Consider the following 226,520-nt stretch of genomic DNA (forward strand, 5'->3'; position numbering starts at 1 on the left):
TCGGAGCCGCCACCGACGCCGGGTTCCGTACACCGGAATCGCTGATCCGCAACGTCTACGCCCATTATGGCAATGGCAGCGCCGCATTTTCGAATGGCCTGCCGCGCGACGACGAAACCGCCCGGCAATTCTTCGATTCCAGCCTGCGCGGCGCCTGGACCGCCCTGCACGACGCCCCCTACGATTTCCTGGTGCAGAGCCCGACGTGGCGACTCGGCCCGATCTCGATCGCAATTCCGCGCCGGCAGTTCGACAAGACCGACGTGACGGTCACATTCGACAACGAGGGCCGCGCGGTCACGCTCAACTTCATCGTCGTCAACGGCCCCGACGGCTGGGTGATTGCGGACGTCGAGAGCCCGCACGATTCGTTGCGGATGTTTCTCGCGCAGTTCAGGCGTTAATCCCGATCGTCAACACGACAGCGCGCGATGCGATCGGCGACGCGCAAGAGAAAAATATCTGACGGTTGCCTGCGCGTCCTGCTTTCTCCGCAATTCGGTACGCCCATGGTGCATCCGATTGATCGCTCAGCAGGTTTGAACGTCGCGCGCACTTCCGCGTCGAAGTGCCGCAACGCACTGTCATCTGCGCGTTAAAAACCTGCCAGATTCCGGCAACAACGCCCGGCTAGCCTCGCGACACCAAACAGAAGCATTGGTCGACCATTGCGGTCGCAAGACGTGGACTGGCGTCACGCGTGGCGTCGTTGCGCGCTTGCGCACCGGTGGCGGCGTATTGGCGGGGCGCCGTGGCACGACGACTTTCGACCGTTTGTTGTGCCATCGCCGCGGCGTGCCTCGGGCTTGCCGTGAGCGGCATGACGGCCTGGCTCGGCGCAACGGGCCTGCAGAATGCGCCGCAAGCGCAACAAGACGTTTGTGCGCGGCCCGAGCCCGGAAGCGCGATCGAGGAATCTGCCGAATTGCGCAGCCGCGATGGTATCCTCGAAACCGGCCTCAGCATCCACGATCAGAAGCTGCCGGATGGAACGAGCCGCTATTGCTATCTGACACCGGACGGCAAGCCGTCGCCGACCTTGCGGCTGAAGCCGGGCGATCAGCTGGTCATCCATTTCAAGAACGACCTCGTCGACCTCGATACGGCAACGCCTGCGATCGACCGCCCGCTCGCCGGCGCGCCGATCTGCACGACGCGAAAGCAGGCCGATGTTTGCGAGAGCGGCGCGATGACGCCGATCTCGACCAATCTGCACTTCCATGGGCTGACGGTGCCGCCGGTCTGCCATCAGGATGACGTGCTGAAGACCTCGATCCAGCCCGACGACGCGCCGTTCGAATACCGCCTGCGCATCCCCGACGATGCACCGCCCGGCCTCTATTGGTATCACCCGCATCTGCACGGCTTCAGCAAGACGCAGGTGCTCGGCGGCGCCTCAGGCGCCATCATCATCGAAGGCATCGAGCGCGCCGATCCACAGCTCGCTGGCCTGCCCGAGCGCGTGCTCGTGATCCGCGACCAGGATCTCGTCAATCCCGACGCGCTGCCGTCGAAATCCGAGCCGGTCATGACCAAGAGCCAGCTCGACAATGACGGCGACGTTGCCAGCTCCGGCACCGGTTTCGGCAAGCCGTCGAAGGATCTTTCCGTCAATTTCGTGCCGGTGCCCTATCCGAACTATCCGCCGGCCCGGCTCACGATGAAGCCGGGCGAGCGGCAGCTCTTGCGGGTGCTGAACGCGTCCGCGATCACCTATCTCAACCTCGCGCTGCTGGTCGGCCGCACACCGCAACAGATCGGCATCGTCGGGCTCGATGGGGTGCCGTTGCAGTTCCAGGGCAGCCCCTCGCCATCAGTGCAATGGGTCAACCATATCGGCCTGCCGCCGGGCTCGCGCGCCGAATTCATCGTCGAGGGACCGCCGGCCGGCAGCTCTGCCCTGCTGGTGACGCGTGCGGTCGACACCGGGCCTGCCGGCGAGAACGATCCCAACCGCGCGCTTGTCGCGATCACGTCCTCGGTCAATGCAAGCGAGCCGCAGGCCGCGCTGCCCGCCCGCGCCGAGCCGCTGCCGCGACCGGAGCGACCGTGGGTCGGCAACGTCGCGCCGGTGCGCGTCCGGAAGCTGTTCTTCTCCGAGCAACCGGAGAACCCGAACGACCCGAACAGCCCGACCAAATTCTTCATGACCCTCGACGGAGAGACGCCGAAACCGTTCGATCCGCTATCGGACATTCCCGACATCACCGTGAGACAGGGCGACGTCGAGGACTGGATCATCGAGAACCGCTCGATGGAGCTGCATGATTTCCACATCCATCAGCTGCACTTCCAGCTGCTCGACTGGTCCGGCGTCGCAGTCAACGAACCGTTTCTGCGCGATACCGTCAACGTCCCCTACTACAACGGCCGGATGCTGAAATATCCGAGCGTGCGCCTGCGCATGGATTTTCGCGATCCCAACATCGTCGGCACCTTCGTCTACCACTGCCACGTCCTCGAGCACGAGGACGGCGGCATGATGGGACGCATCAGGGTCGTGCCGCGAGACACCGCAAGTTCCACCAAGCCGCTCAACCAGCAAAAAGGAGAGCTTTAATGCGCGACAAGCACAGGTCACGTTGGCTGCAAGGTTGCCGCCTCACCCTCAGCGCGCTTGCGCTAGGTCAGTTCACCGCCGGCCCGGTGCTAGCGGAGGACTGGAATCACCACGGTGGACACGAGACGCGGTCGCCGATCAAGCACGTGATCGTCATCATCGGCGAGAACCGCAGCTTCGACCACGTGTTCGCGACCTACGTGCCCGAACGGCGCGACCAGGGCGTGTTCAACCTGCTCTCGCAGGGCATCGTCAAGCTCGACGGCAACAAGAACGCGATCCCCGGGCCGAACTTCGAGAAGGCGCATCAGCAGGCGGCGACCGATACCGGCCTGAACGATGCGTTCCTGCTGAGCCCGCCGAAGCAGAACTTCCCCAAGGATCAATTGCCGGCTCCGCTGGTCGGCGGCCCCAAGGTCTCCTACATCCCGAATAAATGCGGCAGCTCGCCGATCACCACCTGCGAGGCGTCGCTTGTGCTGGCGCAGCAGTCGGAAACCGGCCTGCCGTCCGAGTACTACCAGTTCCTCCTGAGCGGCGGCACCGGTCAGACCTCGCAGACCCCCGACCAGCGCATCACCAATGTCAGCGCGCTGCCGGCCGGTCCGTTCCAGCTCACCAACAGCGATGCGATGCCCTACGACACCTATTCGGCAAGTCCGGTGCATCGCTTCTACCAGATGTGGCAGCAGCTGAACTGCAACCACTCGGCGGCCAGCCGTGACAATCCGTCGGGCTGCGGTGGCAATCTGTTCGCCTGGGTCGAGGTGACCGTCGGCGCGGGCGCCAACGGTGCGGCGCAGCCCTCCAACTTCTCGACGGACTACTCACCGACGGCAACGACCACGGGCGAGGGTTCGACGGCGCTCGGCTTCTACAACGTGCAGAAAGGCGACGTGCCCTACTTCACCTCGCTCGCGCAGAAATACGCGATGAGCGACAACTTCCACCAGTCCGTCAACGGCGGCACCGGTGCCAACCACATCATGTTCGGTCATGCCGACATGATCTACTTCAGCGACACCTACGGCAACGCCGCGGTCCCGCCGAACAGCACGCAAGTGTTCGGCGGCACCCCCGACGCCGGCATCGTGCATCAAATCGAGAATCCGAATCCGGCTGCCGGCACCAACAACTGGTACACCGAGGACGGCTACGGCGCCGGCGGCAATGGCGGCTACCCGCCGCCCTACCAGACGAGCCCGGTGTCCGGCGGCGGCTCCTACAGCGACTGCTCGGATTCGAGCCAGCCCGGCGTCAAGCCGATCCTGGACTATCTGAAGGGGATCCACATCAACGCGAACTGCGAACCCGGCCACTATTATCTCTTGAACAACTACAATCCGGGTTACTTCGGCAACGGCAAGAACGCCTACACCGACACCAATCCGTCCAACACGCCGTTCACGATCCCGCCGTCGACCCGCAAGAGCATCGGCGACAGCCTGAACGAGCGGAACATCTCCTGGAAGTACTACGGCGACCAGTGGAACAACTACGTCAACGATCCCTATCAGCTCAACTGGGGCGCGGCCGGTCCGACCGCGGACGAGTACTGCAACATCTGCAATCCGTTCCAGTACGACACCTCGATCATGTCGCACCCGGACCAGGTCGCAGCCCATATCAAGGACTCGGTTGATCTGTACTCCGACCTCTCCAAGCACGCGCTGCCCGCGGTCTCGATCGTCAAGCCGAGCGGCTTCACCGACGGTCACCCGTCGTCTTCCAAGCTCAATCTGTTCGAGGGCTTCACCAAGAAGATCGTCGACCAGGTCCAGGCCTCGGACTATGCCAAGGACACCGCGATCTTCATCACTTTCGACGAAGGCGGCGGCTACTTCGACTCGGGCTATGTGCAGCCGCTCGACTATTTCGGCGACGGCACCCGTATTCCGCTGATCGTGGTGTCGCCGTTCGCGCGGCACGGCCACATCTCGCATGAATATGCCGATCACGTCTCGATCATCAAATTCATCGAGCGGAATTGGCGCCTGGAGCCGATCACGAACCGCAGCCGCGATAACTTCCCGAACCCGGTTGCGGCGCCCGGCAATCCCTATGTTCCGGTCAACAGCCCGGCGCTCAGCGATCTGTTCGACTTCTTCGACTTCGACGACGGCGGCCATCATCATGACGGCGGCTGGGATCATGACGGTGGCTGGGATCACTGACCACCGCACCTCGCGACATACCGATCCGCCGGCCCGAAAGGCCGGCGGATTTCATTTGCCGCACGCCGGATGTCCATAGCCTGCGCGAGCCTGTAACGTGTCTGGCGACACCGGTCTCGTCTCCATGGAAATCCTGTTCAATGACATCAATCGCTTTCCGTCGGGCTCAGCCCGCCGACCTCGCGGCGATCATCGCACTTCTCGCCAACGACGTCCTGGGGCAGCAGCGCGAGGATGCGAGCTCGCCGCCGAACCCACGATACATCGACGCTTTCAAAGCCATCCTCGCCGATCCCAACCAATTGCTGGTCGTGGGGACCCTGAACGACGAGGTGATCGGGACCCTTCAACTCAGCTTCATTCCCGGAATGGCACGCCTGGGCGCCTGGCGCGGGCAGATCGAAGCGGTCCGAATTGCCGAGATGCATCGCAGCTCGGGCGTCGGGCAACAGATGTTCGAATGGGCGATTGCGCAATGCAGGACGAGAGGCTGCGATCTCGTGCAGCTCACGACCGACAAGGCGCGCCCCGATGCGCACCGCTTCTACGAACGATTGGGATTCGTCGGCAGCCATGTCGGCTACAAGCTGACGCTTTGACGTTCATCGGCCCTGGCCGATTGGCGCAGGATCGCGAGTAGGTAGCGCGATCGGCCGCTTAAAGATTTGTCGCGCGTTGAACGCGTCAACGCTGCTCTTGAAATTCCCGGCCGGCTATCACGGCTTCTGATAGATCACGTGACCTGCACGGATGGTGGTGCTCACTTTCGCAAGATTGGCGACGTCGCTGAGCGGATCGCCGTCGAGCACCACGAGATCGGCGTCGAAACCCTGCTCCACCTTGCCCTTCTTCGCGGCCTTGAAGAACCGCGCCGGATTGGTCGTCAGCGAGGCCAGCACCTGACGCTCCGACAGCACGCGGTGCATCAGCTGAAATTCCTGCGTGGTGTCGTACAGTGTGGTGAAGCCGACGTCGGTGCCGAACAGCACGGTGCCGCCGTTCTCCGAAAACTGCTTGAGCTGGTTGACGGTCGCGGCCACCAGACGGTTGGTGACGTTGGGGTCGAGAACCACCGTCGTGAACAGCGCAAGCGTCGGAATCAGCGCAGTCCCTTGAGCCTTGAACCGCGCCAGCTGATCATCCGTATAGCTCCGCTCGCTGGGCGTGGTGTGCGCGAGCACGTCGACGTCGGCTGCGATTACCGTCTCGACGCCGACCTTGTTCTGCGGATGCGCGAACACCGGCCGGCCCTGCGCATGCGCGACATCGACGGCCGCTTTGGCGATCGCCGGGTCCATGTTGATGACGGGCTTGTCGCCCATGAACGCGCCGGTGAACAGCTTGATGCCGTCCTCGCCCATCGCAAGCCAGTCGCGCGCCCATTTCGTCGCCTCCTCGGGCGTGGCGACCTCGGGCAGTTGCACCTCGCTCGGGACGTAGACGGGATGCCCGCCCTTGGGGAAGATGTTGTTCTTTCAGCGTACCGTTAGCGCAATTTGACATGTGAGAGATCGCGGCACCATGTTCTTGAGCTTGCCTTGGCTAGCAGGTTTGATGGCCGTCCATTCATGATCGCTGAGTTCGTAGCGCATGATCAGAGGCTCCAGTTTTGGAGCTTGAATCGCGCCGATACTCTCAAGCCGCATTGGCCCCTTGAGTTGCTGCCAATGCTCTGAATCTACTTCTGCTTCGGCGGCATAGCGGACATGGCCCGACTTGCAACTGGTTCGACCCAGTCGCGAATGAGACCCGATCCGGACGTGGCCTTCTGGCCCAGTTCTGACTATTTGATTTGGCTCAACGCTTCAAATGCGAAATCCGTCAGCTTGGAAGCTTCCAATGGCTCGGTTGGCGTTCAACTAACAGGAGGTTCCATGAACAAGCATGCGATCGCGCTGGCTTTGAGCCTTCTTCTTTCTCCGCCTCTTGCGCTCACCGCACAAGCTCAGGCCGCAATCACCGAGCAGGAAGCGCACGCCATCGCGGTCGATGCCTATTTGTATTTTTATCCATTGATCTCGATGGACCTGACGCGAAAGCAATTTACCAACATCGAGCCCGGCAAGGAATTCGGCAAGGGTCCGATGAACATTTTCACGAACGTGCCGGAGTATCCTCCAGCTGATTTCAAAGGCGTCGTTCGATCAAACTTCGACACCCTGTATTCGATTGCCTGGCTCGATATGACCAGGGAGCCGTTAGTTGTTTCGGTGCCGGACACGGACGGCCGCTTTTACCTTCTGCCGATGCTTGACATGTGGACGGATGTATTTGCCTCGCCCGGTTGGCGAACAACGGGCACTCATGCAGGCAATTACCTCATCACGCCGCCAGGCTGGACCGGGACGGTCCCCGCGGAACTGACGCGCATCAGCGCGCCGACGCCGTTCGTTTGGATCATCGGACGAACAAAGACCGATGGGCCAACGGACTACGACGCTGTTCACAAGATACAGGCGGGTTACAAGATCGCCGCACTTTCCGATTGGGGCAAGCTTGCCAAGCCCGTGGAAGTGAAGATTGATCCCAACGTAGACATGAAGACGCCACCCAAGGTTCAGGTCGATAGGATGGCTGCCGCGAGGTACTTCGCCTATGCTGCCGAGCTTCTCAAGGTGAACCCACCGCATATCACCGACCAGCCAATGATCGCGCAATTGAAGAAGATCGGAATCGAGCCGGGCAAGAACTTTGACATCGAGAAGCTCGACCCTGCGGTCCGCAAGGCGTTGGCGAGCGCTCCAGAGGACGCGCGGGAATTGATGGCCTGGAAGATACCGACGCTGGCACGCGTCGTGAACGGCTGGTCAATGAACACCGACACGATGGGCGTGTATGGCAACTATTATTTGAAACGCGCCATTGTCACTCAAGTCGGTCTCGGCGCGAACCTCCCGGAGGATGCTGTCTATCCCCTCAATCTGGGCGACGAAACCGGCAAGCCACTCGATGGGGCGAGCAAGTATGCTCTCCATTTCGACAAGGGTAACACGCCTCCGGCCAGGGCGTTCTGGTCGATCACGCTTTATGATGCTGAAGGCTTCCAGGTTGGGAACATCCTGAATCGCTTTGCGGTCAGCAGTTGGATGCCGTTCAAATACAACGCCGATGGATCGTTGGACCTGTACTTCCAGAATGAAAGTCCGGGAGAGGAAAAGGAAGCAAACTGGCTCCCCGCTCCAAAGGGCGCGTTCAATCTGACCATGCGCCTTTACAGCCCATCATCGGAGGCTCTCACCGGCAAGTGGAGCCCACCGCCGGTCACGCGCGTGCAGAAATCTCCGGGTCTGGCTCAATAGATCAAAAAAAATTCGCTGCTGGGCGAGCGGGGACGCATTAACGTCGCCGCTCGTTTCCATGTCCATTAAAGCCGGAAGCACACGGGAGCGATATCGCGGCTATGCCGAAAGCTGAAGAAGACCGCTTCTGCCGTGAGCATTTGCGCGATTTCGGAATATTGGAAGAATATCCCCGAGTTGCCCGACGTGTCAAGTTGCATGGTGGAACGGCGGCCGCCGCCGGCACCTTTGCATGGGGTTGTTTTCGATATTTTGGCAGCGCCCCTCTGTGACGGCCCCATAACTTCATGTTGCTCAGCCCGACCCGCCCGGCTCCAGCGCCTCGCCTAGCTCAAGCGGATGCGCCATCGCCTGGTGCAGCGCGTCCTTGTCGAGCTCACCCTCGGAGAGGCTGATCACGATGCAGGCGACGCCGTTGCCGATCAAATTGGTGAGCGCGCGGCACTCGCTCATGAACTTGTCGATGCCGACCAGGATGGCGATCGACTGGATCGGAATGTCTGGTACGATCGATAGCGTCGCGGCGAGCGTGATGAAGCCGGCACCGGTGACGCCGGAGGCGCCCTTCGAGGTGATCATCGCGATGCCGAGGATGCCGAGCTCCTGCCAGATCGTCAGATGGGTATTGGTGGCCTGCGCCAGGAACAGCGTCGCCAGGGTCATGTAGATGTTGGTGCCGTCGAGATTGAAGCTGTAGCCGGTCGGCACCACGAGGCCGACCACCGAGCGCGAGGCGCCGAGATGCTCCATCTTCTGGATTATCTGCGGCAGCACTGTCTCCGAAGACGAGGTGCCGAGCACGATCAGGAGCTCGTCCTTGATATAGGCGATGAAGCGGATGATCGAGAAGCCCGCCAGCCGCGCGATCGCGCCCAGCACGATCAGCACGAACAGGATGCTGGTGAGATAGAAGGTGGCGATCAGCGCCGCCAGATTCACCAGCGAGCCGAGGCCGTAGGCGCCAACCGTGAAGGCCATCGCGCCGAACGCGCCGAGCGGCGCGACGCGGACGATCATCCGGATGATGCCGAAGAACATCTTGGACGCCTTGTCGATCGCCTCAGCGATCGGCTCGCCGGGCTTGCCCATCAAGGCAATGGCAAACCCCGAGAGGATCGAGATCAGCAACACCTGCAGCAGATCGCCGCGCGCCAGCGCGCCGAAGAAGCTGTCGGGGATGATCGCCATCAGATGGGCGACGATGCCCTGCTCCTTCGCCTGCGTCACGTAGGTAGAGACCGATTTCGGATCGATCGTGGCGGGATCGATGTTGAAGCCGCGACCGGGCTGCAGCAGTTCGCCGATCAGAAGGCCGACCGCAAGCGCGACCGTCGACACCGCCTCGAAATAGATCAGCGCCTTCAGCCCGACCCGGCCGACGCGCTTGAGGTCGCCCATCGAGGAGATGCCGTGCACCACGGTGCAGAAGATCACCGGCGCGATCATCATCTTGATCAGCGCGATGAAGCCGTCGCCGAGCGGCTTCAACTGCTTGCCGAGGCCGGGATAGAAATGCCCGATCAAGACGCCGGCGGCGATCGCGATCAACACCTGGATATAGAGGATCTTGTACCAGGGCTGATGTCTGTGATGGACGGCGGGCTTGATCGCGTCTGTGGTCATGAGGTGCCCCGGGCTGGAATGAACTCAACTGGTGATGCCATCTTGGCGGAGCCGCGCGCAAGCGACAATGGCCATTCGCACCCGCCGCGCGCGCACACGAATCTGTCATAGACTATCGCCGGCACGCATCCGGAGGCTGAGATGGATTTCACCGCGCTGTTTCTCGCCATCACCATCGCCATGCTGGTGGCCTGGCGCGGCCCGCGTCCGGTCGCGATCGGATTGTTCGCGGTGATCCTGGTCGCCTGCGTCGCGGCCTTGCTGCACCACGCCACCGACCGTCTCACTCTGTCGTTCTGAGGCAAGCCATGACCGACACGCAGGCAGTGACGCTGAATGCCCTCGCGCTCTATGGCCTCGCGCTGTTGCTGGCGGCAGCTTTTGCGGCGCAGCTTCTGCTGCACGAGCTGCCTTGTCCGCTGTGTTTGTTGCAGCGCATCCTTTTCGCCTTGCTGGCGATCGGACCGATCCTGAACATCCGCTTCGGACCGCGGCCGAGCCATTATGCCCTGTCGCTGCTGACGGCTGTGCTCGGCGCCTCGGTCTCGACCCGGCAGGTGCTGCTGCACATCCTCCCCGGCGACGCCGGCTATGGGTCAGCGCTGCTCGGCTATCATTATTATACGTGGGCGCTGATCGGATTCATCGCAGCGATCGTTCTGCTCGCCGCCATGCTGGTGTTCGACCGCCAGTTCGACCACCGCACGGCGCCGGGCGCCTCGCCCGGCAGATTCGCACAAGGTGCGGTGTGGCTGGTGATCGGGCTGACGGCGCTGAACGTGCTTTCAACGCTGCTCGAATGCGGCTTTGCCGCCTGCGCCGACAATCCTATCGTCTATGAGTTGCTGAAGCAGGCGAGTTAGGGCCGCTTGGGAATATTCAACCCCCGTTGCACCGCCGGCCGCTTGAGACCGCGCTCCAGCCAGGCCGCGACATGGGTGAACTGGTCGAACTCGACGAGCTGGCGCGCGCCGTAGAAACCGATCAGATTGCGCACCCAGCCGAGCATCGAGATGTCGGCGATGCTGTATTCATCGTCCATGAACCACTGCCGCCCGGCGAGATGCGTTTCCATCACGCCGAGCAGGCGCCCGGATTCGGCAACATAGCGCTGCAGCGGCCGCTTGTCCTCAAAGTCCTTGCCGGCGAATTTGTGGAAGAAACCGACCTGGCCGAACATCGGCCCTAAGCCGCCCATCTGGAAATGCACCCACTGGATCGTCTGGTAGCGACGCGCGGCATCCGCCGGCAACAGCTTGCCAGTCTTTTCGGCGAGATATTGCAGGATCGCGCCGGACTCGAACAACGGCAGCGGCTTGCCGCCGGGACCGTTGGGATCGAGGATCGCCGGGATCTTGCCGTTCGGGTTCAGCGACAGGAACTCCGCGGTCTTCTGGTCGTCCTTGTTGAAGTCGACGAGATGGACCTCATAGGGCAGCCCGATCTCCTCGAGCATGATCGAGACCTTCACGCCGTTCGGCGTCGGCAGCGAATAGAGCTGCAGGCGGTCCGGATGCTGGGCGGGCCAGCGTCTTGTGATGGGAAAGGCTGACAGATCGGTCATGTCGACATTCTTTGCACGGTTGTTGTTGGGTGGTTAATGTACGGAGCTCATTGAAAGCCGCAAGGTCTGCAACCGGCCATGAACGATCAACAGACAGACGCAGGAACAGACGCGACGCTCGGCCCCTCCGACGACGAACTCGCAACACATCCGACCGTGTTTGCGGCAGACGCGTTGGCCGGTCAGGTGGTCGTCGTATCCGGCGGCGCCGGCGGCATCGGCCGCGCCATCACGTGGCTGTTCGCCCGGCTCGGCGCACATGTCGTGATCGTGGGACGCAGTGCCGACAAGCTCGATGCGCTGGTCGATCATCTCGGCCATCGCGGCCTGAAGGCCTCGGCGCACGTTGCCGATATCAGGGATCCCGACGCGGTCAGCACGATGTTCGACGCGCTGTGGACCGCGCATGGCCACGTCGACCATCTCGTCAACAGCGCCGGCGGCCAATTCCCGCAAGCCGCGATCGACTTCTCGATCAAGGGCTGGAACGCGGTCATCAACACCAATCTCAACGGCACCTGGTACATGATGCAGGCCGCGGCGCAGCGCTGGCGCGACCGCAAACATCCCGGCAGCATCGTCAATATCGTCGTGGTCACGACGCACGGCCTCTACGGCATCGCGCACACGATCGCCGCACGCTCCGGCGTGATCGGGCTGTCGCGCGCGCTCGCGGTCGAATGGGCGCCGCTGAACATCCGCATCAATTGCATCGCGCCCGGCGCGATCGAGACCGAGGGCTGGAACGTCTACAGCGAGGCGGCGCGCGCCGCCTATCCACGCTCCAACCCGATGATGCGTCCGGGCACGCCCTGGGACATCGCGGAGGCCGCGGTCTATCTCGCCGCGCCCTCCGGCAAGTTCATCACCGGCGAGACGCTGACCGTCGACGGCGGCGGCCAGCATTGGGGCGAGACCTGGACGACCGGCAAGCCCGACTATTTTCGAAGCAGCGATTGACGCCTCCAAATCCGTCGTGCTGGCTTTCGCCAGGACGACGACGTGAGGGTCCAACCGGCTCAGCGCGGTTGATCAGTCGCTCTTCCCGTCGTCGAAGCTGACGATGACGGCGGCGTTCGCGATCAGGATCGGGTCGTTGCCCACATCGGACGGAATCTCGAGCCCGCCCGCGATCGCCTTCACGGTCTTGGTGCCATAGGGCAATTCCCTGGCGACGGCGTCAGTATCGACCGCCTCGGGATTCGGCACGGCGATCGTGACGTCGACGAACATGTCGTTGGCGGTCTTGCCGAGCATGCGGAAGAAGCCGAGGCTGGAATGGCGGATCGCATCCGAGACCGCGCGCTTGGCGGCCTTGGTGGCATCGCGGCCGTGGACGTCGACGCCCATGCCCATTTCGGTGATACAGCGCACGCGTGTCATGAAACTTTCCTGTCGTCGTTGGCGTGATAGACCTTCACTCCTTCACCCCCGCGCTCGCGGCGTCAAGCCGGGTGCCTCGCCTCGCCGACGCCGTTGTGATCGCCGCGCGCCAGCATCCATGCCGCAAGACCGGCGAGGATCGCCGCCGCAACCACCACGACGCAGGCCGCGCTCCAACCCCACGCCGAGACGACCGCGCCGACCGCGATCGGTCCGGTCACCTGTCCGAAATTGCTGCCCGTCATCGGGAGGCCCATCGCAACGCCGCGCTCGCGATGGAGGCCGATCTCGCCCACCGGCTCGACGAGCCGCTCGGCCCGCCGCGCGCGCCTTTGCCGATGCGTTGACGCGGATCGCCGCGCGCACGCAGACGCCCAAGATCAGGGGCGTAGCGAAGAAACACTGAGTCTCAGCTGCTGCTCGCCCGCTCCTGCTGCGGTCCGTTCGCAGGCGCCTCAATCCTCGATCTCGCATCACGACGTCGAGAGGCCCCGCGCCCGCTGCCCGCCATTTCGCTGCCGTTCATCTCCGCGGACCGATAGTGCGCGCGACCGATCCCGGGATCGCAAGGAGCCGTGCACCATGCCGATCAGCCGCCGTCGAGCGCTGACGCTTGCCTCGCTTTTCATGGCGAGCCCGCTGCTCGGGACCGAAGGCCGCGCCGAGCCGGCGCCGGCCGCTGGGGCCGCGACCTTTGACATGTCCTCCTTCACAGCAACCTCCGGCGGGGACGCCGACGCGGCCTTTGCCAAGGCGCTGGCCGCCATCGCCAAGGCTGCGGCTGATGCGAGCAAGGCGGGGCCGGTTCACATCGTCCTCAATCTGGAGAAGAATGCCAGCTACCGGATCAAGCGGCCGCTCGCGTTCCGGCAATTGCACGGCTTCGAGCTCAACGGCAATGGCGCGCAGCTTATCAACACGGCACGCAGCGGGATCTTCGCGATCTCCGGCTGCAACCGCCTCACCATCCGCGATCTCACCATCGACTACGATCCGCTTCCCTTCACCCAGGGAACCATCAACGCGTTCGACAAGCAAGCGGTCGACATTACGGTGAAGGTCGATCCCGGCTATCCCGATGATGCCGCACTGCTGGCCGCCTTCACGCATGGCTTCTTCAAGGTGATGGACCGCCGCAACCGAGCGCTGAAGACCGGCGCCAGGGATTTCCTCTCACCGACCCATGCCACGCGCCTCGGCGACGGCCAGATCAAGGTGCATCTGCGGTGGGGCGCGAACGATCGTTTCCCGAGCCAGCTGCCGATCGCGGTGGGCGATGTCGTCACCATCGCAAACAGCGGCGCGCATGCCATCGCCGTGGACTCCAGCGTCGCCACCAGCCTGATCGACCTGAAGCTGCTGGCCTCTCCGGGCATGGGCATCATCGAGAACGGCGGCGAAGGCTCGATGATGCTGCAGAAGGTCTCGGTCATTCCGGGACCACGGCCGAAGGGCGCGACGACCGACCGCCTGATCTCGACCAATTCCGACGGTTCGCACTTCACCGCGGTTGCGCGCGGTCCGACCATGGAGGACTGCAGTTTCGCCAATACCTCCGACGATGCCGTCAACGTGCACGGCTTCTACTACTACGTCGTGGCGAAGACCGCGCCGCGGCGGTTTCTGCTCAGCCCGAAACGGGACGTCGGCCTCGCGGCCGGCGACGATGTCGAGAGCTGCGACCATGCGACGTTTCGCTCCCTCGGACGCGGCAAGGTCGAGCAATTGACCAAGCGCCACGCGCCCGAGCTGAAGGCCAAGATCGCCCAGCTCTGGAAGAACAGGAGCCCGACCACCCAGCCGGACCTGATCTACGACGTGGTCCTGCAGCAGGACCTGCCGCTCAAGACCGGCGATGCCATCACCTCGCTGACGCACATCGGATCCGGCGCCACCGTGCTGCGTTGCAATTTCCACGCCTGCAGCCGCGTGCTGATGAAGGCGCCGAACGCCATCGTCGAGAACTGCCAGTTCACGTTCTCGACCGGCGTCGCGCTGCAGGCAGGGAGCGACATCGGCTTCTGGTCGGAGTCGGGATTTGCCGAGAACCTCGTGTTCCGCAATAACCGCTTCAGCCATTGCGTCAACGGCGCCAATGAGCTGACCAGCGGCAGCGGCACGCTCGGCACCATCTATGTCGGTATGGTGCCGCCGGAAGGCGCCAAGGGATTTCAGGACAATTTCCAGAACCGGCGCGTCATCATCGAAGGCAATCACATCGACGATTCCTATATCTACGCGATCTTCGTCAGCAATGCCGACGGCGTCAAAATCGCCGGCAACGTGATCGGCCAGACTTTCGTGCGCGGTAGCGCGTTCGGGGCCGGCGACTTCTTCCATATCAAGCCCGACAGCGCGATCTTCGTCGGCCGCGCCAGAAACGTCGAGATCAGCAACAACGTCGCCGCACACGGCCGGATCGCGACGAATGCCGTCGCGATCGATCCCAGCTGCGACAAGCGCACGGTGCATCTCGCCGGCAACAGGCTGGCGTGAGCGAGCGCGGCACCGCTCAGGGCATCATTCGCGGACTTTGCCCTCCCCCAGCTTCTGCAGCACCGTGATGTGCAGGCGGCGGCGGATCTCCATGCCCTGACGGCGGTAGAGCGCGATTGCCGAGACGTTTCTGGTGAAGACGTGCAGGAACGGGATCTCGCCGCGCGCCACGATCTGGCGGCCCACCGCCGACAGCAGCGCCTGCGCATAGCCGCGGCCGCGATGGTCCGGATGCACGCAGACCGCGGTCATCTCGGTATAGTTCCCCGGCTTCATCCGTTCCCCCGTCATCGCGACCAGCTCGCTGCCAACGCGAATACCGAGGAAGGTGCCGAGCTCATGCGTCCGCGCGCTGAACGGTCCGGGTCTTGTCATTTCCGTCAACGCCATCATCGCGGGAACGTCGGCGGCGCCGAGCGTGACGATCTCGACGCCGGGCAGAGAAAACTCCGCCGGTGTGCCGATCATCTGCTCGCCGGTCTCGGCCAGCAGCACCTTGAACTCCGGCGGCACAGGGACAGGATCGGGCGTGAACAGCACCGCGATGTCGGGTCCCGACAGCAGCGCGCCGAGCGCGGCAAAGCTATTGGGCGACATGTCGATCGTGTCGGCGAAGGGCGCGATCGCGACCGGAAAGCGCCTTGCCTCGGTGCCGCCTTCCGCAAGGTCCCGTTGCCTCGTGGTCAGCGCGCTCCAGATTGGGCGATCAAGCGGATGGATCGGCGGGACTTCGGACATGCGGCGCTTCGCTCCTGATTTTCCTCGAACAGAGCAAGAAGCGCCGACAAAATCCAGCGTGGCGTGACGTCGTTGCGGCTCACAATTGCGCCAGCAGGATTTCGCCGCGCCGAACCGATCCCTACGCCACCTTCAGGCAGAGCTCGGTACCGCCCTTGAGCGGCAGCGTGATCGACACAAAGCCATTTTTGGGATCGCGCACGAACTCCAGAAAATCCGCCTCGGCATTGTCGTTCATGACATAGCCGCCGACGCGAAGCTGCGGAGCAACGATCTCGATCACCTGGCGGGCGAGTGTCGGTCCCTTCTCGCCCGGCCAGCCGTCGATCAGGATGAAGTCCACCGGACCACCGAGATCGCGCAGCGTCTGGCGCGCATCGCCATCGCGGATCTCGGCATAGTCGGCAAGGCCGGCCTCGGCGAGATTGCGCTTCGCGGTTGCTACCTTGGCCGGCACGATCTCCGAGCCGATCACGGTGCCGCCGCCATTGTCGCGCATCGCGGCGGCGAAATACAGCGTCGACATTCCGACCGACGTCGCGAACTCCGCGACGCGTTTGGCGCGCAGGCCGCGGCACAACAGATAGATCAGTTCGCCCTGCTCGGGATGAATTGAGAAGCCCTGCTCTGCATAGTCGAGCGGATCGCGGCTCATCGTCGGATTGCCGCGCGGACCGCCGGCGGCCGGCCTGAGGCGCTTGGCCTGCAGGCACTCGATGACGGCAGCGACGCGGGCGTCAGTAATCGCGCTGTGCGGCTCAGCATTGTACATGAAGGGTCTCATTTGCTGCGACTGCGTCATTGCTGCAGGATTTCGGCGGCGGCGCGGTCGAGGATCTTCGCGATGCGGCGAGCCTCGGCGGCATCGCAGCCGCGCTTCTGGCGCAGCGCGCTCTTCAGGGCGTGACGGGCGCGGTGCACGTCGTCGGAGGATTCGCCATCGAGATCGCTCACGCCGGCGAAGGCTTCGCGCACCTCCTCCATGCGGCCGCCGATCCGCGACAGCGCCTGGAGAATGGTGTCAGCGGTGGCGCGGTTCTCGGCGAGATGCGCCTTGCCCTGCTCGGTGATGCTGTAGAGCTTGCGCGCCGCATCCTGGGTGACGCTTGCGTGGCCGATCTCCTCGAGGAAGGTCAGCGCCGGATAGATCACACCCGGGCTCGGACTGTAGAAGCCGTCCGACCGCTCCTCGATTTTCTTGATCAACTCGTAGCCGTGCGCCGGCTGCTCGCCGAGCAGCGCCAGGATGACGAGTTGCAGGTCCTGCGACGAGAGCCGCCGCGATCCCGGAAAGTCGCCGCCCCGCCCGAAGAAGCCATGGCCGCCGCGGCCAAAGCGATGGCCGCCCCTGCCGTGCCGTCCCATGGCGAAGAAGCCGAACCGGAATCCGTCATCGTCCCGGCCGCCAAACATTGATCGTCTCATTGGCCGCCCCTTACTGAAAATATATCTTACGATATATCTAAAGAAGGATTGGCGCCAACCCACATTTTCGTGAGGTCGTGCGGACGGAGCAGCACCGGAACTGGCCGGGATTGGCGGCTTACGCCGGGCTTGCCCGGCTTCGCGCGGCTGGCTTATGGCTTTGAAGCCCTCCAGCGCCTCCGACTCATGCGCCCCAAGACCTTCGAAGCTCATTGCCTGCGCCTGCCCGCCGCCACCAAGGTGGTGCAATGGGAAGGCACGTCGGTGTTCAAGGTCGGCGGCAAGATGTTCGCGCTGGCCGGCGGCTTCATCGCCAGCACCGGCGGCTTCATGTTCAAGACCTCGAACATGGCCTATCAGCTTCTGATCGAGCAGGAGCTCGCGCGGCCGGCGCCGTATCTGGCGCGTGCCAAATGGGTGCAATTGATCGGCAACGACGCCCTGCCCGACGCCGAACTCAAGGCCTATCTCGATCAGGCGCATGCGCTGATCGCCGCGAAGCTGACGCGGAAGTCGCGCAAGGCGCTCGGGCTCGATTGATGGGCCGAGCCGCTACGCGGCTTAGCCGCCCAACGGCTTGTCGGAATCGCCCGACAGCAATTTCGGAAACAGCTCCTTGAAGGCGAACTTGTCGTCGCCCTTGGCGCGCTCGAAGCGCAGTACGACGTCGAACCGGCTGCTCTCCCATTTGGTGGGCGGCTTGCCCTTGCTGACCGGGATTAGCGGCAGAATGTCGGCGATGATCACCTTGTGCTCCCAGCACAGCAGCACGACCCCCTTCAGTGCCAGCACCGCCTGCATCAACGCCGGCTCGTCACCCTTGCCGAACCCTACGTTCGGCGTCACGCCGCGAAGCGCGGCAAGCGCCGAGATCGTCTCGGCCGGACGGCTGCTCGGTGGTTGATTGGGCACGGTTCCGGGCGTCGCGGCGTAGATCGCGTCAGGCTTGGCATAGTCGCCGCCGGTGAGATCGGTGCCAAATAATGCCGTCCACGCGCCTGCACGCTGCCAGCCGCGGAGCACCAGCGACTCGGTATCGGACACACCGTCCGCGGTGAAGCCGGGCCCCGGCCAGGACTCGCCTGGCTTTTCGGCGTGACGGATGATGAAGAGCGTGAGCGCGTCCATGTCAGCCTCGCGGAAAAGTTGCATTATTTGAAATGAATTCGGACAGATTGATCCTATCCCCAATCAGGCCCCCGATTCATGAACAGCGTCACAATTTGCGAAAACTCGACCGGTACTGCGCGGGCGACACGCCGAGCCGCTCGCTGAACACGATGCGCATGCGGTCGGCCGAGCCGAAGCCGCAATCGAACGCGACCGCCTTCAGCGGCCGGTCCGAGCCCTCGAGCAGCCGGCGCGCGGCGTCGACCCGCGCGCGTTCGACGAATTCATGCGGCGTGAGGCCGGTCTCCTGCGCAAAGGCGCGGCCGAAATTGCGCACGCTCATGCCGACGGCCTCGGCCAGCGTTTGCAGCGTGTGGCGCTCGCCGACACGTTGCATGACATGCGCCTGCGCGCGCGCGATCGGCGAATCCTCGTCGACCGGCGCGGTGAGATAGGGGCTGAACTGCGACTGGCCGCCCTGGCGTTGCGCCACCACGACCAGCCGCTTGGCCACCGCGACCGCCACCTGCGGCCCATGACGCTCGGCGACCAGCGCGAGACCGAGGTCGATGCCCGCGGTCACGCCGGCGGAGGTCATCAGTCTGCCGTCACGAATATAGATCCGGTCGAAGATCACCTCGGCGGCCGGAAAGCACGCCGCCAGAAGCTGCGCGTTCTGCCAATGCGTCGTCACCTTGTGCCCGTCGAGCAGCCCGGCATGACCGAGCGCGAAGGCGCCGGTGCAGATCGAACCGTAGAGCTCGGCGCGCGCGGGGGCCCCGCGCAGCCACTGCGTCAGCGCCGGATCCGGCTCGGCATCGGGCAATGCCGGTCCGCCGGCAACCAGCAGGATGTCGAATTTCTCGTCTGCCTCATCGAAACTGAGATCGGCCGATATCTTCATGCCGTTCGATGCGCGCAGCGGTTCCCGGCTGGCGCCGACCAGCACCGTCTCATAGCCGTCGCCATCGGCGACAAAACCGTTCGTCTCCGCGAACACGTCGACGGGGCCCGCGATATCGAGCGCCTGAACCCTTTCGTGAATCGCGATCGCGACCTTCTGAACCGCCATGCCTTCTCCCTGCCCCACCCTTTCCTTGCCTGTGGCGCGAAACGATGTCTCGTTGGCCCGATCCGGCGGCGCACGATCGTTGCGGGATCAGGCCAAGACGGGCGACAAGTACACCACGGATCAGGCCACGAGGCGATCCGAACACACCGTAGAGACGAGCGCTGGGGCACCGCGCGTGTTTCGCACGCCACGGTATCGTCTTGCCATATCGAGGAGCGTCTTGAAATGACCGAGATCATCGCCGGCATCCGTGTGCCCGACAGCGCCATGGCCCGCGCCGCGACCCAGCTGGTGCGCGATACCGAGGACGACCTGCTCTACAATCACAGCCGCCGCGTGTTCTTCTGGGGCGCGCTCACCGGCAATCGCCGCAAGCTGAAGTTCGATCCCGAGCTGCTCTATATCGGCGCCATGTTCCACGACATGGGCCTCACCGCCGAACATGCGAGCCCCGATCTGCGCTTCGAGGTCGACGGCGCCAACGCCGCACGCGACTTCCTCAAGGGCCACGGCGTCGCCGAACGCGACATCGAGGACGTCTGGGCCTCGATCGCGCTGCATACCACGCCCGGCATCCCCGAGCACATGCGTCCGACCATCGCGCTGGTCACCGCCGGCGTCGAGATGGACGTGCTCGGCATCGCCTACGACGATTTCTCGCACGAGCATCGCGACCATGTCTGCGCGCATCATCCGCGCGAGGCGAACTTCAAGGAGAACATCATCGATCATTTCGCGGCCGGCACCATCAAGAAGCCGCTGACCACCTTCGGTAACGTCAAGGCCGACGTGCTGGCGCTGAAGGACATGAACTACACAAGGGTGAACTTCTGCTCGATCATCCTCGGCTCGAAATGGCCGACGTGAAATGGGCCAGCCCGACCTTGCCCTCATCAGCCGGAACGAAGCCATGCTCAATCCGCGAACAATGCCTGGACGTCCTCTTCCGTGAGTGCGGCGCCGATGCGTCCTTGCGAATCGAAAATGCTGTCGGCCAGCGCGCGCTTGCGGGCCTTGAGTTCGTCCATTTTCTCTTCGATCGTACCGGTAGCCATCAGCCGATAGACAAAAACGGCCTTGTCCTGACCGATGCGATGGGCACGATCGATGGCCTGCTCCTCGACCGCGGGATTCCACCAGGGATCGAAGATGATGACGGTGTCCGCGGCGGTCAGATTGAGTCCGACACCACCGGCCTTCAGGCTGATCAGGAACAGGTCGGTGACCCCGTCCTGAAACCCCTGGATCGCACTGCTGCGGTCCTTCGTTTCGCCGGTCAGCACGCTGTACCTGATGGCGAGCGCGTCGCAGCGCTTGCGGATCAATGCCAGCATGGAGGTGAACTGCGAGAACACGATGATCTTGCGCTTCTCGCTCAGGAGTTCTTCGACCATATCCATCAGCCGATCGAGCTTTGCAGACGGACGCTTGACGCCGTCGTCGAGGTTGAGCAGCGCAGGATCGCAGCAGGCCTGACGCATCCTGAGAAGGGCTTCGAGCACAACGATATGGCTCTTGGCCAGGCCGCGTTCCCGGACCGCCTTGCGGACCTTCTCTGACATCGACAGACGGATGGCATCGTAGAGTTCCCGCTGGTTGCCTTCGAGAACGACCCTTTCGGTGAACTCGCTCTTCGGCGGCAACTCGGCGGCCACCTCGTGCTTGGTCCGCCGCAGCAAAAACGGGCGGATACGCTGCGTCAGCGCCCGTGCGCGTCCGACGTCGGCACGCTTCTCGATCGGCGTCCGCCAGTTGCGCGCGAACGCCGCCCGATCGCCGAGATATCCCGGGATGGCAAAGCTCATGATCGACCAGAGTTCGCCGAGATGATTTTCCATCGGCGTGCCGGTCAGGCAGAAGCGATGCCGCGCACGGATGTCCTGGAGCCGCCGCGTCGTCACCGCGTTGGAATTCTTGACGGTCTGAGCCTCGTCCAGTACCGCGATGTGCCATTCACGCGCCAGCAGCACCTCGTGATCGCGTGCGATCAGCGGATAGGTCGTCAGAACAAGATCGTGATCGGCGATCGCTTCGAAACTTTGCTTGCGGTCGGGGCCGTGCAGGACGAGAACCCTCAAGCCTGGCGTGAACTTGCGCGCCTCGTTGAACCAGTTGGTCATCAGGCTTGTGGGAGCGACGACGATCGCAGGATCCGTCAGATGACCACGCGCCTTCTCCAGCGCCAGCAACGCCAAGATCTGGACGGTCTTGCCCAATCCCATGTCGTCCGCCAGCACGCCGCCCAAGCCGCTTTCCCTGAGCAGGTCGAGCCAAGCCACGCCCTGCGTCTGATAATGCCTCAAGGCCGCATTGAAATCGGATGGCAGGACCGGATCAGGCAATCCGCGGGCGCCGAGCAACCCTGCCATGCGGCGAAGACTATCTGCTCCTCTAAAGACGAAGTGATCGGCTTCGAGACCGAGCAGCGGCACGATCTGTGCGCGCGACAGCCGGAACTTTCCCGAGGTAGCGACGAAGGTTCCGCTCAGAGTAAGTCCATGGAGCGCCAGTACGAGCGGAAGGAAGCGGTCGGCCGCCAGCGCCAGATAGCGGCCGTCAGCCAACGGCAGGTAGACGCTATCGCCATCCTCCGCGAGTTGCTTGACCGTCTCGGGCGCAAATCCGGGTTGCGATACCAGCGCCGCCAGGAGCGGAGCAAGATCGCGGCGTTCGCCGTCGATTTCGATCCCGAGCGCAAGCTCGAACCAGTCGATACCGCTGCTCTCGAAGTCGGCATCGAACACCCCGGATGAGGTCGCGAGCCGGTACGGGAAATCGTCGTCGATGCGGATTTCGAGACCGGCCGCCTGCAAATTGGCCGCATCAACATTGAGGAAGTCGAGCCAATCGGTCGACTGCGCGAAGGTCAGATCACACGCATGCGCGAGATCAAGCTGCAGGAAGGCCGATCTCACTTCGACCAGGCCGAGACTGGTCAGTCGTGCAGTCATCTCCTTCTCTTTGGCCTTGCGTCGCGTGACGACGTAGAGGGTTCCGTCCCGGAACAGCTCCGCCCGGTGGGCGCTTTCCGACCGTTCGATTTCGACCGGGCCGTAGCGGAAGCTGAGGCGGGCCACCGGCACGCGGTCGGGCGTACCGTCGCCATAGGAGTAGTAGGCATGAGCCGCCTTGCGCCCCGACATCAAACGAAGCACCGGCTTTGGGTCCGTGTCGATCTTGGTGGCGGCGGCCGGCGGCGCGGGCAACCAGCCGTGATCCAGGCTCGGCAACTTCTGGCCAAGGCGTTGCACGACTTGCGCGACATGGGCATGCGGGATGGCTGGAGCCAACAGAAGCCGGCTGCTCAGCCGCTCCGGAAGATTCAACGTGATCGCCCCGATCAATCCGGCGGCGTCGTCGACGTAGACCGGCGGCTCGGCATTCAGCGCCGTCGCGCCCTCGACGATCAGCAGCGGAGCAATGCCGTCCCTGGTGACCTGACGCCACGCGATGCGACCGTTCCGCGGCTCGCCCCATTGCAGCGGCGCACCGCTGTGATCGCGCCAGAACGCCCGCCCCGTTGCGACGACCTGTTTCAGGGCATCAGCCGAATAGGTGCGTCGGCCGAACGCATAGCCGGACCGAAACTCGCTGGACAGCCTGATAAGGATGTCGATGTCGGACTCGAGATAATATTTCGGCGCGCGATCGACGGAAAATTCGGCCAAAGATGGCCGCGATACTTTGCTGCCGAACTCGCCGCTCTTCAGGATTCTAACGGATACCAACGACACGTCCATGCAGGGAACGCCGACATCCGCCAACCCGGGCTGCAGGTAGTAGAGCAATCGCTGGGTGCCCTCGGGCGGATAGCCCACATCCCGCACCGACCGGCCGACGGTCTCGATCCATTCCGCGATTTGGTAGGGTAGTACCGCGTCAGGTCGCGACTGCCCGTTGCCCGCGGCGCTTCGCGGCTGCTGCGGTGCCATGCCGGTCTCCCGTACAGGCGAATGCAAGGCTTCAAAGAGCGTCGCGGCAACGTGCTTGCAGTTCACGACCATTGGACAGGTGCAATCGCCGTCGATGTCGACCAGTCGATTGCCGTCGTACTCCAGCTCGATATCGACCTGATAGGGCTTGCGTTCGGTTCCGCTTACCTGCGCCTGCACGCGGGTGAGATCCTGGCTGACCACCAACGCTGAGACACGGCCCTGAGCGCGGTAGGCAAAGGCCTTGTCCGCAGCCGACCGGCTGAAGAAGCCGAGGATGTCCTTCTGTTTCAGTCGCTCGGAAAGGTTCGGAATGTCAGGCATCAAGGATTGCGGTTTCCAGGAAAGTGGCGGCGCCGCGACAATCCACCATTAGCAGGCGGAATATGTCGGCCAAACGGCATCGACGAGTGCCTGCCCTGCTTCCACACCTTCCTTTTTCGCCGGCCGCGGCACATTGGGGCCGGCGGACGCCCGCAGTCTAACTGCCCTGCACCGGACCGCGGTCCGGCCCAGGATCGCGACCGGTGGCCGCGAGCGCGAGCCTGGCAAGGTAGTGCGTCCAACCCTTGCTATGGCTCGCGCACTGCTCGGCCTTCGGCAGGCCGCTATGGGTCATTCGCAACAGCGTGCCGCGGTCCTTGCCGATCAGGTCGATCTCGATCAGGCTCGATCCCGGCGGCACTTCCGCACCGCCCTCCCAGCCGAAGCTATAGGCAAGACGGTGCACCGGCACGACCTCGCGGAACGCGCCGCGCGCAGCGCGGTTGCGGTCGTTGCCGAGGCCCTTGAGCAGATAGAGCCCGCCGGGATGCAGCTCGGTCTCGGCCTCCAGCCCCATCCAGCTCACGATCTTCTGCGGATCGGTCAGGAAGGCGAACACGGTTGCCGGCGGCGCTGCGATCTGGATCTCGCGTTGAACGATGAAGGCTTCGGTCATCGATCCATCCTCCATTGACGGTAGGTCTTCAGGGATAATTCGTGACAAGGGTGGTGCATCAACCCCATGATGGGGTGATGCGATTGTCCTCGACGCTGAGCTGGCTGGTCGACGCCGCCGCCGAGACCGCGGGCGCCAACCGGTTACTGGCGGATCTGGGCAGCCATCTTATCACGGATGGCCTGCCGCTTGCCGGCGGTGCGCTGACGCTCGAAGTTCCGCACCCGCTCATCGCAAGGCGCACCTGGCTGTGGCGCGCCGGCGATGGCGAGGTCATCGAGGCGCTCGGGTTCGCGCCGGAACAACCCTTTGCAATGCCCGCTATGATCGGATCCGGCGATACCGGCCGGCGCTGGCTCAATAGCCTCGCGCCCGGCCCTATCCACGAGGACACAATTGGAACGCGGCCGGATGGCCCGACCCTCGGATGGATCGGGACACGCGCGTTCACGCCCGCCGAAGCGGATCAATTGCGCGAGGCGGCGCGCTTCACGGCCGCACCGCTCGCCGCGCTGGCGGCGCGCGCGACATTGACGGCGGCGCTGGAGGCCTATCTCGGCCGGCGCAGCGCGGCGCGCGTCCTGGCATCGCCGTTGCGGCGCAACACCGGCGAAACCATCCGGGCGGCGCTGCTGTTTGCCGACCTGCGCGGCTTCACCGCGCTCTCCGAAAGCCATCCGCCTGCCGAAGTGATCGCCGCGCTCGATGCCTGGTTCGACCGCATCGCCGGCGCGATCCACGCCTTCGGCGGCGAGGTGTTGAAATTCATCGGCGACGGGCTGCTCGCGATCTTTCCGGTCACGACGAGTGCGCGCAGCGCATGCGAGGCGGCATTGTGCGCGGTGTCGGCGGCCCGCGTCGGCATGGCGCATCTCGATACCGAGCGGCGCAAGCACGGCTTGCCGCGACTGCCGTTCGGCGTGGCGCTGCATCTCGGCGAGGTGCATTGGGGCAATATCGGCGCCGCCGACCGCCTCGACTTCACCGCGATCGGCGCCGCGGTCAATCTGGTCAGCCGGCTGGAAGGCCTGTGCAAGCCGCTGGAGCAGACCGTGCTGGTCTCGGGCGCGCTCGCCGCCGAGACCGAGATGCCGCTGGTCGCGCTCGGCACCCATGAGCTGCGCGGCATCGCGCGGCCCTGCGCGGTCTTCACCCTGCCGGAGGGATGAGCCGGTCATCGGAAAAGGCGCAACCACGGCGCCAGATGAAATGCACACATCAGCGCGTACATCGGGACCATCCCCTGCAACGAGAGCGGTCCCTGCATGGCGCCGCAGATCATGTCGGCCGGCGCCAGCGCGGCCACCAGCGCCATCACGGCGAAGGTCGGCGCCGCCGCCAGCGACAGCCAGCGCGCGACCATGGCACCGCGGCCGCCGAACCGGCCTTTCAACCAATCCTCATGTGTCTCGATTCCGGTCATCATTCGATCTCTCTGGAGATGATCCATGTCGTCATGTGCTAGGTTAGGACCGGGCCTCGGAGGGCGAGAGTGACAAGTGTGTCGGGATTCGAATGGACTCGCTGATTACGGCTGCGGCGCGCGCGCTCGCGGCGGGTGATCCCCTCGGCGCACTGAAACGGGTGGCCCTGCGCGACGATGCGCCGGCGCTGGCGTTGCGCGGCATCGCGATGGCCCGGCTCGGCGATTTCACCCGCGCCAAGGAGCTGTTGCGGCGCGCGGGCCGCGCCTTCGGTCCGCGTGAAGCCACCGCGCGGGCCCGCTGCGTGGTGGCCGAAGCGGAGATCGCACTGGCGTCGCGCGACCTTTCGTTTCCCAGCAAGAGCCTCGCGGCGGCGCGCGCGACGCTCGCGGCGCGTGGCGATGCGCTCAACGCCGCCCATGCCGGCTATCTCGAAATCCGCCGGCTGCTGCTGATCGGGAGCCTCGATGCGGCCGAGCGCATGCTTGATGACCTCGATCCGGCGCCCTTCCCGCCCGCGCTGCGGGTCGGTCATGAACTGGTCGTCGCCGGAATCGCGATGCGGCGGCTGCGGACGAAGCCGGCGCGGGAAGCGCTGGCACGGGCAAAGGATGCCGCGCGCCGCGCCGGTATCGCCGAGCTTGCAGCCGAAGTGGAGAGCACTGCCAACCTGCTCGCCACGCCGGCGGCGCGCCTGATCGCGCGCGGCCGCGCGCGGCCGCTGCTGCTCGAGGAGGTCGAGGCCCTGATGGCATCGAAGGCGCTCGTCGTCGATGCCTGCCGCTACGTCGTGCGCGATGTCGGCACCACGGTCTCGCTGACGCGGCGGCCGGTGCTGTTCGCGCTCGCGCGTGCGCTCGGCGAAGCGTGGCCGCAGGACGTGCCGCGCGGCACGCTGATCGCACGCGCGTTTCGCGGCAAGCATGCCGATGAATCGCACCGTGCGCGGCTGCGGGTCGAGATCGGACGGCTGCGCCGGGCCTTGCAGCCGCTCGCCAATCTCAGCGCGACGCCCGACGGCTTTGTGCTCGTGCCACATGGCCGCCGCGAGGTCACCGTGCTGGCGCTGCCGGTCGAGGAGGAGCACGCGGCGGTGCTGGCCTTCCTCGCCGACGGCGAGGCCTGGTCGAGTTCGGCGCTATCGGTGGCGCTGGGGGCGAGTCAGCGCACCGTGCAGCGCGCGCTCGACGCCCTGGCCGCCACGGGCAAGGTGCAGTCGGTCGGCCGCGCCCGCGCAAGGCGCTGGATGACGCCCCCGGTGCCGGGATTCACGACGACGTTGTTACTCCCTGCCCCGCTGCCGAACGGCTAGCATCGGAGAGCAATCAGCGCGTTTTCGCGCGAAGTGGATACCCCTTCGCGCGAAGAAAACGCGTCAAGACACGGACCAGGAGTGCCGCATGAAGAAGTCCGAAGCCGAGATCATCCGGGAATATGCCTTCGAGGGCGTCGAGAGCGTTGGCGGCGTCAGCTTCGACGGCGAGCAGGTCTGGTTCGCAGCCGGTGGCCGGCTGGTCGCCTTCGATCCCGACAGCGGCGGCACCACCCGTACCCTCGACATCGCGGCCCATGCCGGCACCGCCTTCGACGGCAAGCACCTCTATCAGATCGCCGAGGACCGCATCCTGAAGATCGAGCCGAACAGCGGACGCGTGGTGTCGACGATCCCCTCGCCCGGCGGCGGCCGCGACTCCGGTCTCGCCTGGGCCGAAGGCTCGCTGTGGGTCGGCCAGTATCGCGACCGCATGATCGTTCAGGTCGATCCGGAAACCGGCAAGATTCTGCGCACCATCGAAAGCAACCGGTTCGTTACCGGCGTCTCCTGGGTCGATGGCGAACTCTGGCACGGCACCTGGGAAGAGGACCAGAGCGACGTCCGGCGCATCGATCCGCAGACCGGCGAGGTGATGGAACGGCTGGAGATGCCGCAGGGCGTGTTCGTCTCCGGGCTCGAGTCCGACGGCAAGGACCGGTTCTTCTGCGGCAGCGGCTCGACCAACAACAAGGTGCGCGCCATCCGGCGGCCGAAGCGCAGCCGCGCGTGAAGCAGTAGGCTTCACCCGCGCCACGGACTCACGCCGGCGCCGGCACCGCCGCAGGTCGCGCCGCCGGCATCGGGCGGAACGACATCATGATCAGGAACGCGCCGAGGCCGACGGCCCAGGAGCCGACATAGAGCCACGTATAGCTCGCAAAAGTGTCGTAGATCAGGCCGCCGGCCAAAGGTCCGGTCGCCATGCCGAGGCTGCCGGCCATCGCGGTGCCGCCGATCACGGTGCCCATCATGCGCAGCGGAAAATTCTCGCGGATCAGCACGGAATACAGCGGCATGGTGCCGGCATAGATGAAGCCGAAGATTGCTGCGACCGCGTAGAACGCGGCCAGCTCGCGCACGAAGACATAGCCGAGCGCGCCGAACGCCTGCGCCAGCAGGCCCAGCACCAGCACGCGCTTGGCGCCGAAACGGTCGCCGAGCAAGCCGAAGGCGATGCGGCCACCCATCCCGGCGAGCCCTTCCACGCTGTAGATCGTCACCGCCGCGACCATCGGAATGCCGCAGGTGACCGCGTAGCTCACCGTGTGAATGATCGGCCCCGAATGGGTGGCACAGCAGAAGAAATTGGTCGCGATCAGGATGATGAATTGCGGCGAGCGCAGCGCCTGCGCCAGCGACATCGACGGCTCACCGTTCGTGCTTGCCGCTTCAGCGTGGCCGCCTTGCAGCGCCGGCGGGCGTCGCACCAGGAACGAGACCGGGATCATGATCGCGCCGACCACGCCTGAGACGATCAGCATCGACGTCCGCCAGCCGTGGTGGGAGATCAGCCAGGCCGCGAGCGGCGACATCGTCATCGGCGCCATGCCCATGCCGGCCGACACCAGCGAGACGGCAAGACTGCGATGGGTGTCGAACCAGCCGGTGACACAGGCCATCATCGGGGCAAAGATCGCGGCCGTTGCCGCGCCGACCAGCGCGCCGAAGAGAAACTGAAACGCCAGCAGCGACGGTGCCTGGCTTGCCAGTGCGAGGCTTGCCGCCAGCACGACCGATCCGGTCAGCACCACCGGGAGCGGCCCGAAGCGGTCGGACAGCGTGCCCCAGAGCATGCTGGTGAAGGCCATTGCGAGGAAGCCGATCGTCATCGCGCTGGAGATGCCGGTCACCGACCAACCGGTCTCCCGCGCCATCGGCTGCAGGAACACCGGCAGCGAAAACATGCCGCCGATCGCGACGCAGCCAAGCAGGCCGCCGGCCGCGACGATCACCCAGCGATAGGCAGAATTGGTCATTCCGGAACTCCCATGCAGTGCGTTCTGGCTGGAAGACGAACGGACCTGGGTGGAACCGACAGCAGACGATCGCCCTGGCTCACTTTTCTTTGCGACCGTGGTGACCTCCAAGGGCCACTATCGCGATACCCGGGCTAGCGTCAGCGACCAGCCAGACTGCACCCGGGCTGCGGCGCGATCTCGCCGAGTGGCCGGACCTCGGTCCCCAACGTGTACTTCGTCCCGACCACCCTGCCGCCGAGCTTCTCGATCAAGGGCTGCGCGATGCCGAACATCTGATGCGGCCAGACCCGGTCGGCGCCGAGCAGGAAATACGTGTTGCCGAAGGTCTGCGTCATGTAGGGCAGCGGCTGGCCGAGCTCCTGGTTCGGCACCGCGCCGAACGAAAACAGGTAGCGGCTGCATTTGCCGCCCTCGTAATTGGTGGCGTAGAGCAGCGGCGTCTTCGAGCTCTTGGCAAGCGGCACCAGCGCATTGAGGTTTCGCGAGGTGATCGGACCGATCACGGCAATCGCGCCGTCTTTTCCACCAACGAGCGCATTGCCTCGGCGGCGGCCTGTGGCCGCGTCTTGTCGTCGGCATAGATGATCTCAACAAGCCTGCCGAGGATGCCGCCCGCCGCGTTGATGTCCTTGGCGGCAAGATCGAGCCCGAGCCTGGCCTGCTCGCCGTAGAGCTCGGCGCCACCGGAGAACGGCAGTACCGCGCCGACGCGAACAGGCGCGCTGGTTTCCGCCGCACGTGACGGCTGAAGCGCTGCGCCGCAGAGCAGCGCGAGCGTGATGCAGGTGATCGAACGTGATGCCATGTGCGGCTTCCCTTTGAGCAGGATGCAACCATGCTTGATCGAGTTTATCGACGCGGCGCTGAGGAATTCGTCAAGCACACGCCGCTTGCGTCACCTTGCATCGAGATCGGCGCCGCCGCCACTTGACATTCAGAGGTTGCAGGCGTATTTCGGCGGCCCTCGCGAGCACCATGTTCGCGAACCAATGCGAGTAAACCGATGCAACCGAAACCGCAGCACGGATACCAACAGATCCGCCGATCATCCGCCAATCTACGGCCGATCGTCTGTGCACGCCCGGTTCATGGGAGCGGTCTCGCTTAAGCGCGATCGACAATCCGTACTTCACGGACCCTCCCGAGCCAGCCGCTTCGGAGGGTTTTTTGTTGCCCACGCGAGGCTTGGTCGAACTCCAAAAGCGACAAATCCCGAATGGCCGCGCGGAGTGCGCGCGGCTGATCCGGATTCAGCAGGAGCAAACACAATGCGACGACCTGATCCCTGCCAGGAGCGCGCCCGCGAACTCTGCCTCGCTGCGGGCATCGATCCGGATTCCCGCGTCGGCGAAGGTCGTGGCCAGCCGGCCTGGTGCCTGTATCGCGATTCCGCCCGCAAGGAGAAGCTTGCGCGCGAGGCCGATGCGGCCTCGGCGGAGATTGCGATGCTGCGCCCGCAGGAGGAGCGTTTCAAGAACGCGCCGCTGAAGGTGTTCGGCGAGCATGATCCGGCGACCATCAAGCAGATGCGCAACTGCATGGCGGTCGGCAACGTCGTGTCCGGCGTGATCTGCGCGGATGGCCATCTCGGCTACGCCCAGCCCGTCGGCGGCGTGATCGCCTACGAGAAGCAGATCAGCATCTCCGGCGTCGGCTTCGACATCGGCTGCGGCAACATGGCCGCGCGGCTCGACGTGCGCTTCGACGACATCCGTGCGACCGTCCCGACCATCATCCGCGACGTTGCCAAGGTGATCTCCTTTGGCATCGGCCGGAAGAACGTCGAGAGAGTCGAGCACGGGCTGTTCGACGATGGCGACGCCTGGCGCGAAAGCGACATGGAGGCCTACCGGCAGAAGGCGATCGGCCAGCTCGGCACTGTCGGCTCCGGCAACCACTATGTCGACCTGATGCGCGACGAGGCCGGCTTCGTCTGGATCGGCGTCCACTTCGGAAGCCGCGGGCTCGGACACACCAGCGCGACCCGCTACCTCAAGGCCGCCGGCGGCAAGGACGGAATGAACGTTCCGCCCGCCATCGTCGACGAGGATTCCGAACTCGGGCGCCGCTACATCGCCGCGATGCAGCTCGCCGGGCGCTATTCCTATGCGGGCCGCGAGTGGGTCGTGGACCGTGTCCGCCAAATCATCGGCGGCAAGGTCACCGATTCCGTGCACAACCATCACAACTACGCCTGGCGGGAAACGCATGACGGTAAGGATTTGTGGGTGGTGCGCAAGGGCGCGACGCCGGCGTTCCCCGGACAGCGGGGCTTTGTCGGCGGGTCGATGGGCGATGATGCCGTCATTCTCGAGGGCGTCGATAGTCCGGAGGCGAAGGCCTCGCTCTACTCTACGGTGCACGGGGCCGGCCGGCTGTTCGGCCGCAACGAAGCCAAGCGCCGCTTCACGCGCGAGGAGATGGACCGCTGGCTCAGCGAGCGCGGCGTCACGCTGGTTGGCGCCGATCTTGATGAAAGCCCGATGGCCTATCGGCGCCTGCCGGAGGTGCTTGCCCGGCATGCCGGAACGGTGAAGGTGCTGCACACGCTGCGGCCGTTTGCCGTCGCCATGGCGGGCGAAGGCGAGTTCGATCCGTTCAAGGACTAAGGCGAGGCGTACGCGCCTCGCTCGGGTGCGGTGGCGAAATGGGAACGCTGCGGTCTGCAAAACCGCCATGAGCCGGTTCGATTCCGGCCCGCACCTCCAGCCCGCACCTCCAAGGCTGGTTGCCCGCTCGCGATCCGGGCGCTATCCTGATCACGCCCGTCGAGAGACTCTCCGGGCAATTCCCCCAGACATGAATTCCCGCAGACATGCAAATGCCGTCAGGCGTTCCGCGACCGCGGAGCGCCCTGCTCTCCCCGTTGCAAGGAAGGGACCTTCCCGTGAACAGTCGCTTCGTCCTGATCTCCGGCTGCTCCGGCGGCGGAAAATCGACCCTGCTCGCCGAGCTGCGTGCACGCGGCTATCCGGTCGTCGAGGAACCCGGCCGCCGCATCATCACCGATGAGATTGCGGCAGGCGGCAGCGCTCTGCCCTGGGCCGATGCGGCGGCCTTCCTGCGGCGCGCCATCGACGTCGCGCTCAAGGATATGGCGAAGGCCGGAACCCATTCCGGCTGGGTGTTCTTCGACCGCGGCCTCGTCGACGCCGCGTCGGCGTTGGAGGCGTTTACGGGCGAGCCGTTGCTGCGCGCGGTCTGCTCCGCCCACCGCTACCACCGGCGCGTGTTCATGACGCCGCCATGCCCCGAGATTTACGTCACTGATTCCGAGCGACGGCACGGCTTCGAAGCGGCAACGGCGGAGTATCGCCGCCTGATGGAGACGCTCCCCGTGCTCGGCTACGACGTCATCGTCCTGCCGAAGAGTTCGCCATCCGCGCGGGCCGACTTCGTGCTGGCGACGCTCGGGGCGGCGCCGCAAACGTAGGTTCTAAAATCGCTTGCCCCTGCCGCTCGGCCGCTTCTGGTCAGACCCGGTCGTTTTCGGTGCGTCCGGCGTGACGCGGCAGTCGTCGTCCTTGTCGTATTGCAGAATGAACTCGTTCGGCTTCTCGACGAACTCGCGGCGGGTAATCTTGCCGTCCTGGTTCTCGTCGAAATAGCCGAAATCAGCGTCGGCGAGTGCGTCGCCGGCGCGACGAACGGCTTCGAACTCCGCAGGCGTGAGCTGTCCGTCGTGATTGCGGTCGGCACGATCGAACAGCCGCCCGAGATAGGCCTTCCACTCATCGCAGGTGTAGACGCCGTCGTGATTGCCGTCCCAGATCTCGGCCGCAGTCGCCGGCGAACGATCGCCGCCCGCACGCGGCGAAGGCTGTGCTCGATCCGGTGAAGCCGGTTGCGCCAGGCAAACGGCACTGCCTCGCAAAGCAAACTCGCCGTCGCGATCATCGGATGGCAACATTCTGCGCAAGTCGAACTCTCCTCCGCGTCATCCAGAAGCGGAGCGGAGATGCCGGTTGCGCCGTGGCGAAAATGCGGAACGACGCGGCGCGGATACAGCCCGTTACAATTTGGTCCGGCAGCACGTCGTGATGCGCCGGCGCGCCGCTGCCGCAGCATCAGCCCTTCTTCGGATCGCCGCGCGTGTGGTGCAGCAGATTGTCGCGCAGCCTGACCACGCTCTTCTGCACGATGGGAAATTCGTCGCCGAGTCCGGTGGCGTCGACCAGCGACGCGTTGATCTCCTTGTCGAGCAGGCGCCGGCCCGCCGCCGTCAGGCTCACGCGCACCTGCCGCTCATCGGCGGGATCGCGGACGCGGCTGATGTAGCCGCTCTGCTCCAGCTTCTTGAGGATCGGCGTCAGCGTGTTGGATTCCAGGAACAGCTTCTCGCCGAGCGCGCTCACGGTCTGCTCGTCTGCCTCCGACAGCGCCACCATGGCAATGTACTGGGTGTAGGTCAGACCGACCGCGTCGAGGATCGGCTTGTAGGCGCGGCCAAAGGCCAGATTGGCCGAATAGACCGCAAAGCACAGAAAATTCGAGAGTTTTCGGCCCTTGGTCTCGGCCTTGGCGGTGCGGGTCACGGGCGTCTCCGGAGTTTGTGAAGTCTCGAGCAATATAAATCGCATCCGATTAAATCGGAAGTGCTTGACATGGTCAAACGCGAGGCCTATTTCAGCACGCATCCGATTAGATCGGACACGATCTATATACAAACAAAGGAGCTTGCCATGACCGCCAATGCAAAGGTTCTCGTCACCGGAAAGACCCACGTCACCGCCGGCCCGAACGGCGCCGCCCGCTCGCGGGACGGCTTCCTCGACGTCAAGCTGCCGCAGCCGCACCCGGCCGCCGAAAACCTGTTCGCCGCCGCCTGGTCGGCCTGCTACATCGGCGCGATCCAGCTCGCCGCCGGACAGCGCAAGATCAAGCTGGCGAGCGAGCCCGAGGTCGACGCCGAGATCGATCTCAACCAGGCCGGTAGCGCCTTCTTCCTGAGCGCGCGCCTCAACGTCCACGTTCCCGGCGTCGAGCGTGAGGTTGCCCAGGAGCTGATCGAAGCCGCGCACGGCATCTGCCCCTACTCCAAGGCGGTCCACGGCAACATCGACGTCACCACCACCCTTGTCTGAGACCATCGCATGACAACTTCCGACGCGGACTGACCGCCTGCCGGTCCGCGGTCGGGCAAGTCCAGAAGACAACCCCGGAGTTCAAGATGACCAGCAAGCTGATGACGGCGACGCGCCTGCTCGCAAGAGCGGCCCTGATCGCCGCAAGTTTCCTGACGATACCGACGGCCCAGGCGCAGCAGCCGGCCGGGTTCACGCGAACCGACTTGCAGCGCCATGACCTCAGCGCACCCGGACGCGAAGCCGTCCAGGTGCGCGTCGACATCGCGCCCGGCAAGGCATTCGGCCGGCATACGCATCCGGGCGAAGAGATCATCTATGTGCTCGCCGGTACGCTCGAATACGATGTCGACGGCAGACCGCCGGCAACGCTGAAGGCGGGCGACGTGCTGTTTATCCCCCCAGGCACGATCCATGCGGCCAGGAACGTCGGCGGCGTCACCGCCAGCGAGCTTGCGACCTATATCGTCGAGAAGGACAAGCCGCTACTGACCCTCGTGAAGTGATTTCCGCTGCCTGCCCGCCCCTGTCGCGCGGGACGAGCGCGGCGACATCAGGCTCACTTGGTGCACTGAACTTCGGCCTGCCGCACCGGCCGAGCATTGAAGATCAAGAAGCTCAACGCGGCCATGATCCACACGCCGATGCCGCCATAGAGCATCACCCAGCCAAAGCCGCTCGCCAGCGCCTGATGCACGACAGGGCCGGTCAGCTCCGGCACGGATGCGGCATCACCGGCCGCGATCCGCTCCGCGATGCTGCGGAGCTGCGCGCCGTCCAGCGCCGGCAGCACCGCCTTCAGATGCGCCAGCACACCGCTCGCCAGGATAAAGCCCATCAGCGCGATATTGACCGACAGCGAGACCATCCGCGCGCTCATGTCGATGCCGGAGGCCATGCCGGCGCGGTCGCTCGAGACCGAGCCCGTCGTCGTGTTAGTGACCGGCGTGTTGGTGATGCCGAGGCCAATTCCGGCAATCAGGCATCCCGGCAGCATTGTGAGCCAGTCGGGTTGTGCGGCGGCGCTGCCGAACTTCATCAGCATGAATCCGATGCCGATGGTGAACAGACCGGCCGGAATGATCAGCCCCGGCTGGTAGCGCAGCGACAGGCGCTCGGCGAAGGGCGGCATCACCAGCGTCGGCAGCGTGTAGGCGAGCAGCGCGAGGCCGGCGGACACGCTGTCATAGCCAAGGCCGGCGTGAAACCAGATCGGCAGATAGATCATGAAAGGCCAATAGCTGAGGTTCATCGCGGCAGAGCCGACGATCGAGCCGGAGAAAGCCGGGATCCGAAACACCGAGAAGTCGAACATCGGCCGCCGGCTGATTCTCTCGGCAACCAGGAACGCGATGAAACTCGCGGCGGAGACGCCGAGGATCGCGAGCCCCTTCGGGCTGACGAAACCGAGATCCGGCCCCTGCGTGATGTAGAATGCGAGGCAGAACACCGCGAGCGACATCGTCACGATGCCGGGGACGTCGAGGCTGCTCGCCTTCGGATCCTTCGATTCATGCACGCCGCCGATCGTGAGCACGAACGCCACGGCTGCGAACAGCACGTGGACCAGGAATACCCATTCCCAGCTCAGCAGCGCGACCACGGCACCGCCGATGATCGGGCCGAAGCCGAGACCGATGCCGAAGATCACGCCCCACCAGCCCCATGCGACGGCGCGCAACCGGCCGCCCTGGAATTCGTGCGACAGCACGGCGATCTGGCAGATCAACAGCGCGCCGCCGCTCAGCCCCTGCAGCAACCGGGCGATGATCAGCATTTCGACGCTCTGGGCGACACCGCAGATCAGCGAGGTGATGCCGAACGCCACGATCGCGACCAGGAAGATGCGCTTGCGCCCGTAGCGGTCCGCCACCGTCCCGATCGCCATCAGCACCGTGGTCACCGCGATCGTGTAGGCGTTCATGATCCATTGCAGCGCCTTGAAGTCGGCATGCAGCAGCCGCTCCAGCGTCGGCAGGATCGCCGGAATGCTGGATATCTCCAATCCAAACATCAGGCAGGCAAGACATACGGCGGACAACACGACGGCGCCGCGGCGGCTCAGTTCAGTGGACATGATCAGGCCTTTTGCTATGGCAAGCCAACGGCATACCGCACGCTGTTGCCAGCGTGCTGGCAGCAGCGTCGGTCGATCGACTCACGATGTATTGAGGCGGCAGCGGCAGGAATCGGGTGGCCGCGGCGCTTCACAACGCAAAGCTAGTCACGGCTTGAGCATTGGTGAATTGGATGACTAGATATTTCAGAGACAACAATTCCGGATGACTGACATGACCACGCTCGACATCGATGCCGTGAAGACCTTCGTGACCATCGCCGACCTCAGGAGTTTTACGCGCGCAGCCGAAACGCTCGGCACCACGCAGGGCGCGATCAGCGTCAAGCTGAAACGGCTCGAGAGACAGGTCGGCCACAGACTGATCGAGCGCACACCGCGGCTGGTGCGCCTGTCGGCACAGGGCGCCGCGTTCCTCGCGCCCGCACGCGACCTGCTCGCCGCACATGATCGCGCCGTCGCGGGGCTGTCGCCCGCACGGCCGCGTCGCTTCTCGCTCGGCATTGCCACCCATGTCGGAGGCGCCGAGGTTCCTACCCTGCTGGCGCGGCTCCACGCACACGATCCGGCGCTCACCATCGAGGTCCGGCTCGATGATTCCCGCGATCTCCTCGCCGCCTTCGATCGCGGCGACATCGATGCCGCCATCATCCGCCGCGAGGACGACGGCCGCGACGGTGAGATGCTGACGACGGACCACTATGGCTGGTTCGCGACGCCGGACTTTGTCCATCGCGCGGGCGAGCCGCTGCGCCTGGCCGCCTCCTCGCCATCCTGCGGCGTGCTCAACATTGCGACGCGCGCGCTCGCGGCAGCGGGCATCCCGTGGACGGAGAGCTTCCTCGGCTGCGGATCCTTTGCGGTCGCCGACGCGGTGGCCGCCGGCCTTGCCACGTCGGTGTTCTCCTGCCGGCTTGCGCCTGCCGGAACGATCGAGGTCAGCCGGCGGTTCGGCCTGCCTGCCCTTCCGCCCTCCGAGATCGTGCTGCTGTCCGCGCTCTCGGATGCGAGATCACGCGCCGCACTGAAGACCATCGTCAGTGCGTTTCGCGAGCATCATCGGTTGCCTGCGGATCGCACGGCATGGACCATCCCGGCGGAAGTACTCAAGATGTGAACGGTCTGCATCCCCTGCCGGCTATCGCCGCGCGCGGGCGGCTCGCCTGCCCTCGAACAGCGCCCGCTCCGATGCGAGCGCCTTGGCCAGAAAATCGAGCGTGGCGCGGATGCGCGCGGTCCGCTTGAGATCGTCATGCGTCAACAGCCACAGCGCCGACCGCGGCTCGGCGAGCGCCTTGGGTGTCAGGCGGCGCAGCGCGGGCGCGAGATCGCCGACATAGCAGGGAAGCAACGCCAGCCCCAGTCCCGCGGCCGCGGCATCGCGCAGCGCCGGAAGCGCGTCGACGCGGCAGGCGAAGCGCGCCGAGCGCAGGTTCTCGCGCATCCAGCCGGCGATCACGGTTGCCGCCAGCGCATCGTCGAGCCCGACCCAGTCGTGTGCGGACAGATCCGTGTCGTCATGCCGGGCGAGATAGGTCCGCGATCCGTAGATCGCATGGGCAATATCGGCGACGCGCCGCCCGACCAGCAGTTCGGACGGCGCCGGCGTCGGCCGGATCGCGATCTCGGCCTCGCGGCGCGTCAGGTTCGCCATCGCATTCGAGACGATGATCTCGGGCTGGATCTCCGGATGCGCGATGCGCATTGCGGGCAGATGCCGCATCAGCACCGCGCCGAGCGTATCCGTCGTCGTGATCCGGACTGGGCCTGACGGCCTGAGGTCCTGTCCCGCCAGCCTGCGCTCGAGCGCAAGCACTTCATCCTCGAGCCGAGCCGCCGACGCCGCCGCCGTCTCGCCGGCCGGCGTCGGCGCGTAACCATCGCGGAAGCGCTCGAACAGGCGCGTGCCGATCGCTGCTTCGATCGTGCCGAGGCGGCGGAACACCGTCGAATGCGTCACGCCCAGCCTGCGCGCCGCCCCGGACAGGCTACCCTCCCGCGCGACCGCGAGGACGAGGCGAAGATCATTCCAGTCGAGCGGGCTGTTCATTTTTGCAAACTCAGTTGGCAGAGTTCGTGAATACCTTATCACAAACAGACAGGTCACCTTCCGGAAATTCGACCGACGGGCGCACCTCGTGCGCCGCGCCGGCAACGCAGAGGAGCTGGCGGGGTGACAAGCGAGACCACCGAGACGTTGCAATTGCACGACACGCGGCCGGCAACGGTCGACCCGCGGCGATGGCTGGCGCTGCCCGTGCTGCTCACCGGCGCCTTCCTGCCGATCCTCGACTTCAACGTCGTCAACCTCGCGCTGCCAGCCATACGCGACAATCTCGGCGCTACCCCGAGCGAGGTGCAGTTCGTGATTTCGGCCTATGCCGCGACCTACGCGGTATTCCTGATCACGGGCGGCCGGCTCGGCGACCTGCTCGGCCGCAGGCGCATGTTCCTGGCCGGCGTTGCCGGCTTCACGATCGCATCGGTGCTGTGCGGCATTGCGTGGTCGCCGGACGCGCTGGTTGCCGGGCGGATCCTGCAAGCCCTCACCGCCACCGTGATGGCGCCGCAGGTGCTGGCCTCTATCCGCGTGCTGTTTCCGGCGGCCGAACAGGGCCGCGCGCTCGGCTTCTACGGCGCGACGTTCGGTCTTGCCAACATCTGCGGCCAGGTGCTCGGCGGCGTCCTGGTCTCGGCCCATCCGTTCGGACTGGCCTGGCAGGCGATCTTCCTGATCAACGTGCCGATCGGCCTCGCCGCCTTCATCGGCGGACTTCTGTTCTTGACCGACTCGCGTGCCGAGAACGCACAACGGCTCGACGTCGGCGGTGTCATCCTGCTGTCGCTCACGCTGGGCTTCCTGGTCTATCCGCTGATCGAGGGAAGGGAATCCGGCTGGCCGGCCTGGATCGTCGCGATGCTGCTGGCCTCTCCGCTGATGCTCGCTGCCTTCGTCCGCTTCGAGGCGCGCCTGAAAGCCAGCGGCGGCGACCCGCTGGTCGCACTGCATCTGCTGCGCAACAGCGATTTCGTCATCGGGCTGGTGATAGCGCTCGCCTTCTACATGCTGTCGTCGTTCTACCTGACCTTTGCAGTCTACCTGCAAAGCGGGCTGCATTTTTCACCGCTGGCGGCCGGCCTCGCTACCCTGCCCTTTGCCACCGGCTTCTTCGTGAGTTCGCTGGTGTCGTCCCTGGTTATGCAATGGCTCGGCGCACGCGCGCTGGCGCTGGGCTTCGCGCTCCAGGTCATCGGCTTCGGTGTCGCGATGCTGTCGGTCAGTGGCGCGCTGCCCCAAAGCCTTGAATTCGGCCTGATCTGCGGCGGGCTCGGCTTCGGCACCGTGATGCCGTCGGTCATCAAGGCCGTGATCGGCAGCATCGATCCGCGCCACGCCGGGCTGGCATCGGGGATGATGATCTCGACCTTCCAGATCGGCGCCGCACTCGGCGTCGCCATCATCGGCGGCGTCTTCTACAGCCTGCTCGGGCCGCATCCGCAGGCCGACGATTACGCGCACGCCTTCACGATCGCGCTCGGCTGCAATGTCGCGCTGCTCGCGCTCGGCGGCTGGCTATCGCTGTGGCTGCCACGCGAGCCTTCGGCTTGAAATGAGACGAGGACAATTCCATGAACGCTCCGTTATACGACGCCTCGGTTCCGGTGTTCCGGCAGATGCTCGACGCGCTTGCCGATCTGCTGCGCAAGGGCGAGACTCATGCCCGCGAACGCGGTCTCGATCCCGACGCCATGCTCGCGGCGCGGCTGGCGCCCGACATGCTGAATTTGGTCGGCCAGGTGCAAAGGGCCAGCGATCACGCCAAGGGCGCCGCCGGGCGGCTCGCCGGCCTCGAGCCGCCGCCCTTTGCCGACGACGAACAGACCCTCGCCGACGCCTACGCCCGGATATCGCGAACGCTCGACTACATCGACACAGTCCCGGCTCGGGCATTCGACCGAGCGGCGGAACGCACCATCACCTTGCCGTTCGGCGTCCCGCCGATGCCTGCAGCGCGCTATCTATACGGCTTCGCGCTGCCGAGCCTGTTCTTCCACGTCACGACCGCCTACGCCATCCTGCGCTATCGCGGCGTGCCGCTCGGCAAGCGTGACTTTCTCGGTAACTACATCTCGAACTGAGCCCTATTTCTTAGCGACCTCGCGAAGCGTGTTGTAGACCCACTCCGCGCCCTGCTTGATGGCCTCGACGCCGATCCTTTCGTCGTTGCCATGCATCCGGCTCAGGATGTCGTCGTCGAGCGGATAGGGATAGATGCCGTAGACGGGCACGTTGCGCTCGCGCCAACTTGCGCCGCTCATCGCAGCGGGTCCTTGAACTCACGACGTCCTGGGGAACATCGCCTTCAGCATCGCGGCCGCGAGCAACGTCGTCACGGCAAGGCCGGTGGAGAGATAGAGCGCGCTGGCATCGCCGTACCGGTCGATCACGATCGCATAGACCAGCGGCGCCGCCGCGGGCAGGATGAAGCTCGGAACGATGAGCCGGCCGACCAGCGTGCCATAGCTGCGATGATCGAACAGGATCAGCGGCAGCGTTCCCCTGGTGATGGTCAGAATTCCGTTGCAGGCGCCGTAGAGCAGCGCGAAGGCGATCCCCATCTCCTTCGCCGTTCCGCTGAACAGTCCGGCGATGAACGACAGCGGCATGATCGAGCAGGCCATCAAATTGAGCGCGAGCGGATCGAGCCGTGCACCGAACAGGACTTCGCAGAGACGCGCGGCGGATTGCCCGATGCCACGAAGGGTCGCGATCCATACGGCTACCGTGACGGTGAGCCCCAGCCCGGCGAGTACCGCGATCATGTGCGCGGACATGCCGGCATTCAGGAAGTTCGCGCCGGTCATGATCACAGCATGGAGCGCGCCGGCCGCCGCAAGTTGCTGACCGTCAGCGGCGCGCGGTGGCTTGAGTACCACCGCTGCGGAACCCGGCACGCCGTCAAATCGCTTGTTCGGGATCAGCAGATGCAGCGGGACCGTCAACAACACAAGGCTGGCATAGACCAACACGGCGATGCGCCAGCCGAAATGCTCCGACAGCATATGGCCGAGCGGCCAGAACACTGTGGCCGCCAGGCCACCGAGCAGGGTGATCCCGGACATCGCGCGGCGCGCCTCCGGTCCGCCGATCCGGGCCAGCGCGGCGAACGCCGCATCATACAGCGTCAGCCGCATGCCGAGGCCAAGCACGATCCAGGATGCGAAATAGGTACTGATTTGATGCGAGACCGCGAGACCGGCGCAGCCGAGCGTGTTGATCACAGCGCCTGCGACCATGACTTCCCGGCCGCCGCTTCTGTCCACCCATCTCCCCGCAAGCGGTGACGCCACACCCATCACCAGCAGCGCCGCGGCGAATCCGCCGTAGACGATGTCGCGCCCCCAGCCGAGATCCGCTGATATCTGCTCGCCGAAGCCACCGATCAGATAGTAGGTCGCGCCCCACGAGATCAGTTGAGCCAGCCCGAGGGCGGCCACAACGCGGCGGGCGATCACCGTGGCAATTCCTTCTCCGTGGGAAGCGTGGAGGCGCCCGGCCCGAGCGGCCGCTGCATCAGCACGGTGTCGACCCATTGCCCGAGCTTGAAGCCGACTGACGTCAGGGTGCCCGCCGGCTGAAAGCCCATGCGACGGTGCAGCGCGATCGATCCGGCGTTGCCGCTGTTGCCGATCACGGCCAGCATCTGCCGCCACGGCCCCGCTTCGGCGCGCGCGATCAGGTCCTGAAGCAGCGCCACGCCGATACCGCGGCCGTGCAGCCCGTCGGACACGTAGACCGAGTCCTCGATGGTGTGGCGATAGGCCGGCCGCGGCCGATACGCCGTCGCATAGCAATAGCCGGCGACAAGACCATCAACCTCAGCCACCAGATACGGCAGGCCCGCGGCCACCACGGCGTTCCGGCGGTTGCGCATCTCGTCCACCGTCGGCGGCACCTCCTCGAAGGTCGCCAGTCCGTTGAGCACGTGATGGGCGTAGATGCCCTGCACGTCAGCCATGTCGTCGTCCGCCGCGTCGCGCACCACGACGCCGTTGCTGCCTGCCGTCATCCCGTCTCTCACCCGCCGTCAAATTTGCCCGAGCATGGGCCCTCGCGTTATATAAGTGAAGCTTTGACAGCTTATGCGTAGCATAAGAGATGCTTTGATGAAGAACCTGAACCTCGACTATCTCGAAAGCTTCGCCGTCGTGATTGATTGCGGCAGCTTCTCTGCCGCGGCCGAGCGGCTGCAGCTCACCCAACCCGCGGTGAGCCTCCAGGTGCGCCAGCTCGAGAAGAACCTGAATGCGACCTTGATCGAGCGGGTCGGACGACGGGCGAGGCCAACGGCCGCCGGCGTCGCGTTGCTGTCGCACGCGCAGCAGATCAGCGCGGCGGTGGCATCGGCGGTCGACGCCGTCGCGCAGCAGACCACGGGAACGGCAGGCCGCGTGCGGCTCGGCACCGGTGCGACCGCCTGCATCTTCCTGCTGCCGCCGATCCTGAAGGAGCTGCGGGCCGCGCTGCCCTCGCTCGAGATCACGGTCACGACCGGCAACACGGCGGAGATCGCGCGGGCGGTCGAGGACAACACGATCGACGTCGGGCTGCTCACGCTGCCGGTGTCGGCGCGGAGCTTCGAGATCACCCCCGTCATGAACGACGAGTTCGTGCTGATCGCGCCGCACGACATGAAGCTGCCGGCGCGGATCACGCCCGAGGTGCTGGCGACCAGGCCGGTCCTGCTGTTCGAGCCCGGCGGCAACACAAGGCGTACCGCGGATGAATGGCTGGCGCGCGGCGGCGTGTCGCTGAAGCCGCTGATGTCGCTCGGCAGCGTCGAGGCGATCAAGGAGATGGTGCGCGCCGGCCTCGGCTGCGCGATCCTGCCGGGCATGGCGGTGCCTGCCAAGACCAAGCAGCGCGACCTGATCGTCCGGTCGCTGTCGCCGAAGCTCCACCGCCGGCTCGCCGTCGTGATCCGCCGCGACAAGCGGCTCGATCGCGGGCTGCGGCAGACGCTGTCGGCGCTGAAGGGACTCGCGGGCGCGAAGGGCGACGGCCGGTAACGCGTTTTCGAGCGAAATGGCCCCCGGTTCGCGTCAAGAAAACGCGTCGAAACAAGAAACCAAAGCTTCGGTTCTGATCGAGTCAGAACCGAAGCTTTGGGGAGGACGCCGCGCGTCCTCCCTGCTCCACCCCCGTCAAGTCGCCTTGCGTTCCTGCTCCGCGATCTTGCGGAACGCGGCCTCGCCGGCGTCGGTCACGGCGGCCCACTTCGCGTTCGGCGCGGCTTCGGCCTCGTAATTGTCGTGCCAGTTCCACCATTTGTAGGTCGGGCCCTGCGGATAGCCTTTCGGCGAATCCTCCCAGAGTTCCTGGCGGCCGAACGGCGTGATGTCGAGATAGCTCCACACCGTGCCCATCGATTCATCGCCGCGGCTGTTGACGAGATAGGTGCGGAAGATCCGCTCGCCGTCGCGGATGAACACGTTGTGGCCGTGCCATTCGGCGACGCCGAAGTCGGCATCAAAACTGTCGGTGATCGTGTACCACGGCATCTCCCACTCCATCCGCGCCTTCAGCCGCGCGATATCGGCCTGCGGCGCGCGCGAGGCGTAAGCGAGCGTGGTGTCGCGCTGGTTCAGATGCGAGAGATGGCCGACCTGATCGGCACCGAGCGAGCAGCCGCGGCAGCCGTGATCCGGCCAGCCGAACACGCCGGGCTCGAAGAACGCGCGATAGATGATCAGCTGCCGGCGGCCTTCGAACAAATCGAGCAGGCTCGCCTTGCCGTTCGGCCCTTCGAAGACATAGGACTTCTCGACCGCCATCCACGGCATCCGCCGCCGTTCGGCGGCAAGCGCGTCGCGCGCCCGCACCTGCGCCTTTTCCTTCACCAGCATTTCCTGGCGCGCCGCCTCCCACGCCTCCCGCGACACTACGGGCGGGGTCTGCATTGCCGCCAGTCCGCCGCGACCGTTTTCAGCCGATTTGCTCATGATGATCTCCATCTCCGAATTGGACGAACTCCGCGACCACGGCGCGGTTCTCGCGCAGAGGCCGTTCGTCATTGGCCATGCCGCAATCTGGCGCGGCAGCCACGGATGCTGGGAGTGACAAGTGTGTCGGGATTTTCGGGCATGCGCTCCGATCGCTTCACTCTCTTTGCATAATACTTGCAATTTGCAAGTATATGTGCGAAGCTTCGGCCATGAAACAAGCTGCCCCCGCATCCGACGATGGCCTGAAGCTCAGCGCCTGGCTGCCCTATCGCCTGTTCCTCGTCGCGGCGCAGGTCGCCCGCCCGCTCGAGAGCTTTTACAGCGAAACGTTCGGACTGAGCCAGGCCGGCTGGCGTATCCTCGCCGTCATCGCCGAGCGCGATGCGGCCAACGCCTCCGAAATCGGCCGCGCCTGCGCGCTCGATCCGTTCGCGGTCAGCCGCGGCATCGGCCAGCTCACAGAACTCGGCTTCGCGATGCGGCGGCCGGGCAAGACCGACCGCCGCTTCGCCGCGGTCAGCATCACCCGCAGCGGCCGGACCGCCTTCAACCGGATCGCCGCATTGGGCGGCGCGATCGAAGCACGGCTGCTTGCGCGCCTGTCGGATAGCGAGCGGACAACACTTGATTCCGCGCTCACCCGGCTCGAGGGAGAGAGCGCGCGGATCGACGCCGTCGGCTGGCGCGCGCTGCTCGACGACGCTGATACGCCATGACGGCCGCACTGTTCGCGATGACCGCACTGCTGTGGGGCGGCGGCGCGCTGGCAACCGCGATGCAGGCCGGCTTCACGCCCGCACCGTGGTCGGTCGCGCTGCGCATGGTGCTCGCCGGCCTCATCCTGCTCGGCTATGGCCGGCTGCGCGGGGTGCCGCTCGCAATCCCGCGCAAGGACCGGCTGGCCGTCGCATTGCAGGGCCTGCTGTTCTTCGCCATTGCCTTCATCGCGTTCTACCAAGCGACCGCGTGCATGCCGAGCGGACTCGCGGCGTTGGTGCTGTCGACATCGTCGCTGTTCGCGGCCGTGATCGCGCGGGCCGCGCTCGGCGTCCTGATCTCGCCGAGCTTCGTGTGGGGCGCGCTGTGCGGCATCCTTGGCCTCGCAATCATCTTCCTGCCCGGCGCCACCGCGCATGGCACCGCACCGCTCGCGGGTCTGGCTTGGGCGCTGACGGCGGCGATCGCGACCGGTGCCGGGACGACCGTCGGCGCGCGCAACCAGCGTGCCGGACTGCCCATCGTCGCCGTGCTGGCCTGGGGCGCATTCGTCGGCGCCGCGGCGAGCGCGGTTTGGGCCCTAGCGACCGGCGCGCCGTTTGCCGCCGACGTCTCGCTCTCCTATTTGACGAGCTTCCTTTATCTCGCCATCGCCGCCTCCTGCGTCACCTTCATGCTCTATTTCGAGCTGGTGCGCCGGCTCGGTCCCGGCCGCGCCGCCTATACGCTCGCGCTGGTGCCGCTCGTCGCCCTCGTGCTGTCGGCGCTGTTCGAGCATCTCGTGCTGGGCTGGCCGGTGCTCGCCGGCGCCGCCGCGATCCTTGCCGGCAACGTGCTGGTGCTGGCGCGGGGCTAGGTTCCAGCAATATCCGGCTCGCAGCAGGTTCGCCCCGGCTCCATCAGCGGGATCGGCCGTCAATTGACGCCACAAATATATCTGACTAAAGTCAGATATATGCTCGACCCCGTTTCCCGCGTCCGCCGCTTCAACCGTGCCGTGACCTCCGCCGTCGGTGCGCTCGACACCTCGTTCCTCGGCCGCGGCCGGCCGCTCGGCGCGGCGCGGGTGCTGAACGCGATCGGACACGGCCGCACGGATGTGGGCGATATCAGGGATTATCTCGGGCTCGATTCCGGCCTGATGAGCCGCCTGTTGCGCAGCCTCGAGGACGAAGGGCTGATCGAGACCACGGCGCATGACGACGACGCGCGCCGCCGCATCGCGAAGCTGACGCCGGCGGGCAAGCGCGAGTTCAATGCCTATGAGGCGATCTCCAACCGGCAGGCGAAGGACTTTCTCGCCCACCACACCCAGCGCGAGGCGCTGCTTTCGGCGATGGATCTGATTGCCTCGGCGCTCGGACGCGATGGCACGGCGCTGCACGAGATGGACCCGCGCAGCGACGCGGCACGCTACTGCCTCGGCGAATATTACGCCGAGCTGGCGCGGCGCTTCAAACAGGGTTTTGACGTCAAGCTGTCGCGCGACCCTGATGCCAAGGACATGGTCCGCCCGCGCGGCAGCTTCATCGTGGCGATGTCGGACGGCCTGCCGATCGGCTGCGTCGGGCTGAAAGGCAGCAGCAGTGAGTTCGCGGAGATCAAGCGGCTCTGGGTCGCACCTAGCGCGCGCGGTCTCGGCCTCGGCCGCCGCCTGATGGAGGCGGCCGAGAGGGCCGCGCGCGAGCTCGGCATCGCGGTGCTGCGGCTCGACACCAACAGCGCGCTGGCGGAAGCCGGCCAGCTCTACCGCCGGACCGGCTGGACCGAGATCCCGCGCTTCAACGACGACCCCTACCCTGACCTTTTCTTCGAAAAGCATCTCTGAGCGGCGCGGCGCGCGCCGCCTCTGCACGCCCGTGTTGTCCGGCGCGATGCGCTGGCCTAAGACGCTCGTATGACCATCCGCCCTATCGTCCGCTATCCCGATCCGCGGCTTGCGGTCCCGGCTGAGCCGGTCGACGTATTCGACGACGCGCTGCGCGAGCTGGCAGCCGACCTGCTCGAGACCATGCATGCGGCACCAGGCATCGGCATCACCGCGCCGCATATCGGCGTGTCGATGCGGGTCGTGGTGCTGGAGCTCGATGCCAGCGAGGGGCCGCGGACCTATGTCAATCCGGAGATCATCTGGACCTCGCCGGAAATGATCCTGCACAAGGAAGGCAGTGTCTCGATGCCCGGCGTCACCGACGACGTCGAGCGCCACGCGCGGGTCCGCATCCGCTATCAGGATATCGACGGCAACATGCAGACCGAGGAGTCGGACGGCCTGCGCGCGGTGTGCCATCAGCATGAGATCGATCAGCTAGACGGCGTGTTCTGGATCAGGCGATTGTCCCGCCTGAAGCGGGAGCGCCTGATCAAGCGCTTCGAGAAGCTGTCGCGCGGTTAGGCCGTGGTCCCGTAGCCCGCATGAGCCAACGGGTCTCGCGAAGCGCGCGCCCGATGACAGGCTCCGCGACATGCGGGATGGGCTCGGATGAGCCGACGAGCGGCCCCCGGATATCGCTCCGCTCATCCGGGCTACGGTGCTATGGCGACGATAGACCTCGACCTCACCCTCCCGCCGTCAAATCCTTCGCCAGCGCCATGTAGGCCGGCAACGTCACAGGGTCGTTGGCAGCGTTGCCGGCCATCGGGTGCGAGGCGTAGCGCGCGATCACCATCTCGGCCTTCGGATCGATATAGATGCCCTGGCCGTGCACACCGCGCGCCATGTAGGCGCCGTGCGCGTTGTGCGTCACCCACCACTGATTGCGGTAGGAGGCGCCGGGCAAGGTGGTGTAGCCGGCCGGCTTGAATTTTTCGGGATCGCCGCCGCGCGCGATGTCCTCGACGACCGTTGACGGCACGATCTGGCGGCCGTTAAAGCGGCCGTGATTGCGGATCGTCTCGCCGAAGCGAGCGAGATCGCGCAGCGTCGTCGACAATCCGCCGCCGCCGCTTTCGGTGCCGATGCGGTCGACGTGATAATGCGCATCTTCCTCCGCGCCCATCGGCGCCCAGATCCGCTCCGAGAGCAGGTCTGACAGGCTCATGCCGCTGGCGCGCCGGCAGATGAAGGCCAGCACGTCCGTGTTGACGGTCTTGTAGGCGAAGGCCTTGCCGTGCTCGCCCTGCTTCGTCTGCGCGCAGAGGAAATCGAAGATGTTGGTCGCGCCTTCATAGCTAGGTGGGATCGGCGCCATGCCGTTGGCGCGCCGCAGCCCCCACACGTCGGAGTTCTTGTCGGTATAGACCTCGGTGTATTTGAGGCCCGTGGTCATATCCATCACCTCGTGCACGCGCGCATCGCCGAACGCGCTTGCCTTCAGCTCCGGCACATAGTCGGTGACCGGCGCCTGCGGATCGATCTTGCCTTCGGCGACCAGCATGCCTGCGAGCACGCCGGTGAACGACTTCGTCACCGACATCGCGATATGCGGCTTGTGCGGCTTCAACGCGCCGAAATAGCGCTCGTAGATTAGTTTGCCCCGGTGCAGCACGGCGATGCCGTCGGCATAGCTCTCCTCGAGCATACGCGCGAACGTCTGCGGGCGGCCGTCCATCGTCACCGACGCGGAGGCGCCGATGTCATGCTCTTCGCGCGGCAGCACCGACGCCGGCCCTGCCCCGCGCCAGACATTCACGGTCGGCACCAGCTGGCGGACATTGCTCCAGGCCCAGCGCAATTCGGGGAAGCTGCGGAACGAACCGTCCTGGAATGTGATCGTCTTGTCCTGCGGCGGCGGAAAGCCCTGCATCCAGCCGAGCGTCTCGGGATCGCTCTCGGCGGCGGTGGAAGTTTGTTGCGTGGCGGCGGCTGCGACGGGCATCAAGGCTGGCTCCAGGGCTGTGATGCGAAATTCGTATCATGCGATGGCATGAGACACATCCCGCGTTTGAGCCGGGGTGACCGGCGCCGCGAGCGCGGGCCGCGGCGCGAATGGTTGCGCGACCGCGCCACCAGCTTGATCCGACACATGACTGTCGCGTCCGGGCCAAATCATTCCACCAAGCGGATTACGCCGCGGCCGCCCGCTCGATCGCGGCGATGTCGATCTTCTTCATCGTCATCATCGCCTCCATCGCGCGCCGTCCGGCGGCGCGGTCGGATCCGTTGACGAGCTCGAGCAGCCGCCGCGGCGTGATCTGCCAGGTAAATCCCCAGCGATCCCGGCACCAGCCGCATGGCAATTCCTTGCCGCCGTTCGAAGTGACCGCATTCCAGTAACGATCGGTCTCCTCCTGGCTGTCGGTGAGCACCATGAAGCTGACCGCCTCGTTTGGCGTGTAGTTGGAGCCGCCGTTCAGCCCGACGAAGCGGCGGCCGAGCACGGTGAACTCCACCGTCAGTTCGTCACCCTGCCCGATGACAGGTATTGGCGATACATGCCCCGCATCGACATGGCTGTCGGGAAAAGTCGCAGCATAGAATTCCGCCGCTGCGCGCGCCCGGCCCTGATCGAACCAAAGGCATGTGACGAGATCGGTCATTTGCAGTCTCCTGGTTTGTGCGAAGGACGCTTGGCGAAGACGCAGCCGACAGCACGGCAACAGGCTACGCCAAGCGGAATATTTTCTTATGCTGATATTGACAGGTTTTGGTGAGTTGCCCGTCGGGGTGATTTGTCGCAGGCGGGGAAACGAGATTTGATTTGCGTCGAGGCAACTCAGGCACGCGAACACCGTCGAAAGATTCCAGGATCGGCTGTCGTGACACGCGCCGCCCGCTCGTCCTCGGGACACCAGACAAGGACATGGAGAAAACGATGACCCCCACCATCACCGCCTTCGAACGGTCACCCGATGGCGGCAAGGGACTGGCGCGCGATACGCGCGTTCGCTGGGCGCTGGAAGAAGTGGGCCAGCCTTACGCAGTTCGCCTTGTTTCGTTCCAGGCGATGAAGGAGCCGGCGCATCTGGCGCTGCATCCCTTCGGCCAGATACCGACCTATCAGGAAGGTGATCTCGTGCTGTTCGAGACCGGATCGATCGTGCTCCATATCGCCGAGCGTCACGCAGGCCTGCTGCCTGATGATGCCAATGCCCGCGCCCGCGCAATCAGCTGGATGTTTGCCGCGGTCAACACGATCGAACCGCCGATCCTCGAGCTTGTGACCGCCAGAATCCTGGAGAGCGACAAGCCATGGACCAGGGAGCGCCTGCCCCTGGTCATAGATCGCATCCGCGACCGGCTGAAGCAGCTCTCCGCCCGCCTCGGCGCGGCCGACTGGCTCGATGGCGCGTTCAGCGCGGGCGACCTGATGATGGTGTCGGTGCTGCTCAGGCTGAAAGCATCGGGCATCCTCGACGAATATCCGAACCTTTCCGCCTATGTCGCCCGCGGCGAAGCCCGGCCGGCTTACAAGCGGGCTTTCGCCGCACAGCTCGCGGTGAACACAAGCGAGCTACCGACCGCTTGATTGGCGGGCGTCTCGCGTGGATACCGTTGCAGTCGACGCATGATGTCGTTCGGCCGCATATCCCGCATGGGCGGAGCGACATGCGGGATACCAACGATGTGCCGATCGGAAGCGCCAGAATGTCGTTCCATCCGGGCAATGCTTGCCGGTCGAGCAGTTGTTCGCAGACTACGATTTCAATCAAGATGCCTCGATCGGCTCGGACATCGTTATCCGGTTCTTGACACTAGGACGCTCCTGCATCCTTGCATACCATGCCGAAAGAGCCTCGCACTCCACCGGCACCGGCACGTTTACGAGTCCCGCGAAGATCAAGCCGCCTATCAGGGTGATATCGGCCATTGTGAACGCCTCGCCGGCGGCGAACGGCTGTCTTCGCAGAATGCCGTCAAAATAGTGCATCCCCCTGAGGGCCTTGTCGCGCTGACGGAATCCCCATTCGGGATTCTGATAGATCTCCACATGAGGCCCAAGACCCGGCGTGGCGTGGTGGAAATAGACACTGATGGCGTCGAGCAGTTCCAGTTCGGCGCGCTTGCTCATCATGTGGATCACGCCCTTTTCGCGCGGCGTCCTGCCGGTCAGCGTCGGCGCGCCATCAAGCGCGTCAAGGTACTCGGTAATGGCCGTGCACTCGCCAATGAAGGTCCCGTCATCGAGTTCGAGCACCGGCAGGGTGCCCGAGTAGTTTTTGGCGAGGAATGCGGGCTTCTTGTGCTCGCCCTTGTAGAGATCGACCAAGACGAACTGCACGTGCGACCGCAGGTTCTTCTCGGCCAGGGCGATGCGAACGCGGGCCGGATATGGGCCGGTTGGCCAATCGTAGATCTTCATCATGACTCCTTTGTCTACCTGTCACTTGGTAGGCTTCATATGAAGCCTTCAAATCCGGCTGGTCAACGTCTATCTATCACTTGGTAGATAACGAAGCAGTGAGGCGATGAAGTGAGTTCAAGCTCTCGGGAAGCCATCCTGGCGGCAGCAAAGCGGACCGCGCAGGCGCGCGGCTATAGCGGCTTGAATTTCCGCGATCTCGCGGACGAGGTCGGGATCAAGGCCGCCAGCATCTATCACCATTTCCCGAGCAAGGCCGATCTCGGCGTAGCCGTCGCGCGGCGATATTGGGAGGACACCGCCGCCCAACTCGAGGCGATGCTGGCAGAGGCGACGGATCCTGTCCGCTGCCTGCGTCGATATCCCGATGTGTTTCGCAAAGCGCTCGAGAGCAACAATCGCATGTGCCTGTGCAGCTTCATGTCCGCGGAAGTCGACGATCTTCCGGACGCGGTGAGGAAGGAGGTCCAGACCTTTGCCGACGTCAACGTGGCCTGGCTGAGCAAGCTGTTGGTGGCCGCGGGCCTGGTCAATTCGAGGAAGAGCGAACAGCGGGCCCGCGCCATCTTCGCCGCAATTGCCGGTGCGCAGCTCGTCGCCAGAAGCCGCTCCGATATTTCGCTCTACGACTCGATGATCGACAACTATCGCGCCGCTGGTCTTCTACCGGCATAGATGGTCCGAACATCAGACCGCAGTGAGGCGGCGACGCCCTACTCCCACTCGAAGACCACCGTCAGCACGGGGATTGACCGCGATGGCGCCTGGAACGATTGCAGCTCGGCTTCCGACCAGACTACGGCAAGCGCCATCGGCGACCTGCTGCGCGTCAGTCGCGCGATATGGACAGCCCCGCGAGAAGCGGCGCGTACGCGGCGAGCCTGCGGGATACGAACTCAGTGAAGAGCCGCACGCGCTTCGTCTTGCGTGTCTCGCCCTGTGTGAGAAGCCAGAGCGTTCCGTACATGTGCAGGTCGGTGCCCGGCACCCTCACCAGCAGGGGGTCGGCATCGCCGACGAAGCACGGCAGTGTCGTGATCCCGAGCCCTTGCCGTACAGCAACGATCTGCGCCTCGGCGTCCGTGGTCCTGAATGGAACCCCCGTCGTGCGAACCTCGCCCTCGCTGGCCCAATCCGGAATGCCATGAATGCTGATGACGATCCACCGGATGGGATCAGGCGCGCCGGCGCGCCACGCGGCTAGTCGATCGCGGGACATGTAGACGCCGCCGAACAGCTCCGGTCCCTTCAGGCCGTGAAGATTGAGCGGCAGGGTTTTGCGGTCGTAGACGACGCGGATCGCGACGTCGGCCTCTCGGTTGGTCAGATTTGCCAGCTCGCCGAACGACAGGATTTCCATCTCGATGTCCGGATGCAGACGCGCGAAATCGGCGAAGTCCGGAATCAGCAGGTGTGTCGCAAGCGGTGGTGCCAGCGTCACCCGCAGAAGCCCGCGCACGCTCTGGTCGCGCCCGAAGACGCGCGTCTCCAGCAGGTGCGACGACGCTTCCATCTGCTCCGCGAACTCGAGGACCTCCTCGCCCGCAGCCGTGAGACGGTAGCCCGAAGGCAGCTTTTCGAACATGTGCACCCCGAGCCGTTCCTCGAGCTGGGCGATGCGTCGCAGCACGGTCGTGTGGTTCACACCGAGGCGCTCGGCGGCAGCCCGCACCGAGCCTCCGCCCGCGACGGCCAGAAAGTAGCGAACGTCATCCCAGTCGATCATGGTGCAATCCGGCACCGCCGGGGTGTGCCTTCCAAAGCCCTTGTCCAATACATCAAACGGCATCCCGTATGTGGGTAGCACGGGCAGTTATCATAGCCCATGCCGACAGACGCAGCCCAATTCCGAACGGCGGACACCGATCGTCGCGGCTGGCGTACTCATCCAGCCGGATCGATTTCGCACCACCGATGTGCGCGCTTCCGCACTCAACGTCTGACGCCGGCGGACCCATCTCGAGGTTCTCGGGGAGCCTCCCCGAACGACCAAAGACGGAATTTGAAGGAGAAGTCATGGGAAAGCTTGAGGGTAAGGTTGCAGTCATCACGGGTGGATCGAGCGGCATGGCGCTGGCAAGCGCCAGGCGGTTCGTTGAAGAAGGCGCCTATGTTTTCATCACGGGCCGGAGGCAGGAGGCGCTCGACGCGGCCGTCAAGCTGATTGGCCGGAACGTGACCGGCGTGCGCGGCGACGCAGCCAATCTCGACGACCTCGACCGTCTGTTCGACACGGTCAAGCGGGAAAAGGGCAGGATCGACGTCCTGTACGCGAGCGCCGGCATCGGCGAAGCCGTCCCACTGGGCGAGATTACCGAGCAGCATTTCGATGCGACCTTCAACCTGAATGCGCGCGGCACGCTGTTTACGGTCCAGAAGGCGTTGCCGCTGTTCAACGATGGCGGATCGATCTTCATGACCGGGTCGGTTGCTTCGATCAAAGGCTTTCCCGGTTACAGCGTGTATGCGGCGAGCAAGGCGACGTTGCACGCATTCGCACGCGGTTGGCTCAACGAACTGAAAGGCAGGAATATCCGGGTGAACGTGCTGCACCCGGGGCCGATCGCCACGCCGATGCAGGACCAGGTTCTCACCGAGGAAGCGAAGCGGATGTTCGAATCCCTGATCCCGCGGGGAACGATGGGGCGTCCCGAGGAAATTGCGGCGGCAGCGCTGTTTCTTGCTTCAGACGATTCGAGCTTCGTGAATGGGGTCGAGCTGTCTGTCGACGGCGGCTTCTCCGCCATCTGAAGGCCGGGGAATCAACATCAACACGGATCGGAGAAACATCATGAGCTACGCGATTGTAGGATTCGGCAAGATAGGCCAGGCCCTCGCCCACGCCTTCGCCCGTAAGAACATCGACGTTTCGGTCGCGAGCCGCCGGGCGCCCGAGGCGTTGGCGCCGCAGGCTCGGGCGATTGGACCCACGGTTGTCGCCAAGTCGCTGCGGGATGCACTCGAGGCCGACACCATCATCCTGGCGGTCCCGTTCGGAGAACATCGCGAGGTTGCGAAGGCCCTGCCGAGCTGGACAGGCAAGACGATCATCGACGCGATGAACGCGTTTCCGGTCCCTGAAGAGCTGGACGGTCTCCCGTCCTCCGCCTTCGTCGCGAAGGCTTTCGCCGGCGCCAAGCTCGTGAAAGGTTTCAATCATCTGGGCGCGGCCAAGCTGGCTGCCGATCCGGTCGTCGAGGGCGGCCACCGGGTGATCTTTCTGTCTGGTGACGACGAGGACGCGATCGCTCCGGTGGCGGCCTTGGCCAAGCAACTCGGGTTCGCACCCGTGAAACTCGGAAAGCTCAACGAGGGTGGCGCGCTGATCCACGCACGCGACCGCACTTGGGGCCCGCTCATCTTCCAGGATTTGTTCAAGAAAGAGCAGTGATCGATCGACGACAGTGTGATCTGACCCGAGGTACGATCCTGAGACATCGGCCATCTACTGCTATCGATGGCCCAGGATTCGCCCGAGCCGCACTATTCACAGTTCAAACAGCATGAACGTCCGCGATCTCGCGACATGATCTGTCCGAGTTTCGCGCTTCGTCTCGCCCTCGCTTCTAACAGAGGGCGCAGGGAAGACCGGGTGCCGATCGCACCCATGGGCCCCGAGCAATGGGTAGAAAGCTCGGGGGTAGGACCACAGGTGTAACCGGGAACAACCCGGCCTTCCCTGCGCGATGGTTGTGCGGCTTACTTCGTGCTCTCCCCGGCGAGACTGGGCTTGCTTGTCACCGTCTCCGCAAAAACGCTTGCGCGCTTTGCGGAGAGACACCGGCCGCTAGGGCGTCAGGACCACACGACTTCGCCGTCCGCCTTGCGCGTTCTCGTCAGTACCACGCGCAGCGTCCACCGCATCCCACACCGCGTTCGTGACGACCGCGAAGCGCCCCTCGTGTCGGGTGGGACGAGTTGATCTATACACCGAGTTACACTTCTTTAAAACCGAAATATCTTTAGCGCGAGGTCTTGACGGGTTTTGCTGAGTTGCCCGTCGGGTTGTTTTGTCGCAGGTGGCGGGCCAATTTCGGCCCGTCAAGCGAAGGCTCGTCAACCAAATCCTTTGGATGCGATATACAGTCTTCGGAGAGATGGACTGGGTCGCGCTGTCGCTATCGCCGCCGCGGCACCGCGGTTCGTCCCAATCTTGGCGCTGCCTTTCTCATGTTGGGAATACTCACCCACAAATGCGAGATTCCGATCGGCCCTGGTTGCCCTCCTATCTCGCCCACATAGCTAAAATCTCTGCTGTGTCTGGATGTCCAAATTGTGAGCGAAACAGCCTTCTTCCGATCCGGCAAGCCTTGGGTCCGAAAAGGATCGACCCGCTTCACAGCACTTGCTCGGAGATGTGGCGTAAGCGCCTTACTGACGGACGATCCGTCTCGGACGTAACCAAGCATTACTCCTTGCGTGCTGCCCCAAGCATAGTCACCTTCCACGAATCGCTGAACTCCGTGAACGCAATAGAGGTCCACACCCTTTCCGCCTGCACGGTCGATAATCTTACACTCAACAACGAGCGGAAAACTCCGGTTCCGCCCCGTTAGGTAAATGCCGAGGTCAGGACGCAGCTCAAGACGCTTGCCGTCAAAACTAACGCTCTCGCCGCCACGAACGACGCACACCACCATCTGCGACAAAAGCTTCTCTTCCGCGCACAGCTTGTTCAAGCGCGCTTGAACCAAACTGTTAAGTTCTTTTTCCTCCTTCGTCGCTAAAGCATCTCCGTACTCGACGATAAGTTGATCGAGGGCCCGCTTCATCGCATCAAGGATTACGTGGAGATGCACAATCGCAATCGGCGTCATAGGCAACGTCAGCCCGCGAGTGAGCTCGTTAACCTGATCTACACGTCGAGGTTTCATGCGGCTCCGCTACCAGCAAAGAACTCCACGTGCTCCCAAATGAGATTGCGCGCAGTAAGTCGCGCCTGGCTAGAACTCCAATAACGGGCTTGATTCAAACGCCCGATCCACAAACGGGACGAGCCCTTATGCTTTGCAGCGCTGTAGCCGTGGTAACTTTGGTTGTAGACCACATCCGTAGTGGCGACGGACACACGAATGCGCCCGTGAGAAACCGGAGGCGATTCTTTGACGATGAGCAGGGGCCCTTGAAATATTTCGAGGGGCCGCCGCCGATGTATGCGAGCCTCACGGAACTGAGGTAACCGCTCGACGTCTACCTCAGACGCCCTACAACCTCATGGGATAGAGGCAGAAAGTCACCGTTGAACGTCTGATCGAGCCAACTCGACGTTATGGCAATCGCGTCGGGGTCATCGAATAAGACGCTTGGGTCGGTGTATCCCGATGGAAGCGTACCGGGCCCCAGCAGCGAACGATCCGCAAGAAAGCGAATAAATAGAGCTCGCCCGACAAGAGAAATCGCATCTCCATCACTCACCCCCTCTTCGACGAGTGCGTCAATTGAAACGGTGAGTAACCGTAGAACGACATCGCTAATCCAGTTCCTATGCGCGGCTTCTGGACGAGCGTTGCCCAGAAATGGAATCGTAACCACGGCATCGTCGCCGGCCGGTAACGCAACCCTCGCCGTGTCTAAGCCGCTGTTATCAAGCGCAACGTGAAAAACCGTCAGCGTTCCAGGACTCACGATGCCGAGATAAGGGGCATCGCCGCGCATGGCTGCAGCACGACGCAGGCGTTTGATGTGATCGCCGTGATCACGAAGCCTGTCTCCATCAACGAGCAACATAAGCGGGCGATCTTGCCACTCGTATACACCGTAGACTGCTTCAAAGTCGGCAAGCCCAGACGACCTTGCTGCTGTCAGTGTCGCGTATGGCAGAAGCTCCGGCCTGTCAGATTGAAACCGCAGTATTGCCGAAGCGTCGCCGCCATAGAGCTCAATGGTTCGAGGGACGTCCGCCATCGCCTAAAAGGAAGATTGCCACGAAACAAGCCCGGGAGATCGCATTGATCTCGGTGCTATGCCCAAGAGCAGCGCTCTCAGGTGTGAAAACAGAGCATTCATCACAGCCGCCCCCGATATCCATTCGCGCGGAGTTGCCGCCGTGATTCTCCGATCGCGAGCGTAATGTACACTATTTGTTCCAACTCGTCGACCCGGTTCCACGACACGCAATCCTTGCGCTCCCCCTCACTCCCACTCAATCGTCCCCGGCGGCTTGCTCGTCACGTCGTACACGACACGGTTCACGCCCTTCACCTCATTGATGATGCGCGTCGCCGTTTCCCCTAAGAACTTCATGTCGAACTGGTAGAAGTCGGCGGTCATGCCGTCTGTCGAGGTGACGGCGCGCAAGCCCACGACGTATTCGTAGGTGCGGCCGTCGCCCATCACGCCGACGGTCTTCACCGGCAGCAGGACCGCAAAAGCCTGCCAGATCGCATCATAGAGGCCGTGCTTGCGGATCTGGTCGATATAAACCGCATCCGCATTGCGCAGGATGTCGAGCTTTTCCTTCGTGATGTCGCCGGGGCAGCGGATGGCGAGGCCGGGGCCCGGGAACGGGTGGCGGCCGACGAAGACTTCGGGCAGGCCGAGCTCGCGGCCGAGCACGCGCACCTCGTCCTTGAACAGCTCGCGCAGCGGCTCGACCAGCTTCATGTTCATGCGTGCCGGAAGGCCGCCGACATTGTGGTGCGACTTGATGGTGACCGACGGCCCGCCAGTGAAGGAGACGCTCTCGATCACGTCAGGATAGAGCGTGCCCTGCGCCAGGAATGCGGCGCCGCCAATCTTCTTCGCTTCGGCCTCGAACACGTCGATGAACAGACGCCCGATGGTCTTGCGCTTCACTTCGGGATCGGTGACGCCCTCGAGCTCGCCGAGAAACTGCTTCGACGCGTCAACATGGACCAGCGGGATGTTGTAGTGGTTGCGGAACAGGTCGACGACGGTCTTGGCCTCGTCGAGCCGCAGCAGGCCGTGATCGACGAACACGCAGGTGAGCTGGTCGCCGATCGCCTCGTGGATCAGCACCGCCGCCACGGCGGAATCGACGCCGCCGGAGAGGCCGCAGATCACCTTGCCCGAGCCTACCTGGGCGCGGATCTTCTCGATCGCCTCCTCGCGGAAGGCGCGCATGGTCCAGTCGCCGGTCAGGCCTGCCACCTTGCGGACGAAGTTGCGCAAGAGTTTTGCGCCATCGGGCGTATGCACCACCTCGGGATGGAACATCAGGCCGTAGTATTTCCGCTTCTCGTCCTGGATGATCGCGAACGGCGCGTTCGGCGAGGTGCCGGCCACCGAGAAACCGGGCGGCATCCTGGTGATGCGGTCGCCATGGCTCATCCACACCTGGTGCTTCTCGCCGTGGCCCCAGACGCCGTCGAACAGCTGGCTGTCGGTCTTGACCTCGACATCGGCGCGGCCGAATTCGCGGTGATGCCCGCCTTCGACCTCGCCGCCGAGCTGAGCGGCCAAGGTCATCTGGCCGTAGCAGATGCCGAGCACGGGAACGCCTGATTCGAAGATCAGCTGCGGCGCGCGCGGCGAACCGGTCTCGTGCACGGACTCAGGCCCGCCGGAGAGGATCACCGCCTTCGGCTTCATCTCCTTGAAGGCGGCCTCGGCCTTCTGGAACGGCACGATCTCGGAATAGACGCCCATCTCGCGGACGCGGCGGGCGATCAGTTGCGTCACCTGGCTGCCGAAATCGACAATCAGAATCTTGTCATGCGCCGAGGCCACCGTGGGCGCCGACGCGTCATGGGCTGTGTGCTGGGCTGTCATGGCAAGCAGATACGCGACACCGCCCGCCCCCGCAACCGCGCAGCGCGGGGCGCCCACATTCTTCTTTGGGCATGGACAAATTGATATAGGTCAGTATTATTGACCTAATTTGGCCATAACCAATGGGAGGAAACCGATGCCAGATTTTCACGAACCGTCCCGCCTCGCAGCGCTCGGCCACGACTGGATCGCCGCCTGGAACGCGCGCGATCTCGAGCGCGTGCTGGCGATGTATTCGGAGGAGACCGAGATGACCTCGGACCGGATCCCGGCGTTCGGCTTCGGTCCCTCCGGCACCGTGCGCGGCAAGGCGCAGCTCCGCGCCTATTGGAGCGCCGCGCTCGCCAAGCTGCCCGAGCTGCACTTCAACCTGATCGACCTCTATGTCTCGCCCGACAGCGTCGTCGTGTTCTACCAGAATGAGCGCGGCAAGAAGATCTGCGAGTATCTGAGGCTCGATGTCGAAGGCAAGATCCGGCAAGGCTCGGCGAACCATTTGGTGGGTTGACGGCGTCCCCTCCCCCGTCATTGCGAGCGAAGCGAAGCAATCCATAGCTCCACACGCGCGGAAGCATGGATTGCTTCGTCGCTTCAGCGCAAAATTGCTTTGCAATTTTGTCGCGAGCTCCTCGCAATGACGACGGGGAGTTCGTAAATGAAAGCACACCAGGACTCGCAGCATGGAAATCCCGACCCTGCCCTTCACCGTCACCGACTGGAGCAACGTCGAACCTTCAGTGCATCCCGGCGAGACCGGGCAAGCGTTGTGGCGCACGCTCGATATCGGCGAGCTGCGGGTGCGGATGGTCGAATATTCGCCGGGCTATCTCGCCGATCACTGGTGCGATCGCGGCCACGTGCTCTTTGTGGTCGAGGGCGAGCTCGACACCGAGCTGCGCGACGGCCGCAAATTCACGCTCAAGCCCGGCATGAGTTACCAGGTCTCCGATTTCGGCGACGCCGCGCACCGCTCATCGACGGCAACGGGCGCGACTCTGTTCATCGTGGATTGAGCTCCCCTTCATCTATCCCGTCACCCTGAGGAGGTCGCGAAGCGACCGTCTCGAAGGGCGACAGCCCGGCTCCATCCCCATCCTTCGAGGCTCGCCAAGCGCTGCTGACGCACCGCTTGGCGCGCACCTCAGGATGACGCCGGTGGGTGGGGCGCGCACTCACCGCCGCTTCGCCGCAACCTTCCGCACCTTCGTATCCGCCCAGCTCAGCGGCTTGCCGCTCTTCGACGGCAGCACGAGTTGCCCGACCGCCTGCCCGGCCTGGTCCAGCAGTACCGAATGCGGCTCGCCGCGCGCATAGAGATGCGCCTCGCCCCATTGCCTCAAGGAGACCACGATCGGGAACAGGTCGTGGCCGCGCTTCGTCAGCACATATTCCTGGTAGGCGCTGCCGTCGGAGGCGGCGACCTGCTCGAGCACGCCGGTTTCGACCAGCTTGCGCAGCCGCGCCGTCAACATGCCCTTGGCGATGCCGAGATTCTTCTGGAAGTCGCCGAACCGGCACAGGCCGTCGAACGCGTCGCGCACGATCAATAGCGACCACCAGTCGCCGATCGCATCCAGCGCGCGGGCCACCGGGCAGTCCGCCTTTGCGAATCCGGTCCGCTGCATCGCGCTCCACCTCCCTCGATCACGGTTCCCAACTGGTCTTAAAATAGGACTAGACAGACTGCGATGCAATTGGTCTTATTATAAGACCAGATTGCAGCGGAGCCAAGATGACGAACCAGACCATGACGGGGGCCGGACCGGCCACGGGCGATCACAAGACGGACGGCAAACCCCGCGACACGAAGGCAGGCGCACTTTCGCCCGCGATCGTGCTGCTGTTTGCGGTCGCCTGCGGGCTGAGCGTTGCCAACATCTATTCCGCCCAGCCGCTGCTCGACACCATGGCGCAGGATCTCGGCATTACCCCGGCGGCGATCGGCATCGTGGTGACGCTGACCCAGGTCGGCCTCGCCTTCGGCCTGATGCTGATCGTGCCGCTTGGCGACCTCTGGGACCGCCGCAAGCTGATCGTCGGCCAGATCATGCTGTCCGCGGTCGCGCTCGTCGTGGTCGGCACCGCGCCGAACGCGGTCGTGCTGTTTGGCGGAATGGCGCTGGTCGGGCTGCTCGCCGTCGTGATCCAGGTGATCGTGGCCTATGCCGCGACATCGGCCTCGCCGGCCGAGCGCGGCCAGACCATCGGCACCATTCAAAGCGGCGTCGTGTCGGGCATCCTGCTCGCCCGCTTCGCGTCGGGCACGCTGGCCGACCTCGGCGGATGGCGCATGGTCTACCTGACCTCGGCCGTGCTGATGCTCGCGATGGCCGCGCTGCTCGCATACGTGCTGCCAAGGCAGCCGCCGCGGGCGTTGACCGAATCATCCTATGCAAAGCTGCTGCGCTCGACTGCCGCGCTGTTCGCCGAGGAGCCGGTTTTGCGCGAGCGCGCCGTGTTCGCGTTGCTCATTTTCGCGAGCTTCAGCGCGTTCTGGAGCTCGGTCGTGCTGCCGCTCGCCGCGCCGCCGCTGTCGCTGTCGCACACCGCGATCGGAATGCTCGGCGTTGCCGGCCTTGCCGGGGCGCTGGCGGCGCGCAATTCCGGCCGCCTCGCCGATCGCGGCTGGGGCCAGCGCACCACCGGATTGTCGCTGCTGCTGATGCTCGCCGGCTGGGCGCCGATCGCCTGCCTGCACGCTTCGCTGTGGCTGGTGCTCGCAGGCGTCGTCATGATCGACTTCGCGGTGCAGGCCGTCCATGTCACCAACCAGAGCCTGATCGTCGCGGCGCGGCCGGAGGCGTCGAGCCGCCTGATCGGCGTCTACATGGTGTTCTATTCGATCGGCAGCGGGCTCGGCGCGATCTCTTCGACGATGGCCTATGCCGCCGCAGGCTGGCTCGGCGTTTGCGCGTTGGGCGCCGCGATCAGCGCAATCGCGCTGCTGTACTGGGTCATGGTGGTGAGCAAGACACCGGTGCCGGTGGGCGTATGTTCCGAAGCGTAGGGTACTCAACTCGTCATTGCGAGCGAAGCAAAGCAATCCATCGTGCCGCACGTGCGGAGCCATGGATTGCTTCGTCGCTACAGCGCAAAATTGCTTCGCAATTTTGTCGCGCTCCTCGCAATGACGGCGGAGAAAGCCTCACGCCTTCTTCAGCACCGAGACGAAGAACCCGTCCGTGCCAGTGCGGCGCGGCGTCATCAGCAGGCCCTCCGCCGATTGCAGCGCGGCCTCGGTAAAAGCCTCGGCCTTGTCCCACAGCACCGATGCGGTCTGCTCCGGCAGCTGCACCGAAAACTCCGGATGCCGCGCGATGAACGCCTTGACCTGCTCGCCGTTCTCCTCGGCCAGTACCGAGCAGGTGATGTAGGCGATCCGCCCGCCGGACTTGACCAGTGGCGCGGCGCGCGCCATCACCTCGGCCTGGTCCTTCAGCCGCACCTCGAGCGCGCCGGGGCGCATCCGCCATTTGGCGTCGGGATTGCGGCGCCAGGTGCCGGTGCCGGTGCACGGCGCATCGATCAGCACGAGATCGGCGGAGGCCTTGATGTCGGACAGCACCTCCTCCTCGCCTCGCGGCGTGCGCACGTCGCAATTGTGCACGCCGGCGCGCGACAGCCGCTCATGGATCGGCACGAGCTGGCGCTTGTCGCTGTCGGTCGCGATCAGCCGACCCTTGCCGTCCATCATGGCGGCCAGCGCCAGCGTCTTGCCGCCGGCGCCGGCGCAGAGATCGATCACCTGCTCGCCGGGCTTGGCCGCCGAGAACAGCGCGGCGAGCTGCGAGCCCTCGTCCTGGACCTCGATGGCGCCCTTGATGAAATCCTCCTCGGCATGGATGCCGGGATTGCGCGCGTCGGCGCCGAGCTCGATGCGCAGGCCGAGCGGCGACCACGGTGTCTCCCTGGCGCCGAGATGCGACAGGCGCGGAAGAATCTTCTCGCGCTTGCCCTTCAGTGTGTTGACGCGCAGATCTAGCGGTGCGCGGCTCGCCATTGCCGTTGCCTCGGCGGCGCGGTCGTCGCCGAACACTTTTGCGAGATACGGGTCGAGCCAGTCCGGATAGTCACCCGCGACATGCGCCGGCGCATCCTTGAGCGAGCGCGAGGCCAAGGCAGCCTCCTCGGCCGCGGTCAGCGGATCCGGCGCGAAGCGGCCGCCGTCGCACAGCGCCGAGATCGTCGGGATGTCCATGCCGCGCTCGAGCTTGAGCATGCCGAGCACCCGCGACCGGGCGCTGGCGTCGTCCATCAGCCAGGCCGCGGAGGATTGCCGGCGCAGCACGTCCCAGATCAGGCCGGAGATCGCGGCGCGATCGCCGGAGCCGGCATAGCGGTGCGCGGTGCCCCATTCCTTCAGCGCTTTCGCGGCGGGAATGCGCTGTGCGTCAATGGTGGCGATCAGCTCGATCGCGGCGGAAAGCCGGGCAGCGGGGGTCATCGATCTCTTTCGGTTTGGCGCATCAGATCAGCAGCAGGAGCTTGAGCGCGAAATAAAGCCACATCGCCGCCAGCACCAGCACGCCGGCGAACCAGGCGAGCGAGCGCGGCCGCACGTCGTTGGAGGTGACGAATATCCCGGCATGGGCAAACCGCGTCACCACGAACACCCAGGACATCAGCACGATGAACAGATCGGCACGACGCAGCGGCAGCGCAATGGCGATCAGGACATAGAACAGCACCGGCAGCTCGAACTGATTCGCAAAGCAATTGCCGAGTTGGGTGGCACGCTCCGGCCAGTTCGGCTGGCGCAGCGCGATATCGGCCAACTTGGTCTCACCGCTCGCCAGCGTCCTGGTGCGCAGTGTCGCCATCCCGAACAGGAGCGCGAAGGTGAGACCGATCTGGATGAAGACCGGCAGCAGAACCATTTGAACCGACATCAAGAATCTCCCTCAGCCGCGGCCGCCCGGCCGCCCTCTTAGCCGCCACGGCCGCTCCTGACAATGAAGCGTGCCAATAACGCGCTTGGGTAACCCGTTGAACCATCATCCGAGCCCGGGTGACCAACTCCCGAGAATAATGGCGGTTTCAGTTCCTCACGGCTGACGCGATGGGCATCATCACCCCGATCCTGGACGGCGCGGCCCTGGCGGCTGCAAGCCTCGGCGATCTCGTCACCTCCCTGCTGAAGGCGATCGACCCCGGCATCGGCTGGTTCGACGATGCGGCGGATGGCGGGCTCGGCATGGTGCTGTCGGGGCTCGCCGGCATCGCCACAGCGCTCCTGGTCGTAATCCTGCTCTCGGTTTATTTCCGCGGCGGCTATCGCTCGACGCGCGACATCCTCAGGCACAGCCTCGCCACGGCGCTGGTGCTGAGCCTGCTCGGCTATGCGGCCTACGACATGGGGCACGATGCGCTTGCCTATCTCGGGCTCAACGCATCGCCGGCCGTGACGGGAACAAACCCGCCGAACGCCGGGCTGCTCGGAGGTCGCGTCGGTCCGCCTGCCCTGCCCAACCGCGCGGACAAGCAGCTTGCGATCTAGCGGCTCGCGCCGCCAGATCAAACAAGACATCAAACAACGCATCAAACAGAGCAGCGAAGAACACACTGAAATCGTCATCGTTCCGACTTCGCGCCGACCTATGCTCCAGGCGAAAGGATCGATGCATGCCCCAGTTTCGCCTGACACAGATCTCCGACACTCACCTCGCGCGTCGCTTCAAGCCGCTCGTCGACAACTTTCATCGCGTCAGCGAGCACATCGACACGACGCGTCCCGATCTCGTGCTCAACTCCGGCGACGTCGCGTTCGATGGGCCGACCAGCCGCGACGATCTGGTGTTCGCCAAGGAGCTGCACAGCGCGCTGCCGGTGGATTGCCTCTATTTGCCGGGCAATCACGACATCGGCGACAATCCGACCGCGGTGGGCCCGGTGCCGGCGCAACTGCCGACCGAAGAGACGCGCCGCGCCTTTACCTCGGTGATCGGCGAGGATCGCTGGCATTTCGACGCTGCCGGCTGGTGCTTCATCGGCCTCAATTCGCTGATCATGAACACCGGCCTCGACAGTGAGGCCGCGCAATTCGACTGGCTCGCCTCGGCGCTCGACAAGGCCGTCGGCAGACCGGTCGCGCTGTTCCTGCACAAGCCGCTCTATCTCGACGTGCCCTACGATGCCGAGCGCGTCGAGACCGCGATCCGCTTCGTGCCGCAGCCGGCGCGCCGCCGCCTGATCGAGATGTTCGGCAAGGTCGATTGGCGCCTGGTCGGCAGCGGCCATGTGCACCAGCGCCGCGACTATACGTTCGAGCATGTCAGGCAGGTCTGGGCGCCCTCGGCCGGCTTCATCATCTCAGACGCGAGACAGGAAGTGATCGGCATCAAGCAAACCGGTCTCGTCGAGTACCGCTTCCAGCCGGACAGCTTTGAAGTCCGCCACGTCAGGGCCAAGGGCCAAGTCGATGTCGACCTGGACATGCTGCTCGGCAAGCAGCCGGCGTGAGCCGAGCTAGCTTCGTGCCGCGTCGTGCAGATCCTGCTTGATGACGGCGAGCAGCGCCTGCAGCGAGTCCTTGTTCGGCTGTGGCGCGGGCCGCATGCGTGGCATGATGCGGACCGGCTCGGCGGCCGGCTCGTCCTCGACAAATTTTCCATGCAAGACGTCGTCGCGGCGGCCCATGACGAACATCGTCGCCCAATAGCCGAGGGCGAGGAGAATGACCCCGAAAACAATAGCTTCAAAAACCATGGCTACACCTGAAATATAGCCACATTGAATCAACTGCTCCGGGTTCCCCGTCAAGCAAATGGGGGCCGAAAGGCCCCCAAAAGCCCCCCATTGTGGCGTTTTTGTTACGTTGTTGCGCGGAATGGCACATTCCGCGCATTGTCCGGCCCGATCCGGATCGGCCCCTGCTTCATCTCTCCCTTGGGAGAGGTCGGCGCGAAGCGCCGGGTGAAGGTTGACGGTCCGTCGTTGAGCTGCGGCCCTTCACCCCGATTTGCTGCGCAAATCGACCTCTCCCCGTCGGGGAAAGGTAAATCGAATCCGGGCACGCTTCAGTCCTTGTCCGGCCCGACCCGGACCAGCTGCTTGCCGAAATTGGCACCCTTGAGCAGGCCCATGAAGGCCTCCGGCGCGCTGTCCAGACCCTCGGTCACGAACTCCTTGTACTTGACCTTGCCCTCGCGCACCCACTGCGACATGTCGCGCAGGAAGTCGCCATGCATGGCGGCGAAGTCGCTGACGATGAAGCCGCGGAAGGTCAGCCGCTTGGTCAGGATGTTGCGCATCATCGCGCCGGCCCATTTCGGAGCGTGCGCCTCGGTGTCGTTGTAATGTGCGATCAGGCCGCAGACCGGAATGCGCGCGAACGCATTGAGCAGCGGAAACACCGCGTCGAACACCGCGCCGCCGACATTCTCGAAATAGACGTCGATGCCCTTCGGGCAGGCTTCCTTGAGCTTCGCCGCAAGGTTGGGATCGCGATGATCGAGGCACTCGTCGAAGCCGAGCTCGTTCTTGACGTAGGCGCACTTGTCCTTGCCGCCGGCGATGCCGATCGCCCGCGCGCCCTTGATCTTGGCGATCTGGCCGACCGCCGAACCGACAGCGCCGGACGCGGCAGCAACCACCACCGTCTCGCCCGCCTGCGGCTTGCCGATCTCGAGCAGTCCCGTATAGGCGGTCATGCCGGGCATGCCGAGCACGCCGACCGCGGTCGAGATCGGCGCGATCTTCGGATCGATCTTGGCGAGGCCCTTGCCGTCCGACAGCGCATGTGTCTGCCAGCCCGCGCGCGACAGCACGATGTCGCCCTTGGCGAAGGCGGGATTGTTGGACGCGATCACCTCACTCACCGTGCCGCCTTCCATCACGCCGCCGACCGGCACCGGTGCGGCATAGGACGGACCGTCGGCCATGCGGCCGCGCATATAGGGATCGAGCGACAGCCAGATGGTGCGCAGCAGCACCTCGCCCGCGCCCGGCGTCGGCGGCGTGTAGTCTTCGAGCCTGAAATTGGCCGGCGTGGGCTCGCCATGCGGGCGCGAGGCCAGAACGATGCGCTTTCCTTGGGCGTTTCCTTGGGACATGCTGATTTCCTCTTGAGGTGATTGGTTCGTGGCGCACACGTAGTCATGCAATCCAGCTCCCCGCAAGGGAGATGGATTTGCTCTTTCGCGCGCGCTTGTTTGAAATTCTGTTTGAAATGACGTGCGTCATGCCGTGAACGGCGTGGTTCTGGCACTGCCATCGTCATTCCGGGGCGTGTGAAGCACGAGCCCGGAATCCATTCATCCAACTGCGATGCGGCCGATGGATTCCGGTTCTCGCTTCGCGAGCCCCGGAATGACGTCGGTGCAACTACACCCCGCCCGGATAGTTCGGGGCTTCCCGCGTGATGGTGACGTCGTGGACGTGGCTTTCGCGCAGGCCGGCGCCGGTGATGCGGACGAACTCGGCCTTGTCGTGGAAATCCCTGATGTCCTTCGCACCGACATAACCCATCGCCGCGCGCAGACCGCCGGCGAGCTGGTGCATCACGTTGCCGACCGGGCCCTTGTACGGCACCTGGCCCTCGATGCCCTCGGGCACGAGCTTCAGCGTGTCCTTGATGTCCTGCTGGAAGTAGCGGTCGGCCGAGCCGCGCGCCATCGCGCCGACCGAGCCCATGCCGCGATAGGCCTTGTAGGAGCGGCCCTGCCACAGGAACACTTCGCCGGGCGTCTCGTCGGTGCCGGCGAGCAGCGAGCCGACCATCGCGATGTCGGCGCCGGCGGCCAGCGCCTTGGCGAGGTCACCGGAATATTTGATGCCGCCGTCGGCGATCACGGGCACGTCGGCCTTCTTTGCCGCCGCCACCGCATCCATGATCGCGGTGAGCTGCGGCACGCCGACGCCGGCGACGATGCGCGTGGTGCAGATCGAGCCCGGGCCGATGCCGACCTTGATGCAGTCGGCGCCCGCATCGATCAGCGCTTGCGCGCCGCCCTCGGTCGCGACGTTGCCTGCCACGACCTGAACGGCGTTGGAGAGCCGCTTGATGCGGTTGACGGCATTGAGCACATGCCGCGAGTGACCATGCGCGGTGTCGACCACGACGACGTCGACGCCGGCATCGATCAGCCGCTCGGTGCGCTCATAACCGGTCTCGCCGACGGTGGTCGCTGCGGCGACACGCAGCCGGCCCTGCGCGTCCTTGCAGGCCAGCGGATGGGCGACCGCCTTTTCCATGTCCTTCACGGTGATCAGGCCGACGCAGCGATATTGGTCGTCGACGACGAGCAGCTTTTCGATGCGGTGCTGGTGCAGCATCCGCTTCGCCTCGTCCTGGCTGACACCCTCGCGCACCGTGACGAGGTTTTCGTGCGTCATCAGCTCCGAGACCCTTTGCCGCGGATCGGTTGCGAAGCGCACGTCGCGGTTGGTCAGAATGCCGACCAGCTTGCCCGGCACGTTCTTGCCCGCACCAGTCACGACCGGGATGCCGGAGATGCCGTGATCCTTCATTAGCGTCAGCGCGTCCGACAGCGTGGCTTCAGGACCGATGGTGAGCGGATTGACCACCATGCCGGATTCGAACTTCTTGACCTGCCGCACCTGGGCAGCCTGGCCTTCGGGGTCGAAATTGCGGTGGATGACGCCGAGGCCGCCGGCCTGCGCCATCGCGATCGCCATCCGCGCCTCGGTGACGGTGTCCATCGCGGACGCCATGATCGGGATGTTGAGCTGGATCGCGCGGGTGACCCGCGAGCGAATGTCGACTTCGGAGGGAAGAAAGTCCGACAGACCGGGCTTCAGAAGCACATCGTCGAACGTGTAGGCTTCGCGGATCGCCTGAAGTCCCGTGGCCATTGCCAACTCCTTATCTGCGGCCTCAGCCGCGAGGGTCTTACGGATGAGCGCTACCTGCGGCGACGCTCGCTGCGTCACCGTCGAATCGGCGCCCATCGGTGGGGTTGACGCTGGTCGATAGCATGGCGGCATGACGAATCAAAGTGTTTGCCAGCCATGCACAGGCTTTTTACGGGCCAGGTCAGCGGGCCCTGTAGCCTGCTTAGTGATATCCCTGCGGCGGCCCGTGCCGGCGGATCGCCTCGACCACCTCGCGGTGGCGCCGGTCCTCGCGCTTCATGTGGACCGCGATGACCGCATGGGCCGACGGCACCAGCAGCAAGACATGGAAAAACAGCCCGAAAATCGCGCAAAACGCGATCAGGACCAGATTGAAGATGGCCGAAAACGGCTGTCCGTTCAGGAGCAGCCCGATCGGCGGCAGCAGAGCGGCAAGGACGTAGATCACGGCACGGACCCCTAACGCTGGCGGATGCATAGCAGCGTCACGCAGGATTTAGGGCGTTTGCCCGGTTCCGCAATAGCGTGGTCCGGGGCAGGATGATATGGCCCGCTCGCCCGCCTTTTTCAGCAAAGCTGTCCTATTTTGATGAACAAACAACGCCTGATCCCGCTCATCGTGGCCACCGCCCTGTTCATGGAAAACATGGACTCCACGGTGATTGCGACCTCGCTGCCGGCGATCGCCGCCGATATCGGCACCAGCCCCCTGACGCTGAAGCTTGCGATCACGTCCTATCTACTGTCGCTCGCGGTGTTCATCCCGGCGAGCGGCTGGACCGCGGACCGCTTCGGCGCCCGCATCGTGTTTGCCGGCGCCGTCGCCGTGTTCATGCTGGGCTCGATCGGCTGCGCGCTGTCCTCCTCGGTCACCGATTTCGTGTTCGCCCGCATCCTCCAGGGCCTCGGCGGAGCGATGATGACCCCGGTCGGGCGACTGGTGCTGCTGCGCTCGGTCGACAAGAGCGCGCTGGTCAACGCGATGGCCTGGGTGACGGTGCCGGCGCTGATCGGCCCGGTGATCGGGCCGCCGCTCGGCGGCTTCATCACCACCTATTTCTCCTGGCACTGGATCTTCCTGATCAACATCCCGATCGGGCTGCTCGGCATTTTCCTGGCGCTGAAATATATCGACCCGATCAAGAGCGAGGATCCCGAACGTTTCGATCTGGTAGGACTGGTGCTGGCCGGCATCGGCCTCGCGGGCATCGCCTTCGGGCTGTCGGTCGCGGGCCTCAATCTGTTGCCGTGGCCGATCGTCGCCGCGCTGGTCGGGGTCGGCACGGTGTCGATGACGCTCTACATCATCCACGCGCGGCGCACCGGTTCGCCGGTGCTCGATTTCGGACTGCTGCGGCTGCCGACCATGCGGGCGTCGATCGTCGGCGGCTTCATGTTCCGGCTCGGCATCGGCGCGCTGCCGTTCCTGCTGCCGCTGTTGATGCAGGTCGGTTTCGGCCTGTCGCCGTTCCAGTCCGGTCTCGTCACCTTTGCCTCCGCGGTCGGCGCCATGGGCATGAAGACCCTGGCGGCGCGCATCATCCGCGCCTTCGGCTTCCGCAACATGATGACCGTGAATGCGGTGGTCAGCTCGGCCTTCCTCGCCGCCTGCGCCTTGTTCACGATCTCGACGCCGCTGATGCTGATCTTCACCATCCTGGTGGTCGGCGGTTTCTTCCGCTCGCTGCAATTCACAGCGATCAACACCGTGGCCTATGCCGAGGTCGAGGCGCCGCAGATGAGCCGCGCCACCACCCTCGTCAGCGTCAACCAGCAGCTCGCGGTGTCCGCGGGCGTCGCGGTCGGCGCGTTCTCGGTCGAAACCACGCTAGCGCTGCATCACCAGACCGAGCTCTCCGCCGACGTGTTTGGACCGGCGTTCATCGTGGTGTCGCTGATCTCGGCGGCCTCCGCCTGGTTCTTCTGGCAAATGCCGGTTGACGCCGGCAACGAAATCGCCGGCCGCAAGGCGATCGACATCTCGAGCCGCAAGGGCGCCGAGAAGCGCGCTGCCACTGACGCCGTCAAGGCAGCGACCGAGGACACCCAGAACGCGCGGGATCAGCGCCTCGGCTAGTCGATCGAACTCGCCGTTCCCGAGCACGGACACTGCTGGTGCGCCGTCCGGTCACGGCCAGGCCCTTAGAGGTGGCCCGTCGTTCCGGCTGGCTGTCTTCGATCCGGACGTTCAACAAGTTGATATGTGGGAACGTGGGTCGCTTCCAGCCACGATTCCAGCGCAGCTCCGCAGACCGTGCAGATCGCGTCACCCGTATGCGGCACCAAGAACTTCTCTTCAGTGCGTCTGTACTCGGCGCCGCAATTGCATTGAACAATTGTCGCCATCTGAGAAGTATGCGCCTGCGCTGCCCGATTTTCCAGTCCAGCAACAAACGGCCCCGGCGCGCGAAACCCGACGCTGCACCAAGGCCGCCAACCCACTGGGGGGTTTTCTCCCGGTGGGGTTAGGGGCAATTGGCCGGGAGCAATGAAGTCGACTCTGGCCACGCGCCGAGGTTCCAACGGGTCGCGCTGAAATGTTGTTCTGCGCACGTCTTGATCGGGGCAGCGCTCGACCATGCGCTCTCCTACCTCAAGTCGTCGGGATTCCCCGCCGCAATGGCTGAGCCGCCGCCGCGATCGGTGGCTCAGTGGCCCGCGGTTGGCTCGACGCATCACGGCGGTTCGTCCCTGAAAAATATCGCCGCCAGAGTCAGAAAGCGAACGGAAGCTCCGGTGCCGATCCCGCATAGTTCGGCTCAAGCGGGCCCGCGGTGACCCAGCATCAGCAAAGAACATGTTGAAGGAAGCGCTCCAGGTTCGCTTCCGCGGCGTCCAGGCGCCGCGGAAGGTCCGGATTTTCTTTGATTTGGTTTCGCTTGAAAGGATCAGAGCCAGTGAGTGACGTCCATACGAATGAAGTGAGCGACAATCCGAAAGTCGGCGGCTTCAACCTGCCCCTTTTCGCCCTGCCCAAGGCCTTTCAGGGTTTTGCCGAGCAAAATGCGGCGCGCGCTCGGGAGCAGTTCGAGAAGGTCCAGGAGGCCTCCGAGGAAATCTCCGTCTTGCTCAAGGAGGCCTACTCGATCAACGCCAGGGGCTCCGCGGATTACGCGGCCAAGGTGCTCGATATCTCCCAGACCAATACCAGTTCGACGCTCGCCTTCATGACCGAACTCGTCGCCACTCGGTCGCTGTCGGAAGCCATCCGGCTTTCGGCCGACCACGGCCGCAGGAGTTTCGAGGTCACGACCGTGCAGAACAAGGAGCTCTGGGAGATCGCGAAGAAGGTCGCGACCGAGACCGCCGAGCCGATCAGGAAGAGCCTTGCGAAGACGCTGAAGACACCTTCCTGAGGAACCGCCCCCGCTCCCAGCCCCGACTGGGACAAGCGCCTCCAGTGAGAAGGGGCGCAGTCCAGCCGAAGGGGCGCGGGACCAGCAATCCCTGACATTGGAGGAGGCTCAAGGTGGGCGTCATCATGATCAAGTGCCCGCGGACGGGACGCGCTATCAAAACCGGTATGAAATCCGACCGCGAAACGTTCCGCTGCAGCACCGTGTTCTTTTCGCGCACGTATTGCACGGGCTGTCGGACCCATCACGAGTGGTTCGCCAGGGACGCCTGGGTCTACGAACCCGAGGAGGAATTGCGCCAAGCGTCCTGACGTCGCCCTGTGTGACAACCTCCGTCAATGGCTTCGTGGTCGCTCCGCGCCGGCGCTACGCGCGTGTGCTTGAACCTCATCGCCATTGGTCCACGGTCGGGCGTGAGAACGCGGTGGCCCATGCGCCGACGCGCCGCGACCGGACGGTTTCATCCCTTCAGCCGAAACGATGCGGTCGATCCTGCCGCGCATGATCTCGTAGCACTCGCAGGCCGCAACTTCGAGCCGCGGCCTATCGACCTCGATCGAGCTCCGCCGGTTGGACCGGATCGCGCCCGATGCGCGAAGCTTGTGCACCATGTGGGTTACGGTCGTTCGTCGCACGCCCAGCAATTCCGACAGCGTCTCCTGCGTCAACGGGAGCGTGTCGTTGCCGATCTGATCGTGAATCTGCAACAGCCACCGGGCCAGGCGGGCCTCCACCGAATGCAGCGCATTGCACGCCGCGATGTGCTGGAACTGAACCAGCAACGACCGCATATGAAGCTGCACCGCACCGGCAAGCCCGTGGCTCCGCGTGAGCGCGGCATGAAACCGTGCCGGCGAAATCTGCCATGTCACGCCCGCGACGCGAACCACCGCCGTCATCGGCGAGCGTACCGACCTGAGTGTCGACAGGATGCCGGCCGCGCCCTCGTTGCCGACCATCGTCGTCGCAACAGCCTGTCCATTCGGCATGTCCATGACGAACGCGATCAATGCCGTGCAGGGAAAATAGATCTGTTCGACGAGGTCGCCCGACCGCACCAGCACGACGTCGCGTTCGAGCGATACTTTGCGGAGATGAGGCGCCAGCAAATCAAATTCTGCAGGCGGCAATGCCGCCAGAAGGCGATTACCTATGCTCGACCTGCGCTCCATCACGGAAGAACTCCGCAAGACGAAGGCGCGGCTCGCTGCGCAAACCTGCCGTGGCGCCAGGCTGAAATACACAACGAACAGACCGCGCCGGGAAGATAGAATACGCCGTAACGGGAAGAGTTCCAACAGGTTCAGCTCAGCCAGCGACCGCATGTCGCCGTACCAGGGTAGCGCTACAGCGGGGTCTACGCGGAGCAATGGATTGCTTCGTCGCTACGGTCCTCGCAACGACGGCTGCTGCCCGCGAAACCCCGTCGCCAGCACGTAGCGCTCGGAGGAGTCCTGCCGGCTGGCGGACGGCTTGACGTGACGCACGCTGGTGAAATCGCGCTTCAGCTGCCCCACCAGCTCGGCGTCGGCGCCGCTCTGAAACACTTTTGCCAGGAACGTCCCGCCGGGATTGAGCACCTCGCCGGCAAAATGCGCGGCAGTCTCGACCAGACCGATGATGCGCAGCTGATCGGTCTTGCGGTGGCCCGTGGTGTTGGCGGCCATGTCGGACATCACGAAATCGGCGCGGCCGCCCATCATCGCGATCAGTTTCTCGGGCGCGTCATGGTCGAGGAAGTCGAGCTGGGCAAAAGTGACACCGGGGATCTCGCCCATCTCGAGGAGATCGATCGCGACCACCTTGCCCTTGCCCTTGCCCTTGCCGTCGGCGGCAGCGGTGCGCCTGGCCGCGATCTGGCTCCAGCCGCCGGGCGCGGCGCCGAGGTCGACGACGGTCATGCCCGGCTTGAGCAGGCGATATTTGTCGTCGATCTCGAGCAGCTTGAACGCCGCGCGCGAGCGGTAGCCCATCGCCTTGGCCTTGGCGACGTAGGGATCATTAAGCTGGCGCTCGAGCCAGAGTTTTGACGACAGCTTTCGCTTGCCGCCGCTCTTGACCGTGACGTGCAGCCGCCCGGTGGTGTCTTTGGCCATGATCTTTCTTGGATTGGTGTGATTGGGCCTGTTCTAGCACGCCCGCAGCGCGCCGTCCTCGCGCATCATCTCGACCAGCATGCCCTCACGCAGGCCGCGATCGGCGACGCGAAGCCGCGGCAACGGGAACGCGTTGCGGATCGCATCGAGGATCGCGCAGCCGGCGAGCACGAGGTCGGCCCGCTCGACGCTGATGCAGTTGTTGTTGACGCGCGCCTCATAGTTCATGCCGAGCAGCTTCTGGATCGTCGCGGTGACGTCGCCATCGTTCATCCAGATGCCGTCGATGCGGCGGCGATCGTAGCGCGACAGATCGAGGAACACGCCGGCGAGCGTGGTCACGGTGCCCGAGGTGCCGAGCATGTGCATGTCGCGCAGGTCCTTGCCGTGCTCGGCCGCGAACGGCGCGACGTGGCGGGCGACCTCATCGATCATCCGCGCATACATGTCCCTGGTGACGTTCTTGCCGCCGAAATGTTCGGCCAGCGTCACGACGCCGAGCGGGATCGACATCCACGCCTTGATGCGCGGCGGCGCATCGGGCACGCCGGGATCGCGCTCGATCCGCACCAGCTCGGTCGAGCCACCGCCGATGTCGAACAGGATGGCGCCCCGCCCCTTCGGGTCGAGCAGCGGCGAGCAGCCGATCACGGCGAGCGTTGCTTCGGTCTCGCGATCGATCACCTCGAGCTCGATGCCGGTCTCGGCCGCGACGCGCGCGCGAAAGCTTTCGGCATTGCCGGCGGCGCGGCAGGCCTCGGTGGCGATCAGCCGCAGCCGGCGGGCCTTGCGATAGCGGATCTTGTCGCTGCAAATGGCGAGCGCGGCGATCGCCCGCTCGATCGCGGCCTCGCTGATCGAGCCGGTCGCGGCGATGCCCTCGCCGAGCCGGATGATCCGCGAGAAAGAATCGACCACGCGGAACCCGTCGCCGGTGGGACAGGCGATCAACAGCCGGCAATTGTTGGTGCCGAGGTCGAGCGCGGCGTAAACGCCGCTTTCAGCGGTCGCCGCAATCAGCCCTGACGGGGCTTCGCCGGCCGGAGGGCCGTCACAAAGCCGCACATAGTCATTCATCAAAATACTGTCTTTCCGCAGGGCCCCAAGGGCAATCCATGGGCCCGCCGAATAATTGCCCGTTCACGGAAACTTTAGCAGCGCCAAGGCCCTGCGCAAACTCCGTTCACATTGGGTCCATGCCCAATCGGGCGTTGTCGTTAAGGGGAGCGTGCGTTATCTCGTCTGCGCCGCCAAACTCCAGCAAATCCGGGCATTTCAGGTCATTTTCGATGCAAGATCATACGCCGCCCGCCTCCCTCGAAAACGCTATCGCACTGCAAAAATACGGTGTCGGACAGCCTGTTCGACGAAAGGAGGACGACACCCTGGTGCGCGGCAAGGGCAAATACACCGACGATTTCTCCCTTCCCGGCCAGGCTTACTGCTGGATGGTCCGCTCCTCCCATGCCCACGGGATCATCAAGGGGATCGACACGGCGGCCGCCAAGGCGATGCCCGGTGTGCTCGGCGTCTGGACCGGCGCCGACCTCGCGGCCGCAGGTTACAATCCCTTCACCTGCGGCCTGCCGCTGAAGAACCGCGACGGCTCGCCGCTCAGGCAGACCAACCGCCCCGCGCTCGCGACCGACAAGGTGCGCTTCGTCGGCGATCCCGTGGCGTTCGTGGTGGCGGAGACCGCGGCACAGGCCCGCGACGCGGCCGAAGCCGTCGAGCTCGACATCGAACCGCTGCCGGCGGTGACGGACGCAGCCGAAGCAGCCAAGCCGGGCGCGCCGCTGCTCTATGACAACATCCCCGATAACGTCGCGCTCGACTACCATTATGGCGACACCGCCAGGATCGAGGCCGCGTTCGCTGCCGCCGCGCATGTGACCAGGCTCGACATCGTCAACACCCGCGTCGCCGTGGTCTCGATGGAGCCGCGCGTCGCGCTCGCGCATTACGACAAGAAGACCGAACGCTTCACGCTGCAGGTGCCGACCCAGGGGGTCTCCGGCAACAAGGCGATCCTGGCGCGCCTGCTCAATGTGCCCGCCGACAAGGTCCGCATCCTCACCGGCAATGTCGGCGGCTCGTTCGGGATGAAGAACCTCAACTATCCCGAATACACCTGCATCGCGCATGCGGCGCGCGAGCTCGGCCGCCCGGTGAAGTGGCTGGACGAGCGCTCGACCAGCTTCCTGTCCGACAGCCAGGGCCGCGCACAGCTGATCCACGCCGAGCTAGCGCTCGACGCCGACGGCAAGTTCCTGGCGGTGCGGCTCTCCGGCTACGGCAATCTCGGCGCCTACATCACCGGCGTCGCGCCGGGCCCGCTGTCGCTCAACACCGGCAAGAACCTCGCCAGCGTCTACCGCACGCCCCTGCTCGGCGTCGACATCAAGACGGTCGTGACCAACACCACGCTGATGGGCGCCTATCGCGGCGCCGGCCGGCCCGAGGCCAATTACTACATGGAGCGGCTGATCGATGCCGCCGCCGACGAGATGGGCATCAACCGCTTCACGCTGCGCAAGCGAAACTTCATCAAGCCCTCGCAGCTGCCCTTCCCGGCAGCCTCAGGCGTCACCTATGACAGCGGCGATTTCGCCGGCGTGTTCCAGAAGGCGCTGGAAATCTCCGATTACGAGAACTTCGCCAAGCGCAAGAAGGAGAGCAGGAAGAGCGGCAAGCTGCGCGGCATCGCCGTCGGCTCCTATCTCGAGGTCACCGCGCCGCCGAGCGGCGAGCTCGGCAAGATCACCTTCGAGCCCGACGGCTCGGTGAAGCTCACCACCGGCACGCTGGATTACGGCCAGGGCCACGCCACGCCGTTCGCGCAGGTGCTGTCCGACCAGCTCGGCGTGCCCTTCGAGAAGATCTCGCTCGAACAGGGCGACAGCGATCTGGTGCGCTTCGGCAACGGCACCGGCGGCTCGCGCTCGATCACCGCGACCGGACAGGCGATTGTCGAGGCTTCCGCGCTTGTGGTCGAGAAGGGCAAGAAGGCCGCCGCGCACATGCTGGAGGCCTCCGAGGCCGACATCGAGTTCGGCCAGGGCCGCTTCACCATCGCCGGCACCGACCGCTCGATCGGCATCATGGAGCTCGCCGAGCGGATGCGCGAAAGCAAGATGCCGGAGGGCACGCCGGAGACGCTCGACGTCGATCACGCCACCAAGGAGACGGCGTCGACCTTCCCGAACGGCTGTCACGTCGCCGAGGTCGAGATCGATCCCGACACCGGCGTGACGCGGATTGTGCGCTACTCGGCGGTCAACGATTTCGGCACCGTGGTCAATCCGATGATCGTCGCCGGCCAGCTTCATGGCGGCGTGGCGCAGGGCATCGGCCAGGCGCTGATGGAGGAAGTCAGCTACGACGCCTCCGGCCAGCCGATCACCGGCTCATTCATGGACTACGCGCTGCCGCGTGCCGGCGACGTGCCGTCGATGCTGGTCGGCGATCACCCCTCGCCGGCGAAATCCAATCCGCTCGGCACCAAAGGCTGCGGCGAAGCCGGCTGTGCCGGCAGCCTCGTCTGCATCGTCAATGCCGTGGTGGATGCGCTGTCGGAGTACGGCATCAAGCACATCAACATGCCGCTGACGCCCGAACGCGTCTGGCGTGCGATCCAGGACGCCAAGACGAAGGCGGCGTAAGGGCCAGACTTCACCATCACTCACCGCTGTCATCACCCGCGAAAGCGGGTGATCCAGTATTCCAGAGAGAGCAATTGTTGAGCCGAGAAGCCTCGGCGTACTGGATACCCCGCATGCGCGGGGTATGACGCCTGTTGGTGCGGGACGGGCTTTGCCCCTTCCCTACGCCGCGGCCTGCTCGCGCGGCTGGGTGATTGCGATGTGCCAGCAATGCGCGAGCGGCACACCATTGCCGAGCACCAGGGCGTCGAGCTCGACGAAGCGGTGGCCCTTCCTGTCGTAATTGCCGGTCACCTTGGCGCGCGCGGTCAGCTCGTCGCCGATCTTGCCCGCCGACAACAGCTGCATGCGGGTGCCGACATGGATCCACGGCCCGAGGATCGCATTGTCGACCAGCACCTTGTTCATCACCCGCGGCAGCAGGCCGGGATGGCCGAGACCTTCGCGCAAGTAGATCGGGTCGGTCTCGCGGATATCGGCGAGATATTCCCTGGCGGCATCACCGGACCAGTCGCGCGGGATGGTGCCGAGCCACTTGCCCTCTTCATAGGACGACGCGCTGACCGGCTTGCGCTCGGCGACGGCCGCAACCTGCTTGTAATCGTCGAGCACAAATTTCGGCGCTGAAGCCGGCAGCGACGCGGTGCCGGTGGCGCAGAGCTCGCCGCGGCTGGTGAGCTCGATCGTGAGCCCATTGCCGGTCTCCCGGCCGGTCAATTCCGCGATCTCGCCGTCATAGACCGGCTTCACGAAACGCGCCTCGATCAGGCCGCGTTCCAGGAAATCGCGGCCCCACTTCTCGACCGGCAGGTGCATCATGTAGGCTATCACGTCGACGCCGGGGACGAGTCCGCCGGAAAAGCCGAACTTCCGCGCCACCGTGTCGTCGTGGATCTTGTTCTCCGACAGTTTCGAGGTGTTGTAGGCCGAGACGCGGTAGGCCTGCGTGGCGCTTGAAGACATGGGGTTTCCCCTTATTTCCGTTGCTTTTCTGGCGACAATGGTAGTCGAACGAAAAGGCATGGCAAGCCTCTCGTTTTGCTCGCAATTTTCCGCACCATGGAGTACACGCAGGCCGTGCCTGCCAACCTTGGAATCGATGACTGAAACCCCTGCACAGACCCGCATCTATGTCGACGCCGACGCCTGTCCGGTGAAGGACGAAATCTACCGCGTCGCGATCCGGCTCGGCGTGCCCGTCAGCGTGGTCGCGGGCAATTTCATCCGCGTGCCGCAGGATCCCCTGATCGAGCGCATCGCTGCCGGTTCCGGCATGGATGCCGCCGATGACTGGATCGCGGAACGCGCGCATGAGGGCGACATCGTGATAACAGCGGACATTCCGCTGGCGAGCCGCTGCGTCAAGGCCGGCGCCGAGGTGATCGCGCCGAACGGCAAGCCGTTCACCGAACAATCGATCGGCATGACGCTCGCGGTGCGCAATCTGATGACCGATTTGCGGTCGTCGGGTGAGATCACCGGCGGGCCGAAATCATACTCGCCGCGCGACCGCTCGACCTTCCTGGCGACACTCGACCAGACCATCCGCCGCATCCAGCGCCGTCGCGCCGAGCAGGCGCCCGCAAACGGGAATTAGCGCGATGGCCCCACCGCTCATCCAGCTCAAGGACATCAGCCTGACGTTTGGCGGCACGCCGCTGCTCTCCGGCGTCGAGCTGTCGGTCTCCGCGGGCGAACGCGTCTGCCTGATCGGCCGCAACGGCTCCGGCAAATCGACGCTGCTGCGCATCGCGGCCGGCCTGGTCGAACCTGACTCCGGCAGCCGTTTCGTGCAGCCCGGCGCCACCATCCGCTATCTGCCGCAGGAGCCGGATTTCGGCGACCACAAGACGACGCTGGCCTATGTCGAGGCCGGGCTCGGCCCCGGCGACGACCACTACCAGGCGCGTTATCTGCTCGAACAGCTCGGCCTCACCGGCGAGGAAGATCCCGCGCACGTCTCCGGTGGCGAGGCGCGCCGCGCGGCGCTGGCACGGGTGCTGGCGCCTTCGCCCGACATCCTGCTGCTGGACGAGCCGACCAACCATCTCGATTTGCCGACCATCGAATGGCTCGAAGGCGAATTGGAGAGCCGGCGCTGCGCGCTGGTCCTGATCAGCCACGACCGCCGCTTCCTCACCAACCTGTCGCGCACCACCGCCTGGCTCGACCGCGGCCAGATCCGGCAGATCGAGCGCGGCTTCGGCGCCTTCGAGGCGTGGCGCGACGAGGTGCTGGCGGAGGAAGAACGCGAGCAGCACAAGCTCGACCGCAAGATCGTCAACGAAGAGCACTGGCTGCGGTACGGCGTCTCCGGCCGCCGCAAGCGCAACGTCAAGCGGCTCGGCAATCTCTTTGCGCTGCGCGACCAGCGCCGCGACTATCGCGGCGCCACCGGCAATGCCACGCTCGCCGCCGCCGAGGCCGAGAAATCCGGCCGGCTCGTGATCGAAGCCAAGACCGTCACCAAGGCTTATGGCGAGCGCACGATCGTCGATACCTTCTCGACCCGGATCCAGCGCGGCGACCGCGTCGGCATCGTCGGCCCGAACGGCGCCGGCAAGACCACATTGGTGCACCTTCTGATCGGCAACGATCCGCCCGACTCCGGTTCGGTGCGGCTCGGGGCCAATATCGAGATGGCGACGCTCGACCAGCATCGCGAGAGTCTCGATCCGAAGCTGACGCTGGCCGAGGCGCTGACCGGTGGCCGCGGCGATCACGTCATGGTCGGCGACAAGTCGAAGCACGTCATCGGCTACATGAAGGATTTCCTGTTCGCTCAGGAACAGCGCGGCACGCCGCTGGAAGCCCTTTCCGGCGGCGAGCGCGGCCGGCTGATGCTGGCGCGCGCGCTGGCCAAGCCGTCGAACCTCTTGATCCTGGACGAGCCGACCAACGACCTCGATCTCGAAACCCTCGACGTACTCGAGGACATGCTCGGCGATTACGACGGCACCGTGATCCTGATCAGCCACGACCGCGATTTCCTCGACCGCGTGGTGACGTCGGTGATCGTACCCGAAGGCCAGGGCCGCTGGATCGAATATGCCGGCGGCTATTCCGACATGCTGGCGCAGCGCGGCGCCGACGTGAAGCGCGAGACGGTGAAGGCGGACGCCACTATCGAGGAGAGAAAGGAAGCGAAGGCCGCGGCACCCGAAGCAGCGCCCAGGCGCCGGCTGAGCTTCAACGAGAAGCACGCGCTGGAAACATTGCCGAAGACGATCGACAGACTGCACGCCGAGATCGCAAAGCAGCAGAAGCTGCTCGACGATCGCGACCTCTATGCGAAGGATCGCAAGAAATTCGACGCCGCCTCGGCCGCGATCGCCAAGGCGCAGGACGAGCTCGCCACCGCCGAAGACCGCTGGCTCGAGCTCGAAGTGCTCCGCGAAGAGATCGAACAGGCATGAATGCCATGATTCTTGCCGTCATTGCGAGGAGCGGAGCGACGAAGCAATCCATGCATCAGCAGATGCGGACGGATGGATTGCTTCGCTCCGCTCGCAATGACGGAAACTCTGCAATGGAGCCGCCCCGATGACCACGCCCCTCGCCGCCAAGATCGCCAAGGAATACGGCACGCCCTGCGCCGTGATCGACATGGACCGGGTCGAGCGCAACATCGCGCGCATCCAGAAGGCCTGCGACGAGGCCGGCGTCGCCAACCGGCCGCACATCAAGACCCACAAGAATCCGATGCTGGCGCAGCTGCAGATCAAGGCCGGCGCCAGGGGCATCACCTGCCAGAAGCTCGGCGAGGCCGAGATCATGGCCGATAGCGGCATCGACGACATCCTGATCAGCTACAATCTGCTCGGCGACGAGAAGATGGCGCGGCTCGGCGCGCTGCAAGGCAAGGCCAACGTCACCGTCGCGGCCGACAATTCGGTCGTGGTCGGCGATCTGCCGAAGGCAGCAGCCGCGTCCGGCCGCCCGCTCTCGGTCGTCGTCGAATGCGACACCGGGCGCAAGCGCGCCGGCGTCGAAACCCCGGCCGAGGCGATCGCGCTGGCGCGCGAGATCGCAGGCTCCAAGGGCCTGAGCTTCGCCGGCTTCATGCTGTACCCGACCGAGACCGGCTGGGCCGACGCGCAGAAATTCTACGACGAGGCGCTGGCCGGCGTGCGCGCCCACGGCCTCGATGCGACAATCGTCTCGACCGGCGGTACGCCGAACCTCGTCAATCTCGGCAGACTGAAGGGCGGCACCGAGCATCGCTTCGGCACCTACATCTACAACGACCGCATGCAGGTCGCGGCCGGCGTCGCGACCTGGGACGATTGCGCGCTGCATATCTATTCCACCGTGGTCAGCCGCGCCGGCCCCGAGCGCGGCATCCTCGATGCCGGCTCCAAGACGCTGACCTCGGACACCGGCGGCCTCGAAGGCCACGGCCTGATCCTCGAACATCCCGAGGCCAAGATCGCACGCTTCGCCGAGGAGCACGGCTTCCTCGACCTCTCCCGCAGCAACACCCGGCCGAATGTGGGTGACGTCGTGCGGATCGTGCCCAATCATGTCTGCGTCGTCGTCAACATGATGGACGAGGTCGTGATGGTGCGCGGCGACGAGATCATTGGCGTGTTGCCGGTGACGGCGCGCGGCAAGCTGCGGTAGGCGAGTAGCGAGTAGCGAGTAGCGAATAGCTGGTGGAACCATTCGCCATTCCCTATTCGCCATTCGCCGGCTACCCGCGGATCAGCGCCTGCAGCTCGCGGTCGAGCGCATCGCGAAACACCTCGATCGGCCGCGCCAGGCGGCCGGCGGGCGGGCGATGCACGATCCAGGCGCGCACCGCCGGATTGAAATCTGCGATCTTCACCGTCTTGAGCCGGCCGCGGATCGGGCTTCGCTTCAACGCCACCGGCGTGACGAGGCCGATGCCGAGCCCGCGCGCGACCAGCGACAGGCGCAACTCGCTGTCGAGCGCCTCGACCGCGATGGTGAAAGGCAGATGCGCCGCATCGAAATGGCGCTTCAGCGTCTGGCGGAAACCGCAACCGTCCTGGTTGATCACCCATCCGGTCCGCGACAGCCATTCGAGGTCGACGAATTTCGGCGTCTTCATCTCGCGGGCGACGACGAACACCACCGGCTGCGCGCCGAGATCGGAGGCCGCGAGATCGTCGGGCGGCGCGGTGCCGTCGGGCAGGCAGACCGCAGCGGCGTCAAGCTCGTTGCGGCTCACCCGCTCCATATGATTGGGCGACCAGCCCGAGACGACGCGCACCGCAAGCGATGGGAATTCGCCGCGCACCGCATCAAGCGGTCCGGTCAGCCCCGCCTCCGACAAAAACGGCGTCAGGCCGAGCCTGAACTCGCCGCGTACCACGCCGTCATTGGCGACGCCTGACTTGAGGTCGTCGAGCATGCGCAGCACGCGGCGGCCCTGCTCATAGGCCTCGATCCCCGCAGCCGTCGGCTTCAGCGGCTTCGACAGCCGGTCGAGCAGCTGCGCACCCAGCATCTCCTCGAGATTCTGAATCCGCCGCGTCACACCGGGCTGGGTCAGGTTCAGCCGCACCGAGGCCGCGACGATCGATCCGGTCTCGACCACGGCGACGAACGCCACAAGGTCATGGGTATTCATAACAAACTCGCATATTCCTCATCAACTTATTTGAATTGTAGCATATTAGGCCGATCCCCTAAAGGGGTCTCGCCACTCCATCGCGAGGTCCCATGACGATTTCCGAAGCCACCAAGCTCTCCCCGGCGCGCACCGTCTCCGTGCGTCCCCTGATCTGGATCGGCGCCATCACGACCGGCACCGTCGTAACGAACCTATTCGCGCCGCAGATCCTGGTCGGCCTGATGAGCCGATCGCTCGACATGACCGCGCTGCAGGCCGGCCTGATCTCGACGCTGACCCTGCTCGGCTACGCGCTCGGGCTGTTGCTGCTGGTGCCGCTGGTCGACCTCGTCGAGAACAAGCGGCTGATCCTGCGCACACTTGCCTGCGCCATCATCGCGGCGGTCGGCACCGCGATGGCACCGACACCGCTGATCTTGCTCGCGGCCACCTTCATCCTCGGCGCCTCCTGCGCCGCGATCCAGATGGTGGTGCCGCTGGTCGCCTCGATGGTGCCGCCGGAGCGCCGCGGACAAGCGATCGGCGACGTCATGAGCGGCCTGATGATCGGCATCCTGCTGTCGCGGCCGATGGCGAGCCTGATCGCCGACAGCTGGAACTGGCGCGGCTACTATCTCACCTCGGCCGTCCTGATGACCGTGCTCGGTTGCGCGCTGGCGCGCTATCTGCCGACGCTGCAGCCAGCGACGAAGGTCAGCTACGGCGCGCTGCTGCGTTCGTTCCCAAGATTGCTGCGCGAGGAACCGGTGCTGCGCGTGCGCGCCTGGACCGCCGCGCTGGTGATGGCATCGTTCACCGCTTTTTGGGCCGCGGTGGCGCTGCGGCTGCCGGATGCGCCGTTCAAGCTCGATGCCAAGGGGATCGCGCTGTTCGCGCTGATCGGCGTGGCCGGGGCGGCGGCGACCCCGATCGCCGGGCGCTGGGGCGACCGAGGTTTCGCGCGGCCGTTGCTGATCGTCTCGCACCTCCTCATCGTCGGCGCGCTCGCGCTGTGCGCCTGGGCAGGCATAACCGAATCGCGGATCACGGCCCTCGCGCTGCTTGGCGTCGGCGCTGTGCTGCTCGATTTCGGCATCACCACCGACCAGACACTCGGCCGCCGCGCCGTCAATTTGTTGCAGCCCGAGGCGCGCGGCCGGATCAACGGCCTGTTCGTGGCGCTGTTCTTCATCGGCGGCGCGGTCGGCGCGGCCGCGGCGTCCGCGGCGTGGAGCTTTGGCGGCTGGACGGCGGTCTGCGCGGTGGCCGCCACGTTCGGCGTGCTGGGGTTCATGACCGACATCGCGACGAAGACGGGATCGGAATGACCAGGTTTACGCGGCGCGTTGCGCGAGCCAGTTCAACGCGCCCTTCCCCGCGGCGCCCCCCGTCGCAAACGATGCCTGCAACAGATAGCCGCCGGTCGGCGCCTCCCAGTCGAGCATCTCGCCGGCGGCGAAAACACCGGGTAGCCGACGCAGCATGAAGTGCGCGTCGAGCTCGTCGAACCTGATCCCGCCGGCGCTCGAGATCGCGCGCGCGATCGGCGCCACGCCTGATATCGCGATCGGCACGGCATTGATCAGCCCGGCCAATTCGGCCGGCGGCAGCGCGGCCAGCGATCGACCGGAGGCGGCGGCCGCTTCCTGCAACAGCCCGATGCCGACGGGCGAGAGCTGGGCCGCCTTACGCAGGAAGTTGGAGAAGGACTGCTTGCCCTTCGGCACCGACAGGCGGGCGATCAATTCGTCGCGCGCAGCATCGGGCCGCAACGCCACGCCGAGCGTCGCCGTTCCCTTGGCGAGCACCGCCTCGCGCAATTCCGCCGACAGCGCGTAGATCGCGCCGCCCTCGATGCCGCTGCGGGTGACGATCGCCTCACCGCGCACGGTGCGCGGCCCGATCGTGAGGGCGACGCCCTTGAGCGGCTGGCCCTCAAACCGGTCACGAAAGATATTTGACCAAGCGACCGTGAAGCCGGAATTGGCCGGTTTCATCGGCGCCACGGCAATGCCCTTCGCCGCAAGGATCTCCGTCCAGGCCCCGTCCGATCCGAGCCGCGGCCAGCTCGCGCCGCCGAGCGCGAGCACGGCGGCGTCAGCGTTGGCCGCGCGCGGGCCGTCCGGCGTCTCAAACAGCAGTCTGCCGCGCGCGTCCCAACCGATCCAGCGATGCCGGAATGCGAACGCAACGCCCGCGGCATCGAGCCGCCGCAGCCAGGCACGCAAGAGAGGCGATGCCTTGAATGCCTTGGGAAACACCCGGCCGCTGCTGCCGACGAAGGTCGGCTGCCCCAGCGCCTCGCTCCAGGCGCACAAGGCGTCGGGCGGAAACGCCTCGACCGCGGCCTTCAGGTGCGGCATCGCCTCGCGATAGCGCGCAAGGAAATCCGGCAGCGGCTCGCTATGGGTGAGATTGAGCCCGCCGCGTCCGGCCATCAGGAACTTGCGGCCGGCCGACGGCATCGCGTCGTAGACGGTGACGTGCGCCCCGCCCGCCGCAAGCGTTTCCGCCGCCATCAGGCCGGCGGGACCGGCTCCGATGACGGCGACGCTCATGCTCAGAGCTTGATCCCGGCCCGCGCGGCGGCCTGGGCGACGTACTTCTGCGTCTGCTCGAACGCACCCTGCAGCGCCTTCGCGGTCGACATGTCGCTGATGTCCTTGAAGTGCGCGGCGACGCCGTCGGGCGTCCATTCGGATTGCGGCAGGTTGACGCCTTCGGTCTCCAGCACGCGGATCACCGCGAACGAGCCGGCACCTGCGCCCATGATGGTGCGGGTCGGCGCGTCCTCCGAGAGCAGGAATTCGACCGCCGGCGTGATCGCTTCCGGCTTCATCAGCGCTAGCGCCTGCGGCGGCAGCAGCTCCTCGGTCATGCGGGTCGCCGCGGTCGGCGAGATGGTGTTGACCTTGATGTTGTTCTTGCGGCCCTCTTCGGCGAGCACGTTCATCAGGCCGACCATGCCGGCCTTCGCCGCGCCGTAATTGGCCTGGCCGAAATTGCCGAACAGGCCGGACGACGAGGTCGTCAGCACGATGCGGCCGTAGTTGCGCTCGCGCATGCCGGCCCACACCGCCTTGCAGCAATAGAAGGTGCCGGTGAGATGCACGTCGAGCACCTTGGCCCAGTCGGCGAGCTCGAGCTTGGTGAACGACTTGTCCCGCAGGATTCCGGCATTGGCGCAGAGCAGATCGACGCTGCCCCACTCCTTGGTGGCGCGCTCGACCATCGCGGTGACCTGCTCGAAGTTCGAGACGTCGGCGCCGTCGGCCATCGCGGTGCCGCCGGCCTTGCGGATCTCCTCGACCACGGTCTCAGCCGGCGACAGCGAACCGCCGGTGCCGTCGCGCGCGCCGCCGAAATCGTTGACCACGACCTTGGCGCCGCGGCTGGCGAGCCCCAGCGCATGCGCCCGCCCAAGACCATTGCCCGCGCCGGTGACGATAGCGACGCGTCCGTCAAACCTGATTGCCATGCCGTTATTCCTGCTCTGACTTCCTTCTCCCCTTGTGGGAAGATGTAGTTGGGTAAATCGCCATATAGATCAGATACTTGGGATTTGGAAGCCCCTGAAAAGTCCCACCAGCTGGCGAATCGGCTTCCCCACCGCACCGCGCCGGGCCGGCGATCCGCCGTGGTTCTCCGTAGGTGGGTGGCAATTTGACTCGCTATTCGCAGCCACGGGGCGCACACCTCCCAATAAGAACTTGGCTCAACCGAAAGGACGGAGCCATGGCGGACTTCATCTTCGAGGCGAACATCGCCCACTACACAAAGCTTCTGACCACAGAAACCGACGTCGGAAAGATAGCTATGATCCACAAGTTGATGGTGGAGGAGCGCGCCAAGCTAGCCGAGTGGCACGCTAAAAACCCAAGACCAAAAGCGGCAGAGTAAATGCCGCTTCAGTTGTCTTCTGTGATCTTGCCCTTGCCGCCGCAAGTCTTGCACTTGACCGGATAGATTTTGTGGCCCGGCTTTACCGACTGCATCACGGTCGGGAAGCCCATTCCATCGCATCAGGGCAGATACGCTCTTTGATCTTCGTCTGCATATTGAGCCCTTCTGGCCCCTCAGTTGGACCACTAATTGTCAGGCGCGATCACCGGAGGCAGCGGCTGCGTGGGCAGGATATCAGTATCAGTCTGATGCCCTCGCGACAGAGCGAGAGCCAACGCCAAGACGCCTGCGGTCATGATGATCGCCCCACGCATGCGAACACCTTGGACCCTCCGGCCAATACGCACGATTTGACAGAAGTCGAAGACCGCCTCAGTCGGCTTTAGGTTCGAAGCGTAGGCTATTGCTCGCAGGTCGGACCTGTTCTGACTCTAATCAATAGCCGGAAGGCCAAAGTGTACTTGGCTTGAAGTCACTTGCGCGAGCGGGGATGGGTTTTTCCCAGTCCCAATTTCAAATGCGCCAGCAGGGATCGCCAAGAACTTGAATTACTCTTGGCGATCCCGACTTCAGGCGAGAGGGTGGAAACGCTCGCGATTGGCCGCTTTTTTGAGGCAGCGATGGATGGCCGGGTCAAACCCGGCCAAGTCCGTCCAGAACGGCCACCGGGCGCGCTAGACCGAAGGGGTCATCGATCCGCAAGGCTTCAGGCTTTTGAGCAGGTGCCCGCTCCAGCACTCGTGATGCTCCTGGGCGTAGCTCATCGAACCAATCAAAATCAAACCGACCACGACAAGTCCGGCGACGATGTTCTGCACCATGGCTGCCACTCCCGCGACCGCACCGCCTGAAGGGCGTATGATGGACACCAGGGATCAAAGCCGTCAATGGACTACTTGGATTAGGCGGGCTCGCTCCACCTCTCCCGCTTGCGCGAAAGGTGGAGCTACTCAACCATCCCTTAGCTGAAGTAGATCAGACCGAGCCAGTCGGCGACCAGCGCCGGCTTCTCTTCGCCCTCGATCTCGACCGTGACGTTGGTGCGCGACAGCAGTTCCTTCGGCTTGCGCAGCGTGGCTTCCGCCAGCACGAAGCGGCCGCGGACGCGCTTGCCCGAGCGCACCGGCGAGATGAAGCGCAGCTTGTCGAAGCCGTAATTGACCCCCATCGCGGTGCCCTCGAGCACCGGCATCACCTCGTAGGACATGATCGACAGCAGCGACATCGTCAGGAAGCCATGGGCGATCGTGGTGCCGAAGGCGGTCTCCTTCTTGGCGCGCTCGGGATCGACGTGGATGAACTGGTGATCCTCAATCACGTCGGCATAGGTGTCGATGCGGCCCTGATCCAGCAGATGCCATGAGGACACGCCGATCTCCTTGCCGACCATGCCCTGGTAGGTCTCCAGCGACACCGGCGGCTTCTTCCAGACTTCGTTCATTGGCTAACCTCCGCTAACCGGAGGTCCGCACCTTCTGCAGCTCCGGAAATTCTTCCTCGCGGAACTCGGCTCCGCGCAACGCATCGTTGCGATTATCGTCATGTTCGAGCCGGCGCAACTGCACCCGGCGGATTTTTCCGGAGATCGTCTTCGGCAGTTCGGTGACCAGCTCGATCTTGCGGATGCGCTTTGAACGGCGCTAGGCGGGCATGCAGGTGCTGGAAGATCGACAGCGCCGTCTCCGGGGTGCGCTCGACACCGGACACCAGCAGCACATAGGCCTTGGGAATCGCGAGCCGGATCGGGTCCGGGCTCGGCACCACGGCGGCTTCCGCCACCGCATCATGCTCCAGCAGCACGCTCTCCAGTTCGAACGGCGAGATGCGGTAGTCGGAGGACTTGAACACGTCGTCGGTACGGCCGACGAAGGTGAGATAGCCCTCGTCATCGGTGAACACGACGTCGCCGCTGCGATAGATTGCGCCGTCGGTGCCGATCAGCTTGCCGTCGTCGCCCTGATAGCCTTGCATCAGGCCCGCCGGCCGTTCAGTGCCGAGCAACAGCGTCACCTCGCCCTCCTTCGCGGCATGGCCGTCATTGTCGGTGACCTGGACACGATAGCCCGGCAATGGCCGGCCCATCGAGCCGACCTTCACCTTCTGCCCTGGCGAGTTGCCGGCCAGCGCCGTGGTCTCGGTCTGGCCATAGCCGTCGCGAATGGTCAGGCCCCAGGCCGATTTGACCTGGTCGATGATCTCGGGGTTGAGCGGTTCGCCGGCGCCGCACACTTCACGCAGGCTCACCTTGAAGTCCGACAGTTGCTCCTGAATGAACATCCGCCACACCGTCGGCGGCGCGCACAGCGTGGTAACGCCGCAACGGCCGATGATCGAGAGCAGCCCTTTCGCCTCGAAGCGCGGCTGGTTGGCGATGAAGATCGTCGCACCGGCATTCCACGGCGCGAAGAAGCAGCTCCAGGCGTGCTTGGCCCAGCCGGGCGAGGAAATGTTGAGATGAATGTCGCCGGGCTGCAAGCCGATCCAGTACATCGTCGAGAGATGGCCGACCGGATAGCTGCGCTGGCTGTGCCGCACCAGCTTTGGCTTTGCCGTGGTGCCCGAGGTGAAATACAGCAGCATCGGATCGTCGGCCTGGGTCGGGCCATCAGGCGCGAAGGCATCCGATGCCTTGGCGGCATCCTCGAACGGCAGCCAGCCCTCATGCAGCTGCGTCGCGCCGACCACGATGCGCACCAGTCTGTCGCCGCCGAGGCCTGCGAACTTCGCGACCTGATCCTGTGTCGCAACCACCGCCTTCGCCTTGCCGCGATCCAGCCGGTCGCGCAATTCATCCGCGGTCAACAGCGTGGTCGCGGGGATCACGACGACGCCGAGCTTCATCGCCGCCAGCATGGTCTCCCACAGCGGCACCACATTGCCGAGCAGCAGCAACAGATGATCGCCGCGCTGCAGCCCCTGCGCGCGCAGGAAGTTTGCGACCTGGTTGGAGCGGCGCGACAGCTCGGCGAACGACAGCTTGGTCTCGTTGCCGCTGGCGGCATCGACGATCCACAGCGCCGGCCGGTCGCGGCTGTCGGCATTGCGCGCGAGCTCAGCGTCGAACCAGTCGAGCGCCCAGTTGAACGGCATGGGATCCGGCCAGCGAAACCCCTTCACCGCGGCGTCGTAGTCGGTGCGGTGCTTGAGCAGAAAGGCGCGTGCGTCCTGAAATGTGGTCATCCGGCTTCACCACGTTTTCTGGCGTCATCCCCGCGCAACGCTTCGCGTTGTCGCTGGAGGAGCCGCGGAGCGGCGTCTCGAAAGATGACGCAACCAACATTATTTCCCAGCGAGGCTCCGAACGTGCTGGATAATTCCGGAAAAGTCGACCCCGCCATGACCCGACGCGTCGAAGGTCTTATAGAGCTCCTGCGCATGCTTGCCGAGCGGCGTCACCGCGCCGGCGGCGTTGGCGGCGTCCTGTGCCAGCGTCAGGTCCTTCACCATCAGGTTGGAGGCGAAACCCGGCTTGTAGTCGTTGTTGGCCGGCGAAGTCGGCACCGGACCGGGAACCGGGCAATAGGTGGTGAGCGACCAGCACTGCCCCGACGAGGTCGAGGCGACGTCGAACAGCGCCTGGTGCGACAGACCGAGCTTCTCGGCCAACACGAAGGCCTCGCCGACCGCGATCATCGAAATGCCTAATATCATGTTGTTGCAGATCTTGGCCGCCTGCCCTGCGCCGCCGCCGCCGCAATGCACGATCTTCTTTCCCATGTTGGCCAGCATCGGTTGCGCCGCCGCGAATGCCTTCGCCTCACCGCCACACATGAAGGTCAGCGTCGCGCCCTTGGCGCCGCCGGTGCCGCCGGAAACCGGCGCATCGACCGAGGCGATGCCGTACTTGGCGGCCAGCGCATGCGCCTGCTTGGCGCTTTCGACGTCGATAGTCGAGCAATCGATGATCAGCATGCCCTTGGCCATCGCCGGAAGCACCTCGTTCCAGACGCCGAGCACATGCTTGCCCGCCGGCAGCATCGTGATGACGACATCGGCGCCCTTCACCGCACCGACGCCGCTCTCGGCGATCGCGGCACCGTCGCTCCTGGCCTGATCGCGGGAGGCCGCGACCAGATCGAACGCGGTTACCTTGTGGCCGGCCTTGACCAGATTGGCCGCCATCGGCCCGCCCATATTGCCGAGCCCGATGAATGCGACGTTTGCCATGGGAAGTCCTCCGCTTGCGACGTTTCTATTTGCTGTCAGGAAATTTCAGTTCGTCGGCACCGATCTCGGCGAAGTAAGGCGCCAGCATCTCCGGCGTCACGTCCTCGATCCGCGCGGGCTGCCATTTTGGATTGCGGTCCTTGTCGATCACGGCGGCGCGCACGCCCTCGCGGAAATCGTCGCTGGCAAAAACCTCAAGCGCCGCGCGATATTCGCGCACCAGGCACTCCTCGAGCGTCTCGGTGGCGCGCGCCAATCGCAACAGTTTCAGTGTCACCGCCATGCCGCGTGGGGACTTCTCGCCGAGCGTTTTCAGCGTGGCCTGCGCGAGGTCGGAGCCATCCGCTTCCAGCGCGTCAACGATGTCCTCCATCCGTCCGCGCGCGAACCAGCTGTCGATTTTGGTCTGTAGCGCGGCGACGGGACCGGATTTCTCGCCGGTGGCAAAGCCCGCAATCAGCCGGTCGATTTCGGTGGACGTCGTGCCCGGCGCAACGTTGGTCAGCGCCTCGCGCAGCGCCGGAAGCTTGGCGCTCGGCACCACAGCGTCGGCGAACCTGGCATAGATCGCATCGGGTCCGTTCATCGTGGTGCCGGTGAGGCCAAAATAGGTGCCGACCTCGCCCGGCGAACGCGACAGCAGATAGGTGCCGCCGACATCAGGGAAGAAGCCGAGCCCGACTTCGGGCATCGCAAGCTTGGTTCGCTCGGTCACCACGCGGTGCCGGCTGTGCGCCGACAGGCCGACGCCGCCGCCCATCACGATGCCGTCCATGAAGGCGACATAGGGCTTCGGGAATTGCTTGATACGCGCATTGAGGATGTACTCGTCGCGCCACAGGATCTTGCCGAGGTCGCCCTTGACCTTCGAGCTTTCCCAGAGCGCGCGGATATCGCCGCCGGCGCACAGGCCGCGCTCGCCGGCCCCTTCCAGCACGATGACCGCGACATCGGGATCGGCTTCGAACGCGTCGAGCGCCCTGTCGATGTCGTGGAACATCTCCAGCGTCACGGCATTGATCGCCTTCGGCCGGTTCAGCCGGATGATGCCGGCCGCCCCTTCCCTGCGGGCAATCAGGTCGCCTTCGGCAACAGCCGCATCATTCATCGTGCGCCCTCGATCAATTTGCGCGACACGATCAGCCGCATGATTTCATTGGTGCCTTCGAGGATCTGATGCACGCGCAGATCGCGCACGATCTTCTCGACGCCGTATTCGCTGAGATAGCCGTAACCGCCATGCAGTTGCAGCGCCTGGTTGGCGACCTCGAAACCGACATCGGTGCCGAACCGTTTCGCCATCGCGCACAGCATGGAGGCGTCGGGATCCTTGCGGTCGAGCGCGGCCGCTGCGCGCCACAGGAAGGTGCGTGCGGCTTCCAGTTCGGTTGCCATGTCGGCGATCTTGAACTGCAGCGCCTGGAATTCGTCGAGCCGCTTTCCAAAGGCCTTGCGGTCCTTCATGTAGGCCAGCGCCTTGTCGAGCGCCGTCTGCGCGCCGCCAAGCGAGCATGCCGCGATGTTGAGACGGCCGCCGTCGAGGCCGGCCATCGCGATCTTGAAGCCGATGCCCTCCTCGCCCAGCCGGTTCGCGACCGGCACGCGCGCATTCTCGAACACCACGGCGCGGGTCGGCTGTGCGTTCCAGCCCATCTTGCGCTCATTGGCGCCGAACGACACGCCCGGCGTCTTGCCGTCGATGACGAGCGTCGAGACGCCGCCGGGGCCATCGCCGCCGGTCCGCACCATCGCCACCAGGAGGTCGGTGCTGCCGGCACCGGAGATGAACTGCTTCTGGCCGTTGAGCATGTAATGGTCGCCGTCACGCACCGCGCGGGTGCGCAGCGCAGCGGCATCGGAGCCGGCACCCGGCTCGGTCAGGCAGTAGCTCGCGAGCAGCTCCATGGTGCAGAGCTTCGGCAGCCATCTGTGGCGCTGGGTGTCGTTGCCGTAGGCATCGATCATCCAGGACGCCATGTTGTGAATCGAGATGAAGGCGCACGTGGTCGGACAGCCCGTCGCCAAGGCCTCGAAGATCAGCGCGGCGTCGAAGCGCGTCATCGCCGAGCCGCCGACATCGTCGTTGATGTAGATGCCGCCGATGCCGAGGCCTGCTGCCTCGCGCATCACGTCCACCGGAAAGTGCTTCTTCTCGTCCCATTCGAGCGCGCGCGGCGCGATCTTTTCCGCCGCGAACGCCCGCGCCATGTCGCGAACCGCGATCTGGTCCTCGTTGAGAGCGAACTGCATCATTGCCTCGCCCCGAACGGATTTACTTCATCGTCGGGATCGAGAACTCCGCGCCGTCCTTGACGCCGGACGGCCAACGCGAGGTCACCGTCTTCGTCTTGGTATAGAAGCGAACCGAGTCCGGACCGTGCTGGTTGAGATCCCCGAAGCCGGACTTCTTCCAGCCGCCGAAGGTATAATAGGCGATCGGCACCGGGATCGGCACGTTGACGCCGACCATGCCGACATTGACCTTGGCCGCGAAGTCGCGCGCCGCGTCGCCGTCACGGGTGAAGATCGCGACGCCGTTGCCGTAGTCGTGGTCGGACGGCAGCGCCAGCGCCTCGTGATAGTCCTTGGCGCGCACCACCGAGAGCACCGGGCCGAAGATTTCTTCCTTGTAGATCCGCATGTCCTTGGTGACGTTGTCGAACAGCGAACCGCCGAGATAGAAGCCGTTCTCGTAGCCCTGCATCTTGAAGCCGCGGCCGTCGACGGCGAGCGTGGCGCCTTCCTTGACGCCGATGTCGATGTAGCTCTTCACCTTCTCGACCGCCTCGCGGGTCACCAGCGGGCCGTAGTCGGCCGACGGATCGACCGAGGTGCCGATCTTGAGCGACTCGACGCGCGGGATCAGCTTTTCCATCAGCCGGTCGGCCGTGGTCTTGCCGACGGGCACGGCAACCGACACCGCCATGCAGCGCTCGCCGGCCGAACCGTAGCCGGCGCCGATCAGCGCGTCGACCGCCTGGTCCATGTCGGCGTCCGGCATGATGATGGCGTGGTTCTTGGCGCCGCCGAAGCACTGGCAGCGCTTGCCGGTCTGCGCGGCGCGTTCATAAATATACTGTGCAATGGGCGTCGAGCCGACGAAGCCGATCGCCTTGATATCGGGATCGTCGAGGATGGCGTCGACGGCTTCCTTGTCCCCGTTGACGACGTTGAGGATGCCGGCCGGCAGGCCCGCTTCGATCATCAGTTCGGCGAGCTTCATCGGCACGCCCGGATCCCGCTCCGACGGCTTGAGGATGAAGGCGTTGCCGCAGGCGATCGCGGGCGCGAATTTCCACATCGGGATCATCGCCGGGAAGTTGAACGGGGTGATGCCGGCGACGACGCCGAGCGGCTGGCGCATCGAATAGATGTCGATGCCGGGGCCGGCGCCCTCGGTGTACTCGCCCTTCATGAGATGCGGGATGCCGCAGGCGAACTCGGCGACTTCGAGGCCGCGCTGGATGTCGCCCTTGGCGTCGGGAACCGTCTTGCCGTGCTCACGCGCCAGCAACTCGGCGAGCTTGTCATAGTCGCGCTGCACCAGCTCGACGAATTTCATCATCACGCGCGCACGGCGCTGCGGGTTGGTGGCGGCCCATTCGCCCTGCGCGGCGCGGGCGTTTTCCACCGCGGCGCGAACTTCAGCCTTGGAGGCCAGCGCCACCTTGGCCTGGACGTCGCCGGTCATCGGCTCGAAGACGTCGGCCGTACGGCCCGAGGTGCCCTTGACCTCCTTGCCACCGATGAAATGTCCGATCGAGCGCATGAATATCCTCCCTTGGAGACGTGAATCGCCGCTCCTCGCGGCGAGATCGCTTTACAAACCCTAATGACCCTGCATTTTATAGGATTCAAGTCCGATAAATTGCACCATAGATGTGCGGAAATGCAGGATCAAGGCGGCGACACGATCGACTGGGACGACTTCCGTTTCGTGCTGTCCATCGTGCGCGGCGGGTCGGTTTCGGCTGCCGCCAAGCAGCTCGGCGTCGATCATGCCACAGTGATCCGGCGTGTCGACCGGCTGGAGCGCCACCTCTCCGCAAAACTGTTTGATCGCCGCAAGACCGGTTACCTGCTCACCGAGGCTGGCCAGCGCGTCGCCGACAGCGCCGAGGCGATGGAATCGACCATCGTCGCCAACCAGGAGGCGGTCGGCGGCTCGCGCGCGCATCTCACCGGCACGGTGCGGATCGGCGCGCCCGACGGCTTCGGCAGTCACTTTTTGGCCTCGCGGCTGGTCAAGTTCACGGAGCGGTATCCCGATCTAGATTTGCAGCTCGTCGCCACCGCGCGGCTGTTCTCGCTCTCCAAACGCGAGGCCGACATCGCGATCAGCCTGACCATGCCGAAAGAGGGCCGCATCGTCGGCCGCAAGCTGCTCGACTACACGCTCGGGCTTTACGCCGCACCCGGCTATCTCGCGCAGGCACCGAAGATCGTTGCGCGCGGCGACCTGCCGCAGCACCGCTTCGTCGGCTATATCGAGGAGCTCTTGTTCACGCCGGAACTGGACTATCTGCCGCAGGTCTCGCCGAAGATTTCCGCGAAATTCCGCAGCGCCAACCTGATCGCGCAGCTCAACGCCACCATCGCCGGCTTCGGCATCGCCGTGCTGCCGCACTTCATGGCGACCGCCCACTCCGAATTGCAGCCGGTGCTGCGCGACGAGGTGCGGATCTCGCGCACCTTCTGGCTCCTGATGCACGCCGACAGCAAGGACCTCGCCCGCATCCGCGCCGTGGCGGATTACATCTATGAGACGGTGGAAGCCGAGCGCGCGCTGTTTGCCGGGCCGACCTGACTGGCGCTGGCCCTCGAGCTCAGTTTGAGAAACGCCTTGGCGGTGTGGCGCTTCATCCTTAAACCGCATTTTAGACGGATCCTGAGTAGGGAGTAACACTGTGCCCGACCCGGAAAGTCTTCCAATCGATCAGATTTACGTGCCCGTTAAGAAACGGAAAACGCTCAGGCCTGAGCTCGTTCAAGAAATTGCAGCGAGTATTCTGGAAGTTGGGCAACAAGTCCCCATTCTCGTTCGGCCTGATGAGGGCCGCCTGGTTTTGCTCGATGGGTTACATCGGCTCGAGGCCTGCAAGGCGCTTGGCGAGACAACCATCATCGGAGTCTGGGGTTCAGCAGAGACTGCTCACCACAAGACGCTGTTGTCCGACGGAGCTGAGGCAGAGGCAGAGCGGGACAAAATGGCGCGATTGAAGAAGCTGCGCCTCGAGAGAGAAGCTGCCGAGAGATCGTCGGCTTCCGCAGACGCGATCGTGGAAACTGAATCAGCCAAGCTTCGGTCGGCGCGCTCCGGAACGAGTATCGGACGAGGGTCGTCGGGCGATCCACGATCAAAAACGAGGACGCTGTCGGAATGGCTCACACAACAAAAGCGCGATGGCGGTCGTTATTGATTATTGATTCGGCCGTCAAGGTCGGAGGGAGCATGCGAAGGGCCATCACTCCGGAAGCCTCGCAGGGCTGAGGCCTTCCAAAGGGTGCCTCATGCCTTCGTTGCCGACGAAAACTAAACCGGGAGATCCGGCGCCTCGTCGCAGGAATGCCCCTAATTCGCTCTGGCACGCGGCTTCTTCGTCACCGCAGCCGGACGTCCCAGCACCGCCTCGCGGCCCGCGCTCAGGATCTCGTCGGACATTTCGCCGTTGCCTGCGATCCGCGACATCACAATGGTGCCCATCATGGTCGCAAGCGTGGCCATCGCCTGCTTGCGCGCGGTCTTGCGCGGCACGTCCTGGATCTGGTCGGCCATCATGTCGATCATCTGGTCGAGCTTGAGCGCAAAGGCCTTGCGGGTCTTCGGGCTTTCGCGGGCGATCTCGGCACCGAGCGCCGGGACCGCGCAGCCCTGGCCGGGATCGTCGCGATGAGCCGCCGAAAGGTAGCCGTCGACCATGGTTGCAAGCCGCTTCTCCGGCGGCACCTCCGCCGTGACCTTGCGCCAGCGCTCGGTGGCGCGGTCCATGGCGTAGTTGAAGGCCTCGATCACCAGCGCCTCGCGTGAATCGAAATGCGCGTAGAAGCCGCCATGGGTCAGGCCGGCGTCCTTCATCAGGTCGGCGACGCCGATGCCATGGGCACCCCTCTCGCGCAGCCGCGTCGCGGCCTTCTTCACGATCCGCGCGTGGGTCTCCTGCTTGTGTTCTTTCGAATAGCGCATGCCGCTCTCATGGAATGTTTCTAATCATACAATAACAGATATGCGCCCGGAATGCTGCAGTTATTTCGCCTTGTTCTCCCTCTGCGGTTCCCCGCCGAGCATGGAAAACGTCGCGGTCGCGTGCACTGCAAGATTGCCCTTGCCGTCGCGGACAAAACCTTCGGCGTAGCTGGTCTGGCGGCCGAGCTTGATCACCTTGCCTTCGGCCGAGATGGTTCCCGAGCGCGCCGAGAGCGGGCGCAGATAGGTCAGCTTGAGGTCTAATGTCACCGAGGTCTGCCTGGCCGGCAGCAGGGTCGAGATCGCGCAGCCCATCGCGGTATCGAGCAGCGCCGCGGCGGTCGCCCCGTGCAAGAGCCCGATGGTGTTCTCCAGGCTCTCATGTGGCTCGAGCTCCGTCACGATCCGCGCCTCGTCGACAACAGCCATGCGGAAGCCGATCAGTTTTGCCATCGGCGGCGGCGGCAGGTGTCCGTCGCGGATCGCGCGCATCGCCTCGATCCCGGACATCGGCATCGCTGCCCTGGCGACCGGCCCGGGCGCCTGCCATTCCACCACGCGCGTGCGCGTTAGATCGGGGGAATGCAGGTCGATGGTCTCGGCGGCGGTCATGACGGCTCCATTTATATGATAAATATAATTCTATAGATCCGCGCGATGCTGCGCAACCGCCGGACCGGCGCCTTGACAGAGACGTGCTTTGTCCGGGACATGGCGCCATCAATTCCTGCGCCGGGACTTCTTCATGGACATGCTCAATCCCCACTGCGGCATCGACCGCGACACCAGAGGCGTCGTCCGCCTCACGATCTGCAACGCCGGCAAGCTGAACATCGTCAGCTCCGCCGTGACCAACGGCGTGCGCGAGGGCTTTGAGCACCTCGCCGCCGATCCGACAATCCGCGCGGTGATCCTGGTCGGCGAAAGCGAGCGGAGCATGATCGGCGGCGCCGACATCAAGGAGATGGCGACGCTCGACCAAACGTCAGCGGAAGCATTCATCAGCCGCCTGCGCGATCTCTGCGAGGCCGTGCGCAAATTCCCCGCGCCCGTCATCGCCCGCCTGCCCGGCTGGTGCCTCGGCGGCGGCCTCGAGGTCGCGGCCGCCTGCGATATCAGAGTCGCCGCGCATGACGCGATGTTCGGCATGCCCGAGGTGCGCGTCGGCATCCCCTCGGTGATTCATGCCGCTTTGCTGCCGCGCCTGATCGGCTGGGGCCGCGCCCGCTGGCTGATGATGACGGCGGAGAACATCGACGCCCCCACCGCGCTCGCCTGGGGCCTGATCGACACGGTGGCGAAACCCGGCGGCCTCGATGAGGCTGTCGAGCACACCTTGGAGGCGCTGCTGGAATGCGGCCCCGAGGCGCTGCGCATCCAGAAGGACCTGCTGCGCCAGTGGGAAGAGCTGCCGCTGACCGAGTCGGTGAACCTGAGCGTCGGCGTGTTCGGAAAGTCGTTCCAGACCGGCGAGCCGCAACGGCTGCTGCAGGGATTCTTGGATCGGAAGCGGTAATAGTGACACCTTGTAGCCCGGATGGAGCGCAGCGCAATCCGGGACGCGTCATCTGCGGATCAAGCTGCCCGGGATTGCGCTGCGCTCCATCCGGGCTAAGTGTGCGCCTTACAGAGTGTTGACCACAAACCCCAGCCGATTAGTCTAACCTCCATCACGAGACGAGCGCTCCAAATCGAGGACGTCGATCGGAACACGCTCTCTCGCCGATCGCCGCGCTCGCGGCCAACAAGACAATCACTTTCGGGACAGACGCACGGGGTCACAACTCAAGAGCTGCAGGAGGACATATGGTCCAAAAGCGCGACGTTCCCGGTATCCGACCCTATGATGCTCCGGCTGGCGGCTGGGGCGCCCTCAAGGCCACTGCGATCGCGGTTCGCGACCAGATGGATCTGGTCGAGGCGCCGATCACTCTGCTCCGCACCAACAAGCCCGACGGATTCGATTGTCCGGGCTGCGCGTGGCCGGACAAGGAACACACCTCCACCTTCCAGTTCTGCGAGAACGGCGCCAAGGCCGTGACCTGGGAGGCGACCAGCAAACGCGTCACGCCGCAATTCTTTGCCGACCACACCGTCACCGAGTTGCTGACCTGGAGCGACTTTCACCTGGAGAACGAGGGCCGGCTGACCGAGCCGCTCGCCTATGACGCGGCCAGCGACACCTACCAGCCGATCACCTGGGACGATGCCTTCGCGCGGATCGGCGAGACGCTGCGCAGCCTGCCCGATCCCAACATGGCCGAATTCTACACCTCCGGCCGCGCCTCGAACGAGGCTGCGTTCCTGTTCCAGATCTTCGCGCGCGAGTACGGCAGCAACAATTTCCCCGACTGCTCGAACATGTGCCACGAGGCGACCAGCGTCGGGCTGCCGCAATCGATCGGCATCGGCAAGGGCACGGTGTCGCTGGACGATTTCGACCATTGCGAGCTGATCATCGCGATGGGCCACAACCCCGGCACCAACCATCCGCGCATGATGGGCACGCTGTGGGAAGTCTCGCGCCGCGGCGTGCCGATCATCGTGTTCAATCCGCTGCGCGAACGCGCGCTGGAGCGCTTTGCCGATCCGCAGGACCCGATCGAGATGGCGACACTCGGCTCGACGCGGATCGCCTCGACCTATTATCAGCCCAAGGTCGGCGCCGACGCGGTGCTGAAAGGCGTCATGAAGGCACTGATCGAGAAGGACGACGCGACGCACGACCTGCTCGACCACGCCTTCATCGCCGAGCACACCAACGGCTTTGCGGCGTTCGCCGCCGATCTGCGCGCAACGCCGTGGGAGGCGATCGAGACCGTTTCCGGTTTCAGCCGCGCGCAGCTCGGCGAGGTCGCCGCCGCTTACGCAAAATCCAATGCCACCATCGTCACCTACGGCATGGGCATCACCCAGCACAGCCGGGGCACCGACAATGTGCAGCAGATCGCAAACCTGCTGCTGCTGAAGGGCAATTACGGCAAGCCGGGCGCCGGCATCTGCCCGCTGCGCGGCCACTCCAACGTGCAGGGCAACCGCACCGTCGGCATCACCGAGAAGCCCAACATCCCGATGTTCGAGGGCATCGAGCGCACCTTCGGCTTCAAGCCGCCGCGCCATCACGGCCATGACGCGGTCGCCGCGATGGAGGCGATCGACGACGGGAGGTCCAAGGTCCTGGTCTGCCTCGGCGGCAATTTCGCCATCGCCCTGCCCGATCCCGAGCGTTGCGCGGCCGGCATGCGCAAGCTCGAGCTTGCCGTGCATCTCGGAACCAAGCTGAACCGCTCGCATCTCCTGGTCGGCAAGCAGTCGATCATCCTGCCGGTGCTGGGGCGCACCGAGCGCGACATCCAGGCCTCGGGGCCGCAGGTCGTCACCGTCGAGGACTCGATGTCGATGGTGCACGCCTCGCGCGGCAAGCTGACCCCGGCCTCCGAAGACCTGCTTTCGGAATCGGCGATCATTGCCGGCATGGCGATGGCGACCCTGCCTTCGAGCAAGGTGCCGTGGCTGGAGCTGATCGCCGACTACGACCGCATCCGCGACGCCATCGAGGGCGTCTTCCCCGACTTCAAGGATTACAACGCGCGCATTCGGATTCCCGGCGGCTTCCGCCTGCCGCTGCCGCCGACCGAGCGCAAATGGACCACGCCATCAGGCAAGGCCGAATTCCTGATCTTCGACGGCCTCGAAGAGGACCCGGTCCTGACCGATGAAACCATCCTCAAGCTCGCCACCATCCGCAGTCATGATCAGTACAACACCACGATCTATGGATTGAACGACCGCTATCGGGGCGTGTTCGGGCGGCGCGACGTGCTGTTCGCCAACGAGGCCGACCTCACCGCGCGCGGCCTCGCTCATGGCGATCTCGTCGAGATCGAGACCGCGCTGCCCTCCGGCGCGCCGCGCCGCCTCACCCTGACCGCAATCGTCTACGACATCGCCCGCGGCTCGGTCGCCGCCTATTATCCGGAAGCCAACGGGCTCGTGCCGCTCGACTATCAGGACAAGGCAAGCGGCACGCCGTCGTACAAGTCGGTGCCGGTGCACATCCGACGCGCGAGCCAGGCCGCGTAGTGGCCACCGGAGCCCGCATGAGCGCAGCGACATGCGGGACCACTCGACCCGGATACGGAATCTGGCATGATAACCTGATGCCAACAGAGGAACTGTGCTGTGCAAGAGGAAACATGGTGGGAAGGTCCACTATGCGTCACGCACCCGATCAACGGACGGCGCATCTTCGGAATTTGCCACGATGACCAGTGGCGCTGGTCCGTGCGTATCAATGGACCGGCATGGCAAGACATTCATCTTCATGTCTTCACCCTCGCCGGCACTACTGTCCAACACGCAAGAGAACTCGCGACCAAGCTCGGCCCGATACGCGAGCAGGATGAATCCGAAGTCGCTTCCGAGCTGTGCAGCCAACTTGAGGCTGCTCGCAAGTCTTCCTAACCACGTCGCTTCTAGCCCGCATGAGCGCAGCGACATGCGGGACCATTCGCCCCGGATTTCGCTGCGCTCATCCGGGCTACGCTTACTTGCTCACCTTGCATTGGCTGGCGCATGCACTGGCCACAGATCGGCCCGCCAGTGCAGCGCGATTGCCAGCATCGCGATGAAGCCCGCCGCAGCAAGCAGCGTGCCGGTTGCGGTATAACCGATCAGGTCGATCAGGCTGCCGGCCGCGAGCAGGCCTAGCGGCAGGCCGTAGATCACCATCATGCGCACGCCCATCACGCGGCCGCGCAGATGCGCGCTGGCATTGCGCATCAGCATCACGGCGGCCGAGATCATCGACATGCTCTGCGCGATCCCGGCCAGCATCAGGCAGGCCATCGCCACCGGCATGGTCCTGAGTTCGACGAATACCAGCAGCATCGCGTACCAGGCGAGCGTCGCGCCGATCAAGAGCCGCGCGATGCGCACGCCGCCGGCCATGCTGAGCGTGATCGAGCCGATCAGCGAGCCGAATGCAAAACTCGCGGAGAGATAGCCGAGCCCGGTCTGGTCGGTATGGAAGATGTCGCGCGCGACGTAAGGCAGCAGGCCGTTGGTCAGCGGAAACGCGGTGAGGTTGGCGAGGAACGCGACACAGAGCGCCGCGCGCATGCCGGGACCGCTCCAGGCGTAGACGATGCCCTCCTTGAGGTCGCGCAGCAGCTTTGAGCCCGGCACATCGCCCGCCGCGAGATCGGCTGCGCCGTGCGCTTGGGCCGGACGGCCCATGCAGAGCATCAGGATCGCGGCAACGAAATAGAAGCTCGCGATCCCGACATAGACATAGCCGATGCCGAGCGCCGCGAACAATCCCGCTCCGCTCAGTGCACCGGCGATGCGTGCCGAGTCCTGCGTCGTGCGCGCCAGGCTGATAGCGCCGACCAGTTGCGCCGGCGGCATGATGTCGGCGAGCAGCGCGCCGCGGACGCCGAGGTCCGACGGGCGGATCACGCCCATCAGCGCGACGATGATCATGACCTTCGGCGGCGCCAGATGGCCGGATAGCGCCAGAATCATGATGGTGCCGGCGAGCGCCGTGTAGGCAAAGCGCATCACGGCGAGCAGATCGCGATGCCCCATGCGGTCGCCGATCATGCCGACCACAGGCGCGACCAGCGTGCCGACATATTGCAGCGAGGCCATCACGGTCAGCAGCAGCACCGAGCCGGTCTCGACCATGATGTACCAGCCGAGCACCAGCGTCTCGACCTCAAACGCCCAGGAGGTGAGCAGATCGGATGGCCATTGAAAGCGATAGCTGCGGATGCGAAATGGCGCGAGCGCGGAAGTCCGCGTGGTCCCGCTCAAGACGCGATGACGCGTATCACGGCGTGTCCTGCCCTTTTCTTGGTTCTTCTGGGTCTAGATTCCGGATCTTGATTCTATTGGGAAAAGCGTCCCGCTCCGGCAGCGTAGCGCCGACGGAGTCGGTGTCAATCGAAGCTGCCGCATGCGGCCATGCGCGGCGGCATCAGCGGCCGCGTGTTGCACTGCCCGCCTGATTTCGTCCGGCGCGCACCCCGGATCGGCCGTCTCCCTTCGCCCAGCGATTGTGCTAGCATGTCTGCTCCGAAACCGCGGAGGACGCCATGAATGCCTTCGAAGTTTTCGCGATCTACGTCACACCCTTCGTGGTCATCGCGGTCGCAATCAAGCTGCTGATGAAGCGTTACGCCGTCGACCTGCCCGACGTGCAGAAGCAGGCAGGCGCCGCACCGAAGCGACGGTTCTTGCTCGGGGCCTGGCGGTCGGACTAGGTCACGTCGCGGGCAAGCGCGGACACGCGGGCCCCCGCTAAGAAATTCTCAAGATGCGAAGCTCGGACGATTCATGTCGCGAGAACGCGGAAGTATGATTCACAAGTCGCCCCACACACTCACTGTCGTCCCGGCGAAGGCCGGGACCCATAACCCCAAATGCAAATTGTTGCGCAATGCTGGAACGACGAGTCCCTCTCACAACCACTGCTGCGGCGTATGGGTCCCGGCCTTCGCCGGGACGACAGTGGTGATTGCGGAACAATCCCTGCCTCTCATTCATGCCAACACGACATTTTGTCATGGGAGCCGGAGTTGCATTTTTTGCACCGCATCATATGATGAGAGTAATTCAATCAAATCCACGGCATTGAAGGGAATCCTGCCATGGCAACCAGCGCCGATCCTGTCGTCATCCTCTCCGCCGCCCGCACCCCGCTCGGCCGCTTCATGGGCGAACTCACGCCGCTCGCAGCCCACAAGCTCGGCGCGCATGTGATCGGCGCGGCGCTCGAGCGCGCCAGGCTCGCGCCCGAACGCATCGACGAGGTGTTCATGGGTAACGTGCTGCCCGCCGGCCAGGGCCAGGCCCCGGCCCGCCAGGCCGCGCGCGGCGCAGGGCTGCCGGACGCCACCGGCGCCACCACCGTCAACAAGGTCTGCGGCTCCGGCATGAAGGCGACCATGCTGGCCCACGACATCATCAAGGCCGGCTCGGCCGAGATCGTGCTGTCCGGCGGCATGGAGAGCATGAGCAACGCGCCCTATCTGCTGCAGAAGGCCCGCGGCGGCTATCGTGCCGGCCACGACCGGATCATCGACCACATGATGATGGACGGGCTCGAGGACGCCTACGAGACCGGCCGCTCGATGGGCGATTTCGGCGAGGCGACCGCGGAGGCCTATCAGTTCACCCGCGCCGACCAGGACGCTTTCGCGATGGAGACGCTGAGCCGCGCCCGCAAGGCGGTCGAGGGCGGCGCCTTCAAGGCTGAGATCGCACCGATCACGCTCACCGAGAAGGCCGGCCCGCGCGTCATCGCCAATGACGAGCACCCTCTGAAGGTCGATCCGGCAAAGATCCCCGGCCTGAAGCCGGCATTCCGCGCCAATGGCACCATCACGCCGGCCGCCTCCTCGGCCAATGCCGACGGCGCCGCCGCGCTGATCCTTAGCCGGCGCTCGCTCGCCGATCGCGACGGCCTGCCGGTGCTGGCCGAAATCAAGGGCCACGCCACCCACAGCCAGGAGCCGCAATGGTTCACCACCGCGCCGATCCCGGCGATCAGAAAACTGCTCGACAAGGTCGGCTGGAGCGTCGGCGATGTCGACCTGTTCGAGATCAACGAGGCGTTCGCGGTGGTCGCGATGGCGGCGCAGCGCGATCTCGGCATTCCCCGTGACCGGTTGAACATCAATGGCGGCGCCTGCGCACTCGGCCATCCGATCGGCGCCACCGGCGCGCGGCTGATCGTGACGCTGTTGCACGCGCTGGAGGCGCGGAACCTGAAGCGCGGCGTCGCCGCCTTGTGCATCGGCGGCGGCGAAGCCACCGCAATCGCGGTCGAGCGGGTCTCGCACTAGTTCAAAACAGCGTCACGGCCGAGTCCGAAAACGAGGGAACTTTGGCATTTTAGCCATAGCTCCCTCGTGGCATATTGCGCATCACGAATAAAACCCTCATCGCTTTTCATCCGGGGCCCAATGATCTCGAACTGGCTTGCTTCCACCCTCGCCCGCCGAAACATCCATTACGGCTGGGTGATGGTCGCCGTGACCTTCCTGGCTGCGCTGATCTCGGCCGGCACCGTCGGGGCGCCCGGCGTCTTCATCGTGCCGCTGCAGAAGGAATTCGGCTGGTCCACCGCCGAGATCTCCTCCGCGCTGTCGATCCGCTTCATTCTGTTCGGGCTGATGGCGCCGTTCGCCGCGGCGCTGATGAACCGCTACGGCCTGCGCAACGTGACGCTGGCGGCGCAATTGATCGTGGTGTCGGGACTGTTGGCCTCGCTCGCCATGACGCAGGTCTGGCAGCTCATCCTGTTGTGGGGCGTCGTGATCGGGATCGGCACCGGCATGACCGCACTGGTGCTCGGCGCGACGATCGCGACGCGCTGGTTCGTCGCGCGACGCGGCCTCGTGATCGGTATGCTCACTGCGAGCGTCGCGACCGGGCAGCTCGCCTTCCTGCCACTGCTCGCGACCATCACTGAGCATTACGGCTGGCGTGTCGCGCTTGGCCTTGTCTGCGTCATGCTCGGCGTCGCCGCCTTCGCCGTGCTGATGGTGATGCGCGACCGGCCGAGCGACGTCGGTCTGCGTCCGTTCGGCGACGAAGGCACCACGCCGCTCCCCGCGCCGCCGCCGGCCAATGCGCCGATCATGGCGGCCGCGCTCGGCACGCTGCGCGATTCCTCGAAGTCGTCGGTGTTCTGGATCCTGTTCGCGACCTTCTTCGTCTGCGGCGCCTCGACCAACGGCCTCGTCCAGGTGCACCTGATCCCGATGTGCCTCGACTACGGCATCCCGCAGGTGCAGGCCGCGAGCCTGCTCGCGGCGATGGGCATCTTCGATTTCTTCGGTACCATCATCTCGGGCTGGCTGTCGGACCGCTTCGACAATCGTCGGCTGCTGTTCTGGTATTACGGCTTGCGCGGGCTGTCGCTGCTCTATCTGCCGTACTCCGACTTCACGTTCTACGGGCTGTCGCTGTTTGCGATGTTCTACGGGCTCGACTGGATCGCAACCGTGCCGCCGACGGTGCGCCTGACCGCGCAGCGCTTCGGCGCCGAGCGCGCCAATCTGGTGTTCGGCTGGATCTTTGCCGGCCACCAGCTCGGCGCCGGCGCGGCCGCGTTCGGCGCCGGGCTGTCGCGCACGCTCTATGCGAGCTATCTGCCGGCATTCTTCATCGCCGGCGCGCTCTGCGTGATCGCCGCGCTGAGTGTGCTGGCGATCTCGCGGCCGCAGCCCAAGGTCGCGCCGGAGGCGAAACCGGTCGCGGCCTGATCGAGCCTCGCTGCGTGCTACTCCGCGGCGAGACCGGTCGGTACCGCCGCGCCTGCGACTTCCTTGTTGTAGTCGTGCACGACGCAGCCGAACGGCAGCGTCAAATCGGCGATGTAATGATGCGCGCCGACGACGCGCTTGACCGGGAAATCCGCGACCGGTGCGTTGACGTGCGGCACGAGATGCAGCCGGCCGGGTCCGATCCACGATCCCTTGACGGCGATGTCGGTCAGATTGATCGCAACCAGCTGGCAGATCTCGAGATGGCCGTCGACGCCGGGGATCATCTTCAGATTGATTTGCGTCTTCGACAGCGTTGCGCGGGTGATGTTGCCATTGCCCGCCATGCTCTCGTGCTTGTAGCCCATCGTGCCCATCGCGACGAGCTGGCCGGCATATTCCAGCGTGCCGGTCAGCGTGTCCTTGACGATCTCGAGCTTGGGATGGGCGTATTTCTTCGGAAAGCCCCAGATCTCGCGGCCAGCCGCGATCGGCGGATCATCGTCGAGATACATCTGACAGACGAAGTTGACCTCTTCGCCATGTAGCCGCGCGGGGATCACGAGGCCGGACTCGGTGTAGCTGCCGAAGCCGGAGCTGTCGGGCATCTTGATCCATTCGTAATGCACGATCGCCTGCTCGATCGGCTCCAGCGGCTCAGGCAGACCGGCGCGGATCAATTCCGGATCGGTCTCATAGGTGATGACAAGGAATTCGCGATCGATGAAGCGGTAAGGGCCGGCGGGATAGCTCGGACCGGCAGCCGGCATGGACGGAAGCTTGAGCAGATCTTCCCTGCGCATCGCGATAACCCCCTGTTCGGAAATATTGCGCGGAGGCTAGCGGCCGAGATTGACAGCGATATGAGGGATTTCCGTCACGGGCATGACCCACGTGTCGCTGATCAGGCCAATGCTAACCATGCAGGCAGGCATGGCGGATGCGCCGTGCGCCGGCGCGGCATTTGTCATCACGGCGTCATCGGCACCCTGAATTCTCGCCGCAATTTTTTTTGGAGTGCCTGATATGGACGCGCATACCCCTCATCTCGACGATATCGATCACGCGACGCCCGGCTGGCGTCCCGAAGGATGCGATCGCGTGGCCCTGGTTCTACAGGGCGGCGGCGCGCTCGGCGCCTATCAGGCCGGCGTCTATCAGGCGCTGCACGAATCCAATATCGAGCCCGACTGGGTCTGCGGCGTCTCGATCGGCGCGATCAACTCGGCGATCATCGCCGGCAATCCCCCTGAGAAGCGGCTGGAGCGGCTGCACACATTCTGGGATCGCATCACCGGCCGCAAGATCTGGCATCACACCCCGGACGGCGACATCTTCCGCAAGGCGCGCAATTTCACGAGTTCATGGCTGACGACGACGCTGGGGCAACCGGGCTTCTTCACCCCGCACCAGACCAATCCGTGGCTCAGCCCGGCCGGCGCGCGCACCGCCACCAGCTACTACGACACCACACCGCTGCGTGAATCGCTGCTCGAGCTGGTCGATTTCGACCGCATCAATTCCAAGAAGATGCGCTTTGCGGTCGGCGCGGTGAACGTGCTGTCCGGCAACTTCATCTATTTCGACAATGCCCATGACGAGATCATCCCCGAACACATCATGGCGAGCGGCGCACTGCCGCCGGCGCTGCCGATGGTGAAGGTGGGGACCGATCATTTCTGGGACGGCGGCATCGTCTCCAACACGCCGCTGCAGCATCTGCTCGACCAGGACGACAACATGAACTCGCTGGTTTTCCAGGTCGACCTGTTCTCGGCGCGCGGCGCGCTACCGCGCGACATCCAGGACGTGATGGCCCGCCACAAGGACATCATGTATTCGTCGCGCACCCGCTACAACACCGACGTCTACCGCAAGACCTACAATCTACGCACCGCCCTGCACAACGCGCTGGTGAAAATCCCCGACGATCATCTGTCGGAGGACCAACGCCAGCTCAAGAAGGCGAACAGCAGGCTGCCGGGGATCACGTTGCTGCAGCTGATCTATCAGCAGAAGGCCTATGAGGGCGACGCCAAGGACCACGAATTCTCCGGCACCTCGATGCGCGAGCACTGGGCCAGCGGACACGAGGACACCAAGCGCTCGCTGAAGCGGCGCGACTGGATCAAGATGCCAGAGAACGGCATGGGCATCGTGATCCACGACGTGCATCGGGAGAGCGAGTAATTACGTGTCGTCATTGCGAGGAGCGAAGCGACGCAGCAATCCATACCTCAGCAGATGGTGACATGGATTGCTTCGCTGCGCTCGCAATGACGATTGGGAGAGCCCTTACGGCCGCGTCGACATGTTGCTCGGCGGTCCCGCCTTGCGGATCGGCTCGGCGAGACGCGCGAACTCGCAGAGCAGCGAGCGCGTCTTGCGCGGATCGATCACCTCCTCGACCCAGAACTTCTCGGCCGAGCGGAACGGCGAACGCAGCTTGTTGAGGCGATCCTCGATCTCGCGCAGCTTGGCCGCGGGATCGGCGGCCGCATCGATCTCGGCGCGATAGGCGGCCTCGATACCGCCCTCGAGCGGCAGCGAGCCCCAATAGGCCGACGGCCAGGCATAGCGCATCGAGAAGCGGTTAGCCGGCTGATGCACCACACCGGCGACGCCGAACGCGTTGCGGATGATGATGGTGCACCACGGCACGGTGCTCTGGTTGACCGCCGCCATCGCGCGCACGCCGTGGCGGATGGTCGCCGACTTCTCCGCCTCGAGCCCGATCATGAAGCCCGGACAGTCCATCAGATAGACCACCGGCAGATGGAAGGTCTCGGCGAAGTCGACCCAGCGGATCACCTTCTGGCAGGCGTCCGCGGTCCACGAGCCGCCGTAGTGGAAGGGATCGCTGGCGAGCAACAGCACTGCCCTGCCTTCGATCCGCGCCAACCCGGTGATCACAGGCCGGCCGAAATTGCCGGCGACCTCGAAGAACGAGCCCTTGTCGACGACCGCATCGATGATCGGCCGCATCTTGTAGACCTGCTTGCGGTTGCGCGGCACGGCCTTCAGCAGCGATTCCTCGGCACGTTCCGGATCGTCGGTGCAGGGGATCGTCGGCGGCAGATCGTAGACCGACGCCGGCAGATAGGACAGGAAGCGTCTGGCGTAGTCGAACGCCTCCTCTTCCGTCTCGACGGCCTGATCGATTGCGCCGGCGCGGGTCTGGATGTCGGCGCCGCCGAGCTCCTGCTTGGTCAGATCCTGACCCAAACGCTTCACCACCGGCGGACCGGCGACGAACATCGCGGAGCTCTTGGTCATGACCGAGTAATGCGTGGCCGCCAGCCGGGCGGCGCCGAGGCCCGCCACCGAGCCGAGGCCGAGACCAACCACAGGGACGCGCGCCAGATTGGCGGTCGTGTACCAGTACCAGCGTGTGCCGCCGACGCCGCCGGGCAGATTGGCCGCGCCCCTGGTCTCGATCGTCTTCACCGAGCCGCCGCCGCCGGAGCCCTCGATCACGCGGACGATCGGCAGCCGGAAGTCATGCGCCATCTCCTCCGCCATCAACGGCTTGGCGGAAATCGATGCATCGGCCGAGCCGCCGCGCACGGTGAAATCGTCGCCGACCACGACCACGGTGCGGCCGTCGACCCTGGCGCGGCCGAATACGCAGTTCGCCGGCGTCAGATGCTTGAGTTCGTTACTCTCGTCGTATTCGGCGATGCCGGAGATGGCACCGACCTCGTGGAAGCTGTTCTGGTCGACGAGCTTGTCGATGCGCTCACGAACCGTGAGCCGGCCCTGGTCGCGTTGCCGCTTGACCTTGTCAACGCCTCCCATCTCCCGCGCGAACGCTTCGCGCCGGGCGAGGTCGTCGAGTTCCGGCTTCCAGTTCATTCATTGCCTCCGTCTTGATGATTTTGTTGTTGTTATGGGCGGCCACCGGAAGCGACTTGCGTTCGATCCGATTGCTGAAGATGTCGCCGTCGGCGCCTTCAAGCAGGCTGCCGACCGCGGCGGCGAGGTGGACCATCAGCGGCGCGACCTCGCGATGCAGCCGCTGCTCGTCATACATCGCCGAGAGCAGGCCGATCGTGGTGACCACATAGGTCTGGTATTGCGGTGACCACAGCGGCACCGCGACGCCGTTGATGTGCGGGCTCCAGAGGCCGCAGGCGACGACGTAGCCGTGCTCCTGCAAGTGGCGGCGATTGGCCGCGATGCGCGGAGTCAGCATCTTGGCGCTGTCCGGCAGTTCGCCTTCCATCTCTGATATCAGCGCATCGCCGATCGCGGGATCGAGGGCTGCGGTATAGGCGTGGCCGGCGGCGGTGGTCGCCATCGAGATCCGGCTACCGGTGGCTTCATGCAGCCCGAGCGCGTTCGCCGCGCGGGCGAACTCCAGATAGACCAGATGAAAGCGGTCGGGGATCACGAAGCCGACGGTGCCGGGCAACTGATCCGCGACATCCTGCAAGCGCAGCCGGATCAGGTTGCGAAGCTGCAGCCCCTTCATCATCGACGTGCTCATCGCGACCGCGCTCGGGCCGATGCGGTATTTCTGGTCGCGCGGCAGATAGACGAGCTGTCCCATCCGCGTCAGCGTGTGCGTCAAGCGCGACACTGTCGAACGCGGCAGGCCACAGCGGTTCGAGATTTCGAGATTGCCGAGCCGGGCTTCATGTCCCTCGAAGCACCGCAACACATCAAACGCGCGCGACACCACCTGGATGACATCGCCATCGCCAGTCTCGCTGGCGAGCATTCCCTGCCGGCTAAGCCGTTCCGAGCGCCGTCCCATCTTGTTTGGCTCCATTCCGTCCTGCGGAATAAAATTCCACTTGCAGAAGAAGCTACCTCAGGCAATCTGCCGCCACAACAAAAAGCCGTTCGCCGGATGAAATTTCCGCAAGACGGTATCGGAGAGTGGAATGCCAGAGATCAAGGTTGTGACCGAAGTTGCCGGGCGCGTTTGCGCGCTTCCTGTTGAGGCCGGCAGCAGCATCGGCGATGGCGACGAGATCGCGTTCGTCGAAGCGATGAAGATGGAGATACCGGTCACATCGACCGCGGCAGGAAAAATCAAGTCGATTCTAGTCAGCATTGACGACGTCATCGCCGAAGGCCAGGCCGTCGCGATCGTCGAGACCTGACGGCGGACCGTCCGGCCGCCCCTGCGGACGAAATTCCCACGTGCCTCGTCCTCCGACGGCCACTTCTCTGGAGCAGCGCCGCGTCGGACGCTACTTTGCTTGCGAAACATTTCCGAGCGAAAAGTTTCGCATAACGAAACAAATACCGAGCAATCGCTCGCTTTGTGATCATCGGTTCGGAGACCACAGCGGTCGAATGGCCTCCGATCCGGACCGGTCGCCTCACGCCTGACGTCGGTGCGCGCTCAGTTGCGCGCGCCCCGATTGCGTTGCACAACAAGAGGCGATGAAACGATCGCCTCCTCCCGTCACCGCCACCACCACGGCCTGGTCCAGTTCGAAGCCGCCGCTGCTGCGGTTTCTGCACGCTTGTTACGCAGACTTCCTGCCGGAGGCCAGCGGCGCGGTGGCCGACTACATCCCGGAGCTCGGCAAGGCCGACCCTGCCCATTTTGGCATCAGCCTTGCGACGCTCGACGGCCATGTCTATGAGGTCGGCGACACCAGGGTACCCTTCACCATCCAGTCGATGTCAAAACCGTTCGTGTTCGCACTGGCGCTCGACACGCTCGGCGCCGAACGGGTGGAGAGCGTGATCGGCGTCGAGCCGTCCGGCGACCCGTTCAATTCGATCCGGCTCAATGCCCAGAACCATCCATTCAATGCGATGGTCAATGCGGGCGCGATCGCCTGCTCCGGGCTGCTCCATGCCGACAAGGGCGACGGCGCGTTCGACTATATCCGCCAGGCGCTCGGCCGCTTCGCCGGCCGCGAGCTCGACGTCGACGAGGCGGTCTACGCCTCCGAGAGCGCCACCGGCGACCGCAACCGGGCGATCGGCTATCTCTTGCGCACCAACAGCGTGATCACAGAAAACGTGCCCGCGGTGCTCGACGTCTATTTCCGGCAATGCGCCATCCTCGTCACCGCGCGCGATACCGCCGTGATGGCGGCGACGCTGGCCAACCGCGGCATCAATCCGCTGACCGGCGAGCAGGTGGTGACGCCCTACGCGATCGCACGCACGCTGTCGGTGATGACCTCGTCGGGCATGTACGACTACGCCGGCGAATGGATCTACCGCGTCGGCATCCCCGCCAAGAGCGGCGTCGGCGGCGGCATTTTGGCGGCGCTGCCGGCGCGGCTCGGGCTCGGCAGCTACTCGCCAAAGCTCGACAAGCACGGCAACAGCGTGCGCAGCATCAAGGTCTGCGAGGCGTTGTCGGCGCATTACGACCTGCACATGCTGAACCGCAGCGACGACGCCCGCCACAGCATCATCGCCGACTACAACATCGGCAAGAACCCGTCGCGGCGGGTGCGGCGGCCGCAGGAGCAGGAGATCCTGGCAAGGCACTTCCAGGAGGTGCGCGTGATCGAGCTGGTCGGCACGCTGTCGCTCTCCAATGTCGACTATGTCTCGCGCCGCCTCGCCGGCAGCCCGCGACCGGAGCTCGTGATCTTTGACCTGCGCCGCGTCACCGCGACGACCCGCGCCGGTGCCCGGCTGGTGGCGGAATCCTTCCAGGAACTCGCCGAGCTTGGCGTCACCGTGATCCTCTCCGGCATCAAGCGGACCTCGCGTGAATGGACCACGATCAGCGAGTGGACCAACCGGCTCGGCAACATCAGGGATTTCTATCTGCTCGACACCGCGATCGAATGGGCCGAGGACCAGATCGTCTACCGCTATGGCGGCTCGATCGATTTCCTCGAGACGACGGAGCTGTCCGAGCAGCCGCTGCTCGCGGGATTGAGTGGGGCTGAGATCGCCGATCTCACCACGCTCTGCGCGGTCAGGACCTACCAGCCCAACGAGAAGATCGTTGCCGCGGGCAGTGAGGCGACATCGCTGTTCTTCCTGCGCAGCGGCGTGGTCCACGTCACCCTGCCCGACGGCATCCGGCTCGCGACGCTGACCGCCGGCATGGCGTTCGGCGAGATGGCGCTGCTGGAGCCGAAGCGCTCGGCGGACGTGATCGCCGACATGTCGGTCTCCGCCTATGAGGTGGCGATCAAGGATTTCGAGCACTTCCGCGAGCAGCACCCGCGCGCCGGCGAGCGGATCATGCGCAACCTCGCGCAGATCCTGGCCGAGCGGCTGATCGTGGCGAATGCGAAGGTCGATCTCCTGACGTCGGGGTAGGTCTTGCTTCCCCCTCTCCCCGTTCTTACGGGGAGAGGGCTGGGGTGAGGGGCTGCTTCAGCAAAATAACTTCGAGCGGGACTCGCGGAGACTCCCCCTCACCCGGACCGCATTCCGCTTCGCTTCATGCGCTCCGGCCTCTCCCCGCAAGCGGGCGAGGCGAAGAACTCCGCGGCGCGAGCCGTTCAGCTCACTACATCCGTCACCGGCTGCATGTCGATCTCGAACGTCTCGAGAAATTTCGACGTCATGATGTAGAAGCCGACCGAGAGCTGCAGCTCGATCAACGCGGCTGGCGTCAACAGTGCTGCGATCGCCTTGAAGGTCGCATCCGTCGGCTTCTTCAGCTTGACGATCTCGTCGGTGAAGGTCAGCGCCGCGCGCTGCACCTCGTCGAAGCAGTTCGCCGACTGCCAGTTCTCCAGCGCGGCGTTCTGCTCGTCGGTGACGCCGACGTTCTTTCCGATGCGCTTGTGCGCGACGATCTCGTAAGGCGCCTCGCAGAGAATCCCGGTGCGCGTGATCGCGAGTTCGCGCACGATCGGATCGAGCTCGCCCTTGTGGCGGATCGCGCCGCCGAGCCGGCAATATTGCTCAAAGTAGCTCGGCGAATGCGCCATCATGCGAAAGATGTTGGCGTTGCGGTTCTTGTCGAGGATCTCGCGGGTGCGCGGGCTTGCCTTCGCGGGATCGGAGTAGTCGATACGGGCCATTTCCTAACCTTGATCTTGCTGTCGTTTCTGTCGGATTTCGAAACAGTATCTGCCGGCCGTCGCAGGAGCAACACGCGCGAGTCAAATTGCCGCCGCATTCCCAGACAACCCTGACACAGTCGATATTCGCTGAGTGGGGACTCGTCAAAAGCGAATGCTCGACGCGGGGTGTTCCGAGTACAAAATCTGGCCGTCGTGCGCGCAATTTGCGCAACGATGAGTCACGCCCAAGTCTAGGGGAAACGCATGAAGGAAGCCACCAAGAGGGCGGCCTCGGAAGCGCTTGCGCAAATGCTGGCGGTGACGGCGTTGCTCGTCATCGCCAGCTTTGTCTTTTACTGGCGATAGTATCCGTAAACTATGAGGGGCAAGAGCGAACCAATTCAGCCTGGTCTCGCGTTCTGACTGGATCGTTCAGCCCCTCATTTTGCCTTTGCGAAATACGGAACCAGCCGTCCCGCGAATTGCGTGAAGCGCGCCAAGACCTTGTCGCCGATGGCGAGGTCGTTGTCGCCGTGAGCCATCATGCGAAAGCCCTCGTCGGCATCCACCAGCACGATGTTGTAGGGCACGTGCGCCCGCGTCTCCGGCGTTGCGGCACGACATACCAGCGACGTCGCATACACCGTCCCTGCTCCGCTCGCGCGACGCTCGGCGAGATCAGGCGAGCCGCAGGCCGCGCAGAAGCTGCGGCGGAAGTATTGCCGCACGCCGCAGGCGTTGCAGGTCTGGTAGATGATGGCTTCCGCGCCCTTGGTCCAGTCAGCGATCGGTCCGCTCATCGCACACGCTCCAGGAACATGCTGACATGCGAGGACAGCACGCCGCCGTCGCCATGCAGCAGCGCAACCGAGGCGTCGCGGACCTGACGGTGGTCGGCGCGGCCGGTCATCTGCAGATGGGTCTCGACCAGATGCGCCATCGCGCCACCGACACCGCAATGGCCGTAGCTGAGCAGGCCGCCATGAGTGTTGAGCGGCATCTCGCCATCCTGATTGAAATAGCCGGCGCGCACCCGCGCGGCCGCCTCGCCGCGCTTGGCGAGGCCAAGATCTTCCAGCAGTATCGCCAGCGTGATCGTGAAGCTGTCGTAGACCGCAGCGTAACGCACATCTGATATCGCGATACCCGATGCTGCTTTCGCCTTCGCGATCGAAATCTCCGCACCGAGTTCGCTCAATGCGGGCGCGGCCGCGATGTGCTGATGGGTATGCGCCTGGGCGCAGCCGCGGACGCGAACCCGCCGCTCGCCGGTCGGTTCGCGGCTGATCACGCAGGCGGCGCCGCCGTCGGACACCGGACAGCAGTCCAACAGCTTGAGCGGCATTGCCACCGGCTTCGAGGCCATCACCTCGGCAACCGTGATCGGTTCGTGGAATTGCGCGCCGGGGTGCGTCAGGGCGTGCTTGCGCATCAGCACCGCGAACTCGGCGAGGTCTTCCTGCGTGAGGCCGTACTCATGCATGTAGCGCGTCGCGACCAGGCCGTAATAGGCCGGGATCGTCGGCCCCAGTGTCACCTCGTAATCGGGATGGCCAACCTGGGCCAATGCCTGGATCGAGGCGTCGCGGCTCTGGCCGGTCAGCCGGTTCTCGCCACCGACCACCAGCACGTGTTTTGCAACACCCGCGTCGACGAGATGATGCGCCAGCATGGTCATCGCGAGGCCCGTGGCGCCGCCGACCTGCACGGCGTGGGCATAGGACGGACGAATACCGAAATGCTCGGCAAATACCGTGGCCAGCATGATGTGCGGCGAAACGGTGGAATAGCCGCAGAGGATGCCGTCGATGTCGGAGCGCGTCAGCCCGGCATCCGATATCGCAAGCTCGGCCGCCTTGCTCATCAGGTCGAGCGAGGACAGGCCCTCATGCTTGCCGTAGGACGTGAGGCCGACGCCGGTGACGAAGCTCATCCCTTGACCTCCCCTTGCAAGGGGGAGGTCGGCGCGCGCGAGCAAGCCGGGTGGGGATCTGTCTCCGCACCATCGCTCTCGCCTGTGGCTGACCCCCACCCTGCCCTCCCCCTTTCAGGAGGAGGGAATAGAAAGCGTTGTCTGCGCCAAGCCGACCTCATCAATACGACTTCGGAAGGCCGAGCACCTTCTCGCCAATGAAGCTGAGGATGAGCTGCGGGCTGATCGGCGCGATGCGCGGGATCAGCGACTCCCGGAAATAGCGCTCGACGTGATACTCCTTGGCATAGCCGAAGCCGCCATGGGTCATTACCGCCTGCTCGCAGGCGTGAAAGCCGGCTTCCGCCGCGAGATATTTTGCCGCGTTCGCGGCGGGGCCGCAGGGCAGGTTCTGGTCGTATTGCCAGCCGGCGCGCAGCACCATCAGCCAGGCAGCCTCGAGCTCCATCCAGCACTTCGCGAGCGGATGCTGGATCCCCTGGTTCATGCCGATCGGACGGTTGAACACGATGCGACCCTTGGCGTATTCCGACGCCCGCTTCAGCCCGATCTGGCCGAGGCCAACGGCTTCGGCCGCGATCAGGATGCGCTCGGGGTTCATGCCGTGCAGGATGTATTCGAACCCGCGCCCTTCCTCGCCGATGCGGTCCTCGACCGGAATCTCGAAATTCTCGAAGAACAGCTCGTTGGAGTCGACCGGCTTGCGGCCCATCTTCTCGATCTCGTGCACGGTGACACGCTTGCGATCGAAATCGGTATAGAACAGGCTGAGGCCGTGGGTCGGGCTGCGCACCTCCTCCAGCGGCGTGGTGCGCGCGAGCAGCAGGATCTTGTTGGCGACCTGCGCGGTCGAGATCCACACCTTCTGGCCGTTGACGATGTATTTGTCGCCCTGGCGCACGGCGCGGGTCTTGAGCTGCGTGGTGTTGAGGCCGGTGTTGGGCTCGGTCACCGCGAAACAGGATTTGTCGCGGCCGTCGATGATCGGCGGCAGCATGCGCTGACACTGTTCCTTGGTGCCGAACACGACGACAGGATTGAGCCCGAACACGTTCATATGCACGGCCGACGCGCCGGACATGCCGGCACCGGATTCGGAAATCGTGCGCATCATGATCGCGGCATCGGTGACGCCGAGGCCGGAGCCGCCATATTCCTCGGGGATGCAGATGCCGAGCCAGCCGGCATCGGCCAGCGCGCGATGAAAGTCGGCCGGATAGCCGCCTTCCTTGTCCTTCTTCAGCCAGTAGGCCTCGTCAAAGCGCGTGCAGATTTTTGCCACCGCGTCACGGATCGATTCCTGGTTGGCGGAGAGTGCGAAATCCATCTGTCGTCTCCTATGCCTTCACCACTTTGGCCGCGCCGTCGCGCACCATCGCCGCGATCTCGTCGGTGGAGAAACCCGCCTCCCGCAAAATCTCCGCGCTGTGCTCGCCGAGCCGCGGCGCCAGCCGGCTCGGCTCGACCTTGGTCTCCGACCAGCGCGCCGACGGCGTCATGCTGCGGATGCGGCCCTCGGTCGGGTGATCGACCACGGGGAAGACGCCGGTCGCGACCATATGCGGGTCCTGCAGCAGGCTCTCGAGATCGTGCATCGGCATCACGGGCACGTCGGCCTTCTCGAGGATCTCGTTCCACTCGGCCGTGGTCTTGGTCTGCAGGATGCGCGCGAGCTCGGCGTACACGACATCAATGTTGGTGGCGCGGCCGGCGAAGGTCGCGAATTTCGGATCGCTGCGCAGATCGTCGCGGCCGGTCGCCTTGAAGAAATTCTCCCACTGCTTGTCGTTGTAGACGATCACGCAGATGTAGCCGTCCAGGGTCTTGTAGGGCCGCCGGTCCGGCGACAGATGCCGCGCATAGCCGCCCTTGTCGAGCGGCGGATCGTAGGTCAACCCGCCCATATGGTCGCCCATCACGAAACCGGCCATGGTCTCGAACATCGGAATGTCGACGCGCTGGCCCTGCCCGGTGCGATCGCGATGCACGAGGCTCGCGCAGATCGCGCCGACCGCGGTGAGGCCGACGATACGATCGACCAGCGCATTCGGCACATAGCGCGGCACGCCGTCCGAGGTCTGCGCCATCAGCGCCGGCAGCGCGGTGGCGCCCTGGATCAGGTCGTCATAGGCGGGCTTGGCTGCGTATGGTCCCTCCTGGCCGAAGCCGAACACGCCGGCATAGATCAGCCTTGGATTGACCTTGGCGACGACGTCGTAACCGAGTTGCAGCCGCGCCATCGCCTGGGGCCGCACATTGTAGACCAGCACATCCGCCTGCGCGATCAGCCGCAGCACGGCCTCGCGCCCCGCCGGTTTCTTCAAGTCGAGGCAGACCGAACGCTTGCTGCGGTTGGTGTTGAGGAACACCGGTCCCATGCCGGGATGCCGTGTCGGACCGATCTGCCGCGTCACGTCGCCATCAGGCGATTCCACCTTGATGACATCGGCGCCGTAGTCGCCGAGCATCTGGGTGGCATAGGGTCCCATCAGCACGGTCGTCATGTCGACGACCTTGATACCCTGCAGTGGTCCCATCGTCCTGTTTGCTCCCGGATGTCCTGGTTACGCAGCTAGTAACGGGAGCTCTTCGCCGAGATCAAGCTGCGCCGGGCGTATGGGCGTATGCGCGACAGCGGCCGGATCGTTTCCGCGCGGCGGAACGCAGGGCGGGCAAGACGCAGCCCACCGCCGGCCCGATGCCGGTTACTGCCCGGTCATCGCCTCGCGCGCCTTCAAGAGCTTTTCCAGTTCCGCGTTCTGCTGCTCGAGCCGCTCGGCGATGCGCTCCTCGACTTCGGCGCCCGCAGCACCTGCGGCCTGCTCGATCAGCTGCCGGATATTGTCCCGGAGGATTGCGATGCGATCGTTCACTTCCGACAGCGACAGAGACGTCTCGATACCCATGGTCCGTTCTCCCGGTGACAAGGCGCAGGCAGCTTAGCGCGACGGGAGGCGGCGGCCTATCCCTTAACGGCTTACCCTAATCCCTGCTGTGCATGGGGTTGTTTTCGATGTTTTCGATTTGGCCCGGCCTGATCGCGCCTTAGCCCATGCCATTGGCGATCATCTCCCGCAGCGCGGTCTTCAGCACCTTGCCATAATTGTTCTTCGGCAGCGCATCGAGATAGACATAGCGCTTCGGCCGCTTGAAGCGGGCGATCGAGGCAAGGCAATGCGCGTCGAGCCTGCCGTCATCGGCGGTGGCCCCGCCCTCCAGCACGACGCAGGCGACGACGATCTCGCCCCATTCCGGATCCGGCACGCCGATCGCCGAGACCTCGCGGACGTCAGGATGGGTCAGCAGCGCTTCCTCGACCTCGCGCGGATAGATGTTGGTGCCGCCGGAGATGATCACGTCCTTGGAGCGGTCCGACAGCGTCAGGAAGCCGTCGGCATCGAGCCGGCCGACATCGCCGGTGCGCAGCCAGCCGTCCTTCAGCGTCTCGGCATTGGCCTTTGGATTGTTCCAGTAGCCCAGCATCACGGTTAAGCCCTTGACCTCGATCTCGCCGGTCTCGCCTGCGGGCAGCGGCTTGCCATCCTTGCCGGTGATGCGCACGGTGACGACGCTCTGCGCGGTGCCGACCGAAGCCAGCCGTTCGAGATAGCGCGGATGATCACTCGCGCGGTGCCAGTCGCGCGACAGCGCCGTGATCGTCATCGGCGACTCGCCCTGGCCATAGATCTGCACGAAACGCTGGCCCATGGTCGCGATCGCATCGGTGATGTCGGCCGTGTACATCGGCCCGCCACCATAGATGATGGTGCGCAGTCCCTCGCCGTTCTCGCCGCGCTTCTTCGCGGCATCGACCAAACGGCGCACCATGGTGGGTGCCGCGAACATCACGACATTGTCGAGTTGCCGGCCGAGGTTGAGCACCTCGTCCGGATCGAAGCCGCCGGACTCCGGAACGACGTGGCGGCCGCCCATCCGGACATGCGGGAAATTGTAGAGACCTGCGCCATGTGAGATCGGCGCCGCATAGAGCGAGGCATCGTTCGGCGTCGCAGGATCGACGTCGGCAAGATAGCACAACGACATCGCAACCAGATTGCCGTGGCTGAGCATCACGCCCTTGGGACGGCCGGTGGTGCCCGAGGTGTAGAACAGCCAGGCGAGGTCGTTGCTTTGGCGCGGCAATGGCGTGGGCGCGCCGTCACGGTTTCGCATCGCCTTGTAGGCATCGCTGTCAACCGACAGCATGGTCATGCCGGCGGGGCAATCGTCCTTCGCTTCGGTCAGCGCCCCGATCGTGTCGTCGGACACGAAAGCCAGTTTGGCGCCGCCATTGCCGCAGATCCATGCCGCCTCGCGGCCGTGCAGCTTGGCGTTGATCGGGATCGCCGCGGCGCCGATCCACCAGATGCCATAGAGGCATTCGAGATATTGTGTGCAGTTCGTCGCAAACAGCGCGATGCGGTCACCGGCGGCAATGCCGTGATCGCGTGCCAGCGCCGCCCCGATCGAGGCGGCGCGGCGGGCAAAGGTCGCATAATCAGCGTCGAGGTCGAAGCCGGTCAGCAGCGCCGGCGCGTCGGGACGCGCCCGCGCCGTCGCCGCCAGCCATTCGGCAATGTTCAAGCTACTTCGCCGGCTCGAGGATCGAGACGTAGTTGGCGACCGCAGCGCCGCCCATGTTGAAGATGCCACCGATCTGCGGGTTCTTGAGCTGCATGCCCTCGGGCGCTTGCCCTGCGAGCTGCATCGCGCTCATCACGTGCATGGAGACGCCGGTGGCGCCGATCGGATGCCCCTTGGCCTTGAGGCCGCCGGACGGATTGACCGGCAGCTTGCCGTCCTTCTGGGTCCAGCCTTCCATGATCGCGCGCGCGCCCTGGCCCTTCGGCGTCAGGCCCATCGCTTCATATTCGATCAACTCGGCGACGGTGAAGCAGTCGTGGGTCTCGACGAAGGAAAGATCGGAGAGCTGCAGGCCGGCCTTTTGCAGCGCGCGCTGCCAGGCGGTGGTGCAGCCCTCGAACTGCAGGATGTCGCGCTTCGACATTGGCAGGAAGTCCTGCGCATGCGCGGTAGCGCGGATGTTGACCGCCTTGCCCATGCTCTTGGCGGTCTCGGCGTCGGTCAGCACCAGCGCGGCGGCGCCGTCGGACACCAGCGAGCAATCGGTGCGCTTCAAGGGACCGGCGACGAACGGGTTCTTGTCGCTCTCGGCGCGGCAGAACTCGAAGCCGAAATCCTTGCGCATCTGAGCGTAGGGGTTGGCGACGCCGTTCTTGTGGTTCTTGGCGGCGATCATCGCCAGCGCATCCGACTGGTCGCCGTATTTCTGGAAATAGGCCTGCGCGATCTTGCCGAATACGCCCGCGAAGCCGCCGACCGTGTCGCCGTCCTCAGGCAGATAGGACGCCTTCAAGAGGTTCTTGCCGATCTCCGGACCCGGCGTCCGCGTCATCTGCTCGACGCCGACGACCAGCACGATCTTCGCAGCTCCGGCTTCGATGGCGCGGATGCCCTGGTGCACGGCGGCCGATCCGGTCGCGCAGGCGTTTTCGACACGCGTGGCGGGCTTGAAGCGCAGCGCCGGATTGGCCTGCAGCACCAGTGACGCCGTAAAGTCCTGCGGCGAGAAGCCGGCGTTGAAGTGGCCGAGCATGATCTCGTCGACGTCGGAAGCGGCGATGCCGGCATCAGCGAGCGCCTCGTTGGCGACCTTGACGACGAGGCTCTCGACGGTCTCCGCGTCAAACTTTCCGAATGGCGTGTGCGCCCAACCCACGATGCTGGCTGTCATGGCCGTATCTCCCTGTTCGTGTTCGGGAGTTATGTAGCGTATCTTCAGGCGGCTTTCAGCGTTTTCATCGCCTTCGCGCACATGGCGGTTATGCCCGCCCAGTTGCCGGCGCGGATATCGGCCGCCGGGCACAGCCAGGAACCGCCAACCGCGAGCACATTGGGCTCGGCAAGCCAGGTCGCCGCGTTGGCCTCGCCAATGCCACCGGTCGGGCAGACCCTGACATTTGGGAATGGACCGGCCAAGGCCCGCAGTGCCTTGATACCGCCGGCCTGCTCGGCTGGGAAGAATTTGACGACGTCAAAGCCGTGCGCCAGTGCCTGCATCAGCTCGGAGGCGGTCGCGATCCCCGGCGCGAAAGGCAGCCGGCTGGTGGCGACCGCCTTCAACAGCTCGGGCGTCGCGCCCGGGCTGATGCCGAATTTGGCGCCGAGCGCCTCGGCGCGCGCCAGATCGTCGCCATTGAGGATGGTGCCGATCCCGACCACGGCATCGGGCACCTCGGCGATGATGGCCTTGGCCGCATCGACCGCGACCGCCGTCCGCAGCGTCACCTCAAGCGTCCGGACGCCGCCCGCGACCAGCGCATTGGCGAGCGGAACCGCATCGGCAAGCCGCTCGATGGTCAGCACCGGGATCACGGTGGCCTGACGGATCAGCTCGGCGATCTGCTCCTGCTTCGATGTCGTTGTCATTGCGAGGCCTTGCGGGATGGTGGGGGACGAGGCGCTTTCTTCGGCGGCATGGCGTATCGGGGGATGATCGCACCGGGATAGCACACCACGACGCTGGCCAGACGATGGCCGGCGCGCGCCGCCTCCTCGGGCTCGGCGCCGCCGAGCCGCGCGGCGAGATAGGCTGCGGCAAAACTGTCGCCGGCCGCCGTGGTATCGACCACCGGCTGGATCAGCGGCTCGGCCCTCACCTCGCGCGTTCCGCCGGCAGAGCGCACGATGCAGGCGGGCTCGGCCAGCTTCAGCACGACCTCGGGGCTCGGGATGCCGGCGAGCAGTGCGGTGTTGCCCTCGCCGGGATAGAGCGGCGCCAGATCCTCGGTCGAGGCCAGCACGATATCGGCGGTCTCGAATGCGCTGCTGAAGACTGTTCGCGCGACATTCAGGTCCGGCCAGCCGCGGGCGCGGAAATTGGTGTCGAACGCGAAGCGCGTGCCCAGCAGCCGCGCGCGCTTCAGCGCGGCCATGAGGCGGTCCCTCCCATCCTCGCGCAGGATCGAGAGCGTGATCGCCGAGAGATAGACGATGTCGTAGGTCGCGAGCGAGTTCAGGAGGTCGGCCGTCTCGGGCAGGTCCATCAGCTCACGCGCGGCGGCGCTGTCGCGCCAATGGAAGAAACGCCGTTCACCCTTGTCGTCGGTCTGGATCAGATAGAGCCCGGGCAGCTTGCCTGCCAAGCGCGCGACATGCTTGGTGCCGATGCCTTCGCTCGCCCAACTCGCGATCATCTCATCGCTCAGCACATCATCGCCGAGCGCGGTGATATAATCGATGTGGACGCCGAGCCGGGACAGATAGACGGCGGTGTTGAGCGTGTCGCCGCCAAAGGCGCGCGAATACAGACCTCCGGGCTGGCCGCCCGGAGCCTGGCGCAGCTCGATCATGCATTCGCCGATGCTGGCGACCCTTGTCATGCCAAGACCCGCGTGCCTGAGCGGAGCTAGGCGGCGAACTTGCCGCCCAGTTCGTCCTCGATGTGGATGCGGATGATGTCGTCGAACGTCTTCTCGGCCGTGGTGAAGCCGAGCTTCAGCGCGCGGTCGGTGACGAAATCGCGCGGCCAGCCCGAGACGATGCCGATGATGGTCGGATCGGGCACCCGCTTGATCCGCGCGGTGACGTTCTTGCCGGCGACCCGTTCCAGCGCCTCAATCTGCTCGCCGACGGTGACGGACATCCCGGGCATGCTGAGATTGCGCCGCGGCCCGATCGCATTGAGATCCATGGTACCGGCATGGACCAGGAAGCCGACCGCCGATTTCGGCGAGGCGTGCCAGTGCCGCACGTCCTCGGACACCGGCAGGATCGCCTCCTCACCCGCCAGCGGCTCGCGGATGATGTTGGAGAAGAAGCCGGACGCCGCCTTGTTCGGCTTGCCCGGACGCACACAGATCGTCGGCAGGCGGATCGAGATCCCGTCAAGTAGCCCCTTGCGGGTGTAGTCGTTGATCAGGAGCTCGCAGATAGACTTCTGCGTGCCGTAGCTGGTCAGCGGCGTATGGAAGAACTCGTCGCCGATCTTCTCCGGGAACGGCGCGCCGAACACCGCGATCGAGGAGGTGAACACCAGCCGCGGCTTGTAGCCGCCGCCGACGGCGCGGATCGCGTCGATCAAATAGCGGGTGCCGTCGAGATTGATCCGGTAGCCCTTGTCGAACTCGGCCTCCGCCTCGCCCGAGACGATCGCGGCGACATGGAAGATCACGTCCGGGCGCTCAGCGATCAGGGGCACGGCGGCGCCGGCATCGGCGAAATCGGAAGCGACAACATTGACCGGAATCGAGGCGTTGGCGGGCTTGGCCGGCGCGACCACGTCCTGCAAGGTCATCCTGCTGATGTCCTGCTTGCCGAGGCGGCCCTCGCGCAGCAGACGCTCGGTCAGCTTGCGGCCGACCATGCCGGCGGCGCCCAGAATCAGAATGTGCACGACCCTGCTCCTTTTCTTCTTCGAATTCAGCTGCGGGTCTTGCGCGCTTATTCCTTCACGGCACCCGTCATCGCCGAGACATAATGCTCAACGAAGAAGGCGTAAAGTATGACCAGCGGCAATGAGCCGACCAACGCTCCCGCCATCAGCGATCCCCATTTGTAGATATCGCCGTCGACGAATTCGTTGACGATGGCAACCGGCACCGTCTTGTTCGGTGTCGATTGCAGGAATGTCAGCGCATAGATGAACTCGTTCCAGCACAGAGTGAACGAGAAAATAAAGGCGGAGATCAGGCCGGGGATGGCCAGCGGCACGATGATCTTGACCAGGATCTGCCAGCGCGACGCGCCGTCGATCAGCGCGCACTCCTCGAGCTCATAAGGGATGGTCTTGAAATAGCCCATCAGAAGCCACGTCGAGAACGGGATGAGCAGCGTCGGATAGACCAGGATCAGCGACAAAGGCGAATCGAACAACCCATAGGCCTGGATCACCGACGCCAGCGGGATGAACAGGATCGATGGCGGCACCAGATAGGCGAAGAAGATCAGAACGCCGACGGCCTCCGCGCCCTTGAAGCGCAGCCGCGTGATCGCATAGGCCGACAGCACGCTGGCGACGATGGAAAGGAACGTCGCGCCGACCGCGACATACATCGTGTTCCAGAGCCAGCGCGGATACTGGGTCTCGAACAGCAGCTTGCTGATGTGCTTGAAGGTCGGATGAACCACCCAGAACGGGTTGAACTTGTCCATGTCGATGAGCTGTTCGTCCGGTTTGATGGACGTCAGCACCATCCAATAGAACGGGAACAGCAGCACCACGAGAATGATGAACAGCGGCAAATAAAGGGTAACCAGACGCCGCGGCAGCGACTCCAGATAGCTCATGCCCTCCGTGTCATCACCGGTGCCGGTGGTCGCGGCCTTCGACTGCAAGGTTGAATCAGTCATTGCTCGATCCTTGCTGCCATTTGCGGCGCTGCATTCCGAACCAGGAGATGGCGATGGCAGCCACCAGGAAGGGAATCATCGCGGTGGCGATTGCGGCGCCCTCGCCCAGCCGCCCGCTGATGATGCCGCGCTGATAGCTCAACGTCGCCATCAGATGGGTCGCGTTGACCGGGCCGCCGCGGGTCAGCGCCCAGATCAACTGGAAATCGGTAAAAGTGAACAACACCGAGAAGGTCATCACGACGGCGATGATCGGGGTCAACAACGGATAGGTGATGAAGCGAAAGCGCTGCCAGCTGGTGGCACCGTCGAGCGTGGCGGCTTCATAGAGCGACGGAGAGACCGTTTGAAGGCCGGCCAACAGCGTGATCGCCACGAACGGAACGCCGCGCCAGACATTGGCGAAGATCACGCTCGCCCGCGCCCAATCCGTGTCGCCGAGAAAGTTGATGTTGCTGTGAATCAAACCGAGTTTGATCAGCGACCAGGAGATAATCGAAAATTGCGAATCGTAGATCCACCAGAATGCGATGGCCGACAGCACGGTCGGCACGATGAACGGGATCAATACGATCGACCGGATCACCGCCTTGAACGGCATGTGCCTGTTCAAAAGTAGTGCGAGATAGAGCCCGATCGCGAATTTGATGGCGCTTGCGATCAGCGTGTAGAACAAGGTGTTGAACACCGACAGCCAGAAGATCGAGTCATCCCACAGCCACTGGTAGTTCTCGACACCGATAAAGGCTCCGGCGCGCCCGATGCGCTCGTCGGTGAAGCTCATCCAGACGCCGAGGCCGAGCGGATAGGCCAGGAACAGGATCAGGAACGCCGCCGTCGGCAGCATGAACCAGAACGCCGCCCAATTGCGGTTTGCCTTGAGCCGCGACCAGGCCGACGGCTCGCCCGCCGCGGCAGCTCGCGCCGGCATGGATGTCTGGACAGTGCTCATTCGCTCTCAACTCCAAACCGGACGGCGACACCTGACCAATGCGGGTCAGGCGTCGCCTCCGATTGCTTCAATCGCAATTACCGGCGCAGTAGCAGCGCTCAGCGGAAAATGCGCTTGGCCGCGCGCTCGGCCGAAGCCATCGCGGTCTTCACATCTTCCCGCCCGGTGCAGAAGTTGGCAAACATGTCTACCACGACGAAGTCGGCAATCGCGGCCGCCGCGTTTTCACTCATCTGCGCCTCGCCAGCCGGGGTCGACGCCGTCTGAGCCACGCTCCGATAGGGCGTCGTCTTCGGGTCGGCCGTCCAGACCGGGTTCTTGTCGTAGTCGAGCAGGAAGTGCGACAGGTAGCCCTGCGCCGCTTCGATCCACGGATTGAACTGATCCGGCTCCAGCATGAAGGCCGTGAACGCCTTGCAAGCCTGCGGATACTTCGAGAAGCTGAAGATCAGGATCGGGAACCCGAGATGCAGCTCCCGCGTCTTGCCATCGAGACCGGCCGGCAGGTGGGCATGATTCATGTCTTCGGCGATCTGCGGATTTTCCTTCTTCGCCGTGACGTAGATCGAAATGCCGTTCACGGTGAGATGAAGCTGCCCCGCAAGGAACGCCTTGTTGTTGGAACTGTCGTTCCACGACGCGGTGCCCGGCACGAAATTGTCATACAGGCCCTTGACGTACTCGAGCGACTTCGCGGTCTCCGGCGAGTTGACGACGACCTTGTTGTCCTTGTCGATCAGCTCGCCGCCATGCGCCCACAGCGCCCAATGCAGCCAGCCGTTGGCATCGCCCGAGGCATGGCCGAGCGCCATGCCGGCCGGGGTGCCGTTCTTGTTCATGCCCTTTACGAGATCGGCGAAGCCGGCGAGATCCTTCGGGAACTCCTTGTGGCCGGCCTTTTCCATGGCCGCGACGCGATAATTGACCAGCCCGCCGGTGGCCGCGACCGGAATTCCGATCCACTTGCCGTTCAGCATGCCATACGCCTTGCCAGAATCGGCCCAGCCGCCGCACCTCTTGCCGAGATAATCGGCCACGTCGGTCACATCGACGCACTTGCTCGGGAACAGGAAGGGCAGCGAGTAGAGGCCCCACACCATGTCGAGGCCCTGCCCGGTATTGGCCGCGACCGACGCTTTCGGCTGGATATCGTCGTAGGACTCGTTGGAGACGTTGATCGTAACGTTGTTGGCCTTCTGGAACGCATCGACGATCTTCATGAAGGCCACGTCTTCGGCCTCCACGAAGCGCTTCCAGCGCAGCAGGTTGATCTTGGCGCCCGGCTCCGGCTTCCATTGCGACGTCTGGGCCCAGGCCTTGGCATAGCCAAGCAGCTGATCGCTCGACATCGTTGCCGCGGCGGCCAGCATCGTGGCGCCGCCCTTGAGCAGCGAACGGCGGTCAGTGTTGAAGATGGACATTAGCAATTCTCTCCCGATTTTTGGTTGTTGTTAAGAAATGATCCCTGCCGCCTGGAACGCTACGGCCGAAATCCTGCACTGACGAGCGTGCGGGCCGCGGCGGTCAGCTATCCAGTCGCTTCCCCGTCGCATCGTCGAACAGATGGACCAGTGCCGGATCCGGCTTGAGCCGAACCTTGTCGCCGGGGTTGAACTGATGGCGTTCGCGGAACACCGCAACGACCTGCTCGCCACCGAGCTTGGCAAACACCTGGGTCTCCGAGCCGGTTGGCTCGACCACCACGATCTCGGCTTCGGCGCCGTCATCGGCGATGGTGAAATGCTCGGGCCGCACTCCGTATACCGCGGGCTTGCCGTCGGAATTGGCCGGCGCCGATTTCAGCGGCAGCTTGACGCCGTTCGGTCCCTCGAAATAGGCGGCACCGTTCACCTTCACATTGCCCTTGAGGAAATTCATCGCGGGCGAACCGATGAAACCGGCCACGAACTGGTTCGCCGGCGTGTCGTAGAGTTCGAGCGGCGAGCCCATCTGCTCGACGATGCCGTCATGCATCACGACGATCTTGTCGGCCATGGTCATGGCTTCGATCTGGTCGTGGGTGACGTAGACCGTGGTGGTGCGCAGCCGCTGGTGCAGCTCCTTGATCTCGGTGCGCATCGCAACGCGCAGCTTGGCGTCGAGGTTCGAGAGCGGCTCGTCGAACAGGAACACCTGCGGATCGCGTACGATCGCGCGGCCCATTGCGACGCGCTGGCGCTGGCCGCCCGAGAGCTGGCGGGGATAGCGATCGAGCAGCGGCGTCAGCGCGAGGATTTCCGCGGCGCGCTTGACGCCGCTCGATATCTCCTCGGGCTTGGCGCCGCGCAGCTTGAGCGAGAAGCCCATATTGTCGGCGACCGTCATGTGCGGGTAGAGCGCGTAGTTCTGGAACACCATCGCAATGTCGCGCTCTTTGGGCTGGACATTGTTGACGACGCGGTCGCCGATCGAGATCGTTCCGGAGGTGATGTTCTCAAGTCCCGCCAGCATGCGCAGCAGGGTCGACTTGCCGCAGCCGGAGGGACCGACCAGAACGACGAATTCGCCGTCCTCGATCGGGATCGACACGCCGTGCAGGACCTCAAAATTGCCGAACGACTTCCGCACGTCGCGAATCTGGACCGACGACATCCACTTCCCTCCCTCAAGTTCCCGACGACGTACGACGAGTGCCGCCACCGCTCTGTTTTGTTCCGGCCGCGCTGGGCGCGCGGCACTATCGGACCCACGTTATTGTCCGCAGTTTATCCGGTTTTGGCAATCGCTCGATTAGCAATCGCTTGGTAGCGCTGTCAATATCGGTTTGTCTGCGACGAAGGTCGTGATATGAGCCGCAAATGGCCCGAAAACGCATCACGCCAGGCAAGATCCGGCTCGCGGAGGTCGCGAAGCGCGCCGGTGTCAGCCCGATTACGGCCTCACGTTTCTTCAGGAATCCGGAAGCGCTCTCGGCCGGCAAACGCGCACGGGTCGAGAGTGCGGCAAAAGAACTCGGTTACGTGCCCAATCTCGCGGCACGCGCGCTTGCGTCGCAGCGCACCGAGGTGATCGGTGTCCTGATCCCGTCGCTGACCAACAATGTGTTCTCCGACGTGCTGCGCGGCATCTATGACGCGCTCGACGGCAGCCGCTACAGCATTCAGCTCGCCAACACCCGCTACAGCATCCTGCAGGAAGAGCGCCTGCTGCGTCTTTTTCTGGCACAGAAGCCGGCCGGGCTGATCATCACCGGCATCAACCAGACCGCCGATTCCCGCCGCATCATGGAGACGGTCGATTGCCCGATCGTGCAAATCATGGAGGTCGGGCCCTCCCCGATCGACATGATGATCGGTTTCTCGCATTTTGACGCGGCAAAAGCCGCGATTGCGCACCTGCTCGCGCAGGGCAACCGGCGGATCGGCTTCCTGGGCGCGCGAATGGATCCGCGGGTGCAGCGGCGGCTCGACGGCTATCGCGCCGCGATGATCGAGGCCGGGCGGTTCGATCCGCAGCTCATTGTCACGACGGCGATTCCAACCTCGGTGACATTGGGTGGGACGCTGTTTGCCGACCTGCTCGCCAAGACGCCTGACATCGACGCGGTGTTCTGCGTCAATGACGACCTCGCGCTCGGCGCGCTGTTCGAATGCAGGCGCCGTCACATGGCGGTGCCGGAGCAGATGGCGATCGTCGGCTTCAACGACCTCGAATTCATGGCGTCGAGCGAGCCGACGCTGAGCAGCGTGCGCACCAATCGCTACGAAATGGGCAGAAACGCTGCGATGATGGTGATCGAGACGCTCGAAGGACGCCGACCCGCCGAGCCCATCGTCGATCTCGGCTTCAGTGTCATGGAACGGCAGAGCTCGGCGCGGCGCAGCTGACATCCGCCCGACACCAGCCCGTCACAAGGGACGCAAAAGATGACAAAATGATAGCGCAACCAAGTGCCTTGAACTAAGGTCCAATCCATCCAGTGAAACATCTGTGCGCGATCGTCGAGGTTTGTAATGCGCGACGATTTGCGCAAGGTAGAACAACGTTGAACCAGAGCCCTTGAATGGGCCCATCAAGAGTTTGCATTGCGGGAGAAACCAATGACAAAACCCCACACCAACGGGCATAGCGCCGCAGGCGAGACCAAGACGGGCAAGAGCCGCAGGCTCCGCTCCCAGGAATGGTTCGACAACCCACACAATCCGGGCATGACCGCGCTCTATCTCGAGCGCTACCTGAACTACGGCCTGACCCGCGAGGAATTGCAGTCGGGCAAGCCGATCATCGGCATCGCCCAGACTGGCAACGACCTGTCGCCCTGCAACCGGCATCACCTCGAGCTTGCGCACCGTGTCCGCGAGGGCATCCGCGCCGCCGGCGGCATCGCCATGGAGTTTCCGACCCATCCGATCCAGGAGACCGGCAAGCGCCCGACCGCGGCGCTCGACCGCAACCTCGCCTATCTCGGTCTGGTAGAGATTCTGTTCGGCTATCCGCTTGATGGCGTGGTGCTGACCACCGGCTGCGACAAGACCACCCCGGCTTGCATGATGGCGGCTGCGACCGTCAACCTGCCGGCGATCGTGCTGTCGGGCGGCCCGATGCTGAACGGCTGGCACGAAGGCCAGCGCACCGGCTCCGGCACGGTGGTGTGGAAGGCGCGCGAGCGCCTCGCCGCGGGCGAGATCGACTATGAGCAGTTCATAGAGATCGTCGCCTCTTCGGCGCCGTCGGTCGGCCATTGCAACACCATGGGCACCGCCTCGACGATGAACTCGCTCGCGGAGGCGCTCGGCTTCTCGCTGCCGGGCTGCGCGGCGATCCCGGCGCCCTATCGCGAGCGCGGCCAGATCGCCTACGAGACCGGAAAACGCATCGTCGACATGGTCTGGGAAGATTTGAAGCCGTCGGACTTCCTGACCCGCGAGGCGTTCGAGAACTGCATCGTCGTCAACTCCGCGATCGGCGGCTCGACCAATGCGCCGATCCACATCAATGCGCTGGCGCGCCATGTCGGCGTCGAACTGTCGATCGACGACTGGCAGAAATACGGCCATGACGTGCCGCTGCTGGTGAACATGCAGCCGGCCGGCTTCTATCTCGGCGAGGAATACCACCGCGCCGGTGGCGTGCCCTCGGTGGTGCGCGAGCTGATCAAGCACAAGCGCATCCATGAAGGCGCCCTGACCGTCAACGGCCGCACCATGGGCGAGAACTGCAAGGAAGCGCCGACGCCCGACGGCGACGTGATCTGGGGCTACGACAAGCCGCTGGTGAAGGACGCCGGCTTCCTGGTCTTGCGCGGCAATCTCTTTGATTCCGCGATCATGAAGACCAGCGTGATCTCGAAGGAATTCCGCGACCGCTATCTGTCCAACCCGAAGGACCTCAACGCCTTCGAGGGCCGCGCCATCGTGTTCGAAGGCCCGGAGGATTATCACGCGCGGATCGAGGATCCCGCGCTCAACATCGACGAGCACTGCGTGCTGTTCGTCCGCGGCACCGGCCCGATCGGCTATCCCGGCGGCGCCGAGGTCGTGAACATGCAGCCGCCGGCGGCGCTGATCAAACGCGGCATCCTGTCCTTGCCCTGCATCGGCGACGGCCGGCAGTCCGGTACCTCGGGCTCGCCGTCGATCCTCAACGCCTCGCCGGAGGCCGCCGCCGATGGCGGGCTTGCGATCCTGAAGACCGGCGACAAGGTGCGCATCGACCTCAACAAGGGCAGCGCCAACATCATGATCTCGGAGGATGAACTGCGCACCCGCCGCGCCGAGCTGAAGGCCAAGGGCGGCTTCCCGCACCCGGCCAACCAGACGCCATGGCAGGAGCTCTACCGGCAAACCGTCGGTCAGCACGCGACCGGCGCCTGCCTCGAGCTCGCGACGCGCTACCACGACATCGCCGGCAAGGTCGGCGTGGCGCGGGACAATCACTAAAGCTTCGACGTCATTGCGAGGAGCGCAGCGACAAAGCAATCCATAGCCCCTCAGCGGAGGAATGGATTGCTTCGCTTCGCTCGCAATGACGAAACAAGAATCAAAACGAACTCTGGGAGATATGAATGTCCAATCGACTGAAGGGAAAGCGCGCCGTTGTCACCGCCGCGGCGGCGGGCATCGGGCGCGCATGCGCGATCGCATTCGCGCGTGAAGGCGCGACCGTGATCGCCACCGACATCAATGAGAGCGGCATCGCCGACCTGGGCAAGGAAGGCGTCGCCGAGACCGCACGGCTCGACGTTCGCAACACTGCCGAGGTCAACGGCTTCGCCAAGCGCGTCGGAAAGATCGACATCCTGCTCAATGCGGCGGGCTTCGTGCACCATGGCACCATCCTGGAGTGCTCGGACGAAGACTTCGACTTCTCGTTCGATCTCAACGTCAAGTCCATGCACCGGACCATCAAGGCGTTTCTGCCGGCGATGCTGGAAGGCGGCGGCGGCAGCATCGTCAACATTTCGTCCTGCGCGGCGTTGCGGCCGCCGGCCAACCGCTATGTCTACAGCGCGTCGAAGGCGGCGGTCTCGCTGCTGACGCGCGCGGTCGCGCTGGACTTCATCACCCAGGGCATCCGCTGCAACGCGATCTGCCCCGGCACCGTTGAGACGCCGTCGATGCTGGAGCGCGCAGCTGCCGCGGGCCCGGACGGACGCGAGAAGTTCGTCGCGCGCCAGAAGATGGGCCGGCTTGGCACCGCCGAGGAGATCGCGGCGATGGCCGTCTATCTGGCAAGCGACGAAGCTGCATTCACCACCGGTGTCGACATGGTCGTCGACGGCGGCTTCATGCTCTGACACAACGCGATCAAAGGCATTCAGCATGAACAAGATCGATCTCAACGGCCGCTGCGCGGTCGTCACCGGCGGCGCGCAAGGGTTCGGCCGCGCCATCACCGAGCGCTTTGTCGCATCCGGCGCCAGGGTCGCGATCTGGGATTTCGACCAGCCGCTGGCAGAGAAGACCGCCAGGGCGATCGGCGAGAACGTGATCGCAATCAAGACTGACGTCACCGATCCCGCCGCGGTCGACGCCGCGCGCGATCAGACGCTGCGGGCGTTCGGCAAGATCGACATTCTCGTCAACAACGCCGGCATCACCGGAGCCAACAAGCCGGTATGGGAGACCGATCTCGACGATTGGCGCAGGGTGATGCGCATCAATCTCGAGGGTCCCTTCATCTGCTGCAAGGCGATCGTGCCGACCATGATCGGCCAGAAATACGGCCGCATCGTCAACATCGCCTCGGTCGCCGGCAAGGAAGGCAATCCGAACGCCGCGCATTATTCGTCGTCGAAAGCCGGCCTGATCGCGCTGACCAAATCGCTCGGCAAGGAGCTCGCGCAGCACGACATCCTGGTCAACGCGGTGACGCCGGCCGCGGCAAAGACCGCGATCTTCGACCAGATGACGCAAGCGCACATCGACTTCATGCTGTCGAAGATTCCGAAAGCCCGCTTCGTGCAGGTCGAGGAGCTCGCCGCCATGGTGGCGTGGCTGGCGTCAGAAGATTGCGCGTTCTCCACCGGCGCGGTGTTCGACATCTCCGGCGGCCGGGCGACGTACTAACTCGCTCGCCTCGCTGGCTGCCGAAGCGCCGTGACAAGATGATCGGCGAGCAATGACGCCGCGCGCGCGAGGTTGGGCGCGCGATGCAGACGGATCTCTGCGCGCGGCAGCCGCGGCATGCCGTCGCGCGCGGTCAGGCGCCGCAACGTCGGCGGAAAGGTCCCTGACTTCACGACCGTCACGGCAAGACCCTGCGCCGCGATCGCCTCGACCGCGGACAGGCTGTGGCTGACGAAGGCGAGCCGCCACGGCCGGCTCGCTTCGTCCAGCGCCTGCATCGCCCAGCTCCTAAACAGACAGCCCTGCGGATAGAGCGCGACCGGCAGCGGGTCGAGCTCCTCGACACGATGCGTGGCGCTGGCGGCCCACACTGCCTGCTCGGTGCGCAGCAACTCACCCTCGCCGCGCCCCTCGGGGTGCATCGCGATCACGAGGTCAAAGGCTTCGCCGAGCCGGTCCGTCATCGACGATGTCAGCCCGGTCTCCATCTCGACATGGATCAGCGGATAGTTGGCGATGAACTCCCTGAGCAGCGGCGGGACGATCAGCGTCCCGTAATCGTCCATCACGCCAAGGCGCACCCGCCCACCGGTGCCATGCGCGCGCACCCGGCCCACCGCCTCCGCATTGAGGCTCAGAATGCGGCGGGCGTAACCGAGCAGCCCCTCGCCGGCCGCACTCAGATCGACACTGGACGTGCTGCGGTGAAACAGCTCGGCCTGCAGCCGCTCCTCCAGCCGCTTCACCTGCATGCTGACGGCCGATTGGGTCCGGTTCAGCTCCGCGGCGGCGCGGGTGAATGAGCGATGATCCGCCACCGCGACAAAGGCCTGAAGGAGATCCGGGTCCAGGACGGGGATACTCATCACAATCCGTGATTTAGTTGATCAAATTTATTCCATTCACTGATTATCGGCGCTTCCCTAGATTGCGCAAGCAAAACAGAGGGGCGGCGAAGCGGGATGGGCGAGATCTGGGGGGTGTTGGCCGCGGTCGCGTCGAGCGCGCTCGGCGGAACCTCGATCGGGGCGACCCGGTTCCTGGTCGGCGCCATAGACCCACTGGCGATCGGCGCGTTCCGCTTCGGCATCGGCGTCCTGCTGCTGCTGCCGCTGGCGCTGTTGCAACGTGGAAGCTGGCCGCCGCGGCGCGACTGGCCTGGTGTCACCGGCCTCGGCCTCTTGTTCTTTGCGGCGTTTCCGGTCCTGTTCAACGCCTCGCTGATCTTCACCACCGCCGCCCGCGGTGCGCTAGCGCTCTCGACGCTGCCGCTGCTGACCATGCTGGTCGGCGCGGCGCTTGGTGCCGAGCCGCTCACCGCGCGAAAAACCACCGGCGTGCTGGTGACGATCCTGGGCGTCTCGATGGCGCTGCTCTCCGGCCTCGCCAAGGCCCCGCCAGGCGCCTGGCGGGGCGATCTGCTGATGGTCGCGGCCGCGCTGTGCATGGCGCTCTACAGCATCTGGTCGAAGCCTTATATCGGCCGCTCCGGCCCGATTCCCTTCACCACCCTCGCCATGGCCGCCGGAGCCGCAGTTCTCATCACCGCCTCGCTGCTGCGCGGCAGTTTCGCGCCGGTCGCGGATCTTGGCGCAACGCAATGGTTCGGCGCGACCTATCTCGGCGCGTTCGGCGCAGCGCTCACCTTCTATCTCTGGGCCTTCGCGCTGGAGCGGACGACGCCGACCCGGGTGGCGATCTCGGTCACCGTCAATCCGATCGCAGCCTCGCTGATCGGCGCGGCCCTGCTCGGCGAGCCGCTGAGCTGGAATCTGATGGCCGGCATCGTCACGGTGTTCGCCGGAATCTGGATCGCGACCACCCAGCCGCAACAGGGACGCGCGGTCGCGCCGGACACGCACTGACCTGCGGCCACGCACCCGCAAAGCCGCCAGCGAATCCGTGCTAGCCTGAGGGTCCGGTCCAAGCGAACCCGAGGCGGCCCTCCATTGAACATTTCCCTCTACGACGTCTCCGTCTGGGTGCTGCCGCTGGTGATCGCCATCACGTTCCACGAGGCGGCGCACGGCTTCGTCGCGCACCGGCTCGGCGACGACACCGCCTGGAAGCTCGGCCGCGTTAGTTTTAATCCGCTGAAGCACATCGATCCGTTCGGCACGCTGATCCTGCCCGCGGTGCTGCTGTTCGCGCATTCGCCGTTCCTGTTCGGCTACGCCAAGCCGGTGCCGGTGAACTTCCGCAAGCTCAACCATCCCAAGCTCGACATGGTGTGGGTGGCGCTGGCCGGACCGGTCACCAACATCATCCTGGCGACCGCGGCGGCGCTGGCATTCCACGTGCTGCCATTGGTTCCCGCAGATGCGGCAAAATGGACCGCGGACAATCTGAGAAACGCCTTCCAGATCAACATCGTGCTTGCGATCTTCAACATGATGCCGATCCCGCCGCTGGATGGCGGCCGGGTCGCGGTCGGGCTGCTGCCGCGGCCGCTGGCGATCCCGCTCGCCCGGCTGGAGCCCTACGGCATGCTGATCCTGATCGGGCTGTTGATCCTGCTGCCCGTGATCGGCCGGCAAATCGGCCTAAATCTTGATGTTATTTCAACGATACTGCGAACTCTGACCGGCTATGTAATCAACGCCCTTCTCCTCATTACCGGAAACACATAGCTTTTGATCTGGCGCATAATCCGACCGGAAATCGATGCCACTTTCCGGATCATGCAAAGGGACAGGGACGCTTCGAAGCCATGGTGATCAAAGCTGCCGATATGCTGATTGCACGACGCGCCGACACCCGCGCGCGGGCTGACTTTGCAACCTGGAAGATGATGGCGAAGCTGAACGGCGCCTCCGCCCTGCCGCCGGAAGCGCAGAATTTCCTGGCCATCTACAAGAAGCTCACGGACCAGATGAGCGACGCCGAGGCCAGCGAGGCGACGATCCAGGAGATGTATCGCACCTACTATGCGGAGATGGGCGGCGCCGGCAAGGCACCCGAGGTTCCGGCGCGCTCGCGCGAACCAGCCGCCGATACCGGCAACGTCACCGCCTTCCGCCGCCTGCCCGCCAAGAAGGCGGCCACCTCGGCCCCGAACGCCAAGCGTCCGATGCCGGTGGCGCTGATCTTCGCCTGCCTCGTCGTGGTCTACGTCGCGATCCGCTACTACTGGCGCTAGCGATACCGCTTCAATTTGTCCCATATCTGGGTGAGCGGCACGCGCAAACCACGGCAGATGAAGATCGGCCGGTTGTTTTCATAGGGCATCGCAAACGCGTTGTCGGTCCTGTCGACAATCTCGAGCGACTGGCAGGCACGCTGCCAACGCTCTGGATCGCCGCCGACATGGATCGCGAGCGACCCGCTGTAACCGCGCGGCCCCCACAACCAATATTGGTTGTGGCCGCTGATCGCGGGCGGCAAGCCGTCGGCCTTGCCGTAGACGTCGATCGCCGAGGCCTGTCCGTAATTGGCGGCCACAATGGCGACGCGCGTGCGCTCGTCTGCCGTGAGCGACTTGTAGGCCTTGGCGACCTTCTGCTCGAGTTCGCGCCAGCCGAATTCGTCCGACAGGCCCTGGGTCAGCGGCGCGCCGACACCGGCCGCCTCGATCGGCGCCTGCTTGATCCCGGTTGCTTGCATGTAGCGTTGCAGCGTTTCGGGTGCGAGGACCGGCAGCGCGATCGGGGCGAACACCCCGCTCACCGCGACTGCCACGGCGATCCAGCAACGCGTGATCCAGGCATGGAGGCGTTCGCAGAACACAGCGCCGACCACGAACATGCTCGGATAAACCGGGAACAGATAGTAGTTGGTGCCACGCTGCAGGAAATAGAACGCGGTCGTCAGCACGAATCCGATCGACAGAAAGCGTGCACTGGCGAGCCGCCGATCGATGAAAGGCCCGATCACTCCCGCGGCAACCAGCGGCGCCAGCGCGACGTTCATCGAAAGCGCCTGACGCCATTCGAACAGCCAGAACGGACCGGTATAATTCTTCTGGCTCTCCAGATGCGGCAGGATCACCGCGAAGAACGGCCAGTGTTGCCACCATTGCCAGATCAGGTTCGGCGCAAACAGCGCGGCTGCGATCGCGGCCCCGAGCCAGAGCTGCCACCATAACAAAACCCGACGCGCCGACGTCGCGATCACGCCGGCGCCAACCGCAACCAGCCAGATCGCAATTCCCCATTTGGCCTGCATCGCAAGACCGGCCAGCACGCCGATCCAGATCAGGTCGGAGCGTCGCTCTTGCAAAATCGCGCGCGCCATCAGGAATGCTGCGCCGGTCCAGGCGATCGGCTCGAAAGTCGACGTCGTCAGATGCGAGGTGAGCCCGGCAATCCCCGGCGCGATGCCGGCGGCCACGGCCGCGAACGCCGCCGCCCGCGTCCCGCCCCCGAGCAGTCGGACGAAAGAGGCGGCGAGAAACACCAGTCCAACCGCCACGATCGTCGCCGGCAGGCGCAACATCCAGGTGCTGATCCCCAGCACCTGCGTCGCCGCGGCGATCAGCGGCACCAGCGGCGGCTGATCGACATAGCCGAAATCCGGATGCCAGCCGCAGGCGAGGAAATAGAGCTCGTTGCGTTGCGCATCGTAACGGCCTGCGGTGGCGACGTGCACGATCGCAACCAGCAGCGCGGTGACCCACACCACGGGCTGGCGCCTGACCTCAGCCCGGAGCGAATCGAACCGAGATGCCCGCGCGCTCGTCGTGGAGATTGATCCGATCGCATTCATGCAGGCGCCCCTCGCATGCGCAAGCATAGTGACTGATCGCCGTTGGCCTAGTTAATTCGCCGCAAGATGGAATATTGACGCGCCCCACCGCGTCGCTCGCTCTAGGCGACGCCATCGACGCCGGGCATAATGCGAGGCTCAAAACAAGAAATCATACTGGAGGAAAGATGAAGCGTTCCATTGCAGCCTCGGTCAGGACAGCCCTGGTCATGACCGCGAGCCTCGCGTTCGCCGGCAGCGCGTCGGCGCAGACGATGGACAAGGTCGCCAAGGTCGGCGCGCTCGGCGACCAGTCCGGTCTCTATCAGGACATCGGCGGTCCCGGCTCGACGGTGGCGGCGCAGATGGCGATCGAGGATTCCGGGCTGCTGGCCAAGGGCTGGAAGATCGACCTGATCTCGGCCGATCACCAGAACAAGCCCGACGTCGCGGTCAACATCGGCAAGCAGTGGATCGATGTCGAGAAGGTCGACGTGTTCGTCGATCTCGCGGCCTCCAATGTCGGGCTCGCGATCGCCAACCTCGCCAAGGAGAAGAACGTCGTCAACTTGAACTCGGGCTCCGCCTCGTCCGACCTCACCGGCGCGCAGTGCTCGCCGAACACGGTGCACTGGGTCTACGACACCTACATGCTAGCCAACGGCACCGGCAAGGCGCTGGTGAAATCCGGCGGCGACACCTGGTTCTTCCTCACCGCCGACTATGCGTTCGGCCAGGCGCTCGAGCGCGACACCTCGAACGTGGTCACAGCGAATGGCGGCAAGGTGCTTGGCAGCGTCAAGCACCCGCTCAACAACGCCGACTTCTCGTCCTTCTTGCTGCAGGCGCAAAGCTCGAAGGCCAAGATCGTCGGTCTCGCCAATGCCGGCGGCGACACCACCAACGCGATCAAGCAGGCTGCCGAATTCGGCATCGTCTCGGGCGGCCAGCGGCTCGCGGGCATGCTGCTGTTCATTACCGACATCAACGCGCTCGGCCTCAACGTCGCGCAGGGCCTGAACTTCACCGAGACATTCTACTGGGACATGAACGATCAGACCCGCGCCTTCACCAAGCGCTTCATGGAGCGGTTCAAGAAGAACCCGCCGACCATGGTGCAGGCCGGCGTCTATTCGTCGCTGATCCATTATTTCAAGGCGCTGGAAGCGCTCGGCGGCAATCCGCATGACGGCCGCGCCGTGGTCGCCAAGATGAAGGAAATGCCGACCGACGATCCGCTGTTCGGCAAGGGCTCGATCCGGATCGACGGCCGCAAGATCCATCCGGCCTATCTGTTCGAGGTGAAGAAGACGTCGGAGTCGAAATATCCGTGGGACTATTACAAGCTGGTGGCCACCATCCCTGCGGATGAAGCCTGGTTGCCACTCGAAAAGAGCGTCTGTCCGCTGGTGAAGAAGAGCTGAGGACCCGTCATTCCGGGGCTCGCGAAGTCGCGAGCCCGGAATCCATTGGGCGACGCACGTCAATGGTGAAATGGATTCCGGGCTCGGCGACTTCGTCGCGCCCTCAGATGCGCAATTGCGCATCGGGGAATGACGGCGACTTCTGCTTGCCCGTCGCTTGACCCTCGTTGCTACTTCTTCGGCTTGTTGAACGTAACGGGAAGCGTGAAGGAGAACTGGTCTTCGGTCAGCCCGGCCGGCGGCGCGGGCACCGGATCGGAACGGTGAACCATCGAGACCGCGGCGTCGTCGAACGCGGCGTCTCCCGACGTTTCCATCACGGCAACCGACAAGACCTTGCCTAGACGATTGAGCACAAGGGCGAGCTTCACCTTGCCCTCCTTGGCCTTGCCGTTCTCCGGGAATTTCTTGTGCAGGTCGAGATAGGCGCTGATCTTCTTGCCCCATTTGGCGGTCAGCGCGAGCTTGTCCTTGCCGATGCCGGGATTGGGCGCCTTCGTCGTCTCCGACTGACGCGCGTCCTCGAGCTTGGTCGGCGAACGGTCTTCGTGTTGCTCGGAGGGCTCCTGCGTCTCGGTTTGAACCTTGGCGACCTGAGCCTCCTCCTCCTTCGGCTTCTTGCTGTTGTCTTCCGTGACGAGGCGATCGGCCTCCTCGATTTCAGTCGGCTTGGCCTGAGGAAGGTCCGTTTCCTTCACTTCGGCCTTCTGCTGCGTCATCTCCGGCGTAGCTTCCTGCGCCTGGTCCGGCGGACCAGGCGGCGCCGGGTCATCCTCCTCGCTGGCAGAGGCGAGCTCGACCGCGTACTCCGCGCCGGCGGCACCGAGCCCCTCGTCACCGTCGTCGCCGCGCAAATTCGTCAGCGCCAGCGCCGCGCCGCCCAGATGCAGCCCGACGGCCGTCACCGCGGCGATCACCCAGAGCCGCTTCGACGCCCGCAGATCAAGATCGGGGTTGGTGGACATCGCTGTTCGCCGTCAAGGTTTGGCCGGCTCGCCCTGCGCCGCCGCCGGCGTTCCAGGCAAGCCCTCGAGCGCAACCAGCTTGACATGCGTGTAGCCGCCGGAGCGCAACAGTTCCATCACGCCCATCAGTTCGCCATAGGGCACCATGCGATCGGCCCGCAGGAACACGTATTTGTCCCTGCTCATGTCAGGCACCGCATCGAGCGAATTGACCAGGTCGGCCCGCTTCACCGCGTTCTCGCCGATCGCCAGCGTCAGGTCGGGCTTGATACTGAGATAGGTCGGCTTGTCCGGCTTCTTCTGCGGCGTCGCGCTGGAGGTCGGCAGATCGATCGGCAAATCGACGGTCGAGAGCGGCGCCGCCACCATGAAGATGATCAGCAGCACCAGCATCACGTCGATGAACGGCGTGACGTTGATCTCGTGGGATTCCGCGAAATCGTCGTCGCCATCGTTCTCGGAGATCGAGACTGCCATCGCCTACTCCGCCGCCGCGGCGCGCGGATGCGCGGTGCGCGGAACGTCGCCATGGGTGCGATCGAGATCGCGCGACAGGAGCCGTCCCGCAGCGCCCGAGGCGCGGTTGACGAGCTCGAGATAGACCTTCGTGACGCGCGAGAAATGGTTGTAGATGATGACGGCGGGGATCGCCGCGACGAGGCCGATCGCGGTTGCGAGCAGCGCTTCCGCGATGCCCGGCGCCACCACGGCAAGGTTCGTCGTCTGCGACTTCGAAATGCCGATGAAGCTGTTCATGATGCCCCAGACGGTGCCGAACAGGCCGACGAAGGGTGACGTCGCGCCGATGGTCGCGAGCAGGCCCATGCCGACGCGGATCTTGCGGGCTTCGGCGCGCACGATCTCGGCAAAGCTGGACGCGGCGCGCTCCTTGATGCCGGCATCGCTGGAGATGCCCGCCGACAGTCGTCCCTCGCGCATCGCAGCCGCAACGAACGACGACAGCACGCTGCCCTTGGCGCCGAGTGCGAATTGCGCTTCCGCCAGCGACCGCGATTCAGCGATCTTGGCGAGCGCGCCGCGCAGCTTGCTCTGCGCCACGGTCAGCTCGACCATCTTGGCGATGAACACGGTCCAGGTCACCAGCGAGGCGAAGGCGAGACCGAGCATCACCGCCTTCACGATGATGTCGGCGTTCAGGAACATGTTCCACGGCGACAATTCGTGCAGGCCAGTGCTGGTCGACTTCAGCGCCTTGCCGTCGCCGTTCGCGGGCGCGGCCGGCGACGCATTGAGCGCCGTCAGTGCCGGAGCCGGCGCGACAGGTGCCGGCGCGGCCTGGGCCTGCGCCGCTGCTGGCGACGGCTGGGCCACCGGCGCGGTCTGGACAGTCGCAGCAGGAGTGGCGGCCGGCGGCTGTGCCGCAGGTGCGGACTGGGCCCGGGTTACGGGCGCGGGCTGCGCGGCAGGCGCGGTTTGCTGCTGCGCCGAAGACGGCGCAGCCAGCATCAGCATCGCCAGCGAGGCGATCAGGGCGGACGCAGCGGGGAACTTGAATGTCATCATCAGTTACACTTCAGCCCAGTGGCGGATCAGGTTGTGATAAATCCCGGTCAATTTGACCGTTTCAGGGTCATCGCGGCCCAGCCGCTCCACCAGAGCCTGGATCGCAGTATCGAGATCAAAGATCAGGCTGCGCGCGTGGGCATCCCGTACCATGCTCTGCAGCCAGAAAAAAGACGCTACCCGGGTCCCCCGCGTGACCGGCGTGACCAGATGCAAGCTGGACGCAGGATAAAGTACGAGATCGCCTGCCGGCAGCTTGATTTCATGCGATCCATAGAGGTCTTCGATGACGAGCTCGCCGCCATCGTACTCCTCCGGCTCCGATAAAAACAGCGTGACCGAGAGGTCGGTGCGGATCCGCAAGCCTGTCCTTTTGTCGCCCCGCACCGCATTATCGACATGCAGGCCGAAATGGTGCCCGTCGCTTGCGGCGTAGCGGTTGAACAAGGGTGGAAAGATTTGAAGCGGGATCGCCGCCGAGATGAAGCGCGGGCTTGCCGACAACGCCGACAGGATCCGGTTGCCGAGCTGCCGCGCGACCTCGCTGTCGGGCGGCAGCTGCTCGTTGCGCTTGACCATCGCCGAAGCAGCCCCCGCGGTCGAGCGGCCGTCTTCCCATTCGCTGGCGTCCATGATGCGGCGGAAGTCCGCCACATCAGCCTTGCTCAATACGTTGGGAACACAGACCAGCATCTTGTGCCGCGAAGCCTCCGTCAGTAACGCGCAGACACAACCAGATACGCAGCGCGTCCGGGCGCTTCGAGCACGAACGGCGTCGCACTCTGGTAGAGCGCATCGTAGTAGCGTTTGTCGAAGATGTTGTTGACGAACAGCTTCACGGTCCAATGCTTGTCGACCTTCGCTTCGGCAAAGGCGTCGAAGCGCCAATAGCTCGGAAGCGACGTCCCCTGGTTGGCCGCGAGCAAGGTGCCGCCATAGATCTTCGAGCGGTAGACCGCCTGCCCGCCAAGCTCCCACATGTCGGTGAGCTGGTACTTCGTCAGCATGCTGAACGACTGATGCGCGATGTTGGCGAGCGGCAGCCCGACATTGGTCGGGTAGAGCAGAGGCTGCGGCGAAGGCGCATTCGACTTCGTCACCTGCGACTGCATCAGCACCAGGCCGCCGAACACGCTCCACTTGTCGGTGATCTTGCCACCAACGCCAAGATCGATGCCGCGAACCCAATAGGCAGCACCAGCGGTGATGCACGAGACGGAGCTAGTGATCTGCGGGCTGGTGATTGGATAGGGACAGGTCGCGGTGCCGGTTGTCGGCGTGATGTTCTGCGACTCGCGCGCGTTTTCCTTGTTGGTCTGGAACAGCGCCGCCGTCACCAGCAGATGCCGGTCAAACAGCTCCCACTTGGTGCCGACTTCGATCGCCTGGTTCTTTTCCGGCCCGAAGATCTGGTTCGAATTGCCGTTGAGGACAGGCGACAGACCGCCATATGCTGTGCTGGTGCCATCGAATTCGGCACCGACCGGGTTCGACGACGTCGCGTATGCGGCGTAGACGCTGCCGTTCGGTGCGGGCTTCAGCGTCAGGCCGAGGTTGAAGTTGGGCATGCCGAACTCGGCGTTCTGTGCACCGAAGACCGTTGCGCCGGCCACGGTGCCGTATCCGCTGGTCTTGATCGAGTAGTCGTCGTAGCGGATGCCACCATTGAGAATGACGAGGTCGTTGTAGTTGACGCTGTCGAGCAGATAGACGCTCGCAGTGTCGATAGCGAGGTTCGTCGGCAGGCCGCTCAACGTTGGCGTCGACGTGAACGGCGTGTAGGTGTATTGCGGCGCAAACACGTTGACGCCGGAAATCGAGCCGGCGCCGTTGAACGGCGTGCCGGTCGTCAGCTCCGAGCTCAGGCCGGTGTATTTGTCGATATACGAGGTCTCCCGCGAGATCTCGACGCCGCCGACCGCCGTGTGCTTGAAGCCGCCGGTGTCGAACTTGTAGGTCGCCTCGCTCTGGTTCGCGACCACGTCAGTGATCTGATAGCGGCTCTGCGGATTCATCGTGATCGTCGAAGCCGAGAGCGGCGTCGCAATGACCGGCGACTCGGCAATTGTCCCGATGTAGTTGTTCATCGCGCGCGAGGCGCGGAACTTGTCGGTGAGTACGAGGTCCGGCGTGACGTGGACTTCGGTGCTGACCGTTCCGATATCCTGCTGAACCTTGAAGAAGTCGCGATTGACCAGACCGTAGAAATTATTGGCGGGAGAGCCGAATTGCGGGAAAGGGCCACCGGCAGTACTGGTGAAGATATTTCCCGGAGCCGGCGAACCCGGCCGGTAGTAGGGAACGCCGAAATCCGGTATGCCATGGAGATCGGTGTGCACGTAATCGCCAGTGATCTTTACCGCGTCGATCGGCGTCCACTTTGCTGCGACGAAGGCCCCGCTACGATCATCGGTGGTGTTGTCGCGTCCGGCGACGCCGGCATCCTGGAACAGGCCGCCGGCGCGGATCGCCAGGGTCGGGCTGATCACTTGGTTGACGTCGAGCGTCACCCGCTTGGTGCGATCGGTGCCGAACGAGGTGTCCATGTTGTAGAAGCTGTTCTCCGTCGTCGCCTGCTTGGTGACGATGTTGATCGCGCCGCCGGTGGTGCCGCGGCCTGCGAAGGACGAGCCCGGGCCGCGCAGGATCTCGACCTGCTCGGTGAAGAAGTTCTCGCGGACGCTGACGCCGGCATCGCGGACTCCGTCGATGAAGATGTCGTTGCGCGCGTCGAAGCCGCGGATGAAGAAGCGGTCGCCGAACGCGTTGCCGCCCTCGCCCGTGCCGAGCGTGACGCCGGCCGTCGACAGGATCGCCGATTTCAGCGAGGTGGCGTTCTTGTCTTCGAGCACGTCCTTGGTCAGCACCGTGACCGACTTCGGCGTGTTCAGGATCGGCTCGGGATACTTTCCCGATGCCTGCAAACGGTCGCCCTTGTACGGCGCGGCCGGATCGGCGTAGCGGTCGCGGTCAGCGGGAAGACCGCCGGCGTTGGGAAACGGCACCGGCGCCTGCTGGGCCTGCTGATTGCTGCGGCGCGCGGCGCGGCGCAGTGCGTTGCGGGCGCGGACCTGGTCCGACGTGGGCTTTGACGCGACATGCCGCGGGCGCGCGACCGGAGCATCCACATTCACCGGCGGCAGGCTGGATTGCTGTTGCGCCTCAGCTCCCGAAAACGACGCCACCGCGATCAGGCTCGCGACAGCGGAGACTTTCGTGGCGGAATAACTGGTATCATCAGCCGAACCGATCGCCGCATCGAAGCGCAGCGATCTCGGCGCCTTCACATTGCTCATTTCATGCACGCCCCAAAAAGCGAGTCCGTTCGCGAATTCACCGTGCGACGAACTGTCTCTTTCGGTTATCGAGCGCGCCTTTGTTTATCAATGCGATCAGCGCCACAGTCTGCTTGAATCGCCCCAATTCAAAGCGATTCTAATCTGTGGTTTGAAACCGTTCTAAACTTGAGTTTTTAAGCGTTCTAATAATGGTTCTAAATTGGTGCCGAGATGCCTCGCCAATCATTCGGCGCTTGGTGGCTTCATCAGCGAGAACAGCTCGTCGATGGTCCGCTGCGCGACCTGCCGCACGCGGTCGCTGTTCTCGAGGCCGGCGATGTTGACGCCGTTGACGACGGCTTTGATCTCGTCGCGGAAGTCGGTGAGAAAGCGCAGCGGGTCACGCTGCTCGCTGGCGACACGCGCGATCAACCCGGTGACCAGGATCTGGCATGCCATCATGCGTCCGTTCAACTCATCCATCGCTGCCCTCATCCTGTCGCATCGTCGCTGCGCGATATGAACGACATCCCGCGGCGTTTCAACCGCGTCGCGCAAATTGCATCAGGTGAACGGATGGAGAGCAGGTCGCGGCGAGGCTCGCGCTATTTCGCGGCGATGTGCGCGGCATCCTCGCCGAGCGCCTTGATGCGATCCTTGACCTCGCGCAGCGTGGCCAGTCCGCTCTCGACATGTTTGTCCGATACGTCACGGAGCACGTCGCCGGCAATTGCATCGCGCAGACTGTCGAGATCGTCGACGAGACGGCGCCCTCTCTTCGTCAGAAACAGCCGATTGGCGCGGCGATCCCGGGGATCGGGACGGCGTTCGAGCAGGCCATGTTCGACGAGGCGGTCAAGCAGCCGCACCAGCGAGATCGGCTGCAACTCGAGCACGTCGGCAAGGTCGACCTGGGACAGTCCTTCCTGCTCGCGCAGGCGGAACAGCACGATCCATTGGGCCCGCGTGGTGCCTCGCGCCTTGGCGCGATGATCGATATAGTTGCGCAGCAGCCGGGAACTCTCGACGAGCTGCGCAATGAACTGGCGTTTGAGATCGAGCGACATAGGGTCCTCGGTGGGTTTCCCGGACGGAATATTTCTGCTCGTTTCTGGCCTAAACCTTTCCGAATGTTTAGGATTCTCAAGCCTTGGTGTGTTTACACATTAAGTGCACGCATATTATATCCGCAAGCTCTGTGAACCGTTTCGATCCCCCTTTATTGTTACGTCGAACCCAAGAGTCCGCATGTCAAAGTCACGCACCATCGGTTGGGTTTTAGTGATCGCTGCGGTCGGCGGGGCCGGTTATTTCGGCTGGCAGAAGCACACGGACAATCAGCTGGCGGCAGAAGCCGCGCAGAAGCGTTCCGCCCAGCGTCCGGCTGTGCCGGTCAAGATCGCGCCGGTCGAGAAGGCCGATTTCCCGGTCTATCTGACCGGCCTCGGCACGGTGCAGGCATTCAACACCGTCCAGGTCCGCACCCGGGTCGACGGCCAGATCACCAGGATCGCGTTCAAGGAAGGCCAGTTCGTCAAGGCGGGCGACACGCTGGTCGAGATCGATCCGCGGCCTTATCAGGCGACCCTCGACCAGGCCAAGGCCAAAAAGGCCCAGGACGAGGCCAATATCGCCAACGCCAATCTCGACCTGCAGCGCTACACCAAGCTCGGCGAGTTCGCGACGCGCCAGCAGCTCGACACCCAGCGCTCCACCGTGGCCCAGCTCACGGCCCAGCTCGCGGCCGACGACGCCGCCATCTTCAATGCCCAGACCCAGGTCGACTACGCCACCGTGAAGTCGCCGATCGACGGCATCGTCGGCCTGCGACTGGTCGATATCGGCAACATCGTCAATGCCTCGGCGGCGACCGGCATCGTGACGATCACCCAGATCGAGCCGATCACGGTGATCTTCACCGCGCCGGAAGACCAGCTGCCCGATATCAAGGCGGCACTGGCCGTTGCGCCGCCCAAGACCATAGCCCTGACCACCGACGGCAAGCGGGTGCTGTCCACCGGAACCTTGGCGCTGATCAACAATCAGGTCGACACCACGAGCGGGACTGTCCGGCTGAAGGCGGTGTTTGATAACAAGGACCATGCGCTGTGGCCGGGCCAGTCGGTATCGACCCGGCTTCTGGTCAGAACCTTGAAGGATGCCACGGTCGTCCCGGATGACGCAGTGCAGCATGGCACCGAAGGCCTGTACGCGTATTCAGTCAATCAGGAGAACAAGGCCGAGCTTCGCAAGCTCAAGGTCAGCCAGTCGATCGACGGCAAGTCGGTGATCGAGGATGGCCTGTCGCCGGGACAGCAGGTGATCACGGCGGGCCAGTACAAGGTCTCGCCGGGAACCCTGGTGACGACGGCGGTGGCGAGCACGGACCAGTCCCAGTCGAAGGTTACGCAGGAATGAGCGACGGAATTTCCGCACCATTCATTCGCTTTCCCATCGGCACCTCGCTGCTGATGGCCGGCATCCTGTTCGTCGGCCTCGTCGCCTATCCATTGCTGCCCGTCGCGCCGCTGCCGCAGGTCGACTTCCCGACCATCCAGATCACCGCGACGCTGCCGGGCGGCAGCCCGGAGACCATGGCGAGTTCGGTCGCCCAGCCGCTGGAGCGCCAGTTCGCGCAGATCCCCGGCATCGCGCAAATGACCTCGACGAGCTATCTGGGCACGGCGTCGGTCACGATCCAGTTCGACCTCAACCGCTCAATCGACGGCGCCGCCAACGACGTGCAGGCCGCCATCAACGCCGCCAGCGGCCAGTTGCCGAAGAACCTCCCCTCGCCGCCGACCTATCGCAAGGTCAATCCGGCGGACGCCCCGATCATGCTGCTGTCGGCGACATCGGACACGCTGCCGCTGACCACGGTCAGCGATTCCGTCGACGCCCAGCTTGCCCAGCAGATCAGCCAGATTTCCGGCGTCGCGCAGGTCATCATCGGCGGCCAGCAGAAGCCGTCGGTTCGCGTCCAGATCGACCCGGCCAAGCTGGTCGCGAAAGGCCTGTCGCTGGAGGATGTCCGCGCTGCGATCAACATCGCAACCGTCGACAGCCCGAAGGGCAATATCGACGGCGCCACCCGCGCCTACACCATCTATGCCAACGACCAGTTGCTCACGGCGGACCCGTGGAACGACGTCATCATCGCCTACCGCAATGGCGGGCCGCTGCGCATCCGCGACATCGGCCAGGCGGTGACCGGACCCGAGGACGCCAAGCAGGCGGCCTGGGCCAACGGCAAGCGCGGCGTATTCCTCGTCGTCTTCAAGCAGCCCGGCGCCAACGTCATCGACACCGTCGACAAGATCAAGGCGGCGCTGCCCCGGCTGGTCGCGGCCATTCCGCCGGCGGTCAAGATCGAGGTCATCAGCGACCGCACCACCACGATCCGCGCCGCGGTGGAGGACGTCCAGTTTACCCTGCTGCTGACCATCTTCCTGGTCGTGATGGTGATCTTTGCCTTCCTGCGCAGCTTCTGGGCCACCGTCATCCCCGCCGTGACCGTGCCACTGGCTTTGCTGGGTGCCTGCGCGCTGATGTGGATCTTCGGCTACACGCTCGACAACCTGTCGCTGATGGCACTGACGATCGCGGTCGGCTTCGTGGTCGACGACGCCATCGTGATGCTGGAGAACATCAGCCGGTACATCGAGGAAGGCGAGAAGCCGATGGCCGCCGCCTTCAAGGGTTCCAAGGAAATCGGCTTCACCATCGTCTCGATCAGCATCTCGCTGGTCGCGGTGCTGATCCCGCTGCTGCTGATGGGCGGCATCATCGGCCGCCTGTTCCGCGAATTCGCGGTCGTGCTGGCGATGACCATCTTCGTCTCGATGTTCGTGTCGCTGACGCTGACGCCGATGATGGCCTCTCGCTTCCTGCGCGCGCACAATGAGGAACGGCACGGTCGTCTCTACAAGCTCAGCGAGCGCGGCTTCGACGCGATGCTGCGTGGCTATCAGAGCGGGCTCGACCTTGCCCTGCGTTGGAAGTTCACCACCCTGATGATCTTCTTCGCGACACTGGCGCTGTCGATCTACATGTTCGTCATCATCCCGAAGGGCTTCTTCCCACAGCAAGACGTCGGCCTGATCACCGCGACCTCGGAGGCCAGCCAGGACATCTCGTTCGCTGAGATGAAGGGGAAGCAGGAAGAGCTCAGCAAGATCGTCATGCAGGATCCCGGCGTGGCGACGGTGGCGATGGCGATCGGCGGCAGCGGCCGGGCCGGCAACAACGGCAACATGTTCATCACGCTCAAGCCGCTGAACGAACGCGATGCCAACGCGCAGCAGATCATCGCCCGCCTGCGGCCGAAGCTGGAGAAGGTGCTCGGTGCCCGGCTGTTCATGCAGGCCGCGCAGGACGTCCGCCTCGGCGGCCGCCCGACCCGCACCCAGTTCGAGTTCACGCTGCAGGATGCCGACCTTTCCGAACTGAACCAGTGGGCGCCGAAAATCCTCTCGAAGATGCAGACACTGCCGCAACTGCGCGACGTCGCCACCGACCAGCAGACCAACGGCACCACGGTCGAGCTGAAGATCAACCGCGACACCGCCTCGCGCTACGGCATCCAGCCGCAACTGATCGACGACACGCTCTATGACGCGTTCGGCCAGCGCCAGGTGACGCAGTATTTCACCCAGCTCAACAGCTACCATGTCATCCTCGAGGTGCTGCCGGAGCTGCAGGGCTCGGTCGACACGCTGAACAACATCTACATCAAGTCGCCGCTGACCGGCGAACAGGTGCCGCTGTCGACCTTTTCGAAATGGACCACCGTTCCGGTGCGGCCGCTGTCGATCAGCCACCAGGGTCAGTTCCCGGCGATCACCATCTCGTTCAACCTGGCGCAGGGTGTCGCGCTGGGCCAGGCGACGGACGCGGTGCAGAAGGCGATGGTCGAGCTCGGCGCGCCGCCGACCCTGAGCTCGAGCTTCCAGGGCACCGCGCAGGCGTTCCAGCAATCGCTATCCACCGTGCCGCTGCTGATCCTGGCGGCGCTCGTGGTGGTCTACCTGATCCTCGGCATTCTCTACGAGAGCTACATCCATCCGATCACCATTCTGTCGACGCTGCCCTCGGCCGGCGTCGGCGCACTGGCAATCCTGATGGCGGCCGGCTTCGACTTCTCGCTGATCGCGCTGATCGGCATCATCCTCCTGATCGGCATCGTGAAGAAGAACGGCATCATGATGGTCGACTTCGCGATCGCCGCCGAGCGCGATCAGCACATGGAGCCGGTGGCGGCGATCCGCCAGGCCGCCCTGCTCCGCTTCCGTCCGATCATGATGACGACGATGGCCGCAATGCTCGGCGGCGTACCGCTGATGCTCGGAACCGGCACCGGCTCCGAAATCCGCCAGCCGCTCGGCTACGCGATGGTCGGCGGACTGATCGTCAGCCAGGCGCTGACGTTGTTCACGACGCCCGTCGTTTATCTCTATCTCGACCGACTCTCCAACGCGTTTGCGAACTGGGGCCGCTCGCCGCGCGCCGACCACGACGCCGACGATGGCGAGGATGGATCGGTCAAGCAGGCCGCCGAGTGACTTGACTTTTGACCGCATACCGGCACACCCGAAAGACGTTCATTTCGGAGCCGATATCGTGAAGATTGTCGCAAAGTCACTTTTCGCCCTGTTCACTCTGTTCGGCATGGCCGGCCTTGGCCACGCCCAGGCCCCCAAGGGCAAGAATGCGCCCGCGCCGGTTCCCGCAGCTTCTCCCGCCGCTCCTCAAGGTGACGCCGCATCTCCCAACAATACCGGCTGGGTCGCGCGCTGTACCAGCGCGAGCCGCGACGCGCCGCTCGAATGCGCGATGGAGCAGACCGCTGTTCTCACCAAGACCGGCCAGCTCATCGTGCTGGTCAACATCCGCGTTCCCGGCGACACCCGCACCCCGGTTGCGCTTATCCAGCTTCCGCTCGGGCTGAACCTGCCCGTCGGCGCCAAGCTGCAGGTCGACGACGGCAAGGCCGTCGACGTGCCGATCCAGACCTGTGAGGCGCGCGGCTGCTACATCAATGCGCCGATCGCGGCCGACGTCCTGGCCCAGCTGAAGTCGGGCAAGCAGCTCAAGGTGTCGTTCCAGAATCTCGGCAAGGAAACCATCAGCATCCCGATGCCGCTCGCAGATTTCGCGACGGTGTACGACAAGATCAAGTAGCAGCGCGGAACTCCCCCGTCATTGCGAGCGGAACGAAGCAATCCATCGCGCCGTATAACAGAGACATGGATTGCTTCGTCGCTTCGCTCCTCGCAATGACGTGCGCCATCATCGGTGAACTATCGTCTACTGCCGCGCCATCTGCGCGTTCCCGACACCGTCGCCATCGAGCTTCTGGTCGTCATGCATGACGACCGTCACCTGCAACAGCTTGCCGGTGAATTCGAACGGCGCCGCGTAGTGCGAGACCGGACTGCCGCGATCGCGGCCGATGTCGAGCCCGGACCATGAGATGAAATTGTGGAAGCCGAGCTGGGTCTGCATCGATCCCACCGGCTCGCCGTCGATCGTCAGCGTGTATTCGGTGACGCCGGTCCGCGCGCCCTTGGCCGGCGGCTCCTTGCGCAGCAGGCGCTCGACATGCACGCCGAGCCGCTGCGCGCCCGCAGGCACCTTGCGGCTGGAGGTGACGAGTTCATGGCCGCCGCCGACATTCAAATCGTGCACCAGAAAGCCATCCTTGATGTAGAGGCTGTAGCCCGAGGTGGCGTCGCCATGCGCGATCAGCACGCCGCTCGCGCCCTCGGCGATCTCGACATGCGCCTCGATGGTATAGCTGCGGCTGCGGACATCAGGCGCGACATCGGTCGGCACGTGCCCCATGCCGGCATGAAAGGTGAACTTCGTCCGCGCGCCGTGAAAGCGCGCCGCGTTCTCGGCAAAGCGCGGCCCGAAACGGTCGTCGAGCGGCAGCACGTTGTGCGCCTCGGCCTCGCGCCACCACAGTTTCGTCATCTGCTCCAGACGCTCGGGTTCCTTAGCTGCGAGGTCATCAACCTCGGAGAAGTCCAGATCGAGATGATACAGCTCCCATGTGTCGTTCTCGAACGGCGTGCCGGAGGGATGAAACGACACCGCCTTCCATCCGTCCTTCCAGAGACCGCGATGGCCGAACATCTCGAAATACTGCGCGGATGACTTCGACGGTGCCGATGCGTCGTCGATCGACCGCGCAAAACTCTCGCCTTCGAGCGGCATCTGCGGACAGCCGGCGATCTCCGCCGGCGCGGCGACTCCGATCAGATCGAGCAGCGTCGGCGTCAGGTCGCAGGCGTGAACGAATTGATGACGCAGTTCGCCTTTGGCCTTGATGCGCTTCGGCCAGCTCATCACGAAGGGATCGCGGATACCGCCGCCATGGGTGTTCTGCTTGTAGCGCCGCAGCGGCGTGTTCGAGGCCATCGCCCAGCCATGGGGAAAGTTGGAGTGCGTGTCCGGCCCGCCGATGTCGTTGATCCGCTGCAACTTCGCCGGCAGCGGCTCGGGCCGGAAGTTGTACGGTCCCATCGCGTTGACGAAGCCGAGCGGGCCGCCCTCCTGGCTCGCGCCATTGTCGGACATCACGATGACCAGCGTGTTGTCGCGAATGCCGGCCTTGTCGAGGAAAGCGATCAGCCGCGCCAGATGCCTGTCGGCGTGGTCGAGCATGCCGGCATAGGCCGCCTGCAACCGCGTGAACACGCGCTGCTCGTCGGCGGAATGCGCGTCCCACGCCTTCACGCCGTCGTTCCGCGCCGGCATCCTGGTGGCTTCCGGCACCAGCCCCATCGCCTTCTGCCGCGCCATCCGCTGCGCGCGCTCGACGTCCCAGCCATGGGCAAAGGTTGCGTCATAGCTCTTGATGATATCGGCGGGCGCCTGATGCGGCGCGTGGCAGGCGCCAAGCGCAAGCCAGGTCAGCCACGGCAGATCGGGACGATCGGCCGTGTGGTCGGCGATGAAGCGGATCGACTGGTCGACCAGATCGGACGTCAGATGATAGCCGCTCTCGTGTGTGCGCGGAGGATCGATCTGCGTGTTGTCGGACACCAGCTCCGGCGCATATTGATCGGTTTCGGCGTCGAGGAAGCCGTAGAAGCGATCGAAGCCGCGGCCGAGCGGCCAGCCGTCGAACGGACCGGTGGCGCCGCTCTCGGTCAGCGGCGTGACGTGCCACTTGCCGACCATGTAATTGCGATAGCCGTGCTGGCGCAGCATCTCGGCAAGCGTCCCCGCCTCGCGCGCGATCTTGCCGCGATAGCCGGGATAGCCGGAATCGAAATTGGCGAGGCAGCCGACGCCGACCGAATGATGATTGCGCCCGGTGAGCAGCGCCGCACGCGTGGTCGAGCACATCGCGGTGGTGTGGAAGCCGCTATAGCGCAGGCCCTCGGCGGCGAGCCGGTCGATGGTCGGCGTCCGGATCGGTGAGCCGTAGCAGCCGAAGTCGGAGAAGCCGACATCGTCGAACAGCACGACCAGGATGTTCGGCGCGCCGGCCGGCGGCTGACGCGCGTCGGGCCACCACGGCTTCGAGGTCGCAACCGTCTTGCCGATGCTGCCGCCAAACGGCGGCTTCCGATGCTCGCTCATGGCGCTCTCCCTGTCCTCGCCGCGGCTGACCCGCTGCCCGTTCCGGCACGGTGCGGCCGGATTGCTTCAAATGATAATCCGAATTATGATTATGAATATCAGGAGGCGCAAGCGCAAATGCCGCGGCTTTCGGACCAGTTCGATCTTCCCGGCGTCACCCCGTCGCGCCAGAAACGCAGCCGCGAGACTACGCTGGCGCTGCTCGAGGCAGGCGCCGAGCTGTTGCGGACGCGGAGCCTTGCGGAGTTGTCGATCGAAGCCTTATGCGGCAAGGTCGGCGCCACGGTCGGCGCCTTCTACAGCCGCTTCGAGAGCAAGGAAGCCTACTTCAACGCACTGATCGCGCTGGCGGCTCAGGACGGCGCGCGGCATCTCGCCCGGATGGACAGTCCCGCCGGCGATGTCGCGCTCGCCGACCTCTGCCGCCTTGTCGTGTCGGGCGTCATCGGCTGGATCCGCGCCCATGAAGGCGTGCTGCGCGCCGCGCTCCAGCACGACGACACCAGGCCGGACAAGTGGACTGCATTCAAGAGTCTCGCGCGCGCGGCCACCGAACACGCTACCCCGCTCCTGCTGCCTGCGATGGGCAAAGGTCGCAAGGCGGCGAAGACCCGCGCCATCGCCTTTGGCTTCCAGGTCGTGCTGGGCACGCTCGTCAACGCGATCCTCAACGATCCCGGCCCGCTCTCGCTCCGCGACAGGGAGATCGAGCAACGGCTGGCCGATTGCCTCGCGCTGCTGCTGAAGGCGGAGATTAGATAGCGCGCGGCGGGGCTGGGCCGGACGCTATCGCTCGCGCTTGTAGAGAAACGCGTTGTCCGGCTGCGGCATGCCGATGGTCTTGTAGAACCCGATCGAGTCGGGCGCCGACAACAACAGGCACATCGATTCAGGTCCGGCGTGGCGCCGGGTTTCCGCGATCAGGCGCTTGCCGATGCCATGCCCCTGGAGCTCCCGATCGACCGCAAGGTCCGACAAATAGCAGCAATAGGCGAAATCGGTCAGCGCGCGCGAGACGCCGACGAGCCTGGTCGCCTTTCGCGCCGTCACGATCAGGTTCGCATTGGCGATCATGCGCGCGATGCGGTCGGTATCCGCCAGCGGCCGCCGCTCGCCGAGGCCCGACTGGCGCAGAACCTCGATGAACTCGTCGACGCCGATCGACGCTTCGCGGGCATAGAGAATTTCGTCGATCACCTCAAACCTCTGTCGCAAATGACCGCACTACACGGGCGTGAGACCATGGTGGATCACGCCGGGCTAGTCCACCCTCATGACGTAACGGCACACATCGCGCTACGAGCGGTCCCGCTTCAGGCGCAGGTGCGCCCGGCAAGTCGTCAGGATTTGGAGGGTGATCACGCCACCGAGGCAGATTGGCTGGGGAACCTGGATTCGAACCAAGACAAACAGAGTCAGAGTCTGTTGTGCTACCGTTACACCATTCCCCAAGAATTGTCCGTGGTATCAACAGCTTAGCTGGATGACTGGACATCTCGGTACAGCGGGTTCGCCTGCCAAATCAGCGCCCGCGCGAGAGCGACCTTCTACCTGCTTGGTCCCACGCTTGGCAAGCATTGATGGCGTGGAATGGATGTGAAAATCGCAGCCGACCGGCGACATATCTGGGTGCAGCCCTCCGCAGGCGACAGCCTCCGCCGGGCGCGGTGTCAAAGACCATCATGAAGGAAATGAAGAACCAGCAAGGGATCGGCGGCGAGGAATGCCCCGACGCTGAACCCGATAGTGCCGACCGCGATCACGCCAATCCAGCCGTGATGCACCCATCCAAAGCTAGCGCCGATCAGCGTTCCGAGCGAAATCATGGAAACGGCCCAAACGATCTGAGCGGCGGCCTTCAGCACCTTGATCATTCGTGATCCACCGGCGAAAGGCCCGTCTTGGGCCCTGATCAATAGGTTGATCTCGCAAGCGGCACGTTCAACCGCCACAGGCCCTGACAAAGCGCCGCACCGCCGCGTTGCCACGGCGGTGCAAGAAACTGAACGGAAGAGAGTTGGCGGATCCCCTGCGGCTGGGCCTCAGTACAGCCCGCCCGTCCCTGACCGCATGACGGCGCGATCCGCGTCCGGTGAGACTCCCGGCTGCTGGGTCCCGTCGATCACATCAGTGCCGGCGACCAACGTCGGATCATAGAACGGCGGCGCCTGGCCCGGCTTGAAGGCTTCGAGCACCACGCCCCGGTTCTGACCAGGCGTGGCGCGCAGGCCGGTCTTGGCATCGACCAGCACCAGCCGGATGCCGACCGGCTGCTTGAACGGGGTGGCGGGCTTGTCGGCCAGCGCGAGCTTCAGGAAGTCGCGCGCGATCGGCGCCGCGGTGTGGCCGGCCTGCGCGTTGCGGCCGAGCGAGCGCGGCTTGTCGTAGCCGACATAGAGACCGACCACGAGGTCCGGCGAGAAGCCGACGAACCAGAGGTCCTTGGCCTCGTTCGAGGTGCCGGTCTTGCCGGCGAGCGGCTTGCCGACGTCCTTGAGCGCGGTGCCGGTACCGGCCTGAATCACGCCTTCCATCAGCGAGGTGATCTGGTAGGCGGTCATCGCGTCGAGCACCCGCTCGCGGCGATCGACGAGCTGCGGCTCGGGCTGGTTCTTCCAGCCCTCCGGCGCGTCGCAGCCGCGACATTCGCGCTGGTCGTGCCTGAAGATGGTGTGGCCATAGCGGTCCTGGATGCGGTCGATCAGGGTCGGCTTCACGCGGACGCCGCCATTGGCGATCATCGAATAGGCCGTGGCCATCCGCATCACCGTGGTCTCGCCGGCGCCGAGCGCATAGGCGAGATAGTTCGGCAACTCGTCATAGACGCCGAAACGCTTGGCATACTCGCCGATCACAGGCATGCCGATTTCCTGCGCCAGCCGCACGGTCACGGTGTTGAGCGACAGGCGGAGCGCGTTGCGCAGCGTGACCTGGCCCAGATACTTGCCGGTGGAGAAGTTTTCCGGCCGCCAAATGTTGCCCTGCCCCTGGTCGATTTCGATCGGCCCGTCGATCATCACGGTCGATCCGGTGTAGCCATTGTCGAGCGCCGTCGAATAGACGATCGGCTTGAAGGTCGAACCGGGCTGCCGATAGGCCTGCGTCGCCCGGTTGAACTGGCTCTGGTCGAACGAGAAGCCGCCGACCATCGCGAGCACGCGCCCGGTGTGCGGATCCATCGCCACCATCGCGCCCGACAGTTCGGGGATCTGGCGCAGCCGGTACTGGCCTTCGACGGCCTTGCCGTCCTTGAACAGCGGATCGGCGTAGATCACGTCGCCGGGCTGCAGCACCTGCGCCACCGATGTCGGCGTCTTGCCCTTGTACGGGCCGGACAATGCCCTCGCCCATCGCACGCCTTCCAGCGTGACGATGCCGGTCTCGCGCTGCTTGCTGATGGCGCCGCCGAGCTCGCGGCCGGGCTGAAAGCCGATCCGCGCCGACTGGTCGTTGCTCTCCAGCACCACCGCCATCCGCCACGGCGAGATGTCCGAGAGCGACTTGATCTCGGCGAGCGGAACGCCCCAGTCACTGCTGAGGTCGAGCTTCTGGATCGCGCCGCGATAGCCCTGCTGCTCGTCATAGTTCACGAGCCCCGCCACCATGGCCTTGCGCGCCATCACCTGGACCTTGGGGTCGAGCGTGGTGCGCACCGAAAGGCCGCCCTCATAGAGCTTCTTCTCGCCATAGCGCTCGAAGATGTCGCGGCGGACTTCTTCGGAGAAATATTCGCCGGCGAAGGTGTGCGCGCCGTTGCTTCGGTTGGTGACGGTCAGCGGGTCCTTGCGCGCCTTGTCGGCGTCGGCAGCGGTGATCCAGCCGTTCTCCTGCAGGCGATCGATCACGTAGTTGCGCCGCTCGATGGCGCGCGCACGGTTACGCACCGGATGCAGGCTGGCCGGCATTTTCGGCAACGCCGCCAGATAGGCCGCTTCCGAGATCGTCAGTTCATTGACGGACTTGTCGAAATAGACCAGCGAGGCCGCCGCGATGCCGTAGGCACCCAGGCCAAGGTAGATTTCGTTGAGATACAGCTCGAGGATCTTGTCCTTGGAATAGGCCCGCTCGATTCGCATCGCCAGCAGGGCTTCCTTGATCTTGCGGGTGAACGACACCTCGTTGGTCAACAGGAAGTTCTTGGCGACCTGCTGGGTGATCGTGGAAGCACCCTGCGGACGGCGGTTGGAACCGAAGTTCTGGATGTAGGAGACGCCCGCGCGCGCCATGCCGGTATAGTCGATGCCGCCGTGCTCGTAGAAATTCTTGTCCTCGGCCGCGAGGAACGCGTTGATCACGAGCTTCGGCACGGCCTGGATCGGCAGATAGAGCCTGCGCTCCTTGGCGAATTCGCCCAGCAGCGATCCGTCAGCCGCGTGCACGCGGGTCATCACCGGCGGCTCGTAGTTCTGGAGCTGCGAATAGTCGGGCAGGTCCTTGGAAAAATGCCAGAACAGCCCTGCGACCGCGGCGAGACCAGCCAGGAACAGGATGGTTCCTGCGGTGAACAGGAAACCGAAGAACCGCAACAGAAATTTCATCGACCAGATTTTCCGTGGCGAATACGTCGCTCGTTCTGAGTGCGCTGCGTGCCACTTAGGCCGCCCGGTATATCGGTCGCACCATGGACCTGCAATTCAACACAGGAGAATTAAAGCGGCCCAGGCGTCAAACTTATGCCATAGAGCCCGGCTCGCGCGCGCAGCCAAATCAGCCCCTCACCGCTCCTCGGCCGCTCTGCTGGACTACATCGCCCCCCAGCCTTCCATCCCTCGATTCGCCGAGCGCTCGGCGGACGGCACGCCGGTCCCCAAGCGCTGCGCTTGCGCGGTGAGCCGCTTGCGAGAGAAAACCGCAGGCCGGACCGAGCGCTTGCAGTACCCGGCTGCCGTTCGAGGCGCTGTGTCGTCAGAAACCGGTGGACAATGCCTGCCGGCCGACAGGATTCATGGTTTGGTAACCATGACTACCGCAAGTTGTTGCCATACACGCGACTCGCGGGGGCTGGTTCGCATGGCACTGCGCGGATTTAGACGACCCTTTACGGCCGACCCGAACGTCCTCGGATTTCCGAGACCTCCCACATCGGCGATGGGCACCGAAGCCTTGGACTTGGTCTATCAGGCGGCGGATCTGTTCCGCAGCATCGAGGACCGGGCCCGCGCCGGCGAGGCGCGCGCCGAGGCCGCCGAACAGGCGCAGCTCGAAATCATCGCCGCCACCGAGCGCAAGCTGAGGGACGCAGCCCGGGCGCTCGAGGAGGCCCGACGGCGTATCGAGTCCCAGCAGGAGCAGCTCGACGCCGCCGAGTTCCGGGCCCAGGCCGCCGAAGCCGAGGCGCGTGAAGCCAGGCAATCGCTGGCCTTGGTCGAGGATGCGATCCGCCGGCGCCTGCTGCTCACGAGCGGGCACGACGACGGCAGATCGACGGCCGTCGCCTGACGCACCACCGGTTTTGCAAACGGTGCTCCCTGCCCGGCGGTCCCCATGCGAGCGCGCGACGGCAATCAGTAGCCGGCGGCAAGCCCCGAATTGCGGCGCGGATCGTTCGCCCCATAGAAGCGGTTGCTGCCGACCGGCTTGCCGTCCAGCGACGGCGCCCCGATGATGATGACCGCGAGGTGATTGGCAGGCTGTGGTGGCCCGAACTTATGGCCCATGCCTTCCAAAATCTTCCGGGTGTCCGGCGATAACGTGAAGTCCTCGAGGTTGGTCGCCTCCGGAAGCCATTGCTGGTGGAAGCGCGGCATGTCCACGGCTTCCTGCGCGTCCATGCCGTAGTCGATGGCGTTGATCATCGTCAGCAGCACGGCGGTGATGATGCGGCTGCCGCCCGGAGTCCCGACCACCATGACCGGCTTGCCGTCCCTGGTGACGATGGTCGGGCTCATCGAGGACAGCGGGCGCTTGCCGGGGACGATGGAATTGGCCTCCCCCTGCACCAGGCCGTAAAGGTTCGGCACGCCGACCTTGGCGGTGAAGTCGTCCATCTCGTCGTTCAGGAGCACGCCGGTCTTGGCCGCGGTCACCTTGGCGCCGAACCAGTCGTTGAGCGTGTAGGTCACCGACACCGCGTTGCCGTCCTTGTCGGCGATCGAATAGTGCGTGGTGTTGCTGCCCTCGTGCGGCGGAACGCCTGGCTTGATGTCCTTGGACACGCCGGCCTTGGCCGGGTCGATCACGACGCGGATCTTCGCGGCGTAATTCTTGTCGAGCAAACGCTCGAGCGGATTCTTCACGAAGTCGGGGTCGCCGAGATAGCTGTTGCGATCGACGTAGGCGTGGCGCATCGCCTCGATCTGATAGTGCACCGCCTGCGCGGAATGGTAGCCGAGCTCCTTCAGCAGGTAGCCCTCGAGGATGTTCAGGATCTCGCAGATCACCACACCACCCGAGCTTGGCGGCGGTGCCGAGACCACGTGGTAGCCACGATAGTCGCATTCGACCGGCGCGAGTTCGCGAACCTTGTAGTTGTCGAGATCCTCCTGCGTGAGCAGGCCCTTGCCGGCCTGGCTCGAGGCGACGATCGCCGCCCCCACCCAGCCCTTGTAGAAGCCGTCGGTGCCGCGCTTGCTGATCTCGCGCAGCGTCTCGGCGAGCTCGTGCTGCGTCAGCCGCTCGCCGACCTGGAACGGCTTGCCGTTGTTGAGGAAGATCGTGGCCGAGGCCGGATCGTCCTGAAAATCCTTGGTCGACGTCTGCAGCATGCTGACGTCGCCCTGGTCCAGCACGAAGCCGTCCTCGGCGAGTTGCAGCGCCGGCGCGATGACGTCCGCGCGCTTCATCGTGCCGTATTTCTCGCGCGCATATTCCATGCCGGCCACCGAGCCGGGCACGCCGACGGCGAGATGCCCCTTGGTCGACAGGCCATTGATGACGTTGCCGTCCTTGTCGAGATACATGTTGGCTGTGGCGCCCCTCGGCGCCGTCTCGCGGAAATCCAGGAAGGTCTTGCGGCCGTCGGCAAGCTGGATGGTCATGAAGCCGCCGCCACCGAGATTGCCGGCGGCGGGATAGGCCACCGCCAGCGCGTAACCGACCGCGACGGCGGCGTCGACCGCGTTGCCGCCTCGCTTCAACACCTCGATGCCGACCTGCGTCGCGAGATGCTGCGCGGATACCACCATGCCGTTCTCGGCGGCGACCGGCGCAACCGACGCGGCGTGGCCAGGAGCTGACGTCGTGATGCCGATCGCGACAATGGCCGCGACCATCCATCGCGCGCCCGTTTGTGGATTTCGCATTGGAGTTCCCCCGATTGCGCCGTTTGGGTGCGGCGTATGTTCCTTCTATCGGAGCGAGCAAGTGTAGCAGGCCGCGCGCCCGCGCACTATAGGCTCGTCGCGCGCCGCATCAGCCTTGACTTTCCATCAGCCCGACGCGCGCGCCGCGGCTTGCCCGGCCGCGATCGATCTGAAGCCGCACAACGGCGCGATCGGCATGCGCGGTCCCGAATGCGCCCGGCGATGCTACGACGACGATAGCATCCTGATCCGCGCCGCCGCCGATACATTGATGATCTCACCGCCCCTGGTCATCACCGAGGACCAGATCGAGGCGAACTTCGCAGCGATCCGCCGCGCGTTGCACGCGATCGAGTGAACCTTTGGCTGCGGACGTTTGACTTTCAATGCCGCAACAAATTCGGTGTCGTCCCTGCGAAAGCAGGGACCCATAACCACGAATGTTGATTGGTTTGCTGCGTTGGAACAACGAATCCCATCCACAACACCCGCCGCGGCGTATGGGTCCCTGCTTTCGCAGGGACGACAGCTTCTTCGCGGAGACGCCGCGCTTGATTTACTACACCCCACCCCTCGCCCGCAGCCGGCTGTGGCGTCTGCCATAGCCGGCATAGATCATGAGCCCGATCACGAGCCACACCGCGAGCCTGATCCAGGTGTCGAGCGGCAGGCCGAACATCAGGAACAGCGAGGTTCCCGCGGCAGCCGGAGCCACCAGCCAGATCGCCGGCGCCTTGAACGGGCGCGGCAAGTCCGGATCGCGGACGCGCAGCACGAGCGTTCCGATCGAGACCACGGTGAATGCGAACAGCGTGCCGATCGAGACGAGTTCTCCGACCAGCCCGATCGGCAACAGCCCGCCGAGAATTGCAGCGACGCTGCCCGCGAAGATGGTCGAGACATAGGGGGTCTGGAACCGCGGATGGATCCTTGCGGCGATACCCGGCAGCAGCCCGTCATGCGCCATGGCGCGGAAGATCCGCGGCTGCGCCAGCAGCATGATGAGGATCACCGATGTCAGCCCGAACAGAATGCCGAGCTTGATGAAGGGACCGAGCCAGCCGATGCCAACAGCATCGATGCCGACGGCGATCGGATCGGGCACGCTGAGCTTGTCGTACGGTACGATGCCGGTCAGCACGAAGCCGACCGCGACATAGAGCGCGGCGCAGATGACGAGCGAGCCGAGAATGCCGATCGGCATGTCGCGCTCCGGCGTCTTCGCCTCCTGCGCCGCGGTCGAGATCGCGTCGAAGCCGATATAGGCGAAGAACACCACCGCCGCGCCGCGGACCACGCCGGACCAGCCGAATACGCCGGGACCGGCGTTCGGCGGGATCAGCGCGCCCTCTGGATTGCCCGCCGTCACCCAGTTCGCCAGCGAGACCGAGGAGGCTGCGGTCGCGAGAAACAATGCGATGACGACGAGCTTCACCACGACGACGAAGCTGGTGAAGCGCGCGGACTCGCGGATGCCGACCACGAGCAGCGCGGTGACGAAAGTGATGATCGCCATCGCCGGGATGTTGATGACCGCACCGGTCGACGACCAAACACCGGTGTTGGCGTCGTAGGCGAGCGGCGCCGAGGTGAATTGCTGCGGCAGGTTGATGCCGAAATCGCGCATCAAGCTGACGAAATAGCCGGACCATCCGATCGAGACCGCGATCGCGCCGACCGCATATTCGAGGATCAGATCCCAGCCGATGATCCAAGCGATCAGTTCACCGAGCGTGGCATAAGCGTAGGTGTAGGCGCTGCCGCAGATCGGCACCGTCGACGCCATCTCCGCGTAGCACAGGCCGGCAAAGGCGCAAGCGACGGCACCAAGCATGAAGGAAAGCGTGACGGCGGGTCCGGCATTCGCGGCCGCCGCATGGCCCGTCAGCACGAAGATGCCGGCGCCGATGATGCCGCCGATACCGAGCGTCACCAGTTGCAACGCTGAGAGCGAGCGCTTGAAGACCGGCGTCTCCGCGTCGCCATCGGCACGCGCCGCTTCCTGCAGCAGATCCGAGGTCGACTTTCGGTCCCAGAAACCGGCCAGGGTGTCTGTCACGCCAGCTGCCCTCCGCCGCTCGGGCCCGGCGGGGCCCGACACGATCTGCGGACTATAACGCGGCCGACGTCCGGGCGTTCGGGCGCGGCGCGACGGCCGACGCGCTTATCCACCGCCAAGAACGACAGCCAAGCGTGGTGCAGGGCCTTATTGGCAGGGATGGCGGCGGCCGTCGCGGCCAAGGAAGGTGCCGGACGCAGGATCGAACGAATGGTAGCGTGCGCAAGACGAGGACGGCGCCGCCGGCATGGCCCCATAGGCATTCGCCGGGTTGCCGCTACGTTGCGCCGCCTGCTGGGCCTCACCCCACGGCGTCAGGGCGCCGCCGTTGATCGCGCTACGCCCCGGATTCTGCGCGTCGAAAAGCGCCGGCTCCGAGATCTGGGCCGAGACTGGCGTGAATGTCATTCCCACGAGCAGCACAGCGGCTGCAACGGCCTTGAGTCCGGCCATAGGACCTCTCCGATGCATCAATTGAAATTCGCCCCAGAAACTGCACAGGGACGGCATCGCCGTCCCTTGTGCAACTGATGTGGTGACGGCCAAGGTCCCGATGCAGGGGACCACCAGGTCACAATGCCGCGAGGCAGCTGTCGCCGCCGCACGACGGCCGCGACGCGCGACGGCCGCCTGGTCCGCGCTTCACCGATTATGCACGTCAGGCCGCGGGTCGGAGACGAACCCGTCGCGGTTCGGCATTTTGACGGCGGCGAGCGACTTCGCATCGAGCACCGCATTGGCGGGGACGATGCCGTTGAGGCTGAGGATGTAGGCGGACACCGCGTAGACGTCTTCATTGCTCAGCGACTGCGGCGCGTTCTGCGGCATCGCGCGGCGGATATAGTCGAACAAGGTTGAGGCATAGGGCCAGTAGCTGCCGACGGTGCGGATCGGTTTTGGGCTCGCCAGCGTGCCCTGCCCGCCGACCAGGCGGTCACCGACGCCGCCCTGCCCGCTGTCGCCGTGGCACGCCGCGCACTGCTCGCTGAACACGACGCGGCCGCGCTCGACGCTGCCGCTGCCCGGCGGCAACGCCGCGCCGTCACGCCCGATATCGATGTTCCAGCCGGCGATCTCCGCCGGCGTCGCCTCGCGGCCGATGCCGTAGCGCTCGTCGGCATGAACAGCGACGCCGAGCATCGCGATCGCACTCACCAGCGCGGCGGTCGTCAGATTACGCCTGGCCATTGGTCACCTCGCCATTAGCATCGATGCGCCAGGGCCAGATCGCGTTGTTATGGTAGAACGAGTTGAGACCGCGCACCGCCACCAATTCCGCCAGCGTCGGCTGCACATAGCCGGTCTCGTCAATGGCGCGGCTCTGGATCACTGCGGGGGTGCCGTCCCAGTGCCAGGGCAAGCGGAAGCGCGTGAGCGCGCGCGTCAGTACCGGCTCCTGCAGTTCGGCCTGCTGCCAGCTCTTGCCTTCGTCGAGCGAGATCTCGACGCTCTTGATCTTGCCGTGCCCGCTCCACGCAATCCCGGAGATCTCGTGAAAGCCGTGCGTGGTCAGCTTCTGACCGCCGGACGGCCGCGTGATGATCGACTTGGCCTCCATGTAGAAGGTGAATTCGCGCGACGAGCCGTCGGGCATCGGGTCGGTGTATTTCGAGGTCTCCTCGCGCGAATAGGCCGGCTCGGCGACCACCTTGAGCCGGCGCAGCCATTTCACGTTCATGTTGCCCTCGAAGCCCGGCAGCAACAGGCGCAGCGGATAGCCCTGCTGCGGCCGCAGCCGCTCGCCGTTCTGGCTGTAGACCAGCATGGCGTCGTCGAGACATTTCTCGATCGGGATCGAGCGCGTCAACGCGGCGGCGTCGGCGCCTTCGGCGACGATCCATTTGGCGCCCGCCTGCAGGCCTGCTTCGTCCAGCACGGTCTTCAGCGGCACGCCGGTCCATTCCGCGCAGCTCAGCAGGCCGACGAGGTCGGAAGCCGTCTTGCCGTAGGGCTTGGTGTAGACCGGATTGCCGGAGCACTCGAGGAAGTGGATGCGCGACTGCGACGGAAAGCGGCGGATGTCCTCCATCGTGAACACCAGCGGACGATCGACCATGCCGTGCAACATCAGCCGGTGCTCGGCCGGATCGATGGTCGGCACGCCGCCATGGTGACGTTCGTAAAACAGCCCGTTCGGGGTGATGATGCCGTCGAGCTCCTGCAACGGCGTGCGGCCCGACGCGGAGATATATTGCGGCAGCGTCTTCGAGATGTTCTTGACCACGCCCTTCTCGTAGACCGATGGCGCGCCATAGGGCTGGCTTCCCATCGGATCGCCAGGCGCTTTCATCCATTCCGGCACGTTGGGCGGAAGATTATTCCCCTGTTCGGCAAGCGCGGTAGAACCGGCAACTCCCGCGATCGCGGAGCCACCGGCCAGTGCTGCGCCCGCCTGAAGGAATCGCCTGCGAGACGCCTCTCGCACGCGCTTGTCCGTCGTGTGTTCGCTCATCGACGTTTTCCTCTGACGTTACGAGGTGCAGCCTAACACCAAACGCCCGAGGCGAGGCAATGCTGCTGCGCGCAGTGCAGCATTCCGCAATGAGATGCATGATACCGAACGCGTGGATTGCACGACGGCGCAGTGAACGCGCGCTCTATTCTTTCACCGGCGGGGTGCCATGGGTGTGGAACGACTCGATCGTCTTCAACCCCCAGGCCTGGCCCTTCTTGCGCTCCTCCTCGGTCCACACGATCGGCTTCCAGTCCGGCGCGAGGATCAGGCGGGCTCCGGCATTGGCGACCTCGACGCGGTTGCCGCCGGGTTCATAGACATAGAGAAAGAAAGTCTGCTGGATCGCATGCTTGTGCGGTCCGGTTTCGATATGCACGCCGTTCTCGAGAAAAATATCCGCGGCCCGCAAGATCTCCTCGCGGCTGTCGAGCGCGTAGGTCACGTGATGGAAGCGGCCCATCTTGCCGTAATGATCGCGGGTATAGGCGAAGTCGTAGCTCTTGTTCGACATCGTCATCCACATCGCGGCTTCCGTGCCGTCGTTGAGCACGATCTGCTCGGTGGTGCGGCATCCCAGGTAGGTCTCGAAAAACAGGCGATTGGCCTTGATGTCGACCGCGAGGCAGTTGAGATGGTCGAGCCGGCGGACATTGACGCCGCGCGCCGGAAAACGTTGCGCCTGGTTCTTCAACGCCGGCTTCAGCTCGGCCGGCGCCTCGTACCATTCGGTCTCGTAATAGAGCTCGATGACGTGGCCGTCGGGATCGCGGCAGCGGAATGCCGGTCCCTGCCCCATGTCGCCATCGATCCAGCCGATGTCGAAGCCCGAGCCCTTCAGCGCGGCGACGCGGCGTTCGAGCGCCTGCGGGCTGCGGGCCCGCAGTGCCATGTGCTCCATGCCGGAGGTCTTCGACGCGGTGAGCTTCAGGGAGTAGCGCTCATAGTCGTCCCAGCCGCGCAGATAGACCGACTCGCCCTTCCGGCCGCTGACCGTCATGCCCATGATATCGACGAAGAACTTCAGGCTCTCGTCCGGCTTCGGCGTCAGCAGCTCCATGTGCCCGAGATGAGCGAGATCGAAGATCGGTTCCGGCTGCATGGGGCGGTCTCCTTCCGCGACGACGTCCGATCGACGGCTTGCCGCCCTGGCGCGCGAGCTTCGGTGCGTCGATTTGTACCAGTGTACAAAGGATTAGGTCCCGTCAACAAAATGTTGATCCCGGAAATTGCGGCAGCCGTTGAGGCCAGCGTCGGTGCCCAGCCCTTCGACGCCATCACCGGTGCCGGACCGTGCGGCCGGGATAGGGTCGCCGATACGGTCATCGCAACGGCGAGCGCGCACACCATGCAGAGCTTCATCCGCGCGGTACGGCGATCGGTCATCGGAAGAAGAAGAACGCGATCGCGAGAACGAGAAGCGCATTCACGAGAATGTACATGGCGGAGCCCTCCTGTTGGGTATCAACAAGATGGCCGGCGCTCGCGCGGCATTCTGTGGCTGAAATCACATATTGAAAGCGGCCGAGGCCGGCGGTCAGGCGACCGAGACGGCCCTCTCGTGATGCGACGACAAGAGCTTGCGGATTTCGATATCCGGCACCGGCCGGCTGAACAGATAGCCCTGCATCTCGGTGCAGCCGAGGATGCGGAGCAGGTTGCGCTGCTGCTCGGTCTCGACGCCCTCCGCGGTCGTGGTCATGTCGCTCGCGGCGGCAATGTTCACGACGGCCTGGACAATCGTGGACGACGCGCCGGTCCCCGCGAGATCCTTGATGAAGGCGCGATCGATCTTGATCTTGTCGAAGGGGAAGCGCTGCAGATAGCTCAGCGACGAATAGCCGGTGCCGAAATCGTCGAGCGCGATCCGGACGCCGAGCTCACGCAGCTGATGCAGGATATCGAGCGCGGCCTCGTCGTCACGGATCAGCACGGCTTCGGTAATCTCCAGCTCGAGCCGCGAGGGCGCGAGCCCCGACGCCGCGAGCGCGGCGGCGACGTTCAGCGCCAGCGTCTGGCTCTTGAACTGAATCGGAGACACGTTGACCGCGAGGTTGATGTGATCCGGCCAGTTCACGGCTTCCCGGCACGCGGTGTTGAGCACCCAGTGCCCGAGATCGTTGATCAGGCCGGTATCCTCGGCGACCGGGATGAAGTCTGCCGGCGAGATGGTGCCGCGTTCGGGATGCCGCCAGCGCACCAGTGCCTCGCAGCAGCTGACCCGGCCGTCCTCGAGATGGAGCAGCGGCTGATAGTGCAGCTCGAAGCTGCCGTCGGCGATGGCCTGGCGCAATTCCAGTTCGAGGCTGCGCCGCGCCTTGGCGCGCGCATCCATGCCGGCTTCGAAGAACCGGTAGGTGCGGCGGCCATCGCTCTTCGCGCCATAGAGCGCGAGGTCCGCGTTGCGCAGCAATTGATCGAGGTCGAGGCCGTCGGCGGGCGCGACCGCGATGCCGATGCTGGCGTCGGTCGTGATCAGGTGCCCGCTGCAATCGATCGGCTGGCGGATGGTCTGATAGATCGCGGCCAGCAGCTGCATGGTCTCGGTCTGATCGCGGACCGCAGTCTGGATCACGGCAAACTCGTCGCCGCCGAGCCGCGCCGCCACATCTATCCCCCCGACGCAGGAGCGCAGGCGTTCGGCGATGGCCCTCAGCAGTTCGTCGCCGATCTGATGGCCGAGCGCGTCGTTGACGCTCTTGAACTCGTCGATGTCGATATACATGACCGCGATCTGTTCGTCAGGTCCGATCGCCTTCAGCGCCTGCTCGAGGCGCTGACGAAACAGTAGGCGGTTGGGCAGATCGGTGAGCGCATCATAGTGCGCCATATGCGCGATCTTGTTCTCGGTGCGCGTCCGCTCGGTGATGTCCTCGATGGTCGCCACCCATCCGCCCTCCGGCAGCGGCTTGTTGACGATCTCGATCGCGCGCCCGCCCGGCGCCTCGGTCAGCTGACGCGTCGCCTTGCCGAGCTTCACATTGCGGATGATGGCATCGCAGAATTCGTCGACGTCGCCATCGAACGAGCCGGTCTCCTGCCGGTGCGCGATCAGCCGCTGCATGGTGCAGCCGGGCTTCGCCACATCGGGCGAGAGCCCGAACATCTCGATGTAGGGACGGTTGCAGATGATGATGCGCGCCGACGCATCGTAGAGCACGAGCCCCTGCGGAATGTTGTCCACGGCGGTCATGAGATTGCGACGTTCGCCGGCGACCCGCGCGTCGGAGATTTCATGCCGCTTCAGCAACAGGAAGACGATCACGGCCATGATCGCGAAGGCCGCCATCAACAGGCCTTCGCGCTCGCTCCACTGCGCGGTCACGCTTCCGAACAGGCTTCCGACCAGCAGGCCGGCACAGAACGCCAGCCCCTTGGTCGAGCCGGCGTCGGCATTTCCTGACGATGAATTGCGGTGTTCGATGCGCACGCTGATCTCTCCCGGGCGCGCATCGTTACGCACCACTGATGGAAAGGTCGTTACAACTCGCAGTTAGCAATCGGTTACGCGATACCTAGAGACAGAGAGTAAGGAATCGCGCCGAAATCTCCGTAAACCTGCGGAGCTGCCGATGCACTCCTCGGAGATGGTGAATCCCGCCTTAACGGAAAAACCGCGAAACAAACCCGGCTGTGCCGGAAAGCGACGATTTCGCCGCCGATGGGCGCGACCGAGCGCAATCTCGCTGCACGATAGAAACAAATCGTCACCGGGAAGGCGTAGATTTAGCTGATACGCAACTTCGGCGATTTAACGGTTTTTCCAAACCCGGGCGCGCATATTGGTCCGAACATTTAGATTTTGAGAACGAGCCAGGCTGGAACTGTGACATCCTTTGGACGTGTGATCTCTGTGCGCGGCTCGCAGGCCCGGGTTGGGCTATTGGCCGGCGGCCAGATGCAGTTTTCGGAAATGCGCGCGACCGTCGGCCGGTTCGTCAGTATCCGCTGCGCGAGTTCGGTCATCGTTGCCATGATTACCGAAGTGTCGTGCGAGAACCTGCCGGCGTCCGACGAATACATGGCGACCGCCTCGGTCGACCTGCTCGGCGAAATCCTCGGCGGCGACCGCCCGAAATTCCAGCGCGGTGTCACCCACTATCCGACCATCGGCGACAGCACCGATCTGATCACGAACCAGGAGCTGCGCACGGTCTATGCGCCGAGCGGCTCGGACCAGATCAATGTCGGCACGCTGCAGCAGGATCGTTCGGTTATCGCCTATGTCGACGTCGAGGAGATGCTGTCCAAGCACTTCGCGGTGCTCGGTTCGACCGGCGTCGGCAAATCCACCGGCGTGTCGCTGCTGCTCAACGAGATCCTGAAGTCGCGGCCGAACCTGCGCATCTTCCTGCTCGACGTGCACAACGAATACGGCCGCTGCTTCGGCGAGCGCGCGCAGGTGCTCAACCCGCGAAACCTGAAGCTGCCGTTCTGGCTGTTCAACTTCGAAGAGATCGTCGACGTGCTGTTCGGCGGCCGGCCTGGCGTGCCCGAAGAACTCGACATCCTCGCCGAAGTGATACCGATGGCGAAGGGCATCTACACCCAGTACCAGAACTCCGACCGGGTCGGTCTCGGGCTCAAGCGGGTCGACCCCAAGCAGGTCGGCTACACCGTCGATACGCCGGTGCCCTATCGCCTCGTCGACCTGATCTCGCTGATCGACGAGCGCATGGGCAAGCTCGAGAACCGCTCCTCGCGCATCATCTATCACAAGCTGATCTCGCGCATCGACGCGGTGCGCAACGATCCGCGCTACGCCTTCATGTTCGACAACGCCAATGTCGGCGGCGACACCATGGCCGAGGTGATCAGCCATCTGTTCCGCCTGCCCGCCAACGGCAAGCCGATGACCATCATGCAACTCGCGGGCTTCCCGGCCGAAGTCGTCGATTCCGTGGTGTCGGTGCTGTGTCGGATGGCGTTCGATTTCGGGCTGTGGAGCGACGGCGTCTCGCCGATGCTGTTCGTCTGCGAGGAAGCGCACCGCTACGCGTCCGCGGACCGCAACATCGGCTTCGGGCCGACCCGCAAGGCGGTGTCGCGCATCGCCAAGGAAGGCCGCAAATACGGCGTCTATCTCGGTTTGATCACGCAGCGTCCGGCCGAGCTCGACGCGACCATCATCTCCCAGTGCAACACGCTGTTCACGATGCGCCTCGCCAACGACCGCGACCAGGCGCTGCTGCGCTCCGCGGTGTCGGATGCCGCCGCCAACCTGCTGTCGTTCGTGCCTTCGCTCGGCACCCGCGAAGTGCTGGCGTTCGGCGAAGGCGTGGCCCTGCCGACCCGGCTGCGCTTCAAGGAGGTGCCGCCGCACCAGTTGCCGCGCGGCGAAGCCACCATCGCAACGGTGCCGTCGGTCACCGCCGGCCATGACATGCATTTCGTCAGCGCCGTGCTGGAGCGCTGGCGCGGCGCCACCTCGCATCGCGACACGCAGAGCGACGCCAACTTCAACGCTCCCGCACCGCCGCGCACCGTGGCGCCTGCCGAGGCGCCGATGCTGCAGCCGTCACTGGGCCTCGATCCGGACCGCTTCTCGCTCCTGAAGAAGCCACTGCGCTGACGTCATTATGGCAGGACGCCGATGCGCCTTGCGCCCAAGCCGTCATCCACTATGGTTTCGCGTGACGCCGCGTCCCCGCGGCACGCCGGAACCATCTCATGACGCAGCCGACCGCAAAACGCTTCCCGACGCCTGCTCTCGACAAGCTCCCCGAGGATATCCGCACCCGCATCCTGGCGGTGCAGGAGAAGTCCGGCTTCGTGCCGAACGTCTTCCTCACTCTGGCCTACCGCCCCGACGAGTTTCGCGCGTTCTTTGCCTATCACGACGCGCTGATGGAAAAGGACTCCGGCCTCTCCAAGGCCGAACGCGAGATGATCGTGGTGGCGACCAGCGCCGCGAACCAGTGCCAGTATTGCGTGATCGCCCATGGCGCGATCCTGCGCATCCGCGCCAAGAACCCTGAGATCGCCGACCAGATCGCGATCAACTACCGCAAGGCCGACATCACGCCGCGGCAGCGCGCGATGCTTGATTTCGCGATGAAGGTCAGCCGGGCGGCCGAGGAGGTCTCGGAGGCGGACTTTGCCGCGCTCGCCGCCCACGGCTTCAGCGACGACGACGTCTGGGACATCGCCGCGGTCGCAGCCTTCTTCGCGCTTTCGAACCGGCTAGCGAACGTCACCGGCATGCGGCCGAACGCCGAGTTCTACATGCTCGGCCGGCAGCCGAAATAGAGGACGCCTTGGTAGACTGGAGCGAGATCATCCTGCGTCTCGGCGCAGCCACTCTTGCCGGCAGCGCGATCGGGCTCGACCGCGACCTGCGCGGCAAGCCGATCGGGCTGAAGACACTGGGTCTCGTCAGCCTCTCGACGGCCACGGTCGTGCTGCTGGCCTTGCAGGCGGTCGATCCCGGGAAATTCACCGATGCGGTCAGCCGCGTAATCCAGGGTGTGCTGACCGGCATCGGTTTTCTTGGTGCCGGTGTGATCGTCCGACGGGGCGACCGCTATCACGTCCACGGCCTCACCAGCGCCGCATGCGCGCTCTTCGCCGCCTGCGTCGGCATTGTCTGCGGCGCCGGACGCTGGCCGATCGTCATCACCGCGCTCTTGCTGGCATTCCTGCTGCTGACCTTAGGCAAGCGCACCGAGCGGTGGCTGCACCACGCGCTCGGCGGCAACGAGGACCAACACGGACCGGAGGCCGTGCCCGGTCAGTCGTCAGATGCCGGCCCGCACCAGCCGGGCAAATAGATCGCGCCATTGCCGCGGCCCAGCGCCAGCCCCTTCTCCAGCGCCTTGGAGAAATTGTTCTCCACCGTCCTGCGCGGGATATGGCGGCGCAGGAAATCGGCCCACAGGAATTCGCTGAATGGCGTCGTGTCCTTGGCAAAACCGCCGGCCCGGCGCATTTCGCCGGCGAGGCTCCGGAAAGGATCGTCCTTGAGATCCTTGATCGACTTCGGAATGTCCCTGAAGTGCCGGCGCTCGCCCTTGGAATCGTAGGGATAGACCCAGCGCTTGTTGTCCATCACGCCCCAGAACACGTCACGCTCGACCATCGTGAGATCGCCGATCACCGTGACCAGGATGTCCTTGACGCCCTCCTCGTGCAGCGCCCGCGCCATATGATGGTGATCGACCACGTAGTAGCGATCGTCGGGACCATGGACGACCGGGATCATGTGCTTGCCTAAAAGTTCGGCGCGCTTCTTGTCCGACTTGTGCTCGCGCCAGCGCTTCCGCTTCTCCTTCACCTCGTGCATGCCGACCGTCATCTGGGTCGGCCGCAGCGACAGGATCGGGACCGGTTTGACGTAAGGCTCGCGCGTATGGGCCATGATTGATGCTCCCGTTTGACCGGCACTCCGGAATGAGTTCCATTATGTCATGATGACGCAGACAGGCGAAAGAGCCGGTTCGGCCGAATGGCTTTGAGAGCAAGCGAACGCGTGAAAGCCCGCACGATCCGGCTCGGCAACCGCGAGGTCGTGACCGAGGGGTTGGAGCTCAGCTTCTGGGCAGACATCAGCCATCGCTGCATGACGGCGTCCTGGCCCGCCTTTATTGGCGGTGCAGCATTGGTGTTCATCACCTTCAACGCCGTCTTCGCCTTGTTCTATTGGCTTGGCGATCAGCCGATCGCCAACGTGCCTGACGGCCAGTACGTCGACTACCTCTATTTCAGCATCGAGACACTGTCGACCGCGGGCTATGGCGACATGCACCCGCAGACGCATTACGGGCACTTCATCGCCACCATCGAACTCTTCACCGGCATCTTCTCGATGTCGCTGATGACCGAGCTGATCTTCGCCCGCTTCTCGCGGCCGAGCGCGCGGCTGCTGTTCGCCGACAATCCTGTGATCTCGGACCATGAGGGCCAGCTCACGTTGATGATCCGCCTGGCCAACGAGCGGCACAACATCATCGCCAATGCCAACGCGCGGCTGTGGCTGTTCAAGAACGGCGTCAGCAAGGAAGGCATGCCATACCGCCGGTTCTACGAACTGCCGCTCCTGCGCAGCGAGAGCCCGGCGCTGGCGCTGAGCTGGACCCTGTTTCATGTGATCGACCAGGACAGCCCGCTCCACGGCCTCGACGCCGCGGAACTGGAAGCCGTCAATGCCGGGCTCGGCCTCTTCGTGTCGGGCTATGACGACGTTGCAGCGCAAACTGTGCATGCGCGAAAATCGTACGAAAATTCTGACGTACGCTTCGGCCATCGCTATGCCGAGATCCTGCATACGACCGACGACGGCCGTCTGCGCATCGACTACAGTCGGTTCCACGAGACCATCGAAGGATAAATACCACCTCTGCGCGCATCAAGATTTTAGGTGTGAAGCGCAGCGAACATGCTAAACATAAGCGGCGACGCGACCGGACTGACAACAGTGAAGATGCAGCGGCCAATTTCCTCGGATGACGAGCACGTGGTGCTGAAATTCCGGCCGCGTACCTCGGCGCAGCCGTCCGGCAAGCGCGAGGAGGCGGTCCGATCGACCCGCCCGGCTTCCGTCGCTCCTGTTTCCGTCGCCAACGACCTCTCCCGCTATGAGAAGCCGCGCGAGGAGCCGGACGATTTCCGCCAGCGCATGCTTGCCAACATCGCCGCCTTCGCCTTCACCGTGGCGCTCACCGCGATCGGTATCTGGCTTGCCATGAGCATCGCCGATTTGCGCAAGACCCAGGATTGCGTGCTGATGGGACGCCGGGATTGCGCGAAGATTACGGTGATGCCACGTAGCTAGGCAGGCCGGAACCGCACCCAAAAACCGTCCTCGCCCGGCCGACCAAGCTCCATTGAACTAACGGCCCTGCTCCGATATACGGGCACACGACTCCGGCAGCAGCAATCAGGCAATCCGGGGCACCGCGCCCGCCTCCTCCGAGCCGACCCGGAATTACCTTCAATATATCAAAGGCTTAATGATGTCCTCCACATTCGAGCAGATCGCCAACATTATCGCGGAGACCTGCGACATCCCGCGCGATACGATCAAGCCGGAGAGCCACGCGATCGACGATCTGGGGATCGACAGCCTCGACTTCCTCGACATCGCCTTTGCCATCGACAAGGCCTTCGGGATCAAGATGCCGCTTGAGAAGTGGACCCAGGAGGTCAACGACGGCAAGGCCACGACGGAGCAGTACTTCGTGTTGCAGAATCTCGCCGACCGCATCGACGAGTTGGTTGCGGCCAAGAACGCAGGCACGGGCTCGGCCTCGTAATCGCCATCATGCAGCTTGAAACTTTTCAGCTGATCGATCGGATCGTCGACCTCAACCTCGACGCAAAGACCATTGTCGTCGAGGCGGATGTCCCGCCGGACAGCCACTCTGTGTTCGCGGGGCACTTCCCGGGCTACCCGATCATGCCCGGCGTGTTGCTCACCGAAGCAATGGCCCAGAGCTCGGGCTGGCTGATCCTCGGTCTGACCAAGTTCGAGCGCATGCCCTTCCTCGCCATGGTCAAGGAAGCCAAGATGCGTGGCTTCGTCAGCCCCGGCTCGGTACTGACGATCGAAGCCAAGATTGAACACGAAGGTTCAGGCTTCACCGTGACCTCGGCGAAAGTCCGCGTCGGCAAGGAGCTCAAGTGCAACGCCGAGCTGACCTTCCGCCATATCCCCTTCCCCAGCCCGGACTTGCGTGTGCACATGGATGCGCTCGCCAACAAGATCGGGTTTCCGCTGCAGGCAATGAGTAATGGCTGAGAAGGAAGTCTGGATCACCGGCGTCGGCCTGCTCTCCTCGCTCGGCGAGGGACTGGATGCGCATTGGGAGGCGCTCGGCGCCAAGCGCGTCAATGCCGACGAGAAACGCCTCGCGCCGTACGTGATCCATCCGATCGCCCCCGTCAGCTTCGACGCCCAGATCCCGAAGAAAGGCGATCAGCGTCAGATGGAGACATGGCAGCGGATCGGCACCTACGCCGCCGGGCTGGCGCTTGATTCCGCCGGCGTCAAAGGCAATCAGGAAATCCTGTCGCGGATGGACATGATCATCGCAGCCGGCGGCGGCGAGCGTGACCTCAATGTCGACCTGGCGATCATGAACGCCGATGCGCAGGGCAAGTTGCCGCCTGCCGTCCTCAACGAGAAGCTGATGAACGAGTTGCGCCCGACGCTGTTCCTGGCGCAGCTCTCCAACCTGCTCGCCGGCAACATCGCGATCGTTCACGGCGTGTGCGGGACGTCGCGCACCTTCATGGGCGAGGAAGCCGCGAGCATCGACGCTGCGCGGATCGCCGTCGCGCGCATCGGAGCCGGACAGAGCGACATCGCGCTGGTCGGCGCGGCCCACAACGGCGATCGCGGCGACCTCTTGATGCTCTATTCGTTCGGCGACTTCGCCCTCAAGGATCAATACGCGTCGGTCTGGGCCCGCCGGAACAACCCGGGCTTCGCCATCGGCTCCGCCGGCGCCTTCCTGGTGATGGAGTCGCGCGAGCACGCCGAGGCGCGCGGCGCCAAGCCGTACGCCAGGCTGACCAAGGTGGTCGCCGATCTTGCCAAGCGCAAGCAGCCTGGCGCCGTGACGAAGTCGCTGCAGGCGATGTGGCCGCAGCTCGGGGTCAGCAACGACAACGCGATGCTGATCACGGGCGCGACCGGCGCCGAGCCTGCGACCGCCGAGGAGCGCGAATTCCTCGCTCGGCATCCCGGCCTTGCCGTGCGCGCCACCGGAACGACCTTTGGGCACACCATGGAGGCGCAGTTCCCGCTCGGGCTGGCGCTGGCCGCGTTATCGATCTCGCGCGGCGCGCTCTATCCGGCCAACGACCCGACCGGGCTGGAGGTTGAAAAGACCGAAGCGCCAACCCAGATTGTCGTATTGGGGGTCGGCCACTGGCAGGGCGAAGGCATGGCACTGGTCGAGGCCGTCAAGTAATCCGGCGCAAGCACTGACGGGGACACCATGACAGCACCACGCGATAAATTCGGCCGACCGATCGTTGTCGTGACCGGCATGGGAATCGTGACGTCGCTCGGCGGCGGCAAGACTGACAATTGGAAGCGCCTGACCGCGGGTGAGTCTGGCATCAAGACCGTGACGCGCTTCCCGCTCGACAGTCTGAAGACGACGATGGCCGGCGCCGTCGATTTCGTCACCGTCGACCCGTTTTCCTCGACCAGCCTGTCGCAGCGACTGGCGGAGATCGCGACCGAAGAGGCGCTGGAGCAGTCCGGCATCGGCAGCAAGGGCAACTTCCCCGGGCCGCTGTTTCTGGCGGTCGCGCCGATCGAAACCGAGTGGCCGCAGCGGCTCGAGGTCGCGCGCGAGGTTCCGACCAAGGACTTTGGCATCATCGACTATCTGGCGACCTGCAGCGGCGGCAAGTTCGCCCACTTCCACCGGCGTTTCACTTTCGGTTCGGTCGCGCTCAACCTCGCCGAGACCTTCGGCACCAAGGGGTCGCCGATTTCGCTCTCGACGGCTTGCGCGTCCGGTGCGACTGCGATCCAGCTCGGCGTCGAGGCGATCCGCCGCGGCGAAACCGATGCAACGCTGTGCGTCGCGACCGACGGCTCGGTCAATCCGGAAGCCATGGTGCGCTTCTCGCTGCTCTCGGCTCTCTCCACCCAGAACGATCCGCCCCAGGGCGCCTCGAAGCCGTTCTCGAAGAACCGCGACGGTTTCGTGATGGCCGAAGGCGCCGGCGCGCTGGTGCTGGAGAGCTACGACGCCGCGATGGCGCGCGGCGCGCGCATCCTGGGCGTCGTCGCCGGCTGCGGCGAGCTCACCGACTCCTTCCATCGCACCCGCTCCGCCCCCGACGGCAAGCCGGCGATCGGCTGCGTGCGCAAGACGCTTGCTGACGCGGGCATGGAGCCCGAGCAAATCGATCACATCAACGCACACGGCACCTCGACCCCGGAAAACGACAAGATGGAGTATCTTGCGACCGCGGCTGTGTTCGGCGAACACACCAAAGACATTCCGGTGTCGTCGAACAAGTCGATGGTCGGTCACACTATTTCGGCAGCCGGTGCGGTCGAGGCGATCTTCTCGCTGCTCACGCTCGAGCATCAGCGGATTCCGCCGACCATCAATTACGAGGTGCCCGATCCCGCGATCCCGTTCGACGTGGTCGGCAACAAGGCGCGCGAGGCCAAGGTGACCGCCGTGATGTCGAACTCGTTCGGGTTCGGCGGGCAGAACGCTTCGCTGATCCTGACGCGCGAGCCGGCCTAGCGCCCTCCCCTCATCAGATGAAACGCCTGCTCCTTCGCGCCCGCGCGCATCTGCGTGATGCCGCAAAGCCTGTGACCGATGCGGCGATCGGCGGGCTGACGATCGGCCTGCTGCGCACCACGCGCTATTTCGATCCGGAGAAGACCGCACGGTTCTTCGGCCGCGCCGCGCATTTCATCGGCCGCCGGCTGCGCGAGGACCGCATCGGCCGCGAGAACCTCACAGCCGCCTTCCCCGAGAAGTCACCGGAGGAGATCGAGACGATCCTGACGGGCGTCTGGCACAACCTCGGACGCATCGGCGCTGAATTCGCGCACATCGACCGCATCTGGGACCACGATCCCCAGAATCCCGACAAGCCGGGTCGCGTCGAATTCTCGGCGCGCAGCAAGCAGCTGTTCGACCAGTTGCGTGACGACGGCAAGCCGGCCTTATTCTTTGCCGCACATCTCGGCAATTGGGAGCTCTCTCCGATTGCCGCGGCGGCACATGGGCTCGATGCCACGATTCTGTTCCGGCGGCCGAACATCGAAGCTGCCGACCGTGCCATCGAACGCATCCGCGCAGTCAACCTGGGCACGCTGGTCCCGGCTGGCCGCGACGCGCCGCTCAAGCTGGCGCAGGCGCTTCAGCGTGGCCAGCACGTCGCGATGCTGGTCGACCAGTATTTGACCAACGGCGTTCCCGTGACCTTCTTCGGCCGCAAGACCACCGCGAATCCGCTGCTGGCGCGTTTGCGCCGGCAGATCGATTGTCCGATCCACGGCACCCGGATCATCCGCCTGCCCGACGGCCGTTTCCGCGGCGAGGTCACCGAGGAAGTGAAGCCGGTGTTCGACGCATCCGGCCAGATCGACATCCAGGGCACGATGCAGGCGATCACCGACATCGTCGAGGGCTGGGTCCGCGAATATCCGGATCAATGGCTCTGGCTGCACCGGCGCTGGCGGTAGGCGGAGACTGTCATTCGTCATTGCGAGCGAAGCGAAGCATCGCCACTTGCGGAACCACGGATTGCTTCGTCGCTGACGCTCCTCGCAATGACGGCAGGCTACTGCGACGAGAATGTCACTTCCCGGTCTTCACGCGAGTCCACAGCCGATTGATGATCCGCTGCGTCGCCGGATCGCGCGCCGTGATCACGAACAGCTTCTTCTGCATCGCTTCGTCGGGATAGATGTTCTTGTCGTTGAATATCTTCGGATCGATCAGCTTCTGGCTCGCCAGATTACCGTTGGCGTAGGACAGGAAGTTCGAATTCTTGGCCGCGACGTCGGGACGGTAGAGGTAGTTGATCAGCTCGTAGGCCTCGGCGACGTTCTTCGCGTCCGCCGGAATCGCGAGATTGTCGAAGAACATCTGCGCGCCTTCCTTCGGGATCGTGTAACCGATCTCGACGCCGGTCTTGGCCTCCGCCGCCCGGCTGCGCGCCTGCATGATGTCACCCGACCATCCGACCACGAAGCAGATCTCACCCGAGGCCAGCGCGCTGAGATATTCGGATGAATGGAATTTGCGCACATAGGGCCGGATCTTGATGACGAGATCGGCGGCCTTCTCGAGGTCAGCCTGCTTGGTCGAGTTCGGGTCCAGGCCGAGATAGCTTAGCGCCGCCGGCAGGATGTCGTCGGCGGAATCCAGCATGTGAATTCCGCAATCCTCGAACTTGGCGAGATTCTCCGGCTTGAACACCATGTCCCAGCTGTCGATCCTGGCATCGGGCCCGAGAATCTTCTCCGCCATCTTGACGTTGTAGCCGATGCCGGTGGTGCCCCACATGTAGTTGGCGCCGTAATTGTTGCCGGGATCATAGGTCGCGAGCTGACCGGTCACCACCGGCCACGCATTGGCGAGGTTCGGCAGCTTCGACTTGTCGAGCTTGAGGAACACCTTCGCGGTGATCTGGCGCTGCAGGAAATAGCCGGTCGGGACCACGACGTCGTAGCCCGACTTGCCCGCGAGCAGCCGCGTCTCCAGCGTCTCGTTGGCGTCAAACGTATCATAGACGACCTTGATACCGGTTTCCTTGGTGAAGTCCTCGAGGACTCCCGGCGCCATGTAGTTCGACCAGTTGTAGAAATTGACCGTGCGCTCCTCCGCACGTGCGGAGGCAGCAAACAACAGAACCGTGGCGATCGCACCGACGAGGCTGACGAAACGACGGCTCTGCTTCTGCATTCTGGTCTACCTCTTGCGACGATGAACTGCGTCGGACAGCCGCTCCAGCGCGGTGTCGAGCGTCGAGTCCTTCTTGGCGAAACAGAAACGCACGACCGACGTCACCGCATCCTGCTCGTAAAACGCCGACACTGGAATAGCCGCAACTTTGTAATCCTGCACAATTCGCCAGCAGAACTCCGCGTCGGTCTCATTCAGACCAAGCGGTGACAGATCGACGGTGAGGAAGTAGGTCCCCTGCGACTTCAGCACCGGAAAGCCGATGCTCTCGAGCCCCTTTGTGAGGCGGTCGCGGCTGCGCGCCATGTCCTTGCGCATGTCGAAGAAATAATCGTCCGGCTTGCTGAGGCCGTACGCGACGGCCGCCTGAAGATTGGGCGCCGTCGTGAAGGTGAGGAACTGGTGCACCTTCGCAGCGACGCGCAGCAGCGGCGGCGCGGCGCAGACGAAGCCGATCTTCCATCCCGTCAGCGAGAAGATCTTGCCCGCGCTGCCGACCTTGATGGTGCGGTCGCGCATGCCCGGGATCGTGATCAGCGGGATGTGCTCGCGGCCGTCGAACACGACGTGCTCCCAGACCTCGTCGCAGATCGCAACCACGTCGAACTCCTGGCAGTACCGCGCCAGCAGTTCGAGGTCCTCGCGTGGATAGACCACCGCGGCCGGGTTGAGCGGATTGTTGAACAGCACCGCCTTGGTCTTGTGGTTGAAGACGCTGCGCAGCATCTCCTCGTTCAGCCGCCACTCCGGCGGTTCGAGCCGCAACAGCCGCGGAATGCCGCCGGCCTGGCGGATGATCGGCAGATAGGAATCATAAACCGGCTGGAAGCAGACCACCTCGTCGCCCGGCTCGACCACGGCGAGGATCGAGGACGTCAGCGCCTCGGTGCCGCCAGAGGTGACCATCACCTCGGTCATCGGATCGAGCTTGAGCCCGTGCCAGTGGCCGTAATGCGATGCGATCGCCTGACGGAGTTCCGGAATGCCCATCATCGACGGATACTGGTTGTAGCCGTTGATGGACGCGTCCGCGGCGGCGCGGCGGATGTCCTCCGGTCCGGGATCGTCGGGAAAGCCTTGGCCGAGATTGATGGCGTTGTTGTCGCGCGCAGCCTGCGACATCGCCTCGAAGATGGTGACGGGAAGGTCCGCGAAGACCTTGTTCATGGAGGTCATGTCGGGGATCAGCCGCCGGTCTTGGTGGGCAGTCCTGCCGCCTTCCAGCCGATGATACCGCCCGCCAAATGCTTGTCATGGGGCAGGCCCGCGGCCTGGGCCGCCAGCGAGGCCGTCACCGAACGCTTGCCGGAGCGGCAGGCGAACACCACCTGCTTGCCCTGCGGATCGGGAATCGCTGATGGATCGAACGTCGACAGCGGCACCACGACGCCATCGGGATACGCCTCGACGGCGACCTCATTGGGCTCGCGGACGTCGACCAGGAGATAGCGGCCTTCCGCTATGCCCTTCGACACCTCGTCCGGAAACAAATCTTCCACCTTGTGGTCCGCCACGGAAATATCCTCCCGACATCAGCTTGGGCGAGCGTCGCGCGGCTCACCGGTCCGGGCCGCAAAGTCGCCTCTCGCGCGGAGAAAATCAAGCGCCCGAAACGGGTTAGATGCCGCGCCGAAACGCTGGATCGTGGACCCTAGATCGTGACTTGCGTACCGACCTCGACCACCCGCCCGGTCGGGATCTGGAAATAGTCGGTGGCATCGTTCGAGGAGCGGCTCAGCGCGATGAACAGATGGTCCTGCCAACTCGGCATGCCCGAATGCGCCGCCGGTTTCAGCGCACGGCGGGACAGGAAGAACGAGGTCGACATGATGTCGAACTGCCAGCCGAGCTTGCGGGCGATCGCCAGCGTCTTCGGCACGTTCGGCTGCTCCATGAAACCGAACTTCAGCGTCACCTTGGAGAAAGTCTCGGTCAGCTGCTCCATCCGCACCCGCTCCGACGGATCGATGCGCGGCGTCGGCGCGGTCTCGATGGTCAGGATGACGTTCTTCTCGTGCAGCACCTTGTAGTGCTTGAGGCTGTGCATCAGCGCGGTCGGCGCGCTGACGGGATCGCTGGTCAGGAACACAGCCGTCCCGGAGACGCGCTGCGGCGGCCGCTTCTCCAGCATCGCGACGAGATCGGCGAGCGGAAATTCCAGCTTGCGCGATTTCTCGAACAACAGCCGGCTGCCGCGCCGCCAGGTGTACATCACCACGATCATGGCTCCGCCAAGCGCAAGCGGCACCCAGCCGCCCTCGAACACCTTGAGCAGATTGGCGGCCAGGAATGTGATGTCCAGGAACAGGAACGGCGCAACCAGCGCGGCGGCGGCGATCGGCGACCAGCGCCAGACCTTCCAGATCACCACGAAGCCCATCATCGCCGTCACCACCATGGTGCCGGTCACGGAGATGCCGTAGGCCGACGCCAGCGCGCTCGACGAGCGGAACATCAGCACCAGCACGATGACCGCGATGAACAGGAACCGGTTGATGCGCGGCATGTAGATCTGCCCGGAATGCGCTTCCGAGGTGTGGCGGATCTCGAACCGCGGCAACAGGCCGAGCTGGATCGCCTGCCGCGTTAGCGAATAGGCGCCGGTGATGACAGCCTGGCTCGCGATCACCGTAGCCATGGTCGCAAGCGCGACCATGGGGATCAGCGCCCAGTCCGGGAACATCAGGAAGAACGGGTTCTCGATACCTTTGGGATCGCCGATCAGAAGCGCGCCCTGCCCGAGATAGTTCAGCGCCAGCGACGGCAGCACGATGAACAGCCACGCGGTCTGGATCGGGCGTTTGCCGAAGTGACCGAGGTCCGCATAGAGCGCCTCCGCGCCGGTCACGGCGAGGAAGACGGCACCGAGCGTGATGAAGCCGATCACGCCGTGATGCAGCATGAACGACACCGCAAGGATCGGGTTGAACGCGTACAGCACCTCGGGGTGCCGCACGATCTGCGGCAGCGCCGCGATCGCGATCACGGCGAACCACACGCACATCACCGGGCCGAAGAACGCCGCGACGCGCGCGGTGCCGCGCGACTGCACCGCGAACAGGACGACCAGGATCACCACCGTGAGCGGGACGACATAGGGATCGAATGTCGAGGTGACGAGCTTGATGCCTTCGATCGCCGACAGCACCGACAGCGCCGGCGTGATCACGGCGTCGCCGTAGAACAGCGCGCCGCTGATGATGCCGAGCAGCACGATCGCGGCTCCGCCCTTGGTGACTGCGCGCTGCGCCAGCGCCATCAGCGCCAGCGTCCCGCCCTCGCCGTTGTTGTCGGCACGCAGCAGGATCACGACATATTTCAGCGTCACGACAATGATCAGCGCCCACAGGATGAGCGACAGCACACCCAGCACCGCATGCGTCGTCACGGCGCCCTCGCCGCCGGCAGCCGCGACGACGGCTTCGCGCAGCGCATACAGCGGGCTGGTGCCGATGTCGCCATAGACGACACCGATGCTGCCGAGCATCAGCGCCTTGAAGGTGGCGGTTGAATGCGCCTCGCCATGGCCGTTTACCGCGGGCGTTTCCGCCGCGGTGATCGCACTCTCGGATGACATGGGAAGCTGCGCCTCTGTCTTCTGCCGCACTGCACAATGCCGGGTTGCAGGCCTATACTCCCGGCAGGAATGCATAGGTTAGCCCGGATTCAGGCCTCCGCCATGCATATCACGCATAGATCACGGCTTTTCAACTGTCGAATCCGTTGCCGCATCAAATAGTTACCTGAGTACCCACTTCAACGACCCGCCCGGTCGGAATCTGGAAATAGTCGGTGGCATCGTTGGCGGACCGGCTCATCGCGATGAACAGGTGGTCCTGCCACTGCGGCATCCCGGACTGGGCGGATGGCTTCAGCGACCGGCGCGACACGAAGAACGAGGTCGACATGATGTCGAACTGCCAGCCGAGCTTGCGCGCGACCGCGAGCGCCTTCGGCACGTTCGGCGATTCCATGTAGCCGAAGCGCAGCCGCACCGCAGTGAACTTGTCGCTGACCTTCTCCATGGTGACGCGCTCCGACACGTCGACGCGCGGTGTCGGTGCGGTCTCGATGGTCAGGATCACATTGTGCTCGTGCAGCACCTTGTTGTGCTTGAGATTGTGCAAGAGCGCGGTCGGCACGAAGCTGGGATCGCTGGTCAGGAACACCGCGGTGCCCTTGACGATATGCGGCGGCCGCTTCTCCAGGCTGTGGATCAGGTCGCGCAGCGGCACCTCGATGCGACGGGTCTTGGCGATCAGGATCGCAGCGCCGCGACGCCAGGTCCAGATCATCGTCGCCATCACGACGCCGAACAGCAGCGGCACCCATGCGCCCTCGAACAGCTTCAAGAGATTGGCGCTGAAGAAGGTCATGTCGACGATCACGAACGGCAGGATCAAGGCGGCGGCCGACGCCACGCGCCAGTTCCACAGCTTCCAGATCACGATGAAGCCCATGATCCCGTCGGCGACCATGGTGGTGGAGACGGCGATGCCGTAGGTCGAGGCGAGCCCGCTCGAGGTGCGGAACAGCAGCACCAGCAGCAGCACGCCGATCAGCAGCAGCCGGTTGACCCGCGGCAGATAGATCTGGCCGGCATGCGTCTCCGAAGTGTAGCGAACCTCGAAGCGCGGCAAGAGCCCGAGCTGCACGGCCTGGCTGATCAGCGAATAGGCGCCGGTGATCACCGCCTGGCTCGCGATCACGGTCGCGGCGGTGGCGAGCCCGATCAGCGGCGGCAGCAGCACCTCCGGCACCATGCGATAGAACGAGTTCTCGATCGCGGCGGGGTCGGACAGCACCAACGCGCCCTGCCCGAAATAATTCAGCAGAAGCGATGGCAGCACGAAGAACAGCCAGCCGGACTGGATCGGCTTGCGGCCGAAATGCCCGAGGTCGGCGTAGAGCGCCTCGCCGCCGGTCACCGCGAGGAACACCGCGCCCAAGGTCACCAGACCGACGGTGCCGTGGGTCAGCAGGAACTGGATTGCGTAATAGGGATTGATCGCCGCCAGCACCGACGGATCGTCCATGATGTGGACCAGCCCCATCACCGCGAGCGAGGCGAACCACACCACCATCACCGGGCCGAAGGCGGAGGCGACGCGCGCGGTGCCGGTGCGCTGCACCGAGAACAGCAGTACGAGGATCAGGATCGTGAGCGGCACCACATAGTGCTCGAGATGCGGCGTGGCGAGCTTGAGGCCTTCGACCGCCGACAGCACCGAGATCGCCGGCGTGATCATGGAATCGCCGATGAACATCGAGGCGCCGACCACGCCGAGCGCGAGCAGCGGCCAGCTGCGCCGGCCGATCGCGCGCTGGCCGAGCGCCATCAGCGACAGCGTGCCGCCCTCGCCGTTATTGTCGGCGCGCAGCAGCAGCAGGACATATTTGGCGGTGACGACGGTGAACAGCGCCCACAGGATCAGGCTGAGCACGCCGAGCACCATGATGCGGGTCACCGGCTGGCCATGCGCGGCGCCACCGACCGCCTCGCGGAATGCGTAGAGCGGCGAAGTTCCGATATCGCCGAACACCACTCCGATGCTGCCCAGTGTCAGGGCCCAGAAGCCGGAGGTGCCTTGGCTCTTGCCTTGCCCTGTGCCTTGGGTCTCCTGGGCTTCGGTGGATGAGACGCTGACAGCCATGGCGAGGTTGGAACGCTCGATCGGTTGATTTTGATCCGCGCGGCTATCGACGCTTCCGCCTCGCCTGTCAACCGAGCAACACGGCCAAAGGCGGTAGCAGGGTAACCCGGAGCTACGGCTTCAGATCAGGCGGCAATGGCGGATTTTCCCGCATCAACGTGATGGTCACGCGACGGTTTGCCGGCAGCGTCGGATCGTCGGGAAACAGCGGCTGGCCGTCCGCCTTGCCGGAAACCGCGAAGATGTGGGACGGCGGCAGCCCTTCCCGCTCCAGGATCTGCCGCACCGCGTTAGCGCGGTCCGCGGACAGGTCGAAGGCGTCGTAATCGCTGCGCGCCGGCACGAAGCCTGCGGCTGTATGCCCCACGATCGCGATCCGCAGCGGCGTCGCCTTCAGCGGCGCGGCGAGCTTCTGGATCAGCCGGCGAGTGCGTTCATACGGCTCCCTGGAGCCGTCGGCGAACATCGAGCGGCCGTCCTGATCGACGATCTCGAGGTTGAGCCCCTCCTTGGTCTCCTCGAACATGATGTTCTTGGAAATCTCGGTCAGCTCCGGCATGTCCTGCAGCGCCTGGCGCAGCGAGGCGGAGGCGAGCGCGAATTCGCGGTCGATCTTCAGCCGCGCGCCGTTGATCTGGCTGCGCTCCTTTTCGTCCGGCGTCGGATTGGCCGAGGACTCTTCCGGCGAGATGTGCTCGACATTCTTGAGCTTCGGCCGGGTCGGCAGACCGTCGGACTCGACGATGCCGGAATAGCGTACATCGGTCTGCACACCGAAGGCGTCGCGCATCGAGCCGGCGACGATCTTCAGCTTGTTGTTGTCCATGGTGGAGAACGCGACGAGCATCACGAAGAAGCTCATCATCAGTCCCATCAGGTCGGCGAAGGTCACGAACCAGCCGTGACCTCCACCGTGGGCGTCGCCGCGCTTTTTCTTGGCCATCGCTGCGTTTCCCGAAAGCGCCGGCCGGTCAGGCCGGCACCGGCTCGCCTTCCTCGTTGCGATGCTTTTCCGGCAGATAGGCCAGCAGCATCTCGCGCACCAGCGCCGGGCTCTTGGAATCGCGGATCATCAGGATGCCGTCGATGATCAGCGTGCGGTTGGTCTCCTCGTCGAGCAGCTTGCCGTGCAGCTTGTCGGCGATCGGAAGACAGAACAGGTTGGCCACCAGCGCGCCGTACAGCGTCGCGAGCAGCGCGGTCGCCATGAACGGGCCGAGCTTGGACGGGTCGGTCATGTTGGCGAACATCTGCACCATGCCGATCAGCGTGCCGATCATGCCGAAGGCCGGCGCGCAGTCGCCGATCGCGCGATAGATCTTGCTGCCCTCGTCGAGGTGCATCAGGAAATTGTCGCGGTCGCGCTCCATGTTGTCGCGGATGAACTCGAGGTCGTAACCGTCGGCGACGTAGCGGATGCCCTTGGCGAGGAACGGCTCGTCGGTCTCGACCTTCTCCAGGCCGACCGGGCCCTGCTTGCGGGCGATCTCGGCGATGCGGGCGAGCTCGTCGACGAGGTCGCGGGCCGACAGCCGGCTCATCGTGAAGGCAAACTTGGCGCCGAGCGGCAGCCCGTGCAGCATCACGCCGAGCGGAAAGCGGATCATCGTCGCCGCGATCGAGCCGCCGAAGATGATGATCATGGCGTGTTCGGAGATGAACATGTGCAGGTCGCCGCCCATGAACATCATCACCGCGATGACGATGATGCCAGCCAACAGCCCGGCGCCAGTCATGATATCCATAGGAGACTCCAACGCGTACGCAACCTGCCCGTCCTGGACGGCGCGCAGCCCAAGGCGGGCCGCGTGGAAAACCCTAACGTTAACGCCATTAAGGACGCGTTACCGAATTTGGTAGGGATAACAACGGGTAAACGCCGGCCTTTTCGCGATGTCGTTGAAGATACTGGCTTTCCGCATGGGACGCCGTCGCTGCATGCGCAAAAGGCCTCCCCGTAGAACAACGGAGATGAGATAGGTTTGCCAGGAGCGTTTTCGAGCGAAGTGGGTACCGGTTCGCGTGAAGAAAACGCGTCAACACAAGAATCTGGAGCCCCATTCCGATTCAATCGGAACGGAAGAGGCTCCAGAGGAAACGAACCAATGAGCAGGACAGGATGAAGGCGGTCGTCGTTGAGCAATATGCGCCTATTGATCAGATCGAGCTGAAGCAGATCACCACGCCCGAACCCGGCCCCGGACAGATCCGCGTCCGGGTCCACGCCGCGAGCATCGGCTTCGTCGATGGGTTGAAGGTCGAGGGCCGCTACCAGACCAAGGATGCCCTGCCCTTTACGCCGGGTGCGGAATTTGCTGGCGTGGTCGACGAGGTCGCGGGCGACGTCGCCGGCATCACGCCGGGCATTCGGGTGATAGGCGCGGCGCGCTCGGGCGCGCTGGCCGAGTACATCGTGGTGCCGCCTGCCGCCGTCGAGGTCATGCCCGACGGCCTGTCGATGGAGGCGGCCGCAGCCTTTCGCACCAATTACCTCACCGCGCTGTATGCTCTCGCCGAGCGCGGCTCGCTCAAGGCCGGCGAGCAGCTGCTGGTGCTCGGTGCCGCCGGCGGCACCGGCATCGCCGCGATCCAGGTCGGCAAGCTGCTCGGCGCGCGCGTCGTTGCCGCCGCCTCGAGCGACGAGAAGCGCAGCTTCGCCGCAAGCTTCGGCGCCGATGCTGTCGTCGACTACACGAAGCCCGATTGGCGCGATGCGCTGAAGGACGCAACCGGCGGCAATGGTCCCGACGTAATCTTCGATCCGGTCGGCGGCGAGGTCTCGCTGCAAGCGTTCCGCTCGATCGCCTGGAACGGTCGCCATGTCGTGGTCGGCTTTGCGGCAGGCCAGATCCCCGCTCTGCCGTTCAATCTGCCGCTGTTGAAGGGCGGCCTCCTGATCGGCGTCGACGCCGCCCAGATCGCGCGCCGCGAGCCCGAGGCGCAGGCGCGCGTGATGACGCAATTGTCGGCATGGCTGAACGACGGTCGACTGACGCCTGTTGTCGGCAAGGTGTTCGAGCTTGAAGATTTCCGCGCGGCGTTCACGACGATGCAGACCCGCGCGGCGCTGGGCAAGATGGTGGTGCGGATCGGACAGTGAGAGAGGCACCGCTATCGCCTCATCGTCGCTGTCGCGTCGGCCGCTCGCTGCCGTTCCACCATCGCGCGCAATTGCGCATGGAGTCGGAAATGATGTCCTGCCACACACACAGCACCATCAACCACGGGGGCTAGTTGTCGAAGAAGGCTGCTGTGGCCCCAGCGCGCTCCAATAGCGACCATTTGGAGCAATGGGTCCCGGCCTTCGCCGGGACGACGCCGAGGGCACGGCGCGCCGGTGAGCCATACGTTCGCGTTCTCGCGGCATGATTCGTCCGAGCTTTGCATTTCATTTCGTCGCTCTGAGAAGAGAGGGCGCAGGGAAAGCCGGGTGCCGATCGCACCCATGGGCCCCGAGCAAAAGAGCTAAGCTCGGGGGCAGGACCACAGGTGCCAGAGGACACCTGCCACCAGGGCGTCAGGACCACACGACTTCACCGTCCGCGTCACGCGCACTCGTCAGTTGCGCAATCAGCGTCCACCGCATCTCGACCCGCGTTCGTGACGACCGCGAAGCGCCCCTCGTGTCGGGCGAGACGGGCGTATTGAACATCTGAGTTGGGTCCGGCGTCAAGTTAAATTCTGTAAACCCGAACGAACTGCGGTGCGGCCAGCATGCGGGCGCCCTGTCCGGCCCGAGGCCCCCGCGACAAATTATCACACGTTATTGTCGCGGGGTTCCGCGCCTCCTACCGTTTGCCGAAAACGGCGGTGGGGTGAAAAGATGCAGGACATGCTGACGCATCTGGAGAAGCTTCGCACTGACGCGGCGGAGTGCGCTCTGATCCGCGACCTGGCCACGGACATCCATAAGCGCGAACTTTTCGCCAAGCTTGCCGAGCATCTCGCGACCCTCGCTGCGGAGGTCGAGAAGGCCATTGCCACAACCGGAAGGAAGGGCGAAGCCAACTAGGGTGTAAACTCAACCAGCTTGCTTCCGACCCCAAGGGAGCGAGTCTCAATTCGTGCCACAGAGACGGATGACGCCACCTGGTTCACACACAGCGCCGTTGAATCTTGCATCCGGTTCGCTCGAGATTTTCTCACGTCATCTACGAATTTTTCTGAATTGTCCGGCTCATCCTTTTCAGAGATGATCTCGACAGGAGGGACAAACATGGCGAGCGACACGAACGTCCGGGCTTGCCGATGCCATTGTGGCGCGGTGCGTTTCGAGGCAACGCTCAGCGACGGCTTCAGTTCGATCCGCCGCTGCACCTGCTCCTACTGCCGGATGCGAGGCGCCGTCGTTGTCATGGCGGAGATGGGTGGGATCAAGCTGCTGCAAGGCGAGGATACGCTGACGAGCTACCGCTTCCATACCGGATCGGCGCAGCACTTCTTCTGTTCTCGCTGCGGAATATACACGCATCATCAACGACGATCCGACCAGAACCTGTATGCCGTGAACGTGGCTTGCCTGGACGGCGTAAGCCCGTTCGATTTCTCCGAGGTGCCCGTCATGGATGGCGTCAACCATACCAACGACACCGGCAGGCCAACGCGTCGAGCAGGCACCCTCCGCTTCATCCCGGCTGACTAGCACTTGCGATCAGCCGGCACCGCTCAGCGATGCCCTCAAGGAAGCCAGCCTCTCCAACCAGGGCGCCTTCGCCAAATCCGGGATGTCTGCTCATCCTCAATGAGCGGCGGAGAAGCCGACCCTGCACGCGGTCCGAGAACGGCCAGTGGCCGAACCATTCATCGTCAAGGTTGATCCAGATGACCGTCGGCTCTTCGGGAGAATGTTCCGTCGTTTGTCCCTTGCCATGAGTGCCTTCAAACAAGATGAAGCTACCGGCCGGGACGTGCCTTCGGTCACCGTTCACCGGTCTGGTATTCGGCCGATCCATCAAGCCTCACCCTGAGCACCCTGGAACGGTGTGACAATCGACCTCTCGCGCGCCCGCTGGAATGCGCGTGAAGCTGACGTGTGTCGTTGCATATCCTGCCGACACTTCGAAAATCGCCGCGTTGGGAATGCGATCACTTTTGTTTGGGCCATTAAGACACATCTGCTGAATTTTGCACTAAACGAAATAGCCCTTGGCTTGCCAAGCAAGCCGTGATGCAGAGAATAAAGTGAAGCAATGACCGCCCCTGATCTGCCACCAGAACCCGGACGAGATTGCCCAAATGAATGGATGGCACTTTCACACCGACGGCGATCATCTGAACAGTTGAGGCGCAATGATCGTAGCCGATCTCGTCCAGGAGTTCATCGACAAAGAACCGCGGCATAGGCCGCGCGATGAGGTCCGAAAAGGGCCCAGGAGCGGACATCCCGCACACTTCCCAATCGCTTGAAAGTGCGGTCAAATGGCGTCTGGTGACACTTGGCGTTTTGGTGCGAGGGTGTCCGCTTGCACGGGGGAGAATGCGCGTGAAGGAACTCGCTGGAAAGACCGCGTTCGTCACCGGTGCGGCGTCAGGCATTGGATTGGGGATCGCGACCGCTCTCGCCCAGGCGGGGGCGAAAGTCATGCTTTGCGATATTGAAGAAGCGGCTCTGTCCGCGGCGCTCGAGCAACTGAGGCTCACCAACGTCGATGTCGACTGCGTGCAAGCGGACGTCTCACTCAAGGCCGAACTCGTGGCGGCCGCAGAAGCCACGACTGCCCGCTACGGCAAGGTGCATATCCTCGTCAACAACGCGGGCGTCGGCGGCGGTGGGCCCTATGGTACCTGGACCGACGCGTCGTGGAATTGGACCCTGGGCGTCAACCTGATGGCGACCATTTGGGGGATCGAGATTTTCGGGCCATTGATAGAGCAGCATGGCGAGGGTGGACACATCGTCTCCACAGCCTCGCTCGCTGGCCTTGTTTCAGGGGGGAGCACCGCATACAACGTCTCAAAGTATGGCGTGGTCGCGCTGTCCGAGGGCCTGCGGCTTGAACTCGCGCCCCGAGGGATCGGCGTATCGGTGCTGTGTCCCGGGTTCATCCGCACTCAAATCCTGAACTCAGGGCGCAACCTCCCCAAGCGCTTCGAGGGAGCGGTCCGTGCCTTGCCGACTTCGGGCCCACTTGCCGAGCAGATCAATCTGATCCGGCAACGCGTCTCTCAGGGCATCGATCCCATGTATGTCGGTGAACTCGTCCGCGAAGGCGTCGAAAACGACTGGCCCTATATCTTCACCGACCTCGAATTCGAGCCAATGGTCGAAGCGCGCTTCGCCGCAATCAAGCAAGGCTTTGACAACATTCGTGGGCGCAACCCGAAACGATAAGCGCGCAGCCCTCCCACCGGCCGGATTGTGCTCTTCTGGGGCCATGCCGCCGAGACGCAAGCCGGTGACAAGCACCCCAATCGGCAATCCGGCTTCCTCGTCCCTTCCAGCCGGTACACAGGCCGACGGCAGTCCCAGCAAGTTTGCAGGAACCACCGGACGCGTCAATTCTTGGCAGCCGCCGCACCAGTCTCCGTCGCCGTGTCAAAGCCGTGCTCGAACGGCAATTGGGTCCAGCTGGTTGGGCCATTGCGGCCTGCTTGCGCCGCCCGAGACGTGCTCCAAGGCGATGAAAAGATGCTGCATTCGGATCGCAGGAACCAACGCCGCAGCAGCGCATTATTGATGCACCCCTTGGTTGAACAGTAATATCCCGCCAGTAACGGCATAGGAGCCGATACCGGCACATTGCCCGTCCACGGGCGGAATTTAGCCGTCATCTGTTGAATTTCAGGATCATTCACCTTGGCACTTTTTGCATATCGAGCGTCGAGCACGACGTCCCGATCGCGCAGGCGGAGCACCGCCACCAGAGACGCGCGATGAAGATGGACAAAGCCATCTGGTACGTCTCGTTCGCCATCAGAACCCCTGACGCCGGACATCATCGCTTTGCGCGCCAGACCCGCACCTTCACGACCGAGCAGGATGCCAAGGATTTTGCACGCACCCTGCTCGTGCAGACTCAAGACGTCAGCGCCGGAACGATCAATCCGCACACGCCGAGACGCGTGATCGCGCCGGCCGCGATCGCGGCCTGGGCCGGCGAGAGCTGAGGCCTACTTCTTACAAAAAGCGTGACGGCGCGAACGGCTGCAGCGGAATCTCCGGCGCCTTGCCGCTGAGCAATTGCGCGACCAGCCGGCCGGTGCGGGCCGAGCCGACCAGGCCGACATGGCCGTGGCCGAACGCATAGACCACGTCGGGCGAGGCGCGGCTATGGCCGATGCAGGGCCGCCCGTCGGGCATGCTCGGGCGATGGCCGAACCAGGTCTTGATCCGCGAGGGTGGAATGTCCCTCGGCAGCTTCGGGAACATACTGAGCAGATGCTCGCGCAGGATCTCGGCGCGCTTCCAGTTCGGCTCGGCGTCGAGCCCCGCGATCTCTACCGTGCCGGCGGCGCGCAGGCCCTTGTCGGTCCAGTTGACGACCATCTTGGCGTCCGAAGCCATCATCGAATTGCGCGGTCCGGATTCCGGATTCTCGATCATGACGTGATAGCCGCGCTCGGTCTCGAGCGGCAGCGGGTCGCCGATCGATGCGGTCAGTTGCTTCGAGCGTGCACCGGCGGCGACGACCGCGGCATCGCAGGCGATCTCGCCGGTCTCGGTGACCACGGCTACGAGCCGGTCGCCTGCAAGCTTGAGGCCTGTTGCCTTGGCGGCGACGCGCTCGGCGCCGTCCGCGATCGCGTGCGCGGCGAGCGCTGCGACGTAGGCGCCGGGATCGCGGCAGCGGCCTGCCTCCTCCACCACGACGCCGAACTTGTAGCGCGGATGCAGATCGGGCTCGCGCTGGCGCATCTCGTTTTCATCGAGCTCCAGCCATTCAATGCCGACGCGCTTGCGGATACGCCAGCCGAGGTCGCGGTCGAACGTCGCACGCGAGGGAAATACGTGCATCACCCCGCGCCGCTCGATCAGTTGGGGCACGCCGGCCTCCTCGGCGAGCTGCCGGTGCAGCAGCGGCGCATCCTTCAAGAGATCGCGCATCGCCCGCGCGGTGGCCTCGACCTGCGCCTCGGTCCGGCTCGACAGCAGATACTTGATCAGCCACGGCAAGGCCTTTGGCAGATACGACCAGCGGATCGCAAGCGGCCCGAGCGGGTCCATCAGATAGCCCGGCACCTTCTTCCAGGTGCCAGGCTCGGCCGGCGGGATCACCGAATGCGACGACAGCCAGCCGGCATTGCCATAGCTCGCCGCCTGGGTGCCGCCGGGCTCGCCCGGATCGATCAGCGTGACACGATGGCCCGCGCGCAGCGCCTCGATGGCGCTGATCACGCCGACCGCGCCGGCGCCGATGATCGCAACGTGACGGCCGGCAGTCTCGGGCATCAGCGTATGGCCTCTTGCTTAAGCATGATCTCCGCGCAAACGCTACGCGTTTGTCGCGAGGGAAAACCGCTTCGCACTTTCCGGATCATGCTTGCGGCACAAAATCCTTGCCGACCGACAGCGCGCGCTGATCGACCAGGCAGTGCAGGATTGCCGGCTTGCCGGACGCCAGCGCCCGCTCGAACGCCGGCGCAAAGTCTTCGGTGCGCTCGACCCGCTCGCCATGGCCGCCGAACGCCTTGGCATAGAGTGCGAAGTCCGGGTTCTTCAGCTGGGTGCCGACGACGCGGCCGGGATAATCGCGCTCCTGATGCATCCGGATGGTGCCGTATTGCGCATTGTCGATGACGACGACAATCAGCGGCGCGTCATACTGCACGGCGGTGGCGAACTCCTGCCCGTTCATCAGGAAGCAGCCGTCGCCGGCGAAGGCGACGACGACGCGATCCGGATGCTGTCGCTTCGCCATCACGGCCGCCGGCACGCCGTAGCCCATCGAACCCGAGGTCGGCGCGAGCTGCGCGGCGAAGGTGTGGAAGCGATGGTGGCGATGAATCCAGCCGGCGTAATTGCCGGCGCCGTTGCAGACGATCGCATCCTTCGGCAGGCGATCGCGCAGCCAGGTCACGACCTCGCCGTACTGGAAATGACCCGGAAGTTCGCGCGGCTTGTCGGTCCAGGCAAGATAGTCCGCGTGCGCCTTGGCCGCCTCGCCCTTCCAGGCGGGCGCAGCTGCGGGCTTCATGCTCTCGACCGCGGCAGCGAAGGCCGCAGGCGTCGCCTGGATCGCCAGCACCGGCTGGTAGACGCGACCGAGCTCTTCGGAGCCCGGATGCACGTGAATGAGCTTCTGGCTCGGCACCGGAATGTCGAGCAGCGTGTAGGACGAGGACGGCATCTCCGACATGCGGCCGCCGATCAGAAGAATGACGTCGGCGCCGGTGAAGCGATCCCTGAGCTTCGGGCTCGGGCCGATGCCGAGATCGCCGGCATAGTGCGAATGGTCGGCGTCGAACAGCGAGGCGCGGCGGAACGAGGTCGCGACCGGCAGGTCGAAGCGCTCGGCAAAGCGCGTAATGCCCTTGGCGGCCTCTGCGGTCCAGGCCGAGCCGCCGAGCACCATGATCGGCGCCCTGGCGCCGGCGAGCATGCTGCCGAGGCGCTCGAGATCCGATGGCGCCGGCCAGGTGACCGCAGGCTCGACCTTCGGCGCGTTGGCGACCGCTGCGGTTTCAGTCAGCATATTCTCCGGCAGCGAGATCACGACCGGACCGGGGCGGCCCTGCAGCGCGACGCGGAAGGCGCGCGCGACCAGCTCCGGAATGCGGTCCGGACGATCGATTTCGACCGCCCATTTCGCCATCGTGCCGAACACCGCCTTGTAGTCGAGCTCCTGGAACGCCTCGCGCTCGCGCATGCCGGTGTCGACCTGGCCGACGAACAGGATCATCGGAGTGGAATCCTGCATCGCGATGTGCACGCCGTGCGCGGCGTTGGTCGATCCGGGACCGCGGGTGACGAAGCAAACGCCGGGGCGCCCGGTGAGCTTGCCATAGGCCTCCGCCATCATCGCCGCACCGCCCTCGGCGCGGCAGATCACGACGTCGATCGGGCTGTCATGCAGGGCATCGAGCGCCGCCAGGTAGCTCTCGCCCGGCACGCAGGTTACGCGCTCCACCCCCTGCGCGACCAGCTGGTCAATCAGGATCTGGCCTCCGGTGCGGGCATTGCTTTTGGTCATGAGGGCTCCCTGCGGCATTGGCGCGCGATTGCGGCTCGCGCGGAACGTGGTCCGACGGGGGTATGATAGACGTGAATATGGTGCAAGGCCGAAGCCGCTTCTCGCGGGCGAAGCGGGGGCAAGCCATGCGATAGGCAATGGGCATGGCCCTTTCGTCCTCGATTTCCGCAGAGCGGACGATCGCCGGCGGGATCGTCGCGGCCCGGCCGGAGAGCAGGCAGGTAACCCTTCGCCGATTTCGAAGCGCCCTCGCCGTAAGCGTGCCGACGACATGTTCCGTCGCCTGTCGGCAAGTTCGAGCCGGGATCGCGGCACACGAATCAACCTGTGCGTGTTTCTTTCCACAGCAATCCCATCGGCGATGCGCCAGCCTCACGCGGCACCAACCGCCGCAGCAGCGCGCATGCGGGAGAGACGATCCGCGGGCATCGCAAAGATCGACGGCGCGCGGCCGCCGCACAGGACGCGCGAAAGCCAGCGCGCTGCGGCGCGCGTGAAAACAGTGTGGCACAAACTGCATGCACCATCGTGTCATATGCACGATAACAATCATTAGAAGCGCGCGCGTGTGCTTCCGTAAGACTACGGTGCAGCGATCGATCGCTCCGCACCGTTCGATGCAGGATCGCGCGAATTTCGCGGAAAATCGCAGTCTAGCGCGTCGATTTCGGCTGCACTCATTGCACGCATCGCCCGTTCGGTCCTGCGCGATCGCGCGCGGCACACTGCATGCACTTCTTGATGAAACTCGAATCGCCTACGGTTTCGTGCAGTCACAAATTGTAAATCGTGTATCGCACCTGCCCGCCGTCCCGCGGCGGAAAGTGTTCTGCTGCCGAGCAGGTGCATCCTTGTCAGTTCACCAGTTAATATCAATGCTGGAGGCAATGCATGTTGGGGATGAAGAGCGTCGCAAGCGTGGTCGGCTCCGATAGTTCATACCGGCTGTTCGACGATATGCCGATCAGTGTCATGCTCTGCGAGCTGGACAATTTCAGGATCACCTACATCAACGAGTCGACGCGGCAGAATCTGAAAAAGATCGAGCATGTTCTGCCGGTGAAAGTCGATGCACTGATCGGACGATCGATCGACATCTTTCACAAGAACCCGCAGCATCAGCGCCGGCTCTTGTCCGATCCGAAGAACCTGCCGCACAAGGCGCGCATCACCATCGGCGGCGAGACGCTCGATCTCACCGTGACGGCGATGACCAATTCGCGCGGCCGCTACAGCGGACCGATGCTGACCTGGGAGCTCGCGACCGAGAAGGCGCGGCTTGAAATCCAGACCGAGCGGCTGCTGCAGATGCTTGACAACATGCCGATCAACATCATGATGTGCGATACCGATTTCAACATCACCTACATCAACCAGACCAGCCTCAAGACGCTCGACACCGTGAAGCACCTGCTTCCGGTGGCGCCGGACAAGATCCTCGGCAACTCGTTCGACATCTTCCACAAGAACCCGGCGCATCAGCGTCGCATCGTCGGCGATCCCAAGAACCTGCCGCACGCGGCCAAGATCAAGCTCGGCCCGGAAACGCTCGACCTCAGGGTTTCCGGGCTGACCGACAAGCGCGGCAACTATACCGGCGCGATGCTGAGCTGGTCGGTTGTCACGGGCAATGTGAAGCTCGCCGACGATTTCGAGAAGGACGTGAAGGGCCTTGCCGGGATGCTGGCATCGGCCTCGACGCAAATGCAGGGTACCGCGCGATCGCTGACGACGACCGCCGAATTCGTCAATCAGCGCTCGGCGAGTGCGGCGTCCGCCTCCGAAGAGCTGTCGTCCTCGGTCAACGAGATCAGCCGCCAGGTGTCCGAAGCGAGCCGCATCGCCCGCATGGCGGTCGAGGAAGCCGAGAAGTCCGACAAGCTGGTCGCGGGCCTCGTGACCATGGCGCAGAAGATCGGCGACGTCGTCGCGCTGATCAGCCAGATCGCCGGCCAGACCAACCTGCTCGCGCTCAACGCCACGATCGAGTCCGCGCGGGCCGGCGAAGCCGGCCGGGGCTTTGCCGTCGTCGCATCCGAGGTGAAGGCGCTGGCCAACCAGACCGCCAAGGCCACGGAAGACATCTCGGCGCAGATCAACGAGATGCAGACCGCGACCGGCAACACTGCCACGGCCCTGAAGTCGATCTCGCAGGTCATCGTCCAGATCAGCGAGATCTCGACCGTGATCGCCAGCGCCGTCGAGGAACAGGCCGCGGCCACCAAGGAGGTCACCGCCAACATCAACGGAACCACCAAGGCGATCGACGATGCCAGCAAGGCCGCCGAGAACGTTCTGGCGGCCTCCGGAGAGGTCGCCAGCAACGCGTCCGAGCTGGAAGTGCAGGTCGACAAGTTCCTCAAGAACGTGCGGGCGATGTAACGCCGCGGAGGTCGCGCCCTTGCCCTACAGCGAGCGCGCGATCAAAACCTTCATGATCTCGTTGGTGCCGCCATAGATCTTCTGGATGCGGGAATCGATGAACATGCGCGAGATCGGGTATTCCTGCATGTAGCCATAGCCGCCATGCAATTGCAGACATTCGTCGGCAGTCTCGACCTGCTTCTGCGAACACCACCATTTCGCCATCGAGGCTGTCACGGTGTCGAGGTCGCCGGCGACCAGACGTTCGACGCACCAATCGACGAACACGCGGGCGATCATCGCCTCGGTCTTGCGCTCGGCAAGCGTGAACGCGGTGTTCTGGAATTCGATCAGCGGCTTGCCGAACGCGGTGCGCGCCTTGGTGTATTCGGCGGTGATCTCGACCGCGCGCTCCATCGAGGCGACCGCGCCGATCGCGAGCGACAGCCGCTCCTGCGGCAATTGCTGCATCAGTTGGACAAAGCCGTTGCCCTCCTCATTGCCGAGCAGGTTTTCCGGCGGCACCGTGACATTGTCGAAGAACAGCTCCGAGGTGTCTGAGGCGTGCAGGCCGATCTTGTCAAGGTTGCGGCCGCGGCGGTAGCCCTCGGCTCCGGCGGTTTCAACGACGATCAATGAGATTCCCTTGGCGCCCGGCGCTCCGGTGCGCGCCACCACGATGACGAGATCGGCGGCCTGGCCGTTGGTAATAAATGTCTTCTGGCCATTGATGACGTAGGAATTGCCCTGCTTCTTCGCGGTGGTCTTGACGGCCTGCAGGTCGGAGCCGGTGCCGGGCTCGGTCATCGCGATGGCGCCGACCATCTCGCCCGACGCCATCTTCGGCAACCAGCGCTTTTTCTGCTCCTCCGAGCCGTAGTTGACGATGTAGTGCGCGACGATCGCGCTGTGCACGGAGACGCCGGTGGTCAGCTCCGGCACCGAGCTCTCGAGGTCATCGAGCACAGCGGCGTCGTAGGCGAAGCTGGCCCCTAAGCCGCCATAGGCCTCCGGCACGCTCGGCAGCAGCGCGCCCATCTCGCCCAGCGCGCGCCAAGCGAAGCGGTCGACCAGCTTCTGCTCGCGCCATTTCTCGGCGTGTGGCAAAAGATCCTTGGCGAGGAATTTGCGGAACTGGTCACGGAAGGTGTCCAGCTCCTCGGTCATCCAGGACGATCGGTAGTGCATTCTGCCCTCGCTCCGCATTCTTTTTTGACGCGTTTTCTTGACGCGAACCGGTGCCCACTTCGCTTGAAAACGCTCTGATCAAATCAAGAGACCGCCGCCGGCGACGATCACCTGACCACTGATGTAGTTCGATTCCGGTGCGCAGAACAGATAGACCGCATCCGCCGCCTCTTCCGGCGTGCCGCCACGGCCGAGTGGGATCATGCGGCCCATCGCCTCCAGCATCTGCGGCTGCACGCCGACCTTGATGTCGCGGCCGGCGACGTCGATGGTCTTCTGCTGGCTCTCGATCGGCTGGGTCAGGCGGGTGTTGATCAGGCCGAACGCCACGCAATTGACGTTGACCTTGTAGCGGCCCCACTCCTTGCACATCGTGCGCGTCAGCCCGATCAGCGATGCCTTGGCCGAGGAATAGCTCGCCTGCCCGGCGTTGCCATAGAGGCCAGCGATCGAGGAGATGTTGACGACCTTGCGGAACACCTCGCGACCCGCCTCGGCCTCCTTCTTCGCCATCACCCGGATCGGCTCGGATGCCGCGCGCAGAATCCGGAACGGGGCGACGAGATGGACGTCGAGCATAGCCTGGAACTGCTCGTCCGACATCTTCTGGATCGTCGAGTCCCAGGTGTAGCCGGCGTTGTTGACGATGATGTCGAGGCCGCCGAATGTTTCGATGGCGCTGCCGACGAAACGATCGGCAAAGCCGGATTCGGTCACGCTGCCATTGACCGCGATCGCCTCGCCACCCGTGGCCTTGATCTCGGCGACGACGGCATTGCCCGGCTCGGCATCGAGGTCGTTGACCACGACCTTCGCGCCCTCGCTCGCGAGCTTCAGCGCAATCGCGCGCCCGATGCCGCGGCCCGAGCCGGAGACGAGCGCGACTTTGCCTTGCAGTTTCGACATGATCTCTCCTAAAGCGCGATAATGGCTTCGCCGGCGAGCTTGACCTCGCCGTTCTGATCCTTTGTCGTCAGCGCGAGTCTTGCTCGTCTCTCACCGCCCTGCTCGATCAGCTCGGTCACCGTGCCTTCGCAGGTCAACGCGGCGCCGAGCTGGGTGATCGCGGCAAAGCGGGTCGAGAACGAGCGGATGCACGACGGGTTGACTGCGTCCGTCAGCGCCTGGCCGAGATAGCCCATGACCAGCATACCGTGCGCGAACACGTCGGGAAAACCGGCCGCTGTCGCAAAGTCGATATCCACATGGATAGGGTTATGGTCGCCCGAGGCGCCGCAGTAAAGCGCGAGGCGATGGCGGGTGATTGGCGGGAATTCCTTGTGGACGATGCGGTCGCCGACCGCGGGAACGCTGCTGCTCATGACGGCCTCGCATTGCGCACAACGATGGTACGCGAGGTATCGGCGACGTGGATGCCGGCCTGGTTGGTGACCACGGTCTCGACCACGATCAGCGTCATCGCCCCGCCCTTCTTCTCGGTCACGCTGGTGACGCGCGGCCGGAATGTCAGAGTGTCCCCGATCACCACGGGGGCGTGATAGTCGAAGCGCTGCTCGCCATGCAGCACGCGGGCGAGATCGATGCCGAGCGCGGTCAGGAACTCGAACGGCTCGGCTGCGTCCATCATCTCCAGACAAAACAGATAGGTCAGCGGCACCGGCGCCGCCGTCTCGTTGCGGTAGACCGGATTGCTCTCGCCGAGCGTGTCGAGGAAGAAGCGCAGGCGCCCCGGCTCGACGCGCGCGGTCACGGGCGTAAACGTACGCCCGACGGCGGATTGATCGACCATGGGCTGCCTCAGGCGCGTTCGTAGAGCGTCACGACGCAGGCGCCGCCGAGGCCGAGATTGTGCTGCAGCCCGAGCCGCGCGCCCTGCACTTGCGTCGCAGCAGCCGTGCCGCGCAGCTGCCGCGTCAGCTCGTAGCACTGCGCGAGACCGGTGGCGCCGAGCGGATGGCCCTTCGACAGCAACCCGCCGGACGGATTGGTGACGATCCTGCCGCCATAAGAGTTGTCGCCGTCATCGATGAATTTCGCGGCCTCGCCCTCTCCGCACAAGCCGAGCCCTTCATAGGTGATCAGCTCGTTATGGGCGAAGCAGTCGTGCAGTTCGACGACGTCGAGATCATCAGGCCCGATGCTGGCCGCCTCATAGACCTTGCTCGCGGCATCGCGCGCCATGTCGTAGCCGACCACCTGCATCATGTCCGATGCACCGAAGGTCGAAGGCGTGTCGGTCGTCATCGCCTGCGCCGCAATGCGAACGCTCTTGTTGAGGCCGTGCTGGTCGGCGAACTTCTCCGAGACCAGGATCGCGGCAGCGCCGCCGCAGGTCGGCGGGCACGCCATCAGCCGCGTCATCACACCGGGCCAGATCACCTGGTCGTTCATCACGTCGTCGGCGGTGACTTCCTTGCGGAACAGCGCCAGCGGATTGTTCTTGGCGTGGCGGCTCGCCTTGGCCCGCACTTTGGCGAACGCCGACAGCGGCGTGCCGTATTTCTTCATGTGGCTGAGGCCGGCGCCGCCGAAATAGCGCAGCGCCAGCGGCACGCCGGGCGCATCGACCAGCTTGTCGGCGGCGGCGTCGAAATCGTCGAACGCGCTGGGGCGATCGGTGAACACGGCCCCGAGCGCGCCGGGCTTCATCTGCTCGAAGCCGAGCGCCATCACGCAATCGGCGGCGCCTGACTCGATCGCCTGCCGCGCCAGGAACAGCGCGGTCGAACCGGTCGAGCAGTTGTTGTTGACGTTGACGATCGGGATGCCGGTCATGCCGACTGGATAGAGCGCGCGCTGGCCGCAAGTGGAGTCGCCATAGACATAGCCGACATAGGCCTGCTGCACACGGCCGTAATCGAGCCCAGCGTCGGCGAGCGCGAGCTTCGCAGCCTCGGCGCCCATCACGTGATACGGCGCATTGGCGCCGGGCTTGACGAACGGGATCATGCCGACCCCGGCAACATAGGTGTGTGACGTCATCGCGTGTCCTCCCGGAAATTACCCACTGGACTATTTGTTACCCATGGGTAATATAGGGGCCACCTTCCGGAGTCAATGCGACAACAGCCACGCGATGGACGCCCGCTTCCCCCCTTCCAACACCGAGTCGCCCTGGCTGCCGTTCGAGAGCCGGCGCCGCGCCCGCGACGAGAAGCGCGAAGCCGTGCTGCGCGCCGCCGTGCAGCTGTTCCTCGAACAGGGCTATCACCGCGCCACACTGAACGATGTCGCCAAGCGGCTGAACATCACCAAGCCCGCGCTCTACAATTACTTCCGTGGCAAGGACGAGATCCTGTTCGAGTGCTGGTCGATCGGCCATGAGCTGGTCGACGACTGCATTGCCGAGACCTCGGCCGGCAGCGGCAGCGGCCTCGACAAGCTGCGCAAGCTCACCACCCGCTACGCCGAGCTGATGACAACGGACTACGGCAAGAGCCTGGTCCGCTTCGATCTCCGCGATCTCAGCGAGCATAACCGCAAGATCGTGCAGACCGCGAAGCGGCGGATCGACCGTGCCTTCCGCGACTATATCGCTGCCGGCATTGCGGACGGTTCGGTGAAACCCTGCGATCCGAAGCTCGCGGCGTTCGCCGTCGCCGGCTCGCTGAACTGGATCGGACACTGGTTCCAGCCCGGCGGTGAGCTGACCGGACACGCCGTCGCCGAGGAATTCGCGATCCGCCTCACCGAAGGCATTGCCGAAACAACAACGCAAATGACATCAACGCGCGAAACAACAACGCGCAAAGCAGCCGTTCCGGCTGCAGAGAAGGCGGACAAACCGCCTCGCAAGGGAAACGTGGGAAACGCATCAAGGGAGGACAGGAGTGAACATCACACACGGGCTGCGGCGGGCGCTGCAGGTCAATCGAAACGGGCTCGCGGTCGTCTGCGGTGAACGGCAGCGCAACTGGCGCGAGGTCGGCACCCGCGTCGCCCGCCTCGCCTCAGCGATCCGCTCGCTTGGCGCCGGCAACGGCGACCGCGTCGCGATCCTGTCGCTGAACTCCGACCGCTATCTCGAACTGTATCTGGCGGTCGGCTGGGCCGGCACCGTGATCGTGCCGCTCAACATCCGCTGGTCTCCGATTGAGAACGAAGATGCGCTGCGCGACTGCCGCGCAACGATCCTGTTCGTCGATAAGGCGTTCGCGCCGGTCGGCACGACGCTGGCGAACGCCATCCCCGGCCTCAAGCTGATCTATGCCGACGAAGGCGAGACGCCCGCCGGCATGGAGAATTACGAGACGCTGATCGCGCGCAGCGAACCCGTTCCGGACGCGATGCGCACGCGCGACGACCTCGCCGGCATTTTCTACACCGGCGGCACCACCGGCCGCTCCAAGGGCGTGATGCTGAGCCACGGCAATCTGATGGCCAATGCGCTGAACGCGCTCGGCGAAGGCCTGTGGCCGAGCAGCACGATCTACCTGCACGCGGCGCCGATGTTCCACCTCGCCAATGGCGCGGCGATGTATTCGGTGCTGCTGTCCGGCGGCTCCAACGTCGTGATCCAGGGCTTCACGCCCGACGGCGTCGCGGCCGCCGTGCAGAAGGAGCGCATCACCGACGTGCTTCTGGTGCCGACCATGATCCAGATGTTCGTCGATCACCCGACGCTCGGCACCTACGACCTGTCGTCCTTGAAGCGAATCGCCTACGGCGCCTCCGTGATCAGCGACGCCGTGCTGATGCGCGCCATGAAGGCGCTGCCGCATGTCGAGTTCACCCAGGCCTACGGCATGACCGAACTGTCGCCGATCGCGACGCTGCTGCACTGGAAGGAGCATATCGGCGACGGCCGCGCCAAGGGCCGGCACCGCGGCGCCGGCCGCGCCACGCTCGGCGCCGAAGTGAAGATCGTCGATGCGGAAGACAAGGTCGTGCCGACGGGCACCGTCGGCGAGATCGCCGTGCGCGGCGATATGGTGATGATGGGCTATTGGGAGCGGCCCGAGGAGACCGCGCGCGCCGTGATCGACGGCTGGATGCATACCGGCGACGGCGGCTACATGGACGAGGACGGCTTCGTCTACGTCGTCGACCGCGTCAAGGACATGATCATCTCCGGCGGCGAGAACGTCTATTCGGCCGAGGTCGAGAACGCACTGGCCCAGCACCCGGCGGTGGCGCAATGCGCCGTGATCGGCATCCCGAGCGAGCGCTGGGGCGAGCGGGTCCACGCCGTCGTGGTGATGAAGAGCGGCGCCAGCGCCACGCCGGAAGAGCTGATGGAGCACTGCAAGGCGCTGATCGCCGGCTACAAATGCCCGCGCAGCGTCGACATCACGGCAACTCCGCTACCGCTCTCCGGCGCCGGCAAGATCCTGAAGCGCGAGCTGCGCAAGCCGTATTGGGAGAACCGGGAGCGGCGCGTGAGCTAAGGCGCGAGGCGCGATCTCTCGATCCAGTCATTCCGGGGCATGCGAAGCATGAACCTCAGATGCGCAATGGCGCATCGGGGAATCTCGAGATTCTCAGGCGCGAATTGCGCACCATAGTTCGATGCTGACGCATCGCCCCGGAATGACGGAGGCTCATGACGCCATTCAGCCGCAACCGTTGACACCGCGGCATGCGGTCGATTGGATCGGCTTAGATTCAATCCAGCGAGTTCCGATGTCCGCACCTGATACCAATGCCGACGGCAAGCCCCGCCGCCTGATGCACCGCCGCTCCGTCGAATGTCTCGGTTATCTCCGTGACGACGGGCTGTGGGAAGTCGAGGCGCGGCTGGTCGACACCAAGCCTTATGCGCGGCAGGACAGGCATCGCGGCCTGCAGCAGCCCGACGATCCCGTGCACGACATCAGGCTGCGGCTCGCGGTCGACGACAGTTTTACGATCCGCGAGACCGGGACCACGATGGCCTCGACGCCCTACCCGTCCTGCCTCGACGTCGAAGGCATTCTGCAGCGCCTGGTCGGCGAACGCATCGGCAAGGGCTGGCGCGAGCTGGTCCGCCGCAAGATCGGCAGACTGGAGACGTGCACCCATCTCGCCGAGCTGCTGGGCCCGGCGGTGACGACCCTGTTCCAGACCGCGACCTCCGGCAAGGATCCGCAGGGCCGCGGCGCGCTCGATCACCAGCAGGGCGCCACCGAGCCACCGTTCTTCGTCGGCGGCTGCTATTCCTGGCGGCTGGATGGTCCCGTCGTGGCCGAGACTTTTCCGCAGTTCGCGAAAAAACCTGTCGAGGTGAAGCAGAGTTCGTAGGGTGGGTTAGCGAAGCGTAACCCACCAACTAAGCCAAAGGACGGCGGGTTACGCCTTCGGCTAAGCCACCCTACGAGTGCCGCCCGCGTGATACTCTGCAAAAGGACGATCGGGGGTCAACGTGGAGAAGTACGGCGCCGGGTCGATTGTCGTCTCCGACTATGACCCCAACTGGCCCGCATTGTTCGCGCAGGAGCGCACGCGGATCGAGCAGGCTCTCGGCGCGTTCGCATTGACCATCGAGCATGTCGGCAGCACAGCCGTTCCAGGTCTTCCATCGAAGCCCATCATCGACCTGCTGGTCGGCGTACCCAGCCTGGAAGAGGCCGCGCAACGATGCATCGAGCCTCTTGAAGCGCTCGGCTATGTCTACATGCCGGAATATGCGTCCTGGATCCCCGGCGAGCTGTTCTTCCGCAAGGGGCCGCCGGGTCCGTGGACCCACCATCTGCATATGATGGAGCCGTCCCATCCGCGTTGGGAGGCACGCCTGGTTTTTCGCGACTATCTGCGCGCGCATGGCGAGGCGGCCCGCGCCTACGCCGAGATCAAGCGAGCCCTCGCCGCCTCCTCACAAGACGACATCGAAGCCTATCGAACCGGCAAAGATGCTTTCGTCGAGGAGACCACAGCCAAGGCGCGTGCGTGGCACGCAGCGGCACGAGACCAATAGCACCGGCGGACCGCGGCAAGCCTGCAGGTCACCGAAGAGGAACTTCGCAATTGGCTGCTGCGCCAATCAGCCCTGCATCGCTATGGGTTGATCCGTCCTGCGCGCTAACGTAGTTCGTCCGGCATGAACAAACATGCGGCCGGCCCCAAGACGGCAGCCCTCCCTGATAAGAAAGCCATTCTGCTCGGGGTCGCATGCGGCCTCGGCGCGGCGCTTTGCTGGGCTCTTGGCTTCGTGGCGACCCGGCATGGCCTGAAAGTCGGGTTCACGCCTGTGGACCTCTTGATGCATCGCTTCCTGTGGTCGGGCATCGTGTTCATCCCGCTCGTTGTGCGCGCCGGCCTGAAGGACCTCTGCGGCATCGGATGGGGCCGCGGCATGGCGCTGATGATGCTGGGCGGCCCGGTGATGTCGCTCATCAGCTATGCCGGCTTCGTGTTGGTGCCTCTTGGGCATGGCAGCGTGATCCAACCTTCCTGCGCGACGCTGGGCGGACTGTTTCTCGCCGTCGTCCTGCTGAAGGAACAGATCTCACCCTCCCGGGTCGCCGGCGCCGTCGTCATCGTGATCGGGCTTGCCGTGATCGGCAGCGAGTCGATCGGTCATATGGGATTGAGCGCCGTGATGGGCGATTTGATCTTCGTGACGACCGGATTGATGTTTGCAGGCTTCGCCACGCTGGTACGCTACTGGCGGGTGTCTGCGTTTTCGGTGGCGACCGTCATCAGCGTGCTGTCGCTCTCGCTGTTTCCGCTGTATGCCGCCTCGGGCGGGCTGGCGCGCGATGCGGCCATCGGCTTGAACGAGAATGCGCTGCAAGCCGTCGCCAGGGCATCCTGGCCGGGCCCGCAGCCATGTATTTGTTCGCGCTGTCGATCCAGCGGCTCGGCGTTGCCCGCGCGGCTGTATTTCCTGCGACCGTGCCGGTGCTCACCTTGCTGCTGGGATGGCTGCTGATCGGCGAGCCGCCGACCACTCTGCAGGCAGCCGGATTGGTCACGGTATTGGCCGGATTCTATCTCGCGCAACGTCAGAGCTAGTCTAGACGGTCTCCGGACCCGCCGACGGCCTTCGCCCAGCGGGCGCCGGCCGCGCGCCGCGTCAGGAAATCCGCAGCCCGGTGAGCGCAAGGCTCAACGCCTTTAGCCGCTTGCGCGCCTCGGCGTCATAGGCTTGCGCATGGGCACGGGCCTCGCGCTTGCCGTCGAAGAACAGCCCGCTTCTGCCGGCGACGTCGTCATCCTGAACCAGACGCAGGATGGCGTCGCCGCCTTGCTCGACGGTCGAGATCGGCGTCGCGCCGCTGGCGCGCACCATCGTGGTGTTCATGTAGGTCGCCGGGTGCAGCGAATTGACGGTCACGCCGGTGCCCTCGAGCTCGGCGGCGAGATCGATGGTGAACATGATCTGCGACAGCTTGCTCTGCGCATAGGCGCGGCCGCCGCTGTAGTTCTTGGTGATCATCACGTCGGCGAAGTCGATCGGGTGCTGGCCGAGCGAGGCGACATTGACGATGCGCGCCGGCGCACTCTCCTTCAAGCGCGGCAGCAGCAGATGTGCGAGCAGGAAGCCGGCGAGATAGTTCACCGCGAAGCGCAGCTCGTGGCCGTCCTTGCTGGTCTGCCGTGCCGGCCCGTCGTTCTGCGAGCCGATGCCGGCATTGCTGACCAGAACATCGAGGCGCTCCTGGTCGTCGAGCACCAGCTGGGCGAACTCGCGGACCTCGGCGAGCGAGGACAGATCGGCCTGATAGAACATCGGCTCGCGGCCGGAGACCCGCTTGATCTCGTCGGCGAGGGTCTGCGCCCGCTTGGTATCGCGGCCATGGATCAGGACCCGGGCGCCGGCAGATGCCAGCTTCATCGCAACGTAGCGGCCGACGCCATCGGTGGAACCGGTGATCAGCACCGTCTTGCCTGACATATTCATGGAAATCGCCCTTCGGTCGTTCTCCCAGCGCTGCCAGCAAAGATAAATGCGCCGCTTGGACTTTGCCATGGCAGGCCGCGGCGCGATCACCCAAAAACGGTGCCGAAATCGCCCGCCTATGGCCCTCGTCCGTGGTCCCAGGTGTACAGTCTGTCGCGCGGCCTGCGGTCGCGCGGCGCCGCGCCGCGCCTCAACGTGAATACGTTCTGATATCGTCGGGATGAACAACAAGGCCAGGATCGGCAAGAGCCGGCAAGAATCGGAATGTCCTCGACCATTCCAGACAGGTTCTCGCGGAAGGCTCCCTCGCTGGAGCCGTTCGGCATGCTCCTGCTATTCGCGGTGCTGACCGCGCTGCCGATCATCCTGACCGTTCGTCTGGTTGAGCCCGCACTCGTGCTGCCCGCGCTCAGCCTGGTGTTGTTCGCGGAGGCAGCCATTGCCGCGTTTGCTGCGCGCGTGATCCACATGCGTGCAAACGTGGCGAACCTCACGCTGTGGGATTTTGCCGGCGCATTCACCTTCATGGGGTGCGCGGCGGCGATCCTCGGCGAGCCGGATCAGGCGGCGCTGTTCTTCGAGGAGCAGACCGCGCTGCGTCCGGTGTAGAGCATGATCCGGAAAAGTGCGAAGCGGTTTTCCAAAAAGATCATGCTCAAATAAGAACAAAGCACGATGAATCCAATCTGATTTCATCGCGCTTTGACCGTAAATCCCAGGCCGGGCCCCTCTGGCAGCCACAAGCTGCGATGTCGGACTGGAACTCAGTTGGAGTGGCCCTGCTTCGACCCGCGACGCGCACACGCGCCGCGGCGGATTTGCCGTCTACACGACGGCAACATCCTGCGTCGTCGAACGGTCCACTCCCCGACCTCAAGGGGAGCGTTGCTCATGTCCGAACTGTTTTCACTCGACGCCCTCAGCGCCTTGCTGCAAGTCGTCGTCATCGACCTCGTGCTGGCCGGCGACAACGCCGTCGTGATCGGCCTTGCCGCGGCAGGCCTGCCGGCGAAGCAACGCGGCAAGGCGATTCTGATCGGCATCGCTGCTGCAACATTGCTGCGCATCCTGTTCGCCCTGCTCACCACGCAACTGATGCAGATCGTCGGCCTGCTGCTCGCCGGCGGCATCCTGCTGCTATGGGTGTGCTGGAAGATGTGGCGCGAGCTACGCGCCACCGCACAGGAGACGACGGCCGAGCATGCCGCCGATGGCGCGGAAGGCCAGCGCAAGACGCTGTGGCAGGCCACGACGCAGATCATCATCGCCGACGTCTCGATGTCGCTCGACAATGTGCTGGCGGTTGCGGGCGCGGCGCGCGAGCAGCCGATCGTGCTGGTGTTCGGCCTCGCGCTCTCGATCGCGATGATGGGCGCGGCCGCCACCTTCATCGCAAAACTGCTGCAGAACCACCGCTGGATCGCCTATGTCGGCCTCGCCGTGATCCTCTACGTCGCGGCCGACATGACCATCCGCGGCGCATCCGAGATCGCGAAGGTCGCGCCGGCTTGACGGCGGGCTCGTTGCACCTCTCCCGCTTGCGGGGGAGGTCGGAACGCATCGTCAGATGCGTTCCGGGTGGGGCTCTCTCCACGATATGACTCGTGGAGAGAGCCCCCACCCCAGCCCTCCCCCGCAAGCGGGAGAGGGAGCGCAGTTCTGTCGCGGCGGCCGATCGATCTCATCCAGCGTCAGTGGATTTCCGCCGAACGCTTCAGCGCTTCCTTCAACTTCTCGAGCGTGAAATCCTTACTGCGCGCGATGTCGAGGATCGGGGTCTCGCGGCGGCCGCAGAGTTCGGCGGCTTCCGGCAGCTTCGCCGCGATGTCGTAGGGGATCACGATCGCGCCGTGGCTGTCGGCGTGGATCAGGTCGTCGGAGCGCACCGTCATGCCGGCGACACGGACCTCGCCGCCAAAGCTTTCGGCATGCACCCAGGCGTGCGACGGGCCGATCGATCCGGCCAGCGCCTGGAAGCCGGGCGCCCATTGCGGAATGTCGCGGATCGAGCCGTCGGTGATGACGCCGAGGCAGCCGAGCGCCTTGTGCACGGCGCTCTGCACCTCGCCCCAGAACGCGCCGTAGCCGACGTCGGGACCGTCGATGTCCTGGATCACAGAGATGCGCGGACCGAAGCCGGTCCCGACATATTCGTAATATTCGATGCGGCGCTTCGACTGCTCCTCGGCCGAGAGGCCGGATTTCAGCACCGAGCGGATCGCGACCGTGCGCGCGTAGCCGACGATCGGCGGTAAGGTCGGGAACGGGCAGACCAGCGGCTTCACGGTGTAGCCGATCAGACGACGCTCCGGCGCGACGATCTCCATCGCGTTGCAGATCGTCGGCGTGTCATAGCGCGCCAACGCCTCGAGGACGGAAGCAGGCAGCGGTGCGGAAGCGGATGTCGTCACGGCGTTTCTCTCCTGATTTTTGGCGTTCGCTGGGCCGTCTCAGCCTATAGCCGAGATCGCAGGCGAACCCAACCGAGGCACGCTCATGGCTGATATTTGGGAAGACGGACTGCCCCACCCCTCTCCGTCATTGCGAGGAACTCGCGACAAAATTGCAGAGCAATTTTGCGCTGAAGCGACGAAGCAATCCATCTCTCCGCATATGCCGCAGCATGGATTGCTTCGCTTCGCTCGCAATGACGTGGAGAGGACCCGTGCGCGCCTCTCAATGTAGATGCGCGGGACGATCGTCGTGGTCCGGATCGGTGCCCTGTGGCGTGTAAGGCGACGGTGATGCCGGCGCCGGCGCGCTTGCGCCTTGCGTCTGCGCCGCAAGCTGGCGCTCCTGGTCGCGATACGATTTCCAGCCCCAGGGCAGGCTGATCAAATAGGCGACCGAGCCCGCCGACAGGATGTGCCAGGGATAGCCGATCAGCAGCGCGACGAAGAACACCACCGACACGAACACCGGCAGCACCATCTCCGGCGGGACACGCATCTTCACGGTCTTGCCGGAGAACACCGGCAGCCGCGACACCATCAGGAAGGCGATCAAGAGCGTGTAGAACGCCGTCAGCGTCGCCGGCGGCATCGGCACGCCGAGGAAGGCGAGATAGATCGGCAGCAGCACGGTGATCGCGCCGGCCGGCGCCGGCACGCCCGTGAAGTAATTGGCGGCGAATGCCGGCTTGTTCGGGTCGTCGATAGAGGCATTGAAGCGCGCCAGGCGCAGGCCGCCGGAGATCGCGAACACCATCGCGGCGATCCAGCCGCCATTGTTCAATTCGTGCAGTTGCCAGAAATACAGGATCAGGCCCGGCGCAACGCCGAAATTGACGAAGTCGGCGAGGCTGTCGAGCTCGGCGCCGAATTTTGACTGGCCCTTGATCATGCGGGCGACGCGGCCGTCGATGCCGTCGAGGATCGCGGCGAACACGATGGCGGCGACCGCCAGCTCCATCCGCCCTTCCGTCGACAGCCGGATCGCGGTCAGGCCGGCGCAGATCGCCAGCAGCGTGATCATGTTCGGCACCAGCATCCGCACCGGGATCGGGCGGAACCGGCGGCGGCGAAACTCGGTGGAGTTGGGATCAAAGGGCATCATGGTCTTGCAATATAGCAAGCATGGCCGGGCTCCGCCATCGCGGCGGGAACCGGCGGGTCAAAGCACTTTCCAGCGGAGCGGATACCGGTTCGCGTTAAGAAAACGCGTCAAGATAGAAAACAAGAGCTTCCGTTCCGATTCCGGGCGGAATCGGAGCTCCAGGCTGGCGAAACAGAGTTAATCGGCGCGGTAGGTGCGGCCCGGGTCGGCGTTGCGGAAATCCGCCAGAATGGTCTCGCCGGCAACCGCGGTCTGCCCCTCGGAGACCAGCGCCTTGGTGCCCTCGGGGAGGTAGACGTCGAGCCGCGAGCCGAAACGGATCAGGCCGAAGCGCTCGCCGGCGCCGATCGACTGGCCTTCCTTGACGAAGCAGACGATGCGGCGCGCCACGAGGCCGGCGATCTGGACCACGCCGATGCGTCCATTGGCGCCCGAGATCACCAGCGAGTTGCGCTCATTGTCCTCGCTCGCCTTGTCGAGCTCGGCATTGATGAAGGCGCCGGGCCGGTAGGCGATGCGGTCGATGCGCCCGGCCACCGGGCTGCGGTTCACATGGCAGTTGAACACGCTCATGAACACCGAGACCCGGGGCAGCGGCTTGTCGCCGAGGCCGAGCTCGGCCGGCGGCAGCGCCTGCACCACCATGGAGACGCGGCCATCGGCCGGCGATACCACGATGCCGTCGCGCAGCGGCGTCACGCGCACGGGATCGCGGAAGAACAGTGCACACCAGACCGTGAGCAGCGTCCCGATCCAGCCCAGCGGGGTCCAGATCCAGAACAGGATCAGGCTCGCCAGGGCGAAGCCACCGATGAACGGATAGCCCTCGGGGTGGATCGGCGGGATCTGTGCGCGGATGGAATTGGCGATCGACATCAGAGCTCGCTTGCGTTTCCCCGCCCCGTTTGGCGGGAGAGGCCCTAAATCGACTATTCCGCGGCGGTCGGCAAGGGTTTCTCACCCGCGTCAGGGGTGGATTCATCCGACGAATCGGTGACCACGGGCGGCAGGCGATTCGGCGCGGTGCCGTCGTCATCGACCTGGGCGAGCCGTTCGCGGGCCTCCTCGGCCTCGCGCTGCCGGTTCCACATGCTGGCGTAGAGGCCGCCCGAGGCCAAAAGCCGCGCATGGGTGCCGCGCTCGGCGATCCGGCCCTGGTCCAGCACGATGATCTCGTCGGCGCCGACGATGGTCGACAGCCGGTGCGCGATCACCAGCGAGGTGCGGTTGCGCGAGACCCGCTCCAGCGCACCCTGGATCTCGGCCTCGGTGTGACTGTCGAGCGCCGAGGTCGCCTCGTCGAGCACCAGGATCGGCGGGGCCTTCAGTACCGTGCGCGCGATCGCGACGCGCTGCTTCTCGCCGCCGGAGAGTTTCAGGCCGCGCTCGCCGACCTGCGTCTCATAGCCCTGCGGCGACATCCGGATGAAGCCGTCGATCTGCGCCAGCCGCGCCGCCTCCTCGACCTCGTCGTCGCCGGCATCCCAGCGGCCATAGCGGATGTTGTAGCGGATGGTGTCGTTGAACAGCACGGTGTCCTGCGGCACCATGCCGATCGCCGACCGCAGCGAGGTCTGCGTCACATTCTTGATGTCCTGGCCGTCGATCAGGATGCGGCCGCTCGACACATCGTAGAGCCGAAACAGCAGCCGCGAGATCGTCGACTTGCCGGCGCCGGACGGGCCGACGATCGCGACCGTCTTGCCGGCCGGCACCTCGAAGCTCAGACCTTTCAGGATCTGGCGGTCGGGCTCATAGGCGAAGCGGACATCCTCGAAGCGCACGCTGCCTGTGGACACCACGAGCGGCTTAGCGCCCGGCACGTCCTTCACCTCGGGATCGCGTGCCAGCACGTCGAACATCTTCTCGATGTCGATGATCGCTTGCTTGATCTCGCGATACACCATGCCCATGAAATTCAGCGGCTGGTACAGCTGGATCATCATCGAGTTGATCAGCACGAAATCGCCGACGGTGTGGGTGCCGTTGCGGATGCCGAACGCGCACATCAGCATGGTCGCGGTCAGGCCAGCGGTGAAGATGATCGCCTGCCCGGTGTTGAGCACGGCGAGCGAAGTATAGGTCTTCACGCTGGCTTGCTCGTAGCGCTCCATCGAGCGGTCGTAGCGCCTCGCCTCGCGCTCCTCGGCGCCGAAATATTTCACCGTCTCGTAGTTGAGCAGCGAGTCGATCGCCTTGGTATTCGCCTCGGTGTCGGAATCGTTCATCTTGCGGCGAATCTCGATCCGCCACTCGGTCGCGATGTAGGTGTAGTACATGAACACGACGACGGTGAGCAGCACCGCCAGCACGTAGCGCCAGTCGAACTGCCAGAGCAGCACGCCCGCCAGCAGCGTGACCTCGACGATAGTCGGGATCAGTTGCAGGATCACCATGCGCACGATGGTCTCGATGCCGGAGCGGCCGCGCTCCAGCACGCGGGTCAAGCCGCCGGTCTTGCGCTCGAGATGGAAACGCAGCGACAGCTCGTGCATGTGCACGAAGGTGATGTAGGCCAGCCGGCGCACCGCATGCATCGCGACGCGGGCGAAAATGCCGTCGCGCCACTGCGTCAGCACCGCCATGATGATGCGCACCGCCCCGTAGCTGATCGTCATCAGCACCGGCGAGGCGATCAGCCAGACCATCCAGCTCGAGGCCGCGACCGGCGCCGATCCCGTGCCGTTCAGCGCATCGATCGCCCATTTGAAGGTGAACGGCACCGACAGCGTCGCAAGCTTGGCGAACAGCAGCAGCACCACCGACCAGATGACGCGCATCTTCAAATCGGCGCGCTCGCCGGGCCAGATGTAGGGCCAGAGATGAATGAGGGTGCCGAGCAGCGTCCCCTTCTCGGCGGCCGGCGTCGTGGCCGTGGGCTGGTCGGCCGCGGTCAAAGTCTGTTGCGGCGGCACCATCAGGAGGCCGCCCTCGCCGTCATGGCGCGGCGGTCCGCGGCCACATCTTTTCCACGATTTGCCATTGTGCCCGTCATATAGATCGTTTCAACGTGGCGTACAGGCTTATGACGAAAATTGTTCGCGATTCGCGGGAATTTACGGGATTTTTTGGCCCTCAATGCCCATATGCGAGTCTTGACCCTGTTTGCGCTGCAGTGCCACAAGGATCGTATGAACCAAATCAAGACTGTCTGTGTTTATTGCGGCTCCGGCCCCGGCAACAATCCCCGCTTCGTTGAAGCTGCCATCGCGCTCGGCAAGGCCTTTGCCGAAAACAAGGTGCGCCTGGTCTACGGCGGCGGCTCGATCGGCCTGATGGGCGCGGTCGCGAAATCCACCCTCGATCACGGCGGCTCCGTCACCGGCATTATTCCGGAATTCCTGCGGGCGCGCGAGAATGCGCTGACCTCGGTTCAGGAGATGATCGTCACCCCCGACATGCATGAGCGCAAGCGGCTGATGTTCGAGCGTTCGGACGCGTTCGTCGCGCTGCCCGGCGGCATCGGCACGCTGGAGGAGCTGGTCGAGCAATTGACCTGGCAGCAGCTCGGCCGTCACTCCAAGCCGATCCTGCTCGCCAATATTGATGGTTTCTGGGAACCCCTGCTCTCGCTGCTGAGCCACATGCGCACGACCGAGTTCATCCGCGCGACGCTTCCGATCAACGTGCTGATGGCCGACCGCGTCGACGAGATTTTGCCGCGGCTGCGTTCGGCTGTGGCGGGCAAGCCGGCCGCCGCGAAGGAGCTCGCGCCCGAAGTGGCGCGGCGGCTCTGATATCTCGATAGCGTGAACCTGGTCCCGTCATGCCGACGAGCGCGGAACGCGCGTCTCGAAGCATGCACGGTCCGGCTGGTGGCCGTCCATCCTACGAGGCCGGCCCAGCGGCGCAATTGCGCCGCAAGGCTCGCACCTCCAGCGACAAAGGCGGAGCCTTTGCGCGGGGATAACGGTTTGAAATGAATGCTCGTCCTAGCCCAAATCACTCGCTTGGAAACGTCACGGCCTCGATGCGGTTACCGTCGGGATCGAGGACGAAGGCGGCGTAGTAACGCACGCGATCGTGCGGGCGCAGGCCCGGGGGACCATCGGAGAGGCCGCCTGAGGCCAGCGCGGCGGCATGGAAGGCATCGACCTCGGCGGTGGTTTTCGCCCGCAGGCAGATATGGGTGCCGCTCTCATGCGCGACCTGCGCCATCGTGGCGCGCAGATTGATCCAGAGTTCGGGATAGGCCTTGCCGAAGCCGATCGTCGCCGGCCGCGTGACGAGGCGGCTCAGGCCGAGCGCGGCCAGCGTCGGCTCATAGAACCGCGCGGCGCGGTCGAGATCGCGGACGCCGACGGAGACGTGGTCGATCATGTGGCGTCCTCCTTGCTCGTCATTGCGAGGAGCGAAGCGACGAAGCAACCCATGCATCCTTGCGAGCGGAAAGGTGGATTGCTTCGCTTCGCTCGCAATGACGGCGCCTGTTTCCTTCGCAGCCGCCTCAAGCCTGCGCGCCCGACTTCACCAGCTTGTAGAACACCGAATCCATCAGCGCCTGGAACGAGGCGTCGATGATGTTGGGCGAGACGCCGACCGTGGTCCAGCTCTCGCCGGTCTCGTCCTCGCTTTCGATCAGCACGCGCGTGACCGCCTCGGTGCCGCCATTGAGGATACGCACGCGATAGTCGATCAGCTTCAGGCCATCGATGTATTTCTGGTACTTGCCGAGGTCCTTGCGCAGCGCCACGTCGAGCGCGTTGACCGGGCCGTTGCCTTCGGCGGCCGAGATCAGCCGCTCGCCGTCGACGTCGACCTTCACCACCGCGAGCGCCACCGTGACTCGCTGGCCGTTGGCGTTATAGCGCTGCTCGACATTGACGTCGAACTGCTCGACCTTGAAATATTCCGGTACCTTGCCGAGCGTGCGGCGCGCCAACAGGTCGAACGAGGCGTTCGCCGATTCATAGGCAAATCCCGCGGCCTCGCGCTCCTTCAGCTCCTCGACCAAGCGCGTCAGCCGCGGATCGCCCTTGTCATAGACGATGCCGGCGCGGTCGAGCTCGGCCATCACGTTGGAGCGGCCGGCCTGGTCCGATACCAGCACCTTACGGTGGTTGCCGACAGAATCCGGCAGCACGTGCTCATAGGTCTGCGGATCCTTCATGACCGCGGAAGCATGGATGCCGGTCTTGGTGACGAAGGCGCTCTCGCCGACGTAAGCGGCATGGCGGTTGGGCGCGCGGTTGAGCATGTCGTCGAGCGTGCGCGACACCTTCATCAGCGTCGCCATCTTCTCCGTGGTGACGCCGATCTCGAACTTGTCGGCAAACTCCTGCTTCAGCTTCAAGGTCGGGATCAGCGAGCAGAGATTGGCGTTGCCGCAGCGCTCGCCGAGGCCGTTGAGCGTGCCCTGGATCTGACGTGCGCCGGCGCGCACCGCGGCGAGCGAATTGGCCACCGCCTGCTCGGTGTCGTTATGAGCGTGGATACCCACATGGGCGCCGGGCACCTGCTTGACGACATCGCCGACGATGGTCTCGATCTCGTTCGGCATGGTGCCGCCATTGGTGTCGCACAGCACCACCCAGCGCGCCCCGGCCTCATAGGCCGCCGTCGCGCAGGCGAGCGCATAGTCACGGTTCTCCTTGTAGCCGTCGAAGAAATGCTCGCAGTCGACCATCACCTCGCGGCCCAATGCCTTCGCGGCCGCGACGCTGTCGCGGATCGAGGCGAGGTTCTCCTCGTTGGTGGTCTCGAGCGCGACCCGGACCTGGTAGGCCGAGGATTTTGCGACGAAGCAGATCGCGTCGGCCTTGGCCTCGAGGATACCGGCGAGCCCCGGATCGTTGGAGGCCGAACGGCCCGGCCGCCGCGTCATTCCGAACGCGGTGAAGCGCGCGTGGTCGAACGCAGGCTTCTTGTTGAAGAACTCGGTGTCGGTCGGATTGGCGCCGGGATAACCGCCCTCGACATAGTCGATGCCGAGCGCGTCGAGCATGCCGGCGATCACCCGCTTGTCCTGCAGCGTGAAGTCGACGCCGTTGGTCTGCGCGCCGTCGCGCAGCGTGGTGTCGAACAGATAGAGGCGCTCGCGGCTCATGCGTGGCCTCCGGTCACGGCAACGCCGTTGAGCGTCTTCTGCATCGTGGTGTTGGCGAACCACTCGTCGTTGATGGTCACCGTATTGCGCTGCTGCGCGACGTAGCCGCGCTTGCGGAAGAATTCGAGCGCGGTGTCGCTGGCATCGACCTTGAGAGCCTTGGTGCCGCGGGCACTCGCGATCTTCTCCAGCGCGTCGCACAGCGCGCTGCCCGCACCCTGCCCGACCGCGCTCGGATGCACATAGAGCATGTCGATGTGATCGGCCCCCTTCAGCGAGGCGAAGCCGACCGGCGCGCCCTGCAGTGTCGCGATCAGCGTGAGCTGCCCGGCGAGCTTCTTGCCGAAGGCCTCCTCATCGTCGGCGGCCATCGCCCAGGCTTCCTGCTGGGCCTCGCTGTAATCGTCGCCGGTCAGGTCCATGATCGACGCCGCGAAGATCGCCGCCAGCAGCGGCGCATCGTCAGGCAGATACGGGCGCAATGCGGGTGCGGATCGGGTCATCGCGCAACCTCCCAGGTCGTGATCGGCTTTCCTTCGGCATCCTTGCCGTCCTTGATCGCCACGCCCATCGCGGCGAGCTGATCGCGGATCCGGTCAGACTCCTTGAAGTCCTTCCTCGCACGCGCCGCGGTGCGCTCGGCGATCAGTGCCTCGACCGCGGCGGCATCGACGCCGCTGGCCTGCTCCTTGCGGCCCTTCCACGACGCCGCGCTCTCGGAGAGGAAGCCGAGCAGCCGCAGCGAACCGGCAAATTCCTTGCGGCTCGCTCCATTGCTCGCGGCGGCATTCCGCAGGCTGTGCAGCACGGCCATGGCCTGCGCCGTGTTGAGGTCGTCGTAGAGCGCCTCGACCATCGCGGCCGACGGCGCACCGGGCTCGGCGTCGGCGGCGACCGCATACCAGTCGTCGAGCGTCCTTGCGGCTTCTTCCGCGCTCCTCAGCGTCCAGTCGAGCGGCGAACGGTAGTGCGTCCTCAGCATGCTGAGCCGCAGCACCTCGCCCGGCCAATCCGCCAGCAGATCGCGGATCGTGAAGAAGTTGCCGAGCGACTTCGACATTTTCTCGCTTTCGATCTGCAGGAAGCCGTTATGCATCCAGACATTGGCCATGCGATCGGTATGGAACGCGCAGCAGGTCTGCGCGAGCTCGTTCTCATGGTGCGGGAACACCAGGTCGATGCCGCCGCCATGGATGTCGAACTTTTCGCCGAGATGCTTCCAGGCCATCGCCGAGCACTCGATGTGCCAGCCGGGCCGGCCCTCGACCGCAATGCCGGCCGGCGACGCCCAGCACGGCTCGCCCGGCTTCGACGGCTTCCACAGCACGAAGTCGGTGTTGTCGCGCTTGTAGGGCGCAACATCGACACGGGCGCCCGCGATCATCTCGTCGAGCGAGCGCTTGGACAGCGCGCCGTAACGCGGCAGCGTGGAGTTGGCCGCGTTCATCGCCTGCGGCGAGAACAGCACGTGATCCTCGGCGACATAGGCAAAGCCGCCGGCGACCAGCTTCTCGATGATCGCGCGCATCTCCGGGATATGCTCTGTCGCGCGCGGCTGCACGGTCGGCGGCAAGCAGCCGAGCGCCGTGACGTCGTCCTGGTACTGCTGATAGGTCTGCTCGGTGACCTTGCGGATCGCCTCGTTCAGCGGCACGCCGGGATAGTCCCGCGCGGCGCGAACGTTGATCTTGTCGTCGACGTCGGTGATGTTGCGGACATAGGTGACGTGATCGGCGCCGTAGCGATGGCGCAGCGCGCGGAACAGCACGTCGAAGACAACAGCGGCGCGGCCGTTGCCGATATGGGCGAAGTCGTAGACCGTCGGTCCGCAGGCATACATGCGGACATTGTTGGCATCGAGCGGCACGAAGGGCCGCTTCTCCCGGGTCAGCGTATCGTAGAGGCGCAAATCCATGGGTACCCATCCCTTGCGGCCGGGCGTCCAGTGATCTCAGGGTGATTGAGAAAAGACGGCCTCAGCCAGCGAATCGCTAGCTCATAATCTCGCGGCAAATGCTGCTGATGGCGAGGTGGCCGTTCATGGTTCCATCGTGTCTCACGGCCCCCTTATCGCGTCAAGGGGCTGTTTCGGGGCGTTATGCAGCCCGCACCGCACCGAAATCACGCCAACGCCCTCATGGTTAATCATTATTAAGGAATTGGGCGTACGGGAAGGCCTGCGGATTCCCCGCCATTTTCACTGGTGCACCATGCGGCCCATTTCAGCATTGATTGCCTGCACGTTCGTCCTTGTCTCCTCGGCCGCCTTGGCCGACAGCCGCGTTTTCATCGTCGCCAACCAGGCCGACGGATACGGCATCGATCAGTGCCTCGCCCGCGGCGACCGCTGCGGCGCGTCCGCCGCGCGCGCCTACTGCCGGTCACGCGATTTTGCGCAAGCCACCAACTACCGCCGCGTCGATCCCGACGAGATCACCGGCGCGGTTCCGCACGCCGCGAACGAGAAATGCACCGGCAATAGCTGCGGCGAATACGTCGCCATCACCTGCCAGCGCTGAGGCAAGCCGCTGGTCAAACGGGGTTATTGCCACACCGGCGCCCCGGAAACGACGTGACGCTGCCCCGAGAAACGGCTATTGCAGGCGGCCTTTGCAGGTGGTCTTGGCACGTGGTCCTGGCCGCGCGCTTTGGCGTTGATCGCCGCGCGGCGTCGTTTTAATGGCCGGATATGCCCCATAGCTCCCGTTCTCGCTTCTCCCGCTGGTTCTTGACTTGCGCCGTGTTGGCCGGCATCGCCCTGCCCGCCAGGCATGCCCTCGCGCAGGTGCCTCCGGGCCCGCCCGGCCCGGCGCCCCAGGGCGCGCAGGCCAATCCGGTGTGCGCGCGGCTGGAGGGCCAGCTGGCGGCGATCGATCGCGGCGGCGGCGATCCGGCCAAGGACGAGCAGATCCGCCGCTATCAGGATGCGGCAACCCGGCAGCAGGGCGAGCTGGATCGCGTGACCGCGCAGGCCCGGCGCATGGGCTGCGACAGTTCCGGGTTCTTTTCTCTGTTCAACAATAACTCGGCGCAGTGCGGACCGGTCAACAACCAGATCCAGCAGATGCGTGCCAACCTCGACCAGATGACCGCAAATCTCGAGCGGCTGCGCACCGGGGGGCTCGGCGGCGCCGATCGCGAGAACCAGCGCCGCTCGGTGTTGACCGCGCTGGCGCAGAACAATTGCGGCCCGCAATACGCGGCGGCTGCGCGCGGCCCCGGCAATTTCATCGAGAACCTTTTCGGCGGTGGCGGCGGTGGCAATCCCAATAATCCGCTGCCCCCGCCTGACGCGCAATATGGCGGACAGTCCGGCACCTTCCGCACCGTCTGCGTCCGCACCTGCGACGGCGCCTACTTCCCGATCTCGTTCGCGACCTCGCAGGCGCGCTTTGCCGCCGACGAGCAAATCTGCAAGGCGCAGTGCCCGGCCGCGGAGGCCAGCCTGTTCGCCTACCGCAATCCCGGCGAGGACATTAACCAGGCGGTCTCGATCAGCGGCCAGTCCTACTCGTCGCTGCCGAACGCCTTCAAATACCGCACCGAGTTCAATCCGTCCTGCTCCTGCAGGGCGGCCGGCCAGAGCTGGGCGGAGGCGCTGAAGGCGGTCGACGACCAGGCGTCCGCCGCGCAGCAGGGCGACATCATCGTCACCGAGGAGAGCGCGCGGAAGATGCAGCAGCGCGCGCAGACCAAGGGTGCCGCCGGCAAAAAGGGCGCGCCCGCAGCCGCGGCGGCTCAACCGCAGCAGCCTGCCGCCGCTGACGCCACAGCGCCGGCCGCGCCCGTGAGCGACGGCCAGATCCGCACGGTCGGCCCGACCTTCATCCCGAAAAAGCAGTAAGGCTCACCCCTCGAACGCTTCCGCCGACGCGCGCGAGCCGCGCGTCACCAGCTTCTCGTCGGGCTCCGGCAGCGCCTTGCCGAAATCGCGGAAGCGGTTGGTGATGGGATAGCGGCGGTCGCGGCCGAAGTTCTTGCGCGTCACCTTCACCCCCGGCGCCGCCTGCCGCCGCTTGTATTCGGCAATGTTGAGCAGGCGATCGACGCGAGTCACCACATCGCGGCCGAAGCCGGCCTCGATGATGGTCGCAAGCGGCTCCTCGCGCTCCACCAGCCGCTCGAGGATCGCATCAAGCACCTCATAGGGCGGCAGCGAATCCTGGTCGGTCTGGTTCTCGCGCAACTCCGCGGTCGGCGGCCGGATGATGATGTTGACCGGGATCACCTCGCCCGACGGCCCAAGCGCGCCGTCCGGCTTCCAGGCATTGCGCAGGCTCGACAGGCGGAACACCTCGGTCTTGTAGATGTCCTTGATCGGGTTGAAGCCGCCATTCATGTCGCCGTAGAGCGTGGCGTAGCCGACCGACATTTCCGACTTGTTGCCGGTCGTCACCACCATGGCGCCGGTCTTGTTGGAGATCGCCATCAACAGCGTGCCGCGCGCGCGCGCCTGCAAATTCTCCTCGGTGATGTCGCGCTCCAGCCCTTTGAACACCGGCGCCAATATCGTCTCGAACCCGTTGACGGCATCGGCGATCGGCAGAATCTCGTAGCGGATGCCGAGCGCGGCGGCGAGCTTGGCGGCATCGTCGAGCGACACCTGCGCGGTGTAGCGGAACGGCAGCATGACGCCGCGCACCTTGTCGGCGCCGAGCGCATCGACCGCGATCGCGGCACACAGCGCCGAGTCGATGCCGCCGGAGACGCCGAGCAGCACGCCGGGAAAACCATTCTTGCGGACATAGTCGCGCAGGCCGAGCACGCAGGCCGCGTAATCGGCCTTGTCGCCCTCGAGCTGCGCCGTGATCGGCCCGTTGCAGCGCCAGCCATCCGCGGTCTTGCGCCAGGTCAACGTCGTGATGTTCTCCTCGAACGCCGGAAGCTGCGCCGCCACGGAGAGATCGGCGTTCAGCGCAAACGAGGCGCCGTCGAAGATCAGCTCGTCCTGGCCGCCCATCTCATTGAGATAGATCAGCGGCAGCCCGCTCTCGGTGACGCGCGCCACCACGATCGACAGGCGCAGATCGGCCTTGTCGCGGGCATAAGGCGAGCCGTTCGGCACGATCAGGATCTCGGCACCGGTCTCGGCCAGGCACTCGACGACGTTCTCGTAGTCCTCGGATTCCTCAAGCCAGATGTCCTCGCAGATCGGTACGCCAATGCGCACGCCGCGCACCGTCACCGGGCCCGATGCCGGGCCGCGCGCGAACAGCCGCTTCTCGTCGAAAACGCCGTAGTTCGGCAGGTTGGCCTTGAAGCGCAGCGCCGCGATGCGGCCGCCGTCGAGCAGCGCGCAGGCATTGTAGAGCTTGCCGTCCTCGACCCAGGGCGTGCCGATCAGCATCGCCGGGCCGCCATCCTTGGTCTCGCGCGCCAATTCCTCGATCGCGGCGCGGCAGGCCGACTGGAACGCCGGCTTGAGCACCAGATCCTCCGGCGGATAGCCGGCGATGAACAGCTCCGACAGCACCACGAGGTCGGCGCCGTCGGCCTTCGCTTTGTCGCGCGCGGCGCGTGCCTTCACGGCGTTGCCGGCCACGTCACCGACCGTCGGATTGAGTTGCGCCAGGGTGATCTTGATCTGTTGTTCGCTCATAACTTTATGTTGTCCCGCACAAGAGCAAACTTCAATGGTCCTCCGGTCATGGTGCGATTGCAGAAATCGCACCATGACCGTCGTTCTCTTCTTTTGAGCATGATCTGATCGGAAAACCGGTCTCCACCTTTCCGGATCATGCTCGGATCAGAACACGCCCATGCGCTCAGCGAGGGCAAACAGCCAGAACAGTCCTGCCATCACCAGCGCGACGCCGACGGCCGCGGAGCCCATGTCCTTGACCCGCCCGATCTGCGGATCGTGATCCATGGTCAGGCGGTCGGCGAGCTTCTCGATCGCGGTGTTGAGCAGCTCGATGACGAGCACCAGCACCACGGTTGCGACCAGCTCGACCCGGCGCATCACGGTGGCGCCGACCAGCCAGGCCAGCGGCACCGACAGCACCAGTGCCACCACCTCCTCGCGAATCGCCTGCTCCGAGCGAATGGCGAAGGCCAGCCCGTTGCGCGAGTTGATGGTGGCTCGCCAGAACCTCAGCAAGTCACTGCCCTCAAGTCACGGCCCCCAAATCACAACCCAGCGGCGGCCGGCATCGGTTTGACCTTGCCGGCGCGCTCCTGCTTCAGCAGCTCGGCGATCAGGAAGGCCATGTCGATCGACTGTTCGGCGTTGAGGCGGGGATCGCAGACCGTGTGGTAGCGGTCGTTGAGATCCTCATCGGTGATGGCGCGGGCGCCGCCGATGCACTCGGTGACGTCCTGACCGGTCATCTCCAGATGCACGCCGCCGGCATGGGTGCCCTCGGCGGCATGGATCTGGAAGAACGCCTTCACCTCGGACAGCACGCGGTCGAACGGCCGCGTCTTGTAGCCCGAGGTCGAGGTGATGGTGTTGCCGTGCATCGGATCGCACGACCACACCACCTTGCGGCCTTCCCGCTGCACGGCGCGGATCAGGCCCGGCAGATGGTCACCGACCTTGTCAGCGCCGAAGCGGTTGATCAGCGTCAGCCGTCCCGGCTCGTTGTCGGGGCTGAGCACGTCGATCAGCTTCAGCAGCTCGTCCGGCTTCAACGACGGACCGCACTTCAGGCCGATCGGGTTCTTGATGCCGCGGAAATATTCGACATGGCCGTGATCGAGCTGGCGGGTGCGGTCGCCGATCCAGATCATGTGGCCGGAGGTCGCGTACCAGTCGCCGGTCGTGGAATCGACCCGCGTCATCGCCTGCTCGTAGCCGAGCAAGAGCGCCTCGTGGCTGGTATAGAAATCGGTGGCGCGGAGCTCCGGATGGCTCTCGAGATCGAGGCCGCAGGCACGCATGAAGTTCAGCGCATCCGAGATGCGGTCGGCCAGCTCCTTGTAGCGGCGGGACTGCGGCGAATCCTTCAGGAAGCCCAGCATCCATTGATGCACGCTGCCGAGATTGGCAAAGCCGCCGGTGGCGAATGCGCGCAGCAGGTTCAGCGTCGCAGCGGATTGGCGATAGGCCATCAGCTGGCGCTGCGGATCGGGAATCCGCGCTTCCGGCGTGAAGGCGATGTCGTTGACGATGTCGCCGCGATAGCTCGGCAGCTCGACATCGCCCTGCTTCTCGGTCGGCGACGAGCGCGGTTTTGCAAATTGGCCTGCGATGCGGCCGACCTTCACCACCGGCAGCGCGCCGGCATAGGTCATGACCACGGCCATCTGCAGCAGCACGCGGAAGAAGTCGCGGATGTTGTTGGCGCCGTGCTCGGCAAAGCTCTCGGCGCAGTCGCCGCCCTGCAGCAGGAAGGCTTCGCCGGCGCAGACCCGCCCCAGCGCTTTCTTCAGGTTGCGCGCCTCGCCCGCGAACACCAGCGGCGGAAAGGTTGCAAGCTGGGCCTCGACATCGGCCAATGCCTTGGCATCGGGATAATCGGGCACCTGCAGCACCTTCTTGGCGCGCCAGCTATCGGGTGTCCACCGCTCGGACATGAGGTCAACTCCTGAGCAAAAACCGC

General features: G+C 64.7%; 210 protein-coding genes, 2 tRNA genes and 4 pseudogenes (1 of these 216 running past the window's edge). 95 read left to right on the plus strand and 121 right to left on the minus strand.

Annotated features, from left to right (window positions below; genetic code table 11):
- From HAP47_RS24800 to HAP47_RS24815, 4 genes are all read left to right on the plus strand, one after another.
- Positions 1-404 carry the 3' portion of a hypothetical protein gene (locus tag HAP47_RS24800; protein WP_173642363.1) on the plus strand. 49 nt of this gene lie to the left of the window's left edge, so only the last 404 of its 453 coding nucleotides appear in the window; its start codon lies beyond the left edge, outside the window; its stop codon occupies positions 402-404.
- 347 nt (positions 405-751) lie between these two features.
- Positions 752-2,560, plus strand: coding sequence for a multicopper oxidase family protein (locus tag HAP47_RS24805; RefSeq protein WP_210285369.1), 1,809 nt, complete (start codon positions 752-754; stop codon positions 2,558-2,560).
- A complete protein-coding gene (locus tag HAP47_RS24810; RefSeq protein ID WP_173642362.1) occupies positions 2,560-4,734 on the plus strand; it encodes an alkaline phosphatase family protein in 2,175 nt (724 codons plus the stop codon). Before HAP47_RS24805 ends, HAP47_RS24810 begins: the two co-directional genes overlap by 1 nt.
- A gap of 140 nt (positions 4,735-4,874) precedes the next feature.
- Positions 4,875-5,333, plus strand: a complete 459-nt coding sequence (locus tag HAP47_RS24815; RefSeq protein WP_173642361.1) for a GNAT family N-acetyltransferase — start codon at positions 4,875-4,877, stop codon at positions 5,331-5,333.
- 117 nt (positions 5,334-5,450) lie between these two features.
- Here the strand turns inward: HAP47_RS24815 and HAP47_RS24820 are convergent, their stop codons facing one another.
- Positions 5,451-6,158: an amidohydrolase family protein gene (locus HAP47_RS24820; RefSeq protein ID WP_173642360.1), complete on the minus strand. Its 708-nt coding sequence runs from the start codon at positions 6,156-6,158 to the stop codon at positions 5,451-5,453.
- 450 nt (positions 6,159-6,608) lie between these two features.
- Here HAP47_RS24820 and HAP47_RS24825 point away from each other — a divergent pair, with 450 nt between their 5' ends.
- On the plus strand, positions 6,609-8,033 hold the full coding sequence (locus tag HAP47_RS24825) for a DUF1254 domain-containing protein (protein WP_173642359.1): 1,425 nt from the start codon (positions 6,609-6,611) through the stop codon (positions 8,031-8,033).
- A 294-nt stretch (positions 8,034-8,327) separates the two neighbouring features.
- Here the strand turns inward: HAP47_RS24825 and HAP47_RS24830 are convergent, their stop codons facing one another.
- A complete protein-coding gene (locus HAP47_RS24830) occupies positions 8,328-9,656 on the minus strand; it encodes a dicarboxylate/amino acid:cation symporter (RefSeq protein WP_173642358.1) in 1,329 nt (442 codons plus the stop codon).
- A 141-nt stretch (positions 9,657-9,797) separates the two neighbouring features.
- On the opposite strand from HAP47_RS24830, the gene HAP47_RS24835 reads away from it, so the two are divergent.
- Both HAP47_RS24835 and HAP47_RS24840 read left to right on the plus strand, forming a co-directional pair.
- Positions 9,798-9,956, plus strand: coding sequence for a DUF5993 family protein (locus HAP47_RS24835; protein WP_173642357.1), 159 nt, complete (start codon positions 9,798-9,800; stop codon positions 9,954-9,956).
- Positions 9,957-9,964: 8 nt separating this feature from the next.
- Complete coding sequence (locus HAP47_RS24840; protein ID WP_173642356.1) at positions 9,965-10,519, plus strand: disulfide bond formation protein B; 555 nt, start codon at positions 9,965-9,967, stop codon at positions 10,517-10,519.
- Here the strand turns inward: HAP47_RS24840 and HAP47_RS24845 are convergent.
- A complete protein-coding gene (locus tag HAP47_RS24845; RefSeq protein WP_173642355.1) occupies positions 10,516-11,220 on the minus strand; it encodes a glutathione S-transferase family protein in 705 nt (234 codons plus the stop codon). The two genes, HAP47_RS24840 and HAP47_RS24845, sit on opposite strands and share 4 nt — an antisense overlap.
- Positions 11,221-11,298: 78 nt before the next feature.
- On the opposite strand from HAP47_RS24845, the gene HAP47_RS24850 reads away from it, so the two are divergent.
- Entirely contained in the window at positions 11,299-12,180 is an 882-nt protein-coding gene (locus HAP47_RS24850; protein WP_173642354.1) for an SDR family oxidoreductase, read from the plus strand.
- Positions 12,181-12,252: 72 nt separating this feature from the next.
- On the opposite strand, the gene HAP47_RS24855 is transcribed toward HAP47_RS24850, so the two are convergent.
- Positions 12,253-12,603, minus strand: a complete 351-nt coding sequence (locus tag HAP47_RS24855; protein WP_173642353.1) for a Lin0512 family protein — start codon at positions 12,601-12,603, stop codon at positions 12,253-12,255.
- Positions 12,604-12,665: 62 nt separating this feature from the next.
- Entirely contained in the window at positions 12,666-12,899 is a 234-nt protein-coding gene (locus HAP47_RS24860) for an MFS transporter (RefSeq protein WP_173642352.1), read from the minus strand.
- A gap of 286 nt (positions 12,900-13,185) precedes the next feature.
- Here HAP47_RS24860 and HAP47_RS24865 point away from each other — a divergent pair, with 286 nt between their 5' ends.
- Positions 13,186-15,099 carry a right-handed parallel beta-helix repeat-containing protein gene (locus tag HAP47_RS24865; RefSeq protein WP_173642351.1) on the plus strand — a complete coding sequence of 638 codons (1,914 nt, stop codon included), beginning with the start codon at positions 13,186-13,188 and terminating at the stop codon, positions 15,097-15,099.
- Between the two features lie 24 nt (positions 15,100-15,123).
- Here HAP47_RS24865 and HAP47_RS24870 read toward each other — a convergent pair whose 3' ends face one another.
- From HAP47_RS24870 to HAP47_RS24880, 3 genes are all read right to left on the minus strand, one after another.
- Entirely contained in the window at positions 15,124-15,837 is a 714-nt protein-coding gene (locus tag HAP47_RS24870; protein ID WP_173642350.1) for a GNAT family N-acetyltransferase, read from the minus strand.
- A gap of 121 nt (positions 15,838-15,958) precedes the next feature.
- Entirely contained in the window at positions 15,959-16,609 is a 651-nt protein-coding gene (locus tag HAP47_RS24875; RefSeq protein ID WP_173642349.1) for an O-methyltransferase, read from the minus strand.
- Between the two features lie 26 nt (positions 16,610-16,635).
- Positions 16,636-17,250, minus strand: a complete 615-nt coding sequence (locus HAP47_RS24880) for a PadR family transcriptional regulator (protein ID WP_173643132.1) — start codon at positions 17,248-17,250, stop codon at positions 16,636-16,638.
- 198 nt (positions 17,251-17,448) lie between these two features.
- On the opposite strand from HAP47_RS24880, the gene HAP47_RS24885 reads away from it, so the two are divergent.
- Positions 17,449-17,802, plus strand: a complete 354-nt coding sequence (locus HAP47_RS24885) for an MmcQ/YjbR family DNA-binding protein (protein WP_173642348.1) — start codon at positions 17,449-17,451, stop codon at positions 17,800-17,802.
- Between the two features lie 21 nt (positions 17,803-17,823).
- Here the strand turns inward: HAP47_RS24885 and HAP47_RS24890 are convergent, their stop codons facing one another.
- Both HAP47_RS24890 and HAP47_RS24895 read right to left on the minus strand, forming a co-directional pair.
- Positions 17,824-18,390, minus strand: a complete 567-nt coding sequence (locus HAP47_RS24890) for a histidine phosphatase family protein (protein WP_173642347.1) — start codon at positions 18,388-18,390, stop codon at positions 17,824-17,826.
- 88 nt (positions 18,391-18,478) lie between these two features.
- Positions 18,479-19,444 (minus strand): GlxA family transcriptional regulator, encoded by a 966-nt coding sequence (locus HAP47_RS24895; protein ID WP_173642346.1) that lies wholly within the window; start codon positions 19,442-19,444, stop codon positions 18,479-18,481.
- A 225-nt stretch (positions 19,445-19,669) separates the two neighbouring features.
- Between HAP47_RS24895 and HAP47_RS24900 the strand changes: the two genes are divergently transcribed.
- Positions 19,670-20,311: an HD domain-containing protein gene (locus tag HAP47_RS24900; protein ID WP_173642345.1), complete on the plus strand. Its 642-nt coding sequence runs from the start codon at positions 19,670-19,672 to the stop codon at positions 20,309-20,311.
- 47 nt (positions 20,312-20,358) lie between these two features.
- Here the strand turns inward: HAP47_RS24900 and HAP47_RS24905 are convergent, their stop codons facing one another.
- Both HAP47_RS24905 and HAP47_RS24910 read right to left on the minus strand, forming a co-directional pair.
- Positions 20,359-23,700 carry a DEAD/DEAH box helicase gene (locus HAP47_RS24905; RefSeq protein ID WP_173642344.1) on the minus strand — a complete coding sequence of 1,114 codons (3,342 nt, stop codon included), beginning with the start codon at positions 23,698-23,700 and terminating at the stop codon, positions 20,359-20,361.
- Positions 23,701-23,857: 157 nt separating this feature from the next.
- Complete coding sequence (locus HAP47_RS24910; protein ID WP_173642343.1) at positions 23,858-24,316, minus strand: SRPBCC family protein; 459 nt, start codon at positions 24,314-24,316, stop codon at positions 23,858-23,860.
- A 77-nt stretch (positions 24,317-24,393) separates the two neighbouring features.
- Between HAP47_RS24910 and HAP47_RS24915 the strand changes: the two genes are divergently transcribed.
- Positions 24,394-25,485: an adenylate/guanylate cyclase domain-containing protein gene (locus tag HAP47_RS24915; protein ID WP_173642342.1), complete on the plus strand. Its 1,092-nt coding sequence runs from the start codon at positions 24,394-24,396 to the stop codon at positions 25,483-25,485.
- A gap of 5 nt (positions 25,486-25,490) precedes the next feature.
- Here HAP47_RS24915 and HAP47_RS24920 read toward each other — a convergent pair whose 3' ends face one another.
- On the minus strand, positions 25,491-25,742 hold the full coding sequence (locus HAP47_RS24920) for a hypothetical protein (RefSeq protein ID WP_371821654.1): 252 nt from the start codon (positions 25,740-25,742) through the stop codon (positions 25,491-25,493).
- 89 nt (positions 25,743-25,831) lie between these two features.
- Between HAP47_RS24920 and HAP47_RS24925 the strand changes: the two genes are divergently transcribed.
- Together HAP47_RS24925 and HAP47_RS24930 are read left to right on the plus strand one after the other, a co-directional pair.
- Entirely contained in the window at positions 25,832-27,052 is a 1,221-nt protein-coding gene (locus HAP47_RS24925) for a helix-turn-helix domain-containing protein (RefSeq protein WP_173642341.1), read from the plus strand.
- 88 nt (positions 27,053-27,140) lie between these two features.
- Positions 27,141-27,785 (plus strand): Vgb family protein, encoded by a 645-nt coding sequence (locus HAP47_RS24930; protein ID WP_173642340.1) that lies wholly within the window; start codon positions 27,141-27,143, stop codon positions 27,783-27,785.
- A 28-nt stretch (positions 27,786-27,813) separates the two neighbouring features.
- Here the strand turns inward: HAP47_RS24930 and HAP47_RS24935 are convergent, their stop codons facing one another.
- Positions 27,814-29,031 carry an MFS transporter gene (locus tag HAP47_RS24935; protein ID WP_173642339.1) on the minus strand — a complete coding sequence of 406 codons (1,218 nt, stop codon included), beginning with the start codon at positions 29,029-29,031 and terminating at the stop codon, positions 27,814-27,816.
- Between the two features lie 140 nt (positions 29,032-29,171).
- Positions 29,172-29,839 (minus strand): annotated as a pseudogene (locus HAP47_RS41630) (ABC transporter substrate-binding protein).
- 463 nt (positions 29,840-30,302) lie between these two features.
- Here HAP47_RS41630 and HAP47_RS24950 point away from each other — a divergent pair.
- The 3 genes from HAP47_RS24950 (at position 30,303) to HAP47_RS24960 (ending at position 32,467) form a co-directional block, all read left to right on the plus strand.
- Complete coding sequence (locus HAP47_RS24950; RefSeq protein WP_173642337.1) at positions 30,303-31,643, plus strand: RtcB family protein; 1,341 nt, start codon at positions 30,303-30,305, stop codon at positions 31,641-31,643.
- Between the two features lie 24 nt (positions 31,644-31,667).
- A tRNA-Cys gene (locus HAP47_RS24955) sits at positions 31,668-31,742 on the plus strand.
- A 179-nt stretch (positions 31,743-31,921) separates the two neighbouring features.
- Entirely contained in the window at positions 31,922-32,467 is a 546-nt protein-coding gene (locus HAP47_RS24960; protein WP_231168362.1) for an AAA family ATPase, read from the plus strand.
- 3 nt (positions 32,468-32,470) lie between these two features.
- Here HAP47_RS24960 and HAP47_RS24965 read toward each other — a convergent pair whose 3' ends face one another.
- A complete protein-coding gene (locus tag HAP47_RS24965; RefSeq protein ID WP_231169001.1) occupies positions 32,471-32,944 on the minus strand; it encodes an EF-hand domain-containing protein in 474 nt (157 codons plus the stop codon).
- A gap of 157 nt (positions 32,945-33,101) precedes the next feature.
- A complete protein-coding gene (locus tag HAP47_RS24970; RefSeq protein WP_173642334.1) occupies positions 33,102-33,569 on the minus strand; it encodes a MarR family winged helix-turn-helix transcriptional regulator in 468 nt (155 codons plus the stop codon).
- Positions 33,570-33,716: 147 nt separating this feature from the next.
- On the opposite strand from HAP47_RS24970, the gene HAP47_RS24975 reads away from it, so the two are divergent.
- Together HAP47_RS24975 and HAP47_RS24980 are read left to right on the plus strand one after the other, a co-directional pair.
- Positions 33,717-34,118: an Ohr family peroxiredoxin gene (locus HAP47_RS24975; RefSeq protein WP_173642333.1), complete on the plus strand. Its 402-nt coding sequence runs from the start codon at positions 33,717-33,719 to the stop codon at positions 34,116-34,118.
- Positions 34,119-34,219: 101 nt separating this feature from the next.
- On the plus strand, positions 34,220-34,624 hold the full coding sequence (locus HAP47_RS24980; protein WP_210285685.1) for a cupin domain-containing protein: 405 nt from the start codon (positions 34,220-34,222) through the stop codon (positions 34,622-34,624).
- Between the two features lie 53 nt (positions 34,625-34,677).
- Here HAP47_RS24980 and HAP47_RS24985 read toward each other — a convergent pair whose 3' ends face one another.
- Positions 34,678-36,195, minus strand: a complete 1,518-nt coding sequence (locus HAP47_RS24985) for an MFS transporter (protein WP_173642331.1) — start codon at positions 36,193-36,195, stop codon at positions 34,678-34,680.
- A gap of 214 nt (positions 36,196-36,409) precedes the next feature.
- Between HAP47_RS24985 and HAP47_RS24990 the strand changes: the two genes are divergently transcribed.
- Entirely contained in the window at positions 36,410-37,312 is a 903-nt protein-coding gene (locus HAP47_RS24990) for a LysR family transcriptional regulator (RefSeq protein WP_173642330.1), read from the plus strand.
- Between the two features lie 21 nt (positions 37,313-37,333).
- On the opposite strand, the gene HAP47_RS24995 is transcribed toward HAP47_RS24990, so the two are convergent.
- Positions 37,334-38,245: a LysR family transcriptional regulator gene (locus HAP47_RS24995; RefSeq protein WP_173642329.1), complete on the minus strand. Its 912-nt coding sequence runs from the start codon at positions 38,243-38,245 to the stop codon at positions 37,334-37,336.
- A gap of 123 nt (positions 38,246-38,368) precedes the next feature.
- Here HAP47_RS24995 and HAP47_RS25000 point away from each other — a divergent pair, with 123 nt between their 5' ends.
- Together HAP47_RS25000 and HAP47_RS25005 are read left to right on the plus strand one after the other, a co-directional pair.
- Positions 38,369-39,805 (plus strand): MFS transporter, encoded by a 1,437-nt coding sequence (locus HAP47_RS25000; RefSeq protein ID WP_173642328.1) that lies wholly within the window; start codon positions 38,369-38,371, stop codon positions 39,803-39,805.
- Positions 39,806-39,825: 20 nt separating this feature from the next.
- The gene (locus HAP47_RS25005) at positions 39,826-40,335 is read left to right on the plus strand and encodes a DUF1993 domain-containing protein (protein WP_173642327.1); all 510 of its coding nucleotides are present in this window, start codon (positions 39,826-39,828) and stop codon (positions 40,333-40,335) included.
- A 3-nt stretch (positions 40,336-40,338) separates the two neighbouring features.
- Here the strand turns inward: HAP47_RS25005 and HAP47_RS25010 are convergent, their stop codons facing one another.
- From HAP47_RS25010 to HAP47_RS25020, 3 genes are read right to left on the minus strand one after another with little or no spacing between them, the layout of a single operon-like run.
- Positions 40,339-40,515, minus strand: a complete 177-nt coding sequence (locus tag HAP47_RS25010) for a hypothetical protein (RefSeq protein WP_173642326.1) — start codon at positions 40,513-40,515, stop codon at positions 40,339-40,341.
- Positions 40,516-40,533: 18 nt separating this feature from the next.
- Positions 40,534-41,712 carry an MFS transporter gene (locus HAP47_RS25015; protein WP_173642325.1) on the minus strand — a complete coding sequence of 393 codons (1,179 nt, stop codon included), beginning with the start codon at positions 41,710-41,712 and terminating at the stop codon, positions 40,534-40,536.
- Positions 41,709-42,266 carry a GNAT family N-acetyltransferase gene (locus tag HAP47_RS25020; protein WP_173642324.1) on the minus strand — a complete coding sequence of 186 codons (558 nt, stop codon included), beginning with the start codon at positions 42,264-42,266 and terminating at the stop codon, positions 41,709-41,711. The genes HAP47_RS25015 and HAP47_RS25020 overlap by 4 nt, the downstream gene beginning before the upstream one ends.
- Before the next feature lie 97 nt (positions 42,267-42,363).
- Between HAP47_RS25020 and HAP47_RS25025 the strand changes: the two genes are divergently transcribed.
- Positions 42,364-43,266, plus strand: a complete 903-nt coding sequence (locus HAP47_RS25025) for a LysR family transcriptional regulator (RefSeq protein ID WP_173642323.1) — start codon at positions 42,364-42,366, stop codon at positions 43,264-43,266.
- A 135-nt stretch (positions 43,267-43,401) separates the two neighbouring features.
- Here HAP47_RS25025 and HAP47_RS25030 read toward each other — a convergent pair whose 3' ends face one another.
- Positions 43,402-44,199, minus strand: a complete 798-nt coding sequence (locus HAP47_RS25030; RefSeq protein ID WP_173642322.1) for a DUF899 domain-containing protein — start codon at positions 44,197-44,199, stop codon at positions 43,402-43,404.
- A gap of 212 nt (positions 44,200-44,411) precedes the next feature.
- On the opposite strand from HAP47_RS25030, the gene HAP47_RS25035 reads away from it, so the two are divergent.
- From HAP47_RS25035 to HAP47_RS25050, 4 genes are all read left to right on the plus strand, one after another.
- The gene (locus tag HAP47_RS25035; protein ID WP_173642321.1) at positions 44,412-44,918 is read left to right on the plus strand and encodes a MarR family winged helix-turn-helix transcriptional regulator; all 507 of its coding nucleotides are present in this window, start codon (positions 44,412-44,414) and stop codon (positions 44,916-44,918) included.
- Positions 44,915-45,775, plus strand: coding sequence for a DMT family transporter (locus HAP47_RS25040; RefSeq protein WP_173642320.1), 861 nt, complete (start codon positions 44,915-44,917; stop codon positions 45,773-45,775). The genes HAP47_RS25035 and HAP47_RS25040 overlap by 4 nt, the downstream gene beginning before the upstream one ends.
- A gap of 99 nt (positions 45,776-45,874) precedes the next feature.
- Complete coding sequence (locus tag HAP47_RS25045) at positions 45,875-46,747, plus strand: bifunctional helix-turn-helix transcriptional regulator/GNAT family N-acetyltransferase (RefSeq protein WP_173642319.1); 873 nt, start codon at positions 45,875-45,877, stop codon at positions 46,745-46,747.
- 69 nt (positions 46,748-46,816) lie between these two features.
- Entirely contained in the window at positions 46,817-47,314 is a 498-nt protein-coding gene (locus tag HAP47_RS25050; protein ID WP_173642318.1) for a peptide deformylase, read from the plus strand.
- A 163-nt stretch (positions 47,315-47,477) separates the two neighbouring features.
- Here HAP47_RS25050 and HAP47_RS25055 read toward each other — a convergent pair whose 3' ends face one another.
- Positions 47,478-48,737 (minus strand): serine hydrolase domain-containing protein, encoded by a 1,260-nt coding sequence (locus HAP47_RS25055; protein WP_173642317.1) that lies wholly within the window; start codon positions 48,735-48,737, stop codon positions 47,478-47,480.
- A gap of 187 nt (positions 48,738-48,924) precedes the next feature.
- Positions 48,925-49,398, minus strand: coding sequence for a VOC family protein (locus HAP47_RS25060; protein ID WP_173642316.1), 474 nt, complete (start codon positions 49,396-49,398; stop codon positions 48,925-48,927).
- Positions 49,399-49,673: 275 nt separating this feature from the next.
- Between HAP47_RS25060 and HAP47_RS25065 the strand changes: the two genes are divergently transcribed.
- Positions 49,674-50,327, plus strand: coding sequence for a glutathione S-transferase family protein (locus HAP47_RS25065; RefSeq protein ID WP_173642315.1), 654 nt, complete (start codon positions 49,674-49,676; stop codon positions 50,325-50,327).
- 180 nt (positions 50,328-50,507) lie between these two features.
- On the opposite strand, the gene HAP47_RS25070 is transcribed toward HAP47_RS25065, so the two are convergent.
- Entirely contained in the window at positions 50,508-51,161 is a 654-nt protein-coding gene (locus tag HAP47_RS25070; RefSeq protein WP_173642314.1) for a glutathione S-transferase, read from the minus strand.
- A gap of 111 nt (positions 51,162-51,272) precedes the next feature.
- Here HAP47_RS25070 and HAP47_RS25075 point away from each other — a divergent pair, with 111 nt between their 5' ends.
- Positions 51,273-51,836 carry a TetR/AcrR family transcriptional regulator gene (locus tag HAP47_RS25075; protein ID WP_092113238.1) on the plus strand — a complete coding sequence of 188 codons (564 nt, stop codon included), beginning with the start codon at positions 51,273-51,275 and terminating at the stop codon, positions 51,834-51,836.
- Positions 51,837-51,990: 154 nt separating this feature from the next.
- Here HAP47_RS25075 and HAP47_RS25080 read toward each other — a convergent pair whose 3' ends face one another.
- Positions 51,991-52,887 (minus strand): LysR family transcriptional regulator, encoded by an 897-nt coding sequence (locus HAP47_RS25080; protein ID WP_173642313.1) that lies wholly within the window; start codon positions 52,885-52,887, stop codon positions 51,991-51,993.
- A gap of 290 nt (positions 52,888-53,177) precedes the next feature.
- On the opposite strand from HAP47_RS25080, the gene HAP47_RS25085 reads away from it, so the two are divergent.
- Together HAP47_RS25085 and HAP47_RS25090 are read left to right on the plus strand one after the other, a co-directional pair.
- Complete coding sequence (locus HAP47_RS25085; RefSeq protein WP_173643131.1) at positions 53,178-53,912, plus strand: SDR family NAD(P)-dependent oxidoreductase; 735 nt, start codon at positions 53,178-53,180, stop codon at positions 53,910-53,912.
- Between the two features lie 40 nt (positions 53,913-53,952).
- Positions 53,953-54,552 (plus strand): NADPH-dependent F420 reductase, encoded by a 600-nt coding sequence (locus HAP47_RS25090; protein WP_173642312.1) that lies wholly within the window; start codon positions 53,953-53,955, stop codon positions 54,550-54,552.
- A 727-nt stretch (positions 54,553-55,279) separates the two neighbouring features.
- On the opposite strand, the gene HAP47_RS25095 is transcribed toward HAP47_RS25090, so the two are convergent.
- The 3 genes from HAP47_RS25095 to guaA form a co-directional block, all read right to left on the minus strand.
- Complete coding sequence (locus tag HAP47_RS25095) at positions 55,280-56,035, minus strand: hypothetical protein (protein ID WP_173642311.1); 756 nt, start codon at positions 56,033-56,035, stop codon at positions 55,280-55,282.
- A 316-nt stretch (positions 56,036-56,351) separates the two neighbouring features.
- Entirely contained in the window at positions 56,352-56,888 is a 537-nt protein-coding gene (locus HAP47_RS25100; RefSeq protein WP_173642310.1) for a hypothetical protein, read from the minus strand.
- Between the two features lie 405 nt (positions 56,889-57,293).
- Positions 57,294-58,892, minus strand: a complete 1,599-nt coding sequence (gene guaA, locus HAP47_RS25105; protein WP_173642309.1) for a glutamine-hydrolyzing GMP synthase — start codon at positions 58,890-58,892, stop codon at positions 57,294-57,296.
- Between the two features lie 136 nt (positions 58,893-59,028).
- Here guaA and HAP47_RS25110 point away from each other — a divergent pair, with 136 nt between their 5' ends.
- Positions 59,029-59,400, plus strand: a complete 372-nt coding sequence (locus HAP47_RS25110) for a nuclear transport factor 2 family protein (RefSeq protein ID WP_173642308.1) — start codon at positions 59,029-59,031, stop codon at positions 59,398-59,400.
- A 172-nt stretch (positions 59,401-59,572) separates the two neighbouring features.
- On the plus strand, positions 59,573-59,905 hold the full coding sequence (locus tag HAP47_RS25115; protein WP_173642307.1) for a DHCW motif cupin fold protein: 333 nt from the start codon (positions 59,573-59,575) through the stop codon (positions 59,903-59,905).
- Positions 59,906-60,064: 159 nt separating this feature from the next.
- Here HAP47_RS25115 and HAP47_RS25120 read toward each other — a convergent pair whose 3' ends face one another.
- A complete protein-coding gene (locus HAP47_RS25120) occupies positions 60,065-60,517 on the minus strand; it encodes a winged helix-turn-helix transcriptional regulator (protein ID WP_173642306.1) in 453 nt (150 codons plus the stop codon).
- Between the two features lie 107 nt (positions 60,518-60,624).
- Between HAP47_RS25120 and HAP47_RS25125 the strand changes: the two genes are divergently transcribed.
- Positions 60,625-61,899 carry an MFS transporter gene (locus HAP47_RS25125; RefSeq protein WP_173642305.1) on the plus strand — a complete coding sequence of 425 codons (1,275 nt, stop codon included), beginning with the start codon at positions 60,625-60,627 and terminating at the stop codon, positions 61,897-61,899.
- A gap of 138 nt (positions 61,900-62,037) precedes the next feature.
- On the opposite strand, the gene HAP47_RS25130 is transcribed toward HAP47_RS25125, so the two are convergent.
- Together HAP47_RS25130 and HAP47_RS25135 are read right to left on the minus strand one after the other, a co-directional pair.
- On the minus strand, positions 62,038-63,336 hold the full coding sequence (locus HAP47_RS25130) for an RsmB/NOP family class I SAM-dependent RNA methyltransferase (RefSeq protein ID WP_173642304.1): 1,299 nt from the start codon (positions 63,334-63,336) through the stop codon (positions 62,038-62,040).
- A 22-nt stretch (positions 63,337-63,358) separates the two neighbouring features.
- Positions 63,359-63,781: an MAPEG family protein gene (locus HAP47_RS25135; RefSeq protein ID WP_173642303.1), complete on the minus strand. Its 423-nt coding sequence runs from the start codon at positions 63,779-63,781 to the stop codon at positions 63,359-63,361.
- Between the two features lie 170 nt (positions 63,782-63,951).
- Here HAP47_RS25135 and HAP47_RS25140 point away from each other — a divergent pair, with 170 nt between their 5' ends.
- Positions 63,952-64,389: a hypothetical protein gene (locus tag HAP47_RS25140; protein WP_173642302.1), complete on the plus strand. Its 438-nt coding sequence runs from the start codon at positions 63,952-63,954 to the stop codon at positions 64,387-64,389.
- A 125-nt stretch (positions 64,390-64,514) separates the two neighbouring features.
- The gene (locus HAP47_RS25145) at positions 64,515-65,351 is read left to right on the plus strand and encodes a metallophosphoesterase family protein (RefSeq protein ID WP_173642301.1); all 837 of its coding nucleotides are present in this window, start codon (positions 64,515-64,517) and stop codon (positions 65,349-65,351) included.
- A 6-nt stretch (positions 65,352-65,357) separates the two neighbouring features.
- Here HAP47_RS25145 and HAP47_RS25150 read toward each other — a convergent pair whose 3' ends face one another.
- The 4 genes from HAP47_RS25150 to HAP47_RS25165 all read right to left on the minus strand — a co-directional run bounded on the left by HAP47_RS25150 (position 65,358) and on the right by HAP47_RS25165 (position 69,153).
- Entirely contained in the window at positions 65,358-65,597 is a 240-nt protein-coding gene (locus tag HAP47_RS25150) for a hypothetical protein (RefSeq protein WP_173643130.1), read from the minus strand.
- 311 nt (positions 65,598-65,908) lie between these two features.
- Positions 65,909-66,943, minus strand: coding sequence for an NADP-dependent oxidoreductase (locus HAP47_RS25155; RefSeq protein ID WP_173642300.1), 1,035 nt, complete (start codon positions 66,941-66,943; stop codon positions 65,909-65,911).
- A 271-nt stretch (positions 66,944-67,214) separates the two neighbouring features.
- A complete protein-coding gene (gene guaB / locus HAP47_RS25160; protein WP_173642299.1) occupies positions 67,215-68,705 on the minus strand; it encodes an IMP dehydrogenase in 1,491 nt (496 codons plus the stop codon).
- A gap of 202 nt (positions 68,706-68,907) precedes the next feature.
- Positions 68,908-69,153: a hypothetical protein gene (locus HAP47_RS25165; protein ID WP_173642298.1), complete on the minus strand. Its 246-nt coding sequence runs from the start codon at positions 69,151-69,153 to the stop codon at positions 68,908-68,910.
- A gap of 141 nt (positions 69,154-69,294) precedes the next feature.
- Between HAP47_RS25165 and HAP47_RS25170 the strand changes: the two genes are divergently transcribed.
- Entirely contained in the window at positions 69,295-70,782 is a 1,488-nt protein-coding gene (locus HAP47_RS25170; RefSeq protein WP_173642297.1) for a DHA2 family efflux MFS transporter permease subunit, read from the plus strand.
- 820 nt (positions 70,783-71,602) lie between these two features.
- On the plus strand, positions 71,603-72,061 hold the full coding sequence (locus tag HAP47_RS25175) for a phasin family protein (RefSeq protein ID WP_231168363.1): 459 nt from the start codon (positions 71,603-71,605) through the stop codon (positions 72,059-72,061).
- Positions 72,062-72,396: 335 nt separating this feature from the next.
- Here HAP47_RS25175 and HAP47_RS25185 read toward each other — a convergent pair whose 3' ends face one another.
- From HAP47_RS25185 to HAP47_RS25195, 3 genes are read right to left on the minus strand one after another with little or no spacing between them, the layout of a single operon-like run.
- Positions 72,397-73,386, minus strand: a complete 990-nt coding sequence (locus tag HAP47_RS25185; protein ID WP_231168365.1) for a Crp/Fnr family transcriptional regulator — start codon at positions 73,384-73,386, stop codon at positions 72,397-72,399.
- A gap of 60 nt (positions 73,387-73,446) precedes the next feature.
- Positions 73,447-74,157, minus strand: a complete 711-nt coding sequence (locus tag HAP47_RS25190; RefSeq protein WP_173642296.1) for an RlmE family RNA methyltransferase — start codon at positions 74,155-74,157, stop codon at positions 73,447-73,449.
- A gap of 33 nt (positions 74,158-74,190) precedes the next feature.
- Positions 74,191-75,234 (minus strand): Ppx/GppA phosphatase family protein, encoded by a 1,044-nt coding sequence (locus tag HAP47_RS25195; RefSeq protein ID WP_173642295.1) that lies wholly within the window; start codon positions 75,232-75,234, stop codon positions 74,191-74,193.
- 212 nt (positions 75,235-75,446) lie between these two features.
- On the opposite strand from HAP47_RS25195, the gene HAP47_RS25200 reads away from it, so the two are divergent.
- Positions 75,447-77,819, plus strand: a complete 2,373-nt coding sequence (locus HAP47_RS25200) for a xanthine dehydrogenase family protein molybdopterin-binding subunit (protein WP_173642294.1) — start codon at positions 75,447-75,449, stop codon at positions 77,817-77,819.
- Between the two features lie 162 nt (positions 77,820-77,981).
- Here the strand turns inward: HAP47_RS25200 and HAP47_RS25205 are convergent, their stop codons facing one another.
- The gene (locus HAP47_RS25205; RefSeq protein ID WP_173642293.1) at positions 77,982-78,782 is read right to left on the minus strand and encodes a hypothetical protein; all 801 of its coding nucleotides are present in this window, start codon (positions 78,780-78,782) and stop codon (positions 77,982-77,984) included.
- A 136-nt stretch (positions 78,783-78,918) separates the two neighbouring features.
- On the opposite strand from HAP47_RS25205, the gene HAP47_RS25210 reads away from it, so the two are divergent.
- The 3 genes from HAP47_RS25210 to HAP47_RS25220 all read left to right on the plus strand — a co-directional run bounded on the left by HAP47_RS25210 (position 78,919) and on the right by HAP47_RS25220 (position 82,442).
- Positions 78,919-79,416, plus strand: coding sequence for a YaiI/YqxD family protein (locus tag HAP47_RS25210; RefSeq protein WP_173642292.1), 498 nt, complete (start codon positions 78,919-78,921; stop codon positions 79,414-79,416).
- 4 nt (positions 79,417-79,420) lie between these two features.
- Positions 79,421-81,235, plus strand: a complete 1,815-nt coding sequence (locus HAP47_RS25215) for an ABC-F family ATP-binding cassette domain-containing protein (RefSeq protein WP_173642291.1) — start codon at positions 79,421-79,423, stop codon at positions 81,233-81,235.
- Positions 81,236-81,362: 127 nt separating this feature from the next.
- On the plus strand, positions 81,363-82,442 hold the full coding sequence (locus HAP47_RS25220; RefSeq protein WP_173642290.1) for a D-TA family PLP-dependent enzyme: 1,080 nt from the start codon (positions 81,363-81,365) through the stop codon (positions 82,440-82,442).
- Positions 82,443-82,512: 70 nt separating this feature from the next.
- Here HAP47_RS25220 and HAP47_RS25225 read toward each other — a convergent pair whose 3' ends face one another.
- Positions 82,513-83,415: a LysR family transcriptional regulator gene (locus tag HAP47_RS25225; protein ID WP_173642289.1), complete on the minus strand. Its 903-nt coding sequence runs from the start codon at positions 83,413-83,415 to the stop codon at positions 82,513-82,515.
- A 92-nt stretch (positions 83,416-83,507) separates the two neighbouring features.
- Between HAP47_RS25225 and HAP47_RS25230 the strand changes: the two genes are divergently transcribed.
- Positions 83,508-84,725, plus strand: coding sequence for an MFS transporter (locus HAP47_RS25230; RefSeq protein WP_173642288.1), 1,218 nt, complete (start codon positions 83,508-83,510; stop codon positions 84,723-84,725).
- A gap of 6 nt (positions 84,726-84,731) precedes the next feature.
- Here HAP47_RS25230 and HAP47_RS25235 read toward each other — a convergent pair whose 3' ends face one another.
- Complete coding sequence (locus HAP47_RS25235) at positions 84,732-85,955, minus strand: TIGR03862 family flavoprotein (protein ID WP_173642287.1); 1,224 nt, start codon at positions 85,953-85,955, stop codon at positions 84,732-84,734.
- Positions 85,956-85,957: 2 nt separating this feature from the next.
- A complete protein-coding gene (locus HAP47_RS25240; protein ID WP_173642286.1) occupies positions 85,958-86,875 on the minus strand; it encodes an SDR family NAD(P)-dependent oxidoreductase in 918 nt (305 codons plus the stop codon).
- A gap of 257 nt (positions 86,876-87,132) precedes the next feature.
- Here HAP47_RS25240 and HAP47_RS25245 point away from each other — a divergent pair, with 257 nt between their 5' ends.
- Positions 87,133-87,297 carry a hypothetical protein gene (locus tag HAP47_RS25245; protein ID WP_173642285.1) on the plus strand — a complete coding sequence of 55 codons (165 nt, stop codon included), beginning with the start codon at positions 87,133-87,135 and terminating at the stop codon, positions 87,295-87,297.
- A gap of 677 nt (positions 87,298-87,974) precedes the next feature.
- Here HAP47_RS25245 and HAP47_RS25250 read toward each other — a convergent pair.
- From HAP47_RS25250 to HAP47_RS25280, 7 genes and pseudogenes are all read right to left on the minus strand, one after another.
- A complete protein-coding gene (locus tag HAP47_RS25250) occupies positions 87,975-88,121 on the minus strand; it encodes a hypothetical protein (RefSeq protein ID WP_198964594.1) in 147 nt (48 codons plus the stop codon).
- A gap of 140 nt (positions 88,122-88,261) precedes the next feature.
- Positions 88,262-88,741, minus strand: coding sequence for a MaoC family dehydratase (locus tag HAP47_RS25255; protein ID WP_163162560.1), 480 nt, complete (start codon positions 88,739-88,741; stop codon positions 88,262-88,264).
- Positions 88,742-88,754: 13 nt separating this feature from the next.
- Positions 88,755-90,480: pseudogene (locus HAP47_RS25260) on the minus strand (AMP-binding protein).
- Positions 90,481-90,579: 99 nt separating this feature from the next.
- A complete protein-coding gene (mmsB, locus tag HAP47_RS25265; RefSeq protein ID WP_173642284.1) occupies positions 90,580-91,467 on the minus strand; it encodes a 3-hydroxyisobutyrate dehydrogenase in 888 nt (295 codons plus the stop codon).
- Between the two features lie 25 nt (positions 91,468-91,492).
- On the minus strand, positions 91,493-92,575 hold the full coding sequence (locus HAP47_RS25270; protein ID WP_173642283.1) for an enoyl-CoA hydratase/isomerase family protein: 1,083 nt from the start codon (positions 92,573-92,575) through the stop codon (positions 91,493-91,495).
- Entirely contained in the window at positions 92,572-93,717 is a 1,146-nt protein-coding gene (locus tag HAP47_RS25275) for an isobutyryl-CoA dehydrogenase (RefSeq protein WP_173642282.1), read from the minus strand. The genes HAP47_RS25270 and HAP47_RS25275 overlap by 4 nt, the downstream gene beginning before the upstream one ends.
- Positions 93,718-93,739: 22 nt before the next feature.
- Complete coding sequence (locus HAP47_RS25280) at positions 93,740-95,236, minus strand: CoA-acylating methylmalonate-semialdehyde dehydrogenase (protein WP_173642281.1); 1,497 nt, start codon at positions 95,234-95,236, stop codon at positions 93,740-93,742.
- Between the two features lie 120 nt (positions 95,237-95,356).
- Between HAP47_RS25280 and HAP47_RS25285 the strand changes: the two genes are divergently transcribed.
- Positions 95,357-96,274, plus strand: coding sequence for a LysR family transcriptional regulator (locus tag HAP47_RS25285; RefSeq protein ID WP_173642280.1), 918 nt, complete (start codon positions 95,357-95,359; stop codon positions 96,272-96,274).
- A gap of 100 nt (positions 96,275-96,374) precedes the next feature.
- Positions 96,375-96,887, plus strand: coding sequence for a ParB N-terminal domain-containing protein (locus tag HAP47_RS25290; RefSeq protein WP_173642279.1), 513 nt, complete (start codon positions 96,375-96,377; stop codon positions 96,885-96,887).
- Positions 96,888-97,039: 152 nt separating this feature from the next.
- Here HAP47_RS25290 and HAP47_RS25295 read toward each other — a convergent pair whose 3' ends face one another.
- Positions 97,040-97,651 carry a TetR/AcrR family transcriptional regulator gene (locus HAP47_RS25295; RefSeq protein WP_173642278.1) on the minus strand — a complete coding sequence of 204 codons (612 nt, stop codon included), beginning with the start codon at positions 97,649-97,651 and terminating at the stop codon, positions 97,040-97,042.
- A 60-nt stretch (positions 97,652-97,711) separates the two neighbouring features.
- Positions 97,712-98,263, minus strand: a complete 552-nt coding sequence (locus HAP47_RS25300; RefSeq protein WP_173642277.1) for a PaaI family thioesterase — start codon at positions 98,261-98,263, stop codon at positions 97,712-97,714.
- Positions 98,264-98,396: 133 nt separating this feature from the next.
- On the opposite strand from HAP47_RS25300, the gene HAP47_RS25305 reads away from it, so the two are divergent.
- A complete protein-coding gene (locus HAP47_RS25305) occupies positions 98,397-99,167 on the plus strand; it encodes an enoyl-CoA hydratase (RefSeq protein ID WP_173642276.1) in 771 nt (256 codons plus the stop codon).
- A 290-nt stretch (positions 99,168-99,457) separates the two neighbouring features.
- Positions 99,458-101,734, plus strand: coding sequence for an FdhF/YdeP family oxidoreductase (locus tag HAP47_RS25310; RefSeq protein WP_173642275.1), 2,277 nt, complete (start codon positions 99,458-99,460; stop codon positions 101,732-101,734).
- Positions 101,735-102,205: 471 nt separating this feature from the next.
- Here HAP47_RS25310 and HAP47_RS25315 read toward each other — a convergent pair whose 3' ends face one another.
- Positions 102,206-103,468: an MFS transporter gene (locus HAP47_RS25315; protein ID WP_173642274.1), complete on the minus strand. Its 1,263-nt coding sequence runs from the start codon at positions 103,466-103,468 to the stop codon at positions 102,206-102,208.
- A gap of 281 nt (positions 103,469-103,749) precedes the next feature.
- Here HAP47_RS25315 and HAP47_RS25320 point away from each other — a divergent pair, with 281 nt between their 5' ends.
- The 3 genes from HAP47_RS25320 (at position 103,750) to HAP47_RS25330 (ending at position 106,926) form a co-directional block, all read left to right on the plus strand.
- The gene (locus HAP47_RS25320) at positions 103,750-103,917 is read left to right on the plus strand and encodes a hypothetical protein (RefSeq protein WP_173642273.1); all 168 of its coding nucleotides are present in this window, start codon (positions 103,750-103,752) and stop codon (positions 103,915-103,917) included.
- A gap of 387 nt (positions 103,918-104,304) precedes the next feature.
- Positions 104,305-105,501, plus strand: a complete 1,197-nt coding sequence (locus HAP47_RS25325) for an acetyl-CoA C-acyltransferase (RefSeq protein WP_173642272.1) — start codon at positions 104,305-104,307, stop codon at positions 105,499-105,501.
- 120 nt (positions 105,502-105,621) lie between these two features.
- Complete coding sequence (locus HAP47_RS25330) at positions 105,622-106,926, plus strand: MFS transporter (RefSeq protein ID WP_173642271.1); 1,305 nt, start codon at positions 105,622-105,624, stop codon at positions 106,924-106,926.
- 17 nt (positions 106,927-106,943) lie between these two features.
- Here HAP47_RS25330 and HAP47_RS25335 read toward each other — a convergent pair whose 3' ends face one another.
- The gene (locus HAP47_RS25335) at positions 106,944-107,729 is read right to left on the minus strand and encodes an acetoacetate decarboxylase (RefSeq protein ID WP_173642270.1); all 786 of its coding nucleotides are present in this window, start codon (positions 107,727-107,729) and stop codon (positions 106,944-106,946) included.
- Between the two features lie 223 nt (positions 107,730-107,952).
- Between HAP47_RS25335 and HAP47_RS25340 the strand changes: the two genes are divergently transcribed.
- Complete coding sequence (locus HAP47_RS25340) at positions 107,953-109,116, plus strand: patatin-like phospholipase family protein (protein WP_173642269.1); 1,164 nt, start codon at positions 107,953-107,955, stop codon at positions 109,114-109,116.
- Positions 109,117-109,221: 105 nt separating this feature from the next.
- Here HAP47_RS25340 and HAP47_RS25345 read toward each other — a convergent pair whose 3' ends face one another.
- Positions 109,222-110,781 (minus strand): acyl-CoA carboxylase subunit beta, encoded by a 1,560-nt coding sequence (locus tag HAP47_RS25345; RefSeq protein WP_173642268.1) that lies wholly within the window; start codon positions 110,779-110,781, stop codon positions 109,222-109,224.
- The gene (locus tag HAP47_RS25350) at positions 110,711-111,685 is read right to left on the minus strand and encodes an IclR family transcriptional regulator (RefSeq protein WP_173642267.1); all 975 of its coding nucleotides are present in this window, start codon (positions 111,683-111,685) and stop codon (positions 110,711-110,713) included. The genes HAP47_RS25345 and HAP47_RS25350 overlap by 71 nt, the downstream gene beginning before the upstream one ends.
- 130 nt (positions 111,686-111,815) lie before the next feature.
- Here HAP47_RS25350 and HAP47_RS25355 point away from each other — a divergent pair, with 130 nt between their 5' ends.
- Together HAP47_RS25355 and glsA are read left to right on the plus strand one after the other, a co-directional pair.
- Positions 111,816-112,037: an acetyl-CoA carboxylase biotin carboxyl carrier protein subunit gene (locus HAP47_RS25355; RefSeq protein ID WP_173642266.1), complete on the plus strand. Its 222-nt coding sequence runs from the start codon at positions 111,816-111,818 to the stop codon at positions 112,035-112,037.
- 286 nt (positions 112,038-112,323) lie between these two features.
- Entirely contained in the window at positions 112,324-114,183 is a 1,860-nt protein-coding gene (glsA, locus tag HAP47_RS25360; RefSeq protein WP_173642265.1) for a glutaminase A, read from the plus strand.
- A 185-nt stretch (positions 114,184-114,368) separates the two neighbouring features.
- Here glsA and HAP47_RS25365 read toward each other — a convergent pair whose 3' ends face one another.
- The 15 genes from HAP47_RS25365 to HAP47_RS25435 all read right to left on the minus strand — a co-directional run bounded on the left by HAP47_RS25365 (position 114,369) and on the right by HAP47_RS25435 (position 129,727).
- Positions 114,369-114,896 (minus strand): carboxymuconolactone decarboxylase family protein, encoded by a 528-nt coding sequence (locus HAP47_RS25365; protein WP_173642264.1) that lies wholly within the window; start codon positions 114,894-114,896, stop codon positions 114,369-114,371.
- Between the two features lie 422 nt (positions 114,897-115,318).
- Positions 115,319-115,678, minus strand: a complete 360-nt coding sequence (locus HAP47_RS25370) for a Zn-ribbon domain-containing OB-fold protein (RefSeq protein WP_173642263.1) — start codon at positions 115,676-115,678, stop codon at positions 115,319-115,321.
- Complete coding sequence (locus HAP47_RS25375; protein ID WP_173642262.1) at positions 115,675-116,811, minus strand: thiolase family protein; 1,137 nt, start codon at positions 116,809-116,811, stop codon at positions 115,675-115,677. Before HAP47_RS25375 ends, HAP47_RS25370 begins: the two co-directional genes overlap by 4 nt.
- Positions 116,812-116,971: 160 nt before the next feature.
- Positions 116,972-118,138: an acyl-CoA dehydrogenase family protein gene (locus HAP47_RS25380; RefSeq protein WP_173642261.1), complete on the minus strand. Its 1,167-nt coding sequence runs from the start codon at positions 118,136-118,138 to the stop codon at positions 116,972-116,974.
- 10 nt (positions 118,139-118,148) lie between these two features.
- A complete protein-coding gene (locus tag HAP47_RS25385; protein ID WP_173642260.1) occupies positions 118,149-119,348 on the minus strand; it encodes a CaiB/BaiF CoA transferase family protein in 1,200 nt (399 codons plus the stop codon).
- A gap of 168 nt (positions 119,349-119,516) precedes the next feature.
- Positions 119,517-119,717, minus strand: a complete 201-nt coding sequence (locus HAP47_RS25390; protein ID WP_024582174.1) for a hypothetical protein — start codon at positions 119,715-119,717, stop codon at positions 119,517-119,519.
- A 139-nt stretch (positions 119,718-119,856) separates the two neighbouring features.
- Positions 119,857-121,395 (minus strand): class I adenylate-forming enzyme family protein, encoded by a 1,539-nt coding sequence (locus HAP47_RS25395; protein WP_173642259.1) that lies wholly within the window; start codon positions 121,393-121,395, stop codon positions 119,857-119,859.
- Between the two features lies 1 nt (position 121,396).
- A complete protein-coding gene (locus HAP47_RS25400; RefSeq protein ID WP_173642258.1) occupies positions 121,397-122,566 on the minus strand; it encodes an acetyl-CoA acetyltransferase in 1,170 nt (389 codons plus the stop codon).
- 44 nt (positions 122,567-122,610) lie between these two features.
- A complete protein-coding gene (gene eda, locus HAP47_RS25405) occupies positions 122,611-123,261 on the minus strand; it encodes a bifunctional 4-hydroxy-2-oxoglutarate aldolase/2-dehydro-3-deoxy-phosphogluconate aldolase (protein WP_173642257.1) in 651 nt (216 codons plus the stop codon).
- Positions 123,258-124,214, minus strand: coding sequence for a sugar kinase (locus tag HAP47_RS25410; protein ID WP_173642256.1), 957 nt, complete (start codon positions 124,212-124,214; stop codon positions 123,258-123,260). Before HAP47_RS25410 ends, eda begins: the two co-directional genes overlap by 4 nt.
- Positions 124,215-124,240: 26 nt before the next feature.
- The gene (gene denD / locus HAP47_RS25415) at positions 124,241-125,227 is read right to left on the minus strand and encodes a D-erythronate dehydrogenase (RefSeq protein WP_173642255.1); all 987 of its coding nucleotides are present in this window, start codon (positions 125,225-125,227) and stop codon (positions 124,241-124,243) included.
- A gap of 47 nt (positions 125,228-125,274) precedes the next feature.
- On the minus strand, positions 125,275-126,183 hold the full coding sequence (locus HAP47_RS25420) for a carbohydrate ABC transporter permease (RefSeq protein WP_173642254.1): 909 nt from the start codon (positions 126,181-126,183) through the stop codon (positions 125,275-125,277).
- Positions 126,176-127,135, minus strand: coding sequence for a carbohydrate ABC transporter permease (locus HAP47_RS25425; protein ID WP_173642253.1), 960 nt, complete (start codon positions 127,133-127,135; stop codon positions 126,176-126,178). The genes HAP47_RS25420 and HAP47_RS25425 overlap by 8 nt, the downstream gene beginning before the upstream one ends.
- Positions 127,136-127,233: 98 nt before the next feature.
- Positions 127,234-128,556 (minus strand): ABC transporter substrate-binding protein, encoded by a 1,323-nt coding sequence (locus HAP47_RS25430; protein ID WP_173642252.1) that lies wholly within the window; start codon positions 128,554-128,556, stop codon positions 127,234-127,236.
- A 103-nt stretch (positions 128,557-128,659) separates the two neighbouring features.
- Positions 128,660-129,727, minus strand: a complete 1,068-nt coding sequence (locus tag HAP47_RS25435; RefSeq protein ID WP_173642251.1) for an ABC transporter ATP-binding protein — start codon at positions 129,725-129,727, stop codon at positions 128,660-128,662.
- Positions 129,728-129,933: 206 nt separating this feature from the next.
- Between HAP47_RS25435 and HAP47_RS25440 the strand changes: the two genes are divergently transcribed.
- The 4 genes from HAP47_RS25440 (at position 129,934) to HAP47_RS25455 (ending at position 134,643) form a co-directional block, all read left to right on the plus strand.
- Positions 129,934-130,962 (plus strand): LacI family DNA-binding transcriptional regulator, encoded by a 1,029-nt coding sequence (locus tag HAP47_RS25440; RefSeq protein ID WP_173642250.1) that lies wholly within the window; start codon positions 129,934-129,936, stop codon positions 130,960-130,962.
- Between the two features lie 213 nt (positions 130,963-131,175).
- Positions 131,176-133,014, plus strand: a complete 1,839-nt coding sequence (locus tag HAP47_RS25445) for an IlvD/Edd family dehydratase (protein WP_173642249.1) — start codon at positions 131,176-131,178, stop codon at positions 133,012-133,014.
- A 125-nt stretch (positions 133,015-133,139) separates the two neighbouring features.
- Positions 133,140-133,871: an SDR family oxidoreductase gene (locus HAP47_RS25450; RefSeq protein WP_173642248.1), complete on the plus strand. Its 732-nt coding sequence runs from the start codon at positions 133,140-133,142 to the stop codon at positions 133,869-133,871.
- A gap of 25 nt (positions 133,872-133,896) precedes the next feature.
- Positions 133,897-134,643, plus strand: a complete 747-nt coding sequence (locus tag HAP47_RS25455; protein ID WP_173642247.1) for an SDR family NAD(P)-dependent oxidoreductase — start codon at positions 133,897-133,899, stop codon at positions 134,641-134,643.
- On the opposite strand, the gene HAP47_RS25460 is transcribed toward HAP47_RS25455, so the two are convergent.
- Positions 134,640-135,509, minus strand: a complete 870-nt coding sequence (locus HAP47_RS25460; RefSeq protein ID WP_173642246.1) for a LysR substrate-binding domain-containing protein — start codon at positions 135,507-135,509, stop codon at positions 134,640-134,642. The genes HAP47_RS25455 and HAP47_RS25460 overlap by 4 nt on opposite strands.
- 96 nt (positions 135,510-135,605) lie before the next feature.
- Between HAP47_RS25460 and HAP47_RS25465 the strand changes: the two genes are divergently transcribed.
- From HAP47_RS25465 to HAP47_RS25475, 3 genes are all read left to right on the plus strand, one after another.
- Positions 135,606-136,508, plus strand: a complete 903-nt coding sequence (locus HAP47_RS25465; protein ID WP_173642245.1) for a DMT family transporter — start codon at positions 135,606-135,608, stop codon at positions 136,506-136,508.
- An 84-nt stretch (positions 136,509-136,592) separates the two neighbouring features.
- The gene (locus HAP47_RS25470) at positions 136,593-137,273 is read left to right on the plus strand and encodes a site-2 protease family protein (protein WP_173642244.1); all 681 of its coding nucleotides are present in this window, start codon (positions 136,593-136,595) and stop codon (positions 137,271-137,273) included.
- An 80-nt stretch (positions 137,274-137,353) separates the two neighbouring features.
- Positions 137,354-137,782 (plus strand): hypothetical protein, encoded by a 429-nt coding sequence (locus HAP47_RS25475; RefSeq protein ID WP_231168366.1) that lies wholly within the window; start codon positions 137,354-137,356, stop codon positions 137,780-137,782.
- On the opposite strand, the gene HAP47_RS25480 is transcribed toward HAP47_RS25475, so the two are convergent.
- Positions 137,779-139,263, minus strand: a complete 1,485-nt coding sequence (locus HAP47_RS25480; protein ID WP_173642243.1) for an ArnT family glycosyltransferase — start codon at positions 139,261-139,263, stop codon at positions 137,779-137,781. The genes HAP47_RS25475 and HAP47_RS25480 overlap by 4 nt on opposite strands.
- A 251-nt stretch (positions 139,264-139,514) precedes the next feature.
- Here HAP47_RS25480 and HAP47_RS25485 point away from each other — a divergent pair, with 251 nt between their 5' ends.
- Positions 139,515-140,750 (plus strand): ABC transporter substrate-binding protein, encoded by a 1,236-nt coding sequence (locus HAP47_RS25485; RefSeq protein WP_173642242.1) that lies wholly within the window; start codon positions 139,515-139,517, stop codon positions 140,748-140,750.
- 170 nt (positions 140,751-140,920) lie between these two features.
- Here HAP47_RS25485 and HAP47_RS25490 read toward each other — a convergent pair whose 3' ends face one another.
- The 7 genes from HAP47_RS25490 to HAP47_RS25520 form a co-directional block, all read right to left on the minus strand.
- Complete coding sequence (locus tag HAP47_RS25490; protein WP_173642241.1) at positions 140,921-141,715, minus strand: energy transducer TonB family protein; 795 nt, start codon at positions 141,713-141,715, stop codon at positions 140,921-140,923.
- A 12-nt stretch (positions 141,716-141,727) separates the two neighbouring features.
- On the minus strand, positions 141,728-142,192 hold the full coding sequence (gene exbD / locus HAP47_RS25495) for a TonB system transport protein ExbD (RefSeq protein WP_173642240.1): 465 nt from the start codon (positions 142,190-142,192) through the stop codon (positions 141,728-141,730).
- Positions 142,193-142,195: 3 nt separating this feature from the next.
- Complete coding sequence (exbB, locus tag HAP47_RS25500; RefSeq protein ID WP_173642239.1) at positions 142,196-143,239, minus strand: tonB-system energizer ExbB; 1,044 nt, start codon at positions 143,237-143,239, stop codon at positions 142,196-142,198.
- 3 nt (positions 143,240-143,242) lie between these two features.
- Entirely contained in the window at positions 143,243-143,932 is a 690-nt protein-coding gene (locus HAP47_RS25505; protein WP_173642238.1) for a Fe2+-dependent dioxygenase, read from the minus strand.
- Between the two features lie 20 nt (positions 143,933-143,952).
- Positions 143,953-146,535 (minus strand): TonB-dependent receptor, encoded by a 2,583-nt coding sequence (locus HAP47_RS25510; protein WP_173642237.1) that lies wholly within the window; start codon positions 146,533-146,535, stop codon positions 143,953-143,955.
- A gap of 225 nt (positions 146,536-146,760) precedes the next feature.
- Complete coding sequence (locus HAP47_RS25515) at positions 146,761-147,000, minus strand: hypothetical protein (RefSeq protein WP_173642236.1); 240 nt, start codon at positions 146,998-147,000, stop codon at positions 146,761-146,763.
- 122 nt (positions 147,001-147,122) lie between these two features.
- Positions 147,123-147,584, minus strand: a complete 462-nt coding sequence (locus tag HAP47_RS25520) for a MarR family winged helix-turn-helix transcriptional regulator (RefSeq protein WP_173642235.1) — start codon at positions 147,582-147,584, stop codon at positions 147,123-147,125.
- A 181-nt stretch (positions 147,585-147,765) separates the two neighbouring features.
- On the opposite strand from HAP47_RS25520, the gene HAP47_RS25525 reads away from it, so the two are divergent.
- The 3 genes from HAP47_RS25525 (at position 147,766) to HAP47_RS25535 (ending at position 152,697) form a co-directional block, all read left to right on the plus strand.
- On the plus strand, positions 147,766-148,935 hold the full coding sequence (locus HAP47_RS25525; RefSeq protein ID WP_173642234.1) for an efflux RND transporter periplasmic adaptor subunit: 1,170 nt from the start codon (positions 147,766-147,768) through the stop codon (positions 148,933-148,935).
- Complete coding sequence (locus HAP47_RS25530; protein ID WP_173642233.1) at positions 148,932-152,078, plus strand: efflux RND transporter permease subunit; 3,147 nt, start codon at positions 148,932-148,934, stop codon at positions 152,076-152,078. The genes HAP47_RS25525 and HAP47_RS25530 overlap by 4 nt, the downstream gene beginning before the upstream one ends.
- Positions 152,079-152,184: 106 nt before the next feature.
- Entirely contained in the window at positions 152,185-152,697 is a 513-nt protein-coding gene (locus tag HAP47_RS25535; protein WP_210285681.1) for an invasion associated locus B family protein, read from the plus strand.
- A 126-nt stretch (positions 152,698-152,823) separates the two neighbouring features.
- On the opposite strand, the gene HAP47_RS25540 is transcribed toward HAP47_RS25535, so the two are convergent.
- Entirely contained in the window at positions 152,824-155,109 is a 2,286-nt protein-coding gene (locus tag HAP47_RS25540) for an arylsulfatase (protein WP_173642231.1), read from the minus strand.
- 117 nt (positions 155,110-155,226) lie between these two features.
- Here HAP47_RS25540 and HAP47_RS25545 point away from each other — a divergent pair, with 117 nt between their 5' ends.
- Complete coding sequence (locus HAP47_RS25545) at positions 155,227-155,871, plus strand: TetR/AcrR family transcriptional regulator (protein WP_173642230.1); 645 nt, start codon at positions 155,227-155,229, stop codon at positions 155,869-155,871.
- 24 nt (positions 155,872-155,895) lie between these two features.
- On the opposite strand, the gene HAP47_RS25550 is transcribed toward HAP47_RS25545, so the two are convergent.
- From HAP47_RS25550 to HAP47_RS25565, 4 genes are all read right to left on the minus strand, one after another.
- Positions 155,896-156,306 (minus strand): GNAT family N-acetyltransferase, encoded by a 411-nt coding sequence (locus HAP47_RS25550; protein ID WP_371821658.1) that lies wholly within the window; start codon positions 156,304-156,306, stop codon positions 155,896-155,898.
- Positions 156,307-156,486: 180 nt separating this feature from the next.
- A tRNA-Gln gene (locus HAP47_RS25555) sits at positions 156,487-156,560 on the minus strand.
- A 219-nt stretch (positions 156,561-156,779) separates the two neighbouring features.
- Positions 156,780-156,983, minus strand: coding sequence for a hypothetical protein (locus tag HAP47_RS25560; RefSeq protein WP_173642229.1), 204 nt, complete (start codon positions 156,981-156,983; stop codon positions 156,780-156,782).
- A gap of 168 nt (positions 156,984-157,151) precedes the next feature.
- Positions 157,152-159,647 carry a penicillin-binding protein 1A gene (locus tag HAP47_RS25565; protein WP_173642228.1) on the minus strand — a complete coding sequence of 832 codons (2,496 nt, stop codon included), beginning with the start codon at positions 159,645-159,647 and terminating at the stop codon, positions 157,152-157,154.
- Between the two features lie 472 nt (positions 159,648-160,119).
- Here HAP47_RS25565 and HAP47_RS25570 point away from each other — a divergent pair, with 472 nt between their 5' ends.
- Positions 160,120-160,548, plus strand: a complete 429-nt coding sequence (locus HAP47_RS25570) for a hypothetical protein (RefSeq protein ID WP_231168367.1) — start codon at positions 160,120-160,122, stop codon at positions 160,546-160,548.
- Positions 160,549-160,613: 65 nt separating this feature from the next.
- On the opposite strand, the gene ggt is transcribed toward HAP47_RS25570, so the two are convergent.
- Complete coding sequence (ggt, locus tag HAP47_RS25575) at positions 160,614-162,320, minus strand: gamma-glutamyltransferase (protein WP_231168368.1); 1,707 nt, start codon at positions 162,318-162,320, stop codon at positions 160,614-160,616.
- 145 nt (positions 162,321-162,465) lie between these two features.
- Here ggt and HAP47_RS25580 point away from each other — a divergent pair, with 145 nt between their 5' ends.
- Positions 162,466-162,708 (plus strand): hypothetical protein, encoded by a 243-nt coding sequence (locus tag HAP47_RS25580; RefSeq protein ID WP_173642226.1) that lies wholly within the window; start codon positions 162,466-162,468, stop codon positions 162,706-162,708.
- Positions 162,709-162,909: 201 nt separating this feature from the next.
- Here HAP47_RS25580 and HAP47_RS25585 read toward each other — a convergent pair whose 3' ends face one another.
- The 6 genes and pseudogenes from HAP47_RS25585 to HAP47_RS25610 form a co-directional block, all read right to left on the minus strand.
- Positions 162,910-164,397: an amino acid permease gene (locus tag HAP47_RS25585; RefSeq protein ID WP_173643123.1), complete on the minus strand. Its 1,488-nt coding sequence runs from the start codon at positions 164,395-164,397 to the stop codon at positions 162,910-162,912.
- Between the two features lie 159 nt (positions 164,398-164,556).
- Positions 164,557-164,862 carry a BA14K family protein gene (locus HAP47_RS25590; protein ID WP_231168370.1) on the minus strand — a complete coding sequence of 102 codons (306 nt, stop codon included), beginning with the start codon at positions 164,860-164,862 and terminating at the stop codon, positions 164,557-164,559.
- A gap of 189 nt (positions 164,863-165,051) precedes the next feature.
- Complete coding sequence (locus HAP47_RS25595; protein WP_231169002.1) at positions 165,052-165,549, minus strand: c-type cytochrome; 498 nt, start codon at positions 165,547-165,549, stop codon at positions 165,052-165,054.
- Between the two features lie 34 nt (positions 165,550-165,583).
- A complete protein-coding gene (gene soxC, locus HAP47_RS25600) occupies positions 165,584-166,861 on the minus strand; it encodes a sulfite dehydrogenase (RefSeq protein ID WP_173642224.1) in 1,278 nt (425 codons plus the stop codon).
- Positions 166,862-167,006: 145 nt separating this feature from the next.
- Positions 167,007-167,963 carry a catechol 2,3-dioxygenase gene (locus tag HAP47_RS25605; protein WP_173642223.1) on the minus strand — a complete coding sequence of 319 codons (957 nt, stop codon included), beginning with the start codon at positions 167,961-167,963 and terminating at the stop codon, positions 167,007-167,009.
- Between the two features lie 435 nt (positions 167,964-168,398).
- Positions 168,399-170,174, minus strand: a pseudogene (locus tag HAP47_RS25610) (putative bifunctional diguanylate cyclase/phosphodiesterase); the annotation flags it as partial.
- A 513-nt stretch (positions 170,175-170,687) separates the two neighbouring features.
- Here HAP47_RS25610 and HAP47_RS25615 point away from each other — a divergent pair.
- From HAP47_RS25615 to HAP47_RS25625, 3 genes are all read left to right on the plus strand, one after another.
- Positions 170,688-172,433: an ATP-binding protein gene (locus HAP47_RS25615; RefSeq protein ID WP_173642222.1), complete on the plus strand. Its 1,746-nt coding sequence runs from the start codon at positions 170,688-170,690 to the stop codon at positions 172,431-172,433.
- A gap of 98 nt (positions 172,434-172,531) precedes the next feature.
- On the plus strand, positions 172,532-173,110 hold the full coding sequence (locus HAP47_RS25620) for a peroxidase-related enzyme (RefSeq protein WP_173642221.1): 579 nt from the start codon (positions 172,532-172,534) through the stop codon (positions 173,108-173,110).
- Between the two features lie 8 nt (positions 173,111-173,118).
- Positions 173,119-173,631, plus strand: coding sequence for an MgtC/SapB family protein (locus HAP47_RS25625; RefSeq protein ID WP_173642220.1), 513 nt, complete (start codon positions 173,119-173,121; stop codon positions 173,629-173,631).
- Here the strand turns inward: HAP47_RS25625 and HAP47_RS25630 are convergent.
- A complete protein-coding gene (locus tag HAP47_RS25630; RefSeq protein ID WP_173642219.1) occupies positions 173,592-174,218 on the minus strand; it encodes a ParB-like protein in 627 nt (208 codons plus the stop codon). The two genes, HAP47_RS25625 and HAP47_RS25630, sit on opposite strands and share 40 nt — an antisense overlap.
- A gap of 111 nt (positions 174,219-174,329) precedes the next feature.
- Between HAP47_RS25630 and HAP47_RS25635 the strand changes: the two genes are divergently transcribed.
- From HAP47_RS25635 to HAP47_RS25665, 7 genes are all read left to right on the plus strand, one after another.
- Complete coding sequence (locus tag HAP47_RS25635; protein ID WP_231168371.1) at positions 174,330-175,187, plus strand: ion channel; 858 nt, start codon at positions 174,330-174,332, stop codon at positions 175,185-175,187.
- Positions 175,188-175,274: 87 nt separating this feature from the next.
- Complete coding sequence (locus HAP47_RS25640) at positions 175,275-175,631, plus strand: hypothetical protein (RefSeq protein WP_173643120.1); 357 nt, start codon at positions 175,275-175,277, stop codon at positions 175,629-175,631.
- A gap of 181 nt (positions 175,632-175,812) precedes the next feature.
- On the plus strand, positions 175,813-176,112 hold the full coding sequence (locus tag HAP47_RS25645) for an acyl carrier protein (RefSeq protein WP_021081038.1): 300 nt from the start codon (positions 175,813-175,815) through the stop codon (positions 176,110-176,112).
- Positions 176,113-176,120: 8 nt separating this feature from the next.
- Positions 176,121-176,597 carry a 3-hydroxyacyl-ACP dehydratase FabZ family protein gene (locus HAP47_RS25650; RefSeq protein WP_173642217.1) on the plus strand — a complete coding sequence of 159 codons (477 nt, stop codon included), beginning with the start codon at positions 176,121-176,123 and terminating at the stop codon, positions 176,595-176,597.
- Positions 176,590-177,774: a beta-ketoacyl-ACP synthase gene (locus HAP47_RS25655; protein ID WP_173642216.1), complete on the plus strand. Its 1,185-nt coding sequence runs from the start codon at positions 176,590-176,592 to the stop codon at positions 177,772-177,774. Before HAP47_RS25650 ends, HAP47_RS25655 begins: the two co-directional genes overlap by 8 nt.
- 27 nt (positions 177,775-177,801) lie before the next feature.
- A complete protein-coding gene (locus HAP47_RS25660) occupies positions 177,802-179,079 on the plus strand; it encodes a beta-ketoacyl-ACP synthase (protein WP_173642215.1) in 1,278 nt (425 codons plus the stop codon).
- Positions 179,080-179,096: 17 nt separating this feature from the next.
- On the plus strand, positions 179,097-180,032 hold the full coding sequence (locus HAP47_RS25665) for a lipid A biosynthesis lauroyl acyltransferase (protein ID WP_173642214.1): 936 nt from the start codon (positions 179,097-179,099) through the stop codon (positions 180,030-180,032).
- A gap of 115 nt (positions 180,033-180,147) precedes the next feature.
- Here HAP47_RS25665 and HAP47_RS25670 read toward each other — a convergent pair whose 3' ends face one another.
- The 7 genes from HAP47_RS25670 to HAP47_RS25700 form a co-directional block, all read right to left on the minus strand.
- Entirely contained in the window at positions 180,148-181,257 is a 1,110-nt protein-coding gene (locus tag HAP47_RS25670) for a polyamine ABC transporter substrate-binding protein (RefSeq protein ID WP_173642213.1), read from the minus strand.
- Between the two features lie 6 nt (positions 181,258-181,263).
- On the minus strand, positions 181,264-182,433 hold the full coding sequence (locus HAP47_RS25675) for an aminotransferase (protein WP_173642212.1): 1,170 nt from the start codon (positions 182,431-182,433) through the stop codon (positions 181,264-181,266).
- Positions 182,434-182,441: 8 nt separating this feature from the next.
- Complete coding sequence (locus tag HAP47_RS25680; protein WP_173642211.1) at positions 182,442-182,771, minus strand: rhodanese-like domain-containing protein; 330 nt, start codon at positions 182,769-182,771, stop codon at positions 182,442-182,444.
- A 137-nt stretch (positions 182,772-182,908) separates the two neighbouring features.
- Entirely contained in the window at positions 182,909-184,834 is a 1,926-nt protein-coding gene (locus HAP47_RS25685; protein WP_173642210.1) for a potassium transporter Kup, read from the minus strand.
- A gap of 154 nt (positions 184,835-184,988) precedes the next feature.
- Positions 184,989-186,911 carry a potassium transporter Kup gene (locus HAP47_RS25690; RefSeq protein ID WP_173642209.1) on the minus strand — a complete coding sequence of 641 codons (1,923 nt, stop codon included), beginning with the start codon at positions 186,909-186,911 and terminating at the stop codon, positions 184,989-184,991.
- A 112-nt stretch (positions 186,912-187,023) separates the two neighbouring features.
- A complete protein-coding gene (locus tag HAP47_RS25695) occupies positions 187,024-187,854 on the minus strand; it encodes an OmpA/MotB family protein (RefSeq protein ID WP_173642208.1) in 831 nt (276 codons plus the stop codon).
- Positions 187,855-187,882: 28 nt separating this feature from the next.
- Positions 187,883-188,656 carry a motility protein A gene (locus HAP47_RS25700; protein WP_029078588.1) on the minus strand — a complete coding sequence of 258 codons (774 nt, stop codon included), beginning with the start codon at positions 188,654-188,656 and terminating at the stop codon, positions 187,883-187,885.
- Positions 188,657-189,030: 374 nt separating this feature from the next.
- On the opposite strand from HAP47_RS25700, the gene HAP47_RS25705 reads away from it, so the two are divergent.
- The 4 genes from HAP47_RS25705 (at position 189,031) to HAP47_RS25720 (ending at position 193,242) form a co-directional block, all read left to right on the plus strand.
- Entirely contained in the window at positions 189,031-190,011 is a 981-nt protein-coding gene (locus HAP47_RS25705) for an NADPH:quinone oxidoreductase family protein (protein WP_173642207.1), read from the plus strand.
- A 723-nt stretch (positions 190,012-190,734) separates the two neighbouring features.
- Positions 190,735-190,923, plus strand: a complete 189-nt coding sequence (locus HAP47_RS25710; RefSeq protein WP_173642206.1) for a hypothetical protein — start codon at positions 190,735-190,737, stop codon at positions 190,921-190,923.
- A 204-nt stretch (positions 190,924-191,127) separates the two neighbouring features.
- The gene (locus HAP47_RS25715; RefSeq protein WP_173642205.1) at positions 191,128-191,553 is read left to right on the plus strand and encodes a GFA family protein; all 426 of its coding nucleotides are present in this window, start codon (positions 191,128-191,130) and stop codon (positions 191,551-191,553) included.
- 834 nt (positions 191,554-192,387) lie between these two features.
- Positions 192,388-193,242 (plus strand): SDR family NAD(P)-dependent oxidoreductase, encoded by an 855-nt coding sequence (locus tag HAP47_RS25720; protein WP_210285363.1) that lies wholly within the window; start codon positions 192,388-192,390, stop codon positions 193,240-193,242.
- A gap of 164 nt (positions 193,243-193,406) precedes the next feature.
- Here HAP47_RS25720 and HAP47_RS25725 read toward each other — a convergent pair whose 3' ends face one another.
- Positions 193,407-193,772, minus strand: coding sequence for a hypothetical protein (locus tag HAP47_RS25725; protein ID WP_173642203.1), 366 nt, complete (start codon positions 193,770-193,772; stop codon positions 193,407-193,409).
- Between the two features lie 12 nt (positions 193,773-193,784).
- Between HAP47_RS25725 and HAP47_RS25730 the strand changes: the two genes are divergently transcribed.
- Positions 193,785-194,018: a hypothetical protein gene (locus HAP47_RS25730; RefSeq protein ID WP_173642202.1), complete on the plus strand. Its 234-nt coding sequence runs from the start codon at positions 193,785-193,787 to the stop codon at positions 194,016-194,018.
- 10 nt (positions 194,019-194,028) lie between these two features.
- Here the strand turns inward: HAP47_RS25730 and HAP47_RS25735 are convergent, their stop codons facing one another.
- Positions 194,029-195,300: an NAD(P)/FAD-dependent oxidoreductase gene (locus HAP47_RS25735; protein WP_173642201.1), complete on the minus strand. Its 1,272-nt coding sequence runs from the start codon at positions 195,298-195,300 to the stop codon at positions 194,029-194,031.
- Positions 195,301-195,385: 85 nt separating this feature from the next.
- Positions 195,386-197,041: a thiamine pyrophosphate-binding protein gene (locus HAP47_RS25740; protein WP_173642200.1), complete on the minus strand. Its 1,656-nt coding sequence runs from the start codon at positions 197,039-197,041 to the stop codon at positions 195,386-195,388.
- Positions 197,042-197,932: 891 nt separating this feature from the next.
- Here HAP47_RS25740 and HAP47_RS25745 point away from each other — a divergent pair.
- Positions 197,933-199,423, plus strand: coding sequence for a methyl-accepting chemotaxis protein (locus HAP47_RS25745; RefSeq protein WP_173642199.1), 1,491 nt, complete (start codon positions 197,933-197,935; stop codon positions 199,421-199,423).
- Positions 199,424-199,447: 24 nt separating this feature from the next.
- Here HAP47_RS25745 and HAP47_RS25750 read toward each other — a convergent pair whose 3' ends face one another.
- The 5 genes from HAP47_RS25750 to HAP47_RS25770 all read right to left on the minus strand — a co-directional run bounded on the left by HAP47_RS25750 (position 199,448) and on the right by HAP47_RS25770 (position 203,536).
- Complete coding sequence (locus HAP47_RS25750) at positions 199,448-200,593, minus strand: acyl-CoA dehydrogenase family protein (protein ID WP_173642198.1); 1,146 nt, start codon at positions 200,591-200,593, stop codon at positions 199,448-199,450.
- Positions 200,594-200,671: 78 nt separating this feature from the next.
- Positions 200,672-201,499: an SDR family NAD(P)-dependent oxidoreductase gene (locus HAP47_RS25755; RefSeq protein WP_173642197.1), complete on the minus strand. Its 828-nt coding sequence runs from the start codon at positions 201,497-201,499 to the stop codon at positions 200,672-200,674.
- 8 nt (positions 201,500-201,507) lie between these two features.
- Entirely contained in the window at positions 201,508-201,915 is a 408-nt protein-coding gene (locus tag HAP47_RS25760; protein ID WP_173642196.1) for a MaoC family dehydratase, read from the minus strand.
- Complete coding sequence (locus HAP47_RS25765) at positions 201,912-202,343, minus strand: MaoC family dehydratase N-terminal domain-containing protein (RefSeq protein WP_173642195.1); 432 nt, start codon at positions 202,341-202,343, stop codon at positions 201,912-201,914. Before HAP47_RS25765 ends, HAP47_RS25760 begins: the two co-directional genes overlap by 4 nt.
- Before the next feature lie 8 nt (positions 202,344-202,351).
- A complete protein-coding gene (locus HAP47_RS25770) occupies positions 202,352-203,536 on the minus strand; it encodes a lipid-transfer protein (RefSeq protein WP_173642194.1) in 1,185 nt (394 codons plus the stop codon).
- Positions 203,537-203,630: 94 nt separating this feature from the next.
- On the opposite strand from HAP47_RS25770, the gene HAP47_RS25775 reads away from it, so the two are divergent.
- The 6 genes and pseudogenes from HAP47_RS25775 to HAP47_RS25800 all read left to right on the plus strand — a co-directional run bounded on the left by HAP47_RS25775 (position 203,631) and on the right by HAP47_RS25800 (position 208,486).
- Positions 203,631-204,455, plus strand: coding sequence for a TetR/AcrR family transcriptional regulator (locus HAP47_RS25775; protein WP_173642193.1), 825 nt, complete (start codon positions 203,631-203,633; stop codon positions 204,453-204,455).
- Entirely contained in the window at positions 204,385-205,941 is a 1,557-nt protein-coding gene (locus HAP47_RS25780; protein ID WP_173642192.1) for an acyl-CoA synthetase, read from the plus strand. The genes HAP47_RS25775 and HAP47_RS25780 overlap by 71 nt, the downstream gene beginning before the upstream one ends.
- Before the next feature lie 235 nt (positions 205,942-206,176).
- Entirely contained in the window at positions 206,177-206,773 is a 597-nt protein-coding gene (locus HAP47_RS25785; RefSeq protein ID WP_173642191.1) for a DUF2889 domain-containing protein, read from the plus strand.
- A gap of 121 nt (positions 206,774-206,894) precedes the next feature.
- The gene (locus HAP47_RS25790) at positions 206,895-207,446 is read left to right on the plus strand and encodes a GrpB family protein (RefSeq protein ID WP_173642190.1); all 552 of its coding nucleotides are present in this window, start codon (positions 206,895-206,897) and stop codon (positions 207,444-207,446) included.
- A 123-nt stretch (positions 207,447-207,569) separates the two neighbouring features.
- A pseudogene (locus tag HAP47_RS25795) lies at positions 207,570-207,971 on the plus strand (EamA family transporter); the annotation flags it as partial.
- Positions 207,972-208,300: 329 nt separating this feature from the next.
- A complete protein-coding gene (locus HAP47_RS25800) occupies positions 208,301-208,486 on the plus strand; it encodes an EamA family transporter (protein ID WP_231168372.1) in 186 nt (61 codons plus the stop codon).
- A gap of 61 nt (positions 208,487-208,547) precedes the next feature.
- Here HAP47_RS25800 and HAP47_RS25805 read toward each other — a convergent pair whose 3' ends face one another.
- Positions 208,548-209,375: an SDR family NAD(P)-dependent oxidoreductase gene (locus HAP47_RS25805; protein ID WP_173642189.1), complete on the minus strand. Its 828-nt coding sequence runs from the start codon at positions 209,373-209,375 to the stop codon at positions 208,548-208,550.
- A 264-nt stretch (positions 209,376-209,639) separates the two neighbouring features.
- Between HAP47_RS25805 and HAP47_RS25810 the strand changes: the two genes are divergently transcribed.
- Together HAP47_RS25810 and HAP47_RS25815 are read left to right on the plus strand one after the other, a co-directional pair.
- Positions 209,640-209,984 (plus strand): hypothetical protein, encoded by a 345-nt coding sequence (locus tag HAP47_RS25810; protein WP_173642188.1) that lies wholly within the window; start codon positions 209,640-209,642, stop codon positions 209,982-209,984.
- Positions 209,985-210,266: 282 nt separating this feature from the next.
- Entirely contained in the window at positions 210,267-210,887 is a 621-nt protein-coding gene (locus HAP47_RS25815) for a TerC family protein (RefSeq protein WP_173642187.1), read from the plus strand.
- A gap of 179 nt (positions 210,888-211,066) precedes the next feature.
- On the opposite strand, the gene HAP47_RS25820 is transcribed toward HAP47_RS25815, so the two are convergent.
- The 4 genes from HAP47_RS25820 to HAP47_RS25835 form a co-directional block, all read right to left on the minus strand.
- Positions 211,067-211,786, minus strand: coding sequence for an RraA family protein (locus HAP47_RS25820; RefSeq protein ID WP_173642186.1), 720 nt, complete (start codon positions 211,784-211,786; stop codon positions 211,067-211,069).
- A 265-nt stretch (positions 211,787-212,051) separates the two neighbouring features.
- Positions 212,052-212,927 carry a CDP-diacylglycerol--serine O-phosphatidyltransferase gene (gene pssA / locus HAP47_RS25825; RefSeq protein ID WP_173642185.1) on the minus strand — a complete coding sequence of 292 codons (876 nt, stop codon included), beginning with the start codon at positions 212,925-212,927 and terminating at the stop codon, positions 212,052-212,054.
- A 180-nt stretch (positions 212,928-213,107) separates the two neighbouring features.
- Positions 213,108-213,806: a phosphatidylserine decarboxylase gene (locus HAP47_RS25830; protein ID WP_092127222.1), complete on the minus strand. Its 699-nt coding sequence runs from the start codon at positions 213,804-213,806 to the stop codon at positions 213,108-213,110.
- A 53-nt stretch (positions 213,807-213,859) separates the two neighbouring features.
- Complete coding sequence (locus HAP47_RS25835) at positions 213,860-215,848, minus strand: ABCB family ABC transporter ATP-binding protein/permease (protein ID WP_231168373.1); 1,989 nt, start codon at positions 215,846-215,848, stop codon at positions 213,860-213,862.
- A gap of 213 nt (positions 215,849-216,061) precedes the next feature.
- On the opposite strand from HAP47_RS25835, the gene HAP47_RS25840 reads away from it, so the two are divergent.
- The gene (locus HAP47_RS25840) at positions 216,062-216,667 is read left to right on the plus strand and encodes a TIGR00730 family Rossman fold protein (protein WP_173642184.1); all 606 of its coding nucleotides are present in this window, start codon (positions 216,062-216,064) and stop codon (positions 216,665-216,667) included.
- Positions 216,668-216,872: 205 nt separating this feature from the next.
- Here HAP47_RS25840 and HAP47_RS25845 read toward each other — a convergent pair whose 3' ends face one another.
- The 4 genes from HAP47_RS25845 to cysS all read right to left on the minus strand — a co-directional run bounded on the left by HAP47_RS25845 (position 216,873) and on the right by cysS (position 220,891).
- Positions 216,873-217,250, minus strand: a complete 378-nt coding sequence (locus HAP47_RS25845; RefSeq protein ID WP_173642183.1) for a VOC family protein — start codon at positions 217,248-217,250, stop codon at positions 216,873-216,875.
- Positions 217,251-217,377: 127 nt separating this feature from the next.
- Positions 217,378-218,976 carry a citramalate synthase gene (cimA, locus tag HAP47_RS25850; protein ID WP_173642182.1) on the minus strand — a complete coding sequence of 533 codons (1,599 nt, stop codon included), beginning with the start codon at positions 218,974-218,976 and terminating at the stop codon, positions 217,378-217,380.
- A complete protein-coding gene (locus tag HAP47_RS25855; RefSeq protein ID WP_173642181.1) occupies positions 218,973-219,479 on the minus strand; it encodes a GNAT family N-acetyltransferase in 507 nt (168 codons plus the stop codon). The genes cimA and HAP47_RS25855 overlap by 4 nt, the downstream gene beginning before the upstream one ends.
- Complete coding sequence (gene cysS / locus HAP47_RS25860; protein ID WP_173642180.1) at positions 219,476-220,891, minus strand: cysteine--tRNA ligase; 1,416 nt, start codon at positions 220,889-220,891, stop codon at positions 219,476-219,478. The genes HAP47_RS25855 and cysS overlap by 4 nt, the downstream gene beginning before the upstream one ends.
- Before the next feature lie 295 nt (positions 220,892-221,186).
- On the opposite strand from cysS, the gene HAP47_RS25865 reads away from it, so the two are divergent.
- Together HAP47_RS25865 and HAP47_RS25870 are read left to right on the plus strand one after the other, a co-directional pair.
- Positions 221,187-221,495 (plus strand): hypothetical protein, encoded by a 309-nt coding sequence (locus HAP47_RS25865; protein WP_173643118.1) that lies wholly within the window; start codon positions 221,187-221,189, stop codon positions 221,493-221,495.
- A 170-nt stretch (positions 221,496-221,665) separates the two neighbouring features.
- Entirely contained in the window at positions 221,666-222,820 is a 1,155-nt protein-coding gene (locus HAP47_RS25870; protein WP_210285362.1) for a DUF2865 domain-containing protein, read from the plus strand.
- A gap of 3 nt (positions 222,821-222,823) precedes the next feature.
- Here the strand turns inward: HAP47_RS25870 and HAP47_RS25875 are convergent, their stop codons facing one another.
- The 3 genes from HAP47_RS25875 to HAP47_RS25885 all read right to left on the minus strand — a co-directional run bounded on the left by HAP47_RS25875 (position 222,824) and on the right by HAP47_RS25885 (position 226,494).
- Positions 222,824-224,575 carry an NAD+ synthase gene (locus HAP47_RS25875; RefSeq protein WP_173642178.1) on the minus strand — a complete coding sequence of 584 codons (1,752 nt, stop codon included), beginning with the start codon at positions 224,573-224,575 and terminating at the stop codon, positions 222,824-222,826.
- 147 nt (positions 224,576-224,722) lie between these two features.
- Entirely contained in the window at positions 224,723-225,076 is a 354-nt protein-coding gene (locus HAP47_RS25880) for a diacylglycerol kinase (protein ID WP_173642177.1), read from the minus strand.
- A 29-nt stretch (positions 225,077-225,105) separates the two neighbouring features.
- Positions 225,106-226,494 carry a class II 3-deoxy-7-phosphoheptulonate synthase gene (locus HAP47_RS25885; RefSeq protein WP_173642176.1) on the minus strand — a complete coding sequence of 463 codons (1,389 nt, stop codon included), beginning with the start codon at positions 226,492-226,494 and terminating at the stop codon, positions 225,106-225,108.
- Positions 226,495-226,520: the final 26 nt, after the last annotated feature.

Source organism: Bradyrhizobium sp. 41S5 (assembly GCF_011516665.3).
GTDB classification, from domain to species: Bacteria; Pseudomonadota; Alphaproteobacteria; order Rhizobiales; family Xanthobacteraceae; genus Bradyrhizobium; species Bradyrhizobium quebecense.

What these genes read in the sequence shown, in the direction of transcription:
- cysS (WP_173642180.1), bottom strand. Translation starts at nt 220,891, where the DNA reads ATGGATTTGCGCCTCTACGATACGCTGACCCGGGAGAAGCGGCCCTTC.
- HAP47_RS25660 (WP_173642215.1), top strand. Translation starts at nt 177,802, where the DNA reads ATGACAGCACCACGCGATAAATTCGGCCGACCGATCGTTGTCGTGACC.
- HAP47_RS25450 (WP_173642248.1), top strand. Translation starts at nt 133,140, where the DNA reads ATGTCCAATCGACTGAAGGGAAAGCGCGCCGTTGTCACCGCCGCGGCG.
- ggt (WP_231168368.1), bottom strand. Translation starts at nt 162,320, where the DNA reads ATGGTCGCGGCCATTGTCGCGATCGGCATCACGACGTCAGCTCCTGGC.
- HAP47_RS25350 (WP_173642267.1), bottom strand. Translation starts at nt 111,685, where the DNA reads ATGGGACGGCGCTCGGAACGGCTTAGCCGGCAGGGAATGCTCGCCAGC.
- HAP47_RS25335 (WP_173642270.1), bottom strand. Translation starts at nt 107,729, where the DNA reads ATGCGCAGGGAAGATCTGCTCAAGCTTCCGTCCATGCCGGCTGCCGGT.
- HAP47_RS25035 (WP_173642321.1), top strand. Translation starts at nt 44,412, where the DNA reads ATGAAACAAGCTGCCCCCGCATCCGACGATGGCCTGAAGCTCAGCGCC.
- HAP47_RS25385 (WP_173642260.1), bottom strand. Translation starts at nt 119,348, where the DNA reads ATGGGACCACTGCAGGGTATCAAGGTCGTCGACATGACGACCGTGCTG.
- HAP47_RS25245 (WP_173642285.1), top strand. Translation starts at nt 87,133, where the DNA reads ATGGCGGACTTCATCTTCGAGGCGAACATCGCCCACTACACAAAGCTT.
- HAP47_RS25355 (WP_173642266.1), top strand. Translation starts at nt 111,816, where the DNA reads ATGCCAGAGATCAAGGTTGTGACCGAAGTTGCCGGGCGCGTTTGCGCG.
- HAP47_RS25055 (WP_173642317.1), bottom strand. Translation starts at nt 48,737, where the DNA reads ATGCCCGTCGCAGCCGCCGCCACGCAACAAACTTCCACCGCCGCCGAG.
- HAP47_RS25670 (WP_173642213.1), bottom strand. Translation starts at nt 181,257, where the DNA reads ATGCAGAAGCAGAGCCGTCGTTTCGTCAGCCTCGTCGGTGCGATCGCC.
- HAP47_RS25050 (WP_173642318.1), top strand. Translation starts at nt 46,817, where the DNA reads ATGACCATCCGCCCTATCGTCCGCTATCCCGATCCGCGGCTTGCGGTC.
- HAP47_RS25650 (WP_173642217.1), top strand. Translation starts at nt 176,121, where the DNA reads ATGCAGCTTGAAACTTTTCAGCTGATCGATCGGATCGTCGACCTCAAC.
- HAP47_RS25715 (WP_173642205.1), top strand. Translation starts at nt 191,128, where the DNA reads ATGGCGAGCGACACGAACGTCCGGGCTTGCCGATGCCATTGTGGCGCG.
- HAP47_RS24930 (WP_173642340.1), top strand. Translation starts at nt 27,141, where the DNA reads ATGAAGAAGTCCGAAGCCGAGATCATCCGGGAATATGCCTTCGAGGGC.
- HAP47_RS25700 (WP_029078588.1), bottom strand. Translation starts at nt 188,656, where the DNA reads ATGGATATCATGACTGGCGCCGGGCTGTTGGCTGGCATCATCGTCATC.
- HAP47_RS25215 (WP_173642291.1), top strand. Translation starts at nt 79,421, where the DNA reads ATGGCCCCACCGCTCATCCAGCTCAAGGACATCAGCCTGACGTTTGGC.
- HAP47_RS24845 (WP_173642355.1), bottom strand. Translation starts at nt 11,220, where the DNA reads ATGACCGATCTGTCAGCCTTTCCCATCACAAGACGCTGGCCCGCCCAG.
- HAP47_RS25570 (WP_231168367.1), top strand. Translation starts at nt 160,120, where the DNA reads ATGGCACTGCGCGGATTTAGACGACCCTTTACGGCCGACCCGAACGTC.
- HAP47_RS25785 (WP_173642191.1), top strand. Translation starts at nt 206,177, where the DNA reads ATGTCCGCACCTGATACCAATGCCGACGGCAAGCCCCGCCGCCTGATG.
- HAP47_RS25325 (WP_173642272.1), top strand. Translation starts at nt 104,305, where the DNA reads ATGGCAACCAGCGCCGATCCTGTCGTCATCCTCTCCGCCGCCCGCACC.
- HAP47_RS25110 (WP_173642308.1), top strand. Translation starts at nt 59,029, where the DNA reads ATGCCAGATTTTCACGAACCGTCCCGCCTCGCAGCGCTCGGCCACGAC.
- HAP47_RS25345 (WP_173642268.1), bottom strand. Translation starts at nt 110,781, where the DNA reads ATGAACTGGAAGCCGGAACTCGACGACCTCGCCCGGCGCGAAGCGTTC.
- HAP47_RS24895 (WP_173642346.1), bottom strand. Translation starts at nt 19,444, where the DNA reads ATGGCGGTTCAGAAGGTCGCGATCGCGATTCACGAAAGGGTTCAGGCG.
- HAP47_RS25005 (WP_173642327.1), top strand. Translation starts at nt 39,826, where the DNA reads ATGAACGCTCCGTTATACGACGCCTCGGTTCCGGTGTTCCGGCAGATG.
- HAP47_RS25120 (WP_173642306.1), bottom strand. Translation starts at nt 60,517, where the DNA reads ATGCAGCGGACCGGATTCGCAAAGGCGGACTGCCCGGTGGCCCGCGCG.
- HAP47_RS25765 (WP_173642195.1), bottom strand. Translation starts at nt 202,343, where the DNA reads ATGGTCGATCAATCCGCCGTCGGGCGTACGTTTACGCCCGTGACCGCG.
- HAP47_RS25690 (WP_173642209.1), bottom strand. Translation starts at nt 186,911, where the DNA reads ATGGCTGTCAGCGTCTCATCCACCGAAGCCCAGGAGACCCAAGGCACA.
- HAP47_RS25170 (WP_173642297.1), top strand. Translation starts at nt 69,295, where the DNA reads ATGAACAAACAACGCCTGATCCCGCTCATCGTGGCCACCGCCCTGTTC.
- HAP47_RS25465 (WP_173642245.1), top strand. Translation starts at nt 135,606, where the DNA reads ATGGGCGAGATCTGGGGGGTGTTGGCCGCGGTCGCGTCGAGCGCGCTC.
- HAP47_RS24985 (WP_173642331.1), bottom strand. Translation starts at nt 36,195, where the DNA reads ATGTCCACTGAACTGAGCCGCCGCGGCGCCGTCGTGTTGTCCGCCGTA.
- HAP47_RS25125 (WP_173642305.1), top strand. Translation starts at nt 60,625, where the DNA reads ATGACGAACCAGACCATGACGGGGGCCGGACCGGCCACGGGCGATCAC.
- HAP47_RS25195 (WP_173642295.1), bottom strand. Translation starts at nt 75,234, where the DNA reads ATGAATGACTATGTGCGGCTTTGTGACGGCCCTCCGGCCGGCGAAGCC.
- HAP47_RS25535 (WP_210285681.1), top strand. Translation starts at nt 152,185, where the DNA reads ATGGCCGGCCTTGGCCACGCCCAGGCCCCCAAGGGCAAGAATGCGCCC.
- HAP47_RS25300 (WP_173642277.1), bottom strand. Translation starts at nt 98,263, where the DNA reads ATGACCGCCGCCGAGACCATCGACCTGCATTCCCCCGATCTAACGCGC.
- HAP47_RS25200 (WP_173642294.1), top strand. Translation starts at nt 75,447, where the DNA reads ATGCAAGATCATACGCCGCCCGCCTCCCTCGAAAACGCTATCGCACTG.
- HAP47_RS25430 (WP_173642252.1), bottom strand. Translation starts at nt 128,556, where the DNA reads ATGTCCATCTTCAACACTGACCGCCGTTCGCTGCTCAAGGGCGGCGCC.
- HAP47_RS25845 (WP_173642183.1), bottom strand. Translation starts at nt 217,250, where the DNA reads ATGATCGACCACGTCTCCGTCGGCGTCCGCGATCTCGACCGCGCCGCG.
- HAP47_RS25185 (WP_231168365.1), bottom strand. Translation starts at nt 73,386, where the DNA reads ATGCGGTCGCTGGCTGAGCTGAACCTGTTGGAACTCTTCCCGTTACGG.
- HAP47_RS25835 (WP_231168373.1), bottom strand. Translation starts at nt 215,848, where the DNA reads ATGGTGCCGCCGCAACAGACTTTGACCGCGGCCGACCAGCCCACGGCC.
- HAP47_RS25285 (WP_173642280.1), top strand. Translation starts at nt 95,357, where the DNA reads ATGCAGGATCAAGGCGGCGACACGATCGACTGGGACGACTTCCGTTTC.
- HAP47_RS25525 (WP_173642234.1), top strand. Translation starts at nt 147,766, where the DNA reads ATGTCAAAGTCACGCACCATCGGTTGGGTTTTAGTGATCGCTGCGGTC.
- HAP47_RS25040 (WP_173642320.1), top strand. Translation starts at nt 44,915, where the DNA reads ATGACGGCCGCACTGTTCGCGATGACCGCACTGCTGTGGGGCGGCGGC.
- HAP47_RS25305 (WP_173642276.1), top strand. Translation starts at nt 98,397, where the DNA reads ATGGACATGCTCAATCCCCACTGCGGCATCGACCGCGACACCAGAGGC.
- HAP47_RS25685 (WP_173642210.1), bottom strand. Translation starts at nt 184,834, where the DNA reads ATGTCATCCGAGAGTGCGATCACCGCGGCGGAAACGCCCGCGGTAAAC.
- HAP47_RS25750 (WP_173642198.1), bottom strand. Translation starts at nt 200,593, where the DNA reads ATGCACTACCGATCGTCCTGGATGACCGAGGAGCTGGACACCTTCCGT.
- HAP47_RS24855 (WP_173642353.1), bottom strand. Translation starts at nt 12,603, where the DNA reads ATGACACGCGTGCGCTGTATCACCGAAATGGGCATGGGCGTCGACGTC.
- HAP47_RS24885 (WP_173642348.1), top strand. Translation starts at nt 17,449, where the DNA reads ATGCGCCCCAAGACCTTCGAAGCTCATTGCCTGCGCCTGCCCGCCGCC.
- HAP47_RS25235 (WP_173642287.1), bottom strand. Translation starts at nt 85,955, where the DNA reads ATGAGCGTCGCCGTCATCGGAGCCGGTCCCGCCGGCCTGATGGCGGCG.
- HAP47_RS25545 (WP_173642230.1), top strand. Translation starts at nt 155,227, where the DNA reads ATGCCGCGGCTTTCGGACCAGTTCGATCTTCCCGGCGTCACCCCGTCG.
- HAP47_RS25390 (WP_024582174.1), bottom strand. Translation starts at nt 119,717, where the DNA reads ATGGGTATCGAGACGTCTCTGTCGCTGTCGGAAGTGAACGATCGCATC.
- HAP47_RS25095 (WP_173642311.1), bottom strand. Translation starts at nt 56,035, where the DNA reads ATGAAACCTCGACGTGTAGATCAGGTTAACGAGCTCACTCGCGGGCTG.
- HAP47_RS24830 (WP_173642358.1), bottom strand. Translation starts at nt 9,656, where the DNA reads ATGACCACAGACGCGATCAAGCCCGCCGTCCATCACAGACATCAGCCC.
- HAP47_RS25505 (WP_173642238.1), bottom strand. Translation starts at nt 143,932, where the DNA reads ATGCTGGTCTGTGTTCCCAACGTATTGAGCAAGGCTGATGTGGCGGAC.
- HAP47_RS25445 (WP_173642249.1), top strand. Translation starts at nt 131,176, where the DNA reads ATGACAAAACCCCACACCAACGGGCATAGCGCCGCAGGCGAGACCAAG.
- HAP47_RS25220 (WP_173642290.1), top strand. Translation starts at nt 81,363, where the DNA reads ATGACCACGCCCCTCGCCGCCAAGATCGCCAAGGAATACGGCACGCCC.
- HAP47_RS25655 (WP_173642216.1), top strand. Translation starts at nt 176,590, where the DNA reads ATGGCTGAGAAGGAAGTCTGGATCACCGGCGTCGGCCTGCTCTCCTCG.
- HAP47_RS25320 (WP_173642273.1), top strand. Translation starts at nt 103,750, where the DNA reads ATGAATGCCTTCGAAGTTTTCGCGATCTACGTCACACCCTTCGTGGTC.
- HAP47_RS25080 (WP_173642313.1), bottom strand. Translation starts at nt 52,887, where the DNA reads ATGATCGACTGGGATGACGTTCGCTACTTTCTGGCCGTCGCGGGCGGA.
- HAP47_RS25100 (WP_173642310.1), bottom strand. Translation starts at nt 56,888, where the DNA reads ATGTTGCTCGTTGATGGAGACAGGCTTCGTGATCACGGCGATCACATC.
- HAP47_RS25770 (WP_173642194.1), bottom strand. Translation starts at nt 203,536, where the DNA reads ATGACGTCACACACCTATGTTGCCGGGGTCGGCATGATCCCGTTCGTC.
- HAP47_RS25800 (WP_231168372.1), top strand. Translation starts at nt 208,301, where the DNA reads ATGTATTTGTTCGCGCTGTCGATCCAGCGGCTCGGCGTTGCCCGCGCG.
- HAP47_RS25710 (WP_173642206.1), top strand. Translation starts at nt 190,735, where the DNA reads ATGCAGGACATGCTGACGCATCTGGAGAAGCTTCGCACTGACGCGGCG.
- HAP47_RS24925 (WP_173642341.1), top strand. Translation starts at nt 25,832, where the DNA reads ATGGACTCGCTGATTACGGCTGCGGCGCGCGCGCTCGCGGCGGGTGAT.
- HAP47_RS25760 (WP_173642196.1), bottom strand. Translation starts at nt 201,915, where the DNA reads ATGAGCAGCAGCGTTCCCGCGGTCGGCGACCGCATCGTCCACAAGGAA.
- HAP47_RS25460 (WP_173642246.1), bottom strand. Translation starts at nt 135,509, where the DNA reads ATGAGTATCCCCGTCCTGGACCCGGATCTCCTTCAGGCCTTTGTCGCG.
- HAP47_RS25855 (WP_173642181.1), bottom strand. Translation starts at nt 219,479, where the DNA reads ATGACCCGATCCGCACCCGCATTGCGCCCGTATCTGCCTGACGATGCG.
- HAP47_RS24995 (WP_173642329.1), bottom strand. Translation starts at nt 38,245, where the DNA reads ATGAACAGCCCGCTCGACTGGAATGATCTTCGCCTCGTCCTCGCGGTC.
- HAP47_RS24915 (WP_173642342.1), top strand. Translation starts at nt 24,394, where the DNA reads ATGCGATTGTCCTCGACGCTGAGCTGGCTGGTCGACGCCGCCGCCGAG.
- HAP47_RS24990 (WP_173642330.1), top strand. Translation starts at nt 36,410, where the DNA reads ATGACCACGCTCGACATCGATGCCGTGAAGACCTTCGTGACCATCGCC.
- HAP47_RS24865 (WP_173642351.1), top strand. Translation starts at nt 13,186, where the DNA reads ATGCCGATCAGCCGCCGTCGAGCGCTGACGCTTGCCTCGCTTTTCATG.
- HAP47_RS25815 (WP_173642187.1), top strand. Translation starts at nt 210,267, where the DNA reads ATGTCCGAACTGTTTTCACTCGACGCCCTCAGCGCCTTGCTGCAAGTC.
- HAP47_RS24965 (WP_231169001.1), bottom strand. Translation starts at nt 32,944, where the DNA reads ATGTTGCCATCCGATGATCGCGACGGCGAGTTTGCTTTGCGAGGCAGT.
- HAP47_RS24840 (WP_173642356.1), top strand. Translation starts at nt 9,965, where the DNA reads ATGACCGACACGCAGGCAGTGACGCTGAATGCCCTCGCGCTCTATGGC.
- exbB (WP_173642239.1), bottom strand. Translation starts at nt 143,239, where the DNA reads ATGATGACATTCAAGTTCCCCGCTGCGTCCGCCCTGATCGCCTCGCTG.
- HAP47_RS25150 (WP_173643130.1), bottom strand. Translation starts at nt 65,597, where the DNA reads ATGGTTTTTGAAGCTATTGTTTTCGGGGTCATTCTCCTCGCCCTCGGC.
- HAP47_RS25510 (WP_173642237.1), bottom strand. Translation starts at nt 146,535, where the DNA reads ATGAGCAATGTGAAGGCGCCGAGATCGCTGCGCTTCGATGCGGCGATC.
- HAP47_RS24975 (WP_173642333.1), top strand. Translation starts at nt 33,717, where the DNA reads ATGACCGCCAATGCAAAGGTTCTCGTCACCGGAAAGACCCACGTCACC.
- HAP47_RS24835 (WP_173642357.1), top strand. Translation starts at nt 9,798, where the DNA reads ATGGATTTCACCGCGCTGTTTCTCGCCATCACCATCGCCATGCTGGTG.
- HAP47_RS25620 (WP_173642221.1), top strand. Translation starts at nt 172,532, where the DNA reads ATGACGCAGCCGACCGCAAAACGCTTCCCGACGCCTGCTCTCGACAAG.
- HAP47_RS25230 (WP_173642288.1), top strand. Translation starts at nt 83,508, where the DNA reads ATGACGATTTCCGAAGCCACCAAGCTCTCCCCGGCGCGCACCGTCTCC.
- HAP47_RS24890 (WP_173642347.1), bottom strand. Translation starts at nt 18,390, where the DNA reads ATGGACGCGCTCACGCTCTTCATCATCCGTCACGCCGAAAAGCCAGGC.
- HAP47_RS25135 (WP_173642303.1), bottom strand. Translation starts at nt 63,781, where the DNA reads ATGTCGGTTCAAATGGTTCTGCTGCCGGTCTTCATCCAGATCGGTCTC.
- HAP47_RS25695 (WP_173642208.1), bottom strand. Translation starts at nt 187,854, where the DNA reads ATGGCCAAGAAAAAGCGCGGCGACGCCCACGGTGGAGGTCACGGCTGG.
- exbD (WP_173642240.1), bottom strand. Translation starts at nt 142,192, where the DNA reads ATGGCAGTCTCGATCTCCGAGAACGATGGCGACGACGATTTCGCGGAA.
- cimA (WP_173642182.1), bottom strand. Translation starts at nt 218,976, where the DNA reads ATGAGCCGCGAGCGCCTCTATCTGTTCGACACCACGCTGCGCGACGGC.
- HAP47_RS25275 (WP_173642282.1), bottom strand. Translation starts at nt 93,717, where the DNA reads ATGCAGTTCGCTCTCAACGAGGACCAGATCGCGGTTCGCGACATGGCG.
- HAP47_RS24910 (WP_173642343.1), bottom strand. Translation starts at nt 24,316, where the DNA reads ATGACCGAAGCCTTCATCGTTCAACGCGAGATCCAGATCGCAGCGCCG.
- HAP47_RS25565 (WP_173642228.1), bottom strand. Translation starts at nt 159,647, where the DNA reads ATGAAATTTCTGTTGCGGTTCTTCGGTTTCCTGTTCACCGCAGGAACC.
- HAP47_RS25145 (WP_173642301.1), top strand. Translation starts at nt 64,515, where the DNA reads ATGCCCCAGTTTCGCCTGACACAGATCTCCGACACTCACCTCGCGCGT.
- HAP47_RS25590 (WP_231168370.1), bottom strand. Translation starts at nt 164,862, where the DNA reads ATGGCCGGACTCAAGGCCGTTGCAGCCGCTGTGCTGCTCGTGGGAATG.
- HAP47_RS25130 (WP_173642304.1), bottom strand. Translation starts at nt 63,336, where the DNA reads ATGACCCCCGCTGCCCGGCTTTCCGCCGCGATCGAGCTGATCGCCACC.
- HAP47_RS25645 (WP_021081038.1), top strand. Translation starts at nt 175,813, where the DNA reads ATGTCCTCCACATTCGAGCAGATCGCCAACATTATCGCGGAGACCTGC.
- eda (WP_173642257.1), bottom strand. Translation starts at nt 123,261, where the DNA reads ATGACAACGACATCGAAGCAGGAGCAGATCGCCGAGCTGATCCGTCAG.
- HAP47_RS25045 (WP_173642319.1), top strand. Translation starts at nt 45,875, where the DNA reads ATGCTCGACCCCGTTTCCCGCGTCCGCCGCTTCAACCGTGCCGTGACC.
- HAP47_RS25060 (WP_173642316.1), bottom strand. Translation starts at nt 49,398, where the DNA reads ATGACCGATCTCGTCACATGCCTTTGGTTCGATCAGGGCCGGGCGCGC.
- HAP47_RS24880 (WP_173643132.1), bottom strand. Translation starts at nt 17,250, where the DNA reads ATGTTTGGCGGCCGGGACGATGACGGATTCCGGTTCGGCTTCTTCGCC.
- HAP47_RS25885 (WP_173642176.1), bottom strand. Translation starts at nt 226,494, where the DNA reads ATGTCCGAGCGGTGGACACCCGATAGCTGGCGCGCCAAGAAGGTGCTG.
- HAP47_RS25140 (WP_173642302.1), top strand. Translation starts at nt 63,952, where the DNA reads ATGGGCATCATCACCCCGATCCTGGACGGCGCGGCCCTGGCGGCTGCA.
- HAP47_RS25435 (WP_173642251.1), bottom strand. Translation starts at nt 129,727, where the DNA reads ATGTCGTCGGTCCAGATTCGCGACGTGCGGAAGTCGTTCGGCAATTTT.
- HAP47_RS25485 (WP_173642242.1), top strand. Translation starts at nt 139,515, where the DNA reads ATGAAGCGTTCCATTGCAGCCTCGGTCAGGACAGCCCTGGTCATGACC.
- HAP47_RS25560 (WP_173642229.1), bottom strand. Translation starts at nt 156,983, where the DNA reads ATGATCAAGGTGCTGAAGGCCGCCGCTCAGATCGTTTGGGCCGTTTCC.
- HAP47_RS25840 (WP_173642184.1), top strand. Translation starts at nt 216,062, where the DNA reads ATGAACCAAATCAAGACTGTCTGTGTTTATTGCGGCTCCGGCCCCGGC.
- HAP47_RS25425 (WP_173642253.1), bottom strand. Translation starts at nt 127,135, where the DNA reads ATGAGCACTGTCCAGACATCCATGCCGGCGCGAGCTGCCGCGGCGGGC.
- HAP47_RS25065 (WP_173642315.1), top strand. Translation starts at nt 49,674, where the DNA reads ATGACCCCCACCATCACCGCCTTCGAACGGTCACCCGATGGCGGCAAG.
- HAP47_RS25455 (WP_173642247.1), top strand. Translation starts at nt 133,897, where the DNA reads ATGAACAAGATCGATCTCAACGGCCGCTGCGCGGTCGTCACCGGCGGC.
- HAP47_RS25630 (WP_173642219.1), bottom strand. Translation starts at nt 174,218, where the DNA reads ATGGCCCATACGCGCGAGCCTTACGTCAAACCGGTCCCGATCCTGTCG.
- HAP47_RS24815 (WP_173642361.1), top strand. Translation starts at nt 4,875, where the DNA reads ATGACATCAATCGCTTTCCGTCGGGCTCAGCCCGCCGACCTCGCGGCG.
- HAP47_RS24825 (WP_173642359.1), top strand. Translation starts at nt 6,609, where the DNA reads ATGAACAAGCATGCGATCGCGCTGGCTTTGAGCCTTCTTCTTTCTCCG.
- HAP47_RS25775 (WP_173642193.1), top strand. Translation starts at nt 203,631, where the DNA reads ATGGACGCCCGCTTCCCCCCTTCCAACACCGAGTCGCCCTGGCTGCCG.
- HAP47_RS25490 (WP_173642241.1), bottom strand. Translation starts at nt 141,715, where the DNA reads ATGTCCACCAACCCCGATCTTGATCTGCGGGCGTCGAAGCGGCTCTGG.
- HAP47_RS24950 (WP_173642337.1), top strand. Translation starts at nt 30,303, where the DNA reads ATGCGACGACCTGATCCCTGCCAGGAGCGCGCCCGCGAACTCTGCCTC.
- HAP47_RS24905 (WP_173642344.1), bottom strand. Translation starts at nt 23,700, where the DNA reads ATGCCTGACATTCCGAACCTTTCCGAGCGACTGAAACAGAAGGACATC.
- HAP47_RS24870 (WP_173642350.1), bottom strand. Translation starts at nt 15,837, where the DNA reads ATGTCCGAAGTCCCGCCGATCCATCCGCTTGATCGCCCAATCTGGAGC.
- HAP47_RS25830 (WP_092127222.1), bottom strand. Translation starts at nt 213,806, where the DNA reads ATGTCGATCGCCAATTCCATCCGCGCACAGATCCCGCCGATCCACCCC.
- HAP47_RS25280 (WP_173642281.1), bottom strand. Translation starts at nt 95,236, where the DNA reads ATGCGCTCGATCGGACATTTCATCGGTGGCAAGGAGGTCAAGGGCACC.
- HAP47_RS25380 (WP_173642261.1), bottom strand. Translation starts at nt 118,138, where the DNA reads ATGGATTTCGCACTCTCCGCCAACCAGGAATCGATCCGTGACGCGGTG.
- HAP47_RS25705 (WP_173642207.1), top strand. Translation starts at nt 189,031, where the DNA reads ATGAAGGCGGTCGTCGTTGAGCAATATGCGCCTATTGATCAGATCGAG.
- soxC (WP_173642224.1), bottom strand. Translation starts at nt 166,861, where the DNA reads ATGAGCGAACACACGACGGACAAGCGCGTGCGAGAGGCGTCTCGCAGG.
- HAP47_RS24980 (WP_210285685.1), top strand. Translation starts at nt 34,220, where the DNA reads ATGACGGCGACGCGCCTGCTCGCAAGAGCGGCCCTGATCGCCGCAAGT.
- guaA (WP_173642309.1), bottom strand. Translation starts at nt 58,892, where the DNA reads ATGACAGCCCAGCACACAGCCCATGACGCGTCGGCGCCCACGGTGGCC.
- HAP47_RS25805 (WP_173642189.1), bottom strand. Translation starts at nt 209,375, where the DNA reads ATGAATATGTCAGGCAAGACGGTGCTGATCACCGGTTCCACCGATGGC.
- HAP47_RS24850 (WP_173642354.1), top strand. Translation starts at nt 11,299, where the DNA reads ATGAACGATCAACAGACAGACGCAGGAACAGACGCGACGCTCGGCCCC.
- HAP47_RS25085 (WP_173643131.1), top strand. Translation starts at nt 53,178, where the DNA reads ATGGGAAAGCTTGAGGGTAAGGTTGCAGTCATCACGGGTGGATCGAGC.
- HAP47_RS25400 (WP_173642258.1), bottom strand. Translation starts at nt 122,566, where the DNA reads ATGACAGCCAGCATCGTGGGTTGGGCGCACACGCCATTCGGAAAGTTT.
- HAP47_RS25295 (WP_173642278.1), bottom strand. Translation starts at nt 97,651, where the DNA reads ATGCGCTATTCGAAAGAACACAAGCAGGAGACCCACGCGCGGATCGTG.
- HAP47_RS24900 (WP_173642345.1), top strand. Translation starts at nt 19,670, where the DNA reads ATGACCGAGATCATCGCCGGCATCCGTGTGCCCGACAGCGCCATGGCC.
- HAP47_RS25515 (WP_173642236.1), bottom strand. Translation starts at nt 147,000, where the DNA reads ATGGATGAGTTGAACGGACGCATGATGGCATGCCAGATCCTGGTCACC.
- HAP47_RS25375 (WP_173642262.1), bottom strand. Translation starts at nt 116,811, where the DNA reads ATGAGCTTCGTCACCGGCGTCGGCCTCACGTCCTACGGCAAGCATGAG.
- HAP47_RS25340 (WP_173642269.1), top strand. Translation starts at nt 107,953, where the DNA reads ATGGACGCGCATACCCCTCATCTCGACGATATCGATCACGCGACGCCC.
- HAP47_RS25255 (WP_163162560.1), bottom strand. Translation starts at nt 88,741, where the DNA reads ATGAACGAAGTCTGGAAGAAGCCGCCGGTGTCGCTGGAGACCTACCAG.
- HAP47_RS25755 (WP_173642197.1), bottom strand. Translation starts at nt 201,499, where the DNA reads ATGTCGAAACTGCAAGGCAAAGTCGCGCTCGTCTCCGGCTCGGGCCGC.
- HAP47_RS25530 (WP_173642233.1), top strand. Translation starts at nt 148,932, where the DNA reads ATGAGCGACGGAATTTCCGCACCATTCATTCGCTTTCCCATCGGCACC.
- HAP47_RS25210 (WP_173642292.1), top strand. Translation starts at nt 78,919, where the DNA reads ATGACTGAAACCCCTGCACAGACCCGCATCTATGTCGACGCCGACGCC.
- HAP47_RS25440 (WP_173642250.1), top strand. Translation starts at nt 129,934, where the DNA reads ATGGCCCGAAAACGCATCACGCCAGGCAAGATCCGGCTCGCGGAGGTC.
- HAP47_RS25865 (WP_173643118.1), top strand. Translation starts at nt 221,187, where the DNA reads ATGCGGCCCATTTCAGCATTGATTGCCTGCACGTTCGTCCTTGTCTCC.
- HAP47_RS24875 (WP_173642349.1), bottom strand. Translation starts at nt 16,609, where the DNA reads ATGTACAATGCTGAGCCGCACAGCGCGATTACTGACGCCCGCGTCGCT.
- HAP47_RS25205 (WP_173642293.1), bottom strand. Translation starts at nt 78,782, where the DNA reads ATGTCTTCAAGCGCCACGCAGGCCTACCGCGTCTCGGCCTACAACACC.
- mmsB (WP_173642284.1), bottom strand. Translation starts at nt 91,467, where the DNA reads ATGGCAAACGTCGCATTCATCGGGCTCGGCAATATGGGCGGGCCGATG.
- HAP47_RS25520 (WP_173642235.1), bottom strand. Translation starts at nt 147,584, where the DNA reads ATGTCGCTCGATCTCAAACGCCAGTTCATTGCGCAGCTCGTCGAGAGT.
- HAP47_RS25010 (WP_173642326.1), bottom strand. Translation starts at nt 40,515, where the DNA reads ATGAGCGGCGCAAGTTGGCGCGAGCGCAACGTGCCCGTCTACGGCATC.
- HAP47_RS25745 (WP_173642199.1), top strand. Translation starts at nt 197,933, where the DNA reads ATGTTGGGGATGAAGAGCGTCGCAAGCGTGGTCGGCTCCGATAGTTCA.
- HAP47_RS25720 (WP_210285363.1), top strand. Translation starts at nt 192,388, where the DNA reads ATGCGCGTGAAGGAACTCGCTGGAAAGACCGCGTTCGTCACCGGTGCG.
- HAP47_RS25190 (WP_173642296.1), bottom strand. Translation starts at nt 74,157, where the DNA reads ATGGCCAAAGACACCACCGGGCGGCTGCACGTCACGGTCAAGAGCGGC.
- HAP47_RS25250 (WP_198964594.1), bottom strand. Translation starts at nt 88,121, where the DNA reads ATGGTGCAGAACATCGTCGCCGGACTTGTCGTGGTCGGTTTGATTTTG.
- HAP47_RS25605 (WP_173642223.1), bottom strand. Translation starts at nt 167,963, where the DNA reads ATGCAGCCGGAACCGATCTTCGATCTCGCTCATCTCGGGCACATGGAG.
- HAP47_RS25870 (WP_210285362.1), top strand. Translation starts at nt 221,666, where the DNA reads ATGCCCCATAGCTCCCGTTCTCGCTTCTCCCGCTGGTTCTTGACTTGC.
- HAP47_RS25240 (WP_173642286.1), bottom strand. Translation starts at nt 86,875, where the DNA reads ATGGCAATCAGGTTTGACGGACGCGTCGCTATCGTCACCGGCGCGGGC.
- HAP47_RS25365 (WP_173642264.1), bottom strand. Translation starts at nt 114,896, where the DNA reads ATGGCCCGTATCGACTACTCCGATCCCGCGAAGGCAAGCCCGCGCACC.
- HAP47_RS24920 (WP_371821654.1), bottom strand. Translation starts at nt 25,742, where the DNA reads ATGATGACCGGAATCGAGACACATGAGGATTGGTTGAAAGGCCGGTTC.
- pssA (WP_173642185.1), bottom strand. Translation starts at nt 212,927, where the DNA reads ATGCCCTTTGATCCCAACTCCACCGAGTTTCGCCGCCGCCGGTTCCGC.
- HAP47_RS25665 (WP_173642214.1), top strand. Translation starts at nt 179,097, where the DNA reads ATGAAACGCCTGCTCCTTCGCGCCCGCGCGCATCTGCGTGATGCCGCA.
- HAP47_RS25420 (WP_173642254.1), bottom strand. Translation starts at nt 126,183, where the DNA reads ATGACTGATTCAACCTTGCAGTCGAAGGCCGCGACCACCGGCACCGGT.
- HAP47_RS25030 (WP_173642322.1), bottom strand. Translation starts at nt 44,199, where the DNA reads ATGAGCAAATCGGCTGAAAACGGTCGCGGCGGACTGGCGGCAATGCAG.
- HAP47_RS25270 (WP_173642283.1), bottom strand. Translation starts at nt 92,575, where the DNA reads ATGAATGATGCGGCTGTTGCCGAAGGCGACCTGATTGCCCGCAGGGAA.
- HAP47_RS25155 (WP_173642300.1), bottom strand. Translation starts at nt 66,943, where the DNA reads ATGTCCCAAGGAAACGCCCAAGGAAAGCGCATCGTTCTGGCCTCGCGC.
- guaB (WP_173642299.1), bottom strand. Translation starts at nt 68,705, where the DNA reads ATGGCCACGGGACTTCAGGCGATCCGCGAAGCCTACACGTTCGACGAT.
- HAP47_RS25810 (WP_173642188.1), top strand. Translation starts at nt 209,640, where the DNA reads ATGTCCTCGACCATTCCAGACAGGTTCTCGCGGAAGGCTCCCTCGCTG.
- HAP47_RS25090 (WP_173642312.1), top strand. Translation starts at nt 53,953, where the DNA reads ATGAGCTACGCGATTGTAGGATTCGGCAAGATAGGCCAGGCCCTCGCC.
- HAP47_RS25370 (WP_173642263.1), bottom strand. Translation starts at nt 115,678, where the DNA reads ATGAGCGGACCGATCGCTGACTGGACCAAGGGCGCGGAAGCCATCATC.
- HAP47_RS24810 (WP_173642362.1), top strand. Translation starts at nt 2,560, where the DNA reads ATGCGCGACAAGCACAGGTCACGTTGGCTGCAAGGTTGCCGCCTCACC.
- HAP47_RS25070 (WP_173642314.1), bottom strand. Translation starts at nt 51,161, where the DNA reads ATGAAGATCTACGATTGGCCAACCGGCCCATATCCGGCCCGCGTTCGC.
- HAP47_RS25115 (WP_173642307.1), top strand. Translation starts at nt 59,573, where the DNA reads ATGGAAATCCCGACCCTGCCCTTCACCGTCACCGACTGGAGCAACGTC.
- HAP47_RS25475 (WP_231168366.1), top strand. Translation starts at nt 137,354, where the DNA reads ATGGTGATCAAAGCTGCCGATATGCTGATTGCACGACGCGCCGACACC.
- glsA (WP_173642265.1), top strand. Translation starts at nt 112,324, where the DNA reads ATGAAACGATCGCCTCCTCCCGTCACCGCCACCACCACGGCCTGGTCC.
- HAP47_RS25740 (WP_173642200.1), bottom strand. Translation starts at nt 197,041, where the DNA reads ATGACCAAAAGCAATGCCCGCACCGGAGGCCAGATCCTGATTGACCAG.
- HAP47_RS25330 (WP_173642271.1), top strand. Translation starts at nt 105,622, where the DNA reads ATGATCTCGAACTGGCTTGCTTCCACCCTCGCCCGCCGAAACATCCAT.
- HAP47_RS25735 (WP_173642201.1), bottom strand. Translation starts at nt 195,300, where the DNA reads ATGCCCGAGACTGCCGGCCGTCACGTTGCGATCATCGGCGCCGGCGCG.
- HAP47_RS25410 (WP_173642256.1), bottom strand. Translation starts at nt 124,214, where the DNA reads ATGACAAGGGTCGCCAGCATCGGCGAATGCATGATCGAGCTGCGCCAG.
- HAP47_RS25595 (WP_231169002.1), bottom strand. Translation starts at nt 165,549, where the DNA reads ATGCTCGGCGTCGCTGTTCATGCCGACGAGCGCTACGGCATCGGCCGC.
- HAP47_RS25310 (WP_173642275.1), top strand. Translation starts at nt 99,458, where the DNA reads ATGGTCCAAAAGCGCGACGTTCCCGGTATCCGACCCTATGATGCTCCG.
- HAP47_RS25675 (WP_173642212.1), bottom strand. Translation starts at nt 182,433, where the DNA reads ATGACCTCCATGAACAAGGTCTTCGCGGACCTTCCCGTCACCATCTTC.
- HAP47_RS25225 (WP_173642289.1), bottom strand. Translation starts at nt 83,415, where the DNA reads ATGAATACCCATGACCTTGTGGCGTTCGTCGCCGTGGTCGAGACCGGA.
- HAP47_RS25730 (WP_173642202.1), top strand. Translation starts at nt 193,785, where the DNA reads ATGAAGATGGACAAAGCCATCTGGTACGTCTCGTTCGCCATCAGAACC.
- HAP47_RS25540 (WP_173642231.1), bottom strand. Translation starts at nt 155,109, where the DNA reads ATGAGCGAGCATCGGAAGCCGCCGTTTGGCGGCAGCATCGGCAAGACG.
- HAP47_RS25020 (WP_173642324.1), bottom strand. Translation starts at nt 42,266, where the DNA reads ATGACGGCAGGCAGCAACGGCGTCGTGGTGCGCGACGCGGCGGACGAC.
- HAP47_RS25875 (WP_173642178.1), bottom strand. Translation starts at nt 224,575, where the DNA reads ATGAGCGAACAACAGATCAAGATCACCCTGGCGCAACTCAATCCGACG.
- HAP47_RS24935 (WP_173642339.1), bottom strand. Translation starts at nt 29,031, where the DNA reads ATGACCAATTCTGCCTATCGCTGGGTGATCGTCGCGGCCGGCGGCCTG.
- HAP47_RS25025 (WP_173642323.1), top strand. Translation starts at nt 42,364, where the DNA reads ATGAAGAACCTGAACCTCGACTATCTCGAAAGCTTCGCCGTCGTGATT.